190 protein-coding genes and 3 pseudogenes (1 of these 193 only partly in view) are annotated in these 230,686 nt (G+C 55.7%); 118 read left to right on the top strand and 75 right to left on the bottom strand.

Annotation, left to right across the window (positions count from 1 at the left end):
* Window positions 1–588, top strand: the final stretch of a protein-coding gene (locus tag BM205_RS24690; RefSeq protein ID WP_175511114.1) for a diguanylate cyclase domain-containing protein. The gene continues 1,038 nt to the left of window position 1, outside the view; the window shows 588 of its 1,626 coding nt (coding positions 1,039–1,626); its start codon lies off the left edge, out of view; its stop codon occupies window positions 586–588.
* A 119-nt stretch (window positions 589–707) separates the two neighbouring features.
* On the opposite strand, the gene BM205_RS01520 is transcribed toward BM205_RS24690, so the two are convergent.
* Window positions 708–1,061 (bottom strand): hypothetical protein, encoded by a 354-nt coding sequence (locus BM205_RS01520; protein ID WP_092411905.1) that lies wholly within the window; start codon window positions 1,059–1,061, stop codon window positions 708–710.
* Between the two features lie 213 nt (window positions 1,062–1,274).
* On the opposite strand from BM205_RS01520, the pseudogene BM205_RS01515 reads away from it, so the two are divergent.
* Window positions 1,275–2,106, top strand: a pseudogene (locus tag BM205_RS01515) (oxaloacetate decarboxylase).
* Window positions 2,107–2,167: 61 nt separating this feature from the next.
* Window positions 2,168–2,647 (top strand): DUF1178 family protein, encoded by a 480-nt coding sequence (locus tag BM205_RS01510; RefSeq protein WP_254783685.1) that lies wholly within the window; start codon window positions 2,168–2,170, stop codon window positions 2,645–2,647.
* Between the two features lie 59 nt (window positions 2,648–2,706).
* On the opposite strand, the gene BM205_RS01505 is transcribed toward BM205_RS01510, so the two are convergent.
* From BM205_RS01505 to gmk, 3 genes are read right to left on the bottom strand one after another with little or no spacing between them, the layout of a single operon-like run.
* Complete coding sequence (locus BM205_RS01505) at window positions 2,707–4,992, bottom strand: RelA/SpoT family protein (RefSeq protein WP_092411903.1); 2,286 nt, start codon at window positions 4,990–4,992, stop codon at window positions 2,707–2,709.
* Between the two features lie 36 nt (window positions 4,993–5,028).
* Window positions 5,029–5,232 (bottom strand): DNA-directed RNA polymerase subunit omega, encoded by a 204-nt coding sequence (gene rpoZ / locus BM205_RS01500; RefSeq protein ID WP_092351791.1) that lies wholly within the window; start codon window positions 5,230–5,232, stop codon window positions 5,029–5,031.
* A 54-nt stretch (window positions 5,233–5,286) separates the two neighbouring features.
* Entirely contained in the window at window positions 5,287–5,931 is a 645-nt protein-coding gene (gene gmk / locus BM205_RS01495; RefSeq protein WP_092351793.1) for a guanylate kinase, read from the bottom strand.
* Window positions 5,932–6,209: 278 nt separating this feature from the next.
* On the opposite strand from gmk, the gene BM205_RS01490 reads away from it, so the two are divergent.
* The 9 genes from BM205_RS01490 (at window position 6,210) to rraA (ending at window position 15,860) form a co-directional block, all read left to right on the top strand.
* Window positions 6,210–6,464, top strand: coding sequence for a DUF2164 domain-containing protein (locus BM205_RS01490; protein WP_092411902.1), 255 nt, complete (start codon window positions 6,210–6,212; stop codon window positions 6,462–6,464).
* 138 nt (window positions 6,465–6,602) lie between these two features.
* The gene (thrC, locus tag BM205_RS01485; protein WP_092411901.1) at window positions 6,603–8,063 is read left to right on the top strand and encodes a threonine synthase; all 1,461 of its coding nucleotides are present in this window, start codon (window positions 6,603–6,605) and stop codon (window positions 8,061–8,063) included.
* Window positions 8,064–8,084: 21 nt separating this feature from the next.
* On the top strand, window positions 8,085–9,326 hold the full coding sequence (glp, locus tag BM205_RS01480; RefSeq protein WP_254783684.1) for a molybdopterin molybdotransferase MoeA: 1,242 nt from the start codon (window positions 8,085–8,087) through the stop codon (window positions 9,324–9,326).
* A gap of 63 nt (window positions 9,327–9,389) precedes the next feature.
* Window positions 9,390–9,647 (top strand): molybdopterin converting factor subunit 1, encoded by a 258-nt coding sequence (moaD, locus tag BM205_RS01475; protein ID WP_092411900.1) that lies wholly within the window; start codon window positions 9,390–9,392, stop codon window positions 9,645–9,647.
* 47 nt (window positions 9,648–9,694) lie between these two features.
* Complete coding sequence (locus BM205_RS01470) at window positions 9,695–10,192, top strand: molybdenum cofactor biosynthesis protein MoaE (RefSeq protein ID WP_092411899.1); 498 nt, start codon at window positions 9,695–9,697, stop codon at window positions 10,190–10,192.
* On the top strand, window positions 10,189–10,563 hold the full coding sequence (crcB, locus tag BM205_RS01465) for a fluoride efflux transporter CrcB (RefSeq protein WP_092411898.1): 375 nt from the start codon (window positions 10,189–10,191) through the stop codon (window positions 10,561–10,563). The genes BM205_RS01470 and crcB overlap by 4 nt, the downstream gene beginning before the upstream one ends.
* 123 nt (window positions 10,564–10,686) lie before the next feature.
* Window positions 10,687–13,290, top strand: coding sequence for an ATP-dependent chaperone ClpB (gene clpB / locus BM205_RS01460; RefSeq protein ID WP_092411897.1), 2,604 nt, complete (start codon window positions 10,687–10,689; stop codon window positions 13,288–13,290).
* Between the two features lie 220 nt (window positions 13,291–13,510).
* Complete coding sequence (locus tag BM205_RS01455) at window positions 13,511–15,307, top strand: diguanylate cyclase (RefSeq protein ID WP_092411896.1); 1,797 nt, start codon at window positions 13,511–13,513, stop codon at window positions 15,305–15,307.
* Window positions 15,308–15,365: 58 nt separating this feature from the next.
* A complete protein-coding gene (rraA, locus tag BM205_RS01450; RefSeq protein WP_092411895.1) occupies window positions 15,366–15,860 on the top strand; it encodes a ribonuclease E activity regulator RraA in 495 nt (164 codons plus the stop codon).
* A 32-nt stretch (window positions 15,861–15,892) separates the two neighbouring features.
* Here the strand turns inward: rraA and BM205_RS01445 are convergent, their stop codons facing one another.
* A complete protein-coding gene (locus BM205_RS01445) occupies window positions 15,893–16,870 on the bottom strand; it encodes a hypothetical protein (protein WP_092411894.1) in 978 nt (325 codons plus the stop codon).
* 127 nt (window positions 16,871–16,997) lie between these two features.
* Between BM205_RS01445 and BM205_RS24640 the strand changes: the two genes are divergently transcribed.
* A complete protein-coding gene (locus BM205_RS24640) occupies window positions 16,998–17,132 on the top strand; it encodes a hypothetical protein (RefSeq protein ID WP_256381754.1) in 135 nt (44 codons plus the stop codon).
* A gap of 44 nt (window positions 17,133–17,176) precedes the next feature.
* Here the strand turns inward: BM205_RS24640 and BM205_RS01440 are convergent, their stop codons facing one another.
* Both BM205_RS01440 and BM205_RS01435 read right to left on the bottom strand, forming a co-directional pair.
* Window positions 17,177–19,522 carry a xanthine dehydrogenase family protein molybdopterin-binding subunit gene (locus BM205_RS01440; protein WP_092411893.1) on the bottom strand — a complete coding sequence of 782 codons (2,346 nt, stop codon included), beginning with the start codon at window positions 19,520–19,522 and terminating at the stop codon, window positions 17,177–17,179.
* Entirely contained in the window at window positions 19,519–19,983 is a 465-nt protein-coding gene (locus tag BM205_RS01435; protein ID WP_092411892.1) for a (2Fe-2S)-binding protein, read from the bottom strand. Before BM205_RS01435 ends, BM205_RS01440 begins: the two co-directional genes overlap by 4 nt.
* Before the next feature lie 233 nt (window positions 19,984–20,216).
* Here BM205_RS01435 and BM205_RS01430 point away from each other — a divergent pair, with 233 nt between their 5' ends.
* Window positions 20,217–22,277 carry an OPT family oligopeptide transporter gene (locus BM205_RS01430; protein WP_092411891.1) on the top strand — a complete coding sequence of 687 codons (2,061 nt, stop codon included), beginning with the start codon at window positions 20,217–20,219 and terminating at the stop codon, window positions 22,275–22,277.
* A gap of 96 nt (window positions 22,278–22,373) precedes the next feature.
* On the top strand, window positions 22,374–22,799 hold the full coding sequence (locus BM205_RS01425; RefSeq protein ID WP_092411890.1) for a lipocalin-like domain-containing protein: 426 nt from the start codon (window positions 22,374–22,376) through the stop codon (window positions 22,797–22,799).
* A 48-nt stretch (window positions 22,800–22,847) separates the two neighbouring features.
* On the opposite strand, the gene BM205_RS01420 is transcribed toward BM205_RS01425, so the two are convergent.
* From BM205_RS01420 to BM205_RS01400, 5 genes are all read right to left on the bottom strand, one after another.
* The gene (locus BM205_RS01420; RefSeq protein WP_092411889.1) at window positions 22,848–23,222 is read right to left on the bottom strand and encodes a copper-binding protein; all 375 of its coding nucleotides are present in this window, start codon (window positions 23,220–23,222) and stop codon (window positions 22,848–22,850) included.
* A gap of 116 nt (window positions 23,223–23,338) precedes the next feature.
* Window positions 23,339–26,473, bottom strand: a complete 3,135-nt coding sequence (locus BM205_RS01415) for an efflux RND transporter permease subunit (protein WP_092411888.1) — start codon at window positions 26,471–26,473, stop codon at window positions 23,339–23,341.
* Window positions 26,470–27,756 (bottom strand): efflux RND transporter periplasmic adaptor subunit, encoded by a 1,287-nt coding sequence (locus BM205_RS01410; RefSeq protein ID WP_092411887.1) that lies wholly within the window; start codon window positions 27,754–27,756, stop codon window positions 26,470–26,472. Before BM205_RS01410 ends, BM205_RS01415 begins: the two co-directional genes overlap by 4 nt.
* Complete coding sequence (locus tag BM205_RS01405; protein ID WP_254783683.1) at window positions 27,753–29,102, bottom strand: TolC family protein; 1,350 nt, start codon at window positions 29,100–29,102, stop codon at window positions 27,753–27,755. The genes BM205_RS01410 and BM205_RS01405 overlap by 4 nt, the downstream gene beginning before the upstream one ends.
* A gap of 75 nt (window positions 29,103–29,177) precedes the next feature.
* Window positions 29,178–29,582 carry a hypothetical protein gene (locus BM205_RS01400; RefSeq protein WP_092411886.1) on the bottom strand — a complete coding sequence of 135 codons (405 nt, stop codon included), beginning with the start codon at window positions 29,580–29,582 and terminating at the stop codon, window positions 29,178–29,180.
* A 246-nt stretch (window positions 29,583–29,828) separates the two neighbouring features.
* Between BM205_RS01400 and BM205_RS01395 the strand changes: the two genes are divergently transcribed.
* Window positions 29,829–30,482, top strand: coding sequence for a peroxiredoxin (locus tag BM205_RS01395; protein WP_092411885.1), 654 nt, complete (start codon window positions 29,829–29,831; stop codon window positions 30,480–30,482).
* A gap of 17 nt (window positions 30,483–30,499) precedes the next feature.
* Here BM205_RS01395 and BM205_RS01390 read toward each other — a convergent pair whose 3' ends face one another.
* Together BM205_RS01390 and BM205_RS01385 are read right to left on the bottom strand one after the other, a co-directional pair.
* Complete coding sequence (locus tag BM205_RS01390; RefSeq protein WP_092411884.1) at window positions 30,500–31,558, bottom strand: DMT family transporter; 1,059 nt, start codon at window positions 31,556–31,558, stop codon at window positions 30,500–30,502.
* A gap of 39 nt (window positions 31,559–31,597) precedes the next feature.
* Window positions 31,598–32,287: an ArsR/SmtB family transcription factor gene (locus tag BM205_RS01385; protein WP_092411883.1), complete on the bottom strand. Its 690-nt coding sequence runs from the start codon at window positions 32,285–32,287 to the stop codon at window positions 31,598–31,600.
* 92 nt (window positions 32,288–32,379) lie between these two features.
* On the opposite strand from BM205_RS01385, the gene BM205_RS01380 reads away from it, so the two are divergent.
* Together BM205_RS01380 and BM205_RS01375 are read left to right on the top strand one after the other, a co-directional pair.
* A complete protein-coding gene (locus BM205_RS01380) occupies window positions 32,380–33,801 on the top strand; it encodes an MFS transporter (RefSeq protein ID WP_092411882.1) in 1,422 nt (473 codons plus the stop codon).
* 76 nt (window positions 33,802–33,877) lie between these two features.
* Window positions 33,878–34,684: an SDR family oxidoreductase gene (locus BM205_RS01375; RefSeq protein ID WP_092411881.1), complete on the top strand. Its 807-nt coding sequence runs from the start codon at window positions 33,878–33,880 to the stop codon at window positions 34,682–34,684.
* A 45-nt stretch (window positions 34,685–34,729) separates the two neighbouring features.
* Here BM205_RS01375 and BM205_RS01370 read toward each other — a convergent pair whose 3' ends face one another.
* Entirely contained in the window at window positions 34,730–35,053 is a 324-nt protein-coding gene (locus tag BM205_RS01370; RefSeq protein ID WP_092411880.1) for a hypothetical protein, read from the bottom strand.
* A gap of 80 nt (window positions 35,054–35,133) precedes the next feature.
* Between BM205_RS01370 and BM205_RS01365 the strand changes: the two genes are divergently transcribed.
* Window positions 35,134–35,748, top strand: coding sequence for a putative pterin-binding protein (locus BM205_RS01365; protein WP_092411879.1), 615 nt, complete (start codon window positions 35,134–35,136; stop codon window positions 35,746–35,748).
* A 25-nt stretch (window positions 35,749–35,773) separates the two neighbouring features.
* Here the strand turns inward: BM205_RS01365 and dinB are convergent, their stop codons facing one another.
* The 3 genes from dinB to BM205_RS01350 all read right to left on the bottom strand — a co-directional run bounded on the left by dinB (window position 35,774) and on the right by BM205_RS01350 (window position 39,179).
* Complete coding sequence (gene dinB / locus BM205_RS01360; protein ID WP_092411878.1) at window positions 35,774–36,931, bottom strand: DNA polymerase IV; 1,158 nt, start codon at window positions 36,929–36,931, stop codon at window positions 35,774–35,776.
* A gap of 129 nt (window positions 36,932–37,060) precedes the next feature.
* Entirely contained in the window at window positions 37,061–38,482 is a 1,422-nt protein-coding gene (gene cls / locus BM205_RS01355) for a cardiolipin synthase (protein WP_175511113.1), read from the bottom strand.
* Window positions 38,483–38,546: 64 nt separating this feature from the next.
* Entirely contained in the window at window positions 38,547–39,179 is a 633-nt protein-coding gene (locus BM205_RS01350; protein ID WP_092411877.1) for a LysE family translocator, read from the bottom strand.
* Window positions 39,180–39,411: 232 nt separating this feature from the next.
* Between BM205_RS01350 and BM205_RS01345 the strand changes: the two genes are divergently transcribed.
* The 6 genes from BM205_RS01345 to BM205_RS01320 all read left to right on the top strand — a co-directional run bounded on the left by BM205_RS01345 (window position 39,412) and on the right by BM205_RS01320 (window position 45,740).
* On the top strand, window positions 39,412–39,684 hold the full coding sequence (locus BM205_RS01345; RefSeq protein WP_092411876.1) for a DUF2917 domain-containing protein: 273 nt from the start codon (window positions 39,412–39,414) through the stop codon (window positions 39,682–39,684).
* A gap of 64 nt (window positions 39,685–39,748) precedes the next feature.
* Entirely contained in the window at window positions 39,749–41,107 is a 1,359-nt protein-coding gene (gorA, locus tag BM205_RS01340; RefSeq protein WP_092412630.1) for a glutathione-disulfide reductase, read from the top strand.
* 50 nt (window positions 41,108–41,157) lie between these two features.
* Entirely contained in the window at window positions 41,158–42,864 is a 1,707-nt protein-coding gene (locus BM205_RS01335; protein ID WP_254783682.1) for an acid phosphatase, read from the top strand.
* Between the two features lie 64 nt (window positions 42,865–42,928).
* Window positions 42,929–43,594: an MgtC/SapB family protein gene (locus BM205_RS01330; protein ID WP_092412626.1), complete on the top strand. Its 666-nt coding sequence runs from the start codon at window positions 42,929–42,931 to the stop codon at window positions 43,592–43,594.
* A gap of 165 nt (window positions 43,595–43,759) precedes the next feature.
* Window positions 43,760–45,202 carry an aldehyde dehydrogenase family protein gene (locus BM205_RS01325; protein WP_092411875.1) on the top strand — a complete coding sequence of 481 codons (1,443 nt, stop codon included), beginning with the start codon at window positions 43,760–43,762 and terminating at the stop codon, window positions 45,200–45,202.
* 106 nt (window positions 45,203–45,308) lie between these two features.
* Window positions 45,309–45,740: a universal stress protein gene (locus tag BM205_RS01320; protein WP_092411874.1), complete on the top strand. Its 432-nt coding sequence runs from the start codon at window positions 45,309–45,311 to the stop codon at window positions 45,738–45,740.
* Between the two features lie 246 nt (window positions 45,741–45,986).
* On the opposite strand, the pseudogene BM205_RS01315 reads toward BM205_RS01320, so the two are convergent.
* Window positions 45,987–46,715, bottom strand: a pseudogene (locus tag BM205_RS01315) (YoaK family protein); the annotation flags it as partial.
* Window positions 46,716–46,849: 134 nt separating this feature from the next.
* On the opposite strand from BM205_RS01315, the gene BM205_RS01310 reads away from it, so the two are divergent.
* From BM205_RS01310 to BM205_RS01295, 4 genes are all read left to right on the top strand, one after another.
* Window positions 46,850–48,391: a CYTH and CHAD domain-containing protein gene (locus BM205_RS01310; RefSeq protein WP_092411872.1), complete on the top strand. Its 1,542-nt coding sequence runs from the start codon at window positions 46,850–46,852 to the stop codon at window positions 48,389–48,391.
* Between the two features lie 131 nt (window positions 48,392–48,522).
* A complete protein-coding gene (locus BM205_RS01305; RefSeq protein ID WP_092411871.1) occupies window positions 48,523–48,747 on the top strand; it encodes a hypothetical protein in 225 nt (74 codons plus the stop codon).
* A gap of 96 nt (window positions 48,748–48,843) precedes the next feature.
* Window positions 48,844–49,578, top strand: coding sequence for an rRNA pseudouridine synthase (locus BM205_RS01300; protein ID WP_092411870.1), 735 nt, complete (start codon window positions 48,844–48,846; stop codon window positions 49,576–49,578).
* A gap of 450 nt (window positions 49,579–50,028) precedes the next feature.
* Window positions 50,029–51,900, top strand: a complete 1,872-nt coding sequence (locus BM205_RS01295) for a flavin monoamine oxidase family protein (RefSeq protein ID WP_092411869.1) — start codon at window positions 50,029–50,031, stop codon at window positions 51,898–51,900.
* 132 nt (window positions 51,901–52,032) lie between these two features.
* On the opposite strand, the gene BM205_RS01290 is transcribed toward BM205_RS01295, so the two are convergent.
* The 6 genes from BM205_RS01290 to BM205_RS01265 all read right to left on the bottom strand — a co-directional run bounded on the left by BM205_RS01290 (window position 52,033) and on the right by BM205_RS01265 (window position 58,413).
* Window positions 52,033–53,496 (bottom strand): purine-cytosine permease family protein, encoded by a 1,464-nt coding sequence (locus BM205_RS01290; protein WP_092411868.1) that lies wholly within the window; start codon window positions 53,494–53,496, stop codon window positions 52,033–52,035.
* Between the two features lie 52 nt (window positions 53,497–53,548).
* Window positions 53,549–54,376 carry a carbon-nitrogen hydrolase family protein gene (locus BM205_RS01285; RefSeq protein ID WP_092411867.1) on the bottom strand — a complete coding sequence of 276 codons (828 nt, stop codon included), beginning with the start codon at window positions 54,374–54,376 and terminating at the stop codon, window positions 53,549–53,551.
* 434 nt (window positions 54,377–54,810) lie between these two features.
* Window positions 54,811–55,428, bottom strand: a complete 618-nt coding sequence (locus tag BM205_RS01280) for a PqiC family protein (protein WP_092411866.1) — start codon at window positions 55,426–55,428, stop codon at window positions 54,811–54,813.
* The gene (locus BM205_RS01275; RefSeq protein ID WP_092411865.1) at window positions 55,428–57,074 is read right to left on the bottom strand and encodes a PqiB family protein; all 1,647 of its coding nucleotides are present in this window, start codon (window positions 57,072–57,074) and stop codon (window positions 55,428–55,430) included. Before BM205_RS01275 ends, BM205_RS01280 begins: the two co-directional genes overlap by 1 nt.
* Entirely contained in the window at window positions 57,071–57,790 is a 720-nt protein-coding gene (locus BM205_RS01270; RefSeq protein WP_254783681.1) for a paraquat-inducible protein A, read from the bottom strand. The genes BM205_RS01275 and BM205_RS01270 overlap by 4 nt, the downstream gene beginning before the upstream one ends.
* Window positions 57,787–58,413 (bottom strand): paraquat-inducible protein A, encoded by a 627-nt coding sequence (locus BM205_RS01265; protein WP_092411864.1) that lies wholly within the window; start codon window positions 58,411–58,413, stop codon window positions 57,787–57,789. Before BM205_RS01265 ends, BM205_RS01270 begins: the two co-directional genes overlap by 4 nt.
* Window positions 58,414–58,660: 247 nt before the next feature.
* Between BM205_RS01265 and ribA the strand changes: the two genes are divergently transcribed.
* Window positions 58,661–59,335 carry a GTP cyclohydrolase II gene (gene ribA / locus BM205_RS01260; protein WP_092411863.1) on the top strand — a complete coding sequence of 225 codons (675 nt, stop codon included), beginning with the start codon at window positions 58,661–58,663 and terminating at the stop codon, window positions 59,333–59,335.
* A 90-nt stretch (window positions 59,336–59,425) separates the two neighbouring features.
* Here the strand turns inward: ribA and fusA are convergent, their stop codons facing one another.
* Window positions 59,426–61,543 carry an elongation factor G gene (gene fusA / locus BM205_RS01255; RefSeq protein ID WP_092411862.1) on the bottom strand — a complete coding sequence of 706 codons (2,118 nt, stop codon included), beginning with the start codon at window positions 61,541–61,543 and terminating at the stop codon, window positions 59,426–59,428.
* A gap of 215 nt (window positions 61,544–61,758) precedes the next feature.
* Between fusA and BM205_RS01250 the strand changes: the two genes are divergently transcribed.
* Complete coding sequence (locus tag BM205_RS01250; protein WP_092411861.1) at window positions 61,759–63,570, top strand: aminopeptidase P family protein; 1,812 nt, start codon at window positions 61,759–61,761, stop codon at window positions 63,568–63,570.
* Between the two features lie 23 nt (window positions 63,571–63,593).
* Here the strand turns inward: BM205_RS01250 and BM205_RS01245 are convergent, their stop codons facing one another.
* On the bottom strand, window positions 63,594–63,803 hold the full coding sequence (locus BM205_RS01245; protein ID WP_092411860.1) for a SlyX family protein: 210 nt from the start codon (window positions 63,801–63,803) through the stop codon (window positions 63,594–63,596).
* Between the two features lie 476 nt (window positions 63,804–64,279).
* On the opposite strand from BM205_RS01245, the gene BM205_RS01240 reads away from it, so the two are divergent.
* The 4 genes from BM205_RS01240 (at window position 64,280) to BM205_RS01225 (ending at window position 70,111) form a co-directional block, all read left to right on the top strand.
* Complete coding sequence (locus BM205_RS01240; protein WP_092411859.1) at window positions 64,280–65,641, top strand: MFS family transporter; 1,362 nt, start codon at window positions 64,280–64,282, stop codon at window positions 65,639–65,641.
* Between the two features lie 15 nt (window positions 65,642–65,656).
* Window positions 65,657–67,450, top strand: coding sequence for a sensor histidine kinase (locus BM205_RS01235; protein ID WP_092411858.1), 1,794 nt, complete (start codon window positions 65,657–65,659; stop codon window positions 67,448–67,450).
* Window positions 67,450–68,802, top strand: a complete 1,353-nt coding sequence (locus BM205_RS01230; RefSeq protein WP_092411857.1) for a sigma-54-dependent transcriptional regulator — start codon at window positions 67,450–67,452, stop codon at window positions 68,800–68,802. The genes BM205_RS01235 and BM205_RS01230 overlap by 1 nt, the downstream gene beginning before the upstream one ends.
* A 166-nt stretch (window positions 68,803–68,968) precedes the next feature.
* The gene (locus BM205_RS01225) at window positions 68,969–70,111 is read left to right on the top strand and encodes an acyltransferase family protein (RefSeq protein ID WP_254783680.1); all 1,143 of its coding nucleotides are present in this window, start codon (window positions 68,969–68,971) and stop codon (window positions 70,109–70,111) included.
* Between the two features lies 1 nt (window position 70,112).
* On the opposite strand, the gene BM205_RS01220 is transcribed toward BM205_RS01225, so the two are convergent.
* Window positions 70,113–71,402 carry a TCR/Tet family MFS transporter gene (locus tag BM205_RS01220; RefSeq protein WP_217646000.1) on the bottom strand — a complete coding sequence of 430 codons (1,290 nt, stop codon included), beginning with the start codon at window positions 71,400–71,402 and terminating at the stop codon, window positions 70,113–70,115.
* Window positions 71,403–71,755: 353 nt separating this feature from the next.
* Here BM205_RS01220 and BM205_RS01215 point away from each other — a divergent pair, with 353 nt between their 5' ends.
* From BM205_RS01215 to BM205_RS01165, 12 genes are all read left to right on the top strand, one after another.
* Window positions 71,756–73,447 carry a ShlB/FhaC/HecB family hemolysin secretion/activation protein gene (locus tag BM205_RS01215; RefSeq protein WP_254783679.1) on the top strand — a complete coding sequence of 564 codons (1,692 nt, stop codon included), beginning with the start codon at window positions 71,756–71,758 and terminating at the stop codon, window positions 73,445–73,447.
* Between the two features lie 120 nt (window positions 73,448–73,567).
* Window positions 73,568–83,359 (top strand): hemagglutinin repeat-containing protein, encoded by a 9,792-nt coding sequence (locus tag BM205_RS01210; RefSeq protein ID WP_175511112.1) that lies wholly within the window; start codon window positions 73,568–73,570, stop codon window positions 83,357–83,359.
* A gap of 43 nt (window positions 83,360–83,402) precedes the next feature.
* Window positions 83,403–83,705 carry a hypothetical protein gene (locus tag BM205_RS23920; protein WP_139227195.1) on the top strand — a complete coding sequence of 101 codons (303 nt, stop codon included), beginning with the start codon at window positions 83,403–83,405 and terminating at the stop codon, window positions 83,703–83,705.
* 94 nt (window positions 83,706–83,799) lie between these two features.
* The gene (locus BM205_RS01205) at window positions 83,800–84,429 is read left to right on the top strand and encodes a hypothetical protein (RefSeq protein WP_139227194.1); all 630 of its coding nucleotides are present in this window, start codon (window positions 83,800–83,802) and stop codon (window positions 84,427–84,429) included.
* Window positions 84,430–84,953: 524 nt separating this feature from the next.
* On the top strand, window positions 84,954–85,994 hold the full coding sequence (locus tag BM205_RS01200; protein WP_092411852.1) for a hypothetical protein: 1,041 nt from the start codon (window positions 84,954–84,956) through the stop codon (window positions 85,992–85,994).
* A 312-nt stretch (window positions 85,995–86,306) separates the two neighbouring features.
* Window positions 86,307–87,431 (top strand): heavy metal-binding domain-containing protein, encoded by a 1,125-nt coding sequence (locus BM205_RS01195; protein ID WP_092411851.1) that lies wholly within the window; start codon window positions 86,307–86,309, stop codon window positions 87,429–87,431.
* Between the two features lie 153 nt (window positions 87,432–87,584).
* Entirely contained in the window at window positions 87,585–89,513 is a 1,929-nt protein-coding gene (locus tag BM205_RS01190; protein WP_092411850.1) for an SPFH domain-containing protein, read from the top strand.
* 175 nt (window positions 89,514–89,688) lie between these two features.
* Window positions 89,689–90,363: a TetR/AcrR family transcriptional regulator gene (locus BM205_RS01185; RefSeq protein ID WP_092411849.1), complete on the top strand. Its 675-nt coding sequence runs from the start codon at window positions 89,689–89,691 to the stop codon at window positions 90,361–90,363.
* Window positions 90,364–90,384: 21 nt separating this feature from the next.
* On the top strand, window positions 90,385–91,365 hold the full coding sequence (locus BM205_RS01180) for an HlyD family secretion protein (RefSeq protein WP_092412620.1): 981 nt from the start codon (window positions 90,385–90,387) through the stop codon (window positions 91,363–91,365).
* Window positions 91,362–92,351 (top strand): ABC transporter ATP-binding protein, encoded by a 990-nt coding sequence (locus BM205_RS01175; RefSeq protein WP_092411848.1) that lies wholly within the window; start codon window positions 91,362–91,364, stop codon window positions 92,349–92,351. Before BM205_RS01180 ends, BM205_RS01175 begins: the two co-directional genes overlap by 4 nt.
* Window positions 92,348–93,517: an ABC transporter permease gene (locus tag BM205_RS01170; RefSeq protein WP_092411847.1), complete on the top strand. Its 1,170-nt coding sequence runs from the start codon at window positions 92,348–92,350 to the stop codon at window positions 93,515–93,517. Before BM205_RS01175 ends, BM205_RS01170 begins: the two co-directional genes overlap by 4 nt.
* Window positions 93,518–93,527: 10 nt before the next feature.
* The gene (locus tag BM205_RS01165; RefSeq protein ID WP_092411846.1) at window positions 93,528–95,039 is read left to right on the top strand and encodes an efflux transporter outer membrane subunit; all 1,512 of its coding nucleotides are present in this window, start codon (window positions 93,528–93,530) and stop codon (window positions 95,037–95,039) included.
* 12 nt (window positions 95,040–95,051) lie between these two features.
* Here the strand turns inward: BM205_RS01165 and BM205_RS01160 are convergent, their stop codons facing one another.
* Window positions 95,052–95,978: a LysR substrate-binding domain-containing protein gene (locus BM205_RS01160; protein ID WP_092411845.1), complete on the bottom strand. Its 927-nt coding sequence runs from the start codon at window positions 95,976–95,978 to the stop codon at window positions 95,052–95,054.
* Window positions 95,979–96,223: 245 nt separating this feature from the next.
* Between BM205_RS01160 and BM205_RS01155 the strand changes: the two genes are divergently transcribed.
* Window positions 96,224–97,081 (top strand): pirin family protein, encoded by an 858-nt coding sequence (locus BM205_RS01155; RefSeq protein WP_254783678.1) that lies wholly within the window; start codon window positions 96,224–96,226, stop codon window positions 97,079–97,081.
* A gap of 3 nt (window positions 97,082–97,084) precedes the next feature.
* Here the strand turns inward: BM205_RS01155 and BM205_RS01150 are convergent, their stop codons facing one another.
* Window positions 97,085–98,008 (bottom strand): LysR substrate-binding domain-containing protein, encoded by a 924-nt coding sequence (locus tag BM205_RS01150; protein ID WP_092411844.1) that lies wholly within the window; start codon window positions 98,006–98,008, stop codon window positions 97,085–97,087.
* Window positions 98,009–98,106: 98 nt separating this feature from the next.
* Between BM205_RS01150 and BM205_RS01145 the strand changes: the two genes are divergently transcribed.
* The 3 genes from BM205_RS01145 to leuD are packed head-to-tail and all read left to right on the top strand — an operon-like array spanning window position 98,107 to window position 101,075.
* Window positions 98,107–98,985: an alpha/beta fold hydrolase gene (locus BM205_RS01145; RefSeq protein WP_092411843.1), complete on the top strand. Its 879-nt coding sequence runs from the start codon at window positions 98,107–98,109 to the stop codon at window positions 98,983–98,985.
* 16 nt (window positions 98,986–99,001) lie between these two features.
* Entirely contained in the window at window positions 99,002–100,438 is a 1,437-nt protein-coding gene (gene leuC, locus BM205_RS01140; protein ID WP_092411842.1) for a 3-isopropylmalate dehydratase large subunit, read from the top strand.
* Window positions 100,439–100,448: 10 nt separating this feature from the next.
* Window positions 100,449–101,075 (top strand): 3-isopropylmalate dehydratase small subunit, encoded by a 627-nt coding sequence (leuD, locus tag BM205_RS01135; RefSeq protein ID WP_092412616.1) that lies wholly within the window; start codon window positions 100,449–100,451, stop codon window positions 101,073–101,075.
* On the opposite strand, the gene BM205_RS01130 is transcribed toward leuD, so the two are convergent.
* From BM205_RS01130 to BM205_RS01110, 5 genes are all read right to left on the bottom strand, one after another.
* Window positions 101,044–101,640 carry a hypothetical protein gene (locus tag BM205_RS01130; RefSeq protein ID WP_092411841.1) on the bottom strand — a complete coding sequence of 199 codons (597 nt, stop codon included), beginning with the start codon at window positions 101,638–101,640 and terminating at the stop codon, window positions 101,044–101,046. The genes leuD and BM205_RS01130 overlap by 32 nt on opposite strands.
* 31 nt (window positions 101,641–101,671) lie before the next feature.
* A complete protein-coding gene (locus tag BM205_RS01125) occupies window positions 101,672–102,466 on the bottom strand; it encodes a DUF899 domain-containing protein (RefSeq protein WP_092411840.1) in 795 nt (264 codons plus the stop codon).
* A gap of 81 nt (window positions 102,467–102,547) precedes the next feature.
* Window positions 102,548–103,252: a glutaminyl-peptide cyclotransferase gene (locus tag BM205_RS01120; RefSeq protein ID WP_092411839.1), complete on the bottom strand. Its 705-nt coding sequence runs from the start codon at window positions 103,250–103,252 to the stop codon at window positions 102,548–102,550.
* Between the two features lie 46 nt (window positions 103,253–103,298).
* Window positions 103,299–104,519, bottom strand: coding sequence for a helix-turn-helix domain-containing protein (locus tag BM205_RS01115; RefSeq protein WP_092411838.1), 1,221 nt, complete (start codon window positions 104,517–104,519; stop codon window positions 103,299–103,301).
* Between the two features lie 145 nt (window positions 104,520–104,664).
* On the bottom strand, window positions 104,665–104,937 hold the full coding sequence (locus tag BM205_RS01110) for a DUF4242 domain-containing protein (protein WP_092411837.1): 273 nt from the start codon (window positions 104,935–104,937) through the stop codon (window positions 104,665–104,667).
* 259 nt (window positions 104,938–105,196) lie between these two features.
* Here BM205_RS01110 and BM205_RS01105 point away from each other — a divergent pair, with 259 nt between their 5' ends.
* From BM205_RS01105 to BM205_RS01090, 4 genes are all read left to right on the top strand, one after another.
* Entirely contained in the window at window positions 105,197–106,222 is a 1,026-nt protein-coding gene (locus BM205_RS01105) for an NADP-dependent oxidoreductase (RefSeq protein WP_092411836.1), read from the top strand.
* 128 nt (window positions 106,223–106,350) lie between these two features.
* Window positions 106,351–106,653 carry a putative quinol monooxygenase gene (locus BM205_RS01100; RefSeq protein WP_092411835.1) on the top strand — a complete coding sequence of 101 codons (303 nt, stop codon included), beginning with the start codon at window positions 106,351–106,353 and terminating at the stop codon, window positions 106,651–106,653.
* A gap of 181 nt (window positions 106,654–106,834) precedes the next feature.
* Window positions 106,835–107,788, top strand: a complete 954-nt coding sequence (locus BM205_RS01095) for a cupin-like domain-containing protein (RefSeq protein ID WP_092411834.1) — start codon at window positions 106,835–106,837, stop codon at window positions 107,786–107,788.
* A gap of 260 nt (window positions 107,789–108,048) precedes the next feature.
* Entirely contained in the window at window positions 108,049–108,657 is a 609-nt protein-coding gene (locus BM205_RS01090) for a glutathione S-transferase family protein (RefSeq protein ID WP_092411833.1), read from the top strand.
* Between the two features lie 30 nt (window positions 108,658–108,687).
* On the opposite strand, the gene BM205_RS01085 is transcribed toward BM205_RS01090, so the two are convergent.
* Window positions 108,688–109,686 carry a sulfotransferase family protein gene (locus BM205_RS01085; RefSeq protein WP_092411832.1) on the bottom strand — a complete coding sequence of 333 codons (999 nt, stop codon included), beginning with the start codon at window positions 109,684–109,686 and terminating at the stop codon, window positions 108,688–108,690.
* Window positions 109,679–110,389: an aspartyl/asparaginyl beta-hydroxylase domain-containing protein gene (locus BM205_RS01080; protein ID WP_092411831.1), complete on the bottom strand. Its 711-nt coding sequence runs from the start codon at window positions 110,387–110,389 to the stop codon at window positions 109,679–109,681. The genes BM205_RS01085 and BM205_RS01080 overlap by 8 nt, the downstream gene beginning before the upstream one ends.
* Before the next feature lie 210 nt (window positions 110,390–110,599).
* Between BM205_RS01080 and BM205_RS01075 the strand changes: the two genes are divergently transcribed.
* Window positions 110,600–111,109, top strand: a complete 510-nt coding sequence (locus BM205_RS01075) for a GNAT family N-acetyltransferase (protein WP_092411830.1) — start codon at window positions 110,600–110,602, stop codon at window positions 111,107–111,109.
* Window positions 111,110–111,137: 28 nt separating this feature from the next.
* Here BM205_RS01075 and BM205_RS01070 read toward each other — a convergent pair whose 3' ends face one another.
* Window positions 111,138–111,458, bottom strand: coding sequence for a DUF6916 family protein (locus BM205_RS01070; protein WP_139227193.1), 321 nt, complete (start codon window positions 111,456–111,458; stop codon window positions 111,138–111,140).
* A 103-nt stretch (window positions 111,459–111,561) separates the two neighbouring features.
* Window positions 111,562–112,155, bottom strand: a complete 594-nt coding sequence (locus tag BM205_RS01065; protein ID WP_092411828.1) for a phage tail protein — start codon at window positions 112,153–112,155, stop codon at window positions 111,562–111,564.
* A gap of 657 nt (window positions 112,156–112,812) precedes the next feature.
* Here BM205_RS01065 and BM205_RS01060 point away from each other — a divergent pair.
* Together BM205_RS01060 and BM205_RS01055 are read left to right on the top strand one after the other, a co-directional pair.
* A complete protein-coding gene (locus BM205_RS01060) occupies window positions 112,813–120,423 on the top strand; it encodes a two-partner secretion domain-containing protein (RefSeq protein WP_217645999.1) in 7,611 nt (2,536 codons plus the stop codon).
* Window positions 120,424–120,472: 49 nt separating this feature from the next.
* Window positions 120,473–122,143, top strand: coding sequence for a ShlB/FhaC/HecB family hemolysin secretion/activation protein (locus tag BM205_RS01055; protein ID WP_254783677.1), 1,671 nt, complete (start codon window positions 120,473–120,475; stop codon window positions 122,141–122,143).
* 11 nt (window positions 122,144–122,154) lie between these two features.
* Here BM205_RS01055 and BM205_RS01050 read toward each other — a convergent pair whose 3' ends face one another.
* Window positions 122,155–122,976: a sulfotransferase family protein gene (locus BM205_RS01050; RefSeq protein ID WP_092411825.1), complete on the bottom strand. Its 822-nt coding sequence runs from the start codon at window positions 122,974–122,976 to the stop codon at window positions 122,155–122,157.
* Between the two features lie 169 nt (window positions 122,977–123,145).
* Between BM205_RS01050 and cysC the strand changes: the two genes are divergently transcribed.
* Window positions 123,146–123,754, top strand: a complete 609-nt coding sequence (gene cysC / locus BM205_RS01045) for an adenylyl-sulfate kinase (RefSeq protein WP_217645998.1) — start codon at window positions 123,146–123,148, stop codon at window positions 123,752–123,754.
* Here cysC and BM205_RS01040 read toward each other — a convergent pair.
* From BM205_RS01040 to BM205_RS01010, 7 genes and pseudogenes are all read right to left on the bottom strand, one after another.
* A pseudogene (locus tag BM205_RS01040) lies at window positions 123,732–124,229 on the bottom strand (SDR family NAD(P)-dependent oxidoreductase); the annotation flags it as partial. The gene cysC and the pseudogene BM205_RS01040 overlap by 23 nt on opposite strands.
* 33 nt (window positions 124,230–124,262) lie before the next feature.
* Complete coding sequence (locus tag BM205_RS01035) at window positions 124,263–124,997, bottom strand: SDR family oxidoreductase (protein WP_092412614.1); 735 nt, start codon at window positions 124,995–124,997, stop codon at window positions 124,263–124,265.
* A gap of 281 nt (window positions 124,998–125,278) precedes the next feature.
* Window positions 125,279–126,580, bottom strand: coding sequence for an LLM class flavin-dependent oxidoreductase (locus BM205_RS01030; protein WP_092411823.1), 1,302 nt, complete (start codon window positions 126,578–126,580; stop codon window positions 125,279–125,281).
* A 20-nt stretch (window positions 126,581–126,600) separates the two neighbouring features.
* Complete coding sequence (locus BM205_RS01025) at window positions 126,601–127,563, bottom strand: sulfonate ABC transporter substrate-binding protein (RefSeq protein ID WP_092411822.1); 963 nt, start codon at window positions 127,561–127,563, stop codon at window positions 126,601–126,603.
* A 278-nt stretch (window positions 127,564–127,841) separates the two neighbouring features.
* Window positions 127,842–129,215 (bottom strand): DUF1329 domain-containing protein, encoded by a 1,374-nt coding sequence (locus tag BM205_RS01020; RefSeq protein WP_092411821.1) that lies wholly within the window; start codon window positions 129,213–129,215, stop codon window positions 127,842–127,844.
* Between the two features lie 114 nt (window positions 129,216–129,329).
* On the bottom strand, window positions 129,330–130,301 hold the full coding sequence (locus tag BM205_RS01015; RefSeq protein WP_092411820.1) for a Rieske 2Fe-2S domain-containing protein: 972 nt from the start codon (window positions 130,299–130,301) through the stop codon (window positions 129,330–129,332).
* 94 nt (window positions 130,302–130,395) lie between these two features.
* The gene (locus tag BM205_RS01010; RefSeq protein ID WP_092411819.1) at window positions 130,396–132,117 is read right to left on the bottom strand and encodes an N-acyl-D-amino-acid deacylase family protein; all 1,722 of its coding nucleotides are present in this window, start codon (window positions 132,115–132,117) and stop codon (window positions 130,396–130,398) included.
* A gap of 170 nt (window positions 132,118–132,287) precedes the next feature.
* Between BM205_RS01010 and BM205_RS01005 the strand changes: the two genes are divergently transcribed.
* Both BM205_RS01005 and BM205_RS01000 read left to right on the top strand, forming a co-directional pair.
* On the top strand, window positions 132,288–133,052 hold the full coding sequence (locus BM205_RS01005) for a helix-turn-helix domain-containing protein (RefSeq protein WP_175511111.1): 765 nt from the start codon (window positions 132,288–132,290) through the stop codon (window positions 133,050–133,052).
* 113 nt (window positions 133,053–133,165) lie between these two features.
* Window positions 133,166–133,495: a CCDC90 family protein gene (locus BM205_RS01000; RefSeq protein WP_092411817.1), complete on the top strand. Its 330-nt coding sequence runs from the start codon at window positions 133,166–133,168 to the stop codon at window positions 133,493–133,495.
* Window positions 133,496–133,602: 107 nt separating this feature from the next.
* Here the strand turns inward: BM205_RS01000 and BM205_RS00995 are convergent, their stop codons facing one another.
* A complete protein-coding gene (locus BM205_RS00995) occupies window positions 133,603–134,952 on the bottom strand; it encodes an MFS transporter (RefSeq protein ID WP_092412612.1) in 1,350 nt (449 codons plus the stop codon).
* Window positions 134,953–135,183: 231 nt separating this feature from the next.
* On the opposite strand from BM205_RS00995, the gene cyoA reads away from it, so the two are divergent.
* The 8 genes from cyoA to BM205_RS00955 all read left to right on the top strand — a co-directional run bounded on the left by cyoA (window position 135,184) and on the right by BM205_RS00955 (window position 142,800).
* Entirely contained in the window at window positions 135,184–136,122 is a 939-nt protein-coding gene (gene cyoA / locus BM205_RS00990) for a ubiquinol oxidase subunit II (RefSeq protein ID WP_092411816.1), read from the top strand.
* 105 nt (window positions 136,123–136,227) lie between these two features.
* On the top strand, window positions 136,228–138,231 hold the full coding sequence (cyoB, locus tag BM205_RS00985; RefSeq protein WP_092411815.1) for a cytochrome o ubiquinol oxidase subunit I: 2,004 nt from the start codon (window positions 136,228–136,230) through the stop codon (window positions 138,229–138,231).
* Window positions 138,232–138,256: 25 nt separating this feature from the next.
* Complete coding sequence (gene cyoC / locus BM205_RS00980; protein ID WP_254783719.1) at window positions 138,257–138,874, top strand: cytochrome o ubiquinol oxidase subunit III; 618 nt, start codon at window positions 138,257–138,259, stop codon at window positions 138,872–138,874.
* Window positions 138,871–139,362, top strand: a complete 492-nt coding sequence (cyoD, locus tag BM205_RS00975) for a cytochrome o ubiquinol oxidase subunit IV (protein WP_092411813.1) — start codon at window positions 138,871–138,873, stop codon at window positions 139,360–139,362. The genes cyoC and cyoD overlap by 4 nt, the downstream gene beginning before the upstream one ends.
* A complete protein-coding gene (locus BM205_RS00970) occupies window positions 139,359–140,216 on the top strand; it encodes an SURF1 family protein (RefSeq protein WP_092411812.1) in 858 nt (285 codons plus the stop codon). The genes cyoD and BM205_RS00970 overlap by 4 nt, the downstream gene beginning before the upstream one ends.
* Window positions 140,206–141,555 (top strand): ATP-binding protein, encoded by a 1,350-nt coding sequence (locus BM205_RS00965; protein ID WP_092411811.1) that lies wholly within the window; start codon window positions 140,206–140,208, stop codon window positions 141,553–141,555. The genes BM205_RS00970 and BM205_RS00965 overlap by 11 nt, the downstream gene beginning before the upstream one ends.
* The gene (locus tag BM205_RS00960) at window positions 141,545–142,081 is read left to right on the top strand and encodes a response regulator transcription factor (protein WP_092411810.1); all 537 of its coding nucleotides are present in this window, start codon (window positions 141,545–141,547) and stop codon (window positions 142,079–142,081) included. The genes BM205_RS00965 and BM205_RS00960 overlap by 11 nt, the downstream gene beginning before the upstream one ends.
* Window positions 142,082–142,311: 230 nt before the next feature.
* The gene (locus BM205_RS00955; RefSeq protein ID WP_139227191.1) at window positions 142,312–142,800 is read left to right on the top strand and encodes an acyl-CoA thioesterase; all 489 of its coding nucleotides are present in this window, start codon (window positions 142,312–142,314) and stop codon (window positions 142,798–142,800) included.
* A 51-nt stretch (window positions 142,801–142,851) separates the two neighbouring features.
* Here the strand turns inward: BM205_RS00955 and BM205_RS00950 are convergent, their stop codons facing one another.
* A complete protein-coding gene (locus BM205_RS00950; RefSeq protein WP_175511110.1) occupies window positions 142,852–144,321 on the bottom strand; it encodes a sensor histidine kinase in 1,470 nt (489 codons plus the stop codon).
* Between the two features lie 414 nt (window positions 144,322–144,735).
* Here BM205_RS00950 and BM205_RS00945 point away from each other — a divergent pair, with 414 nt between their 5' ends.
* Together BM205_RS00945 and BM205_RS00940 are read left to right on the top strand one after the other, a co-directional pair.
* Window positions 144,736–145,743, top strand: a complete 1,008-nt coding sequence (locus tag BM205_RS00945) for a proline dehydrogenase family protein (RefSeq protein WP_092411807.1) — start codon at window positions 144,736–144,738, stop codon at window positions 145,741–145,743.
* 573 nt (window positions 145,744–146,316) lie between these two features.
* A complete protein-coding gene (locus tag BM205_RS00940; RefSeq protein ID WP_139227190.1) occupies window positions 146,317–148,305 on the top strand; it encodes a hypothetical protein in 1,989 nt (662 codons plus the stop codon).
* A 117-nt stretch (window positions 148,306–148,422) separates the two neighbouring features.
* Here BM205_RS00940 and BM205_RS00935 read toward each other — a convergent pair whose 3' ends face one another.
* Complete coding sequence (locus BM205_RS00935) at window positions 148,423–148,899, bottom strand: YbhB/YbcL family Raf kinase inhibitor-like protein (protein WP_092411805.1); 477 nt, start codon at window positions 148,897–148,899, stop codon at window positions 148,423–148,425.
* Between the two features lie 211 nt (window positions 148,900–149,110).
* Between BM205_RS00935 and BM205_RS00930 the strand changes: the two genes are divergently transcribed.
* The gene (locus BM205_RS00930; RefSeq protein ID WP_092411804.1) at window positions 149,111–149,524 is read left to right on the top strand and encodes an ACT domain-containing protein; all 414 of its coding nucleotides are present in this window, start codon (window positions 149,111–149,113) and stop codon (window positions 149,522–149,524) included.
* A gap of 54 nt (window positions 149,525–149,578) precedes the next feature.
* Entirely contained in the window at window positions 149,579–150,049 is a 471-nt protein-coding gene (locus BM205_RS00925; protein ID WP_092411803.1) for a ferritin-like domain-containing protein, read from the top strand.
* A 26-nt stretch (window positions 150,050–150,075) separates the two neighbouring features.
* On the opposite strand, the gene BM205_RS00920 is transcribed toward BM205_RS00925, so the two are convergent.
* Window positions 150,076–151,443: a sensor histidine kinase gene (locus BM205_RS00920; RefSeq protein WP_092411802.1), complete on the bottom strand. Its 1,368-nt coding sequence runs from the start codon at window positions 151,441–151,443 to the stop codon at window positions 150,076–150,078.
* The gene (locus BM205_RS00915) at window positions 151,440–152,105 is read right to left on the bottom strand and encodes a response regulator transcription factor (protein ID WP_092411801.1); all 666 of its coding nucleotides are present in this window, start codon (window positions 152,103–152,105) and stop codon (window positions 151,440–151,442) included. Before BM205_RS00915 ends, BM205_RS00920 begins: the two co-directional genes overlap by 4 nt.
* A gap of 145 nt (window positions 152,106–152,250) precedes the next feature.
* Here BM205_RS00915 and BM205_RS00910 point away from each other — a divergent pair, with 145 nt between their 5' ends.
* The 4 genes from BM205_RS00910 (at window position 152,251) to BM205_RS00895 (ending at window position 155,679) form a co-directional block, all read left to right on the top strand.
* The gene (locus BM205_RS00910; protein WP_092411800.1) at window positions 152,251–153,054 is read left to right on the top strand and encodes an ABC transporter ATP-binding protein; all 804 of its coding nucleotides are present in this window, start codon (window positions 152,251–152,253) and stop codon (window positions 153,052–153,054) included.
* 15 nt (window positions 153,055–153,069) lie between these two features.
* A complete protein-coding gene (locus tag BM205_RS00905) occupies window positions 153,070–153,954 on the top strand; it encodes an ABC transporter permease (protein ID WP_092411799.1) in 885 nt (294 codons plus the stop codon).
* Between the two features lie 78 nt (window positions 153,955–154,032).
* On the top strand, window positions 154,033–155,049 hold the full coding sequence (locus BM205_RS00900) for an ABC transporter substrate-binding protein (RefSeq protein WP_092411798.1): 1,017 nt from the start codon (window positions 154,033–154,035) through the stop codon (window positions 155,047–155,049).
* A gap of 150 nt (window positions 155,050–155,199) precedes the next feature.
* A complete protein-coding gene (locus tag BM205_RS00895; RefSeq protein ID WP_092411797.1) occupies window positions 155,200–155,679 on the top strand; it encodes an acyl-CoA thioesterase in 480 nt (159 codons plus the stop codon).
* 3 nt (window positions 155,680–155,682) lie between these two features.
* Here BM205_RS00895 and mdeB read toward each other — a convergent pair whose 3' ends face one another.
* Window positions 155,683–158,367, bottom strand: coding sequence for an alpha-ketoglutarate dehydrogenase (gene mdeB, locus BM205_RS00890; RefSeq protein ID WP_092411796.1), 2,685 nt, complete (start codon window positions 158,365–158,367; stop codon window positions 155,683–155,685).
* Between the two features lie 157 nt (window positions 158,368–158,524).
* Between mdeB and BM205_RS00885 the strand changes: the two genes are divergently transcribed.
* The gene (locus tag BM205_RS00885) at window positions 158,525–158,989 is read left to right on the top strand and encodes an Lrp/AsnC family transcriptional regulator (protein ID WP_092411795.1); all 465 of its coding nucleotides are present in this window, start codon (window positions 158,525–158,527) and stop codon (window positions 158,987–158,989) included.
* A 33-nt stretch (window positions 158,990–159,022) separates the two neighbouring features.
* Here the strand turns inward: BM205_RS00885 and BM205_RS00880 are convergent, their stop codons facing one another.
* Complete coding sequence (locus tag BM205_RS00880; protein ID WP_371326439.1) at window positions 159,023–159,904, bottom strand: LysR family transcriptional regulator; 882 nt, start codon at window positions 159,902–159,904, stop codon at window positions 159,023–159,025.
* A 190-nt stretch (window positions 159,905–160,094) separates the two neighbouring features.
* Here BM205_RS00880 and BM205_RS00875 point away from each other — a divergent pair, with 190 nt between their 5' ends.
* From BM205_RS00875 to BM205_RS00865, 3 genes are read left to right on the top strand one after another with little or no spacing between them, the layout of a single operon-like run.
* On the top strand, window positions 160,095–161,402 hold the full coding sequence (locus tag BM205_RS00875) for an MFS transporter (protein ID WP_092411793.1): 1,308 nt from the start codon (window positions 160,095–160,097) through the stop codon (window positions 161,400–161,402).
* The gene (locus BM205_RS00870; RefSeq protein ID WP_092411792.1) at window positions 161,395–162,924 is read left to right on the top strand and encodes an amidase; all 1,530 of its coding nucleotides are present in this window, start codon (window positions 161,395–161,397) and stop codon (window positions 162,922–162,924) included. The genes BM205_RS00875 and BM205_RS00870 overlap by 8 nt, the downstream gene beginning before the upstream one ends.
* A gap of 41 nt (window positions 162,925–162,965) precedes the next feature.
* Window positions 162,966–164,117: an NAD(P)/FAD-dependent oxidoreductase gene (locus BM205_RS00865; RefSeq protein ID WP_092411791.1), complete on the top strand. Its 1,152-nt coding sequence runs from the start codon at window positions 162,966–162,968 to the stop codon at window positions 164,115–164,117.
* A gap of 68 nt (window positions 164,118–164,185) precedes the next feature.
* On the opposite strand, the gene BM205_RS00860 is transcribed toward BM205_RS00865, so the two are convergent.
* Window positions 164,186–165,202, bottom strand: a complete 1,017-nt coding sequence (locus tag BM205_RS00860) for a 1-aminocyclopropane-1-carboxylate deaminase (RefSeq protein WP_092411790.1) — start codon at window positions 165,200–165,202, stop codon at window positions 164,186–164,188.
* A gap of 213 nt (window positions 165,203–165,415) precedes the next feature.
* On the opposite strand from BM205_RS00860, the gene BM205_RS00855 reads away from it, so the two are divergent.
* Window positions 165,416–165,925, top strand: a complete 510-nt coding sequence (locus BM205_RS00855; RefSeq protein WP_092411789.1) for an Lrp/AsnC family transcriptional regulator — start codon at window positions 165,416–165,418, stop codon at window positions 165,923–165,925.
* Window positions 165,926–165,961: 36 nt separating this feature from the next.
* On the opposite strand, the gene BM205_RS00850 is transcribed toward BM205_RS00855, so the two are convergent.
* The gene (locus BM205_RS00850; RefSeq protein WP_092411788.1) at window positions 165,962–166,870 is read right to left on the bottom strand and encodes a LysR family transcriptional regulator; all 909 of its coding nucleotides are present in this window, start codon (window positions 166,868–166,870) and stop codon (window positions 165,962–165,964) included.
* A 179-nt stretch (window positions 166,871–167,049) separates the two neighbouring features.
* Between BM205_RS00850 and BM205_RS00845 the strand changes: the two genes are divergently transcribed.
* The 8 genes from BM205_RS00845 (at window position 167,050) to BM205_RS00810 (ending at window position 175,633) form a co-directional block, all read left to right on the top strand.
* Window positions 167,050–168,555 (top strand): ABC transporter substrate-binding protein, encoded by a 1,506-nt coding sequence (locus BM205_RS00845; protein ID WP_254783718.1) that lies wholly within the window; start codon window positions 167,050–167,052, stop codon window positions 168,553–168,555.
* An 86-nt stretch (window positions 168,556–168,641) separates the two neighbouring features.
* Window positions 168,642–169,559: an ABC transporter permease gene (locus BM205_RS00840; protein ID WP_092411786.1), complete on the top strand. Its 918-nt coding sequence runs from the start codon at window positions 168,642–168,644 to the stop codon at window positions 169,557–169,559.
* Window positions 169,560–169,619: 60 nt separating this feature from the next.
* Window positions 169,620–170,516, top strand: a complete 897-nt coding sequence (locus tag BM205_RS00835) for an ABC transporter permease (protein WP_217646009.1) — start codon at window positions 169,620–169,622, stop codon at window positions 170,514–170,516.
* Between the two features lie 50 nt (window positions 170,517–170,566).
* Entirely contained in the window at window positions 170,567–171,556 is a 990-nt protein-coding gene (locus tag BM205_RS00830) for an ABC transporter ATP-binding protein (protein ID WP_092411784.1), read from the top strand.
* Window positions 171,553–172,422 carry an ATP-binding cassette domain-containing protein gene (locus tag BM205_RS00825; RefSeq protein WP_092411783.1) on the top strand — a complete coding sequence of 290 codons (870 nt, stop codon included), beginning with the start codon at window positions 171,553–171,555 and terminating at the stop codon, window positions 172,420–172,422. Before BM205_RS00830 ends, BM205_RS00825 begins: the two co-directional genes overlap by 4 nt.
* Before the next feature lie 88 nt (window positions 172,423–172,510).
* Window positions 172,511–173,914: a M20 family metallopeptidase gene (locus tag BM205_RS00820; RefSeq protein ID WP_092411782.1), complete on the top strand. Its 1,404-nt coding sequence runs from the start codon at window positions 172,511–172,513 to the stop codon at window positions 173,912–173,914.
* A gap of 71 nt (window positions 173,915–173,985) precedes the next feature.
* The gene (locus BM205_RS00815) at window positions 173,986–175,170 is read left to right on the top strand and encodes a M20 aminoacylase family protein (RefSeq protein WP_092411781.1); all 1,185 of its coding nucleotides are present in this window, start codon (window positions 173,986–173,988) and stop codon (window positions 175,168–175,170) included.
* Window positions 175,171–175,318: 148 nt separating this feature from the next.
* Window positions 175,319–175,633 carry a hypothetical protein gene (locus BM205_RS00810; RefSeq protein ID WP_139227189.1) on the top strand — a complete coding sequence of 105 codons (315 nt, stop codon included), beginning with the start codon at window positions 175,319–175,321 and terminating at the stop codon, window positions 175,631–175,633.
* Between the two features lie 123 nt (window positions 175,634–175,756).
* Here the strand turns inward: BM205_RS00810 and BM205_RS00805 are convergent, their stop codons facing one another.
* Together BM205_RS00805 and BM205_RS00800 are read right to left on the bottom strand one after the other, a co-directional pair.
* Window positions 175,757–177,115 (bottom strand): amidase, encoded by a 1,359-nt coding sequence (locus BM205_RS00805; protein ID WP_254783717.1) that lies wholly within the window; start codon window positions 177,113–177,115, stop codon window positions 175,757–175,759.
* 507 nt (window positions 177,116–177,622) lie between these two features.
* Window positions 177,623–179,029 (bottom strand): glycerophosphodiester phosphodiesterase family protein, encoded by a 1,407-nt coding sequence (locus BM205_RS00800; protein WP_092411778.1) that lies wholly within the window; start codon window positions 179,027–179,029, stop codon window positions 177,623–177,625.
* 684 nt (window positions 179,030–179,713) lie between these two features.
* On the opposite strand from BM205_RS00800, the gene BM205_RS00795 reads away from it, so the two are divergent.
* From BM205_RS00795 to BM205_RS00780, 4 genes are all read left to right on the top strand, one after another.
* The gene (locus BM205_RS00795; RefSeq protein ID WP_175511109.1) at window positions 179,714–183,256 is read left to right on the top strand and encodes a transporter substrate-binding domain-containing protein; all 3,543 of its coding nucleotides are present in this window, start codon (window positions 179,714–179,716) and stop codon (window positions 183,254–183,256) included.
* Window positions 183,257–183,406: 150 nt separating this feature from the next.
* Window positions 183,407–184,042, top strand: a complete 636-nt coding sequence (locus BM205_RS00790) for a response regulator transcription factor (protein WP_092411776.1) — start codon at window positions 183,407–183,409, stop codon at window positions 184,040–184,042.
* A 159-nt stretch (window positions 184,043–184,201) separates the two neighbouring features.
* Window positions 184,202–184,627 (top strand): response regulator, encoded by a 426-nt coding sequence (locus BM205_RS00785; protein ID WP_175511108.1) that lies wholly within the window; start codon window positions 184,202–184,204, stop codon window positions 184,625–184,627.
* A gap of 393 nt (window positions 184,628–185,020) precedes the next feature.
* On the top strand, window positions 185,021–185,431 hold the full coding sequence (locus BM205_RS00780) for a hypothetical protein (RefSeq protein ID WP_092411774.1): 411 nt from the start codon (window positions 185,021–185,023) through the stop codon (window positions 185,429–185,431).
* A 321-nt stretch (window positions 185,432–185,752) separates the two neighbouring features.
* Here BM205_RS00780 and BM205_RS00775 read toward each other — a convergent pair whose 3' ends face one another.
* A complete protein-coding gene (locus BM205_RS00775) occupies window positions 185,753–186,649 on the bottom strand; it encodes a LysR family transcriptional regulator (RefSeq protein WP_092411773.1) in 897 nt (298 codons plus the stop codon).
* 100 nt (window positions 186,650–186,749) lie between these two features.
* Between BM205_RS00775 and BM205_RS00770 the strand changes: the two genes are divergently transcribed.
* Both BM205_RS00770 and BM205_RS00765 read left to right on the top strand, forming a co-directional pair.
* Window positions 186,750–188,723, top strand: a complete 1,974-nt coding sequence (locus BM205_RS00770; protein WP_175511107.1) for an ATP-binding protein — start codon at window positions 186,750–186,752, stop codon at window positions 188,721–188,723.
* A 1-nt stretch (window position 188,724) separates the two neighbouring features.
* Window positions 188,725–189,348, top strand: coding sequence for a response regulator (locus BM205_RS00765; protein WP_092411771.1), 624 nt, complete (start codon window positions 188,725–188,727; stop codon window positions 189,346–189,348).
* Between the two features lie 73 nt (window positions 189,349–189,421).
* Here BM205_RS00765 and BM205_RS00760 read toward each other — a convergent pair whose 3' ends face one another.
* Window positions 189,422–189,643, bottom strand: a complete 222-nt coding sequence (locus BM205_RS00760) for a hypothetical protein (protein ID WP_092411770.1) — start codon at window positions 189,641–189,643, stop codon at window positions 189,422–189,424.
* Between the two features lie 111 nt (window positions 189,644–189,754).
* Between BM205_RS00760 and BM205_RS24190 the strand changes: the two genes are divergently transcribed.
* The 3 genes from BM205_RS24190 to BM205_RS00750 all read left to right on the top strand — a co-directional run bounded on the left by BM205_RS24190 (window position 189,755) and on the right by BM205_RS00750 (window position 191,613).
* Window positions 189,755–189,937: a hypothetical protein gene (locus BM205_RS24190; RefSeq protein WP_175511098.1), complete on the top strand. Its 183-nt coding sequence runs from the start codon at window positions 189,755–189,757 to the stop codon at window positions 189,935–189,937.
* Complete coding sequence (locus tag BM205_RS00755) at window positions 189,930–190,478, top strand: antibiotic biosynthesis monooxygenase (protein ID WP_217645997.1); 549 nt, start codon at window positions 189,930–189,932, stop codon at window positions 190,476–190,478. Before BM205_RS24190 ends, BM205_RS00755 begins: the two co-directional genes overlap by 8 nt.
* A 328-nt stretch (window positions 190,479–190,806) precedes the next feature.
* Window positions 190,807–191,613, top strand: a complete 807-nt coding sequence (locus BM205_RS00750) for a TauD/TfdA dioxygenase family protein (RefSeq protein ID WP_092411768.1) — start codon at window positions 190,807–190,809, stop codon at window positions 191,611–191,613.
* A 53-nt stretch (window positions 191,614–191,666) separates the two neighbouring features.
* Here BM205_RS00750 and BM205_RS00745 read toward each other — a convergent pair whose 3' ends face one another.
* Window positions 191,667–192,584 carry a LysR family transcriptional regulator gene (locus tag BM205_RS00745; RefSeq protein WP_092411767.1) on the bottom strand — a complete coding sequence of 306 codons (918 nt, stop codon included), beginning with the start codon at window positions 192,582–192,584 and terminating at the stop codon, window positions 191,667–191,669.
* Between the two features lie 286 nt (window positions 192,585–192,870).
* Between BM205_RS00745 and BM205_RS00740 the strand changes: the two genes are divergently transcribed.
* Genes BM205_RS00740 through BM205_RS00730 form a run of 3 tightly spaced genes read left to right on the top strand, consistent with a single transcriptional unit; the run spans window position 192,871 to window position 195,381 of the window.
* The gene (locus BM205_RS00740) at window positions 192,871–194,049 is read left to right on the top strand and encodes an FAD binding domain-containing protein (RefSeq protein WP_092411766.1); all 1,179 of its coding nucleotides are present in this window, start codon (window positions 192,871–192,873) and stop codon (window positions 194,047–194,049) included.
* 1 nt (window position 194,050) lies between these two features.
* Complete coding sequence (locus BM205_RS00735) at window positions 194,051–194,725, top strand: DsbA family protein (RefSeq protein ID WP_092411765.1); 675 nt, start codon at window positions 194,051–194,053, stop codon at window positions 194,723–194,725.
* 2 nt (window positions 194,726–194,727) lie between these two features.
* Entirely contained in the window at window positions 194,728–195,381 is a 654-nt protein-coding gene (locus BM205_RS00730) for a DsbA family oxidoreductase (protein WP_092411764.1), read from the top strand.
* 47 nt (window positions 195,382–195,428) lie between these two features.
* Here BM205_RS00730 and BM205_RS00725 read toward each other — a convergent pair whose 3' ends face one another.
* Complete coding sequence (locus BM205_RS00725; RefSeq protein WP_092411763.1) at window positions 195,429–196,055, bottom strand: flavin reductase family protein; 627 nt, start codon at window positions 196,053–196,055, stop codon at window positions 195,429–195,431.
* A gap of 342 nt (window positions 196,056–196,397) precedes the next feature.
* Between BM205_RS00725 and BM205_RS00720 the strand changes: the two genes are divergently transcribed.
* Complete coding sequence (locus tag BM205_RS00720) at window positions 196,398–197,486, top strand: porin (protein ID WP_254783676.1); 1,089 nt, start codon at window positions 196,398–196,400, stop codon at window positions 197,484–197,486.
* Window positions 197,487–198,248: 762 nt separating this feature from the next.
* Entirely contained in the window at window positions 198,249–200,858 is a 2,610-nt protein-coding gene (locus BM205_RS00715) for a sensor histidine kinase (protein ID WP_175511106.1), read from the top strand.
* Window positions 200,859–200,875: 17 nt separating this feature from the next.
* Here BM205_RS00715 and BM205_RS00710 read toward each other — a convergent pair whose 3' ends face one another.
* The 8 genes from BM205_RS00710 to BM205_RS00675 form a co-directional block, all read right to left on the bottom strand.
* The gene (locus BM205_RS00710; protein ID WP_092411761.1) at window positions 200,876–201,277 is read right to left on the bottom strand and encodes a hypothetical protein; all 402 of its coding nucleotides are present in this window, start codon (window positions 201,275–201,277) and stop codon (window positions 200,876–200,878) included.
* Window positions 201,278–201,311: 34 nt separating this feature from the next.
* Entirely contained in the window at window positions 201,312–202,295 is a 984-nt protein-coding gene (locus BM205_RS00705; protein ID WP_092411760.1) for an MBL fold metallo-hydrolase, read from the bottom strand.
* 40 nt (window positions 202,296–202,335) lie between these two features.
* Window positions 202,336–204,456, bottom strand: coding sequence for a xanthine dehydrogenase family protein molybdopterin-binding subunit (locus BM205_RS00700; RefSeq protein ID WP_175511135.1), 2,121 nt, complete (start codon window positions 204,454–204,456; stop codon window positions 202,336–202,338).
* 109 nt (window positions 204,457–204,565) lie between these two features.
* A complete protein-coding gene (locus tag BM205_RS00695) occupies window positions 204,566–205,051 on the bottom strand; it encodes a (2Fe-2S)-binding protein (protein ID WP_092411758.1) in 486 nt (161 codons plus the stop codon).
* A complete protein-coding gene (locus BM205_RS00690) occupies window positions 205,048–206,304 on the bottom strand; it encodes a c-type cytochrome (protein WP_092412608.1) in 1,257 nt (418 codons plus the stop codon). Before BM205_RS00690 ends, BM205_RS00695 begins: the two co-directional genes overlap by 4 nt.
* A gap of 66 nt (window positions 206,305–206,370) precedes the next feature.
* Window positions 206,371–207,549: an MFS transporter gene (locus tag BM205_RS00685; protein WP_092411757.1), complete on the bottom strand. Its 1,179-nt coding sequence runs from the start codon at window positions 207,547–207,549 to the stop codon at window positions 206,371–206,373.
* A 259-nt stretch (window positions 207,550–207,808) separates the two neighbouring features.
* Entirely contained in the window at window positions 207,809–209,695 is a 1,887-nt protein-coding gene (locus BM205_RS00680) for an amidohydrolase (RefSeq protein WP_092411756.1), read from the bottom strand.
* Window positions 209,696–209,754: 59 nt separating this feature from the next.
* Window positions 209,755–210,381 (bottom strand): isochorismatase family protein, encoded by a 627-nt coding sequence (locus tag BM205_RS00675; protein ID WP_092411755.1) that lies wholly within the window; start codon window positions 210,379–210,381, stop codon window positions 209,755–209,757.
* A 274-nt stretch (window positions 210,382–210,655) separates the two neighbouring features.
* On the opposite strand from BM205_RS00675, the gene BM205_RS00670 reads away from it, so the two are divergent.
* A complete protein-coding gene (locus BM205_RS00670; RefSeq protein WP_092411754.1) occupies window positions 210,656–211,354 on the top strand; it encodes a YoaK family protein in 699 nt (232 codons plus the stop codon).
* Complete coding sequence (locus BM205_RS00665) at window positions 211,351–211,926, top strand: TMEM175 family protein (protein WP_175511105.1); 576 nt, start codon at window positions 211,351–211,353, stop codon at window positions 211,924–211,926. Before BM205_RS00670 ends, BM205_RS00665 begins: the two co-directional genes overlap by 4 nt.
* 27 nt (window positions 211,927–211,953) lie before the next feature.
* Here BM205_RS00665 and BM205_RS00660 read toward each other — a convergent pair whose 3' ends face one another.
* Together BM205_RS00660 and BM205_RS00655 are read right to left on the bottom strand one after the other, a co-directional pair.
* A complete protein-coding gene (locus BM205_RS00660; RefSeq protein WP_092411752.1) occupies window positions 211,954–212,613 on the bottom strand; it encodes a c-type cytochrome in 660 nt (219 codons plus the stop codon).
* Window positions 212,614–212,764: 151 nt separating this feature from the next.
* Window positions 212,765–213,400, bottom strand: a complete 636-nt coding sequence (locus BM205_RS00655) for a response regulator (protein WP_092411751.1) — start codon at window positions 213,398–213,400, stop codon at window positions 212,765–212,767.
* A 286-nt stretch (window positions 213,401–213,686) separates the two neighbouring features.
* On the opposite strand from BM205_RS00655, the gene BM205_RS00650 reads away from it, so the two are divergent.
* From BM205_RS00650 to BM205_RS24685, 5 genes are all read left to right on the top strand, one after another.
* Entirely contained in the window at window positions 213,687–214,376 is a 690-nt protein-coding gene (locus BM205_RS00650; RefSeq protein WP_092412606.1) for a hydrolase, read from the top strand.
* Between the two features lie 116 nt (window positions 214,377–214,492).
* Complete coding sequence (locus BM205_RS00645; RefSeq protein WP_092411750.1) at window positions 214,493–214,777, top strand: XapX domain-containing protein; 285 nt, start codon at window positions 214,493–214,495, stop codon at window positions 214,775–214,777.
* Between the two features lie 84 nt (window positions 214,778–214,861).
* Window positions 214,862–215,842, top strand: a complete 981-nt coding sequence (locus BM205_RS00640) for an MBL fold metallo-hydrolase (RefSeq protein ID WP_092411749.1) — start codon at window positions 214,862–214,864, stop codon at window positions 215,840–215,842.
* 165 nt (window positions 215,843–216,007) lie between these two features.
* Window positions 216,008–217,444, top strand: a complete 1,437-nt coding sequence (locus BM205_RS00635; RefSeq protein ID WP_092411748.1) for a catalase — start codon at window positions 216,008–216,010, stop codon at window positions 217,442–217,444.
* 47 nt (window positions 217,445–217,491) lie between these two features.
* Entirely contained in the window at window positions 217,492–219,306 is a 1,815-nt protein-coding gene (locus tag BM205_RS24685) for an FAD-dependent oxidoreductase (RefSeq protein ID WP_305763950.1), read from the top strand.
* On the opposite strand, the gene BM205_RS00625 is transcribed toward BM205_RS24685, so the two are convergent.
* On the bottom strand, window positions 219,292–219,915 hold the full coding sequence (locus tag BM205_RS00625; RefSeq protein WP_175511104.1) for a response regulator: 624 nt from the start codon (window positions 219,913–219,915) through the stop codon (window positions 219,292–219,294). The two genes, BM205_RS24685 and BM205_RS00625, sit on opposite strands and share 15 nt — an antisense overlap.
* A 1-nt stretch (window position 219,916) precedes the next feature.
* The gene (locus tag BM205_RS00620; protein ID WP_092411747.1) at window positions 219,917–221,317 is read right to left on the bottom strand and encodes a sensor histidine kinase; all 1,401 of its coding nucleotides are present in this window, start codon (window positions 221,315–221,317) and stop codon (window positions 219,917–219,919) included.
* 322 nt (window positions 221,318–221,639) lie between these two features.
* Here BM205_RS00620 and BM205_RS00615 point away from each other — a divergent pair, with 322 nt between their 5' ends.
* Window positions 221,640–222,557 carry a LysR family transcriptional regulator gene (locus BM205_RS00615; protein WP_092412600.1) on the top strand — a complete coding sequence of 306 codons (918 nt, stop codon included), beginning with the start codon at window positions 221,640–221,642 and terminating at the stop codon, window positions 222,555–222,557.
* A 93-nt stretch (window positions 222,558–222,650) separates the two neighbouring features.
* Here BM205_RS00615 and BM205_RS00610 read toward each other — a convergent pair whose 3' ends face one another.
* Window positions 222,651–223,634 (bottom strand): alpha/beta fold hydrolase, encoded by a 984-nt coding sequence (locus tag BM205_RS00610; protein ID WP_092411746.1) that lies wholly within the window; start codon window positions 223,632–223,634, stop codon window positions 222,651–222,653.
* Between the two features lie 979 nt (window positions 223,635–224,613).
* Between BM205_RS00610 and BM205_RS00600 the strand changes: the two genes are divergently transcribed.
* The 6 genes from BM205_RS00600 to BM205_RS00580 all read left to right on the top strand — a co-directional run bounded on the left by BM205_RS00600 (window position 224,614) and on the right by BM205_RS00580 (window position 230,651).
* The gene (locus tag BM205_RS00600; RefSeq protein ID WP_092411744.1) at window positions 224,614–225,192 is read left to right on the top strand and encodes a TetR/AcrR family transcriptional regulator; all 579 of its coding nucleotides are present in this window, start codon (window positions 224,614–224,616) and stop codon (window positions 225,190–225,192) included.
* Window positions 225,193–225,467: 275 nt separating this feature from the next.
* A complete protein-coding gene (locus BM205_RS00595; RefSeq protein WP_092411743.1) occupies window positions 225,468–226,721 on the top strand; it encodes an NADH:flavin oxidoreductase/NADH oxidase family protein in 1,254 nt (417 codons plus the stop codon).
* 123 nt (window positions 226,722–226,844) lie between these two features.
* The gene (locus tag BM205_RS00590; RefSeq protein ID WP_092411742.1) at window positions 226,845–228,497 is read left to right on the top strand and encodes a GMC oxidoreductase; all 1,653 of its coding nucleotides are present in this window, start codon (window positions 226,845–226,847) and stop codon (window positions 228,495–228,497) included.
* On the top strand, window positions 228,475–228,633 hold the full coding sequence (locus BM205_RS24185) for a hypothetical protein (protein ID WP_175511103.1): 159 nt from the start codon (window positions 228,475–228,477) through the stop codon (window positions 228,631–228,633). Before BM205_RS00590 ends, BM205_RS24185 begins: the two co-directional genes overlap by 23 nt.
* Before the next feature lie 36 nt (window positions 228,634–228,669).
* Complete coding sequence (locus BM205_RS00585) at window positions 228,670–229,695, top strand: alpha/beta fold hydrolase (protein WP_092411741.1); 1,026 nt, start codon at window positions 228,670–228,672, stop codon at window positions 229,693–229,695.
* A gap of 110 nt (window positions 229,696–229,805) precedes the next feature.
* Window positions 229,806–230,651, top strand: a complete 846-nt coding sequence (locus BM205_RS00580; protein WP_092412598.1) for an alpha/beta fold hydrolase — start codon at window positions 229,806–229,808, stop codon at window positions 230,649–230,651.
* Window positions 230,652–230,686: the final 35 nt, after the last annotated feature.

The following is a 230,686-nucleotide window of genomic DNA, read 5'->3' as shown; positions in this document are numbered from 1 at the left end:
TATCTGGTGGAACGGTTGTATGAAAAAGAAGCCGCGCTCAGGGCGAGCGAGGCGAGCATGGCATTCATGGCGCATCACGATGCGCTGACAGGCCTGTACAACAGGACCATGTTGGAAGATCGCTTGCAGCAGGCGCTGGCGCGCGCCCAGCGCGAGGGCTCGCATTTTGCACTGCTGTTTTGCGATCTGGACGATTTCAAGCCGATCAACGATCAATATGGACACGCGGCCGGCGACGCCGTCTTGCGCCAGGTCGCCGCGCGATTACTGGACGAAAGAAGAAGTACGGATACCGTGGCGCGCCTGGGCGGCGATGAATTTGTGATCTTGCTGACGGATCTCAGCGATATCCGGAATGGGGCGATTGTTGTGGCTCAGCAATTGCTGGAGTTGCTCAACATACCTTTCAATGTCGGCGGAAAAATATTTCAGCTCAGCACCTCGATCGGTATCGCGCTGTACTCCGGCATCGGTGTTTCAGCGTCGCAGCTGATGTCGCAGGCCGACATCGCCATGTATCGGGCGAAAGCGGCGGGGAAGAACGAATTTTGTGTTTTTGATGAAACCGTTGAATCTTTCAGCGTTTAACGTTTAGCGCGCGGAATGTGGCACATGCGTTGGCACGCGACTTCTTTTATTTCTCTCCCGCGCGAACGCCTCGCCTGAAGCAGCGCTGGTAACATGCCGACCTGCCCGTCTGGCCGACATCAAAAATTGCTGGATGATGGCCGGTTGCCAGCAACACTGTTGTCGAGCGGAACGACAATGGGATCGCCCCCGTGCGCTTCCCGCCATTGCTGACGGCGCGACTCGATCTCTGCCCATTGCTCGGTGCGCCGCTTGTCCCAGTCATTGCGTTCGCGCCAAACGGGTGCGGCCGTGACAGCTGAAGGCGGATGGAGCAACGGTGCCGGATGCAGCTCGGCGCCATATAACGCCGGTGGTGCAAAAAATGGTGCTGTTCCGCCTTGTATCAAGCCCAGGCTATTATCGGCAATGGCCTGGTTCGGCACCCCTGCGGCAAGGCCGCCCAGTAATAATACGAGTAGTATCCTTCCCATATCGCCTCCCGATTTATTGACTTGAATTTGAGACTCAAACTTGAAGCGTGCGAGTGCTTTCAGGATTTCATTCTAGGAAACAAAGCGCAGGTAAGCTAATAAAGAATTGCTGCAAAGGGCGATTTTGCAAACGTTGCAGGCAGTGTGCAGCGCGAAGTAGTTGCTGGTGGTAATGTTTGCATTCGAGAAATGATTTTATGACGGAGATATCTGATGCAATCACAGAGCCAAAAAGCCCATGCTTTTCAGCAGCTTCACACACGCGACGGGGCTTTCATCATTCCAAATCCATGGGACATCGGCAGCGCCAGATTGCTGGCTTTACTCGGGTTTGAAGCACTGGCAAGCACCAGCGCAGGCTTCGCATTTTCACGTGGGCAACTGGATGGCGGCATCGGACGTGAGCAGATGATGGCGCATTTGACTGAGCTAGCAGCGGCAACCGAACTGCCGCTCAGTGCGGATCTTGAAAACGGTTTTGGCGAGGCGCCGGCAACGGTGGCGGAAACTATCAGGCTTGCTGCGGCTACCGGCATTGTCGGCGGTTCAATCGAAGATGCCAGCGGCCATAGCGCCGATCCGATTTACCCCCTGGAACTGGCGGCCGAGCGCGTACGCGCAGCCGCCGAGGCGGTGCGCGGACTGGATTTTCCTTTTACACTCACCGCGCGCGCGGAAAATTACCTGGTTGGCCGGCCCGATTTGAAAGATACTATCAAGCGGCTCCAGGCCTACCAGGAAGCCGGTGCTGACGTGCTCTATGCGCCAGGCTTGAAAAGCAAGGAAGAGATCGCCGCGGTGGTCAGTTCGCTGGATAAGCCTGTGAACGTGGTAATGGGGCTGCAAGGTGTGCAACTTGGCTTGCAAGAGCTGGCTGCTATCGGCGTCAAACGGGTTAGTGTCGGGCTCACTGGCGCGCGCGGCATTGGGTGCATTTTTGCGTGCAGCTGACGAGATGCGTGAGCATGGCACATTTACTTATGGCGAGGCGGCGGTGAGTACGAGCCGGATCAGCGAGATGCTGCAAGCAGCAAGTAAGCTTTAGCCAAACAAGCTTTGATCAGCGGGCGCCGAAAATAAGTTCTATGCTGCTTAGTGTAAGATCCATGCTTTTCCGCGTCGAAGAAGTGCTGCTGATCATGAAAGTCTACAACTTAGCCTGTGAACAGAATCATCGCTTTGAGGGTTGGTTTGCCTCGGAGGAAGATTTTCTTTCGCAATCAGCGGAGCAGCAGATTATTTGCCCGGTGTGCGACAGCATGAAGGTCGGCAAGTTGCCGTCAGCCCCGCACCTGAATTTATCTGCGGCCAAATCAAATCCGGCCGGCAGCGATGCGGGTTTGAACTCATCGGCAGTGGCGCAATTCCAGCAGCGTCTGCAGGAAGTGGCGCGTCATGTGATGGAAAATACGGAAGATGTGGGCACAGGTTTTACCGAAGAAGCGCGCCGGATTCATTACAAGGAAGTCCCTGAGCATGGGATACGCGGCATTGCATCGGCGGAACAATGCGAAGAGCTGGCAGAGGAAGGCATTGATGTTTTCCATCTGCCGCTGCCAGTGCCGCCGAAGCGGTCGCTTCAATAATTCAGCTTCAATAATTCAGCTTCAGTAATGCATGGCTCAATAACTGAGTAGACCGGCAATTACGCGTTGCGGTCCCGCAGAATCCGTGTGACACCGCGGATGCGGCGAACGTTGCGCATCAACCTGGCCAGATGCACCCGGTCTTCGACCTGGATGGTGAAGATCAATTGCGTCATCAGCTGGTCTTTGTCGTCATCCATGTTGACGTAGATGATGTTGGCGTCGGAGTCGCCGATTTCGGCAGCGACCCGGGCCAGAATCCCCTTGTCGTTATGCACCAGCACCTTGATGCGGCAATCGAAGCGGCGATTCAGGTCTTCACCCCACAGCACTTCAATCCAGCGATCCGGATCCTTGTTGCGCTGGCGCTTGGCGATATGGCAGTCTTCGGTGTGTACCACCAGGCCTTGGTCGCGCTTGAGCTGGCCAGTGATGTGGTCGCCTGGAATCGGTTGGCAGCACGGTGACAGCTGCACCGATACGCCTTCGCTGCCATAGATCACCACCGGTTCCATCTTGGCTGGAGCGGCAACGCCTTCCATATCCAGCAGCGGCGTCTGCAACGGTTCGTTTTCGAGCAAGCCCATGATATGGCGCGCCACCAAAGTCGCCATGCGTTTGCCGACGCCGATGTCAGCATAGATTTCATCCATCGATTTGGCGCTGGATTCATTCAGCAGGCGATCGACCACGATCGGCGCCAGCACCGGATTCAGGTTGAGCATTGCCAACGCCTGCGACAACAGCCGCTGGCCGAGTTCCACCGACTCGCTCAGGTTGATGGTGCGCAGATGATGACGGATGGCCGAACGCGCTTTGCCAGTGCGCACGAAACTTAGCCAGTTGGGGCTAGGGCGCGAACTGGGCGAGGTAATGATTTCGACGATGTCGCCGTTGTGCAATTCTGTGCGCAGCGGCGCGGCTTCGTGATTGATCTTGGCGGCGATGGTCTGGTCGCCGACGTCGGTATGGATGGTGTAAGCGAAGTCGAGGGCGGTGGCGCCACGCGGCAAGGCGATGATTTTCGATTTCGGCGTGAATACATAAACCGAATCGGGAAACAGGTCGACCTTGACGTGCTCCAGGAATTCAGCCGAATCGCCGGTCTGTTTTTGAATGTCGAGCAGCGACTGCAGCCAGGCATGGGTGCGCTGTTGCAAATCGCTCAGATTGCCTTCTTCATCCTTGTACAGCCAGTGCGCGGCCACGCCTGACTCCGCCACCCGATGCATGTCCTGGGTGCGAATCTGGAATTCTACCGGCGTACCGTAAGGGCCGATCAAGGTCGTATGCAGCGACTGGTAGCCATTCAGCTTGGGAATCGCGATGTAATCCTTGAACTTGCCTGGCATCGGCTTGTACAGCGCGTGCAGGGTGCCGAGCGCGAGGTAGCAATTGGCGAAGGTGTCGACCACGATACGGAAACCGTACACATCCAGCACCTGGGAAAACGACAGATGCTTGTTGTGCATCTTGCGGTAGATGCCGAACAGGCTTTTCTCGCGACCGTCTATTTGGGCGTTGATACCGGTTGCCGCCAGCGTGGTGCTGACCGATTCCAGGATCTTGCTGACCACTTCACGCCGGTTGCCGCGCGCCGCCTTGACTGCTTTGGCCAGGGTGCGATGGCGCAGCGGGTACAGGTGCGAGAACGCCAGTTCCTGCAGCTCGCGGTAGATATTGTTCAGTCCCAGCCGATGCGCGATCGGGACGTAGACCTCCATCGTCTCGCGGGCGATGCGGCGCTTCTTTTCCGGGACCATCACGCCCAGTGTGCGCATATTGTGCAAACGGTCGGCCAGCTTGACCAGGATCACGCGCACATCGCGCGCCATGGCCAGCAGCATCTTGCGGAAATTTTCGGCCTGGGCTTCGATCTGGCTCTGGAATTCGATCTTGTCCAACTTCGACAAACCGTCCACCAGGGTCGCCACCGGCGCGCCGAAGCGTTCGATCAGCTCATCCTTCTTGACGTCCTGGTCTTCCATGACGTCATGCAGCAGGGCAGCCATGATCGCCTGCGCGTCAAGTTTCCAGTCGGCGCAGATTTCGGCGACGGCAATCGGGTGTGAAATATAGGGTTCGCCGGATTTGCGCATCTGACCCAGATGCATTTCATCTGAAAAGCGATACGCTTCTCTGACTTTCTTCAGCTCGGCTGGTGTCAGGTATTCGGCAAGCTTGTTGGCCAGGTGCGTGATCGAGGCGACGCCGGGTTGGAGCGTGGGCGGATGATCTGGCAAGGGAGGAGTATTCGCGGGTTTTCTGGCTGAGCGGGGGGAGGCCGCCCGTTTTTTAGTGGTTGCGGCTGATGACAGGCTTGAATCTGGAGAGGTCAGGTTCATACTGGGTAGCTATCAGCCGCATGAGTTTTACTAATGTTAGCCAGGTACCTTTTTCAGCATTTCGATGCCGATCTTGCCCGCAGCGATTTCGCGCAGTGCAATCACGGTTGGCTTGTCTTTTGCGTCGATTTTTGCAGTGTGGCCTTGCAATAACTGGCGCGCGCGATAAGTCGCGGACAACGTCAACTGAAAACGGTTAGGGATTTGTTTCAAACAATCTTCGATGGTGATGCGGGCCATATATTCTCCGGAAAACGGTGTTGCTAGGTGTTGATACCAGTTATTGATTCGATACTAACTTAAATTGGCGTGGATGCCCAACTGGGCAAACAAAGACGCGTTGCGCACCGCCTGCTGTGAAAAGCGGCAGCGGGTAGCCTTGACGATCGCTGTTAATTCCGACAGAGCAGTTGCAAACTCTTGATTAATAATAACATATTCAAACTCGGGGGCGTGGGCGATTTCACCGCCGGCCGCAAGAATTCGCCGCGTAATGACCTGCGGCTCGTCCTGACCGCGCTTTTTCAAGCGATCTTCCAAGGCTGCAATCGATGGCGGCAGGATGAAAATGCCGACTGCGTGCGGAAATTGCTTCTTCACTTGCTGCGCGCCTTGCCAGTCGATTTCCAGCAAGACGTCGGTGCCGGATTGCATTTGCTCGGCAATCGCCAGGCGCGAAGTGCCGTAATAATTGGTATGGACTTCGGCCCATTCCAGGAATTCGCCCTGTTTGTGACGCGTACGGAAGTCTTCAACCGTAGTGAAATGATACTCGCGTCCGTCCTGTTCACTCGGGCGTGGTGGCCGCGTTGTGTAGGAAATCGACAGTTTGATGGCTTTTTCCTGTGCCAGCAAGGCATTCACCAGCGTCGATTTGCCGGCGCCGGAAGGTGCTACCACCATGAACAGGCTGCCCGACATGGGATGTTCGTCCGGCATTGCCGAAACAGGTTCAATTGGCGAGCTAGGGAGAAGTGGAGGTGTCATGACAATTGTGTAGTGTGCAATCTTTCAAGCATTTAACATACCTGAATTCATGCCAGAAAATAAGAGTGACATTGTATCAGCGCGGCAATAAGGCTGCAGTGCGGATTTGTATCTATCATATTGGTGGTGTGATAACGGCTGCCCGGGCATGGTGTACATTTATGGGTTTTCAAAAAAGAGGGCGTATTGCGTGCTCGCTTCAATGATGTAAAAACGATAAGGAAATCCACGTGGCGATCAAATTACAGCAAAACGAGCAGAAAGATCTGATCGGATCGATTCAGCGCTATTTCAAGGAAAACATGGAAGAGCCGATCGGCGATCTGAAAGCGGGCATGCTGCTCGATTTCTGTTTGCGCGTGATCGGCCCCGGCATTTATAACCAGGCGATTGCCGACGCGCAGGCGCACATGGAGGCGAAAGTCTCGGATCTGACGGTCGAGTGCTACGCCGAGACCGAGGATTACTGGAAGAAGAAAAAATAAGCCCGGCCAGGGTCTGCTGCACGTATCCAAAGCTGACAGCGGCATGGTTACGGACGCTATAATGCAAGCAGACGGTTCTATCCTGGCTCTATCCTGACTTAATCCTTATCTGCAACTTTACACAACGCCACCCACAATATGCATTATGTTTCGACTCGCGGCCACGCAGCCGCCCAAAATTTTTCCGAAATTCTGTTAGGCGGCCTGGCTCCGGATGGTGGTTTGTACCTGCCAGAGACATATCCGCAAGTCACCGGCGCCGAGCTGGATCTGTGGCGTAGCTTGTCGTACGCCGACCTGGCGTTTGAAGTGTTGAAGAAGTTTGCGACCGATGTGCCTGCGGCCGATTTGAAGGCACTGACGCACAAGACCTACAGCGCCGAGGTTTACCGTAATGCGCGGACGGGCGAAGATGCCAGCCAGATCACGCCTTTGCGTCTGCTGGAAGAAAAAGACGGCAGCAAGCTGCTGCTGCAGGCATTGTCAAACGGCCCGACGCTCGCCTTCAAGGATATGGCGATGCAATTGCTGGGTAACCTGTTCGAATACACGCTGGCCAAGAACGACGCCAAGCTGAACATTTTCGGCGCCACGTCCGGCGATACCGGCAGCGCAGCGGAGTATGCGATGCGCGGTAAAAAGGGCATCCGCGTATTCATGCTGTCGCCGCACAAGAAAATGAGCGCGTTCCAGACTGCGCAAATGTTCAGCCTGCAAGACCCGAATATTTTCAACATCGCGGTCGAAGGGGTATTTGACGATTGCCAGGATATGGTCAAGGCGGTATCCAACGACCATGCGTTCAAGGCCAGCCAGAAAATCGGCACCGTCAATTCGATCAACTGGGCGCGTGTCGTGGCGCAAGTGGTGTATTACTTCCGTGGCTATCTGAGCGCGACCACCAACAACGATCAAAAAGTATCGTTCACGGTTCCTTCAGGTAATTTCGGCAATATCTGCGCCGGCCATATCGCCCGCATGATGGGCTTGCCGATCGATAAGCTGGTGGCGGCCACCAACGAGAACGACGTGCTCGACGAGTTTTTCCGCACCGGTATCTACCGTGTGCGCAAATCGGCCGAGACTTACCACACCAGCAGCCCCAGCATGGACATTAGCAAAGCCTCGAATTTCGAGCGTTTCATCCACGATTTGCTGGATGGCGACAGCGAACGCGTGCGCGCGTTGTTCCATAAGGTGGAAACCGAAGGTGGCTTCAACCTGGCGGGCGGCCCCGGCAGCGATGGCGACGAGTTTGCCAAGATCGGTCAGTTCGGCTTCCAGTCCGGCAAATCGACTCACCAGGACCGACTGGACACCATCCGCGATATCGAACAGCGTTACGGCGTCACGATTGACACGCATACCGCCGATGGCGTCAAGGTGGCGCGCGAATACGCGACCCCGGGCGTACCGATGATCGTGCTGGAAACCGCCTTGCCGGCCAAGTTCAACGAGACCATCCGCGAAGCGCTGGGACGTGATGCCGAGCGGCCAGCCGGCTTTGAAAACATAGAAGCACTGCCGCAGCGCTTTGAAGTGATGGCGGTCGACGTGGCGCAGGTCAAGGCTTTCATAGCCGGCCATACCGGTCTGTAAGCCGGCTGCGATCAGAATCAGATGATGCAAAAACCACCTATGTTGTCCGTGGCTGAAGCCCTCGACGTATTGTTGGCCGCGCCGCGTCCGCTGGTCGACAGCGCTGTCATCGAACAGATGCCGACGCTGGCCGCCAATGGCCGGATACTGGCAAGCGCCCAGACTTCCCAACTCAACGTGCCACCGGCAGACAATACGCAGATGGACGGTTATGCCGTACGCGCTGCGGATTGCGCCAGCGGTGCTGCCAGACTGCAAGTGTCGCAACGGATCCCGGCCGGACATGTCGGTGCGCCGTTGCAGGCGGGCACCGCTGCCCGGATTTTTACCGGCGCCATGATCCCTGAGGGTGCGGATGCCGTTGTGATGCAGGAAATGTGCGACGCCGACGGCGATGCCGTGGTGATCAAACATACGCCAGCTTCCGGTGAATGGGTACGTCGCGCCGGCGAGGATATCCGCAGCGGCAGCGTGATCTTGCCGGCCGGCACGCGGTTGCGGCCGCAGCATCTCGGCCTGGCGGCATCGGTTGGCCTGGAAACCGTGCCGGTGGTGCGTAAATTGCGGGTGGCGATGTTTTTCACCGGCGATGAACTGACCATGCCCGGCCAGCCGTTGAAGCCGGGCGCCATTTACAACTCGAACCGATTCGTATTGCGCGGCCTGCTGGAAAACCTCGGTTGTGAAATCAGCGATTACGGCATCGTGCCGGATAATCGTGAGGCGACCCGCGAGGCGCTCCGTGTGGCAGCCCAGGAGCACGACCTGATTCTTACTTCCGGCGGCGTATCGGTCGGCGAAGAAGATCACGTCAAGCCGGCGGTCGAAGCGGAAGGGCGTTTGAACATGTGGCAAATCGCCATGAAGCCTGGCAAACCACTGGCCTTCGGCGAAGTCCGCCGCGCCGCCGGCGACACCGCTTTCTTTATCGGCTTGCCCGGCAATCCGGTCTCCAGTTTTGTGACCTTCCTGATTTTTGTGCGACCCTTCATTTTGCATCAGCAAGGCGTGGCGGCGGCTGGATTGGCGCCACAGGCGATCTCCATGCGCGCCGATTTCGATTGGCCCAAGGCTGATCGCCGCCAGGAGTTCCTGCGCGTAAAAATCAACGCCGCCGGCGGCCTCGATTTATTCCCGCACCAAGGCTCGGGCGTGCTGACATCAGCCGTGTGGGGTGACGGCCTGGTCGATAATCCGGCTGGAACAACCATTGCCAGGGGCGACTTGCTGCGTTTCTTGCCGTTTTCTGCTCTACTGCAGTAAAAGTAATCGCAATCGTAATCGTCAAAACGAACAACCTTGTAATTGATCGAAAAAGAGAATGTAATGAAAATCCAGCTGCGCTTTTTTGCCAGCCTCCGTGAGGCGCTTGATGTGTCTCAGGAGACACTGGAGTTGCCGGCTTCGATTGCCACCGTTGGCGAGCTGCGCATTTTCTTGCGCGCGCGCGGCCCTGTCTGGGCTGAGGCGCTGGCGGATGGCCGAGCCTTGCGCATGGCATTCAATCAGGAGCTGGTCGGCGCCGATGCCGCCCTGGCTGATGGCGGCGAAGTAGCATTCTTCCCGCCGGTTACCGGTGGCTAACTACCGGCGGCTGACATTGGTTTGTTGCTGCCCATGAGGTCTTGACTATGCCCATCCGTGTTCAGACAGAGGATTTCGATTTCGCCGCCGAGCTTGCGCAACTGCGGCTATCCAATCCCAAAATCGGCGCCGTAGTCAGCTTCCTCGGTACCGTGCGCGATTTGAACGACGGCAGTAGCGTCGCGCAGATGGAGCTGGAACATTATCCCGGCATGACCGAGAAGGCCTTGGCCGCGATTGTCGACCAGGCCAAACAGCGCTGGGATATCTTCGATGCCCTGGTGATACACCGTATCGGCCCCTTGCTGCCGCTCGACCAGATCGTGCTGGTGGCGGTGAGTTCAGCGCATCGCGGCGACGCCTTTGCCGCCTGCGAATACATTATCGACTACCTGAAAACCGAAGCACCGTTCTGGAAAAAAGAACACACGGACCAAGGCGCGCGCTGGGTCGACGCCCGTAGCACCGACGACGAAGCATTGGCCAAATGGGAACTGGACGAACAGGATGCGCTGCCGCTGCCCATGCGCGAAAGTAAAAAGTGAGCTGGCTGGCGGTGGGTATCGGCGCCGTGTTAGGCGCCTGGCTACGCTGGGGCGCAACTGCCTTGCTGGGGGCATATCAGAACCAGCTGCCGTTGGGTACCTTGCTGGTCAATCTGGCCGGCGGCTACCTGGCAGGGCTGGCAGTCGGTTTTTTTGAGGCGCACCCATTGCTGCCTGTCGAATGGCGGCTGCTGGTGATTACCGGATTTCTTGGCGGTTTGACTACTTTCTCCACTTTTTCCGCTGAATCGATGGTGTTGTTGCAGCAGGGCGAGTATGGTTGGTTTCTTGGACATACGCTCCTGCATCTCTGCGGTTCGATTCTCTTGTGTATTGCCGGGTTCGCGACCTATCGCGCTGTCACTTTTTAACTTGCCTGCTTACTGTTCTACTTACTTTCTACTTGTTTATCTGGTTTTAGCTGTTTCTCCGTTGGCGCTTGAAATACGGCGGCCCGTCCCAATTTTCTATCCATTAGATATTTTGGAGGAACCATGCGTTTCGATAAATTAACCACAAAGTTGCAAGAAGCAATCGCCGATGGCCAGAGTCAGGCTGTCGGCAATGATAATCAGTATATTGAGCCGGTCCATGCCTTGATCGCTTTATTGAATCAGGATGACGGCAGCGCCACCTCCTTGCTGCAACGCGCAGGCGTCAATGTCGCCGCGCTGGGCGCCGGCTTGAAAGCAGCGCTGGAGCGCTTGCCTAAAGTCTCCGGCCATGGCGGCGAAGTACAGATCGGTCGCGATCTGTCGGCATTGCTGAATCTGGCCGACAAGGAAGCACAAAAACGCGGCGACGAATTCATTGCCAGCGAAATGCTGTTGCTCGCGCTGCTTGACGATAAATCGGATGCGGGGCGCCTTGCGCGCGAAAACGGGCTGACCCGCAAAGCGCTGGAAGCTGCGATTACCGCCGTGCGCGGCGGCGCCAATGTTGCTTCGCAGGATGGCGAGGGACAGCGCGAAGCACTGAAAAAGTACACACTCGACCTGACCGAGCGGGCCCGCATTGGCAAGCTCGACCCGGTGATCGGCCGCGATGATGAAATCCGTCGGGCGATCCAGATTTTGCAACGGCGCAGCAAGAATAATCCGGTGCTGATTGGCGAACCGGGGGTTGGCAAGACCGCGATCGTGGAAGGACTGGCGCAACGGATTGTCAACGGTGAAGTCCCCGACAGTCTGAAATCGAAACGCGTCTTGTCGCTGGACATGGCGTCGTTGCTGGCGGGAGCCAAATTTCGCGGCGAATTCGAAGAGCGGCTGAAAGCCGTGCTGAAGGAAATTGCCCAGGATGAAGGCCAGACCATCGTATTCATCGATGAGCTGCACACCATGGTCGGCGCCGGCAAAGCTGAAGGCGCGATGGATGCCGGTAATATGCTGAAACCAGCATTGGCGCGCGGCGAGCTGCATTGCGTCGGCGCCACCACACTGGATGAATACCGCAAATACATCGAAAAAGATGCGGCGCTGGAACGGCGCTTCCAAAAGATCCTGGTCGACGAGCCTAGCGTCGAAGCTACCATCGCCATCTTGCGCGGCTTGCAGGAAAAATACGAGGTCCATCATGGCGTTGAAATTACCGATCCGGCGATTGTTGCGGCGGCGGAGTTGTCGCATCGCTACATTACCGATCGTTTCTTGCCGGATAAGGCTATCGACCTGATCGATGAGGCAGCTGCCAAGATCAAGATTGAAATCGATTCCGAACCGGAAGTGATGGACAAGCTTGATCGTCGACTGATTCAACTCAAGATCGAGCGTGAAGCCGTGCGGCGCGAGAAAGACGAGGCATCGCAAAAGCGCTTCGCCCTGATCGAAGAGGAAATCGAGAAGTTGTCGCGTGAGTATGCCGATCTGGAAGAAATCTGGAAATCGGAAAAGGCCAGCGCCCAAGGCAGCCAGCATCTGAAAGAAGAAATTGAAAAGCTGCGTTTGCAAATCGACGAAGCGACGCGCAAGAGCGACTGGCAAAAGGTTTCCGAGCTGAAGTACGGCAAACTCAATGAGCTTGAGAAAGCGCTTGAGGCGCAATCCAAACAGGATGCCCTGGCAGCCGAGCATCCTGACCCGGAAGGCAAACCGCAGCTGGTCCGGACCCAGGTTGGCGCCGATGAAATTGCCGAGATCGTTTCGCGCATTACCGGCATTCCGGTAGCCAAGATGATGCAGGGCGAACGCGATAAACTCATCAAGATGGAGGACGAGCTGCATAAACGCGTGGTTGGCCAGAATGAGGCGATTGTTGCGGTGTCGGACGCCATCCGCCGTTCGCGCGCCGGCCTGAGCGATCCTGACCGGCCTTACGGTTCGTTCATGTTCCTTGGCCCTACCGGTGTTGGTAAGACCGAGTTGTGCAAGGCTCTGGCCGGTTTCTTGTTTGACAGCACAGATGCCTTGGTCCGCATCGACATGAGCGAGTTCATGGAGAAGCATTCGGTAGCCCGCCTGATCGGCGCGCCGCCGGGTTATGTAGGCTATGAAGAGGGCGGTTACCTGACTGAACTGGTGCGTCGCAAGCCGTACAGCGTGATTTTGCTGGATGAAATCGAAAAAGCCCATCCGGATGTTTTTAACGTGCTGCTGCAAGTGCTGGACGATGGCCGCATGACCGATGGCCAGGGCCGTACCGTCGATTTCAAGAATACGGTGATCGTGATGACCTCCAACCTGGGTTCGCATCGGATCCAGGCGATGGAAGGTGCGGATCCGGCAGCGGTCAAGCAGGAAGTGATGGCTGAAGTGAGAAACCATTTCCGTCCTGAATTCATCAACCGTATCGATGAAATCGTGGTGTTCCATGCCTTGGATGAGAAGAATATCGGCGCGATCGCCAAGATCCAGCTGAAAATTCTCGAACAGCGTTTGGCAAAAATGGATATGGGAATGGACATTTCGGAAGGCGCTCTGCAGAAAATCGCGGAAGCAGGTTTCGATCCGGTCTATGGCGCCCGGCCATTGAAACGAGCAATCCAGCAGCAGATCGAGAATCCGTTATCCAAATTGATCCTCGAAGGTAAGTTCGGGCCCAAGGACACGATTCATATAAATGTTAACAATGGTGAGATTGTGTTCAAAGCGACAATGTAAGCTCAGATTTTACCTGTGCAAACGGGTAGAATCGCAGCAGGCTTGAATGTGTTGCTTTATGAAAAGAGGTCGCATGGCTCCGCCGTGTGGCCTTTTTTTAAACTTATGCTGCGCATGTGTCTCGCATATGCATGCACCTGTGCCTGCACCTGCGCCTGGGTATATGCTGGCTAATCCGTAAGCAGGCATTGCCAATTTTTGCGTTTTTTTTGAGGCAATTTTGAAGCGAACGTCACTGCAACGCCTATTCATTTTGCCGTTTGCAGCGCTACTGTTGTGTCTGGCCGTTTCAGTCGGCTGGCTGCTCTATCAAACCGGTCAGCAAGCTACCGATGCGTTATCGCAGAAGGTCCTGGCCGACATGATGGGAGGCATCAACAGCGTCATCAACAGGCAATTATTCGACGCCGGCGCGGCGTTGCGGGTGGTCGCGCCCGATCAGATTGCCGACGCCGCCAATAAAACCCCGACTCCCATCCCTTTTCCGGTCAGCGTGAACCGGCTGGAAGAGCGCATGTGGATTGCCAGCGGCCTGTTTCCGGTGGTGGGCGGCTTGATCAGCTTTGCCGGTACGGACGGCCATTATGTCTCCATTCGCCGAAGCGCTGCCAACGAATTCCGGGTCAGGTTGAGAGGCGCCGGCGAGAGCTTGGTCCACATGTACCGCAGTCGCGGCCCCGCCACGGAAATGACGTTCCTGGAAACGGAACACTACGAGCCGCGCGAGCAGACCTGGTATTTGAATGCTATCAACCAGAAAAAAGATACCTGGTCGCCAGTGTTCATCGATCCCGCCAGCAATGAACCGGTGCTGATGCTGGCGCGGCCGGTGGTTGACGCCAGCAAGCAAGTGTTCGGCGTGGTGGCGCGGGAATTGTCGCTACGGCCGCTACGCGACTATTTGCAGACGTTATCGATGGATAAGAATGGCGTCGCGTTTGTGGCCGAGCGCGACGGCGACCTGCTGGTATCGTCGAATGGTGAAGGTGCTTTCGCCCTGCGCAATGGCGCTCAGAGGCTGTCTGTAAGAAATAATCTCAACGATGTCGCTTCGCCCTTCATGCGCCAAAGCTGGCAATTGGTGCAAACTTATCTACAGAAACACCGTGAGGTTACGGCGGTGATCGATCCGGTAGATACCTCGGCTGCCAGCCCGCCGACGCCAGGCAAGTTGATCATTGGCGCATTTCCCAGCCAGTACGGGCAGATCGAGGTGGCGGCACAGATTCATCGCGATGCTGCCGGGCTGGAATGGGTGGCGGTGGTGGCGTTGCCGCGTTCGGATTTCTGGGGAGCGGTCAATGCCAGTGTCTATAAGAGCTTGTATCTGGGGCTGCTGGTAATCCTGCTGGCTTTGCTGGTCGGCTACGCGATATTGCGCTGGGTCCTGCGCGATATCCGCAAGCTGACGCTGGCGGTACGCAACATCGGCAGCGGCCGGCCATTTGCCAAATTGAATATCGACCGCACCGATGAAATTGGCGAACTGGCAAAGAGCTTCCAGGAAATAGAGCGCCATCTGCGCACCGACCGCCTTACCAGCCTGCTCAATCGCGATACCCTGATCGCGCAGATCGAATTCCGCCGTCGCACCGATGTCGATCCGTCGCTGTTCCGGTTTGCCGTGCTGTTCGTCGATCTGGACAAGTTCAAGCAGGTCAACGATCACTATGGCCATGATGAAGGTGACCGGGTGTTGATTGAAGTTGGCTTGCGCCTGCAAAACGCCTTGCGCAAGGAAGATGAAGTGGCGCGTTTCGGCGGCGATGAATTCATCGTCTACCTGCCCGGCGTAGCCGATGAAGAGTCGGCGCTGGCGATTGCGGAAAAGATTTATGCGGTGCTGAACAAGCCGATCCTGATGGGTAACGGCGAGCATTGCCAGATCGGCGCCTCCATCGGCGGCGCCCTGTATCCGGCCGACGGCCTCGATCTGGAAACCTTGTTGAAGGTAGCCGACAAGCGGATGTATAGTGTCAAGAAATTCGGCGGCCTGACGTTTTCATCGGACGATTAATTCCGGTTTATAGCTTCCATTTACAGTTTTCTTTTCACTCCCTTGCGATGGAGATGCAATGATTTTTTCTACCTGCGATTTATGTGACGCTAACGAAGACAAGCTGGGTACTGCCGCGTTGGCGGTGTTGCCTCCGGTATTTATCGCCTTGGGCAAACGCCAGGCATTTTACGGTCCGGCGCGTACCCTCAAGGTGCATGAAGACAATGTTCTGGTGCGCAGCACGCTGGAAACCGATGGTAACGGCCAGGTGCTGGTGATCGACGGCGGTGGCAGCTTGCGTTGCGCCCTGGTTGGCGGCAATCTCGGCGTGCTGGCGCAAAAGAACGGTTGGGCCGGCATTGTCGTGAATGGCTGCGTACGCGACTCGGCTGAGCTGAACGCCTGCGATATCGGCGTGCGTGCGTTGGCGTTGCACCCGCAACGCAGCGTTCGCAAAGGGGTAGGGGAGCGCGATATCAGCGTCTCCATTGCCGGCGTGACGATTGCGCCGGGCGCATGGATTTATGCCGATGCCGACGGCGTGCTGGTGGCTAGCCAAAAGCTGCTTTGAGCAAAGCAGCTTGGGCTGGCACGGTGCAATCTTCATTCCGGCGACTGGCCCTGGTTCAACCATGGGGATGCGGTACTCCAGAAGATAATGTCTACGCCCAGGTAATTCTCCGCGTAGTCGGAAAATTCATCGCGGGTAAACGGTTTCTTTGTTTTGGGATTGGTATAGGTTAGTGTCGGTTCCTGCACGGCCATTGCTACCAGGCTGAGTTTGCCTTTGTACTGATGGAAAAACGGATAGGCATTTTTCATCTGTGCTGCTTTATTCGGGACGACGTCGGGGCCGCCCAGACCAATGTGGTTCTGTTCGGCAAAAGCAAACAGGCGCGACATATATTTGTGATCGTTATCCCATTCGCATGGCCAGAAATTGACGTATTGGACCACATGCGACTGTTTAAATGCCTTTTTGGCAAAATCGAGATTTTCCATTTCCGCATTAAAATATTTTTCGCAGCTGAATCCGGTTTTGTCGTGCTTCACGTCGGGATCGATCGCGGTTTCCGGAAGGTTGACGCCAAATACACGGCCATCGAATTTTTCTGCCAGCACTTTCAATAGCAGCTGATAGCGTTGTTGCACCGCCGGATTCCATTGCTGGGCAACCCAGCCATAACCTATTGGTTTATTTTCCCCGGGGTTGTCGTACTGTGCGACAACGCCACCTTTATAAATCGGATCCTGCTGCAAATATAGCGGCACATTTTTATGTTTTAGCTCAAAAAAACGATCCTGGATCTGAATAAACAATTTTTTGTTCAACCCATCGAGATAGTTCAAATCCTTTTCGATTTGTGAGAAGTCGTATTGATTTTTCTCTTTTTCCAGCGCCTTCCAGCTGTAGACGACTTGCACGCCCCCGATGTCCGGGCGTTGTATCAATGCTTCAATTCGCGTTAAGTTGTCGGAGCTGGTATAGAGAAAGTTTTGTGGTGCAGAAGCCAGTGCATTGCAAGATAGTGAATAGAGCAGAACACTTCCAATGAAGAGTGATTTTGCCGATAAATTCATTCGTCCTCCTCTTTGCGGTTTCGAAAATGACATAGCTTAGCTTACTTAAATTTCCGTTTTCTCTGACGCTCCAGATTTCTCCCTTTTACTTAGACACATTTCCACAGCCACGCCAGTTGGCGTCTTTGTGGGTCGACTGGACCTGGCGCTGAATGCCAGCAACTTGTTCAACCGCACCTTCGTGAGCGGCTGCCAGTCGGAAAACACCTGTTTCTACGGTAACCAGCGCACACTGGTCGCATCGGCGAAGTACAACTGGTAGTGAAAGGAGCAGAGTGAACACAAAGGCGTGCCCACCCTACATGATCAGCTCTTTTTCAGCTGATCCCGGATCGGCAGGTTGCGGATGCGCTTGCCGGTAGCAGCAAAAATAGCATTACACAGCGCCGGAGCGATCGGCGGCGTGCCCGGTTCACCGACACCTCCCAGCGGCATGTCGTACTTATGCGGCACCATGTGGACCCGCAGGTCACGTGGGGCGCTGAAGGCGCGCAGCACTTCGTATTCATGGAAGTTACCTTGCTCCGCACTGCCGTTCTTGAAAGTGATTTCACCGGTCAGCGCCAGGCTCAGTCCCATGATGCAGGCGCCTTCGACTTGCGAGCGGATCCGGTCCGGCGTGATCTGCGGCCCGCAATCGATCGCCATGTCGACTCTTGGAATACTGATCGTGCCGTCATCGGCAACCGCCACTTCAATCACTGCGGCCACATAAGACATGAAGCTGTAAGCCACGGCAAGACCCAAGCCGTGGCCCTTAGGCACCTTGCGGCCCCAGCCGGCTTCCTTGGTCGCCAGCTCCACCACTTGCCGCATGCGGCCGGTATCGAGCGGATACAAGACCGGCGATTCGCCGTAGTTGGTGGTGTCCGACATCTCTTGCGGATTGACCTGGCGCGCCGGGCCGATCAGCTCCAGCAGGAATTCCTTGTGATCGCGCTTGGCTGCCGCCGCCAGTTCGGCCACAAACGATTGCACAGCAAATGCGTGCGGAATGTTGTAGACCGAGCGGAACCAGCCGATCCGAGTATGTGCCTCCACTTCCGGCGCTTCGATGCGGATATTCGGGATCACGAACGGAATGTTGATTGCGCCCATGCCCAGTTCGCCTGGCTGTTCGCCTTTGGCGCCGGCGACGAAAGTGGAGGCGATGGTCGGCGCCGCGCTACGGTGCAGCCAGGCTAGCGGTTTGCCTTTGGCATCGAGCGTACTTTCCAGGTGTTCCAGCGAAACTGTGTGGAAATAATCGTGACGCAGATCGTCTTCGCGCGTCCAGGTAACCTTGACCGGCGCGCCATCCATCGCTTGCGACAGCAGCGCCGCTTCGGCTGCGAAATCAGGCTTGGATTTGCGGCCGAAGCCACCACCCAGCAAGGTGACATTAACCTTCACGGCGTCGGTTTTCCAGCCCAGGCGATCCGCCACCGTGTCGCGCGTGGCTTGCGGGTCCTGCACGCAGGCCCAGACTTCGCATTTGCCGTTGGCAGTGCGGGCCGTGGCCGCCGGCGGCTCCATCGTGGCATGCGCCAGATGCGGGATGTAGTACTCGGCTTCGATGCGTTTGCCGGCTTGCGCCAGCGCCGCCATGGTGTCGCCGGTATTACGCATTACCTTGGCCGGCTTGCGTGCAGCTTCCTGCAAGGTGGTTTTGAACGCAGTCGAATCGTAGCCGGCATGCGGACCATTGTCCCAGGTGATCTTCAATGCTTCACGACCTTTGATCGCGGCCCAGGTATTGCGTGCAATTACGGCAATGCCGCCCAATGGATTGAACTTGGCTGGAGGCGGGCTGCCTTTGAGTTCGATCACGCGCACCACGCCCGGAATTTTCAAGGCTTCGGCAGAATCGAAACTCGCCACTTTGCCGCCATACACCGGCGGCCGTGCGATCACCGCATACAGCATGCCGTCGAGACGGGTATCGATGCCGTAGTGGGTATTGCCGGTAACGATGTCACGGAAATCGACGCTGTTGAATACGTCTTTGCCGATATAGCGGAACTGCGCGGGATCCTTCAGTTGCACCTGGGCTGCCGGCGGCACCTGCAACTTGGCGGCATCGACTGCCAGCTCGCCGAAGCCCAGCTTGCGGCCGCTCTTGGCGTGCAGTACTTCATGGTTTTTGGTGGTGATCTCCGATGCCGGCACGCTCCAGCGTGTAGCGGCGGCCGAAATCAGCATCAGGCGGGCAGTGGCGCCCACCTGGCGCATTGGAGTAAAGAAATGGCGCATGCTGCGCGAGCCATCGGTATTCTGGTTGCCGTAGCGGCTTTCGTCGGCATTGGCTTGCACCACGCGCACGCGGCTCCAGTCGGCGTCGAGCTCATCGGCTACTACCAGCGGCAGGCTGGTGCGGATACCCTGGCCCATTTCGGAGCGATGGGCAACGATGGTGACGATGCCGTCGGCACCTATCGAAACGAAGACGAGTGGATCGTTGACGGTGCCGCCAGGCATGCCGGCACCGCCGTATTTTTTTGCCGGGGCCGGATCGGCCGCCATCACCAGTCCGTTCACGCCAACCGTCAACGCCAGTCCGGTAAACGCACCGACACCTTTGAGCCAGGTACGGCGACTGACTGATGCAACGCCTCTAACCTCTTCACCTGGAGTGTTAGCGCTATCTTTTTCAAAATCAAAAGCGGCGCTCATTTGGCGACTCCTTTATCCGCGACTTGTTTAATCGCGGCGCGGATACGGGTATAGGTGCCGCAACGGCAGATATTGCCGCTCATGGCATCGTCGATTTCCTTGTCGGTGGGCTTGGCGGTGGTTTTCAGCAAGGCGGTGGCAGACATGATCTGGCCGGCCTGGCAATAACCGCATTGCGGCACGCCTAGTGCAATCCATGCTTCCTGCACCGCATGGCCAACCTTGTCTTCAGCCATCGCTTCGATGGTGGTGACTTTCTTGCCGGCAGCGGCGCTAATCGGAGTAATACAGGAACGGATCGGCTCGCCATCCAGATGGACGGTGCAGGCGCCGCAAAGGGCCATGCCGCAACCGAATTTGGTGCCGGTCAGGCCGACGTGATCGCGCAGGGTCCACAGCAGCGGAGTGTCTTCCGGTAAGTCGATGTCATGCTGCTTGCCGTTGATGTTCAGGCTTGTCATGGTGGGTTCTACCTTTCCAGCTTGGGGTTGATAACCTATTGAAGGACGAATTCGCTGTAGCTAAATTGCAGCCAGTGTAATCTAATTGATAACTTTGTGAGTTGTCTGGCAATTACTAATGATTCGATCAGAATAGTTGTGCCTTGGCATTGTAGACCCAAGTCAAATTCTTTGATGATGGGCAACTGTTTCGGGGATAATTGGCAGATTGTAATTTTGGTGATGGAGTTTCGATGTCCGATTTGTTTAATAAAACTGGTCGCATTCCCGACAATGTTTCGCTGCCCGAGCTGACGGTACGGGGCATCATTCTAGGCGCGTTGATAACAGTCGTATTCACGGCCTCCAATGTGTACCTGGGCTTGAAAGTCGGCCTGACTTTTTCTTCCGCGATTCCGGCCGCCGTGATTTCGATGGCAGTGTTGCGGATGTTCAAGAGCGCCAATATTCTTGAAAACAATATGGTGCAAACCCAGGCCTCGGCCGCAGGCACCTTGTCTTCGATTATCTTTATCCTGCCCGGACTGGTCATGATCGGTTACTGGCAAGGCTTCCCATACTGGCAAACCCTGGCGATTTGCGCCGCCGGCGGCATGCTGGGCGTGATGTTCACGATTCCGCTGCGGCACGCGATGGTGGTGCAAAGCGACCTGCCTTATCCGGAAGGCGTGGCGGCTGCGGAAATCCTGCGCGTCGGTAGTGCTGAAGTCGAACTCGACACGGTTACCGGCAAGGCCGGAGCCAAGGCGGAAACCGGCATCGTCGACATCATGGCCGGTGGTTTCACCGCTGCCATCGTGACCTTGTTCTCATCCGGTTTCCGGGTGCTGGGCGAAGGCATCAATTTGTGGTTTGCAGCCGGGCCTGCGGTAGTGCGGTTGTCTGCCGGATTTTCGCTGGCATTGCTGGGCGCCGGTTACCTGATCGGCATCGTCGCCGGTATCGCCATGTTGATCGGTTTGCTGATTGCCTGGGGCGTGGCTGTACCTGTGCTGACTTCGATGCACAGCATCCCGGACGGCATGACGCTGGCCAAATATGCCACTGGCTTGTGGAGCAAGGACGTGCGCTTCATCGGCGCCGGCACCATCGGCGTGGCGGCGGTATGGACGCTGATCACTTTGTTCAAACCGATGCTGGAAGGCGTCAAGACTTCCTTCCAGGCGCTGCGCGGCGGCAATGGCCGCATCAATATTCCACGCACCGAGCGCGATCTTGCGCCGGGCTGGATCATCGCCATCACGCTGGTGCTGGTAGCGATCCTGGCAGCGACCTTTGCCAGCTTCCTGAGCGCGGCGCCATTGTCCGCCGGCATGGTGTGGGGCCTGGTTGCCTACAGCGTCTTGTTCGCGGTTATCTTCGGTTTCCTGATTGCTGCTGCCTGCGGCTACATGGCAGGACTGATCGGTTCTTCCGCCAGTCCGATTTCCGGCGTTGGTATCGTCGCCGTGGTGTTGATCTCCTTGCTGATTTTGCTGGTGGGCAGCGGTGACGGTTTGCTGGCCACTGAAAGCGGGAATAAGTTAGGGATTGCGCTGGCAATCTTTACCACCTCGGCAGTGATCGCAGTGGCGACTATTTCCAACGATAACCTGCAGGATCTGAAAACCGGCTGGCTGGTCGGCGCAACACCTTGGCGTCAGCAGGTAGCGTTACTGATCGGCTGCGTGGTCGGCGCGGTGGTAATTCCGCCGGTGCTTGAGCTGTTGTATAACGCTTACGGTTTTGCCGGGGCGATGCCGCGCGCGGAGATGGATGTGGCGCACGCCTTGTCGGCGCCGCAAGCGACCTTGATGACCGCCATTGCGACCGGGATTTTTACCCATCAACTGAACTGGAACATGATCTTGATCGGCCTTGGATTGGGCGTGGTGCTGGTAGCGGTCGATGAAGTGTTGCGCCGTCGTGGTGGTGTCGCGCGTTTGCCGGTGCTGGCGGTCGGGATCGGCATTTATCTGCCGCCGACAGTTGCCTCGACGCTGGTGCTGGGCACATTGCTGGCCTGGATTATCGAACGCATCTTGAAAAAGCGTGCGCAGAAGCAAGGCGTGCCATACGAGCAATACGCCGAAGCGCCGAACCGGCGGGGCGTCTTGCTGGCTTCCGGCCTGATCGTCGGTGAAAGCCTGGTGGGTGTGCTGCTGGCGGCCATCATTGGCTTTACCGGCAACGATTCGCCATTGGCGCTGGTTGGCGGTACGTTTGAAAATACCGCGCAATGGCTCGGCCTGATCGTATTTGCAGCTGTGGCTTGGGTATTTTCGCGTCGTGTATTGACGGCACAGAAGGCATAAGCTGGAGTAGCAGGGGCCATTGCAGAAGGTGTGCGATGGCCCGCACCGGAAATTGGACAGGTGGGTACATTTAGGCGAACTACTACAGGAGGGAATATGTCTGAGCGCGACACTAAGCTCCACGGTTGCTGGCGATTGGTTTCTTTTGATACCGAGCTTCAGGACTCAAAGGAGCGCACCCAACCGTGGGGCGCCACCCCCAATGGGCATCTTATGTTCGGCTCTGACGGGCGAATGATGGTGTTAATTACCGCACAGGTGCGGGAGCCAGGGAATACGGATGAGAAACTGCTGGCACTTTTCCGTACTTTGATCGCCTATACAGGACGGTATCGGATAGATGGGGACAGGTTCATCACAAAGGTTGATTCATCTTGGAATGAAGCCTGGAACGGCACCGAGCAGGAACGATCATACAAGCTTGATGGAGACGCGCTCGTCGTCTTTACGGCCTGGATGCCGAATCCGTTAGTACCAGGAAATCCGATAGGAAGGGCTATTCTCAGTTTTAGACGCGAGTAATAAGACGGCGCCCATGAATCGGAACAGGGCGCCAGTTTCTGGCAACAACTACTTCACGCTGGTAACAACATAATCTGTGCCTTGTTTGGCGAAATCGATGGTCGCTTTCTTGTCGACTGAGAGTTTGTCGAAGAACACCTTGTCCTTCACAACAAAGGTCATCGTCATGGCCGGCCAATTCAAACTCTTGACAGGTCCGTGTGCCAGTGTCACGGTGCCTTTGGTCGTGTCAACAGTCTTCACCACACCGGTCGCCTGATGGGTGGCTACCTTGGCAGTGGCGCTGGAACTCATGTTGTCCATCGGCATGGTCTTCATGTCCATACCCTTCATATCCATGTTTTTCGTGCTGGCAGATTGCGCGAGTGCAGTTCCGGATGCGGACAGTGCCAGAAGCAAAGAGAGGATTGCGATTGGTTTCATGCTTATTTCCTTTTTTTAAGTTGAGAGTGGTAATACGAAACAGATTGCACTCGTCCGTTAGATAAAAACCTTACGGCCGAGCGCCGCGCCTGCTTCCATGCGCGTTTATTGCGACCTCATTGGCGCTTGGCAATTTGCCCCCGGCGTAACAGCAGATAGACCGCCGGGACTACAAACATCGATAGCAGCGGCGCAGTGATCATCCCGCCCACCATCGGTGCGGCAATGCGCTGCATGACTTCCGATCCGGTGCCGGCACCGAGCATGATTGGTACCAGGCCGGCGATGATGACGGCTACCGTCATCGCCTTGGGCCGTACCCGCAATACCGCGCCTTCGCGTATCGCATCGAGCAGATCGGCTTCGCTGCCTTTGCCGCTGGCCTGCCGTTGTTCCCAGGCCTGTTTCAAATACAGCAACATGATCACGCCAAATTCCGCTGATACGCCGGCCAGTGCAATGAAGCCGACGCCACCGGCGACCGACAGGTGATAGTCAAGCAGCCACAACAGCCAGATACCGCCAGCAAGTGCAAACGGCAATGTCCCCATGATCAAGGCTGCTTCGTCGAAACGCTTGAAAGTCACGTACAGCAGGACAAAAATAATCAGCAAGGTGGCAGGTACCACGATTTTTAGTCTGGCGGTGGCGCGCTCCAGATATTCGAACTGTCCTGACCAGGCGATCGAGTAACCGGCCGGCAATTTAACTTCCTTCGCCACAACTTGCTGCATGTCGTGAACGGTGGAGCTCAGGTCGCGATCACGGATATCGACATAAACCCAACCCGACAGACGTGCATTTTCGCTTTTGAGCATCGGCGGGCCGTCGTTGATGCGAATCGCCGCGACATCGACCAACTGGATTTGGGCGCCGCGCTCTGTCAGCACCGGTAGCTGGCGCAATTTTTCGACAGAGTCGCGTACCTCGCGTGGATAACGTACGTTGATCGGGAAGCGTTGCAATCCCTCTACGGTTTCGCCGATGTTGTCGCCGCCAATCGCCGCCGATACGACACTTTGTACGTCCGAAATATTCAAACCGTAGCGGGCTGCCGCATCGCGGTCGATGTTTACATCGATATACCGGCCGCCGTTCAAACGCTCGGCCAGCGCCGACGATACCCCCGGTACGTGCTTGACGGCGCGTTCTATTTCGCCGGTAATACGGTCGATTTCCTGCAGGCTTACCCCTGCGACCTTGACCCCGACCGGACTTTTGATGCCGGTCGCCAGCATATCGATCCGATTGCGTATCGGCGGCACCCAGATGTTCGAAAGCCCGGGTACCTTGGCGACGCGGTCCAGTTCCTGGATCAGTTTGTCGGGCGTCATGCCGGGCCGCCACTGGTCGTGCGGCTTGAACTGGATCATGGTTTCAAACATTTCCAGCGGCGCCGGATCGGTGGCGCTCTCCGCGCGGCCGGCTTTGCCGAACACACTTTGTACTTCAGGCACGGTTTTGATCAGCCGATCGGTCTGTTGCAACAATTGCTGCACCTTGCCGGCCGACAGCCCGGGCAGCGCCGACGGCATATACAAGACATCACCTTCATCCAATGGCGGCATGAACTCGCCGCCGAGCCGGGTCATGGGCCACACCGTCACAGCGGCCACCAACACCGCACCTGACAAAGTCCATTTCGGGAAGCACAACACGATATCTAGCAAGGGGCGATACAGCGCGATCAGGAAACGATTGAGCGGATTCTTTTGCTCATTCGGGATTTTGCCGCGAATCAAATAGCCCATCAAGACTGGAATCAATGTCACCGCCAACCCGGCCGCCGCTGCCATCGCGTAGGTTTTGGTAAAAGCAAGTGGGGAGAATAATCGTCCCTCCTGCGCTTCCAGCGTAAACACCGGAATGAACGAGAGCACAATAATCAATAGCGAGAAGAACAGCGCCGGACCCACTTCGGCAGCGGCGTCGCCAATGACGCGCCAGTGATCATTGCCTTGCAATTTCTCGCCGGGATGCGCATGGCTCCAGGCCTCGATATGCTTGTGGGCATTTTCGATCATCACCACCGCGGCATCGACCATGGCGCCGACCGCGATAGCAATCCCGCCCAGCGACATGATGTTGGCATTAACTCCCTGGTAATACATGACGATAAAGGCGATCAGGATGCCGATCGGCAGCGTGATGATGGCAACCAGCGCCGAGCGGATGTGGAACAGGAAGATGGCGCACACCACGGCGACCACGATGAATTCCTCGATCAGTTTTTCTTTCAGGTTGGTGACAGCGCGCTTGATCAGGTTCGAGCGGTCATAGGTTGTGATGATTTCGACACCGGGCGGCAAGCTCGCCTTCAATTTCTCCAGCTTGGCTTTCACGGCATCGATGGTTTCAAGCGCATTTTTACCGGAGCGCATGATGATGACGCCGCCGGCGACTTCACCTTCGCCGTTCAGCTCGGCAATCCCGCGCCGCATCTCCGGCCCCACCTGGACGCGGGCGACATCGCCCAGCCGCACCGATACCCCGGCATCGGTCGTCATCAACGGAATCTTGCGGAAATCGTCCAGCGATTTCAGATACCCGGATGCGCGCACCATGTATTCGGCCTCACCCAGTTCCAACACGGAACCGCCGGTTTCCTGGTTGGCTTTCTGCACCGCGTCGATGATCTTGCCGTGCGGGATGTTGTAGGCGCGCATCTTGTCCGGATCCAGCACGATCTGATACTGACGCACCATGCCGCCGATACTGGCTACCTCCGAGACATTCGGCACGGCTTTCAGCTCGTACTTCAGAAACCAGTCCTGCAAGGCACGCAACTGCGACAGATCCATCTTGCGGCTATGATCGACCAGTGCGTATTCGTAGACCCAGCCGACGCCGGTGGCATCCGGTCCGAGCGCGGTTTTAGCTTGCGGCGGCAGGCGCGACTGCACCTGGTTCAAGTATTCCAGCACCCGTGAACGGGCCCAGTAAGGATCGGTGCCATCTTCGAACAGGACATAGACAAAGGAATCGCCAAAAAACGAGTAGCCACGCACCGTCTTTGCGCCTGGCACCGACAGCATGGTGGTGGTCAGCGGATAGGTGACCTGGTTCTCGACTATCTGGGGCGCCTGGCCAGGATAGCTGGTGCGGATAATGACTTGTACATCCGATAAATCAGGAATGGCGTCCAGCGGCGTGCGTGCCAGCGACCAAATGCCCCAGGCCGTCACCATCAGCGTCGCCAGTAGCACCAGGAAGCGATTAACGATGGACCAGCGGATCAGCTTGGCGATCATTGCGCAGCTCCTGGTGGTGTGGACATGACCTCCATGCGTGTTTCGGCACCCTTCAGACTGGCTTCGGAATCGATCAGGAACTGGCCGGAGACGACGACCTGTTGTCCCGCGTCCAATCCTTTGCGGATTTCAGTCTGGCCATTGGTCTCGCTGCCGATTTCAACGGCGACCGGGAGGAATTTGCCGTTACCTTCCGCTACCATGACGACGCTGCGGGTTCCCGTCTGAATTACTGCTTCAGTCGGTACCAGCAAGACATCCTTGCGCGCGGTGGGCGAAAAGTTGATCGTCGCAAACATACCCGGCACCAGCTGGCCGGACGGATTGGCCAACTCGATGCGCGCCTTGAGCGTACGGGTAGCCGGATTCACATCCGGCAGAATCGCGCTGACCTTGCCTTTAAATACCGTTCCTTGCAATGCCGGCGTGCGCGCTTCGACTGCATTTCCCGGGCGCACCTGTGCCGCCATGCTCTCCGGCACATCGGCATTGACCCAAATCGTGCCAAGGCCGTTGATTTTGAACATCGGTGCGCCAGCCATCACGGTCATGCCTTCGCGCACCGCCAGCTCCGAGACCACGCCGCCGATAGGAGCGAGAATGCTCAGGCGAGCCTGTACCTTGCCACTCGATTCCACCAGGCGTATCTGGTCATCCGTCATGCCGACCAGGCGCATGCGCTGGCGGGCACCGCCAAGCAGGCCCTCCATGTCATTTCCCTGCATGCGCTTGACCGATAGATACTCTTCCTGCGCTGCCACCCATTCAGGTACATACAATTCAGCCAACGCCTGTCCCTTGCGCACCGGGTCGAGTGGCGCGCGTGCATACAGCCGTTCTACGAATCCATTGCTGCGTGCCTGTACCACAGCGACGTCGCGCTCGTTGTATGCCACGCTACCCACGGCAACGACTACGGACGCCAAATTACCTCTGGTGACTTCGGCAGTGCGTATGCCGAGATTTTGCTCCACCCTCGGACTGATTTTGACCTTGCCATCGTCGCCGCCAGGATCGGCATCATTGGCATATACCGGGACCAATTGCATATCCATGAACGGCGACTTGCCCGGCTTGTCGAATTTCTGACCCGGCACCATCGGGTCGTGCCAATACAGCACTTTTTTCGCAGAGTCGCCGGCCGCCGGGTCGTTGGCCCGGGATGAAGTGGTGAGCTCCTTGCCGTGATTCATGCCAGCCCGGTACAGGCCGTAGCCGGTTGTTCCGAGAAGAGCGGTAATGGTAGCAATCGCGGCGGCGAGGAATAGTTTCTTGTTTTTCATTGGGTGTCCTTGTTCATCCCGGAATGCGTCGTTACGTCGTCGGCAGGAAAGAGAAAATTGAGCTGGGCCCACAAGCGGTCGGTTTCGGTTGCCAGTTGCAATGCCTGAATGCGAACGTCGATCACATTGCGACGTGCCGCAAGAACATCAGCCAGACTGGTTTTGCCGCCGCTGTAAGCAGTGATCGCAGCCAGCGTGCGTTGATTTGCCAGCGGGATCAGTTCATGTTCGTAGCGGGCATAACGTTCCCGGTCGTTTTGCCATTCGTCGACCTGGGTGCGGATCTTGGCCATATTTGCGCGCAACATTTCCTCACGCTCGGCCTTGGCTTGCTCCACCTGCGCCAGTTTGGAAGAAAGTTCGCGATCCTGGCGATTTTCGCGATCCCATTGCAGCGGAATCGACAGGCCGACGGACACCATGTTGGAAAAAGGCGCCGCGCGTTGCTGGAATGACACTTCTACACTCCAATCCGCTTTTTCATTGGCTTTCGCGATCTTGGCTTGCGTCTCGGCGACGGCGATTTGCTTCGCCAGGACGACCATTTGCGGATGGTGCGCAATGGTATCGTCGAGCATCGCCGGATTCACCCGGACGGTATCGGTAACTGGCTTGTCGGCCAAAGAAACACCCGAAACATTACCAATCCAGCGTGCCAGCATGGTATTGGCATTGCGCACGCGGCGCCGGATCTCGCTGGCGCGATCATCAAACTTCGCCAGCGCGTCGCGGGCGGCGATGACATCGGTTTGATTGCCGCGACCGGCTCGGTAGGCGCCTTCGGCCGATTGAATTTCGAGCTTCGCCTGCTCACCTTGTTCGGCGACCACGGCCGCCATTGCATTCGCGTAATAGAGTTCAAGCCAAGCCAGCGCTGTGTCGCGTTCGATCGTAGCCGTTGCGGCTTTTTTTTCGGCCAGGGTCTTTTGCGCTTCCAGTTCGAATACATCAGAACGTAAACGGCGTTTGTCAGAACGTGTAATTTCCTGCATCACTCCGACCCGCCGCTGGGTCATGAAATCAGTGTTGAGGTTGCCACGGTCACGTCCGGTAACCGGCACATTGTCGATGCCAACCTGCAATACCGGGTCGGGTAGTTGGCCGGCGGCGACTGCCATGTCACGCGCGGCGGCGATAGAATAATCCTGTGCTGTAAGTTGGCGCGAACGTTCTACGGCGCGGCGCTGGGCCTCGGCGAGTGTGAGTGGTGCTTCAACCGCGTAGACGTTGGCCGCCAGCATCAGCCAACCGGCCAGTGCGGCGAGGCTGGATTTTACGAAAAAACGAAGAACCGCATTGCGCACCGGATAGTGTGCAACATGCGGAAGTGACAGCAGGGATGACATGAAACCTCCAGATAGCAATAGACAACGTCGGACATGCACAAGGCACGACGATGGCGGACTAGGCGATCTGGGGAGTTAAATGCGGAAACAGCAGTTTCGTATAGACAGCGGTGGCGCTGTGGATCGCGCCAAAAGAAGAGAATTGGGTTGGACGTCGCTGGAGTGGTCGACGATCTCGATATTCTGGAATACCAGCGTCAGTGCGGCAGCGATAAAGGGTTGCACAGGTGGCACAGATGGCCGGTCCAGCGACTGGTTGCCTGCCTGGCCATTGGCGTGGCAGAGACTTGGTTGCTCCTTGTCCACGCCCACGCAATCGCTCATCGCCTGGTCACTCTCCACGGACATCGACATCGAATCGTCGATTTGCCCTGTGTTGGAACTCGGACAGGCGTAACCCGCCATGGCAAGCTGCATGAACAGCATGCTGACCAGCACGATAAGTGCGGCAATCAGGCGGGATGAGCGGGAAAATTTCATTGTTTGTAATTTTTGCTTTATTTATAGTACGTAGCAACGATATTTGTTGTCAAGCTAGCGCATTGTCAGGGTTACCCCTGTAGGAAGGTCAAGAACTATTTGGTTTCCACTGGCAACTATTTAGAGAAGTCTGTAGAGATGTCTATGAAACCCAGGCCGATTGACTAGAATGGTTGTTCCAGGCTGCTCAGTTGGGGCTCTGCACGCAGAGTTTGACAAGCCCATCACACATAACGGAGGCTGAAAATGACAATTCGCATAGGTGACGTAGCGCCGGATTTTACTGCTGAAACCACTGAAGGAAAGATCAACTTTCACGAGTGGATCGGGGATCAGTGGGCCATCCTGTTTTCCCACCCGAAAGATTTCACCCCCGTCTGTACTACCGAGCTGGGCTACATGGCGCGCCTGAAACCGGAGTTTGACAAACGCAACACCAAGATCATGGGACTAAGTGTGGATCCCGTCAGCGACCACAATGCCTGGCTCAAGGATATTGAAGAGACGCAAGGCCATGCGGTCAATTATCCGATGATCGGCGATGCCGACCTGACGGTCGCGAAACTCTACGACATGATTCATCCCAATGCCAGCGGCGGGCAGCGCAGCGCGGCTGACAACGCCACCGTGCGCTCGGTATTCATCGTCGGACCGGACAAGAAGGTCAAGGCAATGCTGGTCTATCCGATGAGCTCGGGCCGAAATTTCGATGAGGTGCTGCGTTTGCTCGATTCGATTCAGCTGAACGCCAAACACACTGTGGCGACGCCGGTGAACTGGAAACCCGGTGAAGACGTCATTATTCCCACCTCGGTGTCCGACGAGGACGCCAAAAAGAAATACCCGCAGGGCTTCAAGACATTGAAACCGTATTTACGGGTCGTGTCGCAACCGAAGTAAAGGCTTGGCGCATAAGCTTAGTGGCTATGCCGATGGTGTATGTCCGGGTAATGCGCGTGGCTATGGCTGATAGGTAAATGGCGGTGAGGGTGGCTGTGCGGTTCGCGGCCATCCCAGTCAAAGTCGTGTTGATGCTGGTGGTGGGGATCGCCTGGAGCGTGCCGGTGGCTGTGCGCATGCTCGGTTTCTTCATGCGTATGCGGATGCTGGTGGCGTTCAGTCAGGTGCAACCAGATGCCGACTCCCATCAGTCCCGCGGCCAGCCAGAACAAGCCGCCCACCGTGTCATGCAACACCAGCAGGGAAATCGCGGCGCCGATGAATGGCGCTGCCGAAAAGTAGGCGCCGGTCCTGGCGCTGCCCAGGTGGCGCAACGCCAAAACGAACAGCACCAGACTGACGCCGTACCCGCAAAAGCCGATGAGCGCGGCGGCGCCGATACTGGCGACCGCCGGTAATTGCGCACCCAGCAGCAAGGCCAGGCTCAGGTTGGCGACACCAGCGACCAAGCCTTTGAGCGCGGCGATCTGGACCGCATCGCTGGCGGAGATCTTGCGCGTCAGGTTATTGTCGACTGCCCAGCACAGGCAAGCTGCCAGAATCGCCAAAGGTCCCCATGGAACGCCAAACTCCGGTACTTGCTGCCACGACAGCAGAATCCCGGCCAGCACGATGACGAGCATTCCCAGCACAATCCGGCGATCGAAATTTTCCTTGAAAACAAACCATGCAAGGGCCGCTGTCAGGACGCCTTCCATATTCAACAATAAGGAGGCACTGGAGGCAGGGGTGATTGAAAGGCCTAGCATCAGCAGGATCGGGCCGCAGATTCCGCCGCTTAAAATCGCCGCGCCGAGCCACGGCAGGTCGGCTTTGGACAATCCGTTGCCGCCAGCTTGATTACGCAAAAGCGCGCGTCGTACTCCATGCCAGAGCGATAAGCCGAGACCGCTGCCGAGATATAGCAGGCCAGCCAGCATGACCGGTGAGACTTGCCCCACAAGCAGCTTCGAAAACGGCGTGCTGGCGCCAAACAGGGCCGCGGCCAGCAATGCGAAGAGAACACCTTGATGCATGGGTTTTTCCTTGAATCTTACATTTGTTTGCCACGCCGTTTACTCCTGGTGCAGCGCAATCCCGAGCTGTTCCGCCAACGCGGTACACCCTTCCGGCGTGATGCCAACCACGCGAGAATTTTTGGTCCTGGTCAGCCAGCCGAGCTCGATCATTCGTTTCGCCAGCTTTGCTCCCAAGGCGCCGGCCAGATGATCCCGGCGTTCGCTCCAGTCCAGGCAAGGATAGGCAAATTGGCGTCGGCTCTTCCTTAGTTCAGCGGTATCGATCCCAAGGTCGTTGAACCAGGTTTCGCCTTGCGCTGACAGTGAGAATATACCGTCGTCGGCATTCAACAAACCGCGTTCAAGCAGCACCTCGGTCAAGCGGGTGCCGAGTTTCCCTGCCAGATGGTCATAGCAGAAGCGTGCGGTGCAGATGGCGTCGTTGCCGGTGGTCGGGCCGATACGCTTGCGTTTCGGCGCAAATACCATCAACGATTCGATCAGGCGCGCCACCTCCGGCGAGGCCAGCCGAAAGTATTTGTGCCGGCCCTGGGTCGTCATGTCGAGCAGTCTGTCGTCCAGCAGCTGGCGCAAATGCGTGGTCGCAGTGGCCGGCTTGATTTCGGTGCCGTATGCCAGCTCCTTGGCGGTCAGGGCGCGGCCTTCCATCAGCAGCGACAGCATGCGGATGCGGGTCGGATCGCCGATGGTGCGGGCCAGCCGGCTGAGGTCGGGTTCGTCGTTCATAGTTTGATGGTAACCGTACTGTTGTTGTGTGACAAGCGGCTGCAACTGGCTCAAAATTGGGACTTGTTCACTTATGCAATGGAGCCGCTGCAATGACATCTCCCCAACCGGTGCAAGTACTGGATAGCGCCACCGCCGTTGCGAAAGTGCCCACGCCGGCAGTAGGCTGGACCATCGCGGCCAGCAGTTTCGCCTTTATCATCGTGCAGCTGGATATCACCATCGTCAACGTTGCATTGCCGCAGATCGGCGCCGATTTGAACGCGCGCGTCTCGGCCTTGCAGTGGGTGGTGGATGCCTACACCCTCGGTTTTGCCGTGTTTCTATTGTCGGCCGGGGCTTTGGGCGACAAATTCGGTTCCAAGCGGTTGTTCCTTGCAGGTTTCCTGTTGTTTGCCGTGGCTTCGGCCGCCTGCGGGTTATCGCCCAATGCCACCTTCCTGAATATCGCCCGGGCCATCCAGGGAATCGGCGCGGCGTTGCTGGTGCCTAGCTCTTTGGCTATCTTGAATCGTGCTTGTGCTCACGACAAGAAGTTACTAGCCAAAGCCATCGGCCTCTGGACCGCGGCAGGCGGCGTCTCGATTGCCGCCGGACCGGTGCTAGGCGGTTTGTTGTTAGCGATCGCCGGATGGCGCAGTATTTTTTGGGTGAATATTCCGATTTGCATCCTGGGTTTCATGTTGACCATGCGCGTGGTGCCGGCCATGGCAGCCAAACAACACACGCATTCCTTCGATTTCCTGGGGCAGGTACTGGCGATTTTTGCACTGACCGGACTGGTTGGCGCGGTGATCGAGCTTCACCCGTTAGGCTTAGGGCATCCGCTGGTGTTGTCCGGGTTCTGCCTGGCGGTGGTCGCCGGCGCTGCTTTCATCATGGTAGAAAAGAAGGTGGCGCATCCGATGCTGCCTTTGAATTTTTTTCACCAGACCAGTTTTACAGCGGCCGTCCTGTTTGGAGTGTTTGTGAATTTTTCCTATTACGGCGTGATTTTCGTGATCAGTTTTTATCTGCAAAAAGTTCAGGGCTACAACCCGATGCAAGCGGGCCTGGCGTTTTTGCCGCTGACGGGCACCTTCATTCTGTCGAACCTGGTCAGCGGCTGGCTGATCGGGCGTGCCGGCATACGTTTGCCGATGGTGCTGGGCGGTTTTATCGGCGCCTTGGGGTACGGCTTACTCGGATCTGTCGGGATTGCGACAGATGCCAGCTTCTTGCAGATGCTGCCGGGTTTCGTGCTGATCCCGGCTGGCATGGGGTTGGCCGTGCCGGCCATGACGACCTCGATATTGTCTAGCGTCGAGAAGGCTCGGGCGGGAACCGCATCCGCCGTACTTAATACCGCCAGGCAGGTCGGCGGCGCGTTCGGGGTAGCGGTATTTGGCGCGCTGGTCAGCGATAGTTTCGGTGGGGATGCGCTTACCGGTGTCAAAATTGCGATGTTGACGGCGACTATCCTGCTATTGATTGCGGCGGGAATGGGTTATCTGGTGCGGCCTGGCGGAAAATGAGTTGACCCGGGCGTTTTGGCGTACATTGTTCGTTAGTCAGCAGAGCGAGTATGTACAACCGTCCAGGAGTGTCGACATGATCAATCCATTCGATTTCAACGGCAAGACAGTGTTCGTTTTCGGCGGCACCAGCGGTATCAACCTGGGCATTGCCCACGCTTTCGCCGAACGGGGTGCAAAAATGGCGGTAGCCAGCCGCTCGCAAGACAAGGTTGATGCGGCGGTATCTGCATTGTCGGCGCACGGGGGCGAGGTTGCCGGTTTCTGTGCCGACGTGCGTAATCCGGATGCAGTTGCAGCGGCATTCTCCGGGGCGAACCAGGCACTCGGCCAGATCGACGTGCTGGTGTCCGGTGCCGCCGGCAATTTTCCGGCAACGGCACTCGGCATGTCGCCCAACGGCTTCAAGTCGGTGGTCGACATCGACCTGCTGGGTACTTTCCACGTACTGCGCGCCTCTTATCCCTACCTTGCCAAGCCCGGCGCCACGATCATCAATATCTCGGCGCCCCAGGCATTCCTGCCGATGGAGTTGCAGGCGCATGTATGTGCGGCGAAGGCTGGTGTCGATATGTTGACGCGGGTCCTGGCGATGGAATGGGGCGAGCAGGGTGTGCGCGTCAATTCGATCGTGCCGGGGCCGATTGGCGGTACGGAAGGCATGGAACGGCTGGCGCCGACTCCTGCGCTGAAAGCCAGGATCGCTTCCACAGTACCTTTGCGAAGGGAAGGAACGCCGCGCGATATTGCCAACGCAGCCATATTCCTGGCCTCGCCGCTGGCTAGTTATATTTCGGGGGTGGTGTTGCCGGTGGATGGCGGCTGGTCGCTGGGTGGGGCCACAGCGTTCATGATGGAGGTAACTGCAGCGATCAAGCACTGACCCACCTGCGCAGAACGCAACGCGAGCCAGTGTTTCTGCTGCAAATTATTTTTTCATTTCGTCTTTGTGTTCTTCTACGTGATGGTGCTTCTTTGGCGCCTTGCGGTGATGCTTGGCAGGCCCTTGCTTATAGTCGCCCGGGTGGGTTTCCATCTGGCGGTCGTTGCGGGCGTCGGGATGTCCGGACAGAGGGTCGCCCGAGTTCTGGGCTTGTGCGAATGGTGTCAATGCGAAGAGGAGAGCGGCGATACCAAATAGCTTTTTCATATTGATTCCTTCCGTTGATTGGGTTTCACAATCCCGGTTGACAGCGGGATTTCTTATAAACGCCGCGGGGGATATTTGGTTGACAACGATGGTGTTGCTCATTCGTAACTTGATGTAGCATTCACTCGTTCGGCATTCACCCGGTCTGCATTCGGCAGACCATCTTTGTCACGGAGCATTGAATGAAAAAACGCCAGTTTTTGTCGACTGCCACCGCTTCGATTGCGGGCGCCATGGGAATGCTTGCGGTATCGCCTGATTTGAGGGCCGCCGCCAAAGGCACGTCACAAACTGCGGCGCCGGCAGTTTTAACAATTACCGGCGCAATTGAACGCAGCAATCGCGGTCCGACCGATCCGGTGATCGACCAGATGATGCATAAGCAGAACGTGAAGTTCGGCAGCGCGTTTGCTTTCGACCTTGCCGCACTCGCCAAGCTGCCTGCGGTAACCATCAATCCGACCATGGAGTACGACAGCAAGCAGCATCAGCTGCGCGGCCCGCGCCTGGCAGACGTGCTAGACATGCTGGGCGCCAGCAAAGCGCCGGAGACGCAGATTGTGTTTCATTCGGTCGACGGCTATATGCCGCAGTTGAGCTTTTCGCAACTGCGGAAATACGGCTATATCCTGGCGACCCATATCGATGGCAAGCCGATGGCGATCGGCGGGTTCGGTCCCATCTTCGCGATCTATGACGCCGATCGTATCGCCGAGCAGGCGCAAAAACCGCTGGACCAACGCTTCACGCTTTGTCCCTGGGGTTTGTATTGCATAGAGGTGGTCGCGGGCAAATGAAGTCAAGCTTCTCTAGCTTGTAGTTTTATTCGTCGCCGAATAATTCGCCTTGCAACACGACTGACTCGTTCATTGCTTCATCTTTTCTGGCGAGTGCGCTGGCCCGTACGCCTAGCAACCGCAAGCGCTTGTCCAACGTGACGCGGCGCAGGCATTCGCCTGCCGCTTGCCGGATCGCAGTGGCCTGGTCCGTCGCGTTAGGCAATGTCAGATCCCGGGTGACGATGCGGAAATCGGAGAAGCGCAATTTGATCCCTATCGTGCGGGCAACATAGCCTTTTCTTTGCAAGTCGCCCGCAAGTCGTACGCAGAGATCCGTGAACATGGGAGTGAGCGTGTCGCGGTCCAGCTTGGCGTGCAGATCTCTTTCAAACGTCGATTCGCGGCTGATCGATTTGGTTTCCGAGCTGGTCACCACCGGGCGATCATCCAGGCCGATGGCGGTACGCATCAGCCATTCGCTATACGTGCGCCCGAAATTTTCTTGCAGCACGGCCGGATCGGCGGCGGCCAATTCGCCTATGGTGTGCAGCCCGAGAGCCGTCAATTTCTCGGCCGCCTTGGGGCCGATGCCGTTGACCTTGCGCGCAGCCAGCGGCCAGATGCGCGACTGGATGTCGGACTCGGTAATGATGGTGAGGCCGTTGGGCTTGTCAAGTTCCGAGCTGATCTTGGCCAGCAGCTTGTTGGGCGCAACGCCGATCGAACACGACAATCCCGTGGCCTCGCGCACGGCATCCTTGATCCGTTGCGCCAGTATCCGGACCTCGTCCAAGTGCTTGCTCAGGTCGATATAGATTTCGTCAATGCCGCGATCCTCTATCAACGGCGCGATCCCGGCCACTGCAGCTTTGAACAACCGGGAATAATGGCGGTAAGACTCGAAATCGGTCGGTAGAAGAATTGCGTCCGGCGCCAGTTTGGCCGCCTTCATCATGCCCATGGCGGAAAACACGCCCAAGGCGCGCGCTTCGTAGGTAGAGGTGGTCACGACGCCGCGGCCGACATAGTCGCGCAGTTTGGAATAGACGAGCCGGCCGTCTGCGCCAGGTTCCGGCTTGTGGCGGGAGCCGCCGCCGATCACTACCGCCTGGCCACGTAGTTCCGGGTAGCGCAGCAACTCCACCGACGCGTAGAAAGCGTCCATATCCAGATGTGCGATACGACGAATGGGCGAAGGCATGAAGTCAATATGTGTAGATATTTAATACGGCCATAGGATACCACTACTGTATATAAATACAGTCATGCAAGCCGGTTCTTTAATTAAATATTTAATTGCCTTTTGGGTAATTATTTGTCCAGGTGCAATTTACAGCACCGGACTCATCAGGCGCGTCACATGAATCAGCACCCGGTACAAGTAGTGCAACCGGCTATAGTCACCAACATCGATTTCAACCGCTTGCTCGAAATCCGCCACTAGCATCTGTTCGACTTCCGCTGCGAATGCCGTATCGATATTCAATGCGGTAATTTCGAAATTGAGGCGGAGTGAACGGTTATCCAGGTTCATGCTGCCGACCGCTGCCGTGTCGTCGTCAATCAGCAGCACTTTTTGGTGCGTAAACCCTGGCTGATAGCGGAACACGCGGATGCCGGCGCGCACCGATTCATGCGCATACAAGGTAGATGCCAGGAAGACGGTGCGATGATCCGGGATCGCCGGGATCAGGATACGCACATCGACGCCGCGGAATATCGCCAGTTGCAAGGCGGCGTTGACCGCAGAATCCGGCACCAGGTAGGGCGTGGTCAGCCACAGCCTGTGACGGGCGGCATGTATCGCTTGTACAAAAAATAGCGAACAGGTTTCTTGCGCATCGGCCGGTCCGGTTGCGGCGACCAGGCTGGTGGCCTCGCCACCGCTGGCGCGCGGCGCCAGCAGAGTCAGGGGCTGGCCGGTGATCCATTGCCAGTTTTCATCGAAGGCCAGCTGCAGATCGGCGACCGCCGGCCCTTGCAGTTCCATGTGGGTATCGCGCCACGGCGCCAGCGGCGGCTTGTGGCCAAGATATTCTTCGCCGACATTCAGGCCGCCGACAAAACCGCGCCAGCCATCCACTACCACCACCTTGCGATGATTGCGGAAATTGAGCTGGAAGCGATTGCGCCAGCGGCGGGTGGCAAAGCGATGGATATGGACGCCGCCGGCGCGCAGGATTTCGCTATACGTGGCGGGCAGGTCGTGGCTGCCGACACCGTCGTAGAGCACGTGCACGCTGACGCCGGCTGCAGCGCGTTCCAGTATCGCTGCTTGCAGCCGGCGGCCCAGTGCGTCGTCGTGGATGATGAAGAATTGCACCAGCACGTAATGTTCAGCGCCGGCGATTGCAGCGAACATCGCTTCGAAACTGGCGGCGCCATTGATCAGCAGGCGCAAGCGATGGCCGCTCAGGAAAGGTACGCCTAGCATTTTGCTGATGGCTTGATAACGCTGCGCCCCGACGTGTGGCGGGTATTCGGCAGACAAGGCTAGCAGAGCGGGATCGTCCAGCTGACGCAGGCGCGCCAGCCGCGAGTGGTGCAGTTCGGCATAGCCGGAGAAACGTTTACTGCCCAGGAACAGATAGGGCAGCAGGGTGAAGTAGGGCAGCAGCACCAGCCCGAACACCCAGGCTACCGCGCCCTGTGGTGTGCGGGTGTGCATCAGGGCGTGGATTGCGGCGACGACGCCGGCGGCATGCAACAGCAGAACGACAACGGAAACCAGGGCAAACGGCAAATGCGGCATTCAGATAACTCCGAATCTCAAGGGCAGCTTGCATATTAGCCAATAATCGTGGTGCCTGGCCCGCTTATTTTTTTGCCTGCAGTGCAATCCGTACCGCCAGGCCGGCCAGGACGGTGCCCATCAGCCAGCGCTGGATCAGCAGCCAGCTAGGGCGGCTGCCCAGGACACCGGCAATCGAGCCGGCAGCCAGCGTCACCATCGAGTTGACTGTGATGCTGACCACAATCTGGATCAGGCCGAGCACCAGCGACTGCATCAGGACGCTGCCGCCGTTAGGGTCGATAAATTGCGGCAACAGCGCCAGATACAGCAGGGCGACTTTTGGGTTGAGCAGATTGGTGAACAGGCCCATCAGGAACAGCTTACGGTTGCTGTCGGCGGGCAGGTCGCGCACTGCGAACGGCGAACGGCCACCCGGCTTCACTGCTTGCCAGGCCAGATAAAGCAAATAGGCAGCGCCACCGAAGCGCAGTAAATCGTACGCCAGGGGTATCGCAAATAGCAGCGCGGTGATGCCGAACGCTGCGCACAGCATGTAAAACACAAAGCCGGTAGCCACGCCGGCCAGCGACACGAAGCCGGCTTTCGGGCCTTGGCAAATCGAGCGCGAGATCAGGTAAACCATGTTAGGGCCAGGCGTCAGCACCATACCGAAGGCAACCAGTGCAAAACCGAGCAGTAAATTAAGATTTGGCATATGCGGAAAGTAAAAGATGAGTGGGAAAACGGTTCAGGGGTGGCATGCGTATTTTGAGGTAAAACTTGCCGCTTCGCACAATTAAACGATAAATGGATTTCATTTGTGCCTCAGCGGTATAAGTGTTGTTCTGATTTCATGGATTGTGTTGGTTGTTGGAATAAATGATAGTAGGCATGCGTACCAGCAATCAACGTTTGACTCGATTGACCCCACATACCGAGGCAAAACCATGAAATCAGAAAACATCGGCCATCTGCTGACCCGTGAACATACACACGAAATTGTCTACCTTGCAGAGGATCAGACCATCTCGATTCAGAAAGCCTTGAAACAAGGCGAGAAAATCAAATGCCTGAGCGGCCTGTTATGGATTACCGCAGAAAATTTCAAAGGCGATATTTTCTTGAATGAAAACAAGAACGTTGAAATGCATGGTGCAAAACATATCGTGATCACCGCCCTGAAATCTTCCAGTTTTACCTACGAGCATACGATGGCGTAAGATTTGGCATTGCTCGTCGCTTTGAGCGAGTGCTTCGGTCTGTTCCAGACCATGGAGAATGCCTGTGTCTTTCGATGTCGATCTGTTTGTGATTGGAGCCGGTTCCGGCGGGGTGCGCGCTGCACGTTTTTCCGCCGGATTCGGCGCCCGCGTAGCGGTAGCGGAAAGCCGCTACCTGGGCGGTACCTGCGTCAATGTCGGCTGCGTGCCAAAAAAATTCCTGGTCTACGGCGCGCATTTCAGCGACGATTTTGACGTGGCGTCCAGCTTTGGCTGGAGCGCAGGCAAGCCGCAATTCGACTGGACGACACTGATCGCCAATAAAAATCGCGAGATCCATCGGCTCAACGAGGTCTATCGCGGTTTGCTGCTTAACAGCGGCGTCGCCCTGCATGAAGGCCACGCCAGATTGCTGGACAAGCACACGGTTGAGATTAACGGTCAGCGCATTAGCGCAGCCAACATCCTGATAGCCACCGGCGGCTGGCCGCAGGTACCGGATATTCCCGGCAAAGAATTTGCCATTACCTCCAATGAAGCTTTTTTTCTGAAGGCATTGCCGCGTCGCGTGCTGGTGATCGGCGGCGGGTATATTGCGGTTGAATTCGCTTCGATTTTCCATGGCCTTGGCGCGCAAACCAGCTTGTTGTATCGCGGTGATCTGTTCCTGCGCGGTTTCGACCACGGCGTGCGTCAGCATCTCAATGACGAATTTCAGAAAAAGGGCGTAGCCCTGCAATTCAACGCCGATATCGCCAGCATAGCCAAGCTGGCCGACGGCAGTTTGAAGGTGACTTTGAAAGATGGCCGTGTGCTCGATACCGACTGTGTGTTCTACGCCACCGGCAGGCGGCCGATGCTGGATGACCTGGGACTTGAGAATGTCGACGTGGCGCTGGATGCCAAAGGTTTTATCAAGGTCGATCAGGAATACCGCAGCTCGGAACCGAACATCCTGGCCTTGGGCGATGTCATCGGCAAGGTACAACTTACCCCGGTGGCGCTGGCTGAAGGCATGGCCGTGGCACGGCGCTTGTTCCGTCCCGAGGAGTACCGTCCGGTGGACTATCAGCTGATTCCGACCGCGGTGTTTAGCCTGCCCAATATCGGCACGGTCGGATTGACAGAAGAGCAGGCGCAGCACGCCGGACACAAGCTGAAAATATTCGAGACCAAATTTCGCCCGATGAAACTGAGCCTTGGCGACTATCATGAGAAAACCATGATGAAGCTGGTGGTCGATGCCGACACTGACAAAGTGCTCGGCTGCCACATGGTAGGTCCGGATGCCGGCGAAATCATCCAGGGGATTGCGGTGGCTTTACGCGCCGGCGCCACCAAACGCGTATTTGACGATACCATCGGCATACACCCGACCTCGGCGGAAGAGTTCGTCACGCTGAGAACCGCGCGCCCCGATTGACAAGTCCGAACCAAAAGATAAACGCCTGCTGCCAACATGAAGAACAAGCTATGAGCGAAAATAAAAAGCCAGAATCAACAGAGAAAGAGACAGGGGCAGAGACGGAGATAGAGGGCGACGAAACCGCAGGTTTCACACGCCGCCGCTTTCTCGGTAGCGTAGTTGCAGTTGGCGCCAGCCTGGCCTTGTCCGACTGCGCCAGCGACGGCAACCGGCAAATAGCGGATGCAACCCAGGACAAGCTGCTGGACCAGCAGCTGCGGTCTGCCATCAAGCATGTGGTGGTGATCTACGCCGAAAACCGTAGCTTCAACAATTTGTACGGCAATTTCCCAGGCGTGCAGAAGCCGTTGGCGCAGGCGATGCAAGGTAATTGCACACAGCTGGACCGTGACGGTAAAACACCACTGGCGCAGTTGCCGAAGATATGGGGCGGGCTGGTGCCGCAGGCGCAGCAAGTCAATGGCCAGCGCTATGTGATTGCAGAAGGACAGATTGCCGGTTTGCCTAACGCCCCGTTCAAGCTAAGCGATCTGCAAGGAAAGCCGTTGCCGCAGGGAGTGATCACGCGCGACTTGTGGCACAAGTTTTACCAAAACCAGATGCAGATCAACGGCGGTAAAAACGACCAGTTTGTGGCGTGGGCGGATTCCGGCGCATTGACCATGGGGCATTATGGCGAAACCGCCAGCAAACTGCGTTTATGGAAACTGGCCGAGCAATATACCTTGTGCGACAATTTTTTCATGTCGGCTTTCGGCGGCTCTTATCTCAACCATATTTTCCTGATTTCCGGGCAGACACCGTTCTATCCCGATGTCCACAACAGCCCGGCCCGACACAATGTATCGACCGTGGAAGGAGACGATCCTAAAGGCACACGTTTGAAGCTGGATGACAAAAATCCAGCCTCGGCCATCGACGGCCCGCCAAAATTCCTGCGCGACCGCGCCATCACGCCGGACGGCTACGCGGTCAATACCATGGCGCCGCCGTACCAGCCTAGTTTTGTCAAGCCGGCGAAAGATAGCGATGCCGCATACGCCGACGCCAGCGATCCGATGGTGCTGCCGCCGCAAACCTATCCGACCATCGGCGACCGGCTATCCGAAAAGGGCGTCAACTGGGCCTGGTATTCCGGTGCATGGCAAGCGGCGCTGGAGGGCAAGGCGAACAGCGATGCGGTGCCCAATTTCCAATATCATCATCAGCCCTTCAACTATTTCAAGAGTTTCGCGCCCGGAACCGCATTGCGCGAGGCACATTTGAAAGATGCCGGCGTAGGCGACGATCCGAATACCAATAAATTCCTGGCGGACGTGGATGCAGGGCGCTTACCTCAGGTCACTTTCTATAAGCCGCAGGGTAACCTGAACCTGCATGCGGGGTATGCCGACGTGGAGTCCGGTGATCGCCACATTGCCAATGTCATCGCGCACCTGCAACGCGGGCCGCAATGGCAAGACATGGTGGTGATCGTCACGCACGATGAAAACGGCGGCTGGTGGGACCATGTGGCGCCGCCGAAGGGCGATCGTTGGGGGCCGGGTTCAAGGATACCCGCCATCGTCATCTCGCCGTATGCAAAAAAAGGCTATGTCGATCATACGGTCTACGATACGACTTCCATCATGCGTTTCATTACCCGCCTGCACGGATTGCGCAAGCTGGACGCATTGGTTGCGCGCGATGATGCGTTCAAGGAAAATCGCCAGGCACCGCTTGGCGATTTGACCAATACCCTGAATCTGGCATAGACCGGCATCAATATTCGTTGTAAATGACATTTCTGAGAGGTGCAGTAATTTGGATCAGTTCGAGATGATTATCCGGCTATTGATTGCCGCAGCCTTGGGTAGCGTCATTGGCTTTGACCGCGAGCGCCTGTCCTGGGCGGCCGGTTTGCGTACGCACATGCTGGTATGCGTCGGTTCAGCGCTGGTGATGATCGTATCGGCATACGGTTTCCAGGACGTGGTGGGCAAGCCGGGGATTGCGCTTGATCCGTCGCGGATGGCGGCGCAAGTCGTTTCCGGGATAGGTTTCCTTGGAGCCGGTTCGATCCTGCTGCGCGGCGAGGTGATTCGCGGCCTTACCACGGCGGCCAGTTTATGGTCGGTAGCTGCCGTCGGACTGGCGGTTGGCGGCGGTTTGTATATTGCAGCGGCGGCGGCGACGCTGATCATCTTGATCATCCTGGCCGGTCTCAAACCCTTGGAAAAGCGCTTCTTCATCGCCCGTCAGCGGCGTGAAGTACGGCTGGTGGTGCGGCGTGGCGCCATGACTTTCCAGATGTTCGGACAGTTGCTGGACAAGGGCACCGCGCAAATCGAACAGTTCGTCGTCGAGCAGAATGCCAATGATGCTGAGATCGAAGAGGTTACCGTGGCGTTGTTGCGCATGCTACCCAGCGAATTCGACGCTATCCTGAACAAGTTGAAAGCGGTGCCGGACGTGCATGAGGTGAGTGAAATCCGTTTGCCGTAAATCTTTGGTCCGGGCCATTTTTTCAATATTTTTGTATTTTTGCCAATGTGCCAATATATGGCGGCATCGCTGCAATTGAGGAAACCCTCGACTAAAAGCAGGTCTTCCGCATTACGCGATGTGCTTTAATTGCTGCCATATAAATGACATTGTCAAAGGCAAGCCATGAACACATTGATGTCCCCAGCCGACACCGGGTTTGATCAGACTATCCGGGAGATACAGCGCGTGTTCAATGCCCAAGCCGCCACAGCGCTGCGTTTGCGGCAATCGAGCAAGGCTGAGCGCTTGCTGAAAATCAAAAAATTGAAGAGTGCGCTACTGGCGCATAAGGATGAGGTGATTGCGGCCGGTTTTGCCGATTTTGGCAAACCTGCCGCCGAAGTCGAACTGACCGAAATCCTGCCGGTGATCGCCGAGGCCAACGATGCCATCCGCAAGCTGGGGAGCTGGATGAAGCCGAAGAAAGTCTGGCCTTCGCGCATGATGGTCGGTACTTCGGCGTATACCCAATACGAACCCAAGGGCAAGGTATTGATCGTGGCGCCATGGAATTATCCGGTGAACCTGAGCCTGGGGCCGCTGGTCTCGGCGCTGGCCGCAGGCAATACCGTGATCATCAAGCCGTCGGAAATGACACCACACGCGTCGGCCGTCATTGGCAAGATCATTCGTTCGGTATTTGGCGAGGATGAAGTGGCATTGTTCGAAGGCGATGCGCCGATTGCACAGGCGTTGCTGGACCTGCCTTTCGATCATATCTTTTTCACCGGCTCGCCTGCGGTCGGCAAGATCGTGATGGCGGCTGCGGCCAGGCATCTGACCAGCGTCACGCTGGAGCTCGGCGGCAAATCGCCGACGATTGTCGATGAGACCGCCGATCTGCAAGCTGCAGCGCAAAATATCCTCTGGGCCAAGTTCACCAACAATGGCCAGACCTGCATCGCACCTGACCACATCTATGTCCACGCCAGCGTCAAGGAGGCTTTTCTGGGGCACTGCGTGACGGCGCTGGAGGGTGCTTATGGCAAGGGTGCGCAGCAAATCGACAGCACCAGCCTGGCGCGTATCGTCAATCAACGCCATACCGCGCGGGTAAAAAACCTGCTGGATGACGCCACGGCACGCGGTGCGCGGATAGTCACCGGCGGCGTGATCGATGAAGTCCAACGCTACATTGCACCGACCTTGCTGGATGGCATTCCGGACGACGCAAAAATCATGAGCGAAGAAATTTTCGGGCCGTTATTGCCGATTATTAGTTATGAGCAGCTGGATTCGGTGATTGCCCGCATCAACGCCGAACCCAAACCGTTGGCCCTGTACGTCTGGAGCCGCAAGCAGGAAAATATCGCCAAGGTGATGCAGCAGACCACCTCGGGCGGCGCCTGCATCAACCATTGTGTGGTGCAGTTCTTGCACGGCAACCTGCCTTTCGGCGGCGTCAATAATTCCGGCATCGGCAGTGCGCACGGCCATCACGGTTTCCTGGCGTTTTCGCACGAGAGGGCGGTGGTGCGCAATCGCATCATGCTCGCAAAAATGTTCTACCCGCCGTACACCGGCATGACGCGTAAACTGATCGCCCTGTTCGTCAAGACCGTTTGAACCCGGGGGGGGGCAGCGCTAACTGAATGTGAACGTTTCACTACATCTGCATGTAAATGGCGCACAATACCTGTATGTAATGCACAGGTAGCGCCAGGAGGATGCCATGTACAAGAAAATTTTGGTGGCTTATAACGGCACGCCGGAAAGCCTGTCGGCTCTGCACGAATGTATCCACATGAATCCGCCGCCCTCGACGGAAGTCCATTTGCTGGCAGTGGTTCAGCTTTCTCCGCACGGCATGGCAGGCGGCTATGCGCCGGAGATTGCATTCACTACCGAGCGGGAAATGATGGAGCAGGAACTGGAGCGGGGACGTACGCTGATGGCGGCGGCCGGATTGAACGTGGTGCCCCATCTTCAGCTGGGCGAGCCGGTCGAGGTTATCGGGGCGCTGGCTGATGTACTAGGGATCGATCTTATTATTGTCGGCCATTCTCGTCATAAGGCACTTGCCATGCGCTGGTGGCGCGGCTCTATGGATGCGTTGCTGATTGAGCGGGTTAAAGCCAGCATACTCGTTGCCGTACGCTGTTGACGTGTGCCTGGTTTGGCTCCACGACTATCTGGTTTTTTTTATGGTCTTCCGGGATTGCCCGTCGAATTTCCACGGTGTTTTCCTTATCGTTTTGTGTTGTTTTAAAATAAACATCGTGCGATTTTTTGCGCGCAAATTTGCAATTTATTCAAAATGTGGCCGATGCTGTTTGCGTCAAAGCGGTACGGCGACTGGATGAATCTCTCGGGCTGGACAGAATCAGATTTTTCTGCGGAATCTCAGGAAGTCATCGACGATAGGTACAATCGCCAGGCACATCAAGGTAGCGGCAAGAAATGCGGTGGCGATGAAGCCCACATATTTGAAACCCAACGCGCCGATCAGCCCACCGCTGAAAAACAGCGTAACCAGGGTGGTCAGTAGCCGCAATTTGTTGCGATCGGCGATCACGTCTGGCCGGGCGTGGGCTGGTTCCAACTTGTTCCAATAAACCAGCTTGCCGAGTTCAATGCCGATGTCGGTGACCATGCCGGTAATATGGGTAGTGCGGATTTCAGCTTTGGAAATCTTGGTGATGATGGCATTCTGCAAGCCCATGATGCCGCACAAGAGTATCACCGTCATCGGCACGAAAAGCCATTTGTGTCCTTCCAGATTGCCGCCCAGCAGACCGAACACGAGTAGTAAACCCGCCTCCAGCATCAAAGGCAATGCAAATTCCGCCTGAAGATCTTGCCGCCGCCCCCAGTTGATGAGCAGCGCAGAGGTCATTGCGCCGAACAGGAACGATAACAGGCAAGCCAGGCCTGCCAGCATCAGCCCAATCGATCCAAGTGCAAGATTGTCTGCCATTGCCGACACGATACCGGACATGTGAGAAGTGTATTGTCCCACCGCCAGAAAGCCGCCGGCATTGGTCGCACCAGCGATGAAAGACAGAAAAAACGCCAGATGGCGGTTTGCTTGCTGGCTTCGTTCCTTGCCAGTCAGTTTTCTCAAATACGGAATAGGCATCTATCGGAATTCCCTCGCTCAGACGACAATACGATATTACGCTGCCGCGTCTGATGCGGGACGATTAAAAATCGTAAAAAGTTTTATTAAAACAATAATTTATCGAAAACATCGTTTAGAAGTATGCTTAAGATATGGAAATCGAATTAAAACTATTACTTGATCCGAGCGATGTCGCTGGCTTCAAACGCCATCCCTTGTTAAAACACTACGCCACCGGCAAACCGCAATCGCGGCAGCTGACCAGCATTTATTTTGATACGCCCGATCTGTATCTGCAAAAAAATCACACTGCATTGCGGGTGCGCAAAGTAGGGACACGCTGGGTCCAGACTTGCAAGAGCGGCGGCCAGGCTGCTGCCGGCTTGCACCAACGGCCGGAATGGGAGTCGGATATCGGTGGCGCGGCGCCTGATTTACCCGCCTTGCAGAGACTGTTGCCGTCCGGCACGCCGGTGGCCGAGCTGTTGTCTGTCCCAGGCCTTGCAGGCCGTTTGCGACCGATATTCACGACGCAATTCCAGCGCACCATCTGGTTGCTGCGATCGCTGACAGGGGATGAGGTAGAACTGGCCCTGGATCAGGGCGAAATCCGCCATGGCCACAGTAGTGTGCCGATCAGCGAAATCGAACTGGAGCTTAAATCCGGCGCGGCGACGAGTCTGTTCGAGTTGGCGTTGGCAGTGCAACATACGGTACCACTACGCGCTGCCAATATCAGCAAGGCCGAGCGCGGCTATGCCCTGCATTCTCCGCAGGCACCCGCCGTCGTGAAAGCGCAAGCTGTCAAACTGGCGCCGGAGCTGACGCTGGAGCAAGGGTTCCAGATCTTGCTCGGCAACTGCCTGGCACACATGCAAGGCAATGAAGATGGGCTTGTGCATGGCGTCGATCCGGAAAACCTGCATCAGATGCGTGTCGGATTGCGGCGCTTGCGCGCTGTGCTCAGCTTGTTTAAAAAAATCATTCCGGTTCCGCCGGAAATATCGAATCAGCTGGACTGGTTGGGAGGCGCGCTGGGGCCTGCACGTGATTGGGAAGTGCTGGCAGTCGCCACGCTGGCCGATGCGGTGAGGCATTGCCCTGATCAGGCGCAGCTGGATGGCTTGCGGCAGATTACGTTCAGCGAGGCAGGCAGGTATCGCCATGTCGCCGCAACTGCAGTCGACTCTCGCGCTTATACGCGTTTGCTATTGATGCTTGGAAGCTGGATCGAGGGACGGCGTTGGCGTGAGCAGTTAGGCGCAGAACAGATAATTGCGCTGTCTTCGCCTTTGAAGAAATTCGCACTCAAGAAACTGGCAGGCTTGCAGAAAAAATTACTAAGGCGCGGCAGCCGGATCAAACAGCATGATGCCGCCAGGCGCCATCGGATAAGGATCGCAGCCAAGAAAATGCGCTATGCCACGGAATTTTTTGAAGCATATTTGGCGCCTAAGCGCAGCCATGCTTATGTCTCGGCACTAGGTGATTTGCAAGATGATTTGGGTGCCGGCAATGATCGCAGCGTGGCTGGCCAGCTGCTGCAGCAGATTACGGATTTACATCCCGAACTGGAGGAGTCTTGCGACCTGGCCCGAAAGCTATTGGGTTCTGGTCGAAAACACAATAAATCAGAAACTGCCCGCTTATGGCAAAGATTCGTCGCGTTGAAGCCGCCGGTGAAGGTCCAATGAGGGCCAATTGAGGGGCTATTCATCCCGATTATTTGGTCCTTAGGCCTATTTGGTGCAAAATACGCTCGCCATGCTCTTCCTGTAACACCGTGGATGAAGGTGAGCGGGGCAAGAAACACCGGAGTGAAATCATGACCTACGAAGAATACCTGGACGAAGTCACCACCTTGATGGTCGAGTTGTACGATCTGAAAGATGAAGCCGCGATCAAATACGTGATGCGGGCGCAAGCAGCGGATTTTTTTACCTTGCATGACGACGATCCCGCCATGCGTACGCTGGAGCGCGCGCGTGAAGACGCCAAGACGATTTACGAACAGCGCAACAAGTCGCGGCCTGAACTGTACCGTAAATAAGTTTCTCAAAAGAAGTTTGGCAAATAAGCAGGCTCAAGACGGTTACAATGGCCGTCCGTAATTTTTCCGTAGTTTGTCCGCCTCCAGATCTCATACATGACCGAATCTATCCGCCTTGCAAAACATCTAGCCGACCTGGTTTCCTGCTCCCGCAGTGAAGCCGAACAATATATCGAGGGCGGCTGGGTCAAGGTCGATGGCAAAGTGGTAGAGGAGCCGGGCTTGCGCATCAGTTCGCAGCAACAAGTTGAACTGATGAATGGGGCCACATTGGAGCCGCAAGATCCGGTGACTATCCTGTTTCATAAACCGGCTGGCCTCGATCTTTTTGCCGGTCCGGCGCTGAGCGAACTGGCGTCACAGCTGATTGTGCCAGACAAACGTGCTGCCGACGACCGCGCCGAATTACGCTTCCTGAAACGCCACCTGAGCAATCTGAATTTGATCGAACCGTTGGAAACCCTGGCTAGCGGATTACTGGTTTTCACTCAGGATTGGCGGATCACGCGCAAGCTGGTTGACGATGCCGCCAAGATCGAACATGAATTTATTGTTGAAGTGGCCGGCGATATCATTCCGGACGGCCTCAAGTTGCTGAACCACGGCCTGAGTTTCAACCGCAAGCCGCTGCCGCCGATCAAGGTCAGCTGGCAAAATGAAAAACGTTTGCGTTTCGCCCTCAAGGCACCGCCGCGCGGTTTGATCGTGCACATGTGCGAACAAGTCGGGCTGCAGGTAGTCGCCAGCAAACGCATCCGCATCGGTCGCCTGCCGATGGCTGGCCTGGCGGTCGGCGAATGGCGTTATCTGCTGGGTTACGAACGGTTCTGACGTTCTTTCCGGATTTGTTTTTCCGACTGCAGCGGTTCGCTTCGGCGATGAAATGGGGCCTGGGTGATTTTCGTAAAGCAGCGAAAATCACCCGGGCCTTTTTTACACGCACACCTTTTTGGACTGCTGAGCACATACCGTTAGCATTCGTTGCTCGCTTAATGTTAGCTACGCTGATTGCTGTTCCGTGGATACTAATTGGGATGGCAGCTCAGTTTCCGCGTAGTGCTAAGTCTATCCTTAAAACCTGCTCCAGCCTGACACAATGAATACATTTTGCAGCAAGCTACGCATGGAGTTATTCCTTAGCTCTGGCACGATGGCTTGTTGAAGACTTCCCGCTATTAAACTAGGCAACTCCTCTTAGCAAGACTTTAGTGCGAAATTAAGTATGGCAAATCATGTTCCGATGGAACACCAACTATTTGCCACATATTCAGGAGATTCGCGATGTCTGCAATTCCCTCACGCAATCGTTACACGCCGAAAACACGCGGTGCTGATATCACCGCCCTCATTCCAGATTTTCCCTTTGACTATGGCAATTTTCTGGAAACTGCCAAGAGCAAAGGTACCCCCCTTTTCGAGATACCGGCTGCAGGTAAAGGTAAAAAGGTACTGGTCGTTGGCGCCGGCGCTTCTGGCATGGCGGCCGCTTATGAACTGCTGCGGATGGGCTTACATCCTGTGGTGGTTGAGGCATCAGATCGTATCGGCGGCCGTTTAAATTCTCATCATCTGGGTGATGTTAGTAATCAAAGTATTGCAGAGCTAGGTGCGATGCGCTTCCCTATGTCTGGTAAAACTGGGATGCACTATTTCGGCAAGCTTGGAATGCTGTCAAACTCCGCGCCATTTCCTAATCCCGGCAGCGAATCGGCAGTTAGTACGGTGGTTGATTATGAAGGCGAAATAACCTATTACGAAAACCGTGGCGAGGGCGTATCTAACCCCTTTCCACCACCAAAGGAATATCTTGAGCTAGAGGATGATCTCTTTGGTCCAAACGGCTTCCTTAACGAAGATCCGATAAATTACGATGATTTTCAGAGAGCGCTACAAGCCGGCAATACGAACTGGGAAGAAATCAAAAAAATCTGGGATGCGTTACTGATTACGCACAAATGGGATAACCTCAGTTTCTATTCCGCTTTGGTCGAAGTGGCAAAATGGGACACCAAAAAAATCAATCTTTTTGGCCAGATTGGCTTCGGTACCGGCGGTTGGAATACCGACTATCCGAATGCTTTTTTGGAGGTGCTGCGGGTACTTTACACCGGCCTGGATGTAGATCATCAATTGATGTACGATGGAGCAGATGCCTTGCCGCAAGGTTTAATGAATAAATCACCGCGTGAGTTGGGAGATGCTTCCGATTCCGTAACGATAGACGCCACCGTCAAAGAGTTGAGTGAAGCAATTCTTGGGATATATTTTAGTAATAATCCAAGCGTCACTCAAAAAGAAGTGCGTCATCTTCATCGCAATATGGCAGACAACACACTGACGGCTTCCATTACCGATACTACGAGCGGTAGGCAACAAGATATTGTTTTTGACGCAGTCATCTACACCCCCCACGTCAGAATTTTGGACAAATTCCGCCATTACGGAACTCCTGAACAATACAAGCAAACCACGGCTCTTTTCGGCCCCAGAACTTGGGAAGCTATCGAGTACACGCATTACATGCAATCGGCAAAAATTTTCATGGCTACCAGGGAAGCGTTCTGGAAAGAGCGTGACCCTCTGGATGGCAAGCAGAAGATGAGTATCACGCTATCTGACCGACTCACCCGTGGAACCTATTTGGTCGATTATGTTAATAGCCATGGTAATGACAAGGGCTCCGGCATTTTCCTCTCTTATACCTGGAACGACGACTCTCTGAAATTTCTGGGCGATCGTGAAAACGAGAATGGGTTGCTGGTGCATGCAAACATGTGCCGTCAAGTTCTGAAAGACATTTATCCCAAGGTTGATCTTGCAGACTATGCTGTATCAGGAAATGCTGGAGAAGCGGAAATCAATTGGGAAAATGAACCGCTGTACCTAGGGGCGTTTAAAATGAATCTGCCGGGCCAATATGAATATCAGCGCATTCTTTTTTCGCAATTCATGGTGGGTGTCAAAGAGGAGAACCCCGATCCCATGGTGCTTGCCGGCGATGATATATCCTGGGTTACCGGGTGGGTAGAAGGTGCTCTTACCACTAGCATTAATGCTGTAAACAAAGTTGCTGTCGTTTTTGGCGGGGGTGATTTTTCCGGTAGCGAAGGACCAATTGCCAGATGGGATGATTTGAAGCCAGTGATTATTTGATCATCGCACTCGCGATACCACTGTAACCGTACTAGTGCCGACAACATTATCCTGAGGTTGCAAAGCAATTCATAGCGCGTATCGAAGTAGGTGCAAAGACATGTGCACTTTCTTCGATACCGTGCAACGCATCTATTTAAGTTTCAAATCCTTTTCACTTTGCGCAATAAACGGCTGCTCCGCTTTTAAATCAAGTGAGCGTGCGAATAAATAATAAGCGCTGCCAGAGACTATCAAGCCAATCAGCCAACCTATATCAATTCCACCTATGACTTTGGCAATTGGTCCTTCATAAAAATCTCCTGCAATAATAAAAGGAATCATTGCGATAAAGCCAATCAGGTAGGCGCTTATTCCGCGCCAACCCCAGGCACCATAAATGCCATCGGGGGTAAAGAAATGCGTAATTGCATAATGACCGTGGCGCACGAAGAAATAGTCGACCAGATTCACCGCAGTCCAAGGCACCAAAAAATACAACATGATTGCCAGGAATCCTTCAAGCAAGTGCAGAGCCTTGCCGCTTAATGCCAGCGTGAATGCCAGCCAAATGGCGGCAATCGCGATCGTAGTGATCATTCGCGTGCGACGTGTCGGGTGAATCTTGCGGATCGAATCAACGCCCGTCAGCACCGTCAATACACCGCTGTAGGCATTCAATCCCATCACGGATACCAACGAAATTACCGATGTTATTACCACCAGATAACCAAAGCCGGGAAATACGTTGGTACCAGCCTGGTATAGCGCAACCAACGCATCAGTCCCGCCCAGGCGGGTGGCTAGCCATGCGCCCAAAGCGATCATCCAAATACCGGAAAATGAAGCGCCGCCGGCAATTGCAGTAATCAAAGCCGATGAACGTGTTTTGCGCGGTAAATAGCGTGAGTAATCGGAGACATACGGGGCATACGAAATATTGTAGCTGGCGCCCGCAGCAAATTGTGTCAGGAACGCGACCCAGCCAAAGGTTGCAGCACTTGCAGCGTGCGTTGTGATGGCATCGGTATTATTTGCAAATCCCAGCAACGCCGCCAGTGTCAGCGCAACATACACCGGCACGCTGATCATAAATGAGTACTTGAACACCTTGTGCAGCAAGTCATGCCCATAAATTGCCAACACCGCTGCAATTACGGTCGTAACAATGGCGACCATGCTACTTTGCCAGCCAAACAAACTCTGCAAACCACTACCCAGCAACGCGGCATTGACTACGTTGAAGCCGACAAACACTAACAAAGTCCCGACCAAAGCCAGCACCACGCCGCGATAACCAAATTGTGCGCGCGACTGAATCATTTGCGGCAAACCCAATTCCGGCCCTTGCGAACCGTGAAATGCCATGAACAGGGTGCCAAACATAATTCCCAATGCACCTGCAAGTGCACTCCACCCGGCGGGCAATCCCATTGACGGACCGATAAAGCCGATGGATACCGTGAAAAAATGAAAGTTACCCAGGAACCAAAATGGACCCTGATCTCGCACCTTTGATGTGCGTTCACCTTCTGGAATGTAATCTATCGAATGTGCTTCAATAGCGGTATGGCGTGTTGCTCCACCCACGTCAATGGCTTGGGCATTTACTGTCATGTCTTCTCCTGATTTATTTTAATTTGATCGTACTTGGTCATGCCATGCGTCTTTATGATTTTTTTATGCGCTGTGTCCGAATGTGTTGATTGACGGTATCTACCTGTTCCATTACCAATTTCACCTGGCGTTGTTCGAGATAGCAATACTCTTTCCGACTCTCTTGTACCGCAGCGAAGTCCAATTGCGCCCTCAAGGTGGAAACACCGTCATCTGCTTGCAGAACGATGTCTCCATAGGGATTGATCACCATGCTGCCACCGGCAAACGATTCTCCGCCGGAATCTGGTCCGCAGCGATTTACAAGAACGGAGAACACTTGATTTTCCATGGAGCGTGCGGCCAACGCGCGTTGATGCACCACGCCATGGGGATGAATCAGGCCATCGCTGACGATAATCAGTTCTGCGCCCAAACTGGCGAGTGCGCGTGCCGACTCTGGAAATTCGATATCGAAACAGATTAACAATCCAAGTTGAAGGCCATTCCACTGCGCAGTTGTAAAACAATCGCCGGGACTAAAAATGCCGATATCGGACGACCACAAATGTACTTTGCGATGATGTAGGACAATTTCGCCTGCAGCGTCGATCAATACACTTGCGTTAAAAAATCGACGGTCGCTTACTTCGGCAAAACCAAGTACAACCGCTACTTCATACTGCCGTGCTGCCGCGCGAACTTGAGCGATCATTCCGCCGCTTATGGCTTGCGCCAATACGGCCACATTGTCTGTGTCTGGGAAGCCACTGAAAACAGTTTCTGGAAATACCATGAGCTGCGTGCCGGCAGAGCGTTGCGATATTTTTTCTAGCACCGTCGCTAAATTGATGGCGAGTTCGCCATCTACAATCGCTACCTGAACCAATTCGATTTGCATCGCTGTTCAGATTTCTGAATTTTGCGTTTGTGATGCATATGAATCACGGACAATCCCTACGCCACGGCGAGTCACGGCATTTTTACGCCGATCCGTATCGACATCCTTGAAGCTAGTGTTTTTCATTGCAATTCCGCAAATGTTGATATGAATGAAGTTTATATGTTAACTAAAAATCAATATTACGGCTATTGCGGCGCTATAATATAGTGCCAATTTGATTTTTGTGATGGGGCCACTTTGTGCGTGGCACTGCCTATAAATCTTGATTTATAGATTCCAAGCGCTTGGGAACGCCTGGTGTTTTTCAGTTTCGAGAAAATGGCTTCGCGCTCTTTGAGGAGGCCACGCAATGCATGCTTTGGCATTCGAGATTGCTTGGTGCAATCAGTTCGATTTTCTTTTGTTGCTGGATGAATCAAGCCTCAATTTCGTCAGCTTTTGCAGTCCGATGCCGTATTCGCCTTGAACGCCACGACATTAGCCGCAATCCCGTTGACCGCATCAGCCACCGTGCGCTGCACGCCGAGCACCAAGGCATCGATGCCCGGAGTCACAGCTTCACTTACGCTTAACTGACAAGCGCTGCTGCGGCTGTTGTCGGAACGGCTGATGGTCCAGCCGTAAGTGGCTTGCACTTTATCTCCCGGCACTGCGTCAAATTCACGCAACTCCACTGCAATTCGATAGACCGGCTGATCTGTCGGCCGGCCGCTGCGGCTGACATCAGTCGCGCCCAGGCGATTCGCAATGCCGCTAGCCAATGCATCCCGCAGTTCGCTGTTGAACGGCGCCGACCAGCGCTCCTGCTCCAGGATATCAACCCGGGTGCTGGAACTGCTGCCGGCGCTTCTGACCACCAGCTGCGGCCGCGCCAGGCGTTCTGGCAAGGTGACCGGTGCGACGTCGATGAATATTCGCGCGTTCTGGACTGCCGGTATGGATTGGGCCGGCGCCGAGAGCGTATAAAAGCGCGTCGGCGGGGAAGAGCAGCCGGCCAGCAGCAGTGCAACGGCGATAGCGCTGAAGCGCTTCGATAGGATCGATGTCATTATTTATTTCCCTCTTGCTTGCCGCGGATCAGTGCTTCCGGATGGCGTTCCAGGTAATCGGTCAAGACCCGCACCGATGCCGCTGAGCGCGTCAGTTCCTGTAAGGTCTGGCGGATATCTTGCTGTAACGGCGCGTTGTCGGACAGGGTGCGGTTGGCGTTGTCCAGCGTGGTGCGCACGTCTTTCATTGCCGCCGTGATTTCTGGCGCGACATCGTTATTCAGGCTCTTGGTCAGCTGTTCGGCATTGAGCAGGGTGCGATTCAGGGTGCCCAGCGTTTTCTGCAAATCGGCGGCGATCTGGTCGAACGGCACTTTGCTCAGCTTCTTGGCGATTTCGGCGATCTGCGACTGGATTTCATCCAGGCTGTTCGGGATGGTCGGTAACTCGATTATCGTAGTCGAGGTATCGACGGCTACCGGCGGCGCTTTCGGGAAAAAGTCGAGCGCGATATAGAGCTGGCCGGTCAACAGATTGCCAGTCCGCAGTTGCGCCCGCAAGCCGCGGCTGACCATGTATTGCAGGCGCTGCTTGGCGGTATAGCTCGATTGCTTCCCGTCTTCGGCATACTTGCGTCCCAACCGTTCCGGATATATCTGCACCGCCACCGGCATGTTGAATTCGCGGCGTTTTGGATCGTATTCCAGGCCAATCGATTTGACCTCACCCAGGACCACGCCACGGAAGTCGACGGTAGTTCCCGGCGTCAAACCGCGCAAGGACTGGTTGAAATACATCACGACGGTTTCCGACGGGCCGTCCGGTTCCTTCAAGGCGGTTTCCTGGTCTGCAGCCAGATTGAAAGTCGTGTTTTCTTTGGCAGTCATGCCCAGCTCGTCGTCCGGTGACTGGAACGCTATGCCGCCCAGCACTACGGCTGCCAGCGATTGCGTGCGCAGCTTGAAGCCGCTGGCGTTGATCTGCATGTCGAAACCGCTGGCATGCCAGAAACGGGTGTTGACGCCGATGAACTTGTCATAGGGGGCATCGATGAAAATACGTAGCGTGACGCCTTTGCCATCGGCATCCAGGTCGAAAGCGGCCAGCTGGCCGACCTTGATGCGGCGGAAATAAACCGGCGAGCCGATATCCAGCGAACCGATGTCGGTGGCATGCAGCATGTATTGTTTACCTGACGCGTCGATCTTGACAATCGGCTGTACTTCCAACCCGGCAAACTCGTTCTTTTTATCCTTGGAAGTGCCGGCGTCGGCACCGATATACGCGCCCGATAGCAAGGTCCCCAGGCCCGAAACGCCGGACGCCGCCACCCGTGGCCGGACTACCCAGAAGCGTGTGTCGGCGGCTGTGAAGCTTTCGGCTTCTTTCGACAGCTGCACGTTAGCCAGTACGTGTGAGCGATCTTTGCTCAAGGTGATGGTCTGCACCAGGCCGATATCGACATCCTTGTACTTGACCTTGGTTTTTCCGGCTTCCAAACCTTCCGCAGTGCGGAAAGTGATGGTGATGGATGGTCCGCGTTCGACCAGGATCTTGACCACCAATGTCAAGCCGACTACTGCAGCGACAATCGGGATCAGCCATATCAAAGAAGGCAGCCAGTCACGTTTGCGGCTCAGTCTGGGTTCTGGCAAGGAGGGTAAAGCAGGAGGCGGAGCGCTAGGCGGGGCGTTTTCATCACTCATCTTGTACTTTCGTTTCTTTTGTTCTGATTCTTGTCAATCGCATCGTCGCCGCTGTCCCAGCTCAAGCGCGGATCGAAACTGAGCGCGGCCAGCATCGTCAATACCACCACCGAAGCAAACGCCAGCACGCCGAAGCCGGCGGTAATCCTGGCGAATCCGTCAATCTGCACCAGCCCGACCAGCAGCGACACCACGAATACGTCCAGCATCGACCAGCGGCCGATGATTTCCACCAGCCGATACAATTTGGCGCGCTCCAGGCGGCGCCAGCGGCTGCGCTTTTGCGCCGTCCACGTCAACAAAATCAATGAAGCCAGTTTAAACAGCGGCACCAGGAAACTGGCAATGAAAATGATCGCGGCCAGTTCCCAGGCGCCGGACACCCAGAAATAGATGACGCCGCTCATGATTGTGTCTTCCTGCACGCCAAGCAAGGTCTTGGTAATCATCACCGGCATCAGGTTGGCGGGGATGTACATGATGCAGGCAGCAATCAGGAAAGCCCAGCTGCGGCGGATGCTATCCGGCTTGCGTTGATGCAGCGCGGTACCACAGCGTTCGCAAGGTTCGTGTTCGCGGACTTCTTGCCAGACCGTACCGCAATGATGGCAGGACATCATGCCGAGCCCGGCAGCTGTCTGTACCGCCAGGTCTTCGTCTGCGGCGGGCAGGGATGTGGTAACGGCGGCCGTGACGGCGACGGTGTCGGCGCTCATGCGGAGCCTTCCTGGTTTTGCTCCGAATAAGCCATTTGCCAGAAATGCCGGGGATTGAAGGAAATCACCGCAGTCAGCAATACTGTGAGCACACCGAACGCCCATAGGGCAACGCCGGGGATCACGGTCGCCATGTTCGATAGCTTGACTATCGCCACCAGCACCCCCAGCAGGAACACTTCAACCATGCCCCAGGGCCGCAGGCTTTGCATGGCGCGTACCAGCCAGCTAAAGCCGGGGGGGCGGCGCTGCTTTGCCAGCGAAACCAGCAGGTAAAACAGGAACAGCAGCTGTAACAGCGGAAACAGGATGGTGGTGGCAAGCACCAGCAGAGCCACCAGCGACATGCCCTCGGCGCTCAGCGACATCACGGCGCCGAACAAGGTGGTGCGGCTGCTCAAGCCTTGCAACTCGATTTCGACGATCGGGAAGCCGTTGGCAAGCACAAACATGATCAGGCTGGCCACGGTCAGCGGCAAAATCCGCTCGCGCTGCCGGCCAGGATCACGTTCCAGTTCAGTGCCGCAACGCGGGCAGTGGGCAATCTCCCCGCGGCGTAGCTGCACCTTGCGATACAGCGCATCGCATCCTTCGCAGGCAATCAGGTCGGGGACTTCGCGCATAAACACTTAAAAATTGAGTAGATGAGATTCTAACAATAATCTGCATCATAGCTAGCAATAACCGGCAGATAGTTTGCATGGGGCATCATCTTCACCAGATTTTAGGTGAGAGTGCAGACGCGTCACACGTATTTTTTCGAATGCTCGTAAAATGACGGTTGAATTAAGCGATGCTAAAACTGAAACGTACGTTGCAAGCATGTCATTTATGTAATTACATGCCTTTTATTTACCGAAAATTTATCAAATGAGCACCACTAACAATAAAAGCAGTTTACCTGCCGCCCTGACTGATCAAAAACTGGAGTACGTGACGTCCTGCGCGCTGCCGACGCCTTGGGCCACCTTCCAGTTGCATGCTTTTATCGAACACGCCACCGGCAAAGAACATCTGGCCCTGACCTTGGGCGAAGTCAATGACGGCGAGCCAGTGCTGGCGCGCGTCCATTCCGAATGCCTGACCGGCGATGCCCTGTTCAGCCAGCGTTGCGATTGCGGCGCGCAGCTGGAAGGCGCTCTGCAAAGAATCGCTACAGAAGGGCGCGGCGCCATACTGTACCTGCGCCAAGAGGGTCGCGGCATCGGCTTGATCAACAAGATTCGTGCTTATCATATTCAAGACGGTGGCGCGGACACGGTGGAAGCCAACCAGCAATTGGGTTTTGCCGCCGATTTGCGTGACTACAGCATTTGCGAAACCATGCTTGAACATCTGGATATCACGGCCTTGCGCCTGATGACCAACAATCCGCGCAAGGTGGCGGCTTTGCAGAAAATCGGCGTCACCGTGGTCGAGCGGATCCCGCTGATTCTGAATCGCAATCCGTTCAATACCCGTTACCTCGATACCAAGGCCGCGAAACTGGGGCACTTGTTGCCGGTTGACGGTCTGGAACACGATCTGGACGAAAACGAGTTGTGAGTCAGCTGTTACACGGCTAAAACCCCGCCGCAAATTGAATGCGGACAATGCTCGAAACTACAGCAACTTCGACCATTGTCCGGCATGCCATCAATGTTTCGACGCTACATGCTTGGAGTTCACCACCGCATCGGTCACATTGGCGGGGGCTTCCGCATAGTGCTTGAATTCCATCGTATAGGTAGCCCGCCCCTGGGTCAGCGAGCGTAGCGTGGTGGAGTAGCCGAACATTTCGGCCAGCGGCACTTCCGCCCGGACAATCTTGCCGACTCCGCCCGGGATATCATCCATGCTCTGGATCATGCCGCGCCGCGACGACAGGTCGCCGATGACATCGCCCATTTTTTCTTCCGGCATCTCGACTTCCACCGCCATCATCGGTTCCAGCAGGGCCGGGCTGGCTTTGCGGCAGCCATCCTTGAAGGCCATCGAAGCCGCCATCCGATACGCATTTTCATTGGAATCGACATCGTGTGAGGAGCCGAAGAACAGGGTGACCTTGACGTCGACCACCGGATAACCCGCCAGGACGCCGGTAGCCAGGGTTTCGCGCACGCCTTTTTCGACCGCCGGAATATATTCGCGCGGCACGGTGCCACCTTTGATTGCATCGACGAATTCGAAACCTTTGCCCGGCGCCTGCGGTTCCAGTTTCAGCACTACGTGGCCGTATTGCCCGCGGCCTCCCGATTGCTTGATGAATTTACCTTCGCTGGATTCGCAGATCTTGCGTATGGTTTCACGGAAGGCTACCTGCGGCTTGCCGACCGTAGCATCGACGCCGAATTCGCGCCGCATGCGTTCCACCAGCACTTCCAGATGCAGCTCGCCCATGCCGGAAATGATGGTCTGGCCCGATTCGTCATCGGTTTTTACCCGGAACGACGGATCTTCCTCTGCCAGGCGGTTAAGCGCAACGCCCATTTTTTCCTGGTCGACCTTGGTCTTGGGTTCCACCGCTTGCGAGATCACGGTATCCGGGAATACCATTTTTTCCAGCGTAATGATGCTGCCAGGATCGCACAGGGTATCGCCGGTGCTGGCTTCCTTGAGGCCGACCGCAGCGGCGATGTCGCCAGCGTACACTTCGCTGATTTCGGTGCGGTGGTTGGCATGCATTTGCAACACGCGGCCGATTCTTTCTTTTTTGCCTTTATTCGGATTGAACACCGTGTCGCCGGAAACCAGTACGCCGGAATAAACCCGGAAGTAGCTGAGGTGGCCGACAAACGGATCGGTCATGATCTTGAAGGTGAGGGCGGAGAATTTTTCATCGTCGCTGGCGCGCCTTTCGACGATCAGGTCGTCCTGGTCATGGCCTTTGACTGGCGGGATATCGGTCGGCGCCGGCAAAAAGTCGATCACGGCATCCAGCAAGGCCTGCACGCCGCGATTCTTGAAGGCGCTGCCGCACAGCATCGGCACGATCTCGCCGGCGATGGTGCGCTGGCGCAGAGCCGTCTTGATTTCATCTTCGCTGATATCGGCGCCGTCCAGGTATTTTTTCATCATGGCGTCGCTGGCGTCGGCAGCCGCCTCTATCATGCGGCCGCGCCACTCCTGGGCGCTGGCTTGCAATGCCGCCGGAATCTCGATGTATTCGAACTTGACTCCCTGGCTGGCGTCGTCCCACATGATGGCCTTCATCTTGATCAGGTCGACCACGCCGTGGAAATTGTCTTCGGCGCCGACCGGAATCTGCACCAGCACCGGATTACCCTTGAGGCGGTCGCGGATCTGCTGGTGCACGCGGAAGAAATCGGCACCGACCCGATCCATCTTGTTGACGAAGGCCAGCCGCGGCACGGTATATTTGTTGGCCTGGCGCCAGACGGTTTCGGATTGCGGCTGGACCCCGCCGACAGCATCGTAGACCATGCAGGCGCCGTCCAGCACCCGCATCGAGCGCTCGACTTCAATCGTAAAGTCGACGTGGCCCGGGGTATCGATGATATTGATCCGGTGAATCGGATAGTTGCCGGCCATGCCTTGCCAGAAACAGGTGGTGGCGGCCGAAGTGATCGTGATGCCGCGTTCCTGCTCCTGTTCCATCCAGTCCATGGTGGCGGTGCCGTCGTGCACTTCGCCGATCTTGTGGCTGACGCCGGAATAAAACAGGATACGCTCGGTGGTGGTGGTCTTGCCGGCGTCGATATGGGCGCTTATGCCGATATTGCGATAGCGCTCAATGGGTGTTTTGCGAGTCATGACGATTTCCTCTAAGAGAAATTATGATGATCAGTTTTTTTGCAGCTGCTGTGACGTGTGAGCTTACCCGTTTTTTTGATTGTCAGTGGCGGCCGATGCAAGGCACCGTTTTTTGCCTCTCGGTGGTATGCTTGTCGACTTAACCGTAAGTGACTGAATCTACCCGAATCAGTCCATTCAAATCGTCTCGTATTGTTTATCCTACCCCGACCTCTATGAACGCCAGAACTTTTTCCCAGAATACCGCCGCTCAGCGCATTCAGCAATTGCGCACCGCAATGCAAAACCACAACGTTGACGCCTGCCTGATTCCTTCGGCCGATCCGCATTTATCCGAATATTTGCCGGGACGCTGGAAGGGCCGTGAGTGGATGTCGGGATTCACCGGTTCCGTCGCCAATCTGATCATTACCGCCGACTTTGCCGGCCTGTGGGCCGACAGCCGTTACTGGTCGCAGGCGGAGGCGGAACTTGCAGGCACTGAAATCGTGCTGATGAAAACACCGACTGGCAGCAGTTTGCTGCATCTGGACTGGCTGGGCGCCAATCTGTCCGCCGGCCAGACACTGGCTGTCGACGGCGCCGTGTTGGGACTGGCCACGGCCCGTGCACTGGAACTGGCGCTGGCCAAAGGCGGCAGTAAATTGCGCACCGATCTCGACGTGCTGGGTGAAATCTGGAGCGAACGGCCGGGCTTGCCGATGGCTGAGGTATATCAACACGAAGGATCGCATGCGCCGCTGTCGCGTGCCGCCAAGCTGGAACAGTTACGCCAGGCGATGCAGCAGCACGGTGCACAATGGCACTTCATTTCCACGCTGGACGATATTGCCTATCTGTTCAATTTGCGTGGCGCCGACGTCAATTACAATCCGGTGTTCGTTGCCCACGCACTGATCGGGCCGAAACAAAGCACGCTGTTCGTTGCCGAGGGTAAAGTGCCGCCGGCCTTGCGCGATCTTCTCAGCCAGGACGACGTCATGCTGGCGCCCTATGAGCAGGCAACCGGAGCACTGGCTGCATTGTCTGCCGGCGCCACCTTGCTGCTCGATCCGCGCCGTGTCACGCTGGGCTTGCGGCAAGCCGTGCCCGGCACTGTCAAAGTGGCCGAAGCAATCAATCCCACCACGTTTGCCAAGTCGCGTAAAAGCGCCGACGAGATAACGCATGTGCGGGCTGCGATGGAGCAGGACGGCGCCGCGCTTTGCGAATTCTTTGCCTGGCTGGAGCAGGCTGTGGATCGGGAAACCGTTACCGAAGTGATGGTCGATACGCATATCACGGCGGCGCGGGCGCGCCGTCCGGGTTTTGTCAGCCCGAGTTTTGCCACTATTGCCGGCTTCAATGCCAACGGCGCCATGCCGCATTACAAGGCTAGCGCCGAATCCCACGCCACCATCAGCGGCGACGGTTTGCTGCTGATCGACTCCGGCGGCCAATACGTGGGCGGCACCACCGACATTACGCGTATGGTGGCGATCGGCCAGCCATCGGCAGCGCAAAAACGCGATTGCACGCTGGTGTTGAAAGGTGTGATTGCACTCTCTTCGGCGCAGTTCCCGCGTGCGATCAAGTCACCTTTGCTGGATGCCATTGCGCGGGCGCCGATCTGGGCTGCGGGCATCGACTACGGCCACGGCACCGGTCATGGCGTCGGTTACTTCCTGAATGTGCATGAAGGTCCGCAAGTCATTTCCGGCAGCGCCGCGCCAGATCCGCATACAGCGATGGAACCGGGCATGATTACCTCGATAGAGCCAGGCATCTATCGTCCCGGCAACTGGGGCGTGCGGATTGAAAACCTGGTGTTGAACCAGCCGGCGGAAATTAGCGAATTCGGCGAGTATCTGCGGTTCGAGACGCTGACCTTATGCCCGATCGATAGCCGTTGCCTGGATCTCGGCTTACTGCGCAGCGACGAGATCGACTGGCTAAATGCTTATCATGCCGAGGTCAGGAAACGTTTGTCGCCGCATGTGAGAGGCGACGCCAAACAATGGCTCGAGAGCCGGACCGAGGCGCTCTGACAGCAATCGTCACTACTCCGTAATCAGTAATGCGGCGGCCGGTCATTGACGGGCTGGCCCGCATTATTGTTATCGGCAGTATCTTTGATACGCCGCGCCAAAGCCGCGCACAAGGTTTCGAGTTGCTCTATCTTTAACTGTTGCCGATATACCAGCTTGTTCAACTCGTCCAGCATGTCGTCTTGCTGGGTAAGCTTGATCTCAATATCGACCATGCGTTCTTCTTGATTCATTTTCCTGTTTCCTTGGTGTTGCCTTGCTGTTGCCATATTTATTGCAGGGCAGATGGTAGCGCAATAGCGCCGGCGGGGCCGCGGTATATGCCATCTCATGGCGAAGTCGCTGAGCGGAAATCCGCAATATCTCGGGGCGGTATTCCGGATTTCCGCGCAAAAATCGCCGAGGTATCATCTTTGTCCTATGATTATCCTCAATAAATCAAGCACTTAGATTTCTTTCCTGTGCTGGCACGAAGTCTGCAATGTCTCCCATAAAAATATAACCAACCGGAGACAAAAATGCCCCGCAAAACAGCCGTGCTTTCCCGCTTCAAACCGGTCGCCTTGCATTCCGTCCGGCTATAACCATCGTCAGCTAATCCCCTTTGCCACTTATGCCATCTGAATGGCATGATGTAACTTGCATGCAAGCTACAGATGCACGGTGATTGCCGGGATTGTATAAAAAACACTAAAACCAGGAGATATCCATGTCCGCTCTTCATCCGTCCGACCAGGCTGCTCATGCCGCCGCCGCTGACACCCGAAAACGCATCTTTGCCATCGTCGGCGCCTCGTCCGGCAATCTGGTCGAGTGGTTCGATTTCTACATTTATTCGTTTTGTTCGATTTATTTTGCCCCGATGTTTTTCCCTAGCGGCAGTCCAACCACGCAACTCGCCAATACCGCAGCCATATTTGCCGTCGGCTTTTTCATGCGGCCGGTCGGCGGCTGGTTATTTGGACGGATCGCAGATAAACGCGGCCGGCGTACTGCAATGATGATCTCGGTGCTGATGATGTGCGGCGGCTCGTTGATGATCGCCTGCTTGCCGACCTTCGCCAGCATCGGCTACGCAGCGCCGGCGCTGTTACTGCTGGCGCGCCTGTTCCAGGGGCTGTCGGTGGGCGGCGAATACGGTACCAGCGCTACCTACATGAGTGAAGTCGCGCTAGAAGGACGGCGCGGGTTTTTTGCTTCGTTCCAGTACGTGACCCTGATTGGCGGCCAATTGCTGGCAGTGCTGGCGCTGGTGATCTTGCAACAACTCCTGACTTCCGAGCAATTGCATGCCTGGGGCTGGCGTATTCCTTTCGTTTTAGGCGCAATGGCCGCCTTGGTTGCACTTTATCTACGTAAATCGCTGAGTGAAACCTCGACTGCGGAGACGCGCAAGAACAAGGATGCGGGCACCTTGGCCGGCTTGATGAAACATAAAAGGGCATTTCTGACGGTGGTCGGGTTCACTGCCGGCGGTTCATTGATTTTCTATACCTTCACCACCTACATGCAAAAATACCTGGTGAACACCGCCGGCATGAGCGCGAAAACCGCCAGCACCGTGATGACTGTGGCACTCCTGGTCTACATGTTGATGCAACCGTTGTTCGGCGCACTCTCCGACAAGATCGGCCGTCGTACATCAATGCTCTGGTTCGGTGCGCTGGCAGCTGTGGCGACTGTACCGATCTTGCATGCTCTCAAAGATGTGACGAATCCTTACGCCGCGTTCGGTTTGATCATCGTGGCATTGGCGATCGTGAGTTTTTATACGTCCATCAGCGGTTTGATCAAGGCAGAAATGTTCCCGACGGAAGTGCGCGCATTGGGCGTCGGTCTGTCATACGCAGTGGGGAATGCTTTGTTTGGCGGGACAGCAGAGTATGTCGCGCTCGAACTGAAGAAGGCGGGTACGGAATCCACTTTCTACTGGTACGTGTCGGCGATGTGCGCATTGGCATTCGTCGTGGCCTACAAGATGCGCGACCCGGAGAAGGAAGGTCTTCTCAAAGATGTTCCGCTTGAAACGTCGAAATACACCTCGGATGGCCAGGTTGCCGCTGCGCGTTAGAGGCTGGTTGATGTTATGACCGGAAGAAAACCGCTGCTATGGACTGTGCTGGCTACCGCCTGCGTCATTGCAGTGGTGTTGAGTACCTACGTCATGGCCAGCAGAAAGGCCACCGGCGATATCGGTGAAGCCAGCGAACGGCAGTTGCAAATCATTGCACTCGACCTCGAATCCATACTGCAGAAATTCGAGACGCTGCCGTTTGCCCTTGGTTTCCAAACGGATGTGTTGCAGGCGCTGGCGCAGCCGGACGACCAGCGCAACATCCAACGTTTGAACCAGACGCTGCAATTGATTCAGCGGCAATCGAAGGTGGTGGCGATTTACGTGCTGGATCGTAAAGGCCTGACGCTGGCTTCCAGCAACTGGGATACGCCGACCAGTTTTGTCGGCCGGGATTTCGGTTTCCGTCCTTATTTCCGCGAAGCTATCAAAGGCAATGCCGGGCGTTTTTACGGCATCGGCAATGCTACCAATGTGCCTGGTTACTTCATCGCCCAGCCGGTCTATGCCAGTGCTGCAGCAAAGAGCTCAACGGGGGCTAATGGTGCGCTGGGCGTGATGGTCGTCAAGATAGACCTGACCGAGTTCGAACATACCTGGAGCAGCAGCGAAGAGCCGATTACGCTGGTCGACAGCAGCGGGGTGGTGTTCTTGAGTAATCGCCCGGCCTGGAAATATCACAGCCTGTATCCATTGAATGGCGCGATACAGCAAGACCTGACCGGCACCCATCAATACGCCGATCAGGCAATTACGCCGGTGGCGTCGCTGCCGAAGCTGCAAAGGGCTGAGTTTGGCCAGCACGTTACGCGTGGCATCGGTCGCCTGGGGTGGCAGCTCATGCTATTTCCTTCGCAAGCGCGGATTGCCCGCATCGCCATGCTGTGGACGCTGGCAGCGGTGCTGTTGCTGGCGATTGCGGGAATTTCCCTGTGGGCGTTGTACCAGCGCCGGCGGCGGCTGGAGGAGCGGCTGGTATCGGCCGAATACCTGGATCGAACCATCGCCCAACGGACCCAGGAACTGATGGTGGCGAATCAAACGCTGGAAGCCAAGTACGCTAAATTGAAAGAAACCGAACACTTGCTGCGTTCAACCCAGAACACGCTGATCCAGGCCGGCAAGCTGGCCATGCTGGGACAAATGGCGGCTGGCATTGCCCACGAGTTGAACCAGCCGCTGGCAGCGATCCGTGCCTTTGCCGATAACGCCATGACCTTCCTGACGCGCGGGCAAGCTGATAAAGCGACAGAAAATCTGAGCCACATCAGCAACGCCAGCGCACGGATGGGCAAGATAGTCGGGCAACTCAATGGTTTTTCCAGGAAGAGCCATGAAGCGGTGTCCATCATAGATTTATCGAAATCGATAGAGGCGGCGGCATTGTTGTTGAACAACGAATTTCAGACCCATGGCGCCACGTTGCAGATCGATATCCGCCACCCGGCCCAGGTGGTCGGCGATTCGGTGCGGACCGAGCAGGTGCTGATCAACCTGTTGCGCAACGCGCTGGACGCGGTGGATAATGCCGATCAAAAAACCGTCTCCCTGTTGCTGGAGTGCGAGGCGGGCGAAGCACTGATCCGGATCCGCGACTCCGGGTCCGGCATTCCGGCGCAGGTCGCTTTGCATCTGTTCGAGCCGTTTTTTACGACCAAGCCGTCTGGCAAAGGCCTGGGTCTCGGTCTGGCCATTTCATCTTCTATCGTGCAGGCGATGAACGGCCGTCTGACGGCGAATAATCACAACGATGGCGGCGCCGAATTCGTGTTGCGTATCCCTTTGCTGGAAACTGTAGAGTCTTGATGGAGGTAAGGGTGGCGACACTGGAAGCAATATTGATCGAGGACGAACAAGCAGTGCGAGAGGCGATCGCCCAGACGCTGGAGCTGGGTGGTTTCATCGTTCACCCATGCGATAGCGTAGAGCAGGCACAACCGTGGCTGACTGCTGGATTTGCCGGTGTGATTGTCACCGACGTGCGCTTGCCCGGCCGCTCGGGCCTGGAGCTGTTGACACAGGTGGCAACGCTGGATCCAGACTTGCCGGTGATTGTAGTCACCGGCCATGGCGACGTCAGCATGGCGGTGGATGCGATGCGCGCCGGCGCCTACGACTTCATCGAAAAGCCGTTTGCCGCTGAACGCCTGATGGAAACTGCGCATCGGGCGCAGGAAAAACGCAGCTTGATTATTGAGAACCGGCGCTTGAAAGCAGCCTGGGTGGCGCACCCGGACATGCCAAGCCTGATCGGTCAATCGAGCGCAATCGAGCGCGTCAGGACCATGATCCGCAGCGTCGGGCCGAGCATGGTCGATATCCTGATCAATGGCCAGACCGGAAGCGGCAAGGAAGTGGTGGCGCGTCAGCTGCATGTCGCCAGCGGCCGCACAGGCCCGTTTGTCGCTATCAATTGCGGCGCATTACCGGAAACAATATTCGAAAGTGAAATTTTCGGCCATGAAGCCGGAGCTTTCACCAGCGCCCAGAAAAGACGCATCGGCAAACTGGAATATGCCAAAGGCGGCACGGTATTTCTCGATGAAATTGAAAGCATGCCTTTGGCGCTGCAGGTCAAATTGCTGCGCGTGTTGCAAGAACGAAAACTGGAGCGCCTCGGCGGTAATGAAGCGATCGCTATCGATTGCCGCATTATCGCCGCCAGCAAGGCCAATCTATTGCAGATGAGTGCGCAAGGTAGTTTTCGCGAGGATTTGTATTACCGCATCGGCGTGGTCAGCATAGACCTGCCGCGCCTGAATGAACGGCGCGAAGATATTCCGTTGTTGCTGGCGCATTTTATCCAGGGCGCGGCGATTCGTTATCAGCGGCAGTTGCCGCAATGGACGCTGGCGCAAATGGCGCAATGGCAAACCCGCGACTGGCCCGGCAACGTGCGCGAGTTGCGCAATTTCGCCGACCGGCTGGTGTTGGGAGTGGCGGAGGGCGTAGCTGATCTTGCCAGCCAGGGCGATAGCGATGTCACTGCCGCCGTGCCGCTGCCGCAGCAAATGGATAGCTACGAGCGCATGTTGATCGCAGAAATGTTGAATTCGAGTAACGGCAATGTCGCCATCGCTGCGGATCGGTTGGGCCTGCCCAAGAAAACCCTGTACGACAAAATCAAGAAATATCAGCTAGCTGTAGGCAAAGCATAAAGCCGGGGCGGCTCGAGCGGGGCAAGGCCGCGCAAGGCTATCCCAATAAAATCGTACTATTCCGATAATAAGTTGTTGAAAATGGGAAATGTTACAAAACATTATTCCACTGGACAACTGCGCTTGAATCTCTATCATTGGCATCTTTTTCAAGATGGATGTCACAATGAGCGCTTCACCGCTGCCTTCAGGCTCATTCAAAGCACCAGACCGCAGTTCCAATTTTCAATTCGGGTTTATCGACCTGTTAAAGGTCGTCGCTGCGCAATTGATTGTCTTGCATCATTTGGCGTTCTACGGCCCGATGTCTGATCACGTCCGTCCGATCGCACCGACACTGATCGGCTGGCTCGACGATTACGCCCGCATCGCGGTCCAGGTGTTCCTGGTGGTCGGCGGTTTCCTGGCGGCCAAGTCACTCTCGCCGCAAGGCACTTCAACCGTTTCCGATCCTCTGCGCGTCATGTGGCGCCGTTACATGAAGCTGGTGCCGCCTTTCCTGGCGGCGACCGTGCTGGCGGTCGGCGCTTCAGCCTGGGCCGGATTGTGGATGACGCATTACTCCATCTCGGCGATGCCGACCGCAATGCAACTGGCCGCCCACGCGCTGTTGCTGCATTCAATACTAGGTTATGAATCGATCTCGGCCGGCGCCTGGTATGTCGCCATCGATTTCCAGCTATACGCTTTGCTGACCATGCTGCTGTGGCTGACCGGAAGTCTGGCCAAGCGTCGCGCCATGCCGTGGCTGGCGCCAGTGCTGGTGGTGATGGGGGTCAGCGCATCGCTGCTGTACTTCAATCGCGATGCCGCCTGGGACGCCTGGGCGCCATATTTCTTTGGCAGTTATGGCTTAGGGGCGATTGCCTGGTGGGCGCGCGACCTGGGCCGTCGGCCGGCAGTGGTAGCGCTACTGATGGCGGCAATACTGTTGCCGACCTTGTACGCGTTAGCCATCGATTTCCGCAGCCGCATCGCGGTTGCATTGCTGGTAGCTTGCGCATTGGTGCTGGTAAGCCGCCGCGGCATAATGCTGTCGCGCCAGCGTTTTGCCTGGGTCCGCGCTTTCGGACGGATCTCTTACTCGATCTTCCTGGTGCATTTCCCGGTCTGCTTGATCGTCAACGCCGCGTTCGTCAAATTCGTACCGGCACGGCCGCTGCTGCAGGCCGGCGGCATGGTGCTGGCGTGGGCTGCCAGCCTGGCCGCAGGTGCGATTTTCTATCGTTGGGTTGAAATTCCGCTGAGCCGTCTTTCAGCGCGGTTGTCGGGTCAAAGATTGGCGTTGCAGGTTCCTGTGGCGGCTTAACTTACAGCATATCTTCCATCTCTTGCCTTGCGCTGGAAGGGACAAGCTCTGCACGTTGGCGACGCTGGCGCCGGAAATGCAGGAACGCCAGTACCAGCGCCGCCAATTGCAGCACAGCGCAAAAATAAAACGGCGCACCGATCCGCCAGTCCCCCTTGGGCAAATGCGACACCATTCCCAGCAGTGGCGCGCCAATGACCGGCGCGACCACCGCCATCAGGCTGTTCAGCGAGCTGACGGCGCCCAGCGTCTGGCCCTGGCTGTGCGAATCCACGGCGCCCGACATAATGCTCTGAATCGACGCATTTACGGTGGCGCCGAACACATTCGCGAAAATGACCGCATACATCATCCACGACTGACTGGCAGCCCCCCACAAGAGGTAGGCCGCGGTAGAGGAAAGCAGTCCGATAACCGCTAGCCGTTGCGGACTAAAGCGCTTCAACAACGGCCCCAGCAACACGCCTTGCACAATCACCGACATGATGCCCACCGCCGCCAGGGACTGGCCGTTTTCCTGCGGCCCCCAGCCAAACTTGAACGTGGTGTACAGCACCCAGGTGGTATACAACACGAATTGCGCCAGGCCGTTACAGGCAATTACAGCCACCAGCGGACCGACTGCTTTCAGACGCGATAGTGCGCGCAGCGAAGTCAGTGGATTGGCCGCCTTCCAGCCAAACGCGCGGCGGCGGTCAAGCGGCAGCGACTCCGGCAGCACGAAATAGCCGTACATCAGATTAAGCAACGCCAGGCTGCCGGCAACAATAAAGGGCAATCGCAAATTGATCGCACCCAGCAAACCTCCCATCACCGGCCCGACGATAAAGCCGACGCCGAACATCGCGCCGATCATGCCGAAACGTTTGGCGCGCTGCTCCGGTTCGGTGATGTCGGCCACATAAGCATTGCAAACAGCAGCGTTGGACTGCATCGCACCACCGACCAGGCGCACCACAATCAGCATCCACAGCGCGGTAGAGAAAGCGGTCGCAAAAAAATTCAACGCCAGGCCGCAGAACCCGAGCAACAGCACCGGCCGCCGGCCGTACTGGTCAGACAACGCACCAAGAATCGGCGAGCCGAAAAAATTGGCGATGCCGAAAGCAAAGGCCACGGCGCCATACCAGAATGCCTGGTCGGCTTGCGAGCCCGTGAATTTCCCGACCAGCACTGGCAGCACTGGAATGATCAGGCCGATTGAAATCATGTCGATTAATACCGTCAGCATGATGAACGGCATGGCGGCGGTGCGGGCCTGGTTCTGCGCAGGAGGTTTGTAATTTGTCACGCGTTGCTATTCCGGTTGGTGGTTCGGTGTCATGCGGCAGGTCTGAGTGACCTGATTGCTTCTGTGATGATATCCAAAAGGTGGTCCGGATGTTTGCGTTTGCGGCCGCTGCCTATGCCTGGGGGATGTGTTGTTGATTTGCAACCAATTGCAAATATGCATGTTAATTATTGTAAAAAATTACATTTCAGACACATTTTTAATCATAAAGATTGGCTTTCTCACTATAATTTCCACAAGGGAATATATATAGAAAGCAACAAATGTGGAAAAACACCTTCGCGGATAAAGGTGATGGTCTTTTATTGTGTTTTACAAAGGGGATCGGTTTAACTATCTTGTTAGCCGCGACCATGCAGGTTGGGATAGCGCAAACAGCCGTAACCGAGCGAGATGCCTCGGAGGGACTGCGCCGACAAGAAGAACGCACGCGCGAGCAGCAATTGCAGCTACAGCCCAAAGCCGACGTCCTGAGTCCGTCAACATCCAACAAAATTTCTACCGATCTGCCGGTTGAATCGCCATGTTTCGTGATTCGTGAAGTAATCCTGAGCGGCAAGAATATTGGGCGTTTTAGCTGGCTGCAGGATTCCGCTTTGCCGTTCATGAATCGGTGCGTTGGTGTCGAGGGACTGCGTCGGATTGCCTCGACGCTGGATGTCAAACTGATCGAACTTGGATACGCCACCACGCGCGTCAGCCTGCCACAACAAAATCTGCACAACGGCACTTTGGAACTGGTCTTGCATGTCGGTCGCATTAGCGAAGTACGCATGGTCAAGGCTGGCGATCCCAAGCAGACGGCGGACGATAGCTGGGGAACCTGGCGCAATGCGTTCCCGGGCATTCCGTCATTGGGATCGGGTGACATCCTGAACATTCGCGATCTGGAACAGGGCGTCGAGCAAATGAAACGCCTGCCGAGCCAGGCAGTCGCTACGCGGATCGAACCGGGCGAGGAAGCGGATACCAGCGTGGTCTATATAGAGAGGCAAAGCGGCAGTTTCGGAGATCGGGTCCGTGGCGGCATCACGCTCGACAATTCGGGTAGCAGCACGTTGGGACGTTCCCAGTTATCGGCTTATCTTGCGCTCGACAATCCGCTCGGTCTGAACGACATTCTCAACCTCAGCGGTAATAGTAATCTCGATCAACCCGACAGCGACCATCGCAGCCAGAGTGCGTCTTTTAACTACAGCATTCCCTGGGGTTACAACACCTTTACCATTTCCGATAGCCACAACCGCTTTGCCCAGGTAGTGCAGGGTACTACCGTCAACTTCCTCTCCAGCGGCACCAGCGATACTGCCGAATTCAAATGGCATCGCACCTTCATTCGTACCGCATCGTCGAAATTCGGACTCTATGCAGGTGTCGCAACGCGCCGCGCCGATAGTTTTCTGAATGATGTCGAGTTGATCGTGCAACGGCGGCGTACTACTCGTCTGGAAGCCGGAGTCACCTATAAGAAATTGATAGGGCAGGCCGATCTGGATGTCGACCTGGGTTATCAACGCGGCATGCCGTGGTTCAGCGCGCAGGACGATTTTCCACAGGAAGACGGTGTCGATAACCTGACCAATCGACCACAGATCTGGACCTTGAACGCCAGTTACAACCAGCCATTTGCGCTGGGAAAACAATCTTTCCAATACACCGGATCGGTCCATGTGCAGGCGACTAACGACGCGTTGCTGTCGGTCGATCAGATATCCATCGGTAATCGCTATAGCGTGCGCGGCTTCGACGGCGACAGCGTATTGCTGGCAGAAAGCGGCTTCTATGTTCGCAACGATCTCAGTATGCCGCTCAACCTGATTGCCGGCATCGATACGCAAGCCTATCTGGGTGTTGATTTCGGTCGCGTCTGGGGAATCAGCGCGGCGCAACTGATCGGCGGCAAGCTGGCGGGCACGGCAATCGGCATGCGCGGCAGATGGAAAACGTTGCAGATGGATGCCGCGATCGGCACCCCGTTGTACAAGCCGGAAGGGTTCAAAACGCAACGCTGGAACCCTTATGTGTCGCTGACTTATGCATTCTGATCAGTGATTGGTAAATAGAAAAGCATCGCACCCGTATAACGGGGGCAAGCGCATGTCGCGCGGACGCAGCCGAAGCGGCGGCGTTTGCGCAATTTAATGAGTTATGGAATCGGGGAAGTCATGAATTCGCATCAACGACAAACGCAGCAGCAAACCGTATCTGATGTGCGGCGCCACCTTGCGCCGACATTGTCGGAACGCCATGCTCCCCGCTCCTGGATACGGCGGGCGGCGCAAACCACGCTCGCCCTGTATCTTTGCCAAACCATATTGGCCGTGTTGCCGGCACAGGCGTTCAACCTGCCTGTTACACCATCGCCTAGTGCCCCTGCGGGCCAGCGTCCGTTAATCGACGGTGCCCAGAATGGTGTGCCGATCGTACTGATTGCTCCACCCAGCGCCAGCGGCGTCTCGCGAAATCAATACGACCAACTCAACGTCAACCCCAATGGCCTGATTCTTAACAATAGTAGCGGTAACACGCAAACCCAGCTGGGTGGTTGGATTGCGGGCAATCCGCAGCTGGGGACGCGGCCAGCGCGCATTATTTTGAATGAAGTGGTGTCGAGCAATCCTAGCCAATTGCGCGGCACCATAGAAGTAGCCGGCCAGCGCGCTGACATAGTCATCGCCAATCCGAACGGCATCAGTTGCGATGGTTGCGGCTTCCTGAATACCAATCGCAGCACCTTGACCACCGGGCAGACTCAGTTTGGCGCCAACGGCGCGATCAATGGTTTTAATGTCGGCCAAGGGCAGTTAACGATTGGTAGCGGCGGCCTGAATGCCAGCAACATCGAGCAACTTGACCTGATCGCGCGCGGGCTGGTCATCGAAGGCGAGGTCTGGGCCAAAAATCTAAATACCCTGGCTGGCGCGAACCAGGTGCTGTATGGCACTTTGCAAGCTACAGCGCAAGCTGGCAATGGTGCTGCACCGCGCTTTGCCATTGACATCAAGGATCTGGGCGGTATGTATGCCAACCAGGTATACATGGTCTCGACCGAGCAGGGCCTGGGGGTCAACAGCAGCGGCCGGGTTGCGGCCTTGCAGGGCAACCTGGTGTTGTCGAGCAACGGTGACCTGAGCTTGAAAGACAGTTATGCGAAACAGAATATCCAACTGACAGCCAACGGCAACACGACATTGACTGGACAGACCCAAAGCGACGGCAGCGCGAGCATTATTAGCAGCGGCAATCTGACGCAACAGGGTATTGTGGATTCGCAAGGACAATTGAATATTAGCGCTGGTGCTTTGAGCAATAGCGGCTCAATCATCCAGCGTAGCGCGGATAATCTGACACTGGCAATCAGTGGCTCTGCCAACAATAGCGGTTCAATTGTCAGCGGCGGAACAGCGAATCTGAGTGCGGTAAGCATCACAGATATCGGCGGCAAATTGCTGGCCGCAGGCGATCTCAATCTGCAGGCGCAGAGCCTCAGCTTTTCCGGTAGCCAGCTGAATGCGGACAAAAACGTTAATGTGAGCGCTGGTTCCGGAAATTTATTGGCAGATGCAAGCAATGTCATTGCTGGTAACAATCTGAATGCCAGTGCAAGCGGCCAGTTGATTAACGCCGGCGGTGTGTGGCAAGCAACCCAGAATGCAGGATTACAGGCGGCATCGATCGGCAACCTCGGTGGTACTGTGCTGGCAAGCGGGCAGCTTGCGGTCACTACTGCGGGCAAGCTTGATAATACCGGTGGAAAATTGATGGGGGGGCAGGCCGCCACCTTGAGTGCGCAGCAGCTGATCAACGACGGCAACGGCTTGGTTGCGAGTGACCAGGGCACACGCATTGCAACTACACAAGGCATCAGCAACCAGGGTGGAGTGTTGTCAGGCAAGACTGATTTGACCGTCAACGCCAATGGCGCAGCGATCAATAATACGGCAGGCACACTGGTATCCGATGCAGCCTTGCATGTCAGTGCCGGAGCGCTCGACAATACTCGGGGTCAGTTGATTGCACGCGCCCAAGACAGCGGCGCGGCGACGCTCAATCTTGCCAGCATGAGCAATCGCCAGGGCTTCGTCGACGCTGCCGGTGGCCTGGCATTGACAACTTCAGGAACGATCGACAATACACTGGGCAGCATCGCTTCGGGAACGACGGCAAATGCTGCTGCGGGCGCAACGTCGATCCAGTCGGCCAGCGTGACTAACAACGGTGGCCAGATCATTGCCCGTGATGCACTGGCAATCAATACCGGAGCCTTAAGCAACGACGCGACAGGATCGGCCAAAGGCATTCTGGCGTCGAACAAAGGTACGGTGACGGTCAGCGCAGGTGCTGCCAGCAACGTCGGTGGACTTGTTACCAGCGCCACCGGTACTACGCTCAGCACACAAGCATTGAGCAGCAGCGGTGGTGAAATTTCATCCGGCGCGGCATTGGCAATCAACACCGCCGGACAAAGTCTGACCAATACCGGTGGCCGGATTCTGGCTAATGGCGGCGTAGAAATTCGGGCTGGCACGATCATCAGCAATGTAAGCGGCGCGCAAGCAGCGTTGATTTCCAGTGGCAGCAATTTGAACATTCATGGCACCGCTCTGAACAACGACGGTTCAGTCATCGTCGCCGGCAATACTTCGGATGCCAGCGCGGGCAAGGTCGATCTGGAGCTGAACGGCGGCACATTGTCCAATAATGGCGGCGCCATTCAGTCTACCAATGCAATCACGGTCAATGCTGGCGCCATCATCAATCAGAGCGGCCAGATCACGGCCAACAACACGCTTAACCTGACAGCCGCCAGCGTTAACAATACCGCCGGCCTGGTGTCGGCGGTGAATAAACTGGCTGTCAATAGTGCTGCTGCAATCCAGAATAGTCGGGGCCAGATCGCCACCAACGGCAACCTTGGCCTGAGTGCTAGCATGCTGGATAACACGCAAGGTGTGGTCAGCGCCAAGCAACAGATTGATCTGAAACTGGGCAACGGCTTGCTCAATAATGCTGGCGGCCAAATCGTTGGTACCCATGCGTTAAACCTGCAGTCCGGCGAGATCCGCAATGCCGCCGGCATTATCGCCAGCGGTTCCGACCTGGTCCTGAACACCCAGGGGCAGGCGTTGGACAACAGCAGCGCCGGACAAATCGTCGCCAGCGGTAATCTTGACATCGCCAGTGCGCAACTCACCAACAGCGGCGGCACCATCGCATCGCTCAAAGGAACGGCCGCTATCAACACTAGCGGCCGGGCACTGAACAATGACAGCGGAAAAATCCAGGCGGTAGGTAATACCACGGTAATCGCAGGCAATACCAGCAACGTGAAAGGCCTGATCAGTGGTCAAGACATCAACATCACGACCGGCGCGCTAGATAACGCGTCGGCGCAGATTGTCGCAGCGGGCAATATCACCGCCAATACCGGGACGCTCAACAATACGCAGGGCTTGCTGCAATCGGTTGGCAACGCCAGTATCGACAGCAATGGCCAGGCTATCACCAATATAAATAGCGGCAACAGCGGCGGCATTATTGCCGGCGGCACGCTGGATGTGAAGGGCGGCAGTCTCAACAATCAGGCAGGTTATCTAGCCAGCAACGACAAGCAGACAGTGACCGTCGCCGGCGCCCTGGATAACCGCAGCAGCGGCCAGGTTATCTCGAACGGCAGCAATACGATTTCTGCCGCCAATGTCCTCAACAGCGGTGGCCTGATCCAGACCTTGAGCGACCTGAACGTCACTGCGGGCAACAGCATTGCCAATAATGGCGGTCAGATAGCGGCTAACGGCGATATCGCGTTAAGCGCAGCAAGTATCGACAATGGCGCCGCAGGCAATATCAGCGCCAACAATATTCATGCTATCGCCAATACGATCAGCAATGCTGGCGGCAGTATCAAAGCCGGCAGGGATGCCGTCATCACCGCCACACTTGGCGCGGCCAGCCTGGACAATACCGGCGGCCTGGTGAGCGCCAGGCACGACGTCACGATCAACGCCATCGGCTTGTATAACGCCAGCGGCAAGATCGTAGGTGACAATAGCGCCACTATCACTACTAGCAGCAACAGCCTGGGCGGCACGATCGCTTCCAGCAACGCCGTCACCTTGAACGTAAATGGCGATTACAGCAACACCGGTTTGTTGTCGGCCCAGAAAAACCTGACTTTGAACGCCAATAACATCAGCAACAGCGGCACCATGACCTCGGGTGATACGCTCAACGTCACTACCGGCAACCTGACCAATTCCGGCGAGATCAGCGCGCAGACTACCAATCTTAATGTCAGCGGTACGTTAACCAATGCCAGCAGCGGCCTGATTGACGGCGTCACCACTAATATCAACGCCGGCACCACGAACAACAGCGGCCGCATCTACGGCGATCTGCTGAGGATCAGCGGCGGCGCCATCAACAATAGCGGCAGCGGTACCATTGCGGCCCGTCAAACGCTGTTGATTGGGGTTCAGAACCTTAGTAATACCGAAGGCGGACTGATCTACAGCGTGGGCGATCTGGGCATTGCGGGCACGATTGACGGAAACGGCAATTTGCAAGGGTCGGTACAGAACTTGCTCAATGCCTCCGCCAAGATTGAAGCACAAGGTAATTTGACGATTACTGCGGCCAACTTGGTGAATCGCGACAATCATCTGCTGACCAGAGTAGTGGTCGATCCGTCGATTAACCAGGATCAAGTGCAGCCTTCGGGCTCGGCGACCAAGTACAAGGCATCTGAATGCTTCGGCGTGGGAGGTGGTGGCGATAAGGTCAATTGTATTGTCCATCCCGACAAGTACGGTCAACGCAGCACTATGACAACAGCGCGCACTGTGGTGCCCGATTCCTGCAGCGGCGGCGGCGACAGCCAGACCTGCATCCCTGGTTATACAGTGGATAACTATCCCTGGAATTCGCCGGTATTTGCACAGTTCGGCGTTACGCCAGTGGCATCGGCAGCACCGCTCGAGCCCAATGGCAAGGGGGGGTGCAGCTTCAGTAACGGCGATAGCGGGCCGATTGATGTGACCACCCCGCAGTGCGTGCAGTGGCGCAAGGATTATGCAACCTGGAGTACGGCTTACGAAGCGACGCTGGATGCGCTGGCCAGTCAAATCGATAGCTACAATGCCAGCGTCAGAGAAGACAACCGGTTGGATCAGTTCGAGGATTACACCTGGTACAAGGTGGCGGCGACGTCAAGCCATACAGAAGTGGTTAGCAGCGCGCCGGCACAAATACTATCGGGCGGCAACATGGCGCTGAATGGTTCGGTAACTAATCAAGATAGTCAGATCGTCGCCGGCGGCACGCTTGGTATCTTTGGACCTACGGTTCGCAATCTTGCCACGCAGGGTGAAAACCGCACTACCTATAACGGCACCGCCGAGTTCACCCATGTGGATAGCTGCGGCACGTTTGGCGGCAGCCATTGCCGCCGCTGGGATGGCGCCCAGCCATATAACGCAGCCCCACAAGTCATCAGCGTTGACCTGCCGACCGTGGTGTACCAGCAAAATGCCGGCAACCAGACCGACAACCGCAATCTTGCCGTCACCACCGCCAATCCGGACGGCAGCATCGCAGGCGCCATCAGCACTGCAACTGGCAATGCGCGCGTCATCAGTGCACAGGCAGTCAATGCAGTGTTGGCGACAGGTGCGGGCGCGGGCAGTATCGGCCGCGCCTTGCCGGTAGTACAAAGCGTGGCTGCAAACGGCACAGGTTTGCGCGCGCACGATGTCGTGGTGACAAACCCACCGCGTCTGAGCTTGCCGAACAACAGCCTGTTCACGATTCATCCGGAACCAGGCTCCAACTACCTGGTGGAGACCGACCCTCGGTTTACCAACCAGCATACGTTCCTCTCCAGCGATTACTTTCTGCAAGCGCTGAATCGCAATCCAGAGCGCAACCTGAAACGCTACGGTGACGGATTTTACGAACAACAACTGATCAACGACCAGATCCTGGCGCTGACGGGACGTCGCTACCTTACCGGTTATGCAAGTACCGAAGATGAATACAAGGCGCTGATGAATGCCGGCGTCGCCTATGTCAACCAGTATCAGTTGAGTCCCGGGGTAGCGTTGTCGGCAGAGCAGATGGCGAATCTCAGCACCGACATCGTCTGGCTGGTTAGCCGCAGCGTGACCTTGGCCGACGGCAGCACGCAGCAGGTGCTGGTGCCACAGGTCTACCTGCGACGTCCGCAAAACGGCGATCTGCAGCAAAGCGGTGCATTGATCGCCGGCAGCGACGTGATGATCAAAACAGACTCGGACCTGGTCAACAGTGGCGGCATTGCCGCTAACAACAGCACCACGCTGATTGCCGGTAACGATCTGTTGAATCAAGGCGGCCGCATCAGCGGGCAAGACATCGTAGCCCGCGCCCGCAACGATCTGGTCAATCTGTCCGGCGTGATCCAGGGCAGTGGCAACGACTCTAACGTCACCTTGCTGGCAGGGCGCGATATCGTGCTGCAAACACGTACCATGGGCACCGTCAATCCGGAAGCAACCAGTACCCGTACCAATATCGATCGTATCGCTACGGTACAAGGCGGCACGGTAACGCTGAGCGCCTCACGTGACCTGATCGACAAGGGTGCCAACGTTAATGCGGTCGGCACTGCCAGCACGGCGAATCCGAATGGCGGCAACCTGGTCGCCACTGCCGGCCGCGACGTGAAAGTCAGCGCCGTCACAGGCCAGTATCAGATCAATGTTGAAAATCCGGCCGGACACAGTGTCGAAGGGCGCACCGGATTTATCAAAGAAAGCACGGTCAGCAATCAGCTCGCCAGCCTCAACGCTAGCAATAACCTGGGCGTGGCGGCAGGCCAGGGCGGGAGCGGTGACCTGGCGCTGAAAGGTGCTAGCATCAATGCCGCCAACAATGTGCTGTTATCCGGCAGCAATGTCAGCATTGAAGCTGTCAAGAACAGTGTCGCCAATGATATCCAGACGGTTGGCAAGAAGGAATATCACCGCGTCGGCAGCGCAGATGAAACACTGGCTGGCGGTAACGTCAATGCCGGCAACAACTTGACCGTTAAAGCCACCGGCACGCCAAGCGGAAGCACCGATGCCAACGGCAATACGGTAGCTCAGGCTGGCAGCGGCAACATCAACTTGACTGGAGCATATCTGTCAGCTCAGACAGGGCAAGTCGCGCTGGTTGCGAACAACGATGTAACGGTCCACAGCGCGACCACAGCACACAGCGCGGTGCAGGAAAGCTACGTCAAGAGCAGCGGCATTTTCTCGACTACGGCGACCACCCTGGCAAATCGCAGCAGCTCACAACAATCTGAAGGAAGCACCATTTCCGGCAACAGCGTGCTGACCGTAGCTGGACATGACATCAATGTCAGCGGCAGCGATATCGTCGGCAGCAACGATGTAGTGCTAAACGCTAAACACAATGTCAATATCGAAGCGGCTCAGAATACATCCAGTCAAAGTTCATTTTCCGAACAAAAGACTTCAGGCATGTTTAGCGGTGGCGGCGTAGGTGTAACTATTGGTAGCCGTGAACAGCAAAATGCACAGACTGGCACCGAGCTGCCCCATACCGGCAGCACCGTTGGCAGCATTGGCGGCAACGTCAGCATCGGCGCCGGCGATACCTACAACCAGATTGGCAGCAATGTGATTGCGCCAAAAGGCGATATCGATATTACTGCGCAAAAAGTAAATATCGGAACGGCTGTCGATACCAGCAGCGGCACGCAAGATAGTAAATTCAAACAAAGCGGTGTAACCCTGCAAGTCACTAATCCAGTGATTTCCGCGATTCAGACGGCGCAGCAGATGAAACAAGCTTCTGAAAAGACAAAAGATAAGCGCATGCAAGGCCTAGCGGCTGCCGCCGCCGCGTTGTCAGCGGTTGACGCAGCAAATGCCGTTTCAGATAATCCTGCCCAAGCCGGTGGCATCAATGTCAGTATTAGTATCGGCGCCAGCAAGAATCAAAGTCATGTCGAGCAAAATGCAAGCAATGTCAAAGGCTCGGCTGTTACTGCGGGCGGTAACGTCAATATTGCGGCTATCGGAGCGGGCAAAGACAGCGATCTGACGATCCAAGGTAGTGATATCAAAGGCGGAGGCAACGTTACGCTCCAGGCCGATCACGATATCAATCTGATTGCTGGAAAAAATACCGCAGAACAGCACAGCACCAATAGTTCATCGAGCGCCAGCGTAGGAATCGGTTTTGCCATTGGTGGTACTCAAAATGGCTTTACTCTGAATGCAGGAGTGGCCGGTGGGCGGGGCAACGCTGATGGTCACGACGTCGGTTATACCAATACTCATGTCGATGCAGGTAACAAGCTCAACCTGGTATCCGGCGCGGACACCAATATCAAGGGCGGAGTGGTCAGTGGTAGGCAGGTAGATGCCAATGTTGGTGGCGATCTGAATATCGAAAGCTTGCAGGACACAAGTACCTACACGTCGAAGCAGCAAAGCATGGGAGCGGGCGTCAGTCTGTGCATACCACCTTTCTGTTATGGCGCGTCTAGCGGCAGCGTCAGCGCCAATCAAAGCAAGACCAACAGTAACTACGCCAGCGTTACTGAGCAATCTGGCATTCAAGCCGGCGACGGCGGATTCAACCTGAAGGTCAATGGCAATACCGATCTTAAAGGTGGCGTGATTGCCAGTTCGGACAAGGCGATTGCAGACAATCTGAATAAACTAGTCACCAATACTTTGACGCAAAGCGATATCCAGAACAGAGCAGATGCAAGCGCCAGCAGCAGCGGTATCTCTCTCTCCAGCGATATGGCGACGCAAGGGAAGTACGGCGTTGCCAAAGGTATAGTGGGTAATGCAATGAATAGCGGCGGCGATTCCGGTTCGTCGTCCGGAGTGACCCGCAGCGCGGTTGGTGTTGGAACAGTTGTTATTGGGGATAGCGATAAACAGAAAGCGCTTACCGGAAAGGATGCTCAAGACACCGTCGCCAGCTTGAATCGTGATACTGCCAACTCACAAACTGCGGCGCAAAAGCAGGACGTACAAGCAATGGAGCAGACCGCACAGGCCGAGCAAGCCATCAAACAGGCTGTCTATCAGCAAGCCGTCAAGTTTACCGACGAGTCCTATCGTAAGATGTTTGTCGATAAAGCTCAGATGTATGAGGTGCTTAGGGATAAGGATGGCAATGTGATGCGTGATGCCAAGGGAAACGTAATGACGCGGGCATTGACCGACGATGAAAAAAACCATCTGGTGGCTGGTGCCGATGGCAAAGTGCATATCGCTAATAACGGCATTTTCAACACCGAAGATGGCGCCGCAAAATATGCGGTGCAGCACAGCTCTGCAAAAGAAGGGCCTCAATATATGATTCTTTTCCCTGAGGCGAATAATACGATTTCGGAATTGCTGATCGCTGGCTATCAGAAATACCTGGAAGGTGATCTCGCAGGCTTGACTAATGCAACGCAGGAAACAAAAAATGCAATGCAGTTGTATGGGGAAACCGGCCTGCATATTGATGGCCACAGCCGGGGCGCTATGACCACGGGAAATGCCTTGGAATCGATGCAGAATTTGCCCGATGCACGAGGCTCACTAGATAGGACCACCATCAATTTTTATGGCCCGGCCTACAATGCTTTGCAAGCGGACAACATTCTTGGCAATTTGCAGAATCGTGATTCGGTGATCGATATCAATCAGAAAAATGACATGGTATTGCAATTCCAAAATCACAAAGCTGATCCAGTTGGAACTCTGATTGGTAACAATCCAGCCACTGGTGGAACGCTTCCTGACGGTAGTAACACTCTCAAGGAAGAGGCAAGGGCAGCAACCGGGCAGCCGATTACTACTCACAATTGCTATGGTTCCGATTCAAGTGATGAATGTAGAAAGATGTGGGGAGACATGCCATATCAAATCCCCGTTTTGAAACCAGTTAAGAAGTATTGATAAGGCAAAAGGAAACACTATGGTGCGGAAATCTATGTGTGTAATGTTGCTGGCGCTTTCTTTAAATGCCTGCGCTTATAGACCATTTCAGCCAAATCCCCCGATGTATGAGTTATACGTGAAAGACAATGCGACAGAGAGCGACGTAAAGGCAGCAATGCTTAAGTGTGGTTATCCGAGTATTGCAGGTGGCAGTCGGGGAAACTCTAGTGAGGTTGTGGCGAAAAGAGAAAACTGCATGTTTGAAAATGGCTTTAAATACCGAGATGGATATAAGGGCATTTGTTCATTACAAAGTGCGCAAAATACCCCAGCTTGTCAATCGGATGTGCGAATTTCAAAATAAAAAATGAGTCGCGCAAACTAAACTAATAAAGTTTTTGTTACCGCAGGCCCTTTCCTTCTGTTATGGCTTTGTAATTGCTGTTGGGGACAACTATATGCTATCGACAATGTACGCTTTGAATTCAAATAAGATGACTATTCAAAAAAAATCGCGTTTCATAAAACTCAAGGCAGCGTTGCCATTCATGTTTTGCGCGGCCTTGGCCGGATGCGGAAACATCGCCGCCGTCCGTTCATTTTCCACTGCGTATCAGGCTCCTGCCGATGGTGAGCGGGCAAAAATTCGCATTGTTTCCAATGGAATGGTGCGCGGTGTGCCGGATTCAAGTTGTGTCGACTGGCGGAAAGCCGGGGCCGGAGTCATGGTGGTTTCGCAAAAAGGTTTTGCAAACCAGAACAACCAGAATCTGTCCATGCCGCCAAACAAGGCGGGTTATACCCTGATTCAGGGTCAGAATATTGCTCTGTCCGAGCTATATATTCCAGCCAGCAAGCCGTTTACCTTGAGTTTTTTGAGTACTGGTTATTTTTCCGGCACGACCAAATACTCTTGCCAGAAAACGATCTCATTTGTTCCAGAAGCCGGCAAGAACTATGAAGCCATTTCCATGGAATATGGCCGCGATTGTCTGCTGCAGGTAAGTGAGGCCAGCTCCTCGCCGATAGAGTGGACGGCTGTACAAGGGCGCGACGCGGGATTTTGCAATCCATCCGACAATTTATAGACCAGATCAGGCGAGTTGGGTAAACCTGCACTGCGCGCGGATCCGATTGCCGGGAAGCGAAGGCGCAGGTTTTGCAACGACACACTTCATGTTTTAACACGATAATACCGCCGATCAGGCGAAACAAATTTAGCATCCACTGCGCCGTGACAGTACCGGAATGATAAGTACGGTTAGCTTATCCGCATCCGGCAGGGTATTCCTACGCCACTTCGTGCCAAAAATCCAACACTGATTATCGCTTGTTGCGGCTTGGCAACGCAATGTCCAATTATTGCCATACGTACATTTTGTAACACTTTTGCATTATCAGGCTGACATGTTGCTGTGTAGTATTCACCCCCAGCTGTATCAAGAAAACAATACGAATGCTTAAGCGGGGGGGAGTGCTATGGAGACACCGGATCACGCTACCGGCTGGCGCCAATAGAAAAAAGCAACTTGTTACCGAGCTGTCCGTATCGATCTTTTTGATGCCCCCCATGTAGTTCAATTTATCGAAATTTAAATTGCAAAGGTTATTCATGAAGATATACCCCTGTACCGTTACCCTGTTAACTCTCGCGCTGGCAGGTTGCGGTGGTGGTGGCGGCAGTTCTTCCAGCACGCCTGCACCAGGTACGCCAGCAGTGAGCGACGCCCAAAAGAACTATGAAAGCGTAGCGCTTTCCTCAAATGGCGGCTTGCATTATTTGACTGGAAGACTGGGATTTACAACGTCATCTTCAGGCGCGCTCTCAATCAGTTCCGGCAGTTACTTCTATACGGATGATTCGAGCATCCCGCAGAGCGCGGCCAATGGCGCACAGACGGTTTCCGTCGCTTTCAGTACTGCGGCCAAGACGCTGGCACTGCCGGCGTTGAGCGGAAACACCAGAATTGTGGTCAATGGAACGGTCTATGTTCAGGCGTTCCCCAATCAGCCCCAGGTCACTTATTCGGGGGCTAACGTCCAGGAAGTTTATCTGGCAACGGACGGCAAGACCGTTGTACGCACGTTTCTTGGCACTAGCTATAGCACGACGGCACTGTCAGGACTGATCAGCAGCTCACCTGCAGAACTCTTCACCGGCAGTATGCTCGGGCTCATCACCAACACCATCAACGGTAATTCGCTATACAACCAACAGGCCAGCTGGCAATCCGGTGCGGCATATCTGAAGGTGGTCAGGCAGTATGTCGGCGATACGTTGTTTGTCGGCGATTGCGGCGGAACGGCGACTACCGGACCGAACGTCAGTCCTTGTTCCACTACGGTTGCGACTGTCGAAGGATTGTTCCCGCGCGTGAGTACTGCCGATGGCGTAACTTACCAGATCGGCGACGGCCAGATCGTGACACTGGCGGGTGTCCGTGCCTGGGTTGCCACGGCACCTGTTCAGAACACAGCTATACCGCAATACCGCGTTTTCTATCAGAGCAACGGCGCGGTCTATAGCGGAACACTGATAAAAAATGGAACGCCGCTTCAAATACCCGCGCTCGGCAGCGCCGCTGCTCAGAATTTCTACATTTTCCTGAACAATGCCGCGCTGCAGTCGGTCAAGTCAGCAGTGAATTTCTAAAAATGCTTTAACGGTACTGCGAATGACGCCCAAGAGGCGTCATTTGTGGTGCCGAGATGGTGTCGGATCAGATTTATTTGCTCGTATCGCTACTTTCGATACTCTCGCTTTTCCCAAAAAAAATGCCAGAAATATCGCGCCTGAATATCAGTGATTCATGCCGCCATGGCTGAAGAAATACTCGAATCGTAATTGTCCGAAATCAGTAGCTGCCTTGCAATTTAAGGTTCAGAATCAATTCGTCTTCAGTTCATTCCCGCTAGCATTAGCGATGAACTGTTGGATATTTATTGTCGATAAAAAGGATGGCGTATGGCTAAAGTAACTGGTTTATCCGGAAATGAGATTTTCTGCCTGGCGTTAAAGAATTATTCGGCAGGTGAAATCGTAGTAGGCAACAGCGTCAATTCGATGGGCTTTCTTGGCGGGATCGGCGCCGGTTTGAAAAACATGCTTGGCGGCGAGATCTCGCAAGTGACTGCGGCGATTCACGAAGGCCGCGCCAATGCATTCGAACGCATGACCAAGGAAGCAATGCAAGCAGGAGCCTCGGGCGTAGCAGGGGTTTCCAGTGAATTGAGATCGTTCAGCGGCAGCACCGAGTTTTTGTTTGTGGGTTCATGCGTCCACGCGCGCGGCCCGTCAGGCCGCTTCTTCACCACAGCCGGCGATGCACAGGAGTTGTATTGCCATATGGATGCCGGTTATGAACCGATCCAGCATGCATTCGGCAACATCGCCTATTCGATGGGAGTCGGCGGCGGCATCATGGGATCGCTGAAGACTTTGGTGCGCGGCGAAATCGCGGAGTACAGCAATATCTTCAATGCCACGCGCCACAAAGCGCTGGAGCGGCTGGTCAGCCAGGCCAAGGCCGATGGCGCCAACGCTGTAGTCGGCATCCGCACCACCATCCTGCCGTGGATGGGGACACATGAAATGCTGATGAGCGGCACGGCATCGCGGCATGGCGCGCTCCCGGCCAGCGCGGACGGCAATCCCGTCACCAGCGATCTGACTGGCGAGGAGTTGTGGGCAATGACCAGCCTCGGCTACGCGCCGGTAAAGCTGTTGATGTCGACTTCGATCTACTCGCTGGGGATGGTGGGGGGCTTCATGGCTGCGTTCAAATCGTTCACCAAAGGCGAGATCAGCGATCTGACTACATTGATTCATGATGCGCGTGAGATTGCGATCGAGCGCTTGAAAAGCGAAGCCGATGCGCTCGGCGCCGAGGAAGTTGTCGGTGTAAAAACCTATATCGCTGAAATTGGCAGCGGACTGGTCGAGTTCATGGCGATCGGTACAGCCGTCAAAAAAATGCAGGGTTTTTCGGTCAAGACCGCTGCGCTTCCGGCGCAGGCAATTATTCGCGACAAGGACACCTGGATTGACGGCGATTTCGGTTTTTCGCTGGACCGCAATGGAAATCCTTGAGTTGCCCAAATCCGGAGAGTGATGACAATATATTTTTGTCACTCTCCCCATAGCACGATGGCTGGCGGATGCTCGCCGGCAGGGAAAATAGTCGTTCAAAAATAAGAAAGAAACGATATGTCTAATCTATTATCAAGCTTGGGATGGTTTCCCATGGCGCTAATTATTCTGGTTACAGTTGCGATCTTGCTTGCGGTATTTTTCTCCGTATCGGGAATCATCCGATACATTCCAAATGACAGGATCGGCGTCGTCGAGAAATTGTGGAGCTCCAGCGGATCGGTGAAGGCTGGCTTGCTGGCCTTGCATGGCGAGGCAGGTCTGCAGCCCGACTTGCGGCGCGGCGGCTTTCATTTCTTTGCGCCTTTCCAGTTTCGCGTACATATCCATCCCATGGTTTCTGTCACGCAGGGCAAGATCGGCTATGTTTTTGCGCGCGACGGTATCGACCTGCCTGCCGGGCAGACCTTGGCAGACAACGCCAAGGTGGAAGATTTCCGCGACGTGCGGTCTTTCCTTGAAGGCGACGGCCAGAAAGGCCCGCAACGCAAAATTTTGCGTGAAGGCACGCACATCATCAATCCGGCCCTGTTTGTAGTGATGACGGAAGAAGCTACTTATTCACTGTCGCTGGACGCCAAGGAGAAGGCTTATTACGAGCAGATGCGCGGTGTGCTGGACGAGCGTAGCGGCTTTACTCCGGTAGTGCTTAAAGAAGTAGCCGGCACACATGATTCAGACCAGCTTGCCATCGTGACGGTCCAGGATGGCCCCGGTTTGCCTAAGGACGAATTACTGGCGCCGGACGTCGGCGATAGCCACAACTCGTTCCAGGAGCCGGAAAAATTCCTGGCCGCCAGCGGCTTGCGCGGCCGTCAGGAACGCGTGCTGGTGGAGGGAACGTATTACATCAACCGCCTGTTCGCGACAGTCGAACTGATCAAGAAAACCATCATTCCGGTGGGCTATGTGGGGGTAGTTGTTTCTTATACCGGCCGCAAAGGTTCCGATTTGTCGGGCAAGGAATACAGCCATGGCGAGCTGGTCGAGAGCGGTTGCCGCGGTGTATGGCGCGATCCGCTGATGCCGGGTAAGTATGCGTTCAACACATATGCCGGTAAAATCGAGCTGGTTCCCACCACCAACTTCGTCCTGATGTGGAAATCCGGCGAGAGCGGCTCCAGTTTCGACAACAACCTGCGCGAAATCACCCTGATTACCAAGGATGCCTTCGAGCCGCAATTGCCGCTGTCGGTGGTGGTGCATATCGATTACCGCAAGGCGCCGATGGTAGTGCAGCGTTTCGGCAATGTGGCGCAACTGGTGGAGCAAACGCTGGATCCCATGGTTTCCTCGTATTTCAAGAATGTCTCGCAGACCAAGACCTTTATTGAGCTGATCCAGTCGCGTAGCGAGTTACAGACCAACGCATCGGCCGATATGAAGGAACGCTTCCAGGCTTACTCGCTGGAATTCCAGGAAGTACTGATCGGCACGCCCAAGCCGCAACCGGGCGACACCAAGATTGAAAACATCATGGCCCAGCTGCGTGATCGCCAGATTGCGCGGGAACAGGTCGAGACTTTCGCACAAAAGCAGATCGCCGCCGACAAGGAGCGCGAGCTGAACGAGGCAGAGCAGCGCGCCGCCAAGCAGAAGGAGTTGACCGGATCGCTGGTGGATATCTCGATCAAGGAAAACCAGGGTTCTGCGAATGTGAAAGCGGCCGAAAAGAAGCGCCAGGAAATCGAGGCGCTGGCGCATGCGGAGAAATTCAAGCAGGAAATGGAAGGCTCCGGCCGCGCATCGGCGATCAAGTCGGTGGGTGAAGCCGAAGCTGCGGCGATCAAGGCCAAGTCGGAAGCGTTGCAAGGAGAGGGCGCCGATAAACAACTGATGCAAACCGTGATGCTGCGCCTGGCGGAAGCGTTCGAGACGTCCAAGGTGCCGTTGGTGCCACAGATCCAGATGGGCGGGGGTGGCGACACCAATGCATTCAATACCTTGCTGTCGCTGATGGGATCGTTGAAAGCCGGTGAGCTGGCGCAGTCGCTGAAGCGCGATGAGGGGCCGCGCGCATGATTATTGTCGGATTAGCTTGACGCTAATCCACCTGCCATATTTTGATAATATTGTTTTAAATCAATCTGATAAATCATATTTATAATGTGATTTATCAGGTGTGTCTTGGGCCCCTGCATTACATATCCGATATCCGTCCTTGTAATTAATTAATGCATTGATTAATCTCAATTGCATGGACCGATCAACGCCAACCCGCGGACGTCCCGTAGCTTCCCACCAGGACACACGCGAAAAATTGCTCGATACCGCGACGCTATTGTTTTCGTCGCAAGGAATCGCGGCGACCACCGTGGCAGCGGTTGCACGCCAGGCTGGCGTTACTTCGGCCATGGTGCATTACTACTTCAATAACCGCGATCAGCTGATCGAGGCGGTGGTTGACGAGCGGGTCTGCCTGTTCGTCAATAGCATATGGGATCCGATCACAGGCGGTGAGTCTCCCGAGCAAATGATCATGGATATCGTCGAGCGCATGATTGCCACCACTGAAACCATGCCGTGGATGCCTGCCTTGTGGGTGCGCGAAGTCCTGAGCGACGGCGGCGAATTGCGAGAGCGCATGGTACAGCGGGTACCGTTAGCCAAACTTGCCTTGTTCGCGGAGAACTTCAGGCGCAGCCAGCAAGCGGGAACGATCAATCCCGGGCTGGAGCCGACCCTGGTGTTCATCTCGGTGCTCGGCCTGACCATGTTGCCGCTGGCGATGGCGCGCACCTTGAAGAACAGGCCGTTATTACCAGCCTTGAACAAGGCAGCGCTGCTTGACAAGGAAGTTTTGAAACGACACATCAAGGCGCTGCTGCTGCACGGGTTGGCGCTGCCGGCGATTAAGCGTACCGACGAATAACCGAGGACGAATCCCATGTTCATGTCGCATAGCCTTGGCAAGCGCTTAAAGCGATTTTCAATTCCTGTGATTGCATCTCTTTGCTATCTGGCATTGACAGGGTGTACGCCGAATAACGACAACGACTGGCAGGGCTACGTGGAAGGCGAATATGTATACGTCGCCTCGTCGCAACCCGGGCGTCTCGATCACCTGTCGGTCCAACGCGGGCAGCAGGTGGCTTCAGGCGGACCATTGTTCATGCTGGAGTCGGGCGATGAAATCGCTGCCCAGCGCCAGGCGCAACGCCAGTTGAACGCAGCCCAGGCACAGCTGGCCGATATCCAGAGCGGCAGGCGTCCGCAGGAGCAAGAGGTTACGCGGGCACAGCTGGTGCAAGCCCAGGCCACTGCCACCAAGGCCGCGCTCCAGCTTAGCCGCGATCAGCTTCAGTTCCAGGCCGGCGGCATCGCTAAACAGCAACTCGACGATTCACGCGCCGCGGCCGAGACTGCGGCGGCACAGGTTAAGCAGTGGCAAAGCCAGTTGACGGTAGATCGCCTGCCAGGCCGCGACGCCCAGGTCCGCGCGCAACAGGCGCAGGTTGCGGCGGCGCAGGCGGTGTTGGATCAGGCGGACTGGAAACTGGCCCAAAAGACCGTGACGGCAACCCGCGGCGGCCTGGTATTCGATACCATGTACCGCGAAGGCGAATGGGTGGCTGCCGGCAATCCGGTGCTGCGCATGCTGCCGCCGGAAAATGTGAAAATCCGCTTCTTCGTACCGGAAACCACGCTCGGCCGGCTTAAGCTGAACCAGGCCGTGACGCTCGGTTGCGACGGCTGCCAGGCTAACGTGGCGGCGCATATTTCCTATATCTCGACCGAGTCGGAATATAACCCGCCTATCATTTACAGCAATCAGTCGCGCGCCAAACTGGTCTACATGATCGAGGCGCGCCCGGCGCCGGCCGACGCGCTCAAGCTGCACCCGGGGCAACCGGTTGAAGTGAGATTGCCATGACAGCGGACAGCACCGGCGCGGACAATGCCAACGGCGACCTGGTGGTGGACGTCGATCGCATCAACAAGCATTTCGGCAACAAGCACGTAGTGAGGGATCTTTCGCTACAGGTGCGGCGTGGCGAGATATTCGGCTTTCTCGGACCTAACGGCAGCGGCAAGACTACCTCGATCCGCATGATGTGCGGCTTGCTGACGCCTGATTCGGGCCACGGCACTTGCCTTGGCTTCGATATCATCAAGCAAAGCGACCAGATCAAGCGGCGGGTCGGTTACATGACGCAGAAATTTTCTTATTGGGATGATCTCAGCATCCGCGAGAACCTGGATTTTGTGGCCCGCATCTACGAAATGGAAAATCGCAAGGAAGTGGTCGATCAGAGCCTGGAAAAACTCGGGCTGAGCAGCCGTGCCAAGCAGCTGGCCGGCTCTCTTTCCGGCGGCTGGAAACAACGGCTGGCGCTGGCCGCCAGCATGCTGCATAAACCGCAACTGCTGTTGCTGGATGAGCCTACCGCCGGGGTCGATCCGGCGGCCCGGCGTGATTTCTGGGAAGAGCTGCACCGGCTGGCGGCGGAGGGCATCAGTGTCCTGGTCAGCACCCACTACATGGACGAGGCCGAACGTTGCCACAAACTGGCGTATCTGGCCTACGGCAAGTTGCTGGTGCAAGGCACAGCTGCCGAAGTGGTGGCCGGACAGGGCTTGACCACCTGGGCCATCTACAACAGCCGCAACGGCGATATTCACGATAACCAGCTGGTCGGCTTGTCCGGGCAACTGCATGACCAACCCGGGGTAGATCAACTGGTAGTGTTCGGCACTTCCCTGCATGTATGCGGCAAAGACGCCGCGCTGCTGGAGAAAACCCTGCGCCAGATGACCCAGGGACAGGATTTGCGCATGGAGTTGATCGACACCAGCCTGGAAGATGTCTTCATCTACATGATGAACCGCTCGACCGACAACTTCGGAGACCAGTCATGAGCAGGTTTTCGGGTTTATCGGGTTTATCGGGTTTATCGGGTTTATCTTTCTCTCGTTGGTGGAGCATCGTCCTCAAGGAATTCCTGCAACTGATGCGGGATCGCGTCACGGTGCGCATGATCACGGTGATTCCCATCATGCAGATGCTGCTGTTCGGCTTTGCCATCAACAGCGATCCGAAACACATGCCGACCGCCGTCATCAGCGCCGATCACAGCGAGTTCACGCGCACCTTCATCGCCGCCATGAAAGCGTCCGACTATTTCGATATCGTCGCCGAGCTGCCGAATGAGGCCGCCGCCCGCACCGCGCTGGCGCAGGGGAAAGTGCTGTTTGTATTGAATATTCCTGCCGATTTCACCCGCAACCTGCTGCGTGGCGAACGGCCGGCGCTGCTGGTGGAGGCCGACGCCACGGATCCTACTGCCACAGGCATGGCGTTGGCGGCCTTGCCGCAACTGGTGCAATCGGTGGCCGATAAGGATCTGCAAGGCCCGCTGGCTAAATTCAATGGCGGCAAGCCCGCTTTCGATGTACAGGTCCAGCGCTTGTACAACCCCGAAGGCGTCACTCAGTACAACGTCGTACCAGGCCTGATGGGTGTCATCCTGTCAATGACGATGGTAATGATGACCGGTTTGTCGATGACCCGCGAACGCGAGCGCGGCACCATGGAAAACCTGCTGGCGACACCGGTATCGCCGATCGAAGTCATGACCGGCAAGATCATGCCGTACATCGCCATCGGCCTGATCCAGGCCAGCATCATCCTGCTGGGGGCGCGGTTCATGTTTCATGTGCCGTTCGCCGGCAGCGTGGTTGCCATCTATCTGGCAGCGCTGCTGTTCATTGCGGCCAGCCTGACAGTCGGCATTACGCTGTCATCTATCGCGCAGAATCAGCTGCAGGCAATGCAGCTGACGATGTTTTATTTCCTGCCCAACATCCTGTTGTCTGGTTTCATGTTTCCATTCCAAGGCATGCCGAAATGGGCGCAATTCATAGGTAATCTGCTGCCGCTGACTTATTTCAACCGTCTGATACGCGGCATTCTGCTTAAAGGAAATGGTTGGGTCGATCTGTGGCCCAATGTCTGGCCGCTGATGCTGTTCACGGTCATCGTTATGGGAATCGCACTACGCTTTTATCGCCGTACGCTGGATTGAGGACATTGTGATGAGAGCCCATTTGATTCACGTGCACATGACGCCGCTTTGGTTGTTGCCGGTTATCGCTGGCTTGCTGAGCGCCTGTGCTGTCGGTCCGGATTTCAAAACGCCTGCAGCGCCTGCCGTGCAGCAGTACACATCGGGTACTCCGGTCACGGCGACCGTAGCAAGTGCCGGCGCCGGCGGCGTCGCCCAGCGGTTTGATCCGGCGATGGATATCCCGGCGCAATGGTGGGCGCTGTTTCATTCGCCGCAGCTGGATGCACTTGTACGTGAAGCTCTAGCCAACAGTCCTTTGATGGCGCAGGCTAAAGCCACCTTGCGCCAGGCCAGCGAAACCCTGAGCGGGCAGACCGGCGCCACTCGTTATCCGCAAATCGACCTGCAGCTGGGGAGCAAGCGCCAGCAGATCGATACAGCGGCTCTCGGCATTCCGAATGTGCCGCAGGCCGGACCGTTTACGCTGTACAACGCTGCGGTCGATGTGTCTTATACCGTAGACGCATTCGGCGCCAATACCCGCATGCTGGAAGGTTTACAGGCGCAAGTGCAGAATCAGGCTGATGAATTGCAAGCGATGCGGTTGACGCTTGCAGCCAATGTTGTGACCGCAGCCATCAGGCAAGCGTCGCTGCGCACCCAGATTGTCAGCAGCGAGCAAATGCTGCAGTTGCAGCACCAGCAGCTCGACATCATGGAGCAGCGCTTTGCCGCCGGCGGCATCGCCCGGCGGGATCTGAAAAACCAGCACACGCTGGTAGCGCAGAGCGAGGCCGCGTTGCCGGCCCTCAGGCAGCAACTGGCGCAAGTCAGCCATCAACTGGCGGTTTACCTGGGTAAAGCGCCGGCCCAGGTCGATGTGCAGCCGCTGGATTTGAATACGCTAACGCTGCCGGCTACCTTGCCGCTGAGCCTGCCCTCAGCACTGGCGCGCCAGCGTCCCGACATCCGGGCCGCAGAGGCGACGCTGCATCAGGCCAGCGCACAGGTCGGGGTGGCCATGGCCAATCTCTATCCGCAACTCACCATATCCGGCAGCGTGGGGGCGGAGCAGACACGTATTTCCGAGATTGCCAATAGCCTGAATGTCTGGAGCATCGGCATCAAATTGATGCAGCCGTTGTTCCATGGCGGCGAACTGCGCGCTAAAAAGCGTTCGGCGATTGCCGCCTACGATGCCGCCGCAGCAGGTTATCAGCAGACAGTATTGCAGGCGTTGCAGCAGGTAGCGGATTCCTTGCGGGCCCTGGAGAACGACGCCCGGGCTTTGCAGGCAAGAACGCAGGCAGCCGAGAACGCGGCGGACAGCTTGACGATCACACAGCGCCAGTATCAGGCCGGCGGTGTCAGCCATCTCAGTTTGCTGGATGCTCAGCGGCAGCGGATGCAAACCGATCTGGACCGGACGGTTGCGCAAGCGGCGCGATTTACCGACACGGCTGCATTGTTGCAGGCATTAGGCGGCGGCTGGTGGAATGCGTCAGATGCGGGGGGCGATTGCATTCAAGACTGCAAATGATGGCGCATGCGATCATTTGAACTCAAGCAAGCCGGGCAATTCCGATTTCAGAAAATCCACAAACGCCCGAACCGCCAGCGCCAGGCCGCGGCGTGACGGAAACAGCACCACCAGGTGGCCGGCCCTCGGCCGCCATTCCGGCAGCACCACTTTCAGTGTGCCCGCTGCCAGTTCGGCAGTGCAGGCATACAACGGCAACCCGGCCACGCCCATGCCGGCCAGGGTTGCTTCCTTAAGCATGGCTAAGTTATCGGTTTGCAATCTGAGCTTGCCGACCGGTATATGCTGGCGTGCATCATCCTGTCCCAGCAGGCGCCATGCGGCTTCGGCTTCGTTGATCGATCCGTAAAGCAGGGTGTCTGCCTTGGCGAGGCTTTCCAGATTGTCGATCGGGCCGGCCTGCGCCAGGTAAGACGGGCTCACCACCAGCGCCCAGCGTACCGAACAGAGGTTGGCCTGGATCAGGCTCGAAGATTCCTGTCCGACGCCGAGACCACGTACCACCACATCGATATTCTCTTCAATCAGATCGACGCTGCGATTGCTCGCCTGGATCATCAACCGCACCTTCGGATAGATCTGCATGAAGCGCGGCAGCAACTGCGCCAGCACAATGTCGGCGATGGCTACCGGGAGGCTGACCCGCACCACGCCGGTTGGCTGGTCCAGGCGCTTGCGTACGGCATCTTCGCCGGCATGCGCTTCCGCCACCATCGTCACGCAATGCCGATAGAGCTCCTGGCCGGCGTCGGTCAGGCTCATACGGCGGGAAGTGCGCTGCAGCAGCCGCGAACCTAGCCTTGCTTCCAATTGCGTGATGCGGCGCGAGATACGCGATTTCGGGATGCCGAGAGCGTCTCCTGCTGCTGTAAAGCCGTGTCGTTCCACTACCTGGACAAACAGGTAGAGGTCGTTCAGGTCGATAGATAGAGGATTCATAGGGAGATCTCGCCGATTGCGTCGTTGCTTAAGCTTATCGTTCTATGTGCGAAACGATAAGTTGTTATTTTGCGCCTTTTTCTACCATCGTTGCAATGTCATAATCCATCCCAGTCAGGAAACACCCCGAAAGACGACCAAAATCGCGTCAACCCTACAGGGGATTCACATGAACCATCGCAAATTTTTCCGCACCGGCACGATCGCCGCGTCAAGCCAACGGGGCATTTTAGAAAGGACATAACATGAACGACACACTGCACATCTCAGAAATCGTTGCTGGCCATGATATGAAAATCGGCCATGGTTTCAATGCGAAACACTTTGCGGAAAACGCTTTCCGTGGCCTGGTGGACCCGGTGATCATGGTCGATCATTTCCACATGACCGCGCCAACCTTCGATCCGCATCCGCATGCGGGCATATCGGCGGTGACCTATATGTTTGAAGACTCCACCAGCCCGCACGTGAATTACGATTCGCTCGGCAACCAGGGACCGATCCATCCGGGCGACCTGCACTGGTTTATTGCCGGCCGCGGGGCGGTACATACCGAGCAGCCGGAAGGCGAGAATCCGCATGTGCATGCCTTGCAGATTTTCGTCAATCTGCCTGCCGCCAAGAAGCTTATCGACCCGCACGCGGTGCACGTAGATAGCGCCGACATACCTGAATTCCGCGGTAATGGCGTACGGGTCAGGGTGGTGACAGGTGAGTCTCAGGGAGTGGTTTCGCCGGCGGTCCTGCCGGAACCGTTCACGTTGCTGGATGGTTTTCTGGAAACAGGCGCGGTCTTTGAGCATGTCGTGCCGGCCGGTTGGAACGCCATGGTCTACGCCGTGCAAGGCCGGTTAACTCTGAGCGCGGGTAGCGATGCCACGCGGCATGTGTTGCTGGAGGCGAGCGCGGTAGGCGTCGGCGGAGCGACAACGCTCAGGCTGGCGGCAGCCGGTTCTGCACATTTTGTCATCCTTTCCGGACCGGCTCTCAACGAGCCGTTGGTCAAGCATGGCCCGTTTGTGATGAATACGCGGGAGCAAATGAATGATCGTCTCCAGGCATATCAGCGTGGCGAGTTCGGGCGGCTGGAATTGCCTTCCTGATGATCACCAGGAGTTCTCCGAATCTCTAGATTGGGCCAGATGCGAATTGAAGCGTTGCGCAAGGAAATCGACAAAGGCGGTGACCTTGGCCGAAAGGTTCAGACGCTCGGGATAGACCGCAAAAATATCGGACGACGGCAGCATCCAGTCGTCCAGCACTAGGCGCAGCCGTCCCGAGCGGATATACGGCGCCACATCCCACTCCGAGCGCATCAATATGCCGTGTCCCGCAAGCGCCCATTCCAGCGCAGTCTCGCCATCGTTAGTGCTAAGCGTGCCACGCACCTTGATGGTCTCGTGGCGTTTGCCCTTGCTTAAATGCCAGCTGCCGTAGGCGGCATCGTTTTCCCGCAGCACGATGCAAGCGCGTTTTTGCAGGTCGCGCGGTGATGGCGGAGCCGCATGTTGAATCAAATAGGCTGGCGCTGCGCACAATAGCCGTCGGTTAGAGGCGATCTTACGCGCAATGATGCGGGCATCGGGCATTTCACCAATGCGAATGCCGATGTCGAAGGCCTGATCGGCGAGGTTCAAGGGGCGGTCGGAAAGCTGCAACTGGACCTCCACTTCCGGATAGCGCTTGCTGAATGCCGAGACAGCCGGGCCGATATGCTTGCGGCCGAAACCGAAACTGGCGTTGATGCGCAACAGTCCTTTCGGTATGGCCCTGCTGTTGCTGACGGTACGTTCCAGCGCTTCGATTTCGGCCAGGATACGTGTGCCATCGGCCAGGTAAATCTCTCCCTCATGAGTGACGCTCATGCTTCGGGTAGTCCGATTCATCAAACGCACGCCCAATCGCTGTTCTATATTCGCCAGTCTCTTGGTAACCGCCGGCGGCGTGACGCCGAGCTCACGGGCCAGCGCCGCGAGGCTGCCGGCTTTGACCAGGATGGCAAAAAAAGCGAGATCCGAGATTGTATTCATTCTTAACTTTAAAGAAATAATAGAGTTAATTCTAATGAATTATAAATCCTGGAGCTGGTTATACAATCGCTGTAAGCAAAAATGCGAGAGGGCGACAAATGTTTTCTGGATTCGAACACGGCATGGCCGACGTCAACGGCACACAGGTCAACTACATCCGCGGCGGCAGTGGCCCGGCACTGTTGTTGCTGCACGGGCATCCGCAAACGCATGTGATATGGCACAAGGTGGCGCAGCAGCTGGCCAGCCGGTTCACTGTGGTTGCGGCCGATTTGCGCGGTTATGGCGACAGCGGCAAACCGGCGGGACTGCCGGACCATAGTAATTATTCCAAACGCAGCATGGGCCAGGATCAGATCGACCTGATGGCGCAATTAGGTTTTCCGCAATTCCTGCTGATGGGGCATGACCGCGGAGGCCGGGTCGCGTATCGCATGGCGCTCGACCATCCGCATGCCGTCAGCAAGCTGGTATTGCTGGATATCGCACCGACGCTGGCGATGTACGAACAGACCGACATGACATTCGCCACCGCCTATTTTCATTGGTTCTTCCTGATCCGGCCGGCGCCTTTTCCCGAACTGTTGATCGGCTCCCATCCCGAGGAATACCTGAAACATACGATTGGCGGCCGCAGCGCCGGGCTGGCGCCGTTCACGCCGCAAGCGTACGCTGAGTATCTGCGTTGCCTCAGCGATCCGGCCACCATCCACGGCATCTGCGAGGACTATCGCGCCAGCGCTGGCATCGATCTGGAACATGAACGCCAGGATCTGGCAACTGGCCACAAGATCCAGTGTGAGACGCTGGTGTTGTGGGGCGCGCAGGGCGTCATCGAGAAATGTTTTAAGCCATTGCAAGAATGGCAGCATCTGGCCAGTAAGCTAAGCGGCAAGGCGCTGGCCTGCGGCCACTACATCCCCGAGGAAGCGCCGGATGCCTTGCTGGCTGAAGTTGTTCCATTTTTCACAGTCTGAGCGGGCGAGGCACACCATGGATAGTAATGTCTCGCAGCGTACGCTTTACAGGAAACTGGTGGATTCGCACACCGTCACCCGGCTCGATGAGCAGCACGTGCTGTTGTACGTCGACCTGCATATCATGAACGAATACACCAGCCCGCAAGCGTTCAGCGCCCTGCGCGAGAAGAATCGTAAAGTCTTGCGGCCGCGGCAGCAGCTGGCGGTAGTCTCGCACATCATCCCGACCCATCCGGTCAGCGTCGCCAGCCGTGTGATTATCGATCCGCCGTCGGCGCTACAGGCGAGCAACCTGAAGCGCAATTGCAGCGATTTCGGTATCAAACTGTTCGATACCAACCACGAACAGCAAGGTATCGAACACATCATTGCGCCCGAACATGGCTGGATCCGACCGGGCATGGTGGTGTTGTGCGGCGACAGCCACACCACGACGTATGGCGCACTGGGCGCGTTGGGATTCGGTGTCGGCACCTCAGAGGTGGAGCATATCCTGGCGACGCAAACCCTGGTTTACCGGCTGGCGCAAGACATGCATATCAAGGTCGACGGTGTACTTCCCGCAGGTACCTCGGTCAAGGATCTGATCTTGCTGATCATCGCCCGCATAGGCGCCCAGGGAGCGCGCGGCTATGCGGTGGAATTTTCGGGTTCGACGATTGCAGCGTTGTCGGCCGAGGCGCGGATGACTTTATGCAATATGGCGGTAGAGGCGGGAGCCAGGGCGGCCTTGATCCAGCCTGATCAAACCACTTTCGACTATATCAGGCAGCGAGCCGGCAATCTGGATCCGGACGAATTCAAGCAAGCGCTCGTGGATTGGATTGAACTCTATTCCGACGCGGATGCAGTCTTTGATGTCGAGCATGTGTTCTCTGCCGCGGAAGTCGCTCCGTTCGTGACTTGGGGCACCAGCCCCGATCAGGCGATGGCAGTCACTGCAATGACTCCTGATCCTGCATCGGCAGCCGATGAGCATGCCAGCGCCACTATTTCGCAAGCCTTGCAATATATGGGGCTGACCGCCGGAGAGGCGTTGCTTGGCTTGCCGATTGACCGGGTTTTCATAGGGTCGTGTACCAATGGCCGCATCGAGGATCTGCGTATCGCGGCGTCGATGATCAATGGCCGTCATGTCGCGCCAACGGTCAGGGCGATGGTAGTTCCCGGCTCGGGCGAGGTGCGGCGGCAGGCCGAACAGGAGGGTTTGGCGAAAATTTTCATCGATGCCGGTTTTGAATGGCGCCAGCCTGGATGTTCCATGTGCCTGGCGATGAACGATGATGTCCTGGCCCCGGGTGAACGCTGTGCTTCAACCACTAACCGCAATTTCGAAGGCCGTCAGGGCCGGGGCGGGCGCACCCATTTGATGAGTCCCGCCATGGCCGCGGCAGCCGCGATAAGCGGATGCATCAGCGATAGCCGCGCACTGGAGAATCCGCATGCATGACAAGACTCACATGACACACATAAACGGCATCGCAGCGCCGCTGCTGATCGACAACCTGGATACCGATCAGATCATGCCCAAGCAATTCCTGAGAATCATCACCAAGCAAGGGTTGGATAAAGGCGTGCTATTCGACTTGCGGTTTGATCCTGATGGTCGGCCCAAACCTGGTTTCGTACTGAATCGTGCTGAATACAAGAACGCAAACATTCTCATCGGCGGTCCTAATTTCGGATGTGGATCCAGTCGGGAACACGCGGTGTGGGGATTGCAGCAATTAGGTATCGAGGCGGTTATTGCACCCAGCTTCGGTGAAATATTCTTCAGCAATGCCTTGAACAATCGCTTGTTATTGATCGTGCTGGAACAAGAAAAGATCGCACTGTTACTGCAAGACCTGGTAATCGACAAACACTTGGATGTCGATCTGGTAAAGATGGAGATACGCTGTGTCTCCCATGTATTCGGTTTTTCGCTTGCGGCGCGACATAAGAAGATGATCGTGGAGGGCCTCGATATGGTGGGAGCGACGATGCAGTTGCTGCCGCAGATTGAAGTGTTCGAACAAAAGCACTATGCGGATTGTCCTTGGAGCCGAGTGTTGCTCAACGAGGCACTGCAGGTGGCTTCCGCCTGAGGATTTGAAGCAAGCGGGCACCACCGTCGAAGCCGCGGCAAGCCCCCGAGGCGATCAGACCGGTGACGGCAAGCATCGCCGCCGTGTGGACGCCGACGGCGGCGAGCGCCAGTATCATCGAGCCGGATGCCGTGATCTCTCGGGCTGGCGAGTCTCCCATGCAAAGCGGGACGAGCGCCGGCACCAACATCAATCCGGCGCCGTGTCCGGTGGCCATCATGAAAGACCAGAGCGCCAGCCCGGCATGGCCGGCGTGACCGGCCGGCGTGCGGGACCGTTTGTCTTTGCGCCCCGACAGGTGACACACCACCACGACGACAAGCAGCATGCCCGCCAAGACCTGAAATACGATGCGATCCATCGCCAGGCCAAGCGCCACTGCGGCCGCTACGAGCGCGACCGATGCGGCGTGCCCGACCCCGATCGGCACCAGGGCCCGCAACGCCTGTGACCGGTCGCGCGACCGTACGCCCCAGGCGGCGGCAAACATCCAGCCGGTGGCGGGATTGAGCCCGTGAAGGGCGCCGATCCCTGCCACCGCCAGCCATGGCCAAAAGCTCAGCATGATGTGCTCACGTGTTCAGGCAGCTCGCGTTTCAGACGTGCGCATCGCAACATGAGCCGGCTGTGGATGCCGGCTTCGCGGTCGCCCCTGACTCGTAGCGGTCGTGATGGCGTACCCATTCCATTTTGTGGGGCACGTCGTTCTCGTCGCGGCCCTTGGGGGTGAGGTCCATCATGGCGTACGCGCCGATCATGACTTCCACGCCACGGCCGTAGGTCGAATAGGTGTGGAAAATATCGCCTGCGTCGTCCTTGTAGAACACGCTGATGCCGGGCGCCTCCTCGGCCGGGAAGGACTGCATGCCGTAGTTGTAATAAATCTCGCCCTTAGCCATGTCTTCCGGCGTGAAGCTGACATCAAAGTCGTGGTTGAAATCGCTGCCATTCGAGGAGGCCCACCTGAACTGCCATCCCATGCGCTGGCGAAAGCGCTCGATATCGGCCAGCGGCGCACGCGAAATGGCCACCAGCGTGATGTCCCGATGCGCCAGGTGTACGTTCATGCCGTCGGTATGATCAGCCATGAACGAGCAGCTCGGGCAACCTTGTTCCCAGCCCGGGCCGAACATGAAATGCTGCACCAGCAGCTGGCGGCGGCCATCGAACAGCTCGGAGAGTGTGCGCCGGCCTTCGGAGGTGTCGAAAACGTAGTTCTTCTCGACGCGTTCCCACGGCAGTTCGCGGCGCTCGCGGGCAATCTGGTCATGCAGGTGTGTCAGTTCCTTTTCGCGCGCCAGCAGGGCCTTGCGCGCGCTCAGCCAGCGATCGCTGGAGACGACGGGGTGGTTCAAGGGCAACGGACGTGTTTCGGCAATGGTGGTATTCATGATGTTCTCCTTGGCTCGAAGAGCCGTTCTGGATTTTTCAATGTGCCTGGCCGACGGCGCTGGTGGCCAGGCGGTATGCGATCAGGATCTGACCGTTTTCGGGCGTCGTACGGCGCGGACCTTTCCGCTCCCGCCGCCGCCACAGTAAAAAAGATCCGCGCCATCGGACTCGAGTCCGCTGACGAATGTGCCGGGCGGCATCTCCAGTCGATCGAGCACAGCACCGTTCTCCGGATCGATGCGGCGGATTTCGCTCTCGTCGCCTTCCCATGTTCCGTGCCACAGCTCGCCGTCGACCCAGGTCACGCCGGTGACGAAGCGGTTGGACTCGATGGTACGGATGATTGCCCCGGTAGCCGGATCGATCTGGTGGATCTTGCGGTCGCGGTGCTGGCCCACCCACAAACTGCCCTCGGCCCAGGTGAGCCCCGAGTCGTTACCGTGGCCGGGCGCTGGGATGGATGCCAGCACGTTGCCGTTGGCGGGGTCGATCTTGTCGATGCGCTTCTCGGCGATCTGGTAAAGGTAGGTACCGTCGAAGGCGGTGCCGGCGTCGCAGGGGCACTCGAGCGTGCGCGTGGGTTCGCCGCTGCCGGGATCAAAGGCGATCAGCCTGGCCCCGGTGGCGGTCCAGACGCGCTGGCCATCGTGCGTCACGCCTGCCACACTATCGACGCCCGGGAAGGGGCCATATTCGCGCACGATCTCGGCTGTGCGAGTTGTTGCCTGGGGTTTGTCTTTGCGAGTGTTGCCGGGGTTGCTAGCGTTACTGGTCTTGCTGGTCATTGCTGGCTCCTTGTGGCGCGCTTCGGATCGGCGCCGTAAGTGAACTCTATTCCATCTGGAGTGAAGCGGGGAGTAACAAGATTGTCGTGAATCCGGCCAGCGGCGGCGACAGCCAGCGACGCGTCCGCGCCTGCCCGATCGAGCGCACCCGTCCGGCGGCCTCAAGCTCGACCAGCGCGCGCTGGACGGTGCGCTGACTGGCCCCCAGGGCCAGCGCCAGGGCCGAGGTCGACCAGGCCGCGCCATCGGCAAGCAGCGCCGCCAGCGATGCCTGATCGCCGTCGATGGGAGGCGCCAGTACGACAACGGCGCGTTCGCCGTGCGGCCTCAGGACGAAACCTCTGGCGGTGGCGTCGATATGCGCCAGCTCTGTGACGAGCGCGCGTAAGCGGCCGATCTCGACCCGCAGCCGGGCCCGATGCGACTCGTTGGAGTGGCGGGCGTGGAATGCACACTTGATCAAGGTTTCCCGATCAATATCGCCGGGCCACGCCTCGGCGAGTGCGCGCGCCAATGCGAACAGCACCGGCCGGCGCGCCAGCGGCCGCCACGTGGCGCCGATGCCGAGCCCACGACGGCAGGCGTCAATTACCAACGTGTCAGAGGCCAGGAGCGTTGCGACCTCGTCGAGGCGTAACACCTGCTCGGCGCCGGCGACGAAGCGGCGGGCAGCGGGGCGATCGAGAGCGCTCCGCGCCTCCTCTACCTCGGCCAGGAGCGCCGGTACACGTGCGCGACCGGCTGCCTCTTGCGCACGGGCGAGCGCCGCCCGCGCAGGTTCAATGCGCAGCGAGCGCAACGCCAGCTCCGCTGCAGTCAGTTCGGCCACAGCCGCCAGCGAAGGCGGCAGGCCATGTGTATTGAGTAGTGCCAGTGCCGCTTCGGCCTGGTCTAGTCGGCCAAGCAGCAAAAGCCTGCGCGCCTCGATCAGCCGTGCCTGCAGCGCGTTGGCATGGTCAGCGTGTGCCTCCAGCGTGGACAAGGCAGCCGCCAGCGAGCGTGGCGAGCTGCTGAGATCGCGCACGGCCAGCGCCACCTCAGCCTCGGCGACGATACAGCGAGCGCGCGCCAATTCCTCGTGCGCGCCGAAGCCGCGGGCAGCGCGCCGAAGAAGCTCACGGGCACGCGGATGCTCGCCGAGCTGGGCCATGGCAATACCGCGCAAGGCCAATGCCGGTGGGTCGTCGCGCAGGGCGACTCGTTTGAGAGCGCCGAGCGCATCGCCAGCGGCGAGGGCTCGTGCGGAAGCGGCGATCATGGAATCCATGCTGAGAGAATACAACGCCGCGCTGGTGTCGTGCCGCGTTTGTGATGTTTCCGGGTATCAGGCACGTTAACGCGCAAGCTCAGCCAGGGCCCTGCCGGAGCGAAGCTGAGGGAGGGACATCGGTGGAACGCCTTGTCGGGCGGTACTACTCGGCCGTAGTCGGGTCAATTATCGTGGTGACTTCGGAGACACGGTTTGCAGGGAAGCCCCCCTGCTGGGCATGTTCCTGAACCATCTCTTCGTTTGGCGCGATGTAGACGCAGTAGACCTTGTCGCCGGTAACATAACTTTGGAGCCATTGAATCTGTGGTCCCATCGTGTTTAGCACGCCGCACGACTTCTGCGAAATGGCTCGGAGTTCTTGCGGTGACAATTTCCCGGCCCCAGGAATTTCACGCTCAATTACGTACTTTGGCATAGCATTCCCCTCATGATGATTTCCGAGCGAGCACCACACTCGCCGGCCCCAACTCTTCACGCACGTCATGACATTCATTAGTTATACACCACGGCGGCAGATCGGGATTGTAAAAATTTCAGAGCATGCTGATGGGCAATAACTGCTTGCTTCATTATGAAATTCTTGGCTTAAATGCAACGCGCGGGCATGAGCCGGTTCGACGCAATCATCACAATTTGGCTACACTGGCAGTCCAAAAGGCAACTGAGCTTCTAATATGCAAAACATCTACCAGAATCGGCAATGGTTTTACGTCAAACGTCCGGAAGGACGTGTCAGCAACGAACACTACGAGCTGCGTGAAACCGAACTTGACGGCAATCTGTCCGCCAACGAAGTGATCCTGCGGGCCCGGATCGTCAGCGTCGATCCGTATATCCGCATCCAGCAGCACGAGCGCAATACCTACGACGTGCCGCATCCGTTGGGCATTGTCCAGCGGGCCGGCGTGGTGGGCGAAGTAGTGGCTTCCGCCAGTCCTCTGTTCCAGCCGGGCGACCGGGTCTCGGCTTACAGTGGCTGGCAACTCTATGCCCGCTGCCATCACAGCGAACTGACCAAACTTGATCCGAGTGCTGCGCCGGTATCGACTGCGCTGGGCGTGCTTGGCATGCCGGGACGCACCGCATGGTTCGGCTTGACCGAGGCCGGCCGCCCGCGTCCTGGCGACACCTTGCTGGTGTCGGGAGCTGCCGGTGCGGTTGGCTCGTTGGTTGCGCAGTTCGGCAAGCGCGCGGGATGCCGGGTTATCGGTATCGCCGGCGGCCCTGAAAAGTGCAAATTCCTTACCGAGACGCTGAAACTCGATGGCGCGGTCGACTATCGCGCGCACACCACTCCTGCAGCCCTGAGCTCGGCAATTCAAGCGGCTACCGGCGGCGTCGACATTTACTTCGACAACGTGGGCGGAATAATTACCGACGCCGTCATTCCACTGATCAAGCGGCGCGCCCGCATCATCATCTGCGGCGCGATCAGCCAGTACGACGGTGGGCTGGATACGCCTGATCTGGGGCCGCGTTTTTTACAGCACATGCTGTTTCAACGGGCAACCATCCAGGGCATCCTGGCGCGCGATTTCACCAATCGGATGGATGAGATGCTGGCTATCGTGGCGCCATGGGTGAAAAACGGCGAGATAGTGTTCCAGGAGACGTATATGGATGGCTTCGAGCAGCTACCGGAGGCGCTGAACAGTCTTTTCGAAGGAAAGAACATAGGTAAATTACTGGTTCGGGTCTGACAGCGTTCACATTGCATTGTGCTGTTGCGTGGCTAGACTGAACATCCGCAGGGATGACATGTCCGACGAATCGATCTGGGAAAACACAAATTTGCCGGACATTTTTGTATCTCAAAAGGAGATCGATCATGGTTAAGGTAGGTTTATTCGTTCGACTGGAAGTCAAGCCCGGAAAAGAGATTGATGTCGAGGCCTTTCTTCGCGACGGCTTGGCAGTTGTACAACAGGAGCCGGCGACGACGACTTGGTACGCCATCAAGCTGGGGCCGCTGACGTATGGCATTTTCGACACCTTTCCAGATGACGCCGGACGGCAAGCTCATCTCACCGGGCGCGTCGCGGCGGCTTTGATGGCGAGGTCTGCAGAACTGTTCTCGCAACCGCCGGCTATCGAAAAAATCGATATCCTTGCAGCCAAACAGTCACGATGAGTGATCCATCATGCTATCGCCGGAGCGTGCTCGTTCGCGCTCCGGGAGAGATGACTGGCACTCCTCAGATTTGTCTCTGACAGTTTACCGTAGTCATTTACAATTGAAATATGGCAACGTTTTGAAGAAGATAGCAGTCTTGACTCTTGACATTGTAAGAAGCACCGCACACAACAAAGATATGAAACAGATACCAGGCCCCTCATTCACACAAGTTGAAGAAATTGATGCGTCGCAGTTGGAGCAGGTTGGAGGTTTTGGCAGTAGACCCAGCCCTTTGCTGGTAAAAGGCGCACTGCGTAACTGGCCGGCGCAGCAGAACTGGTCATTCGAGAAGATGGCTCAACTGCGCAATAAGGACGGATCGGAACCAACCCGTAAATTCCAGAACGGCTTGGTAGAGCAGGGCGAAACGCAGGAGCGTCCGTTGCTGCCGATTGCGCCGTACCTGCTTGAGCTGGCCGCGCTGGCGAAACAGCCGGTCAGCGAAGAGGTCGGTTTGTTGCCGAACCAGCTTCGCCGGCAATTGCAGCCAGGCGAGGAGTTCCATCTCAACTGGGCACACATGCAGTCGTTTACGCCGCATCGTAATTACCTGGCGCAGTGGAGCATCCTGGAAGATTTTCCGCAACTGCGTAGCGATTTCGATATCCGTAGCTTGTGGCCCGGCTGGCGCTGGACCTGGGAGTCGGTATTCATGGGGCCGGCCAATACCCACACCGGACTACATCGCGACGTTCCCAATAACTGGTTTTGCCAGGCGCGTGGAGTCAAGGAATTTGTCATGTTCCCGCCATCGGAAGAGGCGTTCATGAAGCCATCCAAAAAGTATGACTGGGGCGCTACTTTGAGCACGATCAACATCGCACGTTTCAACGAGCACCCGGAGCAGTTGCGGGAGCTGGGACAAGCCAAAGGGTTGTATGCGCGAGTGGAGGCGGGCGATGCTTTATTCATACCGAAACGAACCTGGCACGCAGTGGTTTCGCTGGCACCTTCGATCAGCCTGGCGGTGTTCGGCTTGACCGCAAAAGAGATACTGCTTAACGGCGTGCCGACGGCAACCAAGGATCTGCTCCACAATATGCATCTGTATCGCTGGGGGCATTGTATCTGCCACAAACATGGGGCGTAAGCGTTTTCTCGGGTAGCTAACATACTACTTCAGTACTACTTTGGGAATCACCAATTTCCCTGCGCCCTGCGGGCTTACCTGACCCGGCAATTTCGGTTGTGCATGCATGTATCAGAAAATAAATATTTGACAGCTGTCGATTACGCTGTCTATGGTTCGACTATCTGATGTAAGTGTATTTAAAGCGACGCCGGCCGGTCACTGTACCGCTGGACGTCGTCCGCCATTCTACGTAGCTAACCGCAACCACGGAGACGAATATGAAATTGTTCTATTGCGAAACCCTGAACCCGAGAAAAGTCTGTGCAGTCGCACGTTATTTGAAATCGCCTGTGGAGTTTGTCCGCATCGACCTTGCTAAAAGAGAAAACAGGACACCGGAATTCCTGGCCATGAATCCGAATGGCAAAGTCCCTGTGCTGCAGGATGGGGATAAGACGCTGTGGGAGTCCAACGCCATCATGTGTTATTTGTCGGATGCGGCGAAAGCCGATTTGTGGCCCCACGATGAACGCCAGATCGATGTCATACGCTGGCTCAGCTGGAATGATGTGCACTTCACACGGCATGCCTCTGTCTTGTATTTCGAATATGTCATCAAGCCTCTGTTTGGCCTGCCCGCAGCCGATGTGAAGGAGTTGGAGGAAGCGACGAAACATTTCAGGAATTTTGCCGGCGTGCTCAACACGCATCTGAGCGATCGGAAATTTTTGGTGGGGGACAGCTTGACTGTGGCCGATTTCGCGGTGGCGGTGACGTTACCTTATGCCGATGTCGCCCACTTGCCGCTGAGCGATTTCCCTGCAGTTCAGCGCTGGCATGAACGACTCAACGAATTGCCTGCATGGCGCGAGCCATTCCCCAGCTGACACGGTGCCTGTTGAGATGACAGTAATGTGTCAGCCGGCCAGCTTTGTCCGCAGTTGCTCAAGGCGGGCATAGGCTGCCTGAGCCGGCTGAAGATCCGTAAGTCCGCTAGATTCTTTCTTTTCTTCCGCAAATCCCTGTTCCGGATATTTCGCATGAAAGCGCGCACGGACTGCCATTGCGGCAGTCTGTTTTTCATCCAGGCAGATACCAGAAAATTCAGTCAGGCGACGAATGATTTCAATGCCGCCCTGCCTGTAATCCAGAAGTATTGAACGCGCATCTTTTTCGGCGAGTATCAAAAATTGAGAATAATAATATTCCAGCACCTTCGCGAGATACCGGTCGCCATCGTAACTAATCGATTCTGCTTGGGACATCCCAAACAATTCAGGTTCAATCAATCCTGGAACCGCTTGCATCCCGCGCCGCTTTTGATGCGAAAAAACCACTTCATCGGGCGTCCGGTATAACAATATGAACGGAACGTCCGGGTAAAGCCGTCTTAGTGTTCCGGCAAAAAAAACATGCCAGCTGTCGAGCTTGATGAACAGGTGTTTTTCCTGTTTAAATCTGCGGCGGCCCAGCAAGGCGATACTGGTCTTTAGCGCCGTTTCAGCGCCTGAAGAATCTGCCTGATTACGGGACATGCGCAGCAACTCATCGATCAACGGCACTTCGGACAGGGCAATATTTTCTTCGCTCAATCCGAGCAGTTGCGAGATCAAGGTTGAACCGCAGCGAGACACATGGAAAATAAAAGCACTTGGCGTGACCACTTCGGTCACAACCGCCGCGCAGTCCGTCAAATATTCCAGGGAACTGAGGCTGGGAAAGCGCCGGTTGTTTGCGGCATCGGTTCTGCAGCGTAAAATCGTGTCTGAGAAAAACGGTTCGACAATGCGCTTGCCTGCCAGGCTAAGCCAAAGGCAACGCCATTGCTGATCTTGTTGCACCAGTTTGTAGGGAATCCACTCCCCGATAAAACCTGCCGCATCACCAGCCTGCTTTGACGCTGTCGCACTATTCATCGGTGTCCGCCTGAGCTTCCAGCTCTTTGATTAACCGGTCCGCCGTGTCGGTTTTCATCTCGGACAATCGGGCGATCACCATTGCGCGGGTTGCGCAGTCAAGCTTGCGATTACGCGCCTCGGCCTCGAAATCGTAGCCGGCCTGCCGGAACAGCTGGTCCGACCAGTCATTCCTTTTACAATCCAGAATCAGGTTGATGCGCGCCGTGGCGCCGCAGTTTTCGACGCTGTGGGGCTGGCTGAAATCGGCATACCAGCATTCGCCTTGCCGCATGTCCAGCGTCTGTCCGCCAACCAGGAATCGCACTTGTTCGCTGGTCTCGATCGGAATGTGTACGCGGAAAACGTCAAATTGATATCCGGTATGCAGATCCCGATGTTCCTTGATATGCGCCCCGGGCGCCAGACGCAGTAACCTTGCCGACTCAATCTCGCATTCGAAAACCCGCAGGATCCTGGCTATATAGGGACAAAGATCAAGCAAGGGCGTATCGATATAGCCGGTGTTGCCGGGGTGGGAGTCGGGGTGAGAATATATATCGCTTGGCTTGCCAGATGCAGACCGCAGCGCCAGGCCCGACCATTGGCCGGAATAGTCGCTGGTCTGGAAATGCTGAGGCCAATCCGTGGTCTCGCAAGCCCGCAAATCCTTCTGCAATTCATTGGGATCAAAGAGAAGTGGTAATTTGAGGAAACTATTCATTCGATTACCTTCAATCCAATTGATGCCTCAATTGTGGTGTTTTGCGGTTTGTCATCGGCTTAAGCAAAACAAGAAAAATATTGCGTCGTGGCACTTTATTTGAAGCAATCCTGTCCGTCAAGGCGGCTTCTGTTATAAGCTGCTCCAGCAATGTGACACCCACTGTAGCGACGGCCGCCGTACTTACTCCAATTCCTGCAAAACTTCAGCATGCTCACTTCTTCCTCAGCCATGCCCGCTGGCATTTCCCTGCGTCCAGCCATCTTCGGCGACCAGCCTTTCCTGGAAACCCTGTATCGTTCCGCGCGACCAGATCTGCAGTTCATCGACGGCCCGCCAGAATTGGTCGAGACGGTAATCGCCCAGCAATATGCCGTGCATGCCCAAGGCACCGGCGAAGAATATCCGAACGCAATGCATTTCATCATTGAGAAGACGCAAACTGCTATCGGTGCGCTGGTGGTGGATTTCGGCCACAACGAAGTGCGCGTGATTTACGTTGCTTTCATTCTTGCCGCACGTGGTTTCGGTTATGGCAAGGCGATCCTGCGCGGTGTGCAGCAAGCCGCCAGCACCGCCCAGTGTCCGGTTGCGGTCGTGGTTTGGCATAACAATCCTGGCGCCAAGCGGATATATCTGGAATTGGGTTTCCAGGTGGAAGAGACGCAATTGATGGCCGACCGCATGGTGTGGTATCCGGGCAAGCCGCAACTGCCGTAAATCGCGTTAATTAAACGCTAGCTAAACACTAACTAAACACTATCTGAAAATACGCGCCCGCGGGATCGCGTCCGAGCGCGGCTACGCGTATTACGTAAACATCTTCCAGGCGGCCACGCTTTTCCAGCTCAATCGTGCACGGCCCCTCGATAAAGCTGGTGGCCTGCTGTGCCGTCAATGTGACGATAAAAGGCAGGCGCTGCTGTTCCGGCGCGTACGGATTGCGATGTTGCGCTTTCACAGTCACGTTATCGATCAGCATCGGCAACGTGCCGCCATCAGGGAGTCGCATCGTGCAGACCTTTCCGGTGGACGGACTGAAATAGGCGGCATCAACAAGTTCTAGCATCGAATTTAATCTGTCGGTAATGTAAAAATGAAAGGCAATGGAGACGCAGGATGGGCGAGGCTGGCCGGAGTAAAAACGTTACCGGCCAGCTCGCTCGGGTACTTTAGTTGCGGGATGGGAAAATACCCGTCAACGCGATGCTGAAGTTCATCGCCAGGAAAGGGTTCATGATGGATATCGGAGCGTTGTTGCCGGTCAAGGCATTGGTTACCGTGCCGCCGGAACCGCCGCTGCTACCGCCCAGAGGAATCGTTCCTGCAGTCGATCCCCAAATTGCTGCGGCTGTCGGACCGGCGGGCGATCCGGACAAAACATTATTGGTCGCGGTCGGCGCCAGCAAATTTCCGGACGTGTTGGCCGATACTGTGTAGCCGCTGCTGCCGCCCGAAGGCGTAAATGTGGCCGTGTGGGTGTGAGAAGGCATATTGGAAATCAGGATAGATGCGCTTTCAGTGCCGCCAATTTCGCCGATTACGCGTGGAGTCAACCCGTTGCCGTTACCTTGACCAATTGGCATCCGGCCTTGCAGATTCGGTAACATGAAAGTTGTTGTGCCGTTGCCGCCGTAGGTGGTGCCCAGCAGCGAAAATAGCGCTGCATATTGCTGAATGGCAATCGTCTGCCCCATGCACTGCTGCCAGCCGCTGGGAGGGAAATTAAAACCGAAAGTCATGACGCTACCGATAAATACTTCCATGAACTTCTCCTTGAGTGTTATGTGGATTAAGAAACGGCGGTATTGCTGTTCAAAGTGCGGTGTTTACTAAAATAAACATCTTGCTTCCATATGTGTTGGAGTTGCTGCAAGTCAATTTACGGCATGCGGCAGTTGAACAGGAAAACGAGAATTCAGCAATACTTGCCCGAAAAAATAGCTTCGTGATGTTGGCATACAACTACTTGGCGCCAAAATTTGATTGAGTCTCTTTGCGGCAACATTTAGCTTGCGTGCAATGTTGCTAGTTGGTGTAGTATTTTGCCTAGAAGAAAAAAAATTGATAGGGAAACCAATTAAGTCATCCCGATCTGCCATTGTTCAAATGGGAGTCTCATTGCATTCTGGCGTACCGCGCGTCGCCCCCATCTTACTGAATCCGCTGTTGTTATACGTTTTTACGTAGTGAAAGTTAGTCCCGCCAAGCCGCTGTTTTTTTGCGAGCCGGGCTGGTTAGGCACGTAAAGAGAATTCTGCACGGCTCATTCGCCCGGCGTCACTGTTGACGCCGGGCGAAGAGCAGGGAAAGCTGAACTTAGGGAATGGGCGGCCGAAGATGGAGCGGGCAAGCTGCGCACTTTGTCCGCGCGGGGAAAACAGATTTTATTGGGGAATAATTTCATGAAACGCCACGGGTCTATGAACCACATCTACCGTCTGGTCTGGAGCACAGTTACCAACGGTTGGATCGCTGTAGCGGAAACAACGCGCGGACGTGGCAAGGGAGGGCGCCGCAAGCTGGTGGCGGCGGCATTGTCGCTTACTGCGATTGCCGCTCAGGCGGCGCCGACCGGCGGCCAGCTAGTTTCCGGTGCCGGAAGCATCAAGCAGTCCGGTTCAACCACCACGATCAACCAGGCCAGCCAGAATCTCTCTGTGAACTGGACCGGTTTCAACATCGCCCCGCAAGAAACGGTGAATTTCGTGCAGCCTTCAGCGAGTGCGATCGCCGTCAATCGTGTATTCGATACCAATGGCACGCAAATCCTTGGGCGTTTGAATGCCAACGGCCAAGTGTACCTGATCAACCCGAACGGGATCCTGTTCGGTGCTGGTGCGCAAGTCAATGTCGGCGGCCTGGTTGCCTCCACGCTGGATGTCCGTGATGCGAGCTTGAGCGGTAACACCCGCACTTTCAGTGGCGGCGGCTCAGGCAGCGTGGTCAACCAGGGGACGATTACGGCTGCCAACGGCGGCTACGTCGCCTTGCTCGGCAACCATGTCAGCAACCAAGGAACTATCAGCGCGCAACAGGGCGCGGTGGCGCTCGGCGCCGGCAACGCCGTCACGCTCACATTCAGCGGTAACAGCCTGCTGCAAATGCAGGTCGACCAAAGTGTATTGAACAGCGTGGCTGAAAACGGTGGATTGATCCAGGCTGACGGCGGCCGCGTCATCATGACTGCCGGCGCAAAAGATGCGTTACTGGCTAGCGTCGTCAACAATACCGGCGTGATTGAAGCGCGCACCGTGGAAAACCAGGGCGGCACGATTACTTTGCTGGGCGGCATGGCGGCGGGAACTGTCAATGTCGGCGGCACGCTTGACGCCAGTGCGCCAAATGGCGGCAACGGTGGTTTCATCGAGACCAGCGCGGCCAATGTCAAAGTGGCGAATAACGCAAAGATCACCACGGCCGCGGCGTTAGGCCTGGCTGGCACCTGGCTGATCGATCCGACAGATTTCACGATCGCCTCTAGCAACGGCGACCTCACCGGCGCCGCGCTTAACGCTTCATTAAGCTCGGGCAATGTGACGATTTCTTCGGCTAGCGGCGCCGGCGGCACCAGCGGCAATGTCAACGTCAACGATACGGTAACCTGGAGCGGACACAAGCTGACCCTGAATGCCAGCAACGACGTGAACATCAATGCCACGATGACGGCAAGCGGTTCGGCCAGCCTCGATCTGGAGCCTGGCAGCGGCAACGTCAACGTTGCTTTAGGCGCCGCCGGGTTTAACGGGCGCGTCAATTTCAGCGGCAGCGGTGTGCTGACGATGAACAATCACGTTTATACGGTAATTAACAGCCTGGGCTTAGCAACCAGCAGCGGTGACGGTAGCTTGCAGGGGATGGTAGGCAACCTGGGGGGGTATTACGCGTTGGGCAGTGATATCAATGCCGCGGCGACTTCTGGTTGGAACGGCGGTGTGGGCTTCAAGCCGATAGGTGGTGCGATAGGTGGTACACCATTAACCCAGTCGCAAATGTTTTCCGGCGTTTTTGACGGTTTGGGCCATACCGTCAGCGGCCTGACGGTCAATCAAGGTTCGGTTGTCGGCGTGGGTATGTTTGGCGCCGTAGGTACACCCGGTTTGGTCCGCAACGTCGGCTTGCTCGGCGGGAGCGTGACAGTCACCTCGGGAAATGATGTCGGCGGGCTGGTAGGCCAAGACTTCGGCAAGGTCAGTAATAGTTTTTCGACCGCTACCGTAACTGCAACCGCCAACGCTATTTCCGTGGGAGGACTGGTGGGACAAACCAATGACGCTGGTACGGTCACCAGAAGCTACGCAAGCGGAACTGTCAATGGCGGAACTGCGGCAACTGAGGTCGGCGGTTTGGTCGGTGGCATGCAGGGCGGTACGGTCAGTTATAGCTATGCAACGGGGAATGTAACCGGCTCCAGCAGTTATGTCGGCGGACTGGTCGGTTACAGCTATGGTGGAAGCACCGGCGCCAGCCTGATTACCAACAGCTATGCCACAGGGTCTGTAAGCGGCGTGTCCTATGTGGGCGGCTTGGTCGGGACTAATTCTGGTTTTGGCGGCACGGCCACGATAAGCAAGAGCTATGCGACAGGAAGTGTTTCTGGCACCAGCGTTGTCGGCGGGCTGGTTGGTCAGAACTACGGCGATGCGGTCACCAACGCTGTGGTCGACAACAGCTATGCAACGGGCAGTGTAACCGGCGCTGCCGGTGCATCCGCTATCGGCGGACTGGTAGGCAGCAATGGCTACGGTGGGGCGTCTGGTGGCACAATCACCAAGAGTTTTTCGACTGGCAGTGTCAGCGCCGGGAGCGGCTCGACCTCAGTTGGCGGCTTGATTGGCAGTAACGTCGGTAATGTCACCGGCAGCTTCTGGGATACCACGACCTCCGGCCAGGCAACATCTGACGGCGGCACCGGCATGACCACTGCAAATATTCAGAACCAGGCCAATTACACCTCCAGCACCGCAGCCAATGGAAGTGTGAATCCTGCATGGGACTTCACTCCCGGCACCGGCACGTGGGTAATGTTCAGCGGCAACCATCCGCTATTGCTCGGCGCCATGACGCAGCTGACCGTCACCGCTAACAATGCCGCCAGCACTTTCAATGGCGCGGCGTATGCCAGTAACAATGGAGTTACTTACACCGGTCTCAACGGCTACATATATAGCGGGATGCCGAGCGGCCTGGCGGGTAGCATAAGTTATGGCGGATCATCGCAAACCGCGGTTGACGTCGGTACGTACGCGATTACAGCGTCAGGCGTTTCCTCCACGAGCCAGCAGGGTTACAACATTGTTTTTGTCAATGGGGCGTTGACAATCAATCCGCTTGCGCTGATCGGTACGATCAGCGCTGGAAGTTCTACTTATGGTTCGGCCCTGGTGCCGGGCACGGTGAGTTTCAGCAACATGATCGCCGGGCATGTTGTCACTGCCGCGCCAGTAACTGTGAATACAACAGGCCTGACCAGCACCAGCGGCAACCTGACGGCCGGCACGCACAACGGCATAGAGTCCGTTAGCGGCGTCCTGAGCGGAACCGATGCGACCAAGGGTAATTACACGTTTGCCGGGGCCACGGGCAATTACACCGTCACGCCATTAGCCTTGACCGGCTCGATCGCGACGGGCAGCTCAACCTATGGTTCGGCCTTGGCGTCGGGGGCAGCAAGCTTCACCAATGCCGTATCGGGCGATGCATTAGGCACGGCCACGGTTGCGGTGAATGCAACGGGCCTCACCAGCACCAGCGGGCATTTGATCGCCGGAACCCATGCCGGAATTGAAACGGTCAGCGGATTGAGTGGGGCCGATGCGGGTAACTACACATTTGCCGGGCTGACCGGAAACTATACCGTCAATCAGTTGACGTTGGGCGCTACGGTTGCGCCCGGCAGCTCGATTTACGGTGCGGCTTTGACACCGGGTACGGCGAGTTTGACGAATCTGCTCTCCGGCGACATTGTCACGCCAGCGGCAGTCACAGTGAATACGACGGGTCTGACCAGCACCAGCGGACACTTGATTGCCGGCACGCATACCGGAATTGAATCGTTAAGTGCTACTTTAAGCGGTGCGGATGCAGGCAACTACGCCTTTGCCGGCGCTAGCGGCAATTACACCGTAAGCCCGTTGGCGCTGACCGGTTCGATCGGAACAGGCAGTTCAACCTACGGTTCAACTTTGGCGCCGGGAGCTGCAAACCTGGTGGGGACGATTTCGGGTGATGTACTGGGCCCGGCTACGGTTGCAGTAAATACGACGGGGCTCACCAGTACCAGTGGCCACTTGAGTGCTGGAACCCATACCGGGATTGAATCGATCAGTGCGTTGAACGGAACAGATGCGGGCAATTACACTTTTGCCGGTATTACCGGCGACTACACCGTCAGTCAGCTAGCGTTGACCGGCTCGATCGGAACCGGCAGTTCGACCTACGGGGCGGCCCTGGTACCAGGCGCGGCGAGTTTCACGAATGCCGTGGCGGGCGACGTATTGGGCACGACGACGGTCGGAATCAATACGACTGGTCTCACCAGCAGCAGCGGACATTTGATAGCAGGAACACATACCGGCATTGAGTCGATCAGCGGACTGAGTGGGGCGGATGCGGGCAACTACACCTTTACGGGTATCACGGGCGACTACAGCGTCAGCCAGCTGGCGTTGGCAGCGACGGTTGCGACAGGCAGTTCGACCTATGGCTCGGCCTTGGTGCCAGGCGCGGCGAGTTTCACCAATCTGGTCTCGGGTGACGCTGTGACGCCGGCGGCAGTCACGCTGAATACGACAGGTCTGACCAGCACCAGCGGACACTTGATTGCCGGCACGCATAACGGCATCGAAGCGGTCGGTACTACCTTGAGCGGAGCGGACGCGGGCAATTACACTTTTGCAGGCGCAACCGGCAACTATACCGTCACGCCATTGGCGTTGACCGGCTCGATCGGAACGGGCAGTTCGACCTACGGGGCGGCCCTGGCACCAGGCGCGGCGAGTTTCACGAATGCCGTGGTCGGCGATGCATTAGGTACGACGACGGTCGGAATTAATACGACTGGTCTCACCAGCAGCAGCGGACATTTGATAGCAGGAACACATACCGGCATTGAGTCGATCAGCGGACTGAGTGGGGCGGATGCGGGCAACTACACCTTTACGGGTATCACGGGCGACTACAGCGTCAGCCAGCTGGCGTTGGCAGCGACGGTTGCGACAGGCAATTCGACCTATGGCTCGGCCTTGGTGCCAGGCGCGGCGAGTTTCACCAATCTGGTCTCGGGCGATGTTGTCACGCCAGCGGCAGTCACGGTGAATACGACAGGTTTGACCAGTACCAGCGGACACTTGATTGCCGGCACCCATAACGGCATCGAATCGGTCGGTACTACCTTGAGCGGAATGGACGCCGGCAATTACACCTTTGCAGGCGCAACCGGCAACTATACCGTCACGCCATTGGCGTTGACCGGCTCGATCGGGACGGGCAGCTCGACCTACGGTTCGCCGCTGGTGCCAGGTGCGGCGAGCTACACGAACGCCGTGGTCGGCGATGCATTAGGTACGACGACGGTCGCGATCAATACGACGGGCCTCACCAGCAGCAGCGGACATTTGATAGCAGGAACACATACTGGCATTGAATCGATCAGCGGACTGAGTGGAGCGGATGCGGGCAACTACACCTTTACCGGTGTCACGGGCGACTACAGCGTCAGCCAGCTGGCGTTGGCAGCTACGGTTGCGGCAGGCAATTCGACCTATGGCTCAGCGTTGGCGCCGGGGGCGGCGAGTTTCACCAATCTGGTCTCGGGCGACGCTGTCACGCCCGCTGCAGTCACGGTGAATACGGCGGGTCTGACTAGCACCAGCGGACACTTGATTGCCGGCACGCATAACGGTATCGAAGCGGTCGGTACTACCTTGAGCGGAGCGGATGCCGGCAATTACACCTTTGCTGGCGCTACGGGCAACTATACCGTCACGCCACTGGCCTTGAACGGCTCGATCGCGGCGGGCAGCTCGACCTACGGTTCAACCTTGGCGCCAGGTGCGGCGAATTTTACGAATGCTATTGCCGGCGATGTTGTCACGCCTGCGGCAGCGACCGTGAATACGACAGGCCTGACCAGCACCAGCGGGCATTTGATTGCCGGCACGCATAGCGGGATCGAATCGGTAGGCACGACTTTGGGCGGCGCGGATGCCGGCAATTATACTTTTACCGGCGCAACCGGCGACTACACCGTGAATCAGCTGGCGTTGACCGGGGCGATCGTGACCGGCAACTCAACCTACGGTTCAACTCTGGCGCCAGGAGCGGCGAATTTTACGAATGCCGTGGCAGGCGACGCATTGGGTACCGCGACGGTTACGGTCAACACGACCGGCCTTACGAGCGGTAGCGGACACTTGAGTGCTGGAACGCACACCGGCATTGAAGCCGTCAGCGCGCTGAGCGGAGCCGATGCCGGCAACTATACTTTTGCAGCTCCGACCGGCGATTACACAGTGAGCCAGTTGGCGTTGACAGGCACGATCGGGACCGGCAGCTCGACTTACGGTTCTGCCTTGACGCCGGGCGCCGCGAGTTTCACGAATGCCATTGCGGGCGACACGCTGGGCACGGCGACGATCGCCATCAACACGAGCGGCCTTACCAGCAGCAGCGGGCATTTGACAGCTGGAACCCACACTGGCATTGAGTCAGTCAGCGCGCTAAGCGGAGCCGATGCCGGCAACTATACGTTTGCCGCTCCAACTGGCGATTACACCGTGAACCAGCTGGCGCTGGCAGGCGCGATTGCTACCGGCAGCTCGACCTACGGTTCGCCGCTGGTACCGGGCGCCGTCAGCATATCGAACGTCATCTCGGGCGACCTGGTTAGCGCACCGGGCGCTTCCGTGAATACGGCGGGTCTTACCAGCAGCAGCGGCCACCTGATAGCCGGCACCCACACTGGCATCGAATCGGTCAGCGGCCCGTTGGGCGGCGCCGATGCCGGCAATTACATATTGGGCGCCATTTCGGGTGACTATATTGTCAATAAACAGTCGGTCACGGTGGTGGCAACTGGCGCCAACAAGGTCTATGACGCTACGACTTCCGATTTGGCCACATTGACGGGCAACGGCTTGATCAGCGGCGACAAGGTGACGTTCAGCGATACCTCGGTGAACTTCGCCAACAAGAATGTCGGTACGGGCAAGACGGTTACCGTTTCAGGCATCAGTGCGAGCGGTGCAGATGCCGGCAACTACCAGGTCAGCAATTCCACCGCATCGACCACTGCCGATATCACGCCACTTGCCATCAATGTTGCAGCAGTCGGCGCCAACAAAACCTATGACGGTAATACGACAGGTGTGGTGACGCTAAGCGGCGGGCTTGCCGGCGATGCGGTGACATTTAGCGATACTTCGGCGAACTTTGCAGACAGGAATGCCGGAATCGGCAAAATCGTATCGATATCGGGCATCACTGCGAGCGGCGCCGACGCCGGCAACTATACGGTGAACAGCACGGCGACGGCGACTGCCAATATTACGCCCGCCACGCTTACCTACAATGCCAATCCCGCCAGCAGCCTTACCGGACAAATACCATCCGGCCTGAGCGGAATTCTGAGCGGGTTTGTGGCTGGCGATACGCTGGATAATGCGACGACAGGCGGCCTGACCTGGACTTCAAACGTCGGGCCGACCAGCCTGCCGGGACAATATGCGATCAACGGCGGCGGCTTGAGCGCGACGAACTATCTTTTCCGGCAAGCCGCAGGGAATGCCACCGCACTGACGTTGAAAGCAGGAACTGCGCCTTTCTCGGTGCAGAATGTGATTGCCTCGCTGGATGCGATGTTTGCTCCTTCGCACCAAGGCATCAATTTGGCGGCGCTCGACCTGACGCCGTTTAATATCCAGCCGCAGAGTAGTAATTCCGGCTCGATCGACAATGGGATGGGCGGAGTTGCAGTGAAAATTATCGGTGGCGGGGTCAAGCTGCCAGACAATATTGTGAGCACGGATGAATAAGCGAGCCCCAGTGAAAAATAACGATAAATTTTTACATCCGATGAAACCGATGAAACTGATTGTCGCAGCAATGCTGCTCAGCTACCCACCGTTTGCGGCGTTTGCCGCCGACCAGGTAGCACCGCCCGGCGCCGGCTCCATATTGCAGCAAATCCAGCCGGTCAAACCGGCAGCCCCGTCTTCGGCGGGAACCGGCTTGACTATCGAGCGGGAAGGCGGCGCCCAACTGCCGCCGAGCGCATCTTTCAATATCAGCAGTATCCAGCTATCCGGCAATGCCGCGTTCGATACGGCAACTCTGCACGCGCTGGTGGCTGATGCCGAAGGCAAGAATCTGACTCTCGCCCAACTCGGCGAAGTGGTTGCCCGGATCACCGACTATTACCATAGTCATGGCTACCCGCTGGCACGCGCGATCATCCCGGCACAAGCGATTCAAGGCGGTGTGGTGCGTGTCACGGTGATCGAGGCGCGTTACGGCCAGATCAGGCTGGACAACCGCAGCCGGGTGAACGACAGCTTGCTGCAGCAAACGCTATCGCCATTACAAGCCGGACAAGCGGTTACTCAGGACGAGCTCGACAGAGCGTTGCTGCTGGTCTCTGATATTCCAGGCGTCGCCGTCACCGCTATTTTGAAGCCGGGCGAAGCGGTCGGAACTTCCGACCTGCAGGTGCAATCCGATGCAACGGCGCGCGTCGCCGGAAACGCGACGGTGGACAATAACGGCAACCGCTACACCGGACGCGCCCGCCTCGGGGCATCTGTGAATGTCTTCGATCCGCTGCATCTTGGTGATGTCCTTAGCATCGGCGGCCTGACTAGTGGCAGAGACCTGAATTACGGCAGCGTTGCCTACGAAGCGCTGTTGAATGGGATGGGCACACGAATGGGCGCCTCCTATTCGGCGTTGCATTACAGACTCGGCGACTCCTTGAGTGCGCTTGACGGCCATGGCACCGCACAGGTAGCGAGCGGGTGGGTCAAACATCCGTTCATGCGCACGCGCAGCGCCAATCTGTACGGCCAGATCCAGTACGATCACAAACAACTGAAGGATGAGATCGGCGCCACCAATATCAAAACCGACCGGCATCTGGATAACTGGACTGCGAGCCTGAACGGCGACTGGCGCAACTCCATACTCGCTGGCGGCATCGGCACCTGGAATATCGGAGTGACAGCGGGGAGAGTCGGATTCGACGATCAGGCGGCGCAACTGGCTGATGCTGCAACTGCTAAAACACAGGGCAGCTTCACAAAATGGAATGCGAATTTCGCGCAGCTGCAAAATCTGACCCAAGATAATTCACTGTTTTTCGCGCTGTCCTACCAATGGGCAAACGGCAACCTGGATTCCGCGGAAAAAATGATTGCGGGCGGCCCCTATACGGTGCGCGCCTATGACATCGGCGTAATGTCCGGCGATACGGGGATCTACGGTTCGATTGAATTACGCCATGACCTCGGGCAGTTCGCATCGGGTCGCTGGCAAGTGCTGGCCTTCGTCGACAGCGAACACGTCACGGTCAACAAGAACCAGTGGCTGCCGGGGGACAATAGCGCGACACTGAGCGGAGTAGGCGTCGGCTTGAATTGGGCCGGCCCCGATCAGTGGCATGCCAAGCTGTATGTTGCAGCGCCGATCGGATCGACGCCGCAACTGATCGGCGACAATAAATCGGTGCGCGCCTGGGCCGAAATCGGCAAAGGGTTTTAAGCAGGCAGGCTTTACGTTTTCTGCGGATAATAAAGCTGGTAAAACCAGGGGTAGGCAGTTTCGATTTGCGCCTGTATGCGCGGTGGGATGTCATGCCGTTTCGGCTTGTTTATTTGCCGCGCCTGCTTGTGGCTGTATTTCATGTGGTAATGACTGTCGCTTTCCTGAACGCCTATTTCCAGGCGATCGGGATCGATTTCGAACGGCGATAATCCTAGCCAGGAATAGAGATGCGCCATGCATGCCGCCGGCCGTTCCATCAAGTCTTCGAAACGAATGAAATACAGGCGATCCTGCACATGCTTCGGCAAATCGGGAACCGCATGCAAGGATATCAACGGCGCGCCGATGGCCTTGTCTTTGGCGAACAGCATGTCGGCGCGTCCGAAACGGTCGAAATCTGCAAGGTGATCGATGAAATCGACCAGGATCGTACGCTGGTGCTGCGATTCGATCGATCCGTAAATTTGCCCTAGTTCGCGCAGGCATACGATCAGCCTGGCGTTCGGTTCGATATGCAGCAGCAGTTCTATCGCGTGCAGCCATGCGCGGTTCTTGTCCACCACGGCTTTCTTGTCGCAATCATGATGCCAGCCGCGCAGGAAACCTTGCATCGCCGAGGTCAGGTGCGCATAGCTTTTCTCGAATTGATTATCGAGTTGCGACAGGAAGAAAGTATCGTCGCTGATCATGCGCCGGATCCCTAGCAAGGTATTGCACAGAGGGGAGCTCTGTCCTTCGCAATGAATTTCCGGATGCTGGCCCAATAGCTGACATAGCAGCGTGGATCCTGCCCTGGGTAAACCGGTTACGCCGACGAATGCTGGAACCATCAGAAACGACCTTTGCTTTCAAGTTGAATGACTGCCGGACTATTCGCCAGATATTACCGCATCCTGCATCGATGTTGCCACTGTTTCGCCGCTGACAGGCTCTACGCCGCGTATCATATGCCTGCTGATGCGCTGGCATCGAAGTGCACTGTATTGCATGGAGTTTTCAATGAAAAAAAATTTGACTGCGGTACCGCATGCCTTGAATGCATCGCAGCGTGCGGCGCATTATGGCCATCGCGGAGCGGTCATGTGGCTGACCGGGTTATCGGCGTCAGGAAAATCCTCGATAGCCATGGCGCTTGAACAGGCGCTGACGGAGCAGGGGTACTCATGCTACGTACTCGACGGCGATAATATACGCAATGGCCTGAACGCAAATCTCGGTTTCAGCCCGGAGGACCGGACAGAAAATATCCGGCGCGTGGGCGAGGTCGCCGCATTGTTTGCGGATGCCGGCCTGATCTGCATTACTGCTTTCATTTCGCCTTATCGCGCCGATCGAGCACGTGCCCGGCAGTCCTGCGGAGAGGCGTTTCACGAAATACATATTTCCGCCGACCTGGCGACATGTGAATCCCGAGATCCTAAAGGCTTATACAAGAAAGCGCGCTCTGGCGAATTGCGGGAATTTACCGGCGTCAGCGCGCCATACGAGATACCGGAGCAGCCGCAACTTGCGATCGACACAGCTCGCGAAGATATCGCCGCCAGCGTGGTGAAACTTGTGACGTATGTCGAACGCAATGTGCCGCTTATACGTGCACTCTCGTGCTAATTTTTGGATGCAGTAAATCTTCCAGTCCGATACGACGGAACATTTCGCAGCGCATCCGATCCGCGACGCCGTTGACGATCTCGCAACCATCTTGCGAGGGATCGATGTGGGTCCTGAACGGGCGGCTGCCAAAGGGCATGCCGATCACTTCGACAATGGCATCGGCAACCGTAGCCGCGTCAGCATCAGCCGGCTCCAGCGCTGCCAATCCTTGCAGTGCCTGCTGCAGCACGCCGACGTAGGGGCCGTCGTCATATTCCGCAGCGCGTGCCTGGTCGGCCGGCGCACCGGAATGAGCGAAGTGGTTGGTGCCCTTGGTGAACGCGCCTGGCACGATGATCGTGGTTTCTATGCCCCAGCGCGCCAATTCACTTGCATATGAAACCGCGAGCGAGTCCATGGCCGCCTTGGCCGCGAAATACGGCGACAGGTAGGGCGGCGTGCCGCCGCGCGCGCTGCTGGAGGATATCCAAATGAATTTGCTAATTGTTGATTGGGGTCTATGCGATCAGATGATACCGCCGTTGGCGCGCAGGATCTGGCCATTGATCCAGCTACCGTCGGCGCCGGCGAGGAAGGCGACAGTAGCGGCGATGTCCTGCGGCTGGCCCAGGCGCTCGAGCGGCGCCAGCTTGGACAGGCGGTCGACCAGTTCTTGTGGTTTGCCGTTGAGGAACAGATCGGTAGCGGTCGGTCCTGGCGCTACGGCATTCACCGTGATATTTTTGCCGCGCAGTTCCTTGGCAAGAACGCTGGTCATGGCTTCCACTGCGGCCTTGGTGGCGGCGTACACGCCATAAGTCGGTTGCAGCATGCCGACTACGCTTGACGAAAAATTGATGATCCGGCCACCGTTGCGCAGCCGCCTGGCAGCTTCGCGCAGCGTGTTGAAACTACCTTTGAGGTTGATGGCGATCTGGCGGTCGAAACTGGCGTCATCGGTTTCGCCGATTGGCGCATTGACCATGATGCCGGCGTTGTTGACCAGCACATCGACGCCGCCGAATGTCCGTTCTGCAGCATCAAACAAAGCGCGTACCGCTGCCGGGTCGCTGACATCGGCTTGCACTGCCAATGCCTGGCCGCCTTGTTGCACCAGTTGTCGGGCCAGCGTTTCGGCGGCGGCTGCGCTACCGGAATAGTTGATGATCACGGCAAAGCCGTCGTCGGCCAGGCGTTGTGCGACTGCTGCACCGATGCCACGTGAAGATCCGGTAACGATGGCTACTTTTTGGTTGTTCATTTGATGCTCCTTGAAGTTGGTTGAGTGTTGCTGAATGTTGCCTAAACCACCCATGTGTTCCTGGATATCAGTTTGCCGGGCAGTGAGTACATCATGCCGGTTTGTTTTTGATGGATAAACCCATCAAAATTGCCAATACTATTCAAAAATGGCTAACAATTGACGAGATTAGAAAAGGGGGCGGAGATTTCGTGCGAAAAGCGGGGGGATTTGCGATATTCGCCTGCCTATAGCGGATGAATTGAGTGAAGTATGCGAGCAGAGCTGTACTGTAAGCCTTGTCAGCCTTGCAGATAACTGCGCAGGGTGTCGCCTTGATAATCCTGCCGGAATTCTCCACGCCGTTGCAGTTCCGGCACCACCAGGTCGACGAAATCCTCGAATCCGTGCGGCAAATGCACTGGCGTGATGACAAAGCCGTCCGCGCCACGTTGCGCCACGATGCTGCCCATCCAGTCGGCGATGTCATCTGCGGTGCCGGCCACCTGAGGCACCAGCACGCCGCTGGCATACATGCGGCCGATGTCGGCCAGCGTCAAATGGCGTTCGGCCGATAATTCCCGGATCAGATTGAACAAACCCTGCATGCCGGCCACCTCCAGATCGGCTATCGGCGCATCCAGCGCGTAACCGGAAAAGTCCACATTCATGTGACTCGATAGCGTCGACAAACCGACGACAGGATCAACCAAGGCATTGTGCTGCGCCTGTTTGTCTTCGGCTTCGGCGCGCGAGTTGGCCACAAACGGCATGACGGCGGTAAGTACCTTGATGTCGCTGGCCTTGCGGCCGAATTTGGCGGCGCGGCTTTTCAGGTCTTGATAAAAACGCTGCATGCGCGCCAGATCGGGCTGGATCCCGAACACGATTTCGGACCAGCGGGCGGCAAAATCCTGGCCGCGTTGTGACGATCCGGCTTGTATGATGACCGGGCCGCGCTGTGGCGTAGCCGGAATATTCAGCGGTCCGCGCACATTGAAGTAGTTGCCGTTGTGGCTGATCGCCGATACCAGGTCGGCGTTTGCATAACGGCCGGTGCCGGCTTCCAGTAACAACGCATCCGGCGCCCAGCTACCCCACAATTGATGAACCACGTCGAGAAATTCGTCGGCGCGGTCATAGCGCGCATCGTGGCTTAACGTATGGTGCAGGCCGAAATTATCAGCTTCACCCTGGTTGACGGAAGTCACCACGTTCCATGCGGCGCGGCCGGACGACAGATGATCCAGCGTCGCAAATTCACGCGCCAGGCTGTAAGGTTGGGAATAGGTAGTCGAACGCGTCGCCCCCAATCCTATCTTGCTGGTAAGTGCTGCCAGCGCACCCAGCACAGGCAAAGGATCGAGCCGGGTCGCATCCTGGTCGCCGTGGCTGACGCCATAGCGATGATCGCCGCCGAAGCGGGTCGATACCGCAAGCCGGTCGGCGAAAAACAGTAAATCGAATTTCCCTCGTTCCAGCGTTTGCGCTATGCGGGCGTAATAATCGAGTTTCAGAAAGCCACCCGGGCTGCTGTCCGGGTGGCGCCACAGTACCTGGCTGTGGGCGGCATTGCCGGCGATCAGGAAGGCTGCCAGATGCATGATGATATTTTCCGTAACGGTTACAGCAAGACTTCCGCGTACACCTTGTCTTTGACTTGCACCTGCGTCTTGATCAGGTTCAGTTTGTAGAACACCTCGACGATTTGCTGCTGCTCGGCGATGATGGCGGCATCTATCGGCACGGTGGTGTAGTTGCGGCGCTCTGTCGCCAGTTGCAATACCTTGGGATCGACACCCAGCTGCGGCGCCAGCAACGTGGCGGTTTCCTGCGGATGCGACTGGGCCCAGGCGTTGGTCTTTTTCAGTTCGGCAAACAGCGTCCGGATAATGTTTTTGTTGCGATCGACGAATTCGGGATTGGCCAGGTGGAAGGTACGATTGTTGGATAAGCCGGTGCCATCGCGCAGGATGCGCGGGCTGGTCGAGATTTGCTGGCCGGCCAGGTAAGGATCCCACAGGGTCGCCGCATCGACATTGCCGGACTGAAAAGTCGCGCGCACATCGGCTGCGTTGGTGACGTAGACCGGAACGATGTCGTTGTAGCTCAAGCCTGCTTCCTCCAGCGCCCGTACCAGCAAATACTGCACATTCCAGCCGCGGCCGAGGGCGATCTTCTTGCCTTTCAATTCTTTCACTGAACGGATGGGGGAATCTTGCACAACAAAAATACCTATGCCTTTCGGATACGGCTGTTCGGCGGCAAGATACACCGCATTGACCCCGGCGGCATTGGCAAATGCGGAGGGCGTATCGGCAGCATGGCCAAAATCGATGGCGCCACCATTCAATGCTTCAGTCAATTGCGGGCCGGCTGCAAATTCGAACCATTTGACTTTCCATCCCAGCGGTTGCAAAGCCTGTTCCAGGTTGCCGCTGCCCTTCAAGATATTGAGCGTATTGAATTTCTGGTAACCGATGCGCAGCGTGCGCTCTTCGGCAGCGAAAGCCGGCACGGTGGCAAACACCGCTGTTGCGCCCAGGCCCTGCAACAGCAGGCGTCTTTTGTTGAATATGGTCGTCATCGCTTATCTTCCCTTTTGATTGATTTGGTTGGCGCCAGCCCGGGCTGCCCGACTTCGAATCCTAATCAATACTGGAACGGGAGAAAACGAATGGTTTCGACGTTGCTAAATCGATTTAGGTATATGGCCAGGAAGTGCAAGGGATCTTGTTGCGCGCGGATGTATATACGCAATCTAATTTACATTTGTCCGGGCCTGCGTTTGAGAAATTGCGTAGCAATTAAGAAGTAATTCGAAGGCGGCTACCGATACGGACTCGATAGCCGTCGCCAAGAGGTTTACAAACCTTCCATGCGCGCCGAATCGGGTGTGAAATTCGTCGCCGACACGCCACCGGCATTGATAACCGGCGCCTGAGTATTAGTCATCTTGTCGGTCATATAGGCGCCTGAACTCAGGTCATGATAAACCGAGGTGCTGTTGATATAGGATCCGGCATCGTAGGCATAGAAATAATTCACCATCGCGACGCGCCAGAGCTGGCCGCGCATATCGTAGTTATCCGACATCATGCCGTTCCAGCTATCCTCATCCAGATACATGACGCGTCGCCCGTATTGATGACGGAAGCCTTCTTTCAACTTGGCTTCGAGCACCCAGACCCGACGCAGTTCGTAGCGCATATATTCCGGGTTGACATGGTTCGGCTTGAGAAGATCGGTGTACTTGACGCTCGGCTCCTGGATCCGGTAGGCGTCCCAAGGCACGTACATTTCCTTTTTGCCGACAATCTTCCAATCGTAGCGTTCAGGCGAACCGTTGAACAGGCGATCGTCATCTATGGTGCGGAAACCGCCTGGTCCCTGCGGCATGTCGAAGCCATATGCAGGCAATTGACGCACTCGCCGTGTGCCCGGGTTGTACATATAACCCAGGCGCGGTGTCTTCTGGTGATTGTAGTATTCCACGCCGACGGTGATGGCGCCTTTGTCCCGTTCCGGCAACAAGGTTTTCACTTTGAAGTGGGCGTAGACGCCGTCGGTCTTGCTCTGGGCATTCGGCATCAGCGCCGGAGAGAATATTTCAAAACGTACCTTGCCCCAGGCAATCGAACCGTTCGGATAAACCACCGCCTGGTCCTGCAAGCCATTGTAGGTAAATACAATCGAGGCAAGCTGATGGTTCCACAGCAGCTCCAGGCCGTTTTTTGGAATCGGGAACGGCGGCGCCCCGTTCAGGGCATTCAAACCGGTCCCGCCGTCTTCCAGTTCGGCCTTGGCGGCATTTTCCCTGGCAATCTTGCAGACCGAATTGTCATAGCCGAAATCGCGATGGGTCGGATATACCGGCATCTGGAAAGTCTCCGGATATTTTTTGAAAAGCGCCTTTTGTCCTTCCGAAAGTTTGTCCTCGTAGTTTTGCATGTTCTTGACGGTGATCACAAACGACGGCTTTTCGCTGGCGTACGGGTCCGGATAGGCAGTACCGGTTCCTTTGTAGTTGACGCTCGGCGGTATGCCAGTCCACTTGCCGCTGAACGCGGGAATCGTGCCTTCTTTGTTCCCCGCTTTTTCACTGCCCGTGCAAGTCAGTTCATTCCCTAGCGACTGTACTTCCTGCGCGGTCCCTTTGGCATCGGCCTGCCTGGTTAATCCGCTGCAGGCTAATCCGCAAACGGCAAGTGCGACACAGAATGTTGTGCGATGGCTCAATTTGTCTCCTCCATTGGTGATTCAAATTACTACCTCAAATCCCTGTCAAACGCTGTCCCGGGCAATGCCGAACTGTCCGCTTGCCTGGAGTGCGTCTCAATTGTTGCCGTCGCCTCAGGCGTAATACTGTTTTGCATACTCCCGATATTGGTAGATCGGCCCGTCGCCGCTGCACAGCCGGGGATGGGTCAGGTGCTTCTTGTAATTGAGCACTTTGAAGTCCTGCTCGACTTCAAATGTAAAGCGCTCGATCCATGGCTTGCCGACCATTTCATTGATTTCCTTGGAACCGAGATCCTTGACGTACAAACGTATCGTTTGCAAGAAACTTTCGTTGTCGATCGGCGTGGTGGAGATAACGAAATTGGTGGCCCAGCCTTGACCCTCGAACAACTGATTGATGGTCGTGACGCCGGTAAAATTCACTTCCAGATTCTTGATGCTGAACTGCTCGGCATCGGGATCGATCTGATAGTCCACGAACAGGCCATGCGGCTTGCGATCCATATTGCGCATCACCGGCATGTTGGCAGCGCCGTGCAGTTGCACAATATGGGCGGTATCGAACAGGTTCTCGAAAATATCGCGGAACGGGCTGGTGCTGACCCATTGCCGGGTGTCGAACAGCACCCACTTATCCTGCTGCAATGCGGTGCTGACGTATGGTTCGAAATCCGGCATTTCGCCCTGCGGGTGGTACCACATCAACACCATGCCGTCGACTTCCCTGGTCAGGTGCAATGTAAGGCTAAGGCTGTTCGATTGCGGTATCCCGGCGTAGGGGACATCGACGCAATGACCCTCGGCGCCATCCCATTTCCATTTGTGAAAGGGGCAGGTAATCGCACCGTCCTTGATGCAACCGTCGTGCGAAGCCAGGTGAGCGCCGAGATGGGGGCAATAAGCATCGGCTACCTGGGCAGCACCGGATTTAGTGCGGTATACGATCAGTTGCTGGTTCAGGTAGCTGACCGGCTTCAGCGTGTCGGCACTGATTTCGTGGGCGTCGGCGACGCAGTACCAGCCTCTGGGAAAGGCAATTTCTGGCACGCGGAATTTCATTGGAATGGGTTGGATACTTGACATGATGCTGCCGCTCCTGTTTTGAGGTTGACCTACGCATTCAATAAGAGATTCAATAACGATCAGGCACCCTGCGCACGGGCGCAGGGCATACAGGTCAGGCAAATTCCTGTACGACGGGGCCGATCAGCTGGCCCGGGAAGGCTTTGGTGAACTTGCCGTCGTCGAAGGTCGGCGTGCCGTTGACCAGCGTCAGGCGAACCGGCGCCGGATCGCGCGTCCAGCGCCAGATATTGCCGCCGTTGCCATCTGGTACATCGAACACTTTCTTCATTTCACGATGTTTGATTTCGTCCAGGTGGAAGACTGTGATGTCGGCACGCTTGCCGACTTTGATTTCGCCGCGGTCGTTCAGTGAAAAATGATTTGCCAGTTTGCCGGTCTGGACATGGACGGCTTCTTCAATAGTCAATGCGCCGGTCTGCTGGACGTAATGGGTGAACAGCCGCATGTTTTCGCCACCGCCGCACAACATCTGGCCGTGCGCGCCGGCGTCGCTGATATTGCCCACCGTGTACGGATCTTTTAGCAGGCGGACTACCATTTCCTCGTCGATGTCGAAAGGCGCAAGATGCACCGTCGATTGCAAGCCGTTATGGATCAGCCATTCAGCCATTGCGTCAGAGGCATGCAAGCCTAGTCCTTCTGCATACTCCGCCACGCTCAGCTTGACCGGGCCAACGCCATTGTCGGAATTGAGCAGGTAGAGATTCTGCGGTTGCGCCATCGGCGAGTGACGCCATGCATCGTGGTCCCATGAGTGACGAGCGCGGGCGCGCCATTCAGGATCGCGCAGCAGGGCGATTTTGGCGGCCTCGGTGTCGGCCAGCACGACTTCGTGCCAGGCATAGTCGTTGGACTGGGCAAAGATCAGGGAGCGATTGACACTCAAGGTATAGGTCGGGGAAACATGGGTAAAGCCGGTCCAGAAATCCCGTCCTTCACTTTTGAAGCGCTCGTGCTGCTCGATCATCGGGCCCTGGATGTCTTTCTGGAACTGCAGGGTAGGCACGCCGAGCCATTGCACCCGCACCGTATGACCCTGGCACAGACGGCTGATGCGGTCGACCTCTGCCGGCCCGGTCTTGCGCATGAAGGTGTCGACGATGACTTGCAGCGAAGTTCCGGGGAATCGGTCCAGCACTGTGATCAGCGCCTTGAATTCGGCATCGTCGGCTAGCAGGCTAGGGACCGGACGGTCATCACCATCGTGATCGTGCAAGTTTGAGGACAAGCCCAGCGCGCCGGCGCCCAGGGCATCTTCCAGCAGCGCGCACATACGGGCGATTTCGTCGGGAGTCGCGGCCCGGTCCCAGGCTTGCAGGCCCATTACCGCCAGGCGTAAAGCGATATGGCCGACGAAACTGGCGATATTGGCCGACACCTTGACCTTTTTGCTCAGCGATTCTTTATAGGCAGACCAGGTTCTCCAGTCCCAGGCAACCGCACTGACGAAAGGTTCGCTCGGGATATCTTCGAAGAACGAAAATATCTTGACCATTTCCATGCGCACCGCCGGATCTTCGTGCACCGGCGCCACCGAAAAACCGCAGTTCCCCATGATGGTTGTGGTCACGCCATAACCAGGCATCGGATCGAGATCAGGCTGCCACCACATGGTGCCGTCGTAATGGGTGTGGGCTTCGATAAAGCCCGGCGTTACATAGCATCCTTTTGCATCGAAGATGCGCTCGCCCTGGTGCGGCAGGTTGCGCCCGATTTCCGCAATCGTGTCGCCGCGCATGCGTACATCGGCCAGGAATCCTGGTGCACCTGTGCCATCCACCACGGTTCCGCCTCGAATCAACAGATCAGCCATTCGTCTCTCTCCTTTGTGGTTTTTAAGTCTTGCGAGGCTATCTTAGGACTAGCTATTTCTTGGCGGGACTATTTCTAAAAAGGATCATAGAATGATCCTTTTTAGATCAAACTAACGTGTTCAGCACCCGCTGGCATCAATTGCTCAGGGAAGAGTCGATGGAAAAAAATTTGGCGAGACAAAAAAGCGACCGACAACTGCCCCTGCTGGTGGCATGCCTGAAGCGCTTGTTGCGCGCCCGAGGTATCGGTTATCGCGAGATGGCGCAAACGCTGGCGGTGAGCGAACCCACCCTCAAGCGCTGGTTCGCATGCAAAGGCATGACGATCGAACGACTCGAAGATCTTTGTGCCTTTGCCGATGTGAATCTGATTGAGTTAATCGAAATTACTACGCGCGATGCCGATGCCCGCTTGCGTCAGCTCAGTGTTGAGCAAGAGCAGGTACTGGCCGACGACAGGAACCTGGCATTTGTGTTCGCCATCATCTTGCGCTCAGGGTCGCCGGACGAACTCTGGCGAGAACATGGTCTGGAGCAGGCGGCCTTGGTCAGTTACCTGGCCCGGTTGGATAATTTACGCCTGATTGATCTGTTGCCGGGCAATGAAGTGCGCTTGTTGACCGCGCGCGACGTCGAATGGCGCAAGGATGGCCCGATGCGCAACCAGGTCGCCCAGTGGATCATGGCTGAACATGCCAAATCAACCCCCGTGCGGCCGGGCATCCCTTGGGGCGCCGAGATGGTCCGCCTGTCGGATGCATCGCTGATCCGGCTGGAAGAAATGATTCGGGATTTTCAGCGCAATATCCGTTTGCTTGGCGATGCCGAGCGAAATGCTTCACCGGCGCCGAAGGCGTGGTATTCGCTCATGATTGCTTCCAGTCAGATCGATCTGGGTGGCCTGCCGTCGAAGCCGAAGCGGGTTAGTGCGTGAATCCAGGTGGACGCAACAACGCGTCCATTCCCTGTATAAGTTAGGTTAGTGCCTTATAGACTTCATCAGATCATGTCAGGTAGCCTGTTAAAATCGTAAGGACAGGAGGTAGCATGGCAACCGTGGCATTTGATACCTTGAAATTTGTAAAGACGCTGGAGGCTGCGGGAATCCCCTTTTTGCAGGCCGAAGCACTTTCCGATGCGGTTCGTGATTCGCATGAGGCGGCTGATGTTGCGACCAAACATGATGTTGACGACGTAAAGCGTGACATTGATGATGTAAAGCGCGACATTGATGATGTGCGTAAAGACATGCACGCAATGGAGGCGCGTATTGACGCCAAGTTTGAAAAATTCGAATTACGCTTAACTGTCAAGTTAGGCGGCATCGTTGTATTCGCTCTTGGCGCTTTGACCGTGCTGCCAAAGTGGGTCGCTTGATCATGCCTTTCTCGTAATTCGGCCGTTGATGGTCGAAACGGTAGCGGGCCAGTGCCTGGGCACTGGCCCGCTTCATGATGCCGGATTGATGTCGTATGTATTGTCGACTAGTCGCGGATTTCCAAAGCGCGATTAAGGCTGAGCGCAGCCATCGAACAAGCCGCTCCTGACAGCAGGTAAAAGCTGACATACGCCAGGCCGAAATGCGCAGACAGGCCAAGCGCCACCAGTGGAGCAAAACCGGCGCCCACCAGCCAGGACAGATCGGAGGTGAGGGCTGCGCCGGTATAACGATACTTTGCAGGGAAGTTGGCAGTGACGGCGCCGGCAGCCTGGCCATAGGATAGTCCAAGCAAGCTGAAACCAAGCAGAATGAATACGTTTTGACCAATATCCCCGCCATTCATCAAGGTCGGCACAAAGGCGCTCAGCACCGCGATCAGCAAGGCGCAGGCGCCAAGGGTGGTGCGACGTCCGAAGCGGTCGGCAATCAAGCCGGAAGCGATCACGCCGAGCGCCATGAGTCCCGCGCCAATGACCTGGAGAATCAGGAAGTCGCTCACCGAGCGCATCGAATACAGGCTGATCCATGACAGCGGAAATACCGTGACCAGATGGAACAGTGCGTAGCTGGCCAAGGCGGCCAGGGCGCCGATGATGACATTACGGCCTTGTGAACGCGTCATTTCAAGCGCATTGGTCGGTTCCAGTTCGCGCTCGTCGAGCAGATGGGCGTATTCCGGCGTCGACACCAGGCGCAAGCGGGCGAACAGCGCCACGACGTTGATAGCAAACGCCACGTAGAACGGATAGCGCCAGCCCCAGTCGAGGAAGTCTTCCGTAGTCAAATTCGATATCAGATAGGCAAACAGGCCGCCGGCGATCATGAAGCCGACCGGTGCGCCCAACTGGCCCAGCATGGCGTACCAGCCGCGCTTGTTTTGCGGTGCATTCAGCGCCAGCAGCGAGGGCAGGCCATCCCAGGAGCCGCCCAACGCAATGCCCTGGCCAATGCGCAACAGCGCCAGCAGGACGATCGAGGCGAAGCCGAGGTGTTGGAAAGTCGGCAGGAAAGCGATGCCGGCCGTGGAAATACCCAGAATGAATAGCGCCGCAGTCAATTTGACCTCACGCCCTAGTCGTTGCTGGATCGCCATGAACAGCACGGTGCCGAAAGGCCTTGCCAGAAAGGCAAAGGAGAAAATCACAAAGGAGTACAGCGTGCCTTCCAGTTGCTGCTCGAACGGGAAGAAAACAGAGGGAAACACCAGCACCGAGGCCATGGCGTACACGAAAAAATCGAAATATTCAGACGCGCGGCCAATAACTACGCCGATAGCGATCTCGCCCGGGGCGATTTTTGAATGATCTGATTTGGCATTTTGCGCATCACTGACGGTCGAATGCGACGAGAAATTAGCGGAAACTTCGCCATTATGGCTATGGGTGCTCGTCATCATAATATTGTCTCTTATTAGGTTTCTATTAATGGCACGCCAACTGGCCGTGTCGAACCCTTCCCGATGATGAAGTGCAGCACTTGCAAATAATGGAACTTTTAAGCTTTTAAGCTTCATTACTTACGAAGCCCTACACTGGCAAGGGTAGGACAAAACGTCCAATCGCCAACGCATACCAGTCGGTGATACATTAGCACGATCTGATAGCTTTGACGGTACTTTTCCCCTATGGTTTCTCACATATTTCGGCGTGGATTGCTCCTCCTTCCCCTCGTTTTGTTGGCTGGTTGCAACACGGTGGTGATGAATCCATCAGGCGACATCGCCTCGCAGCAGGGTCGCCTCATCGTTGTCTCTACCATTTTGATGCTGCTGATTATCGTTCCGGTGATCGCTCTGACCATATGGTTTGCCTGGCGCTACCGCAAAAATAACACTGCGGCACGTTATGAACCTGACTGGGATCACTCGACCCAGCTGGAGCTGGTGATCTGGGGCGCGCCGCTGCTCATCATCATCGCACTCGGCCTCCTGACCTGGATCAGCACCCACACCCTTGATCCGTACCGGCCGATATCGCGCCTGGATGCGGATCGTCCGATTCCCGCAGACACCAAGACGCTTACGGTAGAAGTAGTGGCGCTGGACTGGAAGTGGCTGTTCATCTATCCGGAACAAGGCATCGCTACTGTCAATGAACTGGCGGCGCCGGTCGACATGCCGATCCGCTTCAAGATCACCTCGTCGGCGATCATGAATTCCTTCTTCATTCCCGCCCTGGCCGGCCAGATCTACGCCATGCCGGGCATGCAGACTTCCCTGAACGCCGTGATCAACCGGCCCGGCGAGTACGACGGTTTCTCCGCTAACTACAGCGGCGCCGGGTTCTCTGACATGAAGTTCAAATTCCACGGCATGACACCGGAGAATTTCGAGCACTGGGTGCAAACCACCAAGGCAGCAAGCCGTAAACTGGATCGGGCCGATTACCTGCAACTCGAGAAGCCAAGCGAGAAGGAGCCGGTACGTTACTACGGCGCGGTCGATCCGAGCCTGTACCACGCCATCCTCAACCGGTGCATCGAGCCTGGCCAGATGTGCATGGACAAGATGATGGCTGCGGACGGTAGCCATGACATGAAGAACATGACGAAGCACAATGACTAATCGCTTGCAACATGAGCAGGCAGCGCTCGGCTCTGCCTGCGGCGGTGCTGAATATGCTGGATGTATGATGCGAGCCGCGTTTCCCTTTTTCACCGGAAAGTAACGATGCTAGACAATATTGATCTGACCAAGCTGATCTTCGGCCGTCTCACCTGGGAAGCCATTCCCTATCATGAACCGATCCTGCTGGTGACCTTTGCCATGGTAGCCATCGGCGGTATCGCAGTGCTTGGCGCGCTGACGTATTTCCGCGTGTGGGGCACTTTATGGCGTGACTGGTTCACCAGTATCGATCACAAGAAGATCGGTATCATGTACTGCGTCCTGGGCCTCGTGATGCTGCTGCGCGGCTTCGCCGACGCCTTGATGATGCGCGCCCAGCAAGCGTTTGCCTTTGGCGATTCGGCCGGCTTCCTGCCGCCGCATCACTACGACCAGATCTTCACCGCGCACGGCGTGATCATGATTTTTTTCGTCGCCATGCCATTGGTTACCGGCCTGATGAACTACATCGTGCCGCTGCAGATCGGTGCGCGCGACGTTGCCTTCCCCTTCCTGAACAACTTCAGTTTCTGGATGACTGCCTTCGGCGGCGGCCTGGTCATGGTTTCCTTGTTCGTCGGCGAATTTGCGCGTACCGGCTGGCTGGCGTATCCGCCGCTGTCGGGCATTCTTGCCAGTCCGGATGTGGGGGTCGATTACTATATATGGGCGCTGCAGATTGCCGGGGTCGGGACGCTGCTATCCGGCGTCAACCTGATTGTGACCATCGTCAAGATGCGCGCGCCAGGCATGAACATGATGAAGATGCCGGTATTCACCTGGACCGCCTTGTGCACCAACGTGCTGATCGTGGCCGCTTTCCCGGTACTGACCGCAGTGCTCGGCATGTTGTCCGTGGACCGTATCTTCGGCACTAATTTCTTTACCAATGACATGGGCGGCAACGCCATGATGTACGTCAACCTGATCTGGATCTGGGGTCACCCGGAGGTGTACATCCTGATCCTGCCGGCGTTCGGTATTTTCTCGGAAATCGTTGCGACGTTCAGCAGCAAGCGCCTGTTCGGTTATACCTCGATGGTCTACGCCACCGTGGTGATCACCATCCTGTCCTACCTGGTGTGGCTGCATCACTTCTTCACCATGGGCTCGGGCGCCAGCGTCAACTCCTTCTTCGGCATCACGACGATGATCATTTCGATCCCGACCGGCGCCAAGATATTCAACTGGCTGTTCACCATGTATCGCGGCCGCATCCGCTTCGAAGTACCAATGCTGTGGACTATCGGTTTCATGATCACTTTCGTCATCGGCGGCATGACCGGCGTGCTGTTGGCGGTGCCGCCAGCCGACTTCGTCTTGCATAACAGCTTGTTCCTGATCGCCCACTTCCATAACGTGATCATCGGCGGCGTCCTGTTCGGCATGTTTGCGGGTATCAATTTCTGGTTCCCGAAAGCGTTCGGCTACAAGCTGGATGATTTCTGGGGCAAGTGCAGCTTCTGGTTCTGGACTATCGGTTTCTACGTCGCCTTCATGCCGTTGTACGTGCTTGGCTTGATGGGCGTAACACGCCGCCTGGGCCACTTCGAAGATCCGTCACTGCAGATCTGGTTCCAGATCGCAGCTGTCGGCGCGGTATTGATCGCCCTCGGCATCGGCTCGTTCCTGGTGCAACTGGTCGTCAGCTATCGTAATCGTGAAGCGCTGCGCGACCACACCGGCGATCCATGGGGTGCGCGCACCCTGGAATGGTCGACTTCGTCACCGCCGCCAGACTACAACTTCGCTTTCACACCGAAGGTGTATGACAATGACGCCTGGCACGACATGAAGAGCCAGGGCTACGCCCGGCCGCAAGATGGCTTTACTGCCATCCACATGCCGAAGAACACCGGCGCCGGCATCATCATCGCCGGGCTCGCAGCAGCCTGCGGCTTCGCCCTGATCTGGCAAATGTGGCTGGTGGCAGGCCTCGGCTTTGCGGCATTGGTAGCGGCGGTCATCACCCACACCTTCAACTACAACCGCGATTACTACATCTCGGCGGACGAAGTCGTCCGCACCGAGGGTGAACGCACACGTTTGCTGGGTAGCCATGTCTGAGATTACACAAACTTCCGCCGGCGCCATGGGCGCCAACGCTAACTCCCGCTCCTTGAGCGAACGTTTCTTCGTACGTGAGCATCATCCGGAAAACGGCACCTTGCTCGGCTTCTGGCTCTACCTGATGAGCGATTGCCTGATCTTCGCCTGTCTGTTTGCGACCTACGCCGTCATCGGCCGTAACTATGCAGGCGGCCCGACCGGCGCTGAACTGTTTGACCTGCCTCTGGTGGCGGTCAACACGGCGTTCCTGTTGCTGTCGTCGATCACCTATGGTTTCGCCATGCTGGAGATGCAGCGCAAACGCCAGGGTGCTACCTTGGCCTGGCTGGCGGTTACCGGCATCCTCGGCGCCTGTTTTATCGCCCTCGAACTGTATGAGTTTGCCCACCTGATCCATGAAGGCGCAGGACCGCAACGCAGCGGCTTCCTGACGTCGTTCTTCGCGCTGGTGGCAACGCACGGTTTGCACGTCACTTTCGGCATCGTCTGGTTGATCACGCTGATGTTCCAGGTCAAGCGCCATGGACTTACCCCTGAGAACGGCCGGCGCCTGATGTGCCTGTCCATGTTCTGGCACTTTCTGGACGTGGTCTGGATCGGCGTCTTCACCTTTGTCTATCTGATGGGAGTTTTGCCATGAGCGGCGGACATCAAGAACATCCGGCCCGCATAGTCGGCCATGGCCACGACGACCACCACGGTCATACGCATGCCGATCACGGCAGCCTGAAAAGCTACACTACCGGTTTCATACTGGCATTGATCCTGACAGCCATTCCGTTCTGGCTGGTGATGGGCAAAGTCATCGACAAGTCCAGCACCATGGGATTGGTTCTGCTTGGCTTCGCTGCGGTCCAGATCGTTGTGCATATGGTGTATTTCCTGCACATGAACACCAAGTCCGAAGGCGGCTGGTCGATGCTGGCGCTGATCTTCACGATCATGCTGCTGTTCATCATGCTGAGCGGTTCGTTGTGGGTGATGTATCACCTGAACCACAACATGATGCCGGGCATGATGCCTGATTCGACGGAAGTGGTTCCGGAGTCGATGCAGAACATGTCCAACATGCCGAAGACGCACAGCATGGAAGATATGCACAACATGCCAAATATGAAAATGCAATGAAACAGCCGCAGCACGGCACTGTGACGGACGGCAAGGGCGCCGCAACTGTTGAGCCCCAGTCCCGCTCCCGCTCCAGAACCGTGCTGCTGTTGCTTGCCATCTGCGGCGGGCTGGCGTTTGCCGGTTTTGTCGCGTTAGGTACCTGGCAGCTTAAGCGCCTGCAATGGAAGCTCGATCTCATCGAGCGGGTTGACCAAAGAGTACATGCGCCAGCCGTTGCCGCTCCCGGGCCCGAACGCTGGCAGCAAATCAATGCCGACGCCGACGAATATCGGCGTGTCCGGCTCACCGGTACTTTCCTTTATGCGCTCACAGCGCGAGTCCAGGCCGTTACCGAACTTGGCAGCGGCTTCTGGCTGCTGACGCCGCTCCGCAGCGCCGACGGCAGTGTGGTGCTGGTCAATCGCGGTTTCATTCCCGCCAGGGAAAACGATTCCCATGACGCTACGGGCAACAACGTCGCGGTAGTTACCGGTCTGCTGCGCATGAGCGAACCGGGCGGTGGCTTCCTGCGCCACAATGATCCTGCCGCTGACCGCTGGTTTTCGCGCGATGTGCAAGCCATCGCAGCGACGCGCGGCCTGAAGCCGGTAGAGACTGCACCCTATTTCGTTGATGCAGATGCAACCGGCGCAACTAAAGCCGCCGCCGGCTCTAAGGAGAAAGCGTATCCAGTCGGCGGTTTAACGGTAATTGCCTTTCACAATAATCATCTGGTTTATGCTCTCACTTGGTATGCTCTTGCCTTGATGGTGGCGGGCGCCTGTTTTTGGATTGGTCGCGAAGAGCGGCGTTCGCGGCGCAGCGCCGCCAATGCCGATGGTATCGACAGTGAAAGTGAAGATGGCAAGTAAAATTGATATTCTTGCAAATACAGAAGATCTGAAACATCGCTGGACAGTGGCGGCCGGCGTTGAAAATAGCGCCGGTCACAAGAATATGCTGCAGCTGATCCAGTTGCGCTGGATCGCCGTGGTCGGACAGGTCACGACCATTGCCATCGTCATCCTCGGTTTCGGCATTCAGCTGCCGCTGCCGGATATGCTGAAGGTGCTGGCCTGCCTGGTAGCGTTCAATATCGCCAGTCATCTGCGCTGGCATGAACGGCGGGTGGCTAGCAACGGCGAATTGTTCCTGGCGCTGCTGGTCGACGTCGGCATCCTGACCGCACAGCTGTCCTTGAGCGGAGGAACCAGTAATCCTTTCGCCTTCCTCTATCTGCTGCAAGTGATTCTCAGCGCCGTATTGCTGGAAACCTGGTCGACCTGGATCATCGTAGCCATCACCAGCGCATGCCTGGCCGGTTTGTCGCTGTTTTCCGACCCTTTGGCGCTGCCGCCCGAACACGGCAATGCCTTGTCCAGCCTGTACGTCGAGGGCTTGCTGATTTGTTTTGTGCTGAATGCGTCTTTGCTGGTGTTCTTTATTACCCGCATCGGCCGCAACCTGCGGGCCGGGGATGCCCAACTGGCCGATTTGCGTCAGCGTGCGGCGGAGGAAGACCACATCGTGCGCATGGGGCTGCTGGCTTCGGGAGCTGCACACGAACTTGGTACCCCGCTGGCTACCTTGTCGGTAATCCTGGGCGACTGGCGGCGCATGCCGGAATTCAGCAAGAATAGCGAACTGCTGGAAGAGATCGGTGAAATGCAGGCCCAGTTGCAGCGCTGCAAGAGTATCGTCAGCGGCATCCTGCTGTCGGCCGGCGAGGCGCGTGGCGAATCGTCCGTGAAGACCACCATCAGCACTTTTTTGAACGACCTGGCGAAAGAGTGGTGCGCCACCCGGCCGATTGTTTCGTTCGCCTATGAAAACCGGATAGAGCAAGATATGCCGGTGGCGTTTGATTCCGCCCTCAAGCAGATGATCTGCAACGTACTCGACAATGCGCTAGAAGCATCGCCGCAATGGGTAAGCCTGGAAGCGACCCGGGAAGCCGATGCGCTGACCCTGGTGGTGACCGACACCGGCCCCGGTTTTGCGCCCGCGATGCTGGCCCAGATAGGCAAACCCTATCAGTCGAGCAAAGGGCGTCCCGGCAGTGGCCTGGGCCTGTTTTTCGTCGTCAATGTCGCCCGCAAACTGGGCGGCACCGTGACAGCCCGCAATCGGGAACAGGGCGGGGCGCTGGTCCAGCTTACCCTGCCTCTGGCAGCGATAAGCCTTGAAGAGGAAACACCGCATGGCGACTGATCGTCTACTGTTGATCATTGAAGATGACGCTACCTTCGCCCGCACGCTTGGCCGCTCATTCGAACGCCGCGACTACACGGTGTTGCTGGCGACGAATCTGGGCGAGGCCGCCGCACTGCTGCGCCAGCATTCGCCGGGCTATGCGGTAGTCGATCTCAAGTTGAACGACAGTACCTCGGGGCTAGCGTGCGTCCAGATGCTGCATAAGCATGACCCCGCCATGTTGATCGTGGTGCTGACCGGCTTCGCTAGCATCAACACGGCAGTAGAAGCCATCAAGCTAGGCGCTTGCCAATATCTGGCCAAGCCGTCCAATACCGACGATATCGAGGCTGCTTTCGGCCATATAGCCGGGGTTGGCGAGATTGAGTTGAGCAATCGTTCGACCTCGATCAAGACCCTCGAATGGGAGCGCATTCACGAGGTGCTGGTGGAAACCGGTTTCAATATTTCCGAAACCGCGCGGCGCCTGGGAATGCACCGGCGTACGCTGGCGCGCAAGCTGGAGAAACAACGTATCAAATAGCTGCAATAGATAAACTGATTTGCGGCAATGACAATGGCGATTGCGACATACCGGCCACTGCCGTGTTGATGCCATTTAAGGTGAAATTTCCGATGTTATTTGCAGTTAGTTACTTGTAAGTAATAGAACTTGATCAACACTATAAGCTGCTTCCTCGGACTTGAAAGAGACGAGGCGGCAATAGCGGCTGTTCATTCAGCCTTTTTTCTATGTGCTTATGGAGTTCCATCATGTCAGCTATCCTGTCCCAGCATCCGGTCGCCAAAAAAAACAAAGCGGAAGTTGCCCCGCTGCCGTTTATCATTTTGCGACCCGGCCTGCCAAAAACCTTCCACCATTCGATCGATGTTTACCTGAAAGACTCGAATGCTACCGGCAATATCTATTTTGCCCGGCATTTCGAATGGCAAGGGATCTGCCGCGAACGTTGGTTTTTCGAGTGTATTTCTGCAGACATGTTGCAGTCGCTTGGGGTTTTCATTACCAAGGAGGCGCAACAGGAGTATGTGTGCGAGACATTCGCATTCCAAAAGATCGCGTGCGAGGTCAATACTTTCGCTATCAAGCAATGTTCGTTTTCACTGTTGTTCCGATTTCTTGTAGATGGCAAGCTGGTTGCGAAGGGCCATCAGCAAATAGTTTTCGCCAACAAGGAAAAGAGAATCACGCGCTTGCCTGATCACATTCTTGAAAAAATCCGGGAATATGAAGTTCAATGAAGGGCGCGAAAGAAAGAGGTAACATCTGGTTTGGAAAAAGCTTGAATTGAACTAGAGAACATGCGGAGGAGAGTGCACTGTGCTTTCCTCCGTTTGTCGCCGTGGTGTTGAAACAATTGGAGAAATTATTTCATCCGGAGCGTTTTCCACCATCGGAAATTCGAGGGTAAATGTCGTATATTGGCCTGCAACGGAATCGCAGCGTATGCGGCCACCGAAAGATGCCATCACCCGATGGCAAAAAGTGAGCCCGACACCGGTGCCGCCGTTTTGTTTGGTCGTAAAAAAACCGTCAAAGATATTCGGTAGCGCGTCGCCGGTAATCCCGGTCCCCGTATCCCTGAAATACAGGCGATTGATGGACGGTCCGCGCACCGTCCATATCTGGATTTCACCCTTGCCGGCTACTTTGATCGCGTACAGTGCATTTTTCAGCAAGTTGAACAGCACCAGTATCAGCAGCGTGTCCGACCCGTAAAATCTGAATTCCTGATCCTCGACAGCACTGACAACGATACGCTCCCGGTCCTCGCGGTCGTAGGTGTAGCGTTCAATCGCCTCGTTCAGGCAATGTCCCATGTAGTGCTGCGCAAATGAACTTTTGTCGATCTGATCCATTTTGATGGAGGCCAGCATCATGTCCAGTACCGCACTGGTTCGATCTACTTCGTGGGTAAGCGTTTTGCCTATGGTGGCAAGATAGTTCAAGGCAAACGGCGGCAAAGTGGGAGGGCAAAGATTGTTGGCAACCGCCAGCTGGTAGCTATGGAGAAGTGTCGGGATATATTTGTTGATTCCTTGCGCCTGATTGCGGATCGAGAGCAGCGGAGTACGCATCTCGTGGGCGACGCTGGCGGCAATTGCCATCGGATTGAACAAGCCGTATTTGACAATCGCGACCGTGATGATGCCAAGGCTGACAGCGATGAACAACACGCCAGGCGGGTAAAATTCGAACCCGTAGTTACACAGATAATCGACGGCCGCAAAAAAATAAGTAAGTATGCCGGCGATGCACAAGCGTAGCCTGATGCGTTTATTCGGCGGCGCGGTTTTTTGCTGAAGAAGGGTGATATAGAGGCCGCGGCAGACCACCACCACGGTTTGCAGCACATGAACCGGATGGAGCGGCCCTGCCTTTGGATAGTATCCCCAAAAATACTCATAGTAACCGGCAACGAAGAGATCGCCGCCGATCAGAAAGAGTGCCAGGATCGAGGCTATTCCATACGACAGATACACCAGATGGCGTTCATTCGGGCGATCCGAGACTTCTGTCAGGAAATGATACAAGCTGGTCGGCAAGAACAGGATCAGGAGGTAGCCGGACTTGATCAGGAACATCGCCAGGCCTGGCGTGTGAACCTGGAAAAGTACAGCCCAGGTACCCTGCCAAAACGCAGAAATCATGCACAGCGCGGAAAAGCTGATGCCGATACGGGTAAAGCCTTGTGTACAAAGTACGTACAAGCCGTAACCCAGAAAAACGGATGCGACTAAGGCTGGCAATATTGAGTACATTGGCAATGTTTAAGGGTGAGTATCCGCGTGAAGAGATAGATGTAAGTTGTTTAGTATATAACTTATGGCGTCGTTTCAAGTCTGACCGGAGATGAATAAGTGCAGATAGGCGCAAATTATGCTATTCCTCACCCAAACAATAAGTTGCAATGTGGAAATATATCATTCAAATGGCATAAATGGCATTTTTACCGAATGATTATAACTACCGATCCCACCGGTTCCCATTGCGCACCTGAGCGCCAAGCGCCGCCTGCAACCTTGGCGATGTGAGAAAAATTGGCAGAAGCACGGAAAATTACTGGTTTTGCTGCCTCTCGTCGAATCTCTAAAATGAATTCCTGGAAACAAGGACCCGCCGTTTCAGGCGGAATTTCATGACGAGTGCTTCAACTATCGCTTCAACTATCTATTATGACAAACAATAATCAACCGACATTTCCTGCGGAGTGGCGAGCCTTGGTCGACCAGGCTGCCGATGTGCTGCGCGAGTTGGCATTGAATGAAGAGGCCAAGGCCAGGTTTTGTAACGATCCGGCGCTGCGGCCATTCATGCATCGCGTCGCCCGGCGGTATGTCGCCGGGCAGACAACGCAAGATGTGGTGGAACGCGTAAGTCAGATCAATGCCCGTGGCCATGCTGCATCTGCAGAGTATATGGGAGAAAGTTGCCGCGACGAGAGCAAGGCTAATGCGGAAACGGAGGTCTTTCTGGCATTGATTAGCGCCATTCGCGACAGAAGTGCGGACGGCGCCCTGAATTGCTCGGTTTCACTCGATCTGTCTCACATCGGTTCTGTGATCGATCCCGAGCTCGGTTTCCTCAATGCCAGAAAAATTGCCTGCGCCGCTGCCGCAAGCGGCTGCGAAGTCATGATTTCGATGGAAGGATCCGATCGCGCCGATAATATCTATCGCACCTATGCCCGCCTGCATGCAGATCCTGCACTGGAGAACGTCGGCATCACAGTGCCCGCCAAGTTGCACCGCAGTGCAGAGGATCTGCCAAAACTGATGGCCTATCCAGGCCGCATTCGTTTGGTGAAGGGCGCGTTTCTTGAGCCTGCGCACATTGCCTACGATCGTAGCAGCCCCGAACTGGCCGCTTGCTACAGGCATTTCGCAGTAAAACTACTCACTAGCGAGCACAAATGTTCGATTGCGACGCACGATCGCACGATTCAAGAAGACCTGACGAATCTGATTGTCCAACAGGGCCTGTTTGAGCAACGCCACTACGAATTCGAATCGCTGATCGGTCTCGGCACGGAGCAATTGAATGGGTTGCATAAGCGTGGTTTTCCAACGCGTGAATACGCCGTTTATGGCGAAGAATATTTTCTGTACGTTCTGAATCGGATCGCGGAAGAACCGGTACGGCTATATCAAGCGCTGGTGGACATCGTGGCACCGCAAGAATAAGACTGCGGCTGCGCCTGGCGTTACAAAAATAGCGTGCGAATAAAGACGCGTACAGAAATTGCGGTAACGTAAATTCCGACAATCGCACATCACTATGCGCTCGTGGTTGCAACGTACGCGTTTTCAAATGTGCCAACCGTCATGCCGTGAAACTTGGGCCTGTCGATCTCCCCGCAGATTTCGCTGCCCCGGCACGGCCAGCGTTTCCTGTATCGCCAGGTGGTTGCGTGCACGCGCTACTGCCTGCGCACCCCCGTTTTCGATGCGAGCGCACTGCCGCATCCAGTTAATTTCTTTATTTTTTGACATGGCAAAAATATACCCCGCACCGCGAATAAAATATATATACTTTCCGCACGGCAAATATTGCCTGTTGTTAATTCTGTTTGATTGTCGAGTTCAAGCAACTTGAAAATACTTCCGGACCTGGTCGATCTTGATTTAACGCGGCGAAATGTAGCCACAAGAATTTTCGTGATGAAAGCATCTTTTGGCTGAGGAACTGCGGTCTGCAAAGTAAGGTTTTTTCTTTACCCTGAAGAGGCTCAAAAATGACAATTTTTGGAGAAGAAAATGAATCGGAATTTTAGTAGATTAAAATTGTTAGGAATAATTCTCAGCTTTACCTGCTTTACCACTGGTTCAGCTTTCGGCGCCACCATCACAAGACAAATACCCAGCAGCGGCACAGTCAACATTCCAACCACTACCGTCGGTGTCGATGGCTTGTCATCACCCGAAACATCGCCGACATTTTCGAACGTCCCTAATCTCGCAGACGGTCCCACTGCAGCAGGTACAGCCGGTACGACAGGCGCAGCGGGAACAAAAGGAACGCAAAGCACCACCGGCGTGCTCGCGCGCGTAGCGAAGTTCAAGATAAACCGCAGTATCGCCAAGGCACAGGGGAAGGGTGAGTGGGCCGAGGCGTTGGGCAAAGATGTGCCAGACAGGCGTGTGCAACTCAGTTTCGACGGCGAAAATTCGCGCAACCAGCGACTTGCAAGCAACGGCAACCAGTTTTCGATAGAGCCGCCGGATCAGGGGCTCTGTGCCGGGAACGGCTACGTCATGGAATCGCTGAATGACGTCATGAAGGTCTATAACCGTAAAGGCGTTGCGTTAAGCGGAGATATTGCGCTCAACGCATTTTATGGATATGCGCCAGCAATTAACCGCCAGGTCAATCCACGCGTTTTTGGCCCTTCAATAACCGACCCGGCCTGTTATTTCGATCCAGACGTAAAACGCTGGTTCCATCTGGTCTTGACGCTGGACACCGATCCCGCCACGGGCGCCCAAACCGGCACCAATCATCTTGACCTTGCGGTCAGCTCGTCAGCAGATCCGCTCGGTAGCTGGACCGTGTACAAGATCGCAGTGCAGGACGACGGCACGCAGGGCTCGCCGCAACACCCGAACTGCCCATGCCTGGGCGACTATCCGCACATCGGCGCCGACGCGCACGGTATCTACCTGACCACCAACGAATTCCCGTTTTCCGGCGGATTCAACAGTGCGCAAATCTATGCGATATCGAAAAAAGCACTGATCAGTGGTAGCGCCTCGATTCAAGTGGTGCAGCTGGACACCGCTGATTATCTGCTAGAGGGCAACCCGGGTTTCACCGTATGGCCGGCAGTGTCTCCGGCCGGCGATTTTGAGCGGAGCAACCACGGCACCGAATATCTCTTGAGTTCGGTCGCGGTATTTAGCAATTCCGGCAACGATAATCGCCTTCGGGTGTGGGCGGTTGGTAATACCAGATCTCTGGATGGCAACACACCTGCACTGACACTCGTGCACAACGTCGTCAATGTAGATACCTATGGCGTGCCGCCTGCGATTCCGCAGAAACCGGGAAGCGCCCCTCTGAGAGATTGCCTGAACGATCGCAGCATGGTGACGCCAGCCGGCGTTGGATGTTGGAATTATTTAACGGCAGTCCAGCCCGCACTTCCGGAAGTTCTGACCGCGATTGATCCAAACGATTCACGTATGCAACAGGTGTTTTTCACCGGCAACCGTTTGTATGGCGCACTCGATACCGTCGTCAATGTCGCCGGCGCAGAACAGACAGGGATTGCTTATTACGTGTTGAATCCATCTGTTTCACCGAATCTCATCAGCGCATCGGTCGTCAAGCAAGGCCAGCTGGCGATTGCCGGCAACAGCGTCACGCGGCCGGCTATCGCTGCATTATCTAACGGCAAAGGAGTGATCGGCTTTACGGTGGTTGGAGCAGATCATTATCCGAGTGCAGGTTATATTCATTTCAGCCGCGACAATGGTCATCGAGGTGAATTGGTGAAGGTCATTGCAAACGGCCTCGGGCCCGACGACGAATTCGGCTCGTATAACGCCTTTGGGACGCCGCGCAGCCGGTGGGGCGATTACGGCGCGGCAGCAGTTGACGGTAACGATATCTGGCTGGCGAACGAATACATTGCGCATGGTTGCACGCTGGCGCAATACACCGATCCTGCGGCGCAGTTCAGTTGTAACGGAAGTCGCGTGGCGTTGACCAATTGGGCAACACGCATCAGCCGGATCGAGCCCTGAAATTATTTTTGATTGCGGTATCGAGCAGCAGCGGTGAGTACGCCGCTGCAATTCACTCGATGATCGGCACGCCTGAACCCAGGTGTGCCGATCCGGTAATTTCACGGCAGTTTCACCTCAGTCCATCTTTTCGTAGTTGCCGATCAACGTGGCGCTGGCGATGATGTGGGTCGCCATGGCCTTTTCCAGCATCGCCTTGGTCGGCTTTCCGAGGTCTGGAAGTACGATGTCCAGGGCGTAGAGCTTATGAAAATAGCGATGGCACCCGATCGGTGGGCAAGGGCCGCCGTAGCCGGTGCGATTCCAGTCGTTCAAGCCATCCTTGGTACCGGCCGGTAGTTTCGCTTCAGGAACGGAAGCCTCGAGTCCGTCCGCCTCAGGTGGGATGTTGTAGAGCACCCAATGCACCCAGGTAGTTTGCGGCGCCGCCGGATCGGGCGCATCAGGATCGTCGACGACCAGGGCCAAGCTGCGGGTCGCCGGCGGCAATCCGCTCCATACCAGTTCAGGAGAAATATCTTCGCCCTCGCACGTGTAGCGTTTGGGAATCAAACCGTCATGTGAAAATGCTGGAGAATTAAGCGTCATGATCATGATTTCGCCTCCCTCGAGGGAATCGCAGTGCCGGCTGGCAACGGTGCATGTTACAGCGCAAAAAAATGTTCGACGCTTCGATCGTACACCTCTCGCCCTAGAGGTTCAAAGAACGCCTTGCTATTCATCTTAATCTTTGCTATCCCTGAATTGAATAATCATTTCCGAATAGTCGTTTGTCAGTGGCTGCATTGGCTGCAAGGAGATAAAAATGGTTGATTCCGTACGTAAGGTTAATTATTTCTCAATGGCGATTTCAAACAAGGCAGGCGAGGGCGTAAAGGTGCTTTCCGCTCTGGCGGACGGGGGCGTGAACCTGCTTGCATTTACCGGCTTCCCGCGCGGCCAGCGGGCGCAGCTCGACTTTATCCCTGAAGATGCGAAGAAATTTGCCGCAGTCGCCAAAAAGGCGGGCTGGGCCATGAATCCCAAAAAAACCGGCTTCCTGCTGCAGGGCGAGGATCGTACCGGCGCACTTTTGGATGTACTTCAGAAACTCGCCGATGCCGACATAAAAGTGACTGCAATGGATGCCTTGGTCGGCGGCGACGGTCGTTACGGCGGGCTGCTTTGGGTGAAGCCGGAAAATGTCGCGAAGACGGCCAAACTGCTCGGCGCGAAATGAAACGCAGACGTGCAGAAGCGCCGGCAGGCAGTTTCAATAAACCAGAGGAAAAACATGAACGATAATGAGAAGCGACTGACAATTGACGCGTTGAATCACATCATGGAGCTTGAATTGGCTGGCGTGGTGCGCTACACGCATTATTCATTGATGGTCTACGGATATGGCCGCATACCGATCGTCTCTTGGCTCAAGGACAATGCATTGGAAGGACTTGGACACGCCCACAAGGCCGGAGAAATGGTGACGCTGCTGGGCGGCCATCCGTCGCTGAAGATCGGGCCGTTGCTGGAAACGGCGCAGCACGATATCGGCGATATCCTGCGTGAAAGCCTGGAGCTTGAAAGAACGGCGCTCGCAGCGTATTACAATTTGTTCAAGATGACCGAAGGGCGGTCGATCCTGCTTGAGGAATATGCACGGGAAATGATCGTTCTGGAGGAGCTTCATCTCGATGAGGTCAACAAGATGTTGCGACGCCCTGGCGACATCGAGCCGTTCGAAATTGAACCGGTTAAGGTTTGACCGGGCGGTTTGGCTGGAAGGTTGGACTAGACCGCCTTGAAACTCAGTGTGACGACGAAATCCTGATTGGCTGCATAGCCAAAACGCATGTGGCCGTGATGCGCGCGCATGACTTCTTCAACGATCGACAAACCCAGGCTGGCGCCAAGGCGGTCACCGCTACGCGCCGAAAACGGCTTCCTGATACGCTCCTGGTCGGCTTCCGGGATGCCGGGGCCATCGTCGCGGATTTGCAATTCCCAATCGGTGTTTTGCCGGCTGATTTCAATATGCAACCGGGACGGCGCGCCATATTGCAAGGCGTTCCCGAGAATATTCTTTATCGCTTCGCGGATGCTGATTTTGTCACCCAGGATCAGGCATGGTTCATCCGGCGCCAGCATGGCGATGTCGAGGTTGCGCTGGGCGTGGCCGGATAGCATGTCGGTCATTTCGCGCCTGGCCAGTAGCGTCAGGTCAATCGTTTCAAGTTGCACCGAGTCTGCCCGATGCTGCACCATGGCGTGGTTGATCAGTTGATTGATCAGGTTACCCAGATGATGCGTCAGCTCGCTCAGCCTGGCAATATGTCGCAGTCGGCCGCTCTCGTCGCGCTGCATCGAGAGCAGTTCCATCTGCGATATCAGCGCCGTCACGGGCGTCCGCAGTTGATGGGCAGCGTCGCCGATGACACGGCGCATCAGTTCGCGGTGCACGGTAAGGCGATGCATGAACTGGTTGATCGAACTCACCAGCGGATGGATTTCAGCCGGTACTTCTATGCTCAGCGGCGACAGGTCATGCAGGTCGCGGCGTTGAATCGCGAGACCGATATTCTTCAGCGGCGACAAGGTCTGGTACAAGGTGAACGTGGCTGCAATCACCGTCAGCAGGCCCATCACGATGATCACCAGCGACGCATTGGTGCCGAGATTTTTTGTAAACGATTCGCGCCCGTTGTTGGTCTGGGCCACCATGATCACCGCCCAGGATTGCGGTCCCGCGGCCGGCAAACGTCTGCCGACGATGGCGATGCTGACCGGCAGATCCAGATACACGCCGCGGATTACCAACGGTCCGTCGGCCAGCTTATCCCACGGAATGACAGGTTTGAATTCGGGATCGCCGGCAACCGTCCTTCCCGCAGGGTCAAGCACGGCATAGAACACCTGATCGCCGGCAGTCAGCATGGAGAATGCGGAAATCGGCGCATCGACGTTCACCGTGCCGTTGTTGTACCAGGTATTCTCGGCAATCGAAAGGGCGCTGCCGGTCAGGATTCGGTCATAGGCTTCATTCGCCGCCAGCCGTGTCGAAAACCAGATAGCAATCAATAGTGCAATGGCGCTGACCACCAGCACCAGTCCGACCCGGGTGACCAGGCGCAGATAGAGCGAACGGCCGACGACAATCATGACAACACAACCTGATAGCCGAGGCCGCGCAAGGTACGGATTTCAAACTGTGCGTGCGAGAGCTTCTTGCGTAGGCGCGCTATATATTGTTCGACCGAATTGGCGCTGGGATTGTCGTCGATGGTGAATAGCTTATCGATCAGTTCGTCCTTGCCGAAAATCCGGCCTGGATGAGAGATGATGATTTCGAGCAGGGTGATTTCGCGTCGCGTCAGATCCAGCGGCAGGTCATTAACCTTGGCTGTCCGGCTCTTGCGATCCAAGGTCAGATTGGCGCATTTAAGCAGGTTGGTCGAATCGCCGCCACCACGCCGCAGCAGTACCCGGATACGGGCTTCCAGCTCGCGAAAATCAAAAGGCTTGGTCAGGTAATCGTCGGCGCCGGCGTCCAGGGCGTTCACCCGCTCTTCAATTTCGGCACATGCTGTCAACATCAATACCTGGGTGTCGAGCGGCACGCCGCGTATGCGTTTCAGCAAGGCATAGCCGTCAAGCTCCGGCAGCATGACGTCCAGGATGATCAGGTCGTAATGCTCGTCCGTCACCATGTTTGCGGCCTTACGGCCATTGGCCTCCCAATCCACCGTATGACCCAGGCGTAACAGGTGCGCGATAATCGCGTCGGCTACGTCTGTCGTGTCTTCCACCAAAAGAATGCGCATCTTGTATCTCTATTTGTAGTTCTATTTTTACTTATATATTTATTTTCTGACAACGTGGTTGTCATGAATTTAAAGCCGTCAGGTTCGTTACAGTTTCGCAGATTAGCATCGGTGTGTAGGAAATATAAAAAATATGGAGACAAACATGGAAAAAGGCGATTCTCTCGCCCACCAAGGCGCAGCCGCGACCCCTGCGGTCGCCACGCCACTGCTGGAAATCGATAACGTTACCTTGCAGTACAAGACCAGCGATCATCTGGTGACCGCTGCCAAGCAAGTCAGCTTCAAAGTCTACCCATCCGATCGTTATATTTTGCTCGGCCCGTCCGGTTGCGGCAAATCGTCGTTGCTGAAAGCAATCGGCGGTTACCTGGAGCCGGTACATGGGACGATCCGCCTGAAAGGCAAGGAAGTGACCCAGCCGGGACCGGACCGGATGATGGTGTTCCAGGAGTTCGATCAACTGCTGCCATGGAAAACCGTGCGCCAGAATGTCGAATTTGCCTTGCACGCCAGCGGCCGCCTGCGTGGAACCGAAGCGGCTGAACGCGCCGCTTACTACATCGAAAAAGTCGGCCTGGTCAAATTTATCGACAGCTTTCCACATACGCTGTCGGGCGGTATGAAGCAACGCGTTTCGATCGCCCGCGGCATGGCAATGGAACCCGACGTCTTGTTAATGGACGAACCCTTTGCAGCGCTCGATGCGCTGACTCGCCGCAAAATGCAGGATGAATTGCTGCGGTTGTGGGAAGACACGCGCTTTACCGTTTTATTCGTCACCCATTCGATCGAAGAAGCTATCCGCATCGGCAATCGCATTTTGTTGCTGTCGCCGCATCCGGGCCAGGTCAAGGCCGAACTCAACAGCATCCCGCCGGAAGAAATCGGCAGCGCCAGCCAGGCGCAGCTGGAAGCCCGGATTAACGACATGTTGTTTGCACATTGAACATCGAGGTTAGCCATGAAATCAACCAATACTGCTTTGCCCGAACTGTTTGTGCGCCCGGAATTTGTGCTCGATCCGCAGCGTGCCGAGACCGCCGAGATTCAGCGCCCGCTATCGTTTGCCGAATCGCTTTATCGCCACGGATGGTTACGTAAAATATTTATCCTGCTGCTGCTGGCCGTGGTGTGGGAGATATATGGCCGCTGGCTGAACAACTCACTGCTGTTCCCGAGCTTTCTGGAAACGGTGAAGGCATTCTGGGCAGGCATCAGCAGCGGCGTTCTGCTTGAAAGAGCAGCCGTATCCATGAAGACCTTGCTGATCGGCTACGGCCTCGGCATTGCACTGGCGACCTTGTTGACCACGATAGCCATCAGTTCACGCATCGGCACCGACTTTCTGGAGACCCTGACCTCCATGTTCAATCCGTTGCCGGCAATTGCTCTGTTGCCGCTGGCGCTGATCTGGTTCGGCCTGGGCACCGGCAGCATCATCTTCGTCATCGTGCATTCGGTTCTGTGGGCGGTGGCGTTGAATACCCATAGCGGCTTTCGCGGCGTCTCCAATACCTTGCGCATGGTCGGTCAGAACTATGGCTTGAAACGATTCTCGCTGGTTGGTTCAATCCTGATCCCCGCAGCTTTTCCAAGCATTCTTACCGGCCTTAAAGTCGGCTGGGCATTTGCATGGCGCACACTGATTGCGGCCGAGCTGGTGTTCGGCGTGTCGTCGGGCAGCGGCGGCCTCGGATGGTACATTTTTGAAAACCGCAACCAACTCGAAACGGCGAATGTGTTTGCCGGCCTGTTCTTCGTGATTATCATCGGGCTTTTTGTTGAAAACTTTATCTTTGCCACGATTGAGAAGCGGACTATCCGTCGCTGGGGAATGCAGCACTAAGCAGTTGTCCAAAACGCGCGGCAGACCGTATAAAATACCGCGCAAAATCACAGACTATAAAAATACCAGGAGATATGAATGAAACGCAGAGCTTTCAGCAAATTGGTGGTAGCAGGGACATTGGCCCTGTCCACTTTCATGAACGTGGCGCACGCCGAGGCATCCACGGTACGTATTTCGCACGGCTACGGTATCCTCTATCTGCCGTTGATGGTGATGCGCGACCAGCAATTGCTGGAAAAGCAGGCCAAGAAAATGGGCCTGGGCGATATCAAGATCAACTGGCTGACGCTGGACGGCGGCAATGTGATTAACGATGCGATGCTAGCCGGAAACCTGGATATTGCCGGCACCGGCGCGCCGGGCTTCATCACCCTATGGTCCAAGGCACAAGGAATCCCGCGTTCGGAAGTGATCGGGTTGGGGGCATTGAGCACGTCCTCGCTTTGGCTGAATACCAATAATCCGAATATCAAATCGCTGAAAGACTTTACCCCCAAAGACAAGATTGCGATTCCAGGCATCAAGACCTCGCTGTCAGCAGTAGTGTTGCAGATGGCCGTTGCCAAAACTTTCGGCGCCGAGAACTATGCCAAGCTGGATCCTTTGACAGTCAGCCTCGGGCACCCTGAAGCCGTTGGTTCGCTGATGTCCGGCAAAACCGAGATCACGGCGCATTTCACTTCGCCGCCGTTCTCTTATCAAGAGCTGAAGAACCCCAAAATTACACGGGTTCTGAATTCCTCGGACGTGCTGGGCAACATCACGCTGGATGTGGTGTTTGCGTTGAAGCAATTTACAGAGAACAATCCAAAGCTGGTCCAGGCATTTATGGCCGCGCAGGAAGAGGCTAATACCTACATTGAAAAGTACCGGCATGGTGCGGCCGAAACATTTATCCGCGTCTCCAAAATCAAACTGACGGTCGACGAAGTGGAAAAAATGCTAGCGGATCCTGATGTCCAGTTCCACACCACGCCTAACGGCCTGATGCAGTACGTGTTGTTCATGGACAAGGCCGGTACGATTAAAACCCGGCCGGCAAAGTGGTCGGACATGTTTGTTCCATCTGTGCGCGGGCGGCAGGGGAGTTAAGAAACGGGGTGCCTGGCGGCAGGGCTGAAACCGGGAGTTGCGGGGCGCTGGGGGCGCATCGCAACATCTGCTTCTTGCTAGTTTCGGTCATTTTAGGATAGGCTTGCCGCTTTCGCACCCTTCTTAAAGCAAAGAGAAACCCCGTCAATTATGGATATGCCATCTCATCAACTCACCATGACCGTGCTGATGTCGCCAGACATGGCTAATTTTTCCGGTAATGTGCATGGCGGCGCGATTCTCAAGTTACTCGACCAGGTGGCGTACGCCTGCGCCAGCCGCTACGCAGCGCAATACGTGGTGACCCTGAGCGTGGACCAGGTGACCTTTCGCCAGCCGATCCATGTAGGCGAACTGGTCAGTTTTCTTGCCAGCGTCAATCATACCGGCACCTCATCGATGGAAGTCGGCATCAAGGTTGTGGCTGAGGACATCCGAACCCAAGTAGTGCGCCACGTTAATAGTTGCTTTTTTACAATGGTGGCCGTGGATGGCGAACGCCGCCCGGTTGCGGTGCCGCCATTGCGTCCGTTCAGTGCCGAGGAAAAAAGGCGGTTTGAAGGTGCGATCCTGCGCAAGCAGTTGCGCCAGGAATTGGCGCGCCGCTTTGAAGAGGTCAGGCCGACTTGAGGATTACTCCTTGATCGACAACGGTTTCGTTAAATCCAAACCGAGTATCTCGGCAAACTTCGTCAACTGCTCTGCATCTTTTCCCGCGGGCAGTTCACGCAACGCAGTGAAGGCAATCCATTTGGCATCGACCTCGAAAAAGTCGCGCAGGTTGGCGCGCGTATCGCTGCGTCCAAAGCCGTCCGTACCCAGCGTGACGTAGCGTGCCGGCACATAAGCGCGGATGCTTTCGGGAATGCTGCGTACATAGTCGCTGGCGGCGACGACCGGTGCATTGCTGTGTCCGAGTTGCTGCGCGATGTAGGCTTCCTCGGAAGAGTCGGACAGGCGCTGCAGCCGTTCGGCCGCGACGCCGTCACGCGCCAGTTCGGTATAACTGGTGACACTCCAGACCTCGGCGTTGATACCGAGTTTCTCCTTCAATAGTGCAGCCGCGCCGATCGCCTCCTTGAGGATCGGGCCGGCTGCCAGCAAACGCACATCAGCATTCTCTTGCGGCAGCAGGCAGTACATGCCGCGCCTGATGCCTTCTTCTACACCTGCCGGCATGCTTGGTTGCGCCTCGTTTTCGTTGGTCACGGTGATGTAATAGAAGATATCTTCATTGTCGCCGAGCATGCGGCGCATGCCATCCTGTACGATCACTGCCAATTCATAGGCATAGGCCGGATCATAGGAAACGCAGTTCGGCACCGTTGCTGCAATCACTTGACTGGAGCCATCCTGATGCTGCAAGCCTTCGCCTGCCAGGGTGGTCCGTCCGGAGGTGGCGCCGATGAGGAAACCGCGCGCCCGCTGGTCCGCCGCCGCCCAGATCAGATCGCCGATACGCTGGAAGCCGAACATCGAGTAGTAAATGTAGAACGGCAGCATGGGCAAGCCATGTACCGAATAGCTGGTCGCGGCGGCAGTCCATGAAGAAATTGCGCCGGCTTCCGAGATGCCTTCTTCCAGGATCTGGCCATCCCTGGCTTCCCGGTACGACAGAATGGAGCCGATGTCCTCAGGCTCATACAGCTGGCCCTGCGACGAATAGATGCCGACCTGCTTGAACAGGTTGGCCATGCCGAAAGTGCGCGCTTCGTCGGCCACTATCGGCACGATATGTTTGCCGATACCATCGTCTTTCAGCAGGATGCCCAGCATACGCACCAACGCCATCGTGGTCGACATTTCCTTGCCATCGGCATCCAGTGCAAACTTTGCATAAGACGCTATCTCCGGCGCCGCAACCTTCGTCTGCGATACGCTACGACGAGGCATGAAGCCGCCCAATGCCGCACGCCGCTGCAGCAGATGGCGCATGTCCGGGCTGCCATCTGCCGGCTTGTAAAACGCCAGCGCTTCGCAGTCCGCGTCGGAAATCGGCAGGCGGAAACGGTCGCGGAATTCGAGCAAGGTGCCAGCGTCGAGTTTTTTCTGCTGATGGGTGGTCATTTTGCCTTGTCCGGCAGCGCCCATGCCAAAGCCTTTCTTGGTTTGGGCGAGTATCACCGTCGGCTGCCCCCGATGATTGGCCGCGGCGAGGTACGCCGCATGGATTTTTTTCATGTCGTGCCCGCCACGTTGGAGGCGATCGATCTCGTCATCGGTCAGCGTCGCACCGATTGCCTGTAACGCCGGATTTTGTCCAAAGAAGCGGGCCCGATTGAAGGCGCCATCGTTGGCAGCGAAGGTCTGTAACTGGCCATCTACCGTCTGGTTAAGCGCATTCAGCAGGTCGCCCGCCTGGTCGCGCGCGAACAGCGGATCCCAGTCCGAACCCCATAGCAGCTTGATGACATTCCAGCCGCAGCCGGCAAATATCGTCTCCAGCTCATCGACAATATGGCCGTTGCCGCGCACCGGGCCGTCGAGTCGTTGCAAATTGCAGTTGACCACGAATACCAGGTTATCCAGCGTTTCGCGTGATGCGAGGCTGAGCGCCGCCAGCGATTCCGGCTCGTCCATCTCGCCGTCGCCGAATACGCCCCATACCTTACGCTCTTGCGGAGCCAGCAAACCGCGATGTTCCATGTAGCGCATGAAGCGCGCCTGGTAGATGGCGCTGATCGGTCCGAGTCCCATCGAGCCGGTGGGAAACTGCCAGAAATTTTCCATCAGCCACGGGTGTGGATACGAAGACAAGCCCTGCACGCCATGTTTTTTCGCTTCGATTTCCTGCCTGTAGAACGACAGCTCTTTTTCCGTTAATGTGCCTTCCAGGAAGGCGCGCGCATAAATGCCGGGCGCCGAATGCGCCTGGAAATAGACCAGGTCGCCGCCAAAAGAGTCGGTGCGTGCGCGGAAGAAATGGTTGAAGCCGACTTCGAACAGATCGGCGGCAGAAGCGTAGCTGGCGATATGGCCACCCAGTTCGCCATAGGCGCGGTTGGCGCGCACCACCATCGCCAACGCATTCCAGCGCATCAGGCTGGCCAGGCGTTGCTCGATCGACAGTGCATCGGCGCCGCCCGGAAACGGTGGTTCATCTTCGACACGAATGGTGTTGGCATAGGGCGTATTGCGCGCATCGCGCCATTTGACGCCCCACGTCTGGGCCGCCGCACTCAGGCGCGACAACAGGTAGCGGGCGCGCTCAGGCCCGGAGGCTTGCATGGTGGCCTGCAGCGCCGCTAGCCATTCTTCGGTCTCCTGCGCATCACTGTCGAATGGATTGTTCAGATTGTTGACGGATGACATTTCCATGGTCCTCGTTCCTTGCCGTTGAGTTTTAGCCTGAGTTTCACCTTCAACATAAGGTAGCGGCAAAGAAGCGGCATGGGTAACTTAAATTGGCTGTGTATTTACCTTAATTAAGCATAAAATACTTTAATTATTAATCAATCAGTTTTTCATACTGCATATGAATCTTGACTCAACCGATTTGCGTATTTTGATGGAGTTGCAGGAGAACTCCAATATCAGCAATATCGACCTGGCGAAGAAAATCAATCTATCGGCGTCACCAACCTTGGCGCGGGTCAAGAACCTGGAGGCCGGGCAGGTGATTTCGCGTTATGTCGCGCTGGTCGATCCGCCGGCGCTTGGCTTGAAAATGAACGTCTTCATCCAGGTTAGCCTGGAAAAGCAGGAGTCCGCCGCGCTGGCGCGCTTCGAAAAAGCCGTCAGCCATTTCGAGCAGGTGATGGAGGTCTACCTGATGACCGGCGACGAGGACTATCTGCTGCGCATCGTGGTGCCGGATATCCAGGCGCTGGAGCGCTTTATCCTGGATCACCTGACAAAGATTCCGGGTATCAAGAATATCCGTTCGAGCTTCGCCTTGAAACAGGTGAAATACAAGACGGCGCTACCAATCAATCCCTAAGGCAGCGGCGACAGTCAGACGTGCAAATGGCAATTACCCCGGTGTTGGCGCTTTGACTATCAAGGTGCTTAAAAATGCCTTTGCGGCTTGCGACAGCGTACGTCCGGATAGCGACTGAATTTCCATCTGCAAGGCATTCATATCTCGGTCTTTAATCGGGACTGCAGCCAGTTGCCCCGTCGCCAGCAGTTTCCGAATCGGTAATTCGGCGGAAAACGCTATGCCTCCGCCAGCGTTCACAAAACTCAATATCGCATCGATCGAATCGCTGCTGAGTACCGGTTCGATCAACAGGTTCTTTTTGCTGCAGCAGGCGTCGATGAGCCGTCGCATCGTGATTTTCTTTTGCGGCAGCGCTATCGGATAGGCGATCAGTTCCGACAACGCCACGTGCTTTCTTGCCGCCAGCGGATGCCCGGTGCCCATCACGGCCAGAATCGGCGCGCTTTGGCTGTATTCGACCTTGATGTCTTGCTCCGGCGCGAGGGCAAAGGTCAATCCTATGTCTGCCTCGCCTTCACGCAACAGGCGGGTAACATGTGCTGCCGAACCCACCGACAAATGAAAGTGGATGCCGCTATGGCTTCTTCTGAAATTTTCTATTGCCGCGGGCAGGAAATCCACCGCAAAACCGGCGGTGCTGACCAGTTTTACCTCGCCCCGCTGGAGCCCTTTCAGGGCCAGGATCTCATTGCCGATGCGCTCGGTTTCGAGCTGCATGCGCAAGGCATAGGCGGCCAGGAGTTCGCCGGCCGCATTCGGTTTCATGCCGCGCGCGACCCGGTCGAACAACACCGTATCGAGCTCGCTCTCGAGCCTCGCGATCTGCCTGCTGATGGCGGAAGAGGCGACGTTGAGCGTAGCCGCGGCCTCGGTGATCGAGCCTCTCCTCACTACTTCAAGAAAGTAGCGCACCCCTGTTTCCTGCAAAACCCTGGTGTTTATCATACTGCCATTTTATTTATGGTTTGCCGAAACGGCAAACGATTATTCGAAACATTGTACTTGTTGCAAACCTCGGCTAGCCTTAGCATGGGTCTTGTGTTTTGTGGCTGACCTGACTAGTTGTATATCAGTGAGATATCGAGATCCGGAGGATTCGAGCATGCATGCGGCATTAGGGAAAAACAGTCACAAGTACTTGGTTCTGGCGCTGCTCTATCTGGGATGGTGCGTTTCGTATATCGACCGCGCCGCGATTACCTTCGCAGTCATGCATATCGCCAGCGATTTCCAGCTGCGGCCGGCAGAGCTGGGCATACTGCTGAGCAGTTTCTTCCTCGGATATTCGCTGATGCAGCTGCCCGGAGGCTGGCTGGCGGATCGCTTCGGTTCGAAACCGGTTATTGTTGTTTCAATACTGTTATGGTCGTTATTCACCGGCGTTACCGGCATCGCCTGGTCCTTGACCAGCATGGTGCTGATCAGGTTCCTGTTCGGGTTGGGTGAGGGCGCGTTTCCGGCGGCCAGCGTCAAGGGCGTGGCTGAAGTCTTTTCAAAGGAAGAACGGCCGAAGATGTCGTCGCTGCTGATGTCTTCCAACTACGTCGGCAGCATGCTGGCGCCGCTGATCATTGCGCCGTTGATTATCCATTTCGGCTGGCGCAACGTATTTCACTACATGGGCATTGCCGGATTGTTGTTCAGCGCGGCGTACTGGTTCTTCATCAAGCCCGCCAAGGCCGCAGAGCCGGGTAAGGGCAGCGCGGCGGCCACCGAGAAGAAGCGAATAGACAAGGAAGCGTTCCGGAATCTGCTTAAGACATCTTTGATGTGGAAGATCGTCGCGGTGTGGTTCGGGCTCAGTATCGTCAACAAGGGGCTGGACTCCTGGATGCCAGCCTATCTGATGACGCAACGCGGGCTGGATTTGAAATCGGTCGGTTTGCTTCTGCCACTGCCCTATGTACTTGCAGGTATCTCAACGGCGATCGGCGGCTGGGTGATGGTGCGGTTTTTCGATGGCAGGGAGCGCTACCTGCTGATCGCCAGTTCGGTATTGACTGCCGTTTTCCTGTATTTCATGTACACGGCCGATAGCGTCGCCGGCGTCATTACCTATCAATGCATCGTCTATTTTTTCAAATCCTTCGTTCTGGCGACCTGTATCGCCCTGCCGACCAAGATATTCCCGGCACGCCTGGTGGGAAGCAGTATCGGCATGGTCAATCTCGGCGGGCAATCCGCGGGTTTCATTTCGCCGCTGGCGATAGGTTTCCTGGTTAGCGCTTTTAATAATTACAACTACGCGTTCGGCTTCTTGATTGCCGCGGCATGTTTTTCGGTCATCGTCAGCCTGTTTATCCAGACCGGGAAAAGCGCAACCGATACAGAAAAAAACACACCGGTAGACATCGAAAAATGCGAGCGGCAGCTTGAAGCCGTGAACCCTTCCAAGGAATCCCATGCTTGAAACAAATATCGTCGAGAAAAGTGCGGTCGAATTGCGCCGCCTGATCGGATCGAAAGAAATATCGCCGGTGGAATTACTGGATGCCTGCATCTGCAGGATAGAGGCGATCAATCCGTATATCAATGCCGTTACCGCTACCTGTTTCGAGCGCGCCCGCGGTGAAGCTGTCGCTGCCGAGGCGGCGGTGCTGCAAGGGCGGCGCCTGGGGCTATTGCATGGATTGCCGATCGGTATCAAGGATCTCGAAGAGACCGAAGGCTTGCTGACGACTTACGGCTCGCCGATCTATCGCCATAACATTCCCGCCAAAGACAATGCACTGGTGGCGCGTTTGCGTGCCGCGGGTGCGATTGTCGCCGGTAAAACCAATGTGCCCGAAATGGGAGCAGGGGCCAATACCAGGAATACCGTATGGGGCGCCACCGGCAATCCTTTCAATCCAACTTTGAATGCGGGTGGCTCCTCCGGCGGTTCGGCGGCGGCGCTGGCGGTAGATATGCTGCCGTTGTGCAGCGGTTCCGATACCGGCGGCTCGCTGCGCATCCCGGCTGCCAAATGTGGCGTGGTCGGATTCCGTCCCTCACCTGGCTTGATTCCAAGCGAGCGAAAATTGCTGGGCTGGACCCCGATTTCGGTAGTCGGCCCGATGGGACGGAGCATGGCCGATATATTGCTTCAGTTGCAAGCCAGCGCCGGCATGCATGCGGCGGATCCGCTTAGTTATCCGATCGCCGCGGATGCGTTTAGCACGCTCCGGGATATCGATTTGTCGGAGTTGCGCATCGGCTATACAGAAGATTTCGGCGTTTGCGAAGTCGATGACGACATACGCAAGGTGTTCCGCAGCAAGATCGCCGCACTGCGCCCGTTTGTCAAAGAATGCGCGCCGTTGGCCTTCGACCTGGGCGACGCGCATCGCTGCTTTGACGTGATCCGGGCCGAGAGTTTTGTCGCCGGTTTCGAGGCTGTGTATAAACGCGATCCCGCTTCGCTCGGGCCGAATACACGCGCCAACTATGAACTGGGCGCTGCCATGACGCTGGCTGACTGCGCCTGGGCGCAGGCCGAGCAAACACGTCTGTTTCGCCGTTTTCAAGCGATGTTCGCCGACTATGACTTGATACTTTCGCCAACCACCCCGGTATCGCCTTTCCCCTGGTCCGATCTGTTTTTGAAGCAGGTCAACGGCGTCGTTCTAGAAAACTACTATCGCTGGCTGTCGCTTACCTATGTGGTTACATTGGCCACCAATCCGGCGCTGTCGATGCCATGCGGCAGCGATCACAAGAATATGCCGTTCGGCCTGCAACTGATCGGCGCTTTCCGGGCAGACAGCTACTTGCTGGCATGCGCCAGTGCGTTCGAGCGATTATTCGACAGTCATCCGGAATTGCGCCGGCCGCGGCCCGACCTGGAGGCGCTGGTAAAAACCGATGCCGGATTGACGTCTATCGTTACCCACCCGCCGCAGAATATGCCGCAGGCGAGCGCCGTGCCGGTCGGCGCCATGCCCGCAGTATAGGAGCAGGACTGGGACAAGCATGAAATCGAGAAGGATATTGCATGGGCAATGAGACGCAAGCAGATTACATCATCATCGGCGCCGGTATCGCAGGCGCATCGATCGCCTATTGGCTAGCGCCGCACGCACGGGTGATCATCCTTGAGCGCGAGTCGCAGCCCGGTTATCACAGTACCGGCCGTTCGGCGGCGTTGTATATGGAAAGCTACGGGCCGCCGCAGGTGCGCGCCATGACTTGCGCCAGCCGTGCTTTCTTCGACCAGCCGCCAGCGGGATTTACCGGCCATCCACTGCTCACACCGCGCGGCGCCTTGTTTTTTGCGACGCAGGATCAACTGGCGGAACTGGATAAGCACGAAGCGATCGTACGTTCAGTATCGGATAAGGTCGAACGCCTCGACGCGGACCAGGCTTGCCGGCGCGTGCCGGTATTGCGCCGGGAACTGGTTGCAGCTGCGGTCTATGAGGCGGATGCCGCAGACATCGATGTGCATGCCTTGCACCAGGGTTTCCTGCGCGGGGCCAAGGTTGGGGCTGGCGCGACCGCTGCCAAACTGGTCTGCGATGCGGAAGTGCAGGCATTGACATATCGGACGCAAACCTGGGAAGTGACTACCACCCGGGGCATGTTCAGTGCACCGGTAATAATCAATGCTGCCGGCGCCTGGGCTGACGTCATCGGACAAATGGCCGGCGCCGGCCATATCGGACTGGTGCCAAAGCGGCGCTCGGCATTCACTTTCCAGCCGCCGTCCGGTATGGATGCATCATCCTGGCCGCTATTCATGCGGATCGATGAGTCCTTCTATGTCAAGCCGGATGCCGGCGTGCTACTGGGTTCACCCGCCAATGCAGATCCGGTGGCGCCGCACGACGTCCAGGCTGAAGAGCTGGATATCGCGATTGCGATTGACCACATACAAAACATGACGACACTCAATGTACGCCGGCCTGGCCATGTCTGGGCCGGTTTGCGCTCGTTCGTTGCGGACGGTAGCCTGGTTGGCGGTTTCGACCGGAAGATAGCGGGATTTTTCTGGGCTGCAGGGCAAGGCGGCTACGGTATTCAATCGGCGCCGGCGACCGGAGAAGCGTATGCCGCGATGCTGCGCGGCTTGCCGATCCCGGAACGCATACTCGCGCATGGGGTCGATGCCGCCGCGCTCAGTCTCGCGCGCTTGAACCGCGCTTAAGATGATTTCTTACGGTGCGCCTTGCGGATGTCCGCGCGGCGCACCGACGCATCAACCTTTTGACCGGTTCAGCCGTTGCGGAACAGGAAGCTATAAGCGTTAAGCGCAGGCACCCCGCCCAGATGGGCATAAAGCACCTTGGAACCTGCCGGGAACTCACCCAGCCGCACTTTTTCGATCATGCCGTGCATCGACTTGCCTTCATAGACCGGGTCGGTCAACATGCCTTCCATGCGCGCGCACAGACGGATGGCTTCCAGCGTGCCGTCGTTCGGCAAGCCATATTCCGGGCCGCCGAAACGCGTATCAAGTACCACATCCTTGGCGGTGATGTCGCGGCCCAGCTCGACCAGTCCGGCGGTGTTTTTCGCGATACGCAAAATCTGCTCGAAGGTCTGTTGCGGCTTGGCCGAAGCGTCGATGCCGATCACGCGGTCGGCGCGGTCGTCGGCGGCAAAACCCACCAGCATGCCGGCTTGCGTGCTGCCGGTTACCGAGCAGGTAACGATGTAATCGAACTTGAACCCCAGCTCGGCTTCCTGCTGCCTTACTTCTTCGGCAAAGCCGACGAATCCCAGGCCGCCGCGCGGATGCTCCGAACAGCCGGCCGGGATAGGGAAGGGCTTGCCGCCGGCCTTGCGCACATCGTCCATGGCTTGTTCCCAGCTTTGGCGGATGCCGATATCGAAGCCAGCGCTGTCCAGCCGCACATCAGCGCCCATGATGCGCGACATCTCGATATTGCCGACCCGGTCATACACGGCATCCGAATAGTTCACCCAGTTCTCTTGCACCAGCACGCATTTGAGGCCCAGATGCGCGGCCACTGCGGCAACCTGCCGTGTTTGATTCGACTGGATGCCGCCGATGGAGACCAGCGTGTCGTAGCCGCCTTCCAGCGCTTCAGGGATCAGGTATTCAAGCTTGCGGGTCTTGTTGCCGCCAAAGGCCAGGCCACTGTTGCAGTCTTCGCGTTTGGCGTAAAGCTCGACCTTGCCGCCAAGGTGGTCGCTGAGACGTTTCAACGGCTGGATAGGCGTCGGTCCGAAAGTAAGCTGGTGACGTGGAAATTTTTTCAAGTTCATGGGAACGGCTCCTGGGGTTGGGGTGGGAGTGGGTATCCACGCATCAAGGCTGGCAAAGAAAACAGGCATGCTCAAATCCAGCTTTCATTGATGTTGAGATCAAATCCATATTAGAATCAATCGCAAGAAACATGGTTGCAAGTTTCTTCAATTATTCGGATTTAAAATATCAATATGAAAAATATAGTCACCTTTTATTTTTCCTAAATACATATGAAAGCAACAAAATTGCGTACGAAGACGTCACCGGCCGACGCTGCCGTCGAAACCATGGATCGCACCGACCGGGCGATCCTCAGGGCGCTGCAGCGCGACGCCTCGGTGTCGAATGTTGCGTTGGCGGCCAAGGTGAACCTGAGTGCTCCGGCATGCTTGCGAAGAGTCGAGCGGCTCAAGGAACTGGGGCTGATCAAAGGGATCGTGGCGCTACTCGATCCGCGCGCCCTGGACGCCGGCACCCTGGTGATGATCGGCGTGGTGCTGGACAGATCGACGCCGGAGTCGTTTGCCGATTTCGAGCGGGCCGCGCAAAAAGTGTCGGGTTGCCTCGAATGCCATGTGGTGACGGGAGAGTTCGACTACTTCATGTTGTTGCGCACCAAGGACAACGATAGCTACAACCGGCTCCATGCAGAGCAGTTGCTGTATTTGCCGGGTGTGCGGCAAATCCGGACATTCATGGTGCTCAAGCAAGTCCTCTCAACTACCCAGCTGCCGATCTAGCACGCGATTGCGCCAGCCAGATCGATTTGCAGCGGCTTACTGTGATCTCAGATGATTCAACAGATAGTCCAGGAATGTATCGACCACGCGCGGCAGGGTGCGCCCGATCAAGGTTTGCACTTCGACCTGGCGTCCATCCAAACCGCGATCGCGGACCGGCAGCATGGTCATTTTTCCCTCTGCGACCCTGTCCCGAACCGATACTTCACCGGAAATTGAGATGCCGCCGCTGTACATCACAAAATTATACAAAGCCTCGACGTAGTTACTGGTCAGCACCGGTTCGAACAGCAATTGCTGGCGGGTGCAGGCAATGTCGAACAGCTGGCGCAAGGTGGTGTTCGGTTCCGGCAGGGCGATCGGATAGGCCGCCAATTGCGATAACGACACCTGCTTGAACTGGCTTAGCGGATGGTCTTTGCGCATGACAGCCATGACCGGGGCGGGCTGCTGGTGCACGACTTTGATATTCGGCTCAGGGATACGGCTGAAGGTTAGGCCGATATCCGCATTACCCTCTCGTACCTGGCGCGAAACACTGGCTGGTGGCCCTACGTACAACTGGAACACGATCGCCGGATATTTTTTCTGGAAATCCGCGATCAGGCGCGGCAGGAAATCGATGGCGAAACCTTCGGTGCTGGCGATCCTGATCCTGCCACTTTTCAATCCCTTGAGCGACAACAGATCGGCCACCACGCGGTCGGCTTCCAGCGCCGCCTTGAGCGCGTGCGCGGCCAATACTTCGCCGCCGGCGCTGAGCACCATGCCGCGCGGGCGGCGCTCGAACAGCACGGTATCCAGAATCTGTTCCAGGCCGCTGATTTGCCGGCTGATCGCTGAGCTCGCTACGTTCAGTCGTTGCGACGCTTCGCTGATCGAACCGCTACGAACGACTTCGAGAAAATAGCGTAGCGAGGTTTCTTGCAATTGATGCGATTTCATGGAAATGGCCTCATCTTTAATTTTTCCTGACATTTTCTGCGTTCTGTTTTTAGCAACGCAGAGTTAGAAATTTGATAGTTGTTGCAAGTTGTATTGTGACCTAGTATCAATTCCAAGCCACGGTTTTCCCAGAAAAATTCTCGAAAAGGATGTTTGTGATGAAAATTTCCACTGCCTGGATGCACTGTATCCTGTTCGCCGCCAGCGCCGCCGCTACCACGTCGGCGCTAGCCGGCAAGGCCAACGATACGCTGGTCTATGCGTCCGACAGCGAGGTTGAGAATATCGGCCCTTATCACAACAACTTGCGCGAAGGAGTCATCATTGCGCACCTGGCGTGGGATACGCTGGTATATCGCGATCCTAAAACCAACGAGTACAAACCGCAGCTGGCGACTTCCTGGAAATGGGAATCGCCGACGGCGCTGGTGCTGGATTTGCGCCAGGGCGTCACATTTCACAACGGCGATAAATTTACCGCTGACGACGTGGTGTTTACCTTTAACTACGTGGCTTCGCCGGAATCCAAGGTGGTTACGCGCCAGAATACCGACTGGATAAAAAGCGCCGAAAAGCTCGGCGAATATAAGGTGCGGATCAACCTGAAGCAGCCGTTCCCGGCAGCGCTCGAATACCTGTCCGGTCCTACGCCGATCTATCCTGCGGCTTATTTCAAAAAGGTTGGCGTAGAAGGATTCAGCAAGGCGCCAATCGGCACCGGTCCTTACCGTATCACCAGTGTCACCCCGGGGCAGGGAGTTAGCATGGTGAAAAACAGCGCTTACTTCAAGGACAGTCCGCTAGGGCAACCGAAGATAGGCAATCTGAAATTCGTTGTGATACCCGATCCGGAAACCCGGGTTGCGCAACTGATGACCGGTGCGATCGACTGGATCTGGCGGGTCGCCGCCGACCAGGCCGACGCGATGCGCAGCATGCCTAATATCACAGTGCAGAGCGGCGAGACCATGCGCATCGGGTTCCTGACCATGGACAGCACCGGCAGCTCGGCGGCGAATTCGCCGTTCAAGGACGTACGCGTACGGCAGGCTGTGAATTATGCGGTCAACCGCAACGGCCTGGCCGGCAGCCTGGTGCGCGGCGGCAGCCAGCCGGTATATGCAACCTGTTTCCGAGCCCAATTCGGATGCGAAACCAAGGCAGTCGTCAAATATGAATACAATCCGGCGAAAGCCAAGGCTCTGCTGGCCGAAGCCGGCTATCCGAAAGGTTTCGACACCGAAATTTATGCGTACCGCGAACGGGAATATGCGGAAGCACTGATTGGCGATTTACACAAGATCGGCATCAATGCCCGCCTGCATTACATGAAATTTGCTGCCTTGCAAACCGAGTACCGCGCCGGCAAGACGCCGATGACATTTCAGGCGTGGGGCTCGTTTTCAGTGAACGACACTTCCGCTTTCACTGGCGTCTGGTTCAAGGGCGGTGCTGACGATGTAAGCAAGGATGCGCAAGTAAAAACCTGGCTGGACACAGCCGATTCCTCGCTCGATGCCGCAGTGCGCAAGGAAAACTACAGCAAGGCATTGCAGCGCATTTCACAGCAGGCGCTGGCGGCTCCGCTGTTTTCATATTCAACCAATTATGCCTACACCTCGGCGTTGAAATTCCAGGGCTATCCAGATGAATTGCCGCGTTTCTACGAGGCTAGCTGGAAATAACCCGCCGTCCGACCCAGGCCATTTATTTAAGATGGGCGCCGGGATCGACGCAAGCCATTTCAAGTTAGCCAGAGGAAGCCATCGCCATGTTGATCTACATCCTTCGTCGTTTAATGATCGCGTTGAGCGTCGCCGTCACGGTCTCCGTGGTCAGTTTCATGCTGCTGCATCTGTCCGGCGATCTGGCCACTGCCATCGCCGGGCCGGAAGCCAGCGCGGCGCAGGTGGAAGCGATACGCACCCAGTACGGCCTGGACCGCCCGCTCACGGCGCAATTTGCCGACTGGCTGTGGAATGCGGTGCGGCTGGATTTCGGGCGCTCCTACTATTTCCAGAGTTCCGTGATGGACCTGGTCGCGGAACGGTTGCCGATTACCCTCAAGCTTGGCGGCATCGCGCTGCTGCTTGCAGTATTCGTGGCGATACCGCTGGGCGTGCTGGCGGCGATTTTCCGCGACACCTGGCTGGATCGGCTGGCATTGCTGATTGCGGTGATCGGCCAGGCCATGCCCAGTTTCTGGTTTGGCCTGACCTTGATCGTGATCTTTGCGGTGGGCTTGCACTGGCTACCGGTAGCGGGCAATACCACCTGGCAGCATTTCGTGCTACCCGCCATCGCGCTGGGTTATTACGCGACACCGGCGATGATGCGGCTGACGCGCGCCGGCATGCTCGATGTGCTGGATTCGGATTACATACGGACCGCCAGAGCCAAAGGGCTGAGCAAAAGCCGGGTGATTCTCAAGCATGCGCTGCGCAATGCGGTGATTCCGGTGGTGGCCCTGGCTGCAGTGGAAATGGGTTTCATGCTGGGTGGTTCGGTAGTGATCGAATCGGTGTACTCGCTGCAAGGCCTGGGTCAATTGGCGTGGGATGCGATTTCCCGCAACGATTATCCGGTGGTGCAAGCGGTGGTGCTGATCATCGCGGTGTTTTATATCGCACTGACTTTCCTGGCCGACGTGATCAACGCCGTGCTTGATCCACGTATCCGCACTCGTTAAGGGGATCTTATGTCGCGCCCATTGCTGTCCCCGCTGTCTTCCTCGTTGACTATCGCTGCAATGCCATCCGCTGCCGCTTTGCAAGCTGTGCCGGCGCCAACGCCGATGTGGCGCCGTAAATTACATAGATTTCTTGGCCATCACGGCCTGACGCTGGGAGTGGTGGTGCTGGTCCTGATCATGCTGACAGCGCTGTTTGCACCCTGGCTGGCGCCGCACGATCCCTACAGCCAGGATGTTACGCAACGCCTGATTCCGCCGGTGTGGCATGCCAATGGCAGCTGGCTGCATGCGCTTGGCACGGATAAGCTGGGACGCGATTATCTGAGCCGCCTGATATTCGGCGCCCGCGTGTCGCTATTGATCGGCTTTTCGGCGGCGTTGATTTCAGGCGTGATAGGGACCACGCTAGGCGTGCTGGCCGGATATTTCGGCGGCCGCGTCGATGCCGTGATCAGTTACATCATCACGACCCGGCTGGCCATGCCGGTGGTGCTGGTGGCGCTAGCGATGGCGTCGCTGGTCGGCGGCTCGCTGAAGGTAGTCATCGTACTGCTGGGCCTGCTGCTGTGGGACCGCTTCGCGGTGGTCACGCGTTCCGCCACACAGCAATTGCGCGATGCCGAATTCATTGCCTCGGCCCAGGTGCTGGGGGCATCCACGCCTTACATCCTGCTGCGCGAAATCCTGCCGAATATCATGAGCGCGCTGATCGTGGTGGCGACGCTGGAAATGGCGCACGCGATCCTGCTCGAAGCTACGCTGTCGTTTCTCGGCCTGGGAGTACAGCCGCCGACGCCTTCATGGGGGTTGATGGTGGCCGAAGGCAAGGCCTATATGTTTTTCCAACCCTGGGTAATCCTGATCCCCGGCATTGCACTGATATTGCTGGTATTGGCGATCAACCTGGTCGGCGATGGCCTGCGCGACATGAACGCACCCGATGGCCGCAATTAAACCGGCTTGCGCAATGAACATGAGAACGCGAACCCAACAAGGAGCGGGGTATGAACACATTGCTTGACGTAAAAGGCCTGCGGGTAGACTTGCCGACTGAGCATGGCATGCTGCATGCGGTGCGCGGCATCGATTTCCAGGTCCGGCGCGGCGAGATGCTGTGCCTGGTCGGCGAATCGGGATGTGGGAAATCGATGACATCGCTGGCGTTGATGGGCTTGTTGCCACGCAAGGCGCAGCGCAGCGCCACTCACATCCGTTTCGACGGCATCGATCTGCAGCAGCTGCCGGAACGCAAGATGGCAGATCTGCGCGGCCAGCGCATGGCCATGATTTTCCAGGATCCGATGACCTCGCTCAATCCATCCTATACGCTGGGCAATCAATTGTGCGAAGCCTTGCTCCAGCATCGCCATGTCTCTTATGCGGAAGCCCGAGACCGGGCGATTTACCTGTTGCATCGGACCGGGATCAAGAATGCCGAGGACCGCATGCGGCAGTACCCCCATCAGTTGTCCGGCGGCTTGCGCCAGCGCGTGATGATCGCGATGGCCTTGATGTGCGAACCGGATCTGATCATCGCCGACGAGCCGACTACCGCGCTGGATGTCACGATACAGGCGCAGATTCTGCGGATGATAAGGGAGTTGCAGCAGGAGTTCGGCAGCGCAGTGGTATTCATCACGCATGATCTGGGCGTGGTGGCGCGCATCGCGGATCGGGTTGCCGTCATGTACGCCGGCGAGATAGTCGAAACGGCGCCGGTGGCGCAATTGTTCGCCCGTCCCAGCCATCCGTACACGCGCGGTTTGCTCAACTGCATTCCAGTGCGTGGCAAGACGCTGCCGGGCAGTCGCCTGGCAGCGATACCCGGCGTGGTGCCGAGCCTGGTTGGACAAGTGCAGGGCTGCGCTTTTCGCAATCGTTGTCCGCAGGCGCATGATGCGTGCGAGCAGTTGCCGCCGAATGTTGAAATCGAGGACGCGCACTATGCCCGCTGCAACAGCCTTCATCCGCATGATACGGAGGTTGCGGCATGAATAGGCTGACTGAAGGCAGGATCGCCGGAGAGCAAGGCTACAACCGCAATGGCAGCAGCGACATCGCTCTGGAATTATGTGCGCTAAGCCGAATTTTCAAACTCAATCGTGGCTTTTTTCAGGCCGACGGTGAAATCAAGGCCGTCAACGATGTCTCGCTGCGCCTGTATCGCGGCGAGACGCTGGGGCTGGTGGGCGAGTCCGGTTGCGGCAAGAGTACGCTGGCGAAAATGCTACTGGGCCTGCTTGCACCGAGTTCAGGGAACGTGTTGATCAATGGTACGGAGATCGATCCGACGCAGCGGATGGCGTTGGCGCGCCATATCCAGCCGATATTCCAGGATCCGTATTCGTCGCTGAACCCACGCAAGACCGTATCGCAAATCGTCGGCCTTCCGCTCAAGCTGCATCGTATCGGCAACGCCATCGAGCAACGCGGCAAGCTGCGCGAGATACTGGATCTGGTCGGTATGCCGGAACGTACGCACCATCAATACCCGAACCAGTTGTCTGGCGGCCAGCGTCAGCGCGTGGCGATAGCCCGTGCGTTGATTCTGCGGCCCGGCATCCTCATTTGCGACGAGCCGACGTCGGCGCTCGACGTGTCGGTGCAAGCGCAGATACTTAACCTGCTGCTCGACCTGAAAAGGGAATTCGGCTTGACTTACCTGTTCATTAGTCACGATCTAGGTGTGGTCGAGCATCTGGTGGATCGCGTCGCGGTGATGCATCAGGGCAGCATCGTCGAGCTCGAAACCCGCGAAAAGATATTTTCGCAGGCGCAGCATCCCTATACACGGATGCTGCTGGCCTCGGCATTATCGCCGGAGCCTGGTCTCGGCATCCCGGACATCACCATGCAGTAGATCGATGGATACCTGCAGCATGAACGCAAAAAATATCTAACTTTGGCTTCGGGTCAACACCGATGCCGCCGTCAACCGAGGAAAACATATGAGTAGAACAGAAGCTATTGCCAAGGCCAGTGCGTATTTCGACGACGGGCGATTCCGGGAAACCCTGGCGCGCCGCGTCGCGGTGCGTACCGAGAGCCAGGAAGCCGGCAGCGCACCCATCCTGCGCGCGTATCTGGACGAACAGATTGTGCCCGAGTTGGCTGCGCTGGGCTTTAGCTGCCAGATCGTCGACAATCCCCAGGCTGGTGGCAGCCCGTTCCTGCTGGCCGAGCGGATCGAACCGGGCGCTGCATTCACCGTGCTTACCTACGGTCACGGCGACGTCGTTCGCGGTTACGACAGCCAATGGCGGAGCGGCCTGAATCCATGGGAAATCATAGTCGAGGGCGATCGCTGGTACGGCCGCGGCGCCGCCGACAACAAAGCGCAACATACGATCAACTTCGCCGCGCTGGCGCAAGTGCTGGCGGTACGCCACGGCAAGCTCGGCTATAACGTCAAGGTGATACTGGAGATGGGGGAAGAAATCGGCTCCCCCGGCCTGAAGGAAATTTGCGCACTGCACGCTGAGCGTCTGGCGGCCGATGTATTCATTGCATCCGACGGTCCGCGCGTTTCCGCCGCCAAGCCGACAATGTTCCTGGGCTCGCGTGGCGGCGTCAATTTCGATCTGCGGGTCAAGCTGCGCGATGGCGGACATCATTCCGGCAACTGGGGCGGCCTGCTGCGCAATCCCGGCGTGCGGCTGGCCAATGCGATCGCCAGCCTGATCGATGAAAGAGGATGCATCCGCGTCGCCCGGCTGTTGCCGGAAGGTTTGCCACAGAGCGTTCGTGACGCGCTCGACGGCGTCGAGGTCGGCGGCTCTGTTGGCGATCCGGAAGTCGACAGCGACTGGGGCGAGCCGGGCCTGTCGCCAGCGGAACGCGTATTCGGCTGGAATACGCTGGAGGTGCTGGCGATGAAGACCGGCAACCCGGAAGCGCCGGTGAATGCGATTCCCGGCCACGCTTTCGCGCATTGCCAGATACGCTATGTGGTCGGCAGCGACAGCAAGAATTTCCTGGCGCACATCCGCAGCCATCTCGTTGCGCTTGGTTATGACGATGTTGAGGTCTTGCCATCCGGTATTCAGTTCGAGGCCACCCGTCTCGACCCGGACGATGCCTGGGTGCGCTGGGGCCTGGCCTCGATGCAACGCACCACCGGCACGGCGCCGACCTTGTTGCCGAATCTGGGCGGATCGCTGCCGAACGATGTCTTTGCCGATGTGCTGGGCTTGCCGACGCTATGGGTGCCGCACTCCTATCCGGCATGCTCGCAACATGCGCCCAACGAACATATCCTGGCCAGCGTATCGCGCGAATCGCTACAGATCATGGCAGGCATGTTCTGGGATCTGGCCGAAGAGGGCGGACAAGTCCATGCGCAAAGAGCATAAGGACGTGTAGCCTGGAAGGCTACAATTTACTCTTACGGTTTTGCGTCTTTCACAGGATATCGGGGCAAGCGATGAAACAGGAAATACAATATTGTCAGTTGACGGACTTGAACGACGCAAAGGATGAATTGATCGAGATCCGGCGTCATATCCATCGGCATCCGGAACTGTCGTATGAAGAATTCAATACTTCGGACCTGGTCGCAGCCAAGCTGCAAGACTGGGGCTATGCGGTCACGCGCAACATAGGCGGCACTGGCCTGGTGGGCACCTTGAACGTGGGCGACAGCAAGCGCAGCATAGGTGTCCGCGCCGACATGGATGCCTTGCCCATCCATGAAAAGACCGGATTGCCCTACGCCAGTTGCCACGATGGGAAGATGCATGCCTGCGGACACGACGGGCACACCACGATGCTATTGGGAGCCGCCCGGCACCTGGCCCGCAGCCGCAATTTCAATGGCACCGTCAACTTGATTTTCCAGCCGGCCGAAGAAGCCGGATCGAACAGCGGCGCCGAGAAAATGCTGCGCGACGGCTTGTTCGAACGATTTCCCTGCGACGCCATTTTCGGCATGCACAATCATCCCGGCTTTCCGACCGGCACCTTCATGTTTCGCTCCGGCCCCTTCATGGCCGCCTGCGACACGGTGAAGGTTTGCATCACGGGGCGTGGAGGGCACGCAGCCCGGCCGCATCTGTCGATTGATCCTGTGGTGGTCGCCAGTAGCCTGGTGATGGCTTTGCAGACTATCGTGGCACGCAATATCGATCCGGCGGAGATGGCAGTGGTCACCGTGGGTGCGTTGCACGCCGGCCATGCCGCCAATGTAATTCCAGAGCAGGCCACGCTGGAAATGAGCGTGCGTTCATTCACCCCCGAAGTCCGCAGCCTGCTGGAGCAGCGAATCCGCGCATTGATCGAGGCACATGCCGAAGGCTATGGCGCGCAAGCCGAGATCGAGTATATTCACGGCTATCCGGTGCTGGTCAATTCCGATTCTGAAACAGCATTCGCGATGCAGGTCGCTGAAGAGCTGGTCGGCTCGGAAAATGTGATATCACCGTTTCCAGCGATCGCCGGCAGCGAGGATTTTGCGTACTTTTTGCAACAACGTCCTGGCTGCTTTGTCCGGCTGGGGAACGGAGTAGGCAAGCCCATGCTGCATAACGCCGGTTACGATTTCAACGATGAAAATGTCACTGTCGGCGCGGCTTACTGGAGTCGGCTGGTTGAGCGGTTTTTGTCGCTTTAGCCGTTATTCAGCGCAGCCCTTTTGCAATATCGGATTTCAGATTCTCCAGGCTGCTGCCCTTGCAGCCGTCGCAATGCAATCGAGCGGCTTGAGATGATTAACATTGCTTCTTGTTAACGATAAAATACCTGTCAGACAAGGGGACATTATGGAAATTTCGTCAACTGCGATCGTTGCTGCGCTAACTGGTGTGCTCATGGGGCTAATCGGTTGGCATTACGGTAAAAAACAGAAAGGCCGGCAAGAGTCAGATATTCCTCTTGATGTAACCCCGCTTACTCGAAGTCTTGTTACCAGCAAAGCTGGCGCAGATCGCACCAGTGCGCTGATTCGTGCCTGCGATGGTGATCGCAAGCAGGCTGAGCGTTTGATCCAGGACGAAAAAGAAAAAATGCGCGGGCTTTCGCATGCGGACGCGGTTCGGCGGGCGCTGGAGCGATTGATCGAGGCCCGGATTAAATAATCGGATGGATATGATCTAATCTAATCGCTGCCATCCTTAAGGGACGCGCTAAATTAATCTTCACTCATCCTCAGGTTTACGTCCTTCCCAGCTCGACCAGGCGGTCTTGCCGGGAGGCTATCGTCAGCTTCGAGATGGAGAAACAACGGCTTCCACGGCGCGTCCTACCGACAGAATGTGATGATCGGTATTTTGAATGCCTGCGATCATAAGTCCGACCGGTGCATCGCCAGCTTGATGGCATGGCACCGAGAGCGCGCAGCCGTCGAACAAGTTGACCACTGACGGGTTACGCAGCATGCGTCCGTTAATCCGATAGTAACTTTCGTCGTCCTTGATCACATCGGCGATGGGAGGGGCAATGTCAGGTGTAGTCGGCATCAGCATCGCATCATAACCCGCTGCGGCTCGGTTAATCGACAGGATGAATTCGCGCCGGAGAGTCAGAAGTTCGATATAGTCTGGCGCGCTGATGGTCTCGCCGGTTTTGATTCGCGCGAGCACTCTCGGGTCGTATTTATCCGCCCCGTCTTTAATATATTTTCGATGCCACGCATAGGCCTCCGAAGCCGTGATCATGCCTCGTGGATTGATGTTTGGCGCCTGCGCAAACTCGGCCATCGGCAATTCAACGATGATTGCTCCCGCCGCCGACAGCCGCGCCAACGCGATCGTGAATGCACGCGCTACAGGATCCGATAAATCATTCTGGAAGAATGTTTTCGGCACTGCGAATCGTAATCCGCGCAATGCGGGCGCGCGAGGTACTCGCGCGGTCTCGCCTGTGAGTATTGCATCCAGCAACGCACAGTCGGCTACATTCCTGGCGATCGGACCTACCGAATCCAAGGTGGTCGATAGTGGCATCACGCCTTCGCGCGGCACGCGACGTTGCGTCGGCTTGAATCCGACCAAGCCGTTAAGCGCGGCAGGAATGCGCAGCGAGCCGCCGGTATCGGTTCCGATGGCGCCGGCAGCCATGCCGTCAGCGACCGATATACCGCCGCCTGACGTCGAACCACCGGGAATGCGGCCGGTAGCACGATCATAAACATTCTTCGGAGTGCCGTAGTGTGGATTGATCCCCAGCCCTGTGTAGGCGAATTCAACCGTATTGGTGCGCCCGATGATGACTGCACCGGCCTTACGCAATCTAGCCACTACGGTCGAATCGACCAGCGCGGGAGGCTGGCCGACCAGAACTGTGGAGCCTCCCAGGGTGGTATGTCCGGCCTCGTCGAGCAGATCTTTGATTGAAATAGGTATGCCGGCAATCGGGGAGGCAACAATTCCACGACGACTCTGCGCATCGATCTCGGTCGCAACTGCACGTGCCTGTTCGGCGTAGACGGTCAGGAAGGCGCGTGAACCTTCTCCGTTTGGATCGTTGATGGCGGCTAGTGCTTCTTCAACTAACTGGCGGCTGCTCAAGGAGCCGGCAGCGAGTCGACGGGACATTTCCGTCATTGAAATGTGGCCCATGGCAGTATTGGCAGTTGTTCGCGCATAAGCCCCTGGCGCGATTGTGCCGACTCCAGCAAGGGCCGCATATTTACCTGTTTTCTGCAGGAAATGACGTCGTTGGATATCCATTTGTCTCCTTTTTCAATTTATTGGGCAAGGTTTTTCGTGTGTCCTTGCTACTTATCGACATGCACATGCTATGCCAGGAGCTCATAAAGTGATAAGTCCATGAAAAATATGGTTTTTTTGTTGCGCCGCAAGTCGACGTCGCCAATAAAATGGATGGAAAGCCGCACGCAATCGGATAACGAGTCTGGGAAAAGTGACTAAATTGCTGCCATGAAGACCTGAAGGAGTCGGATTTTAAGGGACCTTACGACAGGGTTGCGGCGTTCGCGAGGGTATGGCGGGCGGATCAAACTGAGCGGGGCAACTCAGCAAGCAAACGAACACTGAGCGTGTATTAAAAGGGCGCCTCATGCTGCTTGGCATGAGGCGCCACGCCAAAGACACCAATACTATTGGTTATCGTGTTATTTCTTTAAGGTAGGCCGCACGCGCAGAAAATGCAGTTGGCGTGAAATCCGTAAATACGCCATCAACACCAGCTCGGTAAAAAGCCAGGTACTCTGCCGTTGGATCCCCCTTATAGACTCCGGCCAGGTATTTCGCTTCGTTGCGGAAGGTAAAAATATGGACGAACAAACCGGCCTTATGCGCATCGCTAATCAAGCTGGTTGGTTTGATCGTGTCGGCCTCAGCTAAGCTAGCTTTGGACGACGAATCTCGGGCCGAAGCAGCGGTGACCGACATTGCCTGCGGCTTCCACGGGCCGATGCCGTCAGCATAGGTTTTGACTTCGGCCAATCCTGTCGGCGTAAGCATCGCACCGAAGGAGCGTGGATCACCTGCTACGGTCCAGCTATATGGACGGCCACTGACGAAAGTGTTGGGCTTATCGGTGATGAAAATGGTTTCGCCGGTCTGGAAATTCATGCCGTTTCCATCGACCAGCTGAACTGCTTTAGATTTCAGACCGATAGAGCGGAGGTATTTCAAGCTGGCTGGATCAAAGCTTTGTACAAAAACCGGGGCGTCTTTGCGATTGAGATCGTTGTCTTTTAGGGCTTTGAGGAAAGCCTCCTCAAACGGATGGCTGCCCGGTGCGCCGCAACCATTGGCGATGGCCTGGGCATTGTTCCAGATCGGATTTTTGCTTTCCGGATAGGTCGTAATGAGACGGCCTGTAGCTGCGCTTTTGGCTTTTGCGATATCGATCACTTCCTGAAAACTCAAAATCGGCAACTTGCCGTTCAGGTCAGTTGGGCGCTGGTCGCGGGCATCGTAAGTGGTGCCGCCGAACCATTGCCTGAGTTCGGCCATCGTGAAATCGCTGATGGACCAGTCGTTGGTATGGTCTTCGCCATCGACGATTAATGATTTCAACACTGATTTTGGATCGTTTGGATTGGTCAAATCGCTCAGATATTGCGTCGGGCCATTTTCCCGTACTGCCGGATATTTCACGTTAACCAATACGCCTGGGACAGTGCGCTTACGGGCCGCAACAACGGCGTTGGTCTTCGCCACCTCAGCGACGTTTGTGTTATCGCTCAACCATGGGTTGTGTCGCGCAACTAACACGCAGTCTTTTGTCATGTGCAGATCCAATTCAAGCGAATCTGCTCCGGCATCTGCCGCATTTTCGTAAGAAGCCCGAGTCTCTTCAGGATACAAACCTGGTAAACCGCGATGGCCGATAACCAGGGGACGCGCGCCGTCGAGTGTTTTGAAAGCGCCAGGCGCCGTTGCGCCAGTAGTCGATAAATATCCGCTTGTACTGCTGCAGGCAGTTACGAGTAGGCCACATCCAATAACGATGGAACGGACCAGGAATTTTGTGATGAAGGGCGAATCCAGGCGGATGTACATGAGTAGTCTTTCTTGGATAGGAATAAATTTATACGTCCGGGAATATTAGCCTGAGCACATGACAAAGTAATGACGATGCAAGGCAGGGGGCATTGTTGTCGCCTACCTGCAAATGAGTTGTCGTTGAGCTAATCCTCTCATACTCCGGCTGAATTGAAACTTTCCCTGTCCGCATGGATCTGCGCATCTTCAGAATTTTCGTACGTTATATAGGGAAATTTCCGATATCTATTCCCAATCGAATATCGGACTATACAAACCGGCCGGCAAATCATGTGCCTGGCGAAGCTGTGTCAGGCCGGTAGCCGTCGACCGGCCCATTTATTATGGTCGCGCATCAGTGTGATGTTATATTGCAACATTGTGTCCAATATGACCATAAAGAGGTTTCGGGATGTGAGCGAAGCGCATGAGTCATGGCCAATAAACAGATTTTCCGGAGCGGAGCATGACTAAAATTTTGATTGTTGATGACCATCCGGTCGTTCACCTGGCAGTTCGTTCTTTGTTGGAGCGTAACGGTATCAGCGGCCAGATATGATGCGTGCCTTTTTGCGGTACGTGCTATGCATATTGACGGTTTGCGCGCTCAGCCTGACTGCAATCTCGGCTCAGACAGTCGATGGAGATGCAAAATCTCTCACATTGCTGGGCCGCTCTGCCTTGGATCATCTTCATTTTAAGTTGTCTGGAGACGATTGGACCTGGCTGGGAGGCAAGCGTGAGCTCGTGCTCGGTGTTGCCGCGCCCGATTTCTTGCCGTTTGATATCACTACCAGCGGCCGCGACTATGAGGGTATCACCGCAGACTACATGGCTATCCTGGGGAATATGCTAGGAGTCAAAGTCAGTGTGCGGCGCTTTGCAACGCGCGCGGCCGCGCTGGATGCTTTAGCCAAGGGGAAAATCGATCTGCTAGGCACTGCAAACAATGTTGATACCTACGATCAACGCCTCGCTCTTTCTTCTTCCTATGTCGCGGATCGCCTGGCATTGGTCACTCGCATTGATGAGCAGCGCGAAATCGGGAAAGGCGCCGGTCTGCGCCTGGCGACGGCAGCTAACTATCGCTCGCCCGATGCCGTCAAAAAAATATATCCCGATGCCCAATTAAAATTCTTCGCCAGCGATCAGGCCGCGATGGCGGCTGTGGCGTTCGACCAGGCGGACATGTTTCTCGGCGATGCCATCTCGGCAAATTACCTGATTAACGTCAATGACTTCAATCTTCTTTATCTGACCAACTTCATTCCGGTTGGCAGTGGCGGCTTTACTTTTGCGATGCGCAAAGAAGATCAACATTTATTGCGCGCTATTAATGCGGTACTCGGCGCTATCCCAAAAGAAGAAAAAAACACGATTGAACGCCGCTGGAGCTTGGGCAGCGAAGCGTATTTGTCGACGGACAAACTATATCTGACTCCGCGTGAGCAGCGCTGGTTAGATCAACATCAAAAAATGCGTGTGTTGGTCAATGAGCAATATGCGCCGCTGACCTTCTTTGACAAGGATGGCCGGTTTTTAGGCCTCGCGGCGGATGTCCTGCGGCTGGTCAAATGGCGTACCGGATTAGAGTTTGAAATCCTGCATACTAATTTGCTAGGCGGTGTAATTCAACAGATGTACAAGGAGAATGCCGATCTGATCGCCGTGCTCGGCATCGCCGAAGAGCGTGAAGATAAAGTTAATTTCACGCGTCCTTACTTAGCCGCACCTTATGTTTTAGTGACGCGCACCGGGAGAGATGAACCTGCCAGTCTTGACGACTTGAAAGGCCATACCCTGGAACTGGAGCCGGATCATCCGCTGATACCCATGTTGCGTCACAAGTATCCGGAGATCCGACTGCGACTGGTAGCGAATGCGCTTGACGGAATGGACAGGTTGAAAGGAGGGACGATCGACGGCGTTATTTTCAACACCGTTACCGCTAAGTATTTCATCAACCGGTATTTCAAAAATGATCTGCGGGTTGCCACAGTGGTGGGCGATGGGCCGTTGCAGCTGGCATTCGGCGTGAATCAAGGTGCACCGGAATTGCGTTCGATTCTCGATAAGGCGTTGTTAAGCATCTCTCCAGAGGAACTGGCGACCATAGGGAACCGGTGGAGCAATAGCGCCGTGGTTCCGGCATACAGGTGGAACAGCAACCGCCGCGATGTCTACCAAATCATCGGCGGCGCCGCATTGCTTGCGCTGGGGCTGCTGGCGTGGGTCATCTATTTGCGTCGCCAGATCGCCCAGCGCAAGCTCGCCCAGCGCACCTTGGGCGATCAGCTGGAATTCACGCGCGCCATGATTGACGGCACGCCTCATCCTATCTACGTATACGATAGTCATGGCCGGATGCTTCAATGCAATCGCGCTTACCTGCAATTCTTTGATGTCCATCTTGAACAGGTGCTGGGGGAAAAACTGGAGGATTTGCCCTATATCTCAAAAGCAGCTGCCGACAAATACCGACATCTTTATCAGGAAACGATGCGAACCGGTACGCCACACTTCGAGGATACAGAGATTCAAGCACGTGGCAGCGTGTTCAGTATTTATCGCTGGCTGTTGCCTTACAAGGATTCGCAGGGAAGTCCGGTCGGTATCATCGGCGGCTGGATAGACATCACCGAACGAGATCGTCTGCTGCAGGAGTTGCTGGATGCGAAAGCCCGGGCCGATGAAGCCAGTCTTGCCAAGAGCACCTTCCTGGCCACCATGAGCCACGAAATCCGCACCCCCATGAACGCCATTATCGGCATGCTCGAACTTTCGCTCAAGTATGCCGATCAGGGACGTCTGGAGCGTTCTTCCATTGAGGTGGCCTATAACTCTGCCAATTCCTTGCTGGGGCTGATTGGCGACATCCTGGATATCGCCAAGATTGAGTCCGGCAAGCTCGATTTATTTCCGCAGCGCGCTAATTTGCGTGAACTGATTGAATCGGTGGTGCGCGTGTTTGACGGCGTGGCGCGGCAAAAGGGCTTGATCTTACGGCTGCAAATCGATTCGCGGATTCAGGGCGACGTCTTGATCGACCCGCAACGCTTCACGCAGATCGCATTCAATTTGATCGGCAATGCGATCAAATTTACCGATCAAGGATCGGTCCAGGTTCGCCTGGATGGTGAAATGAAGGAGGCAGAACGCCTCCAGATCCGCCTGAGCGTTGAAGATAGCGGGATCGGCATCAGCGCAGAAGACCAGGAAAAACTGTTCTCGCCGTTTTCCCAGGTAGGGCCAACGAAAAACCAGGCCGCTTCAGGTACGGGACTGGGGCTGGTGATCAGTCGTAAGCTGATTGAAATGATGGGCGGGCAATTGCAGCTCTCCAGCGAACCGGGATTGGGAACCCTGATTATGGTGACCGTATCCGTGCTGGCGCTGGAACCGGTAGCCGCACCAATCCATCCGGCGGTTGCGGGATCTGGGCCGGCGCAACCTGCCGGCAGGCTGCGCGTGTTGGTTGTCGATGATCACGCCCCCAATCGCATGGTGATCACGCAGCAGCTGCAGTTCCTTGGCCATGAGGTGACAATCGCCGAGGAAGGCGAGGCGGCGTTGAAATTGTGGGCGCCCGAATTGTTCGATTTGATTCTCACCGATTTCCATATGCCGGTTATTGACGGCTACGAGCTGGCCAGAGCCATTCGCAAAATCGAACAAGAACATCCAGGCGCCAGGAAATGCACAATTTTCGGTTTCACCGCCAACGCCCAGGAAGATGAAATCGTGAGGTGCCGCGACGCGGGGATGGACGACTGCCTGTTTAAGCCTGTCGGCTTGGAGACACTCCGGAATCGCCTGGCGACATTGGAGACCAGCCACCCGCTGGTGAATGCCGACAGCAATGGAAAAACGCCACCGTTGTTAATCGCTGAGGAAAGCGTGTTCGATGGTACAACGCTGGATACGCTAACCGACGGCAACCTGGCATTGAGAAAAGACCTGTTGAGAGAGATGATTCAATCCAACCGGCAGGATATTATCCATTTAAATGTCCATGCAGTGAGCGAAAAATGGGTCGATGTGGCTGATGTTGCGCACAGGCTTAAAGGTGGAGCGCGGATCGCAAGAGCCGAATCTCTCATCACGGCTTGCCTGGCATTGGAGGCTGCATGTCGTGAACCGGTAAATGCCACGCACATACGGGAAAAGGCTGATCTGGTTCATACAGAAATAGGGAGGCTTGATGCAGCACTTAGCGTTGAGTTGTCCAAACTCGGATTGCAATAGGCCTGATTAAGAAATTTCCTACGGAAAAATAGGATAATTCCGCTATCCGTCCTTCCCGATATGTAGGACTATTTATCACCGCCATTGGAAGCAGGCGGTTTAAAAAAACAGCTTAGCTTAAGTTCAATAGATAGATTTCTGGAGTAGTGCATGGGTAAGATTCTGATCGTCGACGATCATCCGGTGATCCGTATGGCAGTGCGTTCTTTGCTGGAACGCGAGGGTCATAGCGTGGTCGCTGAAACCAATAACGGCATTGACGCGGTGAGCCTGGCCAAAGAATTTGCGCCAGATCTGGTCGTGCTCGACCTGACCCTGCCAAAACTGGATGGAATGGAAGTAATTGAACGACTCAAAGACCTTGAAGGCGCCATGCAAGTGCTGGTGCTGACCTCGCATAATCCGCTCCATTTCGCTTTCCGCTGCAAGATGGCCGGCGCCGCCGGTTATGTCTGGAAGCAGGGTGATCTGAACGAACTGGTCGATGCCGCCAAGGCGATTCTCTCCGGCTACACCTATTTTCCGAACATCGCTACCAGCAATGCCCGCTTCGGAGACCGCCAGGTGAACGAAGCCGAGCAACTTGCCAGTTTATCCAACCGCGAGATGGTGGTGTTGCAATACCTGGCCCAGGGTATGTTGAACAAGGACATTGCCGAACGCATGCTGCTCAGCGATAAAACCGTCAGCACCTACAAGACCCGCTTGCTGATCAAGCTAAACATGAATTCATTGGTCGAACTGATAGAATTTGCCAAGCGTAACGGCGTTGCCGGCGAGGAGTGACCGCGCCTTGTCCTGCATCGCGATGTTGCGCCGTTTTGGGCTACCGACGAAGCCCACTTAATTTACAGAAATATTGCCTGTCACAATCAGATATTTCCTGCATCCAATCCCGACAGCGCCATGCACAATGGCAGACATTGAAAATTGTCGGGAGTATCGTTGAATACCATCGCCGAACTATCCATCCTGATTGTCGAAGATCATCCCCTGCAACAAAAACTGCTGGCCGAACAGCTGCACCGATGGGGCTGTCATTCGGTAGTGGTCGCCAACGATGGCGTCGAGGCGATCGAGGTCATGGCGCGGCTGCCGGTGGATGTCGTTTTTTGCGACATCAACATGCCAAACATGAATGGTTCCCGCTTCGCCGTCAGGCAGGCAGAGCTGGCGCGCAACGCCGGGCAAGCGCTACCTATGCTGGTCTGGATGAGTTCGGACGAGCGTAAAGTACTTGATCTCCACATCATGCTGGCGCGCGAGGCGGGTTTCCCCCATGTGTGTGCGTACAGTAAGCCGCCCACTGCGAGTACAGTCTTGCAGATATTGAGAAACGTTCTTTTATTTAAGGAGGGGAGAGTGGTGTAACGGGCTTCGATACGCAGTGCCCACTCCCCGCATGCCAGGCATGACGTTGCCTTCGGAAAACCCCAGGTGGCAGTATTGGAACCGGGATCGGTGCAATGACATCTTCTATCAAAAAATGATCATGGATAATTTTCTGATGTTTTCTACGCGCTGATTTATCGGCATCCGAAATTCGCGGTAATGACCCAGTTGCGGGGCGTGGACACCTGTGCCCACGCGTTGCCGCGATATCCGCAGTGCATCCCAATGGCTATCAGCGCAAGAAGCCGATTAAAGCAGATCATTGGGGTTACGGAGCTGCAGGAGCTCTCAACACACTCTTCAATCAATATCCTCAATTGAGGCAAAAAATCGAGAAAAGAATATTGGCTTCGAGTGCGACAACAGAATTACATGAGATACGAACGCCCCGTCGTCAGCCATGGCGGGATCGTGCTTGCAACACGCGATGGCGGGCGGACCTGGGAGAAGCAACTTGATGGCGCACAGGCCGCTTCGCTGATCTTGAGGCAGGCGGCGAAAGCTGCTGATGCCGTCAACGCTAGCAAACTCGCACAACAACTTGTCGATGATGACCCGGACAAACCATTTCTTAATCTGTATTTCACGGACCGCTTACACGGCTACGTGATCGGTGGGTACCGCAAAACCATGTGTCGCCGATATGCGGATGGGCTTCAACCTCGCTTCGGAAAGATATGGGTAATTGGAAGAGGCGAAATAGGACACAACGGTTGGCAACGCCAAACCAAAATGGTCGACACTTGGGTTGATGGCAGATTACAATTTTTCTACACGGACTGATCTCTATATGCAGACTGTTTACCAAAAAGTTGGCGGCGATTTGACTGGAGCATCACTTGATCAAGCGTATATTCCTGGTTCTGGTGGCGCCGGCTCCGACAATGACAAGCAATTTGTCATCCGCTTAGCGTTACGTCATCAGTTCTAGGAAAAGTGCAGTCGGATTATCTAATGACTCCCGCCGTAGCAAGAAAATTACAAGGTTGTGTCGCGTTAAGTGGTGTGAGTACGATTCAGCTACCCTTCCAATTTCTCAAGTAATGGCTTGGCATAAAATACTCGATATCAACAGAATACGACTCAATCTAATCATTGCGGCGTTCAGTCATTCAATACCCCTTTAAGTCTCTGCGCTAAAAAATTGACCAATGCTCCGATGCGCGGCGCCAATGCCCCCTGTTTGTAAAATACGGCCCATACCGGTTGACTCCAAGGCAACGTCACCGATTCCAGGATTTGCACCAGACGTCCGCTCAATACATCGTTATGCGTAAGGAAATCGGCTAGATTCACTATGCCGGCGCCGGCCAATGCCAAGTGACGCAACGTTTCTCCGCTTGAGGCCGCAATGACCGGTTGCACCGGAATTCCATCGCCTCCTTGTTGCGGAAGAGGCCAGATGTTAAGTGAGCTCGGCGCCGTAAAACCTAGTAGGCGATGACGAAATAATTGATCGATGTTTTCCGGTACGCCATGGCGCGCCAAATATTCTGGAGAAGCCAACAATCGGAGTCGGCTCGTTCCCAGATGTCTGGAATTAAGTGTCGAGTCGCCCAGCGGGCCGATACGAATTGCCAGATCGATACGCGCCTCAATCAGATTGATCACGGTTTCGCCACTTATCAGCTCCAGCCGCACTAACGGATAGGCATCCATGAATCCCGCCGCCAAAGGAGCGAGCAAATGATCCAGTGCAGGAGTTGCTGCGCTAACGCGTACCAGGCCAGAGGGTTGGGAAAGGCGAGCGGTCATTTGCTCTTCAGTGTCCTGTAAGTCAAACAGAATTTTTCTTGCCCGCTTCAATAGCCATCCACCTTCTTCAGTCAAATCCAATCGGCGGGTGGTGCGCGTTAACAAGGTCATGCGCAATTGCGATTCCAGGCGTGAAATAGCGCGGCTTATTCCCGAAGGAGTTTGGCCCAGTCGCTCGGCCGCAGCAGAAAATGTACCGGTATCAATCACGGTTACGAAAGCAATCAGCGAGTCAATATTCAACATTTGTGACTTTCAGTCAAAAATGTATTGTATCGATAATGATTTTTCTTTGCTGAGTCAGCCATCAAACTGCCTAGTGTCAAACCCAAACAGGAAAAACATCATGCCACTCGCACTTTGGGGGCTCACGCTCGGTGCTTTTGCCAGCCATGCTCAAAATCCGGAGGTACGACATGTTTCAGAACGCGAGTTCGATCTTCGAAAGCGACTAGGCCCCAATTGGGCCTTGATACCTCCATCGCTAGAGACCTGCGACCAGGCGCCTGCACTTATTTTTCCCGATCCAGGAGGTGTGCCGCTATGCAGTCTTCCAAAAGGGCGATTGGACGCGGGAGATTTTTTGTCCGTCGCCTTAGCGCTCACGGCTGCAGTAAAGGACATGCATTCCAGCGGATTGTTACACCTTGATTTACACCCTTCCAGTATCGTTCTGGCAAACAACCGCAGAATTTACTTGACCGGTTTTGGCAAAGCTAAATATTTAACTGAATATTTAACTGAAACACAGACGGGATACGAGTCCACTACCAAAATCTGTAGAGCCCATGCCATGCCGGACCGACATGCCGTTTTTCGCGGGCTGGACGGCTGCCGCAACGACTTGTATTCATTAGGGCCTACGGCCGGCCGCGCCGAACCAAGCACACAAATATGGGAGAGTCTCTCCTTAATTGTGATGGAACTTCTTGGCAGGAATAACGGCGAATACTATCAAAGCGCCCAATCCGTATTGACCGATCTTGTACGTTGCCGGAGCGAATGGCGCAAAAGTGGGAGAGCTAATACTTGCGCGCCCTTGCGACATGGAAGTGCTCATGAATTATTGGCGACACAAGAAATGCTTTCGCTCGAAAACGCCTCTCTATCCAAGCAATTGCAATTGGAAAGTGACCGTCGCCGAAATGCCGAAGACGCATTGAAAGCCAGCCAGACATCGCTCGAAATCGCGCGGATACTCACTCAAGCGGGTATATGGCGATGGAATATTGAAACCGGCGAATTTAATTGCTGCAAGGAATTCATTCGAATACTCAATTTTGATTCCCTGCCCCGTACGATCACCATCAAAGAATTCTTGGAGCGCGTACATTCCGACGACAGGACGCAGGTCGAAAGAGAGATATACGAGGTGCTAAACGAGGGCCAAAGTCTGCAGCAGGAATTTCGTATTGCGCTACCTGACGGCACCCTGCGTCATCTGCGAAGCGTCGGACGGACCGAAATCAACCGTGCCGGCAAACTGGAATTTTTCGGATCAATCATAGACGTTAGCAGTCAAAAGCGTTCTGATGAAGCATTACGCCTTGCACAGGCCGAACTTGCCCGTGCGGAGCGGATAACAACAATGGGGCAATTCGCTGCATCAATGGGCCACGAAATCAGTCAGCCTTTAGCCGCAATCGTACTAAATGCCAATGCTGCGCTATGTTGGTTACGGCAAGGGCCAGCGCATTTAGCTCAAGTCGAGGCTGCCTTAAACCTAATACTTCAAGCAGGTAATTCTGCGGGGAGCGTGATCCGAAGCATTAGAGGTATGGCCTGCAAAGCGGGACCTGAAATTGCTCCTTTTATAATAGACGATGCGATTCGGGAGGTGTTGCTACTACTTCGAGCTGAATTACAAAATCGCAAAATCAAAGTCCGCACCCAATTTACGCTTGGCACACGCTTGCTCAGTGCCGATCGAGTGCAGTTGCAGCAGGTCATGATGAATCTATTGTTGAATGCGATTGACGCAATGAGCAACGTCGAGAGCAGAACCCGTGTGCTGGACGTCCGGACTGCGATCGTAGATACCTCCGGCACTGTCCGGCTTAGCGTCGAAGACAATGGAATAGGCATTGACGCCAATTCAGCTGAACGCCTGTTCGATCCACTCTTTTCGACCAAGCCTTCAGGTATGGGTATAGGGCTTACGATCTGCCGCTCAATTGTCGAGGCCCATGGCGGGCGAATTTGGTGCGTGTCTCGGCAACCGACCGGTACCTCATTCCACGTCAGTTTACGCCCAGGCAGCACCTGGGTTGAAATGCCCGGCGATAGAAAAATTCTCAATTCTGACAAGAAATCTACCTGACATGGACGCCATTTCAATTCTCATAGCAGACGACCATCCGTTGATTCTCGCGGGCCTTACATCGCTCATCAACGCGACACCCGAATTCCGTCTTGTAGCGCAGGCCTCAAACGGACGCCAGGCATTGGACTATTACGAGAAAATGCGTCCCAATGTGGTTCTCATCGATCTCAATATGCCGGAAATGAACGGGGTTGAAACAATCGAATGCATTCGTCGTCTAGATCCCGACGCATGTATCGTAATCCTTACGTCATACCAAGGTGAAGAAGATGTGTATCGCGGCCTGCACGCTGGCGCACAGGCATATTTGCTCAAAGACTCCGGAGTGGAGCAACTGATCAAATGCATAAAGACCGTGGCTGCGGGATGTAAATTCTTGCCGACTGACGTTGCATTGAAATTGGCAGAGCGGATGGAGACAAACAGATTGTCGAAGCGCGAACTGGAAATTCTCGTTCATCTAGCCACTGGAAAGAGTAATAAGATGATTGCGCGCAGCGCCGGGATTGAAGTCGGCACCGTGAAATTCCACGTGAACAATATTCTTGCGAAGCTCAATGTTTCTAGTCGGACCGAAGCGGCAACCGTCGCAGCTCGACGCGGCCTGCTAGGCATCTTTTGAACTGTGACGAACGTAGCCCTTCAAGCGTGGCCTTTCGTCAGCAGATCATCAGGAAACCAATGTAAGCGTCTGATTAGCCTCGCTCAATCAAACTCACAAAATTGCGCTCGATTTCAGCTTCCTGAATGTCAACGCGACTTTGCAACCGCCAGTGATCGGAGCTGTTCTTCTTGCTGCTGTCCTGGTTGGAACCATCGGGCGCAATGGTGGTGAGCGAATCGGCTGAGTGGAGTATCATAATCAACTCGTCTTGGCCGTCATGCCCTGCAACATCTTGACGAGCGCCTTGAGTCATGGGGCTAGGCAGCAAGCAACACGAGTCGACTGACGGACTGGTAAAGCCGAATGATTCAATACACAAAGCCGGCGGCGGTGTTAACGTTCACTAAAACTTGAGGCGCCATAAATGAAGCAACTAGTTCGCCACGATCAGGTTGTCAATGCGTCGAAGCCGGTCGAGATTAGCATCCTTATAGCGGATGACCACTTTATCTTGCGGGAAGACTTAACCGCGATTATTGCGCCGCCGGATGACATCGCTGGTGCGGCCCGATACGTCTTTCCAGAACAACAGGGCGCCCATGGATAATGCGATCGTAACGCTAGTGATACAGCACCAGGTCATAGCCGGTGTCGAGCCGCAATACGAGGCATGGCTTAATGAGATCGTACCGAATGCGCAGCGCTTTGCAGGGCATCTCGGGGTTAATATCATTCGGCCTCACGGCGGTTCAGGTACCTATACGATTGTGCTGCGCTTCGATACCCATGAGCACTTGCGGGATTGGGTAGAGTCGGATACGCGCAAACGCTTCACTGAGCGAGTCGCGCGGCTGCTCGTCAGCGGCGAACAAATCGAGATCAAAACCGGCCTTGAATATTGGTTCACGCCAGCGGGTCCGGCACAGAAGAAAGCTAAACCGTTCAAGCAATTCCTGGTTACGCTTTCCGCAATTTTCCCACTTACGGTCTTAGTGCCGAGGATATTGCGCCCACTATTTCAGGCGGCGCCGGTGCTTGGATGGCCGATCGTCAGCAATTTTGTGACCGCGGTAATTATCGTGTTCCTGATGGTTTACCTGATCATGCCGCATTACACTAAGTTGATATCGCGTTGGCTATTCAGCTGATGGTCGATATTCGATATCGAGTCAATCCAGAACAATCTTGCGAGTCGGTCCAGATTTCTTTCTTATTTGCCGTCACTATTAAGACCTGAACTCAGCCATACGCGGCGCAAGGGCTTGACGAAACCTACCAAAACCCTGAATGATTACGAGAAGCCCTCGTGACTTTTCAGTGACACGTTACCCGAAGAAAAAAATGAGTCCACCTTTGTGCATGGTGCAATAGTGTTCACCGCTTTCCGCATATTCTCACTCCTCGGCGCTGGGGATACAGTTTGCTCATTCGCTGCGAGCATGTCAGCGCCCCATGAGCAGATGATTGGAGAACAGCATGAAAATTACGCCAATGGACACAGGTTTTGGTGCACTGGTTGAGGATGTGGATTTGAAAGGCATAACTGACCATGAAGCTAACCAGCTTCGTGCAGCGTTGCTCGAACATGGTTTGCTGCTTGCGCATAAGCAAAATTTGAGTTCAAGGGAAGAAATTTCCGTATCGGAGACATTTGGGGCTCTTGAAACATTTCCCCCAAGCGTTGCGAGGATTCCTGGTTACCCGGAAATTTTCAGGGTCGCAAGCCGTGCTGCGGATGGCGCCACGGATGTCGGCCGCTACTGGCATTCCGACGGCTCATTCAAGGAGATAGTTACTGCGATTTCAATTTGGCATATGGTTGAACAGCCAGAGGTCGGCGGCGACACCTTATTTACCGATTCGCAGCGCGCTTATGACGAACTGCCGTCACCTATAAAGACAGAAATCGGCCTCTTAACTACGGTCCATCGCAACGGCATACGGCACCCGCTAGTTTGGACTCACCCCAAAACCAAAAAACTGGGAATTTATCTAAATGTCGGGCTGACCGCAGGTGTCGCGGGATTGGGTTCCGAAGATTCGGCGTTGTTGATAGAAAAACTAAACGCACATCTTTCACGTCCTGGCGCTGTGTACACACATGAATGGCAAGCCGGCGATTTTATAGTCGCTGACAATTTTCACGTTGCGCACAAAGCGACGCCGATCAGTACGGCATATCGGCGAGTCCTGAACCGGACAACGGTTCGTGGTGATGGGGTACGTTGGTCTGACAAAGATCTGGGGGTGACGGAAACATCTCTTGAAGAAATTGCCGCTTAAATTTTCACTGATTGCTATCTTGTTAAATTGAAAGGATAGTGATGACGGCTACTTCAATTTCTAGATTCTTTTGACTTCAGCAAAGCCGCAGCTAATTCGTCCACAAAAGCCTTTATTTTTGAAGAGCCACGACGATTAGCTTGGTACAAGGCATAAATGCCAACATCCATTGCACCAGGATTGACGTGAAATTTATCCATCACGCGGACCAGTTTTCCGTCTAGGATATCTCTATCAACTAGCCAGTCCGGAAGAAGTGCAAGTCCCATTCCGCCAAGAGCGGCTTCCCTTAAGGTTTCGGAATTGTTGACGCTAAGATTGCCGGACACTTGCACCTCGTCAATCCTGGTTCCGGACTGTAATCGCCAAACCTGGCGCCCGGCCGCATAAGCAAATTGCAGGCAGTTGAAGCCACAAAGGTCTTCCGGTAATATTGGCGAACCATTTTGCGCCAAATACACCGGGCTGGCGCAAATGTAGCGCTCGTGCGGGGATAATTTGCGAGCAATCAAATTTGGTTGTTCTTCTATCGTCCCAATCCTGATTGCAACGTCAATTGCTTCGTCAACCAAATTGACTGTCGCGTCGCTTAGCCTCATATCAAGCTGAAGCTTCGGGTACCGCTGCGTTAGTCCAGGCAATAAAGGAGAGATATGCAGATTGGTAAAAGTGACCGGTGCCGAAACGCGTAAAAGTCCGGATGGCTCGCTTGCCCGCGCGGCGGCGACATTGTCCGCCTCATCTAAATCTGCAAGGATTTGAAGCGCCTTTTCATAATAGATCCTTCCTGTTTCGGTCAATGTCACTCTGCGCGTGGAGCGGTTCAGCAGCGGCGTTCCTATCTGCTCTTCCAAAGCGTCTATCAGCCGCGTCACTGAAGAAGTGGCTAATCCCAGTTCGCGTGCGGCCGAGGAAAATCCGCCGGTATGACCTACCAGAGTGAATGCTTTGAGAGCCGCGAATCTATCCATGGTGACTTTTGCGCTGGTAGCAAAGGAATTGATATTTTTGTATATTAACAGGATTCGAAACGACTCTAATTGTCGCTTATCGCCCCTCGTCTAATGCGACGTACCCGGTAAGAATCGCTCACCACCGCCAGTCGAATGCCGTTTTGGCTTTGCGCTCCACGCAACGCAATGTTGCACGCCAGACGGATTCTCTCCGCCAGACTTCCTCACTACCATGAGCTATTAACTGCACGGCGTTTCAAGTGCAAACGAAGCTTCAATAACCCCGCAGAAATGGAATACTTTCATGACCAAGTATCTTGATAAGCCAATCAAACTCGATACACCTAAGGCTGTGGTTATAGGCGGCTCGCTGGGCGGCCTGTTTGCTGCCGCAGCGTTACGGGCTATCGGCTGGGATGTAGAAATTTTTGAGCGCTCGGCTGCTGCACTCGACAGCCGCGGCGGAGGCATTGTGCTGCAAGGAGAAGTGCAACAGGCCATGGAGTTTGCGAAGATATCCACGGTTTTACCGCTCGGGGTACGCTCTCGCGAACGTTTGTATTATGACCGGCTGGGCAATATTCTTAGTCAAAATCATATGCCTCAGACACAGACCTCGTGGAATACCCTCTATAACACATTGATTGCCGGTTTTCCTGAGAAGAACTATCGCCGTGGTGCGGAGCTGATCGGCATTCATCAAGATGAGCACGGTGTCGTGGCCACATTTGCGGATGGCAGCAGCGCGCAAGCCGACTTGCTGATCGGTGCCGACGGCGGCGGTTCAACTGTGCGCAGTCTGGTGTTGCCAAATTCGGGACCGTCATACGCAGGCTACGTAGCCTGGCGCGGACTGGTCGATGAAGGACGCTTTCCTGAGTTTGCCACAACCAGCATCTATGAAAATTTTGTGTTCCAGCATGATCCGGAATCCATGATGCTCGAGTATATGGTGCCGGGATTCGACGGCTCTGTGGAACCTGGCAAACGCCGATACAACTGGTTGTGGTATTTGAAAGCTTCAGCCGGCGCGGAATTAGAGGCTGTCCTCACCGATCGCAACGGCAAACGCCGCAGTCACTCCATACCCCCGGGCATGCTGGCGCCTGAGCAGGAAAGCTGGATACGCCGCATGGGTGAGGAACGGCTCAATCCTATCTTCCGTGAGCTCATGCAGAGTACAGACGAGATCTTTGTGCAGGCCATCCAGGACTTGCAGGTTCCGAAAATGGTATTCGGACGTGTGCTGCTGGTCGGTGATGCTGCATCTATCCCCCGTCCCCATACCGCTGGCAGCACCGCCAAAGCGGCAGCTAGCGCGATAACGCTGGCCAGACAGCTCTCCAATTACGCTGACCTGGGTCAGGCGCTCCTGCACTGGGAAGCGCAGCAATTGTCTGAAGCCGCCAGGGTGGGGCAATGGGGTGTCAACATGGGTAACCGGATTATGGGGATTACTAATAACTTTTCCAGGGAGAATTAACATGAGCGAGCCCGTCTTGCATTATCTGTACGATCCCTTTTGCGGTTGGTGCTATGGCGCCGCGCCGATGATCAGCGCCGCGCAAAATATCTCTGATCTCAAAATCAAGGCGCATGGCGTCGGCATGCTGTCTGGCGACAAGGCAAAGATCATGTCGGCGGAATGGCGCGACTTTGTGCGCCCGCATGAAGAGCTGATTCATCTCTACAGCAGACAGGAGTTCGGGGATGCGTATGTAAATGGAGTGCAGCAACGAGAGGATGTTGTGCTTGATTCTTCGCCCCCGATAGCAGCAATGTTGCTCGCCGAGCAGATTTCAGGACGTGGCATCGACATGCTAAAACGGTTGCAAACCGCGTACTACAAGGATGGAAGGGCAATTGCGGATAAATCGGTGATTGGCGAAATTGCCGCTGAACTCGGTTTCGACGAAAAATCATTCGTGGTCCATCTGGATGATTTGGTCCGGAACCAGATCGCCGGCCATATCGCTGACAGCAATGAATTGTTGAAAACACTCGGCGCGCGCGGATTTCCGGCTTTTGCAATGGAGATAGACGGCGCACTGCACGTTCTGCCGCTGGGCGGCTACCTGGCCCGACCCTCGCTGTTCAAAACAGACATCGAAGCATTGCTTCAGAAATCACAAACTGCACGTATCAACTCAAGGAGGTAAGCATGAAATCAGTAATTATTGAAATCACATCCGATTTTATTTGCCCGTGGTGCTGGATCGGTCATCATCACTTGCGTCAAGCGATCAGAGGTCTGGATACGAAAATCGCCCCTCAAATTCGCTATGTCCCGTATGAACTCAATCCCTCTATGCCAGCTGAAGGCATGAATCGAAGGACATATAGGAGCGCGAAATTTGGAAGTTGGGTACGATCCATGCAGATGGATGCGGAGGTCGCGATTGCAGGTCAACGGGCGGGAGTTATTTTTAACTATGACAGGGTTGAAATGATACCCAACACCCGCTTGGCGCACCGTCTGATGTATTTTGCGCAGCTGCAAGGCGAATCCGAAAAAGCCGGCGTACTGTTCGAATCCATTTTCGCTACCTATTTTTCTGAGGGGAGCGACATCGGGAATCTCGATGTTTTGATCGAACTTGCTGAAACTGCCGGTTTCGACGGCAAAATGACCAGATCATTCCTGGCAAGCGAGCAGGGTAACAACGAAGTAGCCCAAGCAGAACTCACGGCGCAAGAGCGCGGCGTACGCTCCGTACCCAATATCAGCATTGGCGATTACAGAGTGGCTGGAGCGCAGCCCGTCGACGTGCTTGCGGATCTGCTGGATGAAACTGCAGCCGGCTCGGTTGCATGAACCGTGGTAATTCTGACTTGCCCGACCTTGTATTTCGGTCTTATATGTCAAGGATATGGTGGGCGCCGCATGTGGAACAAGGCGTCTGCCGTCACTTCGAAATAGTCGACTGGTCCGCCGCCCCGCAAGATCGGATGCGCGGCAGCCGTATCGTAGCTGCCGTTTTTTAACGTGGTCTGGTCGATGTGCACGCCGACTACCTCACCCAACACCAACCAAGTCTCGACTTCGCCGCCGGCGGCGGTGGTCAACTGCAGTATCTGGCTGCAGCGGCATTCGAACGCAACTGGACTTTCTGCCACACGCGGCACCTTGACGATACGCCCGGGTACAGGAGTGAGGCCAGCCAACCCGAACTCGTCTGTTTCAGGCGGTGCCGGCGCGGCACTGCGATTCATCGCCTCTGCCAGGGGACGAGTTGCCAGATTCCACACAAATTCACCGGTTTGTTCAATATTTTTTAGGGTGTCCTTACGGCCGATGCTGGCAAAACCGATGATGGGCGGAGTGTAATTGAATGCATTGAAAAAGCTGTAGGGTGCCAGATTCAGCACGCCGTTAGGCGCGTGCGACGCGATCCAGCCGATCGGACGCGGGCCGACAATGGCATTGAAGGGATCATGCGCCAATCCATGTCCTTTGGCCGGCTCGTAAAAATGCTTCTCGTCTGTCATGCGCAATTCCATCGTCGTCAAATGTGATACATAAGATTGTCTTGGTCCGAATCGAAAGTTTCTTCTCGTTTAATTCGGACTCTTGCTAATACTAACCGAACCAGCCCGGCTAATTCAGCGTAAGCGCGCCGCTAGCCTTGTTATAAGGAATCTCGCAGGGGCCTCAAATTTAGGCTCAGATATCAGAAAAAACAACTAGCCTTTTTCTAGTCGCTATTCCGATAGTTTTTTGGGATGCTTGGGTAGTTAAATGCGTACGCAAAGGCAATCCGCAAGAATATCCAGAAGCGTTAACAGGACTAACTAAAGAGAAGTGTTGATCTTAGAATCCCAGGAACTGGAATGAAACTAAAGTCCGTAACCAGTACGTGCATGCTGTTCGCCAGCACAATCTGTCACGCACAGAGCACATCCATCCAAGTCTACGGCCGGATGAATGCAGCCGTCGAAGATTTTCACGACACTAGCGATGCGAAAGGTCAGAATTCAACGGTCTACCGCGTCTCAAACAATCGCTCTGTCCTTGGGTTCAAAGGCGATGAGGATTTGGTGAGCGGTCTGCGGGCGATTTTTCAAATTGAAGGTGCGGTTTCCCTGGACACGGGGGGCGGTGGCATTGCAACGCGAGACACCCGCGTGGGATTACAGGGATCAAAGGGGACCTTGTTCGCAGGAAACTGGACGACCCCCTATAATTCGGCTACGTCGTCGCTCGATCCGTTTTATCCGACGACGGCTGGCTATATGAGCATTATGGGAAATGGTTCAGCATCCACGGCAGACAATGTCAGCGACACTTCGTCGTTCGATCGGCGTCAGCAGAATAGCTTGCACTACTGGACACCGGAGTGGCGCGGCTTTTCGGCGCAGGTCGCCCATGGCTTTAATGAAGGGGTAGTGGTAGCTGGCGCCAAGCCCTCCCTCACTTCCGCCGCATTCATCTATGAAAACGGCCCGTATTACGTGACTCTTGCGCAGGAGCTCCATCACGAATACCAGGGACCGGGGCTTAGAGATGTCGGTACGAAAATTGCTGTAGCCTATAAATTTGGAGGCAGCCGCATTTCGGCAATCGCTGAAAAACTGAGGTACGAGACATTGACCGGGACACTGGAGCGGAAGTCTTATTACATATCGGCCACGCATCAGATAGAAAGGCATGTCTTGCGTTTTGGACTGGCGTTAGCTGACGATGTGACCGGCGCTTCAACCCAAAAAATCGGCTATATGAAGAAAGGCAAAGATACCGGAGCAATGCATGCGACGTTAGGCTATGACTATAATTTCTCCAAGCGCACGAGTGTTTTCGCTTATTACACGTATTTGAAAAATGAAAGAAACGGCATCTACGACATGGCAATCAATAGCCTGGGAGTGACGCCTGGTGCGACTATTCAAGGCGTAGCCTTAGGGATGCGCCAGTCTTTTTAAGTGATCATCATCTACATGCACGGCTGGGTAGATGGGTAGTTACCGCCGGCGCGCGGCCGCGCCCGCTGGCCGATGCGGTCCGGCGCCATGTACCGTCGGCGCCCGAGCTGTACGCCGACGACACGCCTATCCTGGTACCCGCAGCTACCTTGAGGCAGCCCTTGGGCCGCTTTCTAGCTGATTGCAAATTCTTAATAATGTAGCGTAACATTCGTTCCACCGCAGGCCATTACCCGAACTGGGAAAAGAGAGGCCGACCTGGCTGCCGGCGTTTTTTGGGAACGGGACATGAGGGTAGAAGGAAAGCACGGCGCGATGCCATCCGGGTGGGTAGTTTTCAAGAGGTGTCAAAAATTCGCGGCCGCCTGGATTGTTGCATTAGTAGCTCTGCTGTTACAACAGACTGCACTGTCGGCTACTCATTCCTCGCCGGAAGCTTCTTTAAATTCCGTGAGCGCAAATAATGCTATCCCGATAGATATGCATCACACGAGCTGGACTGCAAAGGACGGAGCTCCTCCGTACATTCTCGCGCTCGCTCAGACACCCGACGGTTGGTTGTGGCTTACGTCTCCTAGCGGCGTTTTCCGATTTGACGGTGTAACTTTTGAACGCTTCCGCCCAAGCGGGGTGCAGCTTATGTCAAACAATGCCGGAGGCATGCGCTTACTAAGGTCGGGTTCACTTTGGTTCGGCTATAGGAGCGGAGGCGTCAGCGTTTGGAAAGACGGAGAGGTCCGCAACTTCGGCGTTGAAGAGGGAATGCCGCTGACCACCGTTCACGATTTCGCGGAAGACGGGGCCGGTAGGGTCTGGGCCGCCACAGCACGGGGATTGCGCGTTTTTGACGGTAAGCGCTGGAATGTGCCTGCACAGCATTTTCATGCTCCAGAAGACGGATGCACGCTGCTGGAAGATAAAGATGAGAGTGTCTGGGCGCAATGCGAATCTGGCGCATTCAGATTGCCTCCGCAAGGACACGTCTTCGTTCGGATGCCAGGTCCTGTAGGTGTCGGGCGACTAGTCCAAGGCCCGGATATGACTGTCTGGAGTATGGGCGGTATGAAAGGTGAGATCGTTGCTCTCAATGGTGCGAGTTCGAAGAAACAAAAACCTGCCTGGCCACGGCCGCGAGCCGGCGGGGGGACCATGTTGTTCGACCGGGACGGCGAACATCTTTGGATTGCGCGGGCGGATGGATTGATACGAACGAGCACTAACGGCAGCAGCGAGGTCTTTGGTGTCGCACACGGTCTGAGCGGCACCATTTTGAATAACATCCTGCAAGACAAAGAGGGAAATATTTGGGTCGCCACAGAGAACGGACTCGACCGTTTCAGGCCTAATGCACTTTCGTCTGCTGCATTGCCTCAAATTTCTTGGGACAGCCCGGTGATTTCAGCCGGTGCAAATGGTTCCCTATGGGTAGGGAAAACGCTTTTGGCCAAGCCGACAAAAGAAACGCTTGCAAGTATTCCGCAGGACCATACATTCGCTTCACTGTGGCATGAAGCGCCCGATAGCTTGTGGATTGCGGAGAATGACGGGCTGTTTCATCAACGCGGATTGCTACGAGAAAAAATTGCCTTGCCTGGAGCCCTCCAATCCTCAAAGATTCAAAGCATTGTCCGTGACGGTGAAGGATCATTATGGATATCCGTGTATAGGGTTGGCGTTTACCGACTCCGGGATGGGGTCTGGGAAGCCGGGGGAGGCTTCCAGGAACTACAGCGGCTGACTCCGTGGATGTACGCGGATCGGGATGGCCGGATGTGGTTTGCAAGTCTTGGCAATAAAGTGTTGATGCTCAACCAGGGAAAGTTGTTGCAATATGGCGCTGAAGAAGGTCTTCAAGTTGGTACTCCGTTGGAGATCAGCGGTAGTGGCAATGATATATGGGTGGGCGGGGAAAACGGCCTGTTCCATTTCGATGGTCGGAAATTCATCCCCATTTTGGGCGCTGGCGATGAGAGCATGCTCGGAGTTACTGGTATTCTGGAGTTCAACGGCGCGTTGTGGCTGAACGGCACGGCAGGCATTACCATTATTGATATGAAGGAGTTGAAGCGCGCACTGCGAGATGGTGGATATCGCGTACAGTTTCGGCGCCTCGACCATAAGGATGGATTGCGCGGTGCGGCAATACAAAACTATCCATTGGTGCCGTCGATAGCGGTTGGCAGCGATGGCGTTTTGTGGTTCAGTACGACAGCTGGCATATTCTGGCTGAATCCTTTGAAGGCAACCAGGAATTTGCTTGCGCCACCAGTGTACGTTAGCCGAGTCACAACAGGAAACATGGACTTTCCGTTTGTTGAGGGCATTGTGGCACGCTTACCGCCCCACGCAAGACGTGTCCAGATTGACTACACGGCATTGAGCTTGACTATGCCTGAGCGCATGCGATTTCTCAATCAACTGGAAGGCGTGGACAGTGGCTGGCAGGACGCCGGTACTGGCAGAACTGCGACTTACACCGACTTGGGGCCTGGAGAATATCGATTCAAAGTAAGGGCTGCCAATAACGATGGGGTATGGAACGAGGAAGCTGCAGTTATGCCGTTCTATGTAGCACCTGCCTTTTATCAAACGCTATGGTTCCGAATGTTAGCCGCGATGTTGATCGCCGCTGCCTTTTGGGCGCTGCATAAATTGCGCTTGGCGCAGGTCGCGCGGCAGATACGCGCCCGCATCGAAGAGAGGTTAATGGAGCGTGAACGCATTGCGCGCGAATTACACGACACTTTGCTGCAGGGAACCCAGGCGATGATCTTGCGCGTTCATGCTGCGACGGCGCACGTTCCACCGCACGACCCGGTTCGTGAAATGATAGACAGCGCCTTGGAGGGAGCCGATACCATGTTGCTGGAAGGGCGAGAGCGGGTGCACGACCTGCGCGCTCATGACCATTTCGGTGTTGGCGTAACTGCTTCGATCAGGCGCAATGGAGCAAGTCTGGCTGAAGAAAGCGGCGTGCAGTTCGAATTCGTGGAATCGGCGCAACTGCGAGGCATTATGCCGTTTGTCGGGCATGAGTTGTACCGTATCGCGAATGAAGCGCTCACCAATGCTTTCCGTCATTCCCAGGCGACCCAGGTAAAGGTTGAAGTGATGCATGAGCGAAAAACCTTTATTTTGGTGGTGCGGGACAATGGACGCGGTTTACCCGCGGAAGTGATGCGCTCGGGCCAGCTCGCAGGACACTGGGGACTGCCCGGCATGCGTGAGCGTGCGAACAAACTGGGCGCCACCATGGTGTTAGAGTCCGCGCCAGGAAAGGGCACTATGCTCCAGTTAAGTATCCCAGCCAGAATAGCTTACAAGGCGTCACCAAGCCGGTTTGGCTGGATTTTCAGCGGACGACGTGAGTAACGCCAAGTGGCTCTAGCTTAGTTTTGCGAAACAATATTAACGAGTATCTGGCGCACTGCGCCGTGCGCCATCACGATGTCGGGCGAATCGTGCAATAGAGCGTTGTACTTGGCGCGAAACGCCATATCTCCTTTTTCGCTTGGTCCAATCAGTTCTTCTATTGCGACGCGAAATGCAAAGGCCTCGGCAACACTGATTTCTTCGGGCTCATCAAGGCGTTCATCCATCTGCGCCATCAAACCCGATAATTTTTGCAGCCAGGAAAAATGCGGATGATTGACCACCAGGTGCAGTTGTTCCAACGGGCTGCCGACGCTGCCAAAGTGTTGGGTTTCAACTTGAATTAATTGTTTATGCAAGTCGCGCAGCACTCGGCCTAGCGCGCTCAGTTTTGTGCGTTGAGATTGTTCCGCATCCATTATGAAGTTCCTTCGTTGGAGGTTGGTCTGTAGGCTACTTGCCGGGATCGCCTTCGTAGTTTACCGGGATCCAGTCATATGTGTGCTTGTTTCTACGTATCCGGCCAAGCCCGGGAAATGCGATATGGGCGGCGCCTACGATGTAGTGTTTCTGTGCAGCGAGGCCTAACAGTTTGCGACGAAAGCGCTGCGCTGATGGCGGGTTATTGTCGTATTCAACTGAAGCCTTAGGGTTTTGTAATTGAATCGGCGCTACATGAATGATATCGCCCCAGACTAGCAGTGCGTTGGACTGGCTTTCGATCAGATAACTTGTATGTCCGGGAGTGTGTCCAGGTGTTGCCATTGATGTGATGCCAGGTGTCAGCTGTTGGTTCTTAGAAAACGTCTTAAAGCGCTCCGCCTTGATATAAGGAGCGACCGATGCAATGGCGCTGTCGAAGAAAGTACTGAGGAATTCCGGTGCGCTCTTTTTGTTTGCAGGTGTAAGCCAATAATCCGCGTCAGCTTCAGAAACTCTGAGGACGGCATTGGGGAACGCCATTTTCCCATCAAGAAAAATTCCTCCGACATGGTCCTTATGCAGATGGGTCAGATACACTTCATCGACCTGCTCCGGCTGATAGCCGGCGGCGTGCAGATTCGCCAGTAAATGTCCGCAGCAATCGCCATATAGCGTGCCGGCGCCGGTGTCTATGAGAATTAACTTTGGTCCTGTATTTATCAGGAACGCATTGATGGAGCCCTGAACCGGAGCTTTTAAACCATCACGCGACAAGTCGCGCTCAATTTCTTCTTTCGAGACGTCAATCATGACTTTATCAATCGGGAAGGGGTGAGTTCCGTCAAGCAAGGCGGTAATTTCAAAATCGCCCAGCATCATTCGATAAAATCCCGGGCCTTGGGTACGCACTTGTGGCGCGGCGGCATTTGCCAGTAAAGGCATCATGGCAAAAATCCATAAGAACAAGGCTCTGAAGTTCATAACTCTGGTGCGAGAATAACTTTCGGTGTGCATAACTTTCTTCTTTAAAAAATCCCGGTAAAACACTTGAAATTCACGAGCGCAGCTGTGGTCCAGCCAATGGCAAATTGCGCAGGCGTTTGCCAGTCGCCTGCGCCAGGGCGTTGGCCAAGGCTCCAGCCATCGGTCCCTGGGCAGCTTCGGCCACGCCGAGAAACGGCAGGCCAGGACGGTCCAGCAGGGATACCTCTACCTTAGTCGGCACCTGGGAAAAGCGCATGATCGGATAGCTGGACCAGTCAATGCTTTTGACGCCATCGGTCGAAAACTGCAATTGTTCGTACAAGGTCCAGCTGGCCGATTGCAATATGCCGCCTTCAATCTGATTTTTTACGCCGTCTGGATTGACGATCTGGCCACAGTCGACAGCAGCGACCACACGCAGAATATTCACTTTGCCGGTGTCTGGTTGCACCTCCAGCTCCAGGGCTATGGCGACATACGCCATCAGGTTCTTGTACTGGGCAAAGGCAAAACCAGTACCGCGGTTGCGTTTCTTTTCCCGATGTTCCCAGCCAAACTCCTTGGCCGCTGCGCGTACGACATCTTGCGCGCGCGCATCGGTCAGGTGGCGCAGGCGAAACGCCACCGGGTCCATGGCGGCCAGGGCCGCCAGCTCGTCCATGGTGCTTTCGATGGAGAAAATATTGATGTGCGCCCCGAGCGAGCGCATGGCAGAACTGCGCAAAGGTGTGCGGGGTAAAAAATGGTTAGTGATGCGCGCATTCGGTATGTCGTATAGAGGTAGTGCGTTGCGGTCGCCGCCGCCCTCTGGTTGCAGCATGGGCAGAGAAGGGCTCGGGATGAATGGTTTCGACAGAAGCCAGCTGGGAGCGAGCTTTCCAGCGTTTCCCGGCCGTTCGTTGTGGGATCCGCTCCATAGTTCGTAGTGCCAGTGCGAGATACGTCCGGTGCGATCCAGTCCAGCTTCGATCTCGGTGATCATCGCCGGGGCAAACGGTTCCCATTGATTCTCCTGGTCGCGCATCAACTGCACCCGAACTGGTATTCCCGGCATCGCACGGGCGATCAAGACCGCGTCTGCAGCGACGTCGTCAGCGCCGTTTTGGCCGTAGCATCCGGATCCCTCGGTATGGATGCAGCGAACCTGTTCGTCCGGCATGCCCAACAGTTCCGCTAGCGCATGGCGTAACGGGAAAACTCCCTGGGTATGTGTCCAGACTGTCATTTGGCCGCCCTCCAGCAGCGCCAGCGCGCAGGATGGCCCGATCGATCCATGCATGAGGTACTGTTTTGTATATCTGGCCTTGAACGAGTGCGCTTGCGGAGTTTTCATGTTGCCCTCATTGAGGATAACGATGTCCTCTGCAGGCAATGCCTGCAAGGTTGCATGGATGGTTTGCGGGTTCGGCAGATCGGCGCCGCCATCCCATCGTCCGCTGACTGTCAGGGCGCGCATTGCCGTTATGGCGCTCCATTCGTCCGAGGCCACTGCCGCGAGATAGCTGCCATCGCGTATCACTTTCAGTACGCCTGGCAGGCGCTCCGCGGCAGCGATATCGACCGATTTTAGGCGAGCGCCCTGTACCGGCGGGCGAATCACTCTCGCGTGCACCATTTTTGGCGGTCGAAGATCGTGCACGTAGCTGGCGCCGCCGGTTAACTTGTTAGGAATGTCGAGGCGATGGACCGGATGGCCAATTAGTTTGTAACTGTCAGATGGTTTTAACTGGGACGAGGAATTCGCCTGCCGGTGCAGATCAATACCGGTGATGGCTGTGCCGTAGTCGATGCTACGTCCATCCGGGCTTGTTATTCTTCCGTCACGAATGGCGAGACTGCTGACACTGGCATTCAATTTTGCGGCAGCCCCCTCCAGTAGCAATGCGCGAACCTGGGCTGCCGCGTAGAATAGGGCGGTGCCACTATCCGGTATGGTATGGCTGCCTGCTGTAAAGCCTTCGTTTGGCGTTAAACTAGTGTCGCCGGCAATAAAGAAAATGCTTGACGGCTTAAGCTCAAGCTGTTCCGCCGCAATTTGCAGCAGGGCGGTTCGGACGCCGGTACCCAGCTCGACCTTGCCGCTGCAAACAGTCACTTTTCCATCTCGTTCGATCTTGATCCATGCATCCAGCCATGGCGTGCTTTTCAGGCTTCCGGGTAAATTCTTATTTAAGATCTGTGGCAACCCCATCGCGTTCAGTTCGGATCGCGCTTGTTTTGGGAACAAAGAAAATGCGACGATTAACGCGCTTCCTTTAAGAAAAGTGCGACGTGTGAAATTTGTCGATGCATCACCCACGTCAGCCTCCTTTCTTTGTTTGCTGAAGGCTACCTGCCGCCGCAACTTCGCGTATCGCGGCTAAAATCCGCATATGTGTCCCGCATCGACACAGATTGGGTTCCATGTGCGACCGGATCTGGTCCTCAGTCGGGGCAGTGTTCTGTTCAAGCAGGGCTTGCGCTCGCATCACCATTCCTGCTATGCAATAGCCGCATTGAGCCGCCTGGTGCTTGATGAAGGCTGCTTGCAAGGGACCCGGCGCCGCCGCCGACCCTAAGCTTTCGATAGTGCGGACACGGCGTCCCGCAACCGCGCCGAGCGGGGTCAGGCAGGAAAAAACGGGTTTATCGTCCAATAAAACGGTGCACGCGCCACATTGTCCCAAGCCGCATCCAAATTTTGCGCCGTTAAGTTTTAATTCATCGCGCAACACATACAGCAAAGGCGCCGACACTGGGGACGCCACAGTTCTAACGACGCCGTTGAGGTGTATCTGGGTAGTCATGGCAGCATTTCCTTGCGAGCATAGGTGATATTTTGCGGGAGGTTTAGCCAAGGCGGGCGCTTGCCGATGTCAACACGAACAAATTGCGCGACGCTTGCAATTTGTTCGTCGGTCAGGACGTCTGCGAAAGGCGGCATGTAAATGCCGCTATGCGGAACTGTCCATGGCACACCGCCAAGCACGGTTTGAATAAGATTGACAGGAGTGTCGGCGGTGACTGAACGGCTTAGCGTCAGGGAAGGGCGCCGAGCCGCCATAGACATCGGGGCTGAGGCGCTATGGCAGGACGCACATGCAGCGGCGAACAGCACTGCTCCCTGTTGAGGTAACGGCTGGCCAGAAGCAGTCTGCTGCTGAGACGGAGCAGCAGCGACCTGTATCGACATGACATATTTTGCAATGGCTGCGACATCAGCCTGGGAGGCATCGGCCAAACGATCGGTGACTGGGCGCATAGGTCCTTTTGCGGCTCCGTGTTGCGCGGATATCCCGCTGCGCAGATAGGTTTCCAGCTGCTCCGCCGTCCAGGGAGTTCTGCCGTGGGCTAGCGCGGTCAGCGCCGGTGCTTCCCAAGCGTCGACAGAACCACCTCCAAGCGCGGGTTTTGCCTCGCCGCCGATGACGTTGAGTGCGCTATGGCAGGAGGCGCAATGACCAAGGCTGTTGACCAGATAGCGGCCTCGTTCTATCTGCTGGTCAGCGGCAGGCGTTATTGGGCGTTCTCCCGGCCGCAAATAGAGTAAATTCCAGAAGGCCAGCAGGGGACGGAAACGCAACGGAAGCAGAAGTTCATTATCAGGTGGCATATAACTGACGGGCGTACGGCTCATCAGATAGTGATACGCAGCCTCAATATCCGTATCGCTCATTTGCGTATAGTGAATATAGGGAAATGCCGGATAGAGAAGATGGCCGTCGCGGGAAACGCCATATCGTATTGCACGCTTAAACGCTTCCAATGACCAGCTTCCGATTCCCGTATCCGGATCGGGCGTAATGTTAGTTGTGTAGATGGTGCCAAACGGTGTCCGGAGCGGCAGGCCGCCAGCATAAGGCTCGCCTGCCTTTGATGTGTGGCATACCATGCAGTCGCCGAGCGCGACAATGTGCTGCCCGCGAAGTATGAGCTGTGGATCTTGTCCAGAAGTAGCCGCTCTACCGACCGCGGAAATCACAGGTTGCCATGCCCATATCAAAGCAGCCGTAGCGCATATCACGACGACGATAATCAAGCTTGCAAATTTTGTTTTCATGGACAGGATCAGCATCTATGGATTTGGCAGGAAAGATCATTTGGCGGGTCACCGCAGAGTGCGTGTTTACCTGGCGCTTTTATATGCTTTTACTCCACCCTGGATGAATTCGGTCGCCCAATAAAGCAGCGCCAGACCCGGGAAAGCCATTCCGGTCAGCATGGCTGCCTTCCAGCCGTGGCTGGCGTACATCCAGGCTCCCAATGCGGAACCGAGTGCGCCGCCGGCGAAGAAGATAGCGAAATAGATGCCATTCAAGCGGCTTCGTATTTCCGCCCCCAGTGCGAAGATCGAGCGTTGACCAAGTACCAGGTTGGCGGCTACTCCCATGTCGAGAATAATGGAAGCAGCGACCAGTAATGCCAAAGCCGAGTTGCGTGAATCTGTAACAATCAACGGCAATACAAAACCGACGACGCCCAAAATCAGCGCCACACCCGTGGCAGGCCGGGTAAAGCCCTTATCTGCGAGACGTCCGGCGACCGGGGAGGCTACCGCTCCCGCGATGCCAACTATGGCAAAAATTGCGATGCCTGTCTGCGACAGATGTAGTTCAGGGCCGGCAAGCGCAAGAGGCACGGTCGTCCAAAACAAGCTAAATGAGCCGAAGAGTCCGGCGTGATAGGCGGCGCGACGACGCAACACTGGTGTGCGCACAAACAGGTGCCAGAGCGTTGCAAGCAGTTCGGGATAAGTGAGAGGTGAAACGGGAACGCGTTGCGGCAATTTCTTTCGCAGCAGCGCTGCCAGCGCGGCAACGACCACGGCGGCAGCACCGAATACCACATGCCAACCGCCGTGATCAGCCACTAAACTTGCAACGGGGCGCGCCAGCATGATGCCGATCAAGAGACCGCTGACAACTTTTCCAACAGTTTGACCGCGTGTTGCTTCTTTCGATAAATGGGCGGCGAAAGGGACCAGGATCTGGGCTGCGACCGAGCCAAGTCCGATTGCCAGCGCTGCCGCCAGAAACATGGTCGAATTGACCGCGGTCGCCGCCACGACCAGCGCCACGGCGGTAAATGCAAGGGCGGTAGTTATCAGGCGGCGATTTTCGATCAGGTCGCCAAGTGGAACGATGAACAGCAATCCAAGGCAGTAGCCAATTTGAGTCAATGTGACGATCAGCCCTGCCGCCTCGGGCGAAAGGCCGGTAGCTGCGCTGATCGGACCAACCAGAGTTTGTGCATAGTATAGGTTGGCAACGATAAGCCCGGTAGAGACGGCTAGCAGCCATACCATGCCAGGAGAAATATCCGATTCAGTGGTGTTGCTCACGATTTGTCCTTTGAAATGCCATGATGAAAATGGGGAGGAATTCTTTTACTAATTTTCTGGGGGCCATTCTAGGCACAATACGTGCAAAGATAATTGGGGCGTGACGCACTCATACTGTTCGTTTTAATTGAACAATCGATGCGGGCCTCAATCAAGGCAGGAGCGTATTGTGGTTTTTGACGGGCAGCTACTTAAAAATAGCGTAGCTGCCCCCCATACATCATTAGAACGCGAAGCAGCTGCAGCCCAGTGCCCCCCAGAAGCCGGAGTAGTTCGACGCAGGGACATTCGATTTACGGGCGACGTCATGTGCGTGTGCATGCACGCCGCATGCGCCTTGGCATTGGTGCGGCATAGAGACCGTCTGTTTTTGCAGCAATGGCCGATAGTGCCCAGGCACGGCTTTTACCGGCGACCAATCTGGCAAAACAGGGATAGGCGCAGGCGCCAGTGGTTTGAACTCTGCCTCCCCGTACACAATTTTCCCGCCCACGATCGTCAATACAGATTCAATTGACTTGATCGTTTCCTCATCCACAGTGAAAAAATCTGCGCTGAGTACCGCGAGGTCAGCGAGCATGCCTTCTTTGATCCGGCCCTTCTTGCCTTGCTCGCTGGAGAACCAGGAACTGCCGGCTGTCCACAACTCTAGCGCGGTGTCGCGCGATAGGCGGTTTCCGACATCGTACATACGGAGACCGCCTACCGTTCGACCGGACACCAGCCAATACAATGCGGTCCAAGGATTGTAGCTGGCGACACGCGTTGCGTCGGTGCCGGCGCCGACTGGCAAGCCTGCTTCCAGCATGCGTGCGATAGGCGGCGTATTTTTCGCAGCTTCCGCGCCGTAGCGATCAACGAAATACTCTCCCTGGAAAGCCATCCGGTGCTGAATTGCGATGCCGCCGCCGAGGGCGCGCACACGGTCGATGTTTTTCGGGCTGATTGTTTCTGCATGATCGAACATCCAATGCAAGCCATCAAAGGGGATGTCGCGATTCACTTTTTCAAACACATTCAGCATGCGTTCGATTGACTCGTCGTAAGTTGCGTGCAAGCGGAACGGCCAGCGCTTAGATACCAGATGGCGAACCACTTTTTCCAGTTCGTCGTCCATGCCGGGCGCCAGGTCCGGGCGCGGCTCCAGAAAATCCTCGAAATCCGCTGCAGAAAATACCAGCATCTCGCCGGCGCCGTTATGGCGGTAAAAGTCTGTTCCTTGTCCTGGAGTGACCATATCTGTCCACTTCTCGAAGTCTTCAAGCTCCTTGCCCTTATTTTGCGTAAATAAGTTGTAGGCGATTCGTATCGTTAACTGGTCATCGCGCGCCAGCTGCTCCACAACGGCATAGTCTTCCGGGTAGTTCTGGAATCCGCCTCCCGCGTCGATTGCGCTGGTCAGGCCTAAGCGATTCAACTCACGCATGAACTGCCGCGTGGAATTGACTTGTAAATCGCGCGGCAATGCCGGGCCCTTCGCCAAGGTAGCGTATAAAATCATGGCATTGGGGCGTGCGATCAGCATTCCGGTAGGATTGCCAGACGCATCGCGAACGATCTCGCCGCCAGGTGGGTTTGGCGTATCTTTGGTGTACCCCACCACTCGGAGCGCGGCACGGTTCAACAAAGCCCGATCATATAGATGCAATACAAATACTGGCGTGTCGGGCGCCGCAAGATTGATTTCGTCCAATGTTGGCATACGCTTTTCAGCAAACTGAAATTCATTCCAACCGCCCACGACGCGCACCCATTGAGGATTTGGAGTACGCAGCGCTTGTTCTTTCAACATGCGTAACGCATCAGCGAGTGACGGAACCCCCTCCCAGCGCAGTTCAAGATTGTAGTTAAGGCCGCCGCGAATAAGATGCAAATGTGAATCGTTTAAGCCCGGAATGACTGTGCGGCCATCCAGGTCAATTACCCGGCTGGAAGCGGTGCGATGCCGCATTACCTCATCGATATCGCCCACAGCTAAAAATTTGCCATCCTTGATCGCTACAGCACTCGCTTGTGGTTTTTCCCGATCTACCGTGTGAAAGCAGCCATTCATCAGAATCAGGACATCGGGAGTGCCTTGGGGAGCGGATGCTGAGATAGTTTGTTCCATGTGCTACTCCATTAATGAACTATAGGAAAGAGCGAATGCGTTACAGTCTTGCGTTGCGGTTATTTGGGGAGCATTTGACGAGCATATCGCAGGCCGGCGCCATAGCCGCCTGCATTTTTTTCGATTACCGCACGGGCTCCGTCGTAAGTTTCTTTGCGTGTCCAGTCTCGCTGCAGCTCGAGTACGACCTGCACCCAGCTCGTCATCTGCGCGCCACGCGCAGCCATGCGATGTAAAGCTAGTTCGTGACCGGTTTTGGTGAGTCCGCCGCAGGCGTCGGCTACCACGTAGCACTGATAACCGGCTTCGATCGCGCTTAGTACGGCGAAGCTGATGCAGGCTTCGGTGAGCATGCCTGAGAACAGCAATTTCTTCCTGCCGGTTGCTGTAATAGCCGCCACACCTGCGGGGTCTTCCCAAATATTCATGTTTTTGCGTTCGATGATGTCCTGGTCGGGAATCAAAGCATGCAGGTCTGGAAGCAGCGGGCCACTGTAAACTTTGCTTGCTGAAGTGCTAACCACTATTGGCAGCGTAAAGGTTAGGGCAGTCTCTAGCAGAGCCACAGAATTGTTTATCAAAAGCTGCCTGTCAATCGATTGCACGCCAAAATTAAGACCTGCCTGCTGATCAAGCATGACCAGCGCACAGTTTTGCGGGGTCAGTAATTGTTCCGATGGATTCATATCAGCCTTTGAGGAAGAAGATGCGATCAAGAACGGCGTCAATAGCCGAAACGCGAAATTGCTATCAAGTAGTTTAGTCGTTGGCATCGGTTTAGACACGGACCAAAGGATCAGGTTTTTCTACAGACGAATATGACTGCGGCTCCTGCTTGATCAAGCTGGCCAAATGGCAGGGCGATTTGCCACTGCAATCGGATACCATGTACTGATGCTGCGACTCTCTATAAGAGCGGGGCGATGAATTTTGTAAAGCCAATGCCAAGGGAGTGGAAGTATGGATGCAAATCGTCGAAATCAATTGCAGGGAATCGGCCTTGGCTGTGTCGCCGGGTATGTAGATACATTGGGATTCATTGCCTTGTTCGGGCTATTCACGGCCCATGTTACGGGGAACTTTGTATTGATTGGCGCGGCATTGGCCGATCCGTCACATGTCTCCATTCTTCTCAAGTTTTTGGCTTTCCCAGCCTTTATTCTTGGAGTTGCTGCCGCTCGTCTTCTGATCGCAGCTTCCCAGAGTCGTGAGTGGCCAGGCTTGACACTATCTCTGACGCTGCAGATGTTGCTGCTTTGTGGTTTCATGGTGTGCGGCTGGCTTGCCTCGCCGATAGGGTTGGACGCCACGCCGCTGGCGATGGCTGCCGGCCTGTTGGGCGCCGCGGCGATGGGGGTGCATAGCGCGACTAGCAAGTTGCTGTTATCTCATTTGGCTCCCACTTCGATGATGACCGGGAATGTCACGCAAATTGTGATTGACACTGTGGACGTAATGCGTGGCGCGGCGGACAAGGCGGTCGGAGAACGCTGCGTGAAATTCATCTGGCCCTTGGCAGCCTTTGGCGGCGGAGCGATTCTTGCGGCGTTTGCTTATTTGGCTGTCGGGTTTAGCGCCTTACTTTTTCCCATCGCCATCTTGTGCTGCATGATTGTCATGCAATGGGATCTGGATCGGATTCAGGTTGGCGCAGCGTGAACAAGAACCGGTTGGAGGCATTCAGTGACGGCGTGGTTGCGATTGCGATCACTATCATGGTCCTAAACCTTAAAATCCCTCATGGCGCCGGTTGGGGGGAGATATCTGCTATAGCACCGCTGCTGCTTAGCTATCTGCTGAGCTTTATCTACGTCGGAATATACTGGGTCAATCACCACCATTTGATGCAACCGGTGCACAGCGTAAACGGCTTGATTCTTTGGGCCAACTTGCATCTTTTGTTTTGGCTGTCCCTGATCCCTTTCGTCACCGCCTGGGTCAGCGTGGATCCATCCGCTTCCCCGCCAGTGGCCATTTACGGGACTGTGTTATTGATGTCTTCCTTCGCTTTCCTTTTGTTAGGCAAGGCCTTGCTTGCAAAGGAAGGGGAGAATTCTCGCCTGGCTCTTGCCCTGGGTAATGGCCGGAAAAGCCAGATCTCGATTTTCCTCTATATCCTGGCAATATTGCTCTCGCTATGGAACGGTATTGCCGGTTTGTTTGTGTATGTGGCTGTGGCTGTTCTTTGGTTCGTTCCTGATCGCCGTATAGAGAATTTAGGCTGGGACTGACTGAGTAGGCGGCCTAGCCAGGCATGCTTATGGAACCGTTGCGATATAAGCCGAAACCGATTTCATCTCATCCTCGCTAAGTTTGACGGCGACTCCCTTCATGACAGTCGCTAAAGGATTATTAAACTTCGGTGCGTCACGATAGACATGTAATTGCTCCAGAGTGTAGCCTGCCGGTTGTGACGCAATGCGCGGAAATGCTGCCTGGCCATGCCCTTCGGCGCCGTGGCAGCTTGCGCAAGCTGGCGCGCCGGCTGCGCTTCCCTTGGTAAATATGCGCTTTCCTTTTTCTTCCAGCTCATGGTTTGATGATAGCTGAGCTTTAACAGCTTGCGCTCCAAAATACATACTAAGATCATGCATGTCAGACTCTTTCAGTGAGGCCGCAAAGCCCTTCATGATCGGGTTAGGGCGCTCCCCGCTCTTGAAATTGGCTAACTGCAGTTCCAGGTATGCTGGGGCTTGTCCTGCCAGGTTCGGATAGAGCGCAGGATTAGCCGTGTTGCCATTGATCCCGTGACACGCGGCGCAGGCTTGCGCGAGTTGACGGCCGTGCGGGATCGCGTTCTGCTGGTCTGCGGCAATCGCTGGTACTGCGGACAGCAACAATGAGCAGCAAGTCAGGCTAGCTGCTGTCAGCGCGCGAAAACGGGGAGGGAATTGCTTGTGTGCCGGAGAGGTAGTCATGAGGTTTCCTAGTTTTTCTTTAACGATACGAGGAAAACCGATTGAGTTCTACTGAGCGAAAGATAGGGAAGATCGCCTATTGCGGCAACTGACTACACACATGGCTTACCAGAGCTGCGAGGATGCAAAGAGACGGTGGATGACTTTGCAGTCATACCTCTAAAAATCCGCGTCGTACGGCGATAGTGACAGCATGTGTTCGATCATTTGCTCCGAGTTTTGCGAGCGCCGCGCTGACGTGTGCTTTGACGGTCTCTTCCTTGATCGCGAGTTGCCGCCCAACTTCTTTGTTGGTGTTTCCCTGGGCAACAAGCCGCAATACCTCCAGCTCTCGCCCCGATAGCGCATCGCACTCGAAGTAGGCTGCAATTTCAGCGGCCAGTTCAGGAGGAATATATCTTTCCCCTGCATGGACTGTCTGGATCGCCGCCGCCAGGTCCATTCGTAACGCCCCCTTGAATAGATAACCCGCGGCTCCGGCTTTTAGTGCGCGCCCAACTTGCGCGTCGCCCTTGTAGGAAGTGAGCACAATAATACGGGCGTTTCTATCCAGAGAACGGATCGACATCATTGCATCGAATCCGCCTAAAAGCGGCATTTGAAGATCTAATAGCGTTACGTCAGGCCGCAAGCGGAGGAACTGCTCGATTGCCTCCTGGCCATTGCCCGCTTGTCCGACCAACTCAATGCTGTCAACGCCGGCAAGGACAGCGGCGATGCCCTCTCGCATCAAAATATGGTCATCGGCGATCATCACCCGTATCGGTCGCGGCGAAGTTGTCGTCATTACAGGGGAGTTTCCTTGGTGAGTTTAAAAGCGCAACGCACACAGTATATCAATCACTCGGCTTGCATTCATTGCCTCAATTTTCTCCATCCTCAAAAAATTCCAATGTTCTTGATTTTTCCCTGGGGTCAAGGCCAAAGAAATCCTCGAAAAAAGCGTCGCGTCATATATTTAGATAGTGGTTTTCGATTTTTGAAGGGCATAGCATGGTGGTGATGGCACGCATATCCGCGCCATTGCATGTTTGCCAAGGCATCGTTTTTACCAACAATGAATGGATCCCATCATGATGAACCCGAAACTTGAAGTATTGACCCCGACGAATTGCCAGATCATCTTCATCGACCAGCAGCCCCAAATGGCTTTTGGAGTCCAGTCGATTGACCGCCAGGTATTGAAGAACAATACCGTTGCCCTCGCTAAAGCGGCGAAAGTCTTTAATATTCCGGCCATTATCACTACTGTGGAAACCGAGGCATTCTCGGGCCATACCTATCCAGAATTGCTCAACGTTTTTCCTGGCAAGGATATCCTTGAGCGTAGCTCCATGAATTCCTGGGACGATCAAAAAGTACGCGATGCGCTTGCTGCAAACGGCAAAAAGAAGGTAGTAGTTTCAGGCTTGTGGACCGAAGTTTGCAACAACAGTTTTGCTCTCTGCGCCATTCTCGAAGGTGGATACGAGATATATATGGTTGCCGATGCTTCTGGCGGCACGTCGAAAGAAGCGCACGACTACGCCATGCAACGCATGATACAGGCCGGCGTTGTGCCGGTGACCTGGCAACAAGTCATGCTCGAGTGGCAACGCGATTGGGCGCTGAAAGATACCTATGATGCAGTAATGGCGATAGTGAAGGATCATTCCGGCGCCTATGGCATGGGTGTCGATTATGCCTACACGATGGTGCATAAAGCGCCGCAGCGCATTACAGGCAGCCACGAGACTCTGGCTCCGGTCCCCGCTAAGAAATAAGCCCCTCCAAAAAAGCCGTGTCTGCACACAATTTATAGTTGTGTGCAGGTGCGGCAAATCTCGAACAGCTGCTGCAATTCGGCTCAGCTGCGGTGATTATCAGAAGGAGAAAACACATGAAGGTCTATATTATTTCCCTGGCCGCCGGGCTATTGGTAGGCGTAATTTATGCGCTCCTGCAAGTGCGCTCGCCAGCCCCGCCTGCCATTGCTCTAATTGGCTTGTTGGGAATGTTGATCGGCGAGCAGGTGGTGCCGACTGTCAAGCGTCTGATTGTCGGCGAGGCGGTCACTGTTTCATGGCTACGCACAGAATGCGTCAGTAAGATTACCGGCGTGGCGCCGCCTAATGTACTGTCAAAAAAAGAAACGACGGATTCGAAGATGGACAGCGAAGCGTAATTGCTGCGTCCGATAGCGCTCGGCTATAAATTAAGTGCATTTCTTAGTAGTTGACGGGGCACGACCAAACATAGAGGGATACAAATGATTCGCAAATTATTCGGTTCAAGTCGTGCGTCCGGGCTGGTTGCTGGCATCGCATTTGCCGCAATCAACGTACTGGCAAGCTTGTCAGCGCAAGCCGCAGCTCCTATGGCGCATAACCCGGCCCCGGCGTTTTACCGCATTATGGTTGGTGAATTCGAGATCACGGCGTTGAGCGATGGCACCGTCGATCTGCCGATGAATAAACTGTTAAATCAAAATCAGAAAAAAACCGATCAGGCCCTGGCCCATGCGTTCGAGCAGAGTCCACTTGAAACCTCTGTAAATACTTACCTGGTCAACACCGGGAGCAAGCTTATTTTGATTGATACCGGCGCCGGCAATCTATTTGGACCGACCTTAGGGAAGTTGATAGCAAATTTGAAGGCATCGGGATACCAACCCGAGCAGGTTGATGAAATCTACCTCACTCACATGCATCCGGATCACGTGGGAGGCTTAATGACGAATGGAGCGATTGCATTCCCGAACGCGTTACTGCGTGCAGATCGGCACGAATCCGAGTTCTGGCTGAGCCAATCGAACATGGATCAAGCCGCACCGGATAACAAAGGTTTTTTTCAGGGGGCAATTGCGTCGGTGAATCCATACGTCAAGACCGGGAAATACAGTCCATTTGATGGGAATACAGAGCTGGCGCCTGGAGTGATTAGTATCCTTAGTCAAGGTCATACGGTTGGACATACTAGTTATTTGATACAAAGCAAGGGGCAGAAATTGCTGCTGATCGGTGACCTGATCCATGTGGCCGCCGTGCAGTTTGATACACCGTCTGTCACCATTGCATTTGACAGTGACCAAAAGCAGGCTGCTGCTGAACGGCTGCAAGTTTTTTCCAGTATCGCTAAGGATGGCATCCTGGTCGGTGCTGCGCATCTGCCGTTTCCAGGCTTGGGGCATGTAGGCGCGAATGGCAAAGGATTTCGCTGGATCCCAGTGAACTACACGCAAATACGGTAATTTCGCCTGCCTATATTTTAGGCATGAAAAAGCTGGATTTATCTGGAATTTTTTCGGCAAAATCTTGCAGATCCCGATCCAAATGCATGGAGAAAAGTGTGCTTTCGGCAGGTGGAAGCGTAGGGCAACGGGGCTATTCTGATACAACTTAACCCCGGAGAAATCATGAAAAAACTTACTACTGCAGCTGGCGCCCCCGTCGTTGACAATCAAAACATTCAGACTGCCGGGCCGCGCGGCCCGGTTCTGCTGCAGGATATCTGGTTCCTTGAAAAGCTCGCGCATTTCGACCGCGAAGTGATTCCTGAGCGCAGGATGCACGCGAAAGGGGCAGGCGCATATGGCAGCTTCACCGTGACGCACGATATTACCGGCTATACCAAAGCAAAACTGTTTGCTGAAGTGGGCAAGAAAACCGCAATGTTTGTTCGTTTCTCCACAGTGGCAGGTGAGCGCGGCGCTGCGGATGCAGAGCGCGATATTCGCGGTTTTGCAATGAAATTCTATACGGAAGACGGGAACTGGGATTTGGTGGGTAACAATACCCCGGTGTTCTTCATGCGAGATCCACTCAAGTTTCCGGATCTGAACCACGCGATCAAGCGCGACCCACGTACAGGTTTGCGCGATGCGAACAGTAACTGGGATTTTTGGAGCATGTTGCCAGAAGCCTTGCATCAGGTCACAGTGGTCATGAGTGATCGCGGCTTACCGCGCACTTACCGTCATATGCACGGGTTTGGCAGCCATACCTACAGCTTCCTGAATGAAGCGAATGAGCGCTTTTGGGTGAAATTTACATTCAAGACCCAGCAAGGCATTGAAAATCTGAGCGACGCTGAAGCTGAAGCATTGGTTGGCCGCGATCGGGAGAGCGCGCAACGTGATTTGTACGAGAGCATCGAGCAGGAGAATTTTCCGCGCTGGACGTTGTTTGTCCAGGTTATGCCAGAGGAAGATGCTGCGACTTATCACATCAATCCATTCGACTTGACTAAGGTCTGGCCACATAAAGACTATCCGCTGATCGAGGTCGGCGTGATGGAATTAAATCGCAACGCTGAGAACTTTTTTGCAGAGGTCGAGCAAGCTGCATTTAATCCCGCTCAGATCGTGCCTGGCATCAGTTTTTCCCCGGACAAGATGTTACAGGGGCGGCTGTTTTCATACGGCGACGCGCAGCGTTATCGATTGGGCGTAAATCATCATCAGATTCCAGTCAATGCGCCGAAATGTCCTTTCCACAGCTATCATCGGGACGGCCAGATGCGGGTGGACGGCAATCAGGGGGGAACAACCGCTTATGAACCGAACAGCGTTGGCGAATGGCAGGACCAACCGGATTTTCGTGAGCCTCCCTTGGCTATCAGCGGGGCGGCAGGCCATTGGAATCATCGCGTTGACGAGGATTATTACTCACAGCCCGGAGCGTTGTTCCGGCTGATGACGCCGGTTCAGCAACAGCTACTCTTCGATAATACCGCCCGTGCAATGCGCGGTGTCTCCGATGAAGTGAAGGCGCGTCACGTCGGCAACTGCCACAAAGCCGATCCGGCATACGGGACTGGCGTAGCCGAGGCCTTGCGCAAGATCGCGTCGTAATCGATTGATATTCGCTGCCGGGGCAGCGCCCCTGGTTCGGACCCGGCATGGCGAACGCAAAACATCCGATCGTTCAATCCATTTTGGGTTTAATAATCATGAGTGATCTAGATAACGCCGGCGTCCCGTCCGCCGATGTTTCAGGGCAGAATTTTCAATCTCCCGCATCGCGCCCCCAGGCAGGTAGAACACCGATTGCAAATCCAGTTGATATCGAGAGCCGTCGAAAACAGATTTTCCCGGTACTGACAATGGCTGAGATAAGCGCAACAATGCGCTTTGGAGTCGTACACCATTGGCGTCCAGGCGAAACTATTTTCCAGGCGGGAAAGGCTTCCGGCGGCATGCATGTGATCCTGGCAGGTTGGGTGGTGATTAGCCGGCACGATGGCCTGAATCGGCAATTTACGGTTGCCCATCACGGCCCGGGGGAGTTTACAGCGGAAATCAGCCAGCTATCGGACCGGCCGTCGCTCGTTGAAGGCACTGCTATCGGCGAAGTAAGTACTTTGCAGATCAGCTCATCGATGTTACGTCGTTTGATCGTCAATCACGCAGATTTGGGCGAGCGTATCATGCGCGCGTTGATTTTGCGTCGCATGAATCTCCTCGATACCGGGGAGTGCGGCCCGGCCCTTGTCGGCCCGCTCGGCAACCCGGATATGGTGAGGCTTCAAAATTTCCTGACTAGCAACGGCTATCCGCATACCGTGCTTGATCCAGACGATGACCCTGCGGCTGCAGCGCTGCTTCAGGTTTATGCGCCGGCGCAGCAACATTTGCCCTTGGTGATTTATCCGGATGGAGGAGTCGGCTTTAACCCCAGCGAAAACGCTTTGGCAAGGAATCTGGGGATGTTGCCTCTGTTGGAAAGCTCTCAGGTATATGACGTCCTCATCGTCGGCGCAGGGCCGGCGGGACTGGCAGCAGCAGTCTATGCAGCGTCGGAAGGCTTGTCAGTTCTAGTCCTTGAGCAGCGCGCTTTTGGCGGCCAGGCGGGAGCCAGCGCCCGAATCGAAAACTACCTTGGTTTTCCAACAGGAATATCCGGTCAAGAGTTGGCTGGTCGCGCTTATGTTCAGGCGCAAAAATTCGGCGCAGAAATTGTAGTTCCGCTAAGCGTGGTTGATTTGTGCAGTGGTAGCACACCGCGTCGTGCTGTATTGAGCGACGGCAGTTATGTCCAGGCAAAAACGGTGGTGATAGCGTCTGGCGCGCGCTATAGGCGCCTGGATCTGGCGGGGGCAGAGCGCTTCGAAGGCAGAGGTATCCACTTCTGGGCATCGCCCATCGAAGCAAAGCTTTGTTTTGAACAGGAAATTGTATTGGTGGGAGGCGGAAATTCAGCAGGGCAGGCGGCCGTTTTTCTCGCATCGCATGCGTCCAAGGTACACATGGTCGTACGCGGATCTGGATTGACGGACAGTATGTCTGCCTACCTGATAGAGCGCATCGCAACAACGGAAAACATAAGCCTTCATACCGATTCAACTGTGTCTGCGTTGGATGGCTCTGACAAAGGGCTTGAAGCGGTCAGGTTGTTACAGCACGGTTGCGAGAGAATAATTTCTACGTCCAGGCTGTTTTTATTTATCGGCGCCGAACCTCAAACGGATTGGTTGCATAGCTGCGGATTGACTCTCGATCAGAAAGGTTTTGTCCTTGCCGGGCAGGCCGCCAATGCCGGAGTTGCTGGCGCTTCTGGATTAGCGACGAGCGCGCCGGGAATATTTGCTATAGGCGATGTGCGTGCAGGTTCCGTTAAACGCGTTGCTGCAGCCGTTGGCGAGGGAGCTGCCGTAGTTGCGCAAATTCACGCCTATCTCAGCACTTCAGATAGCCTCACGTCAAAAGATGCTTAGCAGGCCGCGTCGGGCCGCAACAGTTGCTGCTTCGGTCCGACTTGAAACATTGAGCTTCGCAAGGATATTGTTCACATGGAATTTTACGGTACCCACTTCAATCCCGGCGCAGCGGGCTATCATCTTGTTACTCTTCCCGGTGGCCAGATGAACGAGAATTTCCAGCTCGCGTTTTGATAGTCTGTTTGTCTCCATCCGCTCGGCCAATTTCGATGCAACTGCAGTCGGCAAGAATTTGCTTCCTGCGGCGACAGTCTTTATGCACTGGATCAGTTGCTCCATTCCTGCGTCTTTGAGCAAATATGCTTGTGCACCCGCGTGTAGACCCCGGTAGACATCCTCTTCGCCTTGGTACGATGTTAGGATCACGATACACGCGTTGGGATTTATGCGACGAATACGACCGATTGTTTCAACCCCGTTCATTTCCGGCATATTGAGGTCCATGAGAACCACGTTTGGACGCAATTGATCGTAATAATCCAATGCCTGTGGTCCGTCCGAGGCCTGAGCCACCAGATGAAACCCGGGTGTAGCATTAATCAACGATGTAAGACCCGCGAGTATCAGCGGATGGTCGTCCGCGATCAGAATTGAAATGGTTTCCATATCACGTAAATTTTTTGTCGGAATTGAGAATTTTGTTATTGCCGGACATTCCAATACACGCTCCGTCCGACGGCAAACTGACATGGAAGGAAGTGCCGTTTGGTTGTCGAGATGTGCACCAAATCCGCCCGCCATGAGCCTCAACAATTGAACGGCAGATTGTCAGCCCCATACCCATACCTTCGGTCTTGGTCGAAAAAAGAGGATCGAACAGGCGTTTAGCTGAATTGGTGTCGATACCTATCCCATTGTCTTCGATGCTAATCCGGAAGGCCCCTGAGGTATCTATGATTGCAGTTCGGACTTCCAATAAGCGCATTCTGTACTCGATGCCGCTCATTGCGTCAATCGCGTTCAATAACAGATTCATCATGACCTGTTGCAATTGCGTTCGGTCGGCATTGAGCAGCCGCGTACCAAGCGTCAGTTGCGTGCAGACTCTGATCTTACGGCTTTGTAATTCAGAGCGCAGTAGTAGTAACACCTCACGAATTGCATCGTCCACCACAACGGGAGCAAGTTCAGGCCCCGATTTGCAGGCCATGCCCCGAATGCTTCGGATCACGCTCCCCGCCGAGTTGCCAGCTTGAAGTATCAGCTTTAAGGCATCCTCTGCCTGGGCCACCTGAGCCGGCTCCTGCCGCAGCCAACATAGAGCAGCCTCGGCATTCAATACGATGGCGGCCAGAGGTTGACTGACTTCATGGCCCATTGATGCGGCAAACTGACCCATTGCCGTTATCCTCGCCACACGCGCGAGCTCGCACTGTGCAAGGCGTAATGCTTCATCGGAACGTTTTTGACTGCTAACGTCCATAATCGAGCCGAAAAATTCCAGCTTTCCAGCACGATTGATTTCGGCCCTTCCGACGCTTCGCAGATAACGTAGGGTGCCGTCGGGCAGCGTAATGCGAAATTCTCGTTGCAGGCTTTGGCCCTCGTTTAGCGCCTCGTATATTTCGCTTTCAACCTGCGGCCTGTCGTCGCAATGGACGCGCTCCATGAATTCGTCGATAGTAACTGCATGGGGTGGAGGATCAAAATCCAGAATTCGAATCAGCTCCTCGCAACAATTAATTTCACCGGTTTCAATATTCCATCGCCATATGCCGGATTGGGTAAGCATCCGCGCGATTTCGAGAGACGTTTCGCTGGCTTTCAAAGCATCTTCAGTGTTTCGGCGACGTTCATTTTCCAATTGCAATTGATTGGATAGATGGGCGTTTTCGAGCAAAAGCGCTGCTTGTGTCGGTAACAGCTCTTTTGGAAGACTGCATAGTGGCACACCTCCTGGATCGGGAGAAATAACCCGGTGCAAGACTATCAATCGGTTCACATTCAACGGGACGAGTTTCGACGCCGAATAATCGATCACAGGCCGGCTGTTCAATATTGCATTCATACGTTTGTACGATTCAATTTTTGGTTCATGCGGTCAGGTGTGATGCGCATTGTTTTTAAAAAAAACGTGTATCAATTGTGAGAAGCTGATAGAACAATTCGTTAAGATAAAAACGAAGGAATATTGAAATTATGCTTCGCGAAGCGGGATTGTCGTTTATACGAAAGGGGTATTGATATTGATCTTTGTGTCGGTTGGGTTAAAGGCGCGAACAGGATGTTTCTTGGGCTCATTTTAGGGAAAATTCGATCAAAGATTGTTATGGTTCACCCGCCCTATACTGTATGATTTAATTGAACAATCCAATCTTGAGGAGAGCTTCGTGGATCGCCTGAAAGCTATGCAGACCTTCGTCCGAATTGTTGAGGCCAACAGTTTTTCGAAAGCAGCCGAAACGTTAAATTTGCAACGTGCGTCATTGACTGCGACATTGCAAAACCTGGAGGCTTTTCTGGGAACCCGGCTTTTGCAAAGATCTACTCGCCGCCTGTCCCTGACGCCGGATGGCGCCGAGTATTTTGAAAAATGTACCGAAATCCTTGCCGCTATCGAGGAGGTTGAAAGCAGTTTTCGTGATCATAGCCAGACGGGGCCTAAGGGTAAGCTACGTCTCGATATGCCGGGCGCCGTTGGACGCCATGTGGTGCTTCCTCGCATTGCCGAGTTCTATGATGCGTACCCTGAGTTGGAACTGGTCTTAAGCCTCACGGACCGCTTGGTTGACATGACACAGGAGGGTGTCGATTGCGCTCTGCGTGCCGGGACCCTGCAAGACTCTTCTCTTGTCGGCCGACAGATTGGCTGCATGCAGTTCGTCACTTGCGCGTCGCCATCTTACTTGAAACGTTACGGTACCCCCCGCACGATTGACGAACTGCAGCACCATCGCATGGTGACACACTGTTCTGGAAGAACCGGACGGGCGTTCGATTGGGACTTCCAGGTGGAGGGGGAGGTGGTAAAAGTCGAGATGACGAGCTTCGTCTCGGTAAATGACGCCGATGCTCATGTTACTTGCGGTCTTCAGGGTCTCGGCCTGATGCAGCCGGCACGTTACCAGGTACGAGAATATCTAGACAGCGGTGATTTGGTGGAAGTCTTTTCTCAATGGTTGCCAGTACCCATGCCGATATCATTGTTATATCCACAAAACCGAAGAAATGTGGCAAAGCTTCGATTATTCGCCGATTGGGTAGAGGAAATTTTTCGTCAGCACGTCGATTTCAACGAGCCGAAATAATCAGCGCTGTCATGCGTCGAGATTTGTGAGTTGCCTCGCACGATTCTCTTTCTAGTCGGCACTGTATGAGTTACAGCGCCGACCATGCATCGTTTAGGACTTCAAGAATGCGAGCAAATCTGCATTCAATTTATCTTTGTGAGTAGTTGGCAAACCATGAGGTGCGCCCTCATAGATAAGCAACTTCGCGTTTTTGACGATTTTCGCAGAAGCCTTTCCGGACGTATCGATGGGCACAATTTGGTCATCGCTGCCATGGACGATCAGAGTTGGCATATCCATTTTCTTCAAATCTTCGGTGAAGTCGGTTTCCGAAAATTGTTTGATGCAATCGTACGCGTTTTTAATCCCGCACTGCATGCCTTGAGCCCAGAATGTATCGCGGACACCTTGGGAAGGCTTGGAGCCAGGGCGGTTGTAACCGTAAAACGGGGTCGTCAAGTCCTTGAAGAATTGTGAGCGATCGGCCAGAACCGAACTCCGAATGCCGTCGAATACGGACATCGGCAAACCGTTAGGATTATTGGCGGATTTAACCATTTGCGGAGGCACTGCACCTACTAGCACCGCCTTGGCGACCCGCTTGCTTCCATGGCGTCCGATGTAACGCGCTACCTCGCCACCACCGGTGGAGTGGCCGACCATAGTCGCGCCTTTCAAGTCCAATGTATCCATTAGTGTTGCCAGATCGTCGGCATATGTGTCCATATCGTTGCCTGTCCAAGGTTGGCTCGACAGACCATGTCCGCGACGATCATGCGCAATTACGCGATAGCCGTTAGTGGCCAGAAACATCATTTGGTCTTCCCAAGCGTCGCCCTGCAGTGGCCAGCCATGGCTGAAAACGACAACCGGGCCGGTTCCCCAGTCCTTGTAATGAATCAGCGTGCCGTCTTTGGTTGTGACTGTGTTGCCCGTGTGTTTGCCGACACTGGCGCCAGACGCCGGTGTGGCGGGCGCCGCAACGGCGTTCGAAGATGCCAGAACGGCGGTGGCCGCGCCAGCAGCAACGCCTGCTGCGGAGACCAGTAATTTGCGGCGCGAGCTGATTTCTTCACGTTCGATTTTCTTGGACATGATATTGGCCTTTCTTGGTGAATGGTAGAGGTACGTTAAATACTGCGACGCTTGAATAAGCAATGAGAAGTCTAGTCACGCGGCGAGTATCCTGCTACTACCAAAAGACCAGTATTCGGAGTTCGGTCGTCGGCGAAATGATCATCTCGAACTCATCTAGTTAACCTGACACATTCACGTTGCAGCGCTCGACGGCTTTACGTTGTTTAACCCGATACATTTACGTTTGAGCGCTGTGCGTACTGCAAATAGCCTTGTGTATCTGCGACGACGATTTGACATAATACAAATTATGCGAAGTTATGATGTAGAAGCAAAGTTATAGTCGCCGTTGAAAAGAAAGAATAAAGAGCGCTCCGAACTAATTCTCCTACAAAAACGTGCTGCTTAGCAGGCGCGCCCCTCGAAACCGAAACAGCTCCCGGTCTCGATCGAACCAGGACAGTCCCTTGCTGATTGCTAGTTGCGGGTCCTTCGAGAGTTCCTTATCTATCAGAACATCAGGCGCTTCAGGGTTGTAGGTGATTGGCGTCGACATGAGTGCAATCAATAGGTTGGCGTGCAATGATATTAGTGCAAAAATAGTAATCATACTTACAATTCGGCATCGTTCTGTACAGAATGATTAAAACGGACACCTCTCAATCAACGGACCACAACAAGGCGCTGTAGGATCCAGATCACTCTTCTGCCCCTTCGCGACAATCGACTGTCAGATCGAGCGCACAGCCTTGTCCCAGCTCGCCCTGCAACCCCGCGTATATCGCCTGAGTCGAATTGGCCGGACTGGAGGCAGGAGCGGTCTTTCATCCGGTCTATTGTTGGGGACAGGCGCGAGCCACTACAACTTAACGCGCGACCTTTCTCTTTTCTGAGGCACACTCCCCCTATTTATCACACGCAAAAAAGCTTGACTCCCATTAAATTATGAGTATACTTTAAACGTGCGATCATAATTCAATGAGAAAGAACAACTTCTATGCGTTACGTAAAGGGACAAAAAGAACTGACGCGCTCGCGCATTCTCGAAGTCGCCTCGCGGCGTTTCCGTGGCGAGGGAGTTGCGGCGGTTGGCTTGGCCGGAATTATGTATGACGCAGACCTTACCAATGGTGCCTTTTACGTCCACTTCAAGTCGAAGGAAGATTTGCTCCAGGAGGTTATCGTCGACACCTTAAACCGCAGGCTTCAAGCGATGATTGCAGCATCAGCGGAAGGCTTGGGGCTGGAACAAGGGATTCGTGACTACCTCAGTCCTCAGGCGCGCGACGCTGCTGATGAGGGTTGCCCAACAGCTGCGTTGGTTGCCGAAATAGCCCGTCACCCCGAGGAAACCCGCGACTTGTTCACTCGTAAAATTGGCGAATTTCTCGATTTTATCGCCAATAATTTGCCAGGACGCGACCCCATTACCCAGCGCAAAGATGCAGCTGCGCTTTTCGGCATGATGGTCGGCACTTTGCAGCTCGCACGCGCGGTAAGTGACAAAGCAATGTCAGACCAAATTCTTGAGGGTGGAATTGAGGCTGGACTCGCAATCGTTCGAAGGCAGCAGTAACAAATCGGCAGGGACAATTTTGAGGTTGTTGAATAAATTAACACGGGCGATCGACAGCAGTTGCTAGCGAAGTCTGTCTATAATATTCGCAAGTAGCGAAATCACTCTGGACCTGTTGGCGTCCGATCCAGGGTTGCAGATATTTGGGCGCCTTATTTTTTGGTCTTATTAAATTACGATCATACTTTTAAAAAGTATTGGCCTTGGCTGTGAGCGGCAGAATATTTGCGCCTCAGACTGACAATGCCCCATCCCGAAATACATGAGGTTCCAACATGGCTGATTTTTCCTCTATTGATACCGACTTGTTGACCCGGCCCCTGCTCCTGCAGAATGGCTACGTCATCCGCAACCGCTTAGCGAAGGCGGCAACGAGCGAGACTCTGGCCACCTATGCCAACAATCCGACACCGCATCTCGTCCGGCTATACCGACGCTGGGCATCCTCAGGCGTCGGATTGCTCATCACCGGGAACGTAATGATCGACCGCAGGGCGCTGGGCGAGCCCGGCAACGTGGTAATCGAGAACGAGGCAGATCTGCCTTTGCTTCGACAATGGGCGCGGGCGGCAACCGATCATGGTGCCTCGATATGGGTTCAACTCAACCACCCTGGCAAGCAGTCGGCCAAAGGTCTGAATGTCAGCAATCTCGCGCCATCGGCTGTGCCATTCAGCAAGGATCTGACAGCGCTCTTTGAGACCCCGCGTGAGGCCACTTCTGCTGAGATCGAGGACATCATCCAACGCTTCGGACGCAGTGCTGCCATCTGCAAGAAAGCCGGCTTCAGCGGCGTGCAAATCCACGGAGCGCATGGTTATCTGATCAATCAATTCCTGTCGCCGCACCACAATCAGCGCAATGACGAATGGGGCGGCACTCCCGAAAAGCGGCGCCGCTTCGTGCTGGCCGTCTACTCCGAGATTCGGCGGCAGGTTGGTTCGGACTTTCCCGTCGCCATTAAGCTCAATTCGGCGGATTTCCAGCGTGGAGGATTCACCGAAGAGGAGTCGCTGGCGACAGTTCAGGCGCTAGTCGATGCAGGAATCGACCTTGTCGAGATATCAGGCGGGACCTACGAAACAGGTGTCGCCCAGCCGCAAAAAGCGTCCACCATTGCGCGCGAAGCTTACTTCATCGAATTTGCTGAAAAGGTGCGCGCCACAGTGACGGTACCTCTAATGGTCACCGGAGGCTTTCGCAGCGCAACCGGTATGAACGCCGCGCTTCGCTCTGGGGCTGTCGACGTCATCGGCATGGCGCGGCTGATGGTCATCGATCCTGATGCGCCAATGGCGTTGTTGCAAGGGCGGGACAGCAAGCGGCGTGTACGCCCGATCAAGACGGGGATAAAGCAGATTGATCGCCTGGGCATTATGGAAGTCCTCTGGTACACCCTACAGGTAAAACGAATCGCCAATGGTGGCGAGCCGCGACCCAACGAAAGTGGTTTATGGGCCTTTCTGAAAACACTTGTGATGAGCGGTTGGGGCACGTTCCGGACCCGACGTCTACGTGCTCGGGCATAGGCGAATTATGAGAGGCGGTTTTTCACGCCTAATAAAAAAAATCAAACGGAGACAAACCATGTACATCCTGCATACGTATGCGCGAATAAAGAGTACCACCGGCGCAGCCCCGAGGAACTCGCAATGAATGCTTCCTACGACTTCGACTACATCGTCATCGGTTCGGGTTTCGGCGGCAGCGTATCAGCGTGCCGCCTTACCGAAAAGGGCTACTCCGTCGGCGTCATGGAGATGGGGCGGCGCTGGAACGCAACGGATTTTCCCAAGTCCAACTGGGATGCGCGGCGCTGGATCTGGCGACCGGGTGTGCGGATGTTCGGCTTCTATAACTTGCGGCTGTTCCGCCACATGATGGTTTTGTGCGGCAACGCGGTTGGCGGCGGCTCCATCACCTACGCCAACGCCCTGCTCGTTCCATCTCTCAAAGTGTGGGGCCAGGGTTCTTGGGCCGGCCTGAAGGACTGGAGTCGCATCATGCCACAGCACTACACCACCGCGGAGCGCATGCTGGGTGTTACCGCCAATAAGCTGCTGGGCGAGGCCGACTTTCGGCTCAAGAGGATGGCAGACATATACGGCGTGGGCGACACCTACTACAGTGGCCGCGTGGGCACCTTCTTTGCACCAGAGGGAGAAGCTGGCGGCAAGACCTACCCAGACCCCTACTTCGGCGGCGAAGGCCCTGAGCGTGGCACTTGCGTTGGCTGTGGCGGCTGCATGGTAGGTTGCAAGCACAACGCCAAGAACACGCTGGACAAAAACTACCTCTACTTCGCTGAAAAGCGTGGCGCTCAGGTCTTTGCTGAGACGAAGGTGGTGGACGTGCGCCCTCTCAATGGCAAGCTGGACGGCAGCGACGGTTACGAGGTTCACACCGAATGCTCCACCGCCGTGTTCAACAAGCAACGGCGCAGCTTTCGGTGCCGCAGCGTGGTCTTCGCTGCTTCATCATTGGGAACGGTCGAACTCTTGTTCCGGCTCAAGCAGCGCGGTTCGCTGCCGCGCATCAGCGACGATCTCGGCAATCGCGTTCGTACCAACGCAGAGTCCCTCATTGGCGTGCGTTTTCCCGGGAACGACATGAGCATGTCGCCAGGCGTTGCTGGCGGCGCCGCCATCTACATCGATGAGCACACCCACATCGGGGTAGTACGCTATCCCGAGGGCTCGGATGCGACGGGGATGATGATGACCCTGCTGACCGGCGGACGCGCCGGCTGGAGCCGCATTCTCATTTGGCTGTGGACTTTGCTGAGCCATCCGTTGAAGGCGCTGCGTGCGCACAACCCGATCGGCTTTGCGCGCCAGACCATGCTGTTGGTGGTGATGCAAACATTGGATGGCTACATCGACCTGCGGCTCAAGCGTCGCTGGTACTGGCCGTTCAGCAAGCTGCTATGCACGGAAGGCGCGCCGCTTCCCGCGTATCTCCCCGACGCGAATGCGTTTGTCGAAAAAGGTGCCAAAGCACTTGGCGGCACTCCCTTGACCTTGTTGACAGAGATCCTGTTCAACATTCCGACCACGGCGCACTGCATTGGCGGCTGCGCGATGGCTGACTCTCCAGAGCGCGGCGTGATCGACGTGCAAAACCGCGTCTTCGGCTACCAGAACATGTTGGTTTGCGACGGCTCCATGCTCAGCGCCAACCTAGGTGTGAACCCTAGCCTGACCATCACGGCGCTGACCGAGCACGCGATGTCCCACGTTCCAGCAAAAGCCGTCCTTGAAACCACTCCTTTGAGAATTCGCCATGGCCAAGCCTCGTTCGCCTGACATCAATCTGTTGAATCAGCCGTCGCGCCTGCCCAGTATGCCGACTTCACGGCGCGCGGCGCAGGCGCCATTCCAGGTTCGCGTAATAAGGCGCGGACCTTTTGTCCAAGGTGTCTTGCGGCAGGAGCCGCAGTAACACATCGAGAAATTTTAAACTCTGGAGATCCATGCAATGCGTTATTTACTGAAGCGTCATTTATTGAAAGCAAGCGTACTGGCACTCACCCTGGCCACACCATTCATTTCACAGGCTGCGGGTGCAAGTAACGGTTCACCCGATAGCAATTTAGCGGTGGTTGGCGCAAGCAATGATTCACTCGACAGCGCGAAGATCAGCAAACCGCCGATCGAACAAGCGTTGGAGGTCAACTGGAAAACCGTGCCAACGCAATTCATCTCTGCTGGTGGAGTTGAATTCGCATACCGGGAGCTAGGAAAGCAAAATGGCGGTACGCCAGTAGTGTTTCTTGGCCACTTGGCTGCCGTCCTGGACAACTGGGACCCCCGAGTCGTGGACGGCATTGCTGCGAAGCATCACGTAGTCGTTTTCGATAACCGAGGCGTCGGAGCATCGAGCGGCGCATCACCCAAAACGATAGAGCAAATGGCAGACGATGCCACCACCTTCATCAAAGCGATGGGATTCAACCAAGTTGACCTCTTCGGCTTTTCGATGGGTGGAATGATTTCCCAGGAAATTGTGTTGAAAGATCCGCAACTCGTCCGCAAAATGATACTCGCGGGAACTGGGCCGGCCGGCGGTAAGGGCATCAGTGATGTCTCCGGAGTGTCGAATTTCGAACTTCTCCACGGCCTCATTACGTTCCAGGATCCGAAACAATACCTGTTCTTCACCCGCACTCCCAACGGCATCGCGGCCGGCAAGGCGTTTCTGGCGCGGTTGAAGGAACGCACGGAGAACCGTGACAAAGAGATCACATTTAGCGCGTACTTCGCGCAGTTACAGGCGTTGAAGGCCTGGGGGCAAAAAGAGCCTGCTGATCTATCAGTGGTCAAGAACCCCGTCCTCATCGTCAATGGCGACAATGATCGAATGGTCCCAACCACAAATACGCATGACTTGGCTCGGCGGCTTCCGAACAGCACTCTCGTCATCTATCCCGACGCAGGCCATGGCGGGGTGTTTCAGTTCCATGAGGAATTCGTGCTTGCGGCACTCGAATTTCTTGCGCGATAGGACTCTGAGGCCCGATGGGACAAACGCCGTTTCAGCCAGAGATCTCGTCGCGCAACAATAACAATGGCTCTCATATCAATGCTTACCGTTACCAACAGGAAGATCAGAACATGAACGATACCCACCTCACCGCCCCAACCCACTTCGTAGAAGTGGATGGAGATAAATTCGCCTATCGCCGCTGGGGCAACAGTACTACAGGACAGCCGCCGCTATTCTTTCTTCAACATTTTCGCGGAGGCATGGATCACTGGGATCCCCTCATGACAGACGGCCTGGCGGCAGGACGCGAAGTGATCCTCTATAACGGTCGAGGCATTGCATCCTCTTCCGGCAAGCCCCGCACTCGAATGGAGCATATGGCCGACGACGCAGCAGCGGTCATACGAGCACTCGGTCTGCGCAAGGTCGATGTTTTAGGTTTCTCCCTGGGTGGCTTTCAGGCTCAGGACCTGACGCGACGTCATCCTGATCTGGTCCGCAAACTCATGCTGCTCGGCACCGGTCCCCGTGGCGGAAATCCGGATTCAGATCCGGGTGTGCTGGAGGCCGCTCCGCGCCCAGTCCCGACCGTGGAGGATTTCTTGTTCTTGTTCTTTGGTCGGTCCGAGGCCGCGCAAAAGGCCGGGCGCGACTTCTGGACCCGCCGTCATCAACGTGCAGACCAAGACCCTCCCAGTTCCCCGGAAGTAATACAGGCTCAGATTGAGGCAAACATGTACTACTTGCCGAAACTCGATCCCAAAGAGCCATTCGCTCACTTGCGCGAAATCAAGCAGCCGACGTTCATCCTTAACGGCGTGAACGACGTGATGGTTCCGACAATTAATTCCTGGCACATGGCCCAGAACATTCCGAATGCGCAGTTATTCATTTATCCCGATGCTGGCCATGCGGCTCAATTCCAGTACCCTGAACGCTTCTTAAGACACGCCATTCAGTTTCTCGAAGAGTAATACCGAGAAATGTACAAAACCTTGCTCAAGTCATT

Origin of the sequence: Collimonas sp. OK307 (assembly GCF_900113705.1) — a bacterium.
Lineage (GTDB): Bacteria > Pseudomonadota > Gammaproteobacteria > Burkholderiales > Burkholderiaceae_D > Collimonas.
Note: the sequence above shows the minus strand (reverse complement) of the source record. Positions and strands in the feature narration are given on the sequence as shown.

What these genes read in the sequence shown, in the direction of transcription:
- BM205_RS01520 (WP_092411905.1), bottom strand. Translation starts at nt 1,061, where the DNA reads ATGGGAAGGATACTACTCGTATTATTACTGGGCGGCCTTGCCGCAGGG.
- BM205_RS01510 (WP_254783685.1), top strand. Translation starts at nt 2,168, where the DNA reads ATGCTTTTCCGCGTCGAAGAAGTGCTGCTGATCATGAAAGTCTACAAC.
- BM205_RS01505 (WP_092411903.1), bottom strand. Translation starts at nt 4,992, where the DNA reads ATGAACCTGACCTCTCCAGATTCAAGCCTGTCATCAGCCGCAACCACT.
- rpoZ (WP_092351791.1), bottom strand. Translation starts at nt 5,232, where the DNA reads ATGGCCCGCATCACCATCGAAGATTGTTTGAAACAAATCCCTAACCGT.
- gmk (WP_092351793.1), bottom strand. Translation starts at nt 5,931, where the DNA reads ATGCCGGACGAACATCCCATGTCGGGCAGCCTGTTCATGGTGGTAGCA.
- thrC (WP_092411901.1), top strand. Translation starts at nt 6,603, where the DNA reads ATGCATTATGTTTCGACTCGCGGCCACGCAGCCGCCCAAAATTTTTCC.
- glp (WP_254783684.1), top strand. Translation starts at nt 8,085, where the DNA reads ATGATGCAAAAACCACCTATGTTGTCCGTGGCTGAAGCCCTCGACGTA.
- moaD (WP_092411900.1), top strand. Translation starts at nt 9,390, where the DNA reads ATGAAAATCCAGCTGCGCTTTTTTGCCAGCCTCCGTGAGGCGCTTGAT.
- BM205_RS01470 (WP_092411899.1), top strand. Translation starts at nt 9,695, where the DNA reads ATGCCCATCCGTGTTCAGACAGAGGATTTCGATTTCGCCGCCGAGCTT.
- clpB (WP_092411897.1), top strand. Translation starts at nt 10,687, where the DNA reads ATGCGTTTCGATAAATTAACCACAAAGTTGCAAGAAGCAATCGCCGAT.
- rraA (WP_092411895.1), top strand. Translation starts at nt 15,366, where the DNA reads ATGATTTTTTCTACCTGCGATTTATGTGACGCTAACGAAGACAAGCTG.
- BM205_RS01445 (WP_092411894.1), bottom strand. Translation starts at nt 16,870, where the DNA reads ATGAATTTATCGGCAAAATCACTCTTCATTGGAAGTGTTCTGCTCTAT.
- BM205_RS01440 (WP_092411893.1), bottom strand. Translation starts at nt 19,522, where the DNA reads ATGAGCGCCGCTTTTGATTTTGAAAAAGATAGCGCTAACACTCCAGGT.
- BM205_RS01435 (WP_092411892.1), bottom strand. Translation starts at nt 19,983, where the DNA reads ATGACAAGCCTGAACATCAACGGCAAGCAGCATGACATCGACTTACCG.
- BM205_RS01430 (WP_092411891.1), top strand. Translation starts at nt 20,217, where the DNA reads ATGTCCGATTTGTTTAATAAAACTGGTCGCATTCCCGACAATGTTTCG.
- BM205_RS01425 (WP_092411890.1), top strand. Translation starts at nt 22,374, where the DNA reads ATGTCTGAGCGCGACACTAAGCTCCACGGTTGCTGGCGATTGGTTTCT.
- BM205_RS01420 (WP_092411889.1), bottom strand. Translation starts at nt 23,222, where the DNA reads ATGAAACCAATCGCAATCCTCTCTTTGCTTCTGGCACTGTCCGCATCC.
- BM205_RS01415 (WP_092411888.1), bottom strand. Translation starts at nt 26,473, where the DNA reads ATGATCGCCAAGCTGATCCGCTGGTCCATCGTTAATCGCTTCCTGGTG.
- BM205_RS01410 (WP_092411887.1), bottom strand. Translation starts at nt 27,756, where the DNA reads ATGAAAAACAAGAAACTATTCCTCGCCGCCGCGATTGCTACCATTACC.
- BM205_RS01405 (WP_254783683.1), bottom strand. Translation starts at nt 29,102, where the DNA reads ATGTCATCCCTGCTGTCACTTCCGCATGTTGCACACTATCCGGTGCGC.
- BM205_RS01400 (WP_092411886.1), bottom strand. Translation starts at nt 29,582, where the DNA reads ATGAAATTTTCCCGCTCATCCCGCCTGATTGCCGCACTTATCGTGCTG.
- BM205_RS01395 (WP_092411885.1), top strand. Translation starts at nt 29,829, where the DNA reads ATGACAATTCGCATAGGTGACGTAGCGCCGGATTTTACTGCTGAAACC.
- BM205_RS01390 (WP_092411884.1), bottom strand. Translation starts at nt 31,558, where the DNA reads ATGCATCAAGGTGTTCTCTTCGCATTGCTGGCCGCGGCCCTGTTTGGC.
- BM205_RS01385 (WP_092411883.1), bottom strand. Translation starts at nt 32,287, where the DNA reads ATGAACGACGAACCCGACCTCAGCCGGCTGGCCCGCACCATCGGCGAT.
- BM205_RS01380 (WP_092411882.1), top strand. Translation starts at nt 32,380, where the DNA reads ATGACATCTCCCCAACCGGTGCAAGTACTGGATAGCGCCACCGCCGTT.
- BM205_RS01375 (WP_092411881.1), top strand. Translation starts at nt 33,878, where the DNA reads ATGATCAATCCATTCGATTTCAACGGCAAGACAGTGTTCGTTTTCGGC.
- BM205_RS01370 (WP_092411880.1), bottom strand. Translation starts at nt 35,053, where the DNA reads ATGAGCAACACCATCGTTGTCAACCAAATATCCCCCGCGGCGTTTATA.
- BM205_RS01365 (WP_092411879.1), top strand. Translation starts at nt 35,134, where the DNA reads ATGAAAAAACGCCAGTTTTTGTCGACTGCCACCGCTTCGATTGCGGGC.
- dinB (WP_092411878.1), bottom strand. Translation starts at nt 36,931, where the DNA reads ATGCCTTCGCCCATTCGTCGTATCGCACATCTGGATATGGACGCTTTC.
- cls (WP_175511113.1), bottom strand. Translation starts at nt 38,482, where the DNA reads ATGCCGCATTTGCCGTTTGCCCTGGTTTCCGTTGTCGTTCTGCTGTTG.
- BM205_RS01350 (WP_092411877.1), bottom strand. Translation starts at nt 39,179, where the DNA reads ATGCCAAATCTTAATTTACTGCTCGGTTTTGCACTGGTTGCCTTCGGT.
- BM205_RS01345 (WP_092411876.1), top strand. Translation starts at nt 39,412, where the DNA reads ATGAAATCAGAAAACATCGGCCATCTGCTGACCCGTGAACATACACAC.
- BM205_RS01335 (WP_254783682.1), top strand. Translation starts at nt 41,158, where the DNA reads ATGAGCGAAAATAAAAAGCCAGAATCAACAGAGAAAGAGACAGGGGCA.
- BM205_RS01330 (WP_092412626.1), top strand. Translation starts at nt 42,929, where the DNA reads ATGATTATCCGGCTATTGATTGCCGCAGCCTTGGGTAGCGTCATTGGC.
- BM205_RS01325 (WP_092411875.1), top strand. Translation starts at nt 43,760, where the DNA reads ATGAACACATTGATGTCCCCAGCCGACACCGGGTTTGATCAGACTATC.
- BM205_RS01320 (WP_092411874.1), top strand. Translation starts at nt 45,309, where the DNA reads ATGTACAAGAAAATTTTGGTGGCTTATAACGGCACGCCGGAAAGCCTG.
- BM205_RS01310 (WP_092411872.1), top strand. Translation starts at nt 46,850, where the DNA reads ATGGAAATCGAATTAAAACTATTACTTGATCCGAGCGATGTCGCTGGC.
- BM205_RS01305 (WP_092411871.1), top strand. Translation starts at nt 48,523, where the DNA reads ATGACCTACGAAGAATACCTGGACGAAGTCACCACCTTGATGGTCGAG.
- BM205_RS01300 (WP_092411870.1), top strand. Translation starts at nt 48,844, where the DNA reads ATGACCGAATCTATCCGCCTTGCAAAACATCTAGCCGACCTGGTTTCC.
- BM205_RS01295 (WP_092411869.1), top strand. Translation starts at nt 50,029, where the DNA reads ATGTCTGCAATTCCCTCACGCAATCGTTACACGCCGAAAACACGCGGT.
- BM205_RS01290 (WP_092411868.1), bottom strand. Translation starts at nt 53,496, where the DNA reads ATGACAGTAAATGCCCAAGCCATTGACGTGGGTGGAGCAACACGCCAT.
- BM205_RS01285 (WP_092411867.1), bottom strand. Translation starts at nt 54,376, where the DNA reads ATGCAAATCGAATTGGTTCAGGTAGCGATTGTAGATGGCGAACTCGCC.
- BM205_RS01280 (WP_092411866.1), bottom strand. Translation starts at nt 55,428, where the DNA reads ATGACATCGATCCTATCGAAGCGCTTCAGCGCTATCGCCGTTGCACTG.
- BM205_RS01275 (WP_092411865.1), bottom strand. Translation starts at nt 57,074, where the DNA reads ATGAGTGATGAAAACGCCCCGCCTAGCGCTCCGCCTCCTGCTTTACCC.
- BM205_RS01270 (WP_254783681.1), bottom strand. Translation starts at nt 57,790, where the DNA reads ATGAGCGCCGACACCGTCGCCGTCACGGCCGCCGTTACCACATCCCTG.
- BM205_RS01265 (WP_092411864.1), bottom strand. Translation starts at nt 58,413, where the DNA reads ATGCGCGAAGTCCCCGACCTGATTGCCTGCGAAGGATGCGATGCGCTG.
- ribA (WP_092411863.1), top strand. Translation starts at nt 58,661, where the DNA reads ATGAGCACCACTAACAATAAAAGCAGTTTACCTGCCGCCCTGACTGAT.
- fusA (WP_092411862.1), bottom strand. Translation starts at nt 61,543, where the DNA reads ATGACTCGCAAAACACCCATTGAGCGCTATCGCAATATCGGCATAAGC.
- BM205_RS01250 (WP_092411861.1), top strand. Translation starts at nt 61,759, where the DNA reads ATGAACGCCAGAACTTTTTCCCAGAATACCGCCGCTCAGCGCATTCAG.
- BM205_RS01245 (WP_092411860.1), bottom strand. Translation starts at nt 63,803, where the DNA reads ATGAATCAAGAAGAACGCATGGTCGATATTGAGATCAAGCTTACCCAG.
- BM205_RS01240 (WP_092411859.1), top strand. Translation starts at nt 64,280, where the DNA reads ATGTCCGCTCTTCATCCGTCCGACCAGGCTGCTCATGCCGCCGCCGCT.
- BM205_RS01235 (WP_092411858.1), top strand. Translation starts at nt 65,657, where the DNA reads ATGACCGGAAGAAAACCGCTGCTATGGACTGTGCTGGCTACCGCCTGC.
- BM205_RS01230 (WP_092411857.1), top strand. Translation starts at nt 67,450, where the DNA reads ATGGAGGTAAGGGTGGCGACACTGGAAGCAATATTGATCGAGGACGAA.
- BM205_RS01225 (WP_254783680.1), top strand. Translation starts at nt 68,969, where the DNA reads ATGAGCGCTTCACCGCTGCCTTCAGGCTCATTCAAAGCACCAGACCGC.
- BM205_RS01215 (WP_254783679.1), top strand. Translation starts at nt 71,756, where the DNA reads ATGCAGGTTGGGATAGCGCAAACAGCCGTAACCGAGCGAGATGCCTCG.
- BM205_RS01210 (WP_175511112.1), top strand. Translation starts at nt 73,568, where the DNA reads ATGAATTCGCATCAACGACAAACGCAGCAGCAAACCGTATCTGATGTG.
- BM205_RS23920 (WP_139227195.1), top strand. Translation starts at nt 83,403, where the DNA reads ATGTTGCTGGCGCTTTCTTTAAATGCCTGCGCTTATAGACCATTTCAG.
- BM205_RS01205 (WP_139227194.1), top strand. Translation starts at nt 83,800, where the DNA reads ATGCTATCGACAATGTACGCTTTGAATTCAAATAAGATGACTATTCAA.
- BM205_RS01200 (WP_092411852.1), top strand. Translation starts at nt 84,954, where the DNA reads ATGAAGATATACCCCTGTACCGTTACCCTGTTAACTCTCGCGCTGGCA.
- BM205_RS01195 (WP_092411851.1), top strand. Translation starts at nt 86,307, where the DNA reads ATGGCTAAAGTAACTGGTTTATCCGGAAATGAGATTTTCTGCCTGGCG.
- BM205_RS01190 (WP_092411850.1), top strand. Translation starts at nt 87,585, where the DNA reads ATGGCGCTAATTATTCTGGTTACAGTTGCGATCTTGCTTGCGGTATTT.
- BM205_RS01185 (WP_092411849.1), top strand. Translation starts at nt 89,689, where the DNA reads ATGGACCGATCAACGCCAACCCGCGGACGTCCCGTAGCTTCCCACCAG.
- BM205_RS01180 (WP_092412620.1), top strand. Translation starts at nt 90,385, where the DNA reads ATGTCGCATAGCCTTGGCAAGCGCTTAAAGCGATTTTCAATTCCTGTG.
- BM205_RS01175 (WP_092411848.1), top strand. Translation starts at nt 91,362, where the DNA reads ATGACAGCGGACAGCACCGGCGCGGACAATGCCAACGGCGACCTGGTG.
- BM205_RS01170 (WP_092411847.1), top strand. Translation starts at nt 92,348, where the DNA reads ATGAGCAGGTTTTCGGGTTTATCGGGTTTATCGGGTTTATCGGGTTTA.
- BM205_RS01165 (WP_092411846.1), top strand. Translation starts at nt 93,528, where the DNA reads ATGAGAGCCCATTTGATTCACGTGCACATGACGCCGCTTTGGTTGTTG.
- BM205_RS01160 (WP_092411845.1), bottom strand. Translation starts at nt 95,978, where the DNA reads ATGAATCCTCTATCTATCGACCTGAACGACCTCTACCTGTTTGTCCAG.
- BM205_RS01155 (WP_254783678.1), top strand. Translation starts at nt 96,224, where the DNA reads ATGAACGACACACTGCACATCTCAGAAATCGTTGCTGGCCATGATATG.
- BM205_RS01150 (WP_092411844.1), bottom strand. Translation starts at nt 98,008, where the DNA reads ATGAATACAATCTCGGATCTCGCTTTTTTTGCCATCCTGGTCAAAGCC.
- BM205_RS01145 (WP_092411843.1), top strand. Translation starts at nt 98,107, where the DNA reads ATGTTTTCTGGATTCGAACACGGCATGGCCGACGTCAACGGCACACAG.
- leuC (WP_092411842.1), top strand. Translation starts at nt 99,002, where the DNA reads ATGGATAGTAATGTCTCGCAGCGTACGCTTTACAGGAAACTGGTGGAT.
- leuD (WP_092412616.1), top strand. Translation starts at nt 100,449, where the DNA reads ATGACACACATAAACGGCATCGCAGCGCCGCTGCTGATCGACAACCTG.
- BM205_RS01130 (WP_092411841.1), bottom strand. Translation starts at nt 101,640, where the DNA reads ATGCTGAGCTTTTGGCCATGGCTGGCGGTGGCAGGGATCGGCGCCCTT.
- BM205_RS01125 (WP_092411840.1), bottom strand. Translation starts at nt 102,466, where the DNA reads ATGAATACCACCATTGCCGAAACACGTCCGTTGCCCTTGAACCACCCC.
- BM205_RS01120 (WP_092411839.1), bottom strand. Translation starts at nt 103,252, where the DNA reads ATGACCAGCAAGACCAGTAACGCTAGCAACCCCGGCAACACTCGCAAA.
- BM205_RS01115 (WP_092411838.1), bottom strand. Translation starts at nt 104,519, where the DNA reads ATGGATTCCATGATCGCCGCTTCCGCACGAGCCCTCGCCGCTGGCGAT.
- BM205_RS01110 (WP_092411837.1), bottom strand. Translation starts at nt 104,937, where the DNA reads ATGCCAAAGTACGTAATTGAGCGTGAAATTCCTGGGGCCGGGAAATTG.
- BM205_RS01105 (WP_092411836.1), top strand. Translation starts at nt 105,197, where the DNA reads ATGCAAAACATCTACCAGAATCGGCAATGGTTTTACGTCAAACGTCCG.
- BM205_RS01100 (WP_092411835.1), top strand. Translation starts at nt 106,351, where the DNA reads ATGGTTAAGGTAGGTTTATTCGTTCGACTGGAAGTCAAGCCCGGAAAA.
- BM205_RS01095 (WP_092411834.1), top strand. Translation starts at nt 106,835, where the DNA reads ATGAAACAGATACCAGGCCCCTCATTCACACAAGTTGAAGAAATTGAT.
- BM205_RS01090 (WP_092411833.1), top strand. Translation starts at nt 108,049, where the DNA reads ATGAAATTGTTCTATTGCGAAACCCTGAACCCGAGAAAAGTCTGTGCA.
- BM205_RS01085 (WP_092411832.1), bottom strand. Translation starts at nt 109,686, where the DNA reads ATGAATAGTGCGACAGCGTCAAAGCAGGCTGGTGATGCGGCAGGTTTT.
- BM205_RS01080 (WP_092411831.1), bottom strand. Translation starts at nt 110,389, where the DNA reads ATGAATAGTTTCCTCAAATTACCACTTCTCTTTGATCCCAATGAATTG.
- BM205_RS01075 (WP_092411830.1), top strand. Translation starts at nt 110,600, where the DNA reads ATGCTCACTTCTTCCTCAGCCATGCCCGCTGGCATTTCCCTGCGTCCA.
- BM205_RS01070 (WP_139227193.1), bottom strand. Translation starts at nt 111,458, where the DNA reads ATGCTAGAACTTGTTGATGCCGCCTATTTCAGTCCGTCCACCGGAAAG.
- BM205_RS01065 (WP_092411828.1), bottom strand. Translation starts at nt 112,155, where the DNA reads ATGGAAGTATTTATCGGTAGCGTCATGACTTTCGGTTTTAATTTCCCT.
- BM205_RS01060 (WP_217645999.1), top strand. Translation starts at nt 112,813, where the DNA reads ATGAACCACATCTACCGTCTGGTCTGGAGCACAGTTACCAACGGTTGG.
- BM205_RS01055 (WP_254783677.1), top strand. Translation starts at nt 120,473, where the DNA reads ATGAAACTGATTGTCGCAGCAATGCTGCTCAGCTACCCACCGTTTGCG.
- BM205_RS01050 (WP_092411825.1), bottom strand. Translation starts at nt 122,976, where the DNA reads ATGGTTCCAGCATTCGTCGGCGTAACCGGTTTACCCAGGGCAGGATCC.
- cysC (WP_217645998.1), top strand. Translation starts at nt 123,146, where the DNA reads ATGAAAAAAAATTTGACTGCGGTACCGCATGCCTTGAATGCATCGCAG.
- BM205_RS01035 (WP_092412614.1), bottom strand. Translation starts at nt 124,997, where the DNA reads ATGAACAACCAAAAAGTAGCCATCGTTACCGGATCTTCACGTGGCATC.
- BM205_RS01030 (WP_092411823.1), bottom strand. Translation starts at nt 126,580, where the DNA reads ATGCATCTGGCAGCCTTCCTGATCGCCGGCAATGCCGCCCACAGCCAG.
- BM205_RS01025 (WP_092411822.1), bottom strand. Translation starts at nt 127,563, where the DNA reads ATGACGACCATATTCAACAAAAGACGCCTGCTGTTGCAGGGCCTGGGC.
- BM205_RS01015 (WP_092411820.1), bottom strand. Translation starts at nt 130,301, where the DNA reads ATGTCAAGTATCCAACCCATTCCAATGAAATTCCGCGTGCCAGAAATT.
- BM205_RS01010 (WP_092411819.1), bottom strand. Translation starts at nt 132,117, where the DNA reads ATGGCTGATCTGTTGATTCGAGGCGGAACCGTGGTGGATGGCACAGGT.
- BM205_RS01000 (WP_092411817.1), top strand. Translation starts at nt 133,166, where the DNA reads ATGGCAACCGTGGCATTTGATACCTTGAAATTTGTAAAGACGCTGGAG.
- BM205_RS00995 (WP_092412612.1), bottom strand. Translation starts at nt 134,952, where the DNA reads ATGACGAGCACCCATAGCCATAATGGCGAAGTTTCCGCTAATTTCTCG.
- cyoA (WP_092411816.1), top strand. Translation starts at nt 135,184, where the DNA reads ATGGTTTCTCACATATTTCGGCGTGGATTGCTCCTCCTTCCCCTCGTT.
- cyoB (WP_092411815.1), top strand. Translation starts at nt 136,228, where the DNA reads ATGCTAGACAATATTGATCTGACCAAGCTGATCTTCGGCCGTCTCACC.
- cyoC (WP_254783719.1), top strand. Translation starts at nt 138,257, where the DNA reads ATGGGCGCCAACGCTAACTCCCGCTCCTTGAGCGAACGTTTCTTCGTA.
- cyoD (WP_092411813.1), top strand. Translation starts at nt 138,871, where the DNA reads ATGAGCGGCGGACATCAAGAACATCCGGCCCGCATAGTCGGCCATGGC.
- BM205_RS00970 (WP_092411812.1), top strand. Translation starts at nt 139,359, where the DNA reads ATGAAACAGCCGCAGCACGGCACTGTGACGGACGGCAAGGGCGCCGCA.
- BM205_RS00965 (WP_092411811.1), top strand. Translation starts at nt 140,206, where the DNA reads ATGGCAAGTAAAATTGATATTCTTGCAAATACAGAAGATCTGAAACAT.
- BM205_RS00960 (WP_092411810.1), top strand. Translation starts at nt 141,545, where the DNA reads ATGGCGACTGATCGTCTACTGTTGATCATTGAAGATGACGCTACCTTC.
- BM205_RS00955 (WP_139227191.1), top strand. Translation starts at nt 142,312, where the DNA reads ATGTCAGCTATCCTGTCCCAGCATCCGGTCGCCAAAAAAAACAAAGCG.
- BM205_RS00950 (WP_175511110.1), bottom strand. Translation starts at nt 144,321, where the DNA reads ATGTACTCAATATTGCCAGCCTTAGTCGCATCCGTTTTTCTGGGTTAC.
- BM205_RS00945 (WP_092411807.1), top strand. Translation starts at nt 144,736, where the DNA reads ATGACAAACAATAATCAACCGACATTTCCTGCGGAGTGGCGAGCCTTG.
- BM205_RS00940 (WP_139227190.1), top strand. Translation starts at nt 146,317, where the DNA reads ATGAATCGGAATTTTAGTAGATTAAAATTGTTAGGAATAATTCTCAGC.
- BM205_RS00935 (WP_092411805.1), bottom strand. Translation starts at nt 148,899, where the DNA reads ATGATCATGACGCTTAATTCTCCAGCATTTTCACATGACGGTTTGATT.
- BM205_RS00930 (WP_092411804.1), top strand. Translation starts at nt 149,111, where the DNA reads ATGGTTGATTCCGTACGTAAGGTTAATTATTTCTCAATGGCGATTTCA.
- BM205_RS00925 (WP_092411803.1), top strand. Translation starts at nt 149,579, where the DNA reads ATGAACGATAATGAGAAGCGACTGACAATTGACGCGTTGAATCACATC.
- BM205_RS00920 (WP_092411802.1), bottom strand. Translation starts at nt 151,443, where the DNA reads ATGATTGTCGTCGGCCGTTCGCTCTATCTGCGCCTGGTCACCCGGGTC.
- BM205_RS00915 (WP_092411801.1), bottom strand. Translation starts at nt 152,105, where the DNA reads ATGCGCATTCTTTTGGTGGAAGACACGACAGACGTAGCCGACGCGATT.
- BM205_RS00910 (WP_092411800.1), top strand. Translation starts at nt 152,251, where the DNA reads ATGGAAAAAGGCGATTCTCTCGCCCACCAAGGCGCAGCCGCGACCCCT.
- BM205_RS00905 (WP_092411799.1), top strand. Translation starts at nt 153,070, where the DNA reads ATGAAATCAACCAATACTGCTTTGCCCGAACTGTTTGTGCGCCCGGAA.
- BM205_RS00900 (WP_092411798.1), top strand. Translation starts at nt 154,033, where the DNA reads ATGAAACGCAGAGCTTTCAGCAAATTGGTGGTAGCAGGGACATTGGCC.
- BM205_RS00895 (WP_092411797.1), top strand. Translation starts at nt 155,200, where the DNA reads ATGGATATGCCATCTCATCAACTCACCATGACCGTGCTGATGTCGCCA.
- mdeB (WP_092411796.1), bottom strand. Translation starts at nt 158,367, where the DNA reads ATGGAAATGTCATCCGTCAACAATCTGAACAATCCATTCGACAGTGAT.
- BM205_RS00885 (WP_092411795.1), top strand. Translation starts at nt 158,525, where the DNA reads ATGAATCTTGACTCAACCGATTTGCGTATTTTGATGGAGTTGCAGGAG.
- BM205_RS00875 (WP_092411793.1), top strand. Translation starts at nt 160,095, where the DNA reads ATGCATGCGGCATTAGGGAAAAACAGTCACAAGTACTTGGTTCTGGCG.
- BM205_RS00870 (WP_092411792.1), top strand. Translation starts at nt 161,395, where the DNA reads ATGCTTGAAACAAATATCGTCGAGAAAAGTGCGGTCGAATTGCGCCGC.
- BM205_RS00865 (WP_092411791.1), top strand. Translation starts at nt 162,966, where the DNA reads ATGGGCAATGAGACGCAAGCAGATTACATCATCATCGGCGCCGGTATC.
- BM205_RS00860 (WP_092411790.1), bottom strand. Translation starts at nt 165,202, where the DNA reads ATGAACTTGAAAAAATTTCCACGTCACCAGCTTACTTTCGGACCGACG.
- BM205_RS00855 (WP_092411789.1), top strand. Translation starts at nt 165,416, where the DNA reads ATGAAAGCAACAAAATTGCGTACGAAGACGTCACCGGCCGACGCTGCC.
- BM205_RS00850 (WP_092411788.1), bottom strand. Translation starts at nt 166,870, where the DNA reads ATGAAATCGCATCAATTGCAAGAAACCTCGCTACGCTATTTTCTCGAA.
- BM205_RS00845 (WP_254783718.1), top strand. Translation starts at nt 167,050, where the DNA reads ATGCACTGTATCCTGTTCGCCGCCAGCGCCGCCGCTACCACGTCGGCG.
- BM205_RS00840 (WP_092411786.1), top strand. Translation starts at nt 168,642, where the DNA reads ATGTTGATCTACATCCTTCGTCGTTTAATGATCGCGTTGAGCGTCGCC.
- BM205_RS00835 (WP_217646009.1), top strand. Translation starts at nt 169,620, where the DNA reads ATGCCATCCGCTGCCGCTTTGCAAGCTGTGCCGGCGCCAACGCCGATG.
- BM205_RS00830 (WP_092411784.1), top strand. Translation starts at nt 170,567, where the DNA reads ATGAACACATTGCTTGACGTAAAAGGCCTGCGGGTAGACTTGCCGACT.
- BM205_RS00825 (WP_092411783.1), top strand. Translation starts at nt 171,553, where the DNA reads ATGAATAGGCTGACTGAAGGCAGGATCGCCGGAGAGCAAGGCTACAAC.
- BM205_RS00820 (WP_092411782.1), top strand. Translation starts at nt 172,511, where the DNA reads ATGAGTAGAACAGAAGCTATTGCCAAGGCCAGTGCGTATTTCGACGAC.
- BM205_RS00815 (WP_092411781.1), top strand. Translation starts at nt 173,986, where the DNA reads ATGAAACAGGAAATACAATATTGTCAGTTGACGGACTTGAACGACGCA.
- BM205_RS00810 (WP_139227189.1), top strand. Translation starts at nt 175,319, where the DNA reads ATGGAAATTTCGTCAACTGCGATCGTTGCTGCGCTAACTGGTGTGCTC.
- BM205_RS00805 (WP_254783717.1), bottom strand. Translation starts at nt 177,115, where the DNA reads ATGGGCCACATTTCAATGACGGAAATGTCCCGTCGACTCGCTGCCGGC.
- BM205_RS00800 (WP_092411778.1), bottom strand. Translation starts at nt 179,029, where the DNA reads ATGTACATCCGCCTGGATTCGCCCTTCATCACAAAATTCCTGGTCCGT.
- BM205_RS00790 (WP_092411776.1), top strand. Translation starts at nt 183,407, where the DNA reads ATGGGTAAGATTCTGATCGTCGACGATCATCCGGTGATCCGTATGGCA.
- BM205_RS00780 (WP_092411774.1), top strand. Translation starts at nt 185,021, where the DNA reads ATGAGATACGAACGCCCCGTCGTCAGCCATGGCGGGATCGTGCTTGCA.
- BM205_RS00775 (WP_092411773.1), bottom strand. Translation starts at nt 186,649, where the DNA reads ATGTTGAATATTGACTCGCTGATTGCTTTCGTAACCGTGATTGATACC.
- BM205_RS00770 (WP_175511107.1), top strand. Translation starts at nt 186,750, where the DNA reads ATGCCACTCGCACTTTGGGGGCTCACGCTCGGTGCTTTTGCCAGCCAT.
- BM205_RS00765 (WP_092411771.1), top strand. Translation starts at nt 188,725, where the DNA reads ATGGACGCCATTTCAATTCTCATAGCAGACGACCATCCGTTGATTCTC.
- BM205_RS00760 (WP_092411770.1), bottom strand. Translation starts at nt 189,643, where the DNA reads ATGACTCAAGGCGCTCGTCAAGATGTTGCAGGGCATGACGGCCAAGAC.
- BM205_RS24190 (WP_175511098.1), top strand. Translation starts at nt 189,755, where the DNA reads ATGAAGCAACTAGTTCGCCACGATCAGGTTGTCAATGCGTCGAAGCCG.
- BM205_RS00755 (WP_217645997.1), top strand. Translation starts at nt 189,930, where the DNA reads ATGGATAATGCGATCGTAACGCTAGTGATACAGCACCAGGTCATAGCC.
- BM205_RS00750 (WP_092411768.1), top strand. Translation starts at nt 190,807, where the DNA reads ATGAAAATTACGCCAATGGACACAGGTTTTGGTGCACTGGTTGAGGAT.
- BM205_RS00745 (WP_092411767.1), bottom strand. Translation starts at nt 192,584, where the DNA reads ATGGATAGATTCGCGGCTCTCAAAGCATTCACTCTGGTAGGTCATACC.
- BM205_RS00740 (WP_092411766.1), top strand. Translation starts at nt 192,871, where the DNA reads ATGACCAAGTATCTTGATAAGCCAATCAAACTCGATACACCTAAGGCT.
- BM205_RS00735 (WP_092411765.1), top strand. Translation starts at nt 194,051, where the DNA reads ATGAGCGAGCCCGTCTTGCATTATCTGTACGATCCCTTTTGCGGTTGG.
- BM205_RS00730 (WP_092411764.1), top strand. Translation starts at nt 194,728, where the DNA reads ATGAAATCAGTAATTATTGAAATCACATCCGATTTTATTTGCCCGTGG.
- BM205_RS00725 (WP_092411763.1), bottom strand. Translation starts at nt 196,055, where the DNA reads ATGACAGACGAGAAGCATTTTTACGAGCCGGCCAAAGGACATGGATTG.
- BM205_RS00720 (WP_254783676.1), top strand. Translation starts at nt 196,398, where the DNA reads ATGAAACTAAAGTCCGTAACCAGTACGTGCATGCTGTTCGCCAGCACA.
- BM205_RS00715 (WP_175511106.1), top strand. Translation starts at nt 198,249, where the DNA reads ATGCCGCTGACCACCGTTCACGATTTCGCGGAAGACGGGGCCGGTAGG.
- BM205_RS00710 (WP_092411761.1), bottom strand. Translation starts at nt 201,277, where the DNA reads ATGGATGCGGAACAATCTCAACGCACAAAACTGAGCGCGCTAGGCCGA.
- BM205_RS00705 (WP_092411760.1), bottom strand. Translation starts at nt 202,295, where the DNA reads ATGCACACCGAAAGTTATTCTCGCACCAGAGTTATGAACTTCAGAGCC.
- BM205_RS00700 (WP_175511135.1), bottom strand. Translation starts at nt 204,456, where the DNA reads ATGGGGTTGCCACAGATCTTAAATAAGAATTTACCCGGAAGCCTGAAA.
- BM205_RS00695 (WP_092411758.1), bottom strand. Translation starts at nt 205,051, where the DNA reads ATGACTACCCAGATACACCTCAACGGCGTCGTTAGAACTGTGGCGTCC.
- BM205_RS00690 (WP_092412608.1), bottom strand. Translation starts at nt 206,304, where the DNA reads ATGAAAACAAAATTTGCAAGCTTGATTATCGTCGTCGTGATATGCGCT.
- BM205_RS00685 (WP_092411757.1), bottom strand. Translation starts at nt 207,549, where the DNA reads ATGGTATGGCTGCTAGCCGTCTCTACCGGGCTTATCGTTGCCAACCTA.
- BM205_RS00680 (WP_092411756.1), bottom strand. Translation starts at nt 209,695, where the DNA reads ATGGAACAAACTATCTCAGCATCCGCTCCCCAAGGCACTCCCGATGTC.
- BM205_RS00675 (WP_092411755.1), bottom strand. Translation starts at nt 210,381, where the DNA reads ATGAATCCATCGGAACAATTACTGACCCCGCAAAACTGTGCGCTGGTC.
- BM205_RS00670 (WP_092411754.1), top strand. Translation starts at nt 210,656, where the DNA reads ATGGATGCAAATCGTCGAAATCAATTGCAGGGAATCGGCCTTGGCTGT.
- BM205_RS00660 (WP_092411752.1), bottom strand. Translation starts at nt 212,613, where the DNA reads ATGACTACCTCTCCGGCACACAAGCAATTCCCTCCCCGTTTTCGCGCG.
- BM205_RS00655 (WP_092411751.1), bottom strand. Translation starts at nt 213,400, where the DNA reads ATGACGACAACTTCGCCGCGACCGATACGGGTGATGATCGCCGATGAC.
- BM205_RS00650 (WP_092412606.1), top strand. Translation starts at nt 213,687, where the DNA reads ATGATGAACCCGAAACTTGAAGTATTGACCCCGACGAATTGCCAGATC.
- BM205_RS00645 (WP_092411750.1), top strand. Translation starts at nt 214,493, where the DNA reads ATGAAGGTCTATATTATTTCCCTGGCCGCCGGGCTATTGGTAGGCGTA.
- BM205_RS00640 (WP_092411749.1), top strand. Translation starts at nt 214,862, where the DNA reads ATGATTCGCAAATTATTCGGTTCAAGTCGTGCGTCCGGGCTGGTTGCT.
- BM205_RS00635 (WP_092411748.1), top strand. Translation starts at nt 216,008, where the DNA reads ATGAAAAAACTTACTACTGCAGCTGGCGCCCCCGTCGTTGACAATCAA.
- BM205_RS24685 (WP_305763950.1), top strand. Translation starts at nt 217,492, where the DNA reads ATGGCGAACGCAAAACATCCGATCGTTCAATCCATTTTGGGTTTAATA.
- BM205_RS00625 (WP_175511104.1), bottom strand. Translation starts at nt 219,915, where the DNA reads ATGGAAACCATTTCAATTCTGATCGCGGACGACCATCCGCTGATACTC.
- BM205_RS00620 (WP_092411747.1), bottom strand. Translation starts at nt 221,317, where the DNA reads ATGAATGCAATATTGAACAGCCGGCCTGTGATCGATTATTCGGCGTCG.
- BM205_RS00610 (WP_092411746.1), bottom strand. Translation starts at nt 223,634, where the DNA reads ATGTCCAAGAAAATCGAACGTGAAGAAATCAGCTCGCGCCGCAAATTA.
- BM205_RS00600 (WP_092411744.1), top strand. Translation starts at nt 224,614, where the DNA reads ATGCGTTACGTAAAGGGACAAAAAGAACTGACGCGCTCGCGCATTCTC.
- BM205_RS00595 (WP_092411743.1), top strand. Translation starts at nt 225,468, where the DNA reads ATGGCTGATTTTTCCTCTATTGATACCGACTTGTTGACCCGGCCCCTG.
- BM205_RS00590 (WP_092411742.1), top strand. Translation starts at nt 226,845, where the DNA reads ATGAATGCTTCCTACGACTTCGACTACATCGTCATCGGTTCGGGTTTC.
- BM205_RS24185 (WP_175511103.1), top strand. Translation starts at nt 228,475, where the DNA reads ATGGCCAAGCCTCGTTCGCCTGACATCAATCTGTTGAATCAGCCGTCG.
- BM205_RS00585 (WP_092411741.1), top strand. Translation starts at nt 228,670, where the DNA reads ATGCGTTATTTACTGAAGCGTCATTTATTGAAAGCAAGCGTACTGGCA.
- BM205_RS00580 (WP_092412598.1), top strand. Translation starts at nt 229,806, where the DNA reads ATGAACGATACCCACCTCACCGCCCCAACCCACTTCGTAGAAGTGGAT.